Source organism: Paenibacillus sp. R-74696 (assembly GCF_055814915.1).
In genome coordinates this window covers 115,343-346,028 of the sequence record NZ_JBPULM010000046.1, presented here as the reverse complement: position 1 = coordinate 346,028, position 230,686 = coordinate 115,343, and the positions used below count along the sequence as shown (strand labels likewise).

Below are 230,686 nucleotides of genomic sequence, written 5' to 3'. Positions count from 1 at the left end.
TCATCCATGCTGGGTATTTAGTCGTTCATATTGAAAAAAGCTATTTTGAGCTCACAGCTGCCGTAAGGGAAAATGAGAATGAAACGCGGGAGCATATGGCTCTATTTGATGGGGCGGGCCAAGAAATTTTTTCTGATTTAGCTATGGATGCAGGTGAGGGGAATATTCTTAATCATGGCGGAGCAGCGATTACGGTGGGCAATGAATCGTATATAGCGATTGAGCAGCAATCGAAGGAAACGGGGTGGAAGCTGGCCATATTGACCCCTGTAAATTATGCAACGGCAGGTATTTCAGTTCTACGGACGGCTATTCTTGTATCTGGTGCGGTCGGGGGCTTGTTGTTTCTGGTCTTGAGCTTTATTTTGTCAACGATGATTACTCGGCCGATATTAAACTTGATTAAAGCGATGCGTGGTGCCAGATTGGGCACGTTGAAAGCGAACCCGAATACCGCCTCAACCATGGAGATTAATGAGCTCAACAATACATATAACCAAATGGTCGATTCCTTAAATGAACTAATTGAGGTGGTCTACCAGAAGGAAATTATACAGAGTAGAACTGAACTGAAAGCACTGCAAGCCCAAATTAATCCTCACTTTCTGTTTAACACATTGGAAGCGTTTTATTGGGAGCTTGATGATAAAGGGGAAGAGGACCTTGCGCAAATTGTAGTCGCCATGTCAGGCTTGTTCCGTTATGTGATCAACCGAACGGAGGATGATGAGTGGGTTACGATAGGTGATGAATTGGATCATGCAGAGCGTTATTTAAGAATCATGGAGATGCGGATGGTGGACAGGCTGTCGTGGCGAATAGAGGCTGCAGAGGCGTGCAGGACTGTACCCGTGCCCAAACTATTAATTCAACCGCTCGTAGAGAACGCTATCCTGCATGGAGTTGAGCAGCGACTCGGGCCGGGGACGGTTGTTCTTCGTGCCGAGCCTTCAAGCCGGGAAGGTTTTACGCGAGTGATTATAACGGACGATGGACCGGGCATGGATGCAGCCGCAGTAGAGTCTCTCCAAGCATTCATGAAAGAAGGTTATGCGAGCAGCTTCAAAGGTACAGGTGTTGGCGTGTCAAATGTGGAGCGTAGATTGAGGCTTTATTATCATGCAGCTGGAAGCGGGCTGGACATTGCGAGCGAGCCTGGTCGCGGAACTTCCGTTACGTTTGAAATACCTAATAAATTGGAAGGGAATGGAATAGATGAAGACCATCTTAATCGTAGATGATGAACCTAGAACAAGGCAGGGAATTCGCAAAACGCTGGAAGCTTGGTCCTGCGGCCGGCATCGAATCGAAATGGCATCCAGCGGAGTGGAGGCTTTAGCTTGGTTGCAGCAAAATGAAGCTCATCTGCTCGTGACCGATATTAGAATGCCGGAGGTGGGAGGCCTGGAGCTGGTGGAACGATTAAGCGCGATGACTCTTCCCCCTGTGGTTATTGTTATTTCCGGGCATCCTGAATTCGATTATGCTCAGAAAGCACTTCAGCTTGGGGTCGTCTCTTATTTGCTAAAGCCATTGGTTAAAGAAAAATTAGTGCAAGCAGTCGAGCTCGCTTTGAAAAGGGAAGAAGAAATAAGCCGGATGGTGAGAATGGAGAAGCTTTTTGACCCCAAATTACTGGGGACGGTGCAAGAGGAGAAGCGATACAGTATTCAGGTGCGTGAAGCGCTCCGCCATATCGATGATCATCTGAGCGAACAGGTTTCTATGCGTGCAGTTGCAGATTATTTGCATATGAATGCCAGCTACTTCAGCGTTCTGTTTAAAGAGCAGACAGGTCTCACCTTCAGCGACTATTTGAGTCGCAGACGAGTGCAGCGGGCCAAGGAGCTGCTGGTCAATACGAGAGACTCGATTGCGGAAATTTCAGAGCAGGTGGGCTACCAAACAGCAAAATATTTTGTCAAAGTGTTTCGTTCCATAGAGGGCACTAGTCCAAGGCAGTATCGTCAAAACGTCTCTCATTCTGAAAAAATGATCCAATAATTATGGTATTACTCCCAATGCTTATGTCCTTACGACTTGCTAAAAGTGTTGCTACAATCTAATTAAAGCGGTATTAATACGCTTACATTAGAATTAAAGGGGATGTAAACGTGTTCAAGAAAAAAGGATTGATGCTCTTATTGGCGTTTTGTCTGGTTCTGGTAGCAGCTGGTTGCGGCACAAGCAGTAATGAAAGCAGCAGTGGCAGTAAGGAGACAGCAGGCGAGAGCGGTGAGCAGGTTACGATTAACTTTATGCATTTATGGCCGGAGGGTGTGTCAGCAGGCCAAAACAAAATCGTAAATCAAATCATAAAAGCCTATCAGGATGAGCATACGAATGTGACGATCAAGCAAGAAGTGCTGGATAACGAGCAATATAAAAACAAGCTGAAGGTGCTTTCGGCATCCAATAAACTGCCGGATGTCGGTGTAACGTGGGCGGCCGGGTTCTTGCAGCCGTACGTGGAAGGAAAGCTCTTTACACCTGTAGACGACTTGCTTAGCGGCGAGCTGAACGGCAAGTTCGTATCCGGTACGACAGAGGCATATGCGATTGACGGTAAAACGTATGCGCTCCCACTTGAATTCAACATTGCTCCGGTTTACTATAATAAATCCTTATTCGAGAAATACAAGCTTGAAATCCCGCAAACCTACGAGGAATTAAAGGCTATTGCAAAAACACTGTCCGAAAATGGAATTGCGCCGGTTGCGCTTGGCAACAAGGACCGTTGGACGGGTTCTCTCTGGTATATGTACCTAGCTGATCGAATCGCTGGGCAGCAGACATTATCCGGAGCGATAAACGGCGAAGGAGCCTTTACAGACGAAGGATTGCTGCAAGCAGCGACTGAAGTACAGACACTGGTAGACAGCAATGCGTTCGTGAAGGGTTTCAACGGTTTGTCCAATGAGGAAGCAAAGTCGGAGTTTCTGAATGGCAAAGCTGCCATGTATATGATGGGCACATGGGAGCTGCCAAACTTTACGACAAATGAAGATATCCCGAAAGAATTCCGCGACAGTGTTGGTTTCTTTAAATTCCCGAAAGTTGAGGGCGGAAAAGGCGACATTAACAGCTGGGTAGGCGGTCCGGGTGTCGGTCTATTCGTATCCGAAAATTCTGCGGTAAAAGCGGAAGCGAAAGCATTCGTCGAATACTTTGTAACCCAGTGGGGAGAGCAAGCGGTAACTGGGGCGGGCGTTATTCCTGCGACTAAAGTGGATACATCCAGCATGGAGCTGCCGCAGCTTTACATTGATTTATTTAATGAAATGAATCAAGCAAGCAGCATTACCTTATTTGCAGATGTTCAAATGCAGGCGAGTGCAGCCGAAACTCATCTGAATATGATTCAAGCTCTGTTTGGAAAGGCAGTGACGCCTGAGAAATTCTCGGAAGAGCATGATAAAGCCATTTCCGAAGGGAAATAATCTCCCTTAAGATTGATCGGTGGAAGACATAGCTGCGGGCAAGTCCCGAATATGTCTTCCGCTCATTCATCATGAAGGAAAGGAGTCGGCCCAATTGGACAAAGTGCTTTCGAACAAAAAAATAATTGCTTTATACGTGCTGCCGTCTCTGTTATTAGTATTAGCTATTGTATACATTCCGATTGTTTTAACCGCTTATTACGGTTTGAATGAATGGAATGGCATTGGTGCGATGACCTTCGTTGGGTTGGATAATTACCTTGCTTTGTTCAAGGATACAACTTTCTGGAACAGCGCATGGCATTCTCTGCTGCTTGCCGTTTTCTCGGGAATGAGCCTTCTGCTCTACCTTATTGTAGCAATGGTTTTAGCCGCGCGAATCAAAGGAGCTCAATTATTTCGCAAAATCTATCTCATCCCTATGCTTCTATCATCGGTAGCGATTGCGCAGCTTTGGCTCAAAATCTATCATCCAACTAACGGCGTGCTGAACAGCATCCTGGAATCACTTGGGTTTGCCAACCCTCCCGCATGGCTAGCTGAGTCATCGCTCGTATTGTTTGCTTTATTTATTCCGATTTTGTGGCAGTATGCGGGTTTTTATATTTTGATTTATTATGCGGCTCTGAAAAATATCCCGACATCTCTTGAGGAAGCGGCCAGGATTGACGGAGCGAATGCCCTGCAAATTGCTTGGAAGATTAAGCTGCCGCTTGTGATGGAAGTGATTAAAGTAACGATTGTACTGGCTGTTGTGGGCTCTTTGAAATATTTTGATTTGATCTTTGTTATGACAGACGGCGGTCCCAATGGGGCGAGCGAAGTTATGGCCTCTTACATGTATCATGAAGCATTTCGAGCCTACGATTTTGGATATGGCAGCGCAATCGGCTTTTTTCTGTTGGTCATTTGTCTGGCTGTCACTTGGGTCATACGCAAATTAACGGCCTCAAAGGATACGATTCAATACTCGTAAGGAGGAAGACTTCATGGTTACTGGGAATATAAGAATTCGGAGTGAGCTGTCGGAAGCAAAACCGGGGATCGGCATCAGGCTGGGGTATAGCGTTTTATATGCCGTTTTAATTGTGGTTGCGGCGCTGCAGCTATTTCCTCTTGTCTGGCTGTTGTTTTTCTCTCTTAAAAACAATCAGGAAGTATTTAATCTCCCGCCTTTGTCACTGCCGATGAATCCTCGATGGGAAAACTACGAGAAGGTTTGGAGCGCCGGGAACATTGATGTTTATTTTTTTAACAGCGTCTGGATCACCGTTTCAGCTACGTTAATAACTGTGCTGCTGGGCAGTTTAGTCACTTATGCCGTCACAAGAATGAGATGGAAGGGCAGCTCGCTTGTACTGGGCTTATTCATGGTGGCCATGATGATTCCGGTTCATTCCACGCTAATCCCGCTGTTCAGCCTGTTTAATAAAGTGGGGCTAACGGATCATCCCCTGTCTCTGATTTTATCTTATGTTGCTTTCAACATGCCGATTACAATCATGATTCTGCTCGGGTTCTACTATGCGCTGCCGCGCGAGGTGGAGGAAGCCGCTATAATTGACGGCTGCTCGGTAAATCGGATGTTCGTCCAGATCGTACTCCCGATGACAAGCTCCGTGCTTGCTACAACGGCGATCATCAACATGATTTACAACTGGAATGAATTTATTTTTGTTAACACGTTTATTAGCTCTGATTCTTATAAAACATTGACTGTCGGCGTGCAAAATTTTATCGGTCAGTACACGACGGATTGGGGGGCAATCGGAGCCACGCTCATGATTAGCATTCTTCCGATTTTGATTACGTTTCTATTCCTCAGCAACCGTATTGTTGAAGGGATTGCGGCGGGTTCGGTTAAAGGGTAAACGATTAAATCATTTTAAGACCTAATTTTAATGTAGGTCTTTTTTTGTTTTTTTTATATTGTAAAAGGGGATGTAATATTTTTTTGTTCATCTCCATTTTGTCCATTGCTTTAAAAATAAGGCTGCGATAAACTGGAAAGGCTGATAATTATAATCATTATCAGTATTGGAATGTTTTCCAATAAGGCTTACCATTATGACAGAAGAGGAATGATGACATGCTTCGCCGTTTTTTTGACTATTACCGACCTTATAAAGGGTTGTTCATACTGGACTTCTCCTGCGCGGTGTTTGCAGCTTTGCTGGAGCTGGTGTTCCCGCTTGCCTTGAACCGGGTCGTGGATGATTTGCTGCCTTCGGGCAATTGGAAATGGATTTTATGGTCCTGTGTGGGCCTGATTGGCATTTATGTAGTAAGTGCGTTCCTCCACTATGTGGTGACGTATTGGGGGCATAAGCTCGGCATTCAAATAGAGTCGGATATGCGCAGCAAGCTGTTCAACCATATTCAGAAGCTATCGTTCCGTTTCTTCGACAACAATAAGACGGGGCATCTTGTATCGCGGATGACGAATGACCTGATGGATATTGGGGAAATTGCCCACCACGGGCCGGAGGACATGTTTATTGCCATTATGACGCTGCTGGGCGCATTCGGGCTCATGCTGACCATCAACTGGCAGCTGGCGGTGCTGACGTTTATTATTATTCCGCTGATGGTCTACTTGTCGCTGTATTTCAGCCGCAAGATGTCCAAGGCGTTCCATCGGATGTTTTCCGATATTGCCGACTATAATGCCCGCGTTGAAAATACAGTTAGCGGCATTCGCGTCGTTCAAGCGTTCTCCAACGAGAAGCATGAAGTGGATCAATTTGAAGTGAACAATGGCCGTTTTCTGCAAACGAAGCTGGTCGCTTACCGTGTTATGGCTTGGAACTCATCGATCAGCTACATACTGATGAAATTTGTTTCCTTGTTTGTACTCGCTTGCGGTACTTGGTTCGTGATTCAAGGCCAAATGACGTTCGGTGAATTTATGGCATTTGTCCTGCTTTCCAATGTATTTCTCGGTCCAATTGAAAAAATCAACTCGGTTATTGAGACGTATCCGAAGGGAATTGCCGGCTTTAAGCGTTATTTGGAGCTGCTCGAAACCGAGCCGGATATTGAGGATGCGCCGGATGCCAAGGTGATTAGCCGCTTGGAGGGAGAAATTACGTTCCGCGATGTATCCTTTGGTTATGAGGAAGGCAAAACGATTTTGAATCATATTGATTTAACCGTGAAAACAGGAGAGACGGTAGCTCTTGTTGGACCATCGGGAGCCGGCAAAACCACGATATGCAGCCTGCTGCCGCGCTTCTATGAGGTTACAGGCGGGGCGATTGAAATTGATGGCCTCGACATTCGGAAAATTAAGCTGGATTCACTGCGCGGCCAAATCGGTATCGTGCAGCAGGATGTGTTCTTGTTTGATGGCACCATTCGCGAAAATATTGCTTACGGCAAGCTGAATGCTACCGAGGAAGAAATTTGGGAGGCGGCTCGCAGAGCACAGCTGGAAGAGCTTATTCTTTCGCAGGGCCAAGGAATGGACACGCTTATCGGCGAACGCGGCGTTAAATTGTCAGGCGGACAGAAGCAGCGCCTTTCTATTGCCCGCATGTTCCTGAAAAATCCGCCGATCCTTATTCTTGATGAAGCGACCTCGGCGCTTGATACGGCCACGGAAGCAGCTATTCAGCAGGCGCTGGCTGAGCTGTCCAAAGGGCGCACGACGCTCGTCATTGCGCATCGTCTTGCGACGATCAAGAATGCAGACCGCATCGTTGTCGTTACGGAGGAAGGCATTAAAGAGCAGGGCAGCCATGATGAGCTGCTGGCCATTAAAGGCGTATATAACCGCCTGCATAAAGCGCAGTTCGGCGCTTAGCAGAGGCTGCTGGACACTAACTAGAGATTAACAACGTAATTAGATGGCAAAAAAATGGCTCAGCATGAGGGAATTAATCTCATGCTGAGCTATTTTGTATTTCATATTAAGCTTGGGGAGCCGAAGCATGCGATTGTTGCAGAGCCTAAGAGCGCTTGGGCTGCGCCCTCCTTTTTTTGAGGGACTGAGGTTCCGCTATTTTGGCTACTGTGAAGAGTTCAGGCCGTAAGCGGACAGGAAATCCGCTATGGATCTCGTTTTCTCCACAAAATGGAAATAGGCAGTGCATTAGCGGCTCCTGAGTCCGCAGCTTGTGCCACAACCCATGATTCTATTGAAATAGCTGCTGCTGTGTCCACCAAGTGTATCTATGTGACGCAGCATTGATTTTTTTTATGCCAAAATAGAAAAGCTCTATTGGCTTTTATTCGGCAAACGATGGTAAACTCGTTTCAATCATTATTAAATACGACAAAACCACTAGGAATAATAAAATTAAGAGTGAACAGCCAACAGGAGGGAACAATCATGACAACAACTAAAAAGAGACAATTGAAGCTAGGCGCTATTTTGCACGGAGTAGGCGGGAATATTGCTGGATGGAGACATCCGGATGCACAGCCTGACGCAAGTGTTAATATTGAATTTTACAAGCAGCAGGCGCAGAAGGCGGAAGCGGGCAAGCTTGATTTTGTATTCATTGCTGATGGCTTATATATTAATGAAAAATCCATTCCCCATTTTTTAAACCGCTTTGAGCCATTGACGATTTTATCTGCGCTTGGTGCGGTTACATCGAAGATTGGCCTGGTCGGTACGCTCTCTACTTCCTATAGCGAGCCTTTCACTGTAGCGAGACAATTTAGCTCGCTTGATCATATTAGCGGCGGCCGTGCAGGCTGGAACATCGTAACATCGCCGCTTGAAGGCTCGGCGAAAAACTTCGGCAAGACGGACCATCCCGACCATCCGACACGTTACCGGATTGCAAATGAATATTTGGAAGTGACGCGGGGGCTGTGGGATTCGTGGGAGGATGACGCTTTTGTCCGCGATAAAGAAAGCGGCCAGTTTTTTGACCCGGAAAAGCTGCACACCTTGAACCATAAAGGCGAGTTTTTCTCGGTGCAGGGACCGCTGAATATTTCCAGATCCAAGCAGGGGCATCCGGTTATTTTTCAAGCGGGCTCGTCGGAGGATGGCAAAAACTTCGCTTCTAAAGTAGCGGATGCGGTATTTGCCCATTTTGAATCCATCGAGCAGGGCAAGCAATTTTATGATGATGTGAAAGGCCGTGCTGCTGCGCATGGACGCTCTTCGGAGGATGTCGCGATTTTGCCAGGCATTGCGCCAATCATTGGGGCGACGGATGAAGAAGCAGAACGCAAATATCAGGAGCTGGCGCAGCTTGTAAATATTGAGAAGGCGCTCGATTATTTGGGACGTTATTTTGACCACCATGACTTTTCACAATATCCGCTTGATGAGCCGTTTCCGGAGCTGGGCGAAATTGGACTTAACAGCTTCCGCAGCACGACGGACCGTATTAAACGGCAGGCGAAGGAAGGCGGCTTGACGCTTCGCCAGGTGGCGCTTCAAGAAACGACGCCAAGGCCGACGTTCATCGGCACGCCAGAGAAAGTAGCGGATCAAATTCAGCAATGGTTTGAGCAGGGAGCGGTAGACGGCTTTATTGTCGGATCCTCTATCCCAACGGGACTGTCGGAGTTTGTTGATCAGGTTGTGCCGATTTTGCAGGAGCGCGGATTGTTCCGTGAGGAATATGAGCATGACACGCTGCGCGGACATCTCGGCGTACCTGTGCCGGAAAACCGTTATGCCAAAACCAAGGTGACGACCGTATAGGAAGGGTGAGGGACATGAGCAAAGCATACAGCAAACCAGCCATTTGGATGAAAATGACCAGCCTCGCCCTAGCGGTTACCCTTGTACTGGCAGGATGCAGCGGAGGTGGGGGCAAGAGCAGCGCGAATACGGGCGGGAACAGCTCTGGTGCCGCCCCTGCGTCTTCGGCAGAGCAGAGCAGCGCACCTGCTCAAGGCGGCGAACTAAGCTATGCGCTCGCCACCTCTCCCGATCAGCTTGATCCGCATCGCAGCGGCCTTGCCGTTGCAGTCAGGGTCATCCGTACGCTCTACGACACACTGGTCGTCCAGCTTCCGGGCGGAGAAATTAAGCCTTGGCTGGCAACGGAATGGTCGATTTCGGAGGATGGAAAATCGTATACGTTCAAGCTTCGCCAGGACGTTAAGTTTCAGGATGGCACACCCTTCAACGCTGAAGCGGTAAAATATAGCTTCGACCGAATCATTGACCCAGAGACCAAAGCTGCGAATGCTTTAGCGCTTGTTAGGCCTTATGAATCGTCGGAGGTCATTGATGAGTTTACGGTCAAATTGAACCTATCCGAGCCGTCGCAGGCGTTCTTGGGCAATGTAAGCCAAGCGCTGCTCAGCATTGTGTCGCCGACGGCGGCGAAGAAGGATGGGGATCAATTCACTAAGCATCCTGTCGGAACAGGGCCATTCAAGTTTGTAAAATGGGATGAAAATTCGGAAATCGTCGTGGAGAAAAACCCCGATTACAACTGGGCGCCGGAAACGGTCAGCCAGCAGGGCGCACCGAATTTGGATAAAATCATTTTCAAAATTGTGCCTGAGGAGGCTACGCGGATCGGCAGCGTCCAAAGCGGGCAGGTGCTTGCCGCTGAGACGGTGCCGCCACAAAATATTCTCTCCTTGAAAAACGATGCGAACAGCCAGCTATACCAAGCCAATACCGTTGGCCTGCCGTATACGCTGTTTATCAATCATAGCAAGGCACCATGGAATGAGCTGAAGGCTCGGCAGGCGCTGCAGCTTGGCATCAATGTCGAGGCAATCGTCAAAACGCTGTATCTCGGAACGTATGAGCAGGCGTGGTCGCCGCTTTCACCAGGCATTTTTGGCTATGACGCTTCGCTTGAAGGCGGCGTAAAGCCGGATATCGAGAAAGCAAAGCAGCTGCTTGACGAGCTGGGCTGGAAAGCAGGAGCAGATGGCATCAGGGAGAAGGACGGCAAGAAGCTGACGCTTCATTATGTCGATGGCTCGCCGAACCGCGAGAAGCGCAATGATATTGCGGCAATCGTGCAGCAGCAGCTTAAGCCGCTGGGCATTCAGGTAGATGTGGAAATTACGAAGGATGTCGCGACCGTCGTTTATGCGAACAATAACTATGATCTGTACGGCAATAGCCAGGTAAACTCTGATCCTAACGCGCTTTATTCTATCTATCACACAACAGCGCCGGGGGCACGCCAAAACCTGCCGAATTTAGCCGATCCGGAGCTGGATAAGCTGCTTGAGGATGGCGCAATAGAGCAGGACCAGACGAAGCGTGAAGCGATCTATAAGGAAGCACAGCAGCTCATCATTAAAAAGGCCGTCATTATTCCGATTTATGTATTCCCTTATACAGTAGCTGCCTCGAAAAAAGTGCAAGGATTAGCTTTTGACTCGCTGGGCTATCCGATCTTTAATGATGTGTATATAACCGAGTAAGCATATCGTAATTTAAGTATAAAAGCTGGGAAGGAGCGGAGATGCAGTATGTTAAAAGCGGTAAGCGTTCGGCTTTATACGTCCTTGCTGGTGCTGGTCGGCACGATGGTGCTCGTCTTTTGTATCGTCAATGTGCTGCCCGGCGACCCTGCGCTCCTTATTCTTGATCCGTCTTCCGCCACACCGGAGATGATTGCTAATTTGCGGGAGCAGCTTGGGCTGAACCAGCCGTTCTATGAGCGGTTCGGTGAATATTTTCTGCATGTGCTGCAGGGCGACTTTGGCAAATCGATCGTTAATTCGGAGCCGGTATTGCCGAAGATCGTTGAGCATTTTCCCGCCACGCTCGCTTTGACGGCGTTAAGCTCGCTCATTGCCGTCGTTATCGGCGTCACCCTAGGCGTACTGTCGGCGATTCACCGCAATCGCTGGATTGACATCGTCGCGCGAATGGTTGGTTTGTTCGGCATTTCGATGCCGACATTTTGGTCGGGCATTTTGCTGATTCTTATTTTCTCGGTACAGCTGGGCTGGTTTCCGGCAATGGGCTCGGATGGCATCAGCACGCTGGTGCTGCCCGCCATTACGCTCGGCTTCGTTGGCTCAGGCTTTATCGTGCGGATGGTTCGCAATAGCATGCTTGAGGTCATTAATGAGCCATTTATCGTTACACTTCGGGCAAAGGGTTTGCCGGGGCGGTTCATCATGTATAAGCATGCGCTGCGAAATGCACTGATTCCCGCATTGACGATGGTCGGCGTTATTATTGGCGATTTGATGGCGGGGACGGTGGTCATTGAGACGGTATTCTCGCGCCAAGGCATTGGACGAATTATTGCCGATGCGATTATGGCGAAGGATTTGCCGGTCGTGCAGGGCGTTATTTTTTTCTCGGCGATCGTGTACATTGTTGTGAATTTGCTTGTGGACATTTCCTATACGTTGATTGATCCGCGCGTAAGGCGTACCGGGTAGCGTAGGCAGAAAGGGGCAAAAGATTCAAATGAAGCAAGCCGTCATTGGCAAACAGATATGGCAAGGAAGCAGGGCAGAAGGGGCTGCGAAATCCCGCAAAAAAATAAAGCTGGCGCCTACGGATCTCCTGATTTATGCCGCAGCGGTTATCGTGTTGTTTATTATCAGCTGTGCTTTATTTCCGAGCTTGATTGCTCCCTATTCGCCTACGCTGATGGATACGGATCAAATTATGCAGCCGCCGAGTCTTCAGCATGTGTTCGGAACCGATTATTTTGGACGTGACGTATTTACCGTTGTCGTGCATGGCAGCCGGGATTCCTTGCTGATCGGTTTTATATCGGTGCTTGTCGGCTGTGTGACGGGCGGAGCGATTGGAGCGATAGCGGGATACATTGGCGGTGTGGTAGATGCTGTATTTATGCGGCTGATTGACGTGCTGATGACGATTCCGGGCGTGCTGCTCGCTCTTGCGATTGCAGCGGCGCTTGGGCCAAGCCTGATGAATGTCGTGCTTGCTGTAGCGGCGGCATCGATACCTGGGTACGCGCGGGTAATGCGCGGGCAAATCATGAGCATTAAAGGAAGGCCCTTTATTACTGCATCGCGCTCTATTGGCACATCCAGCCTATCGATCTTTGTACGGCATGTGCTGCCGAATTCTTTATCCCCAATGTTTGTCATGGCGGCAATCGGCATTGGCACGGCGATTTTGACCGGAGCAGGCCTTAACTTTCTAGGGCTTGGCACGATAAAAGAAATTCCGGACTGGGGAGCGCTGCTCTCTCAGGGCCGAGGCTATTTGACCGTAGCCTGGTGGATCTGCACCTTTCCGGGCCTTGCCATCACGCTGTTTGTTCTCTCCATCAACATATTGGGTGACAAGGTTCGCGATCAATTAGATCCGAAGCAAAGCAGAGCATAAGACAGCATAGAACGCCGTGCTTGATAGGCGGAAGGAGGAAGCGAAATGAGCCAATTGCTCACGATGGAGCATCTGACGGTTGATTTTAAGACGAAACGGGGCTTGCTAAGGGCAATTACAGACGTTTCGCTTCATATTGCGCCTGGGGAAACGGTATGTCTCGTTGGCGAATCCGGCAGCGGCAAAACGATTACGTCCAAAGCCATTATGCGCCTGATCGACTATGAGAATGGCGTTATTGCCGGAGGCAGCATGCGGCTTGGCGATGCGGATCTTGTAGCGATGCCGGAGAAGGAGCTGCGCGCGCTGCGCGGCAAGCGGATGGCGATGGTTTTTCAAGAGCCGATGGCGGCGTTTGATCCGATTTTTACAATCGGGAGCCAAATTACCGAGGTCATCGAGCGCCATAAGCGCGGCAAAAAGAGTGCAGCATGGGAGCGGGCTGTCCATTTGCTGCGCCGCGTAGGCATTCCTGAGCCGGAGGCGCGGATGAAGCAGTATCCTGGCGAGCTGTCAGGAGGCATGCTGCAGCGGGCTATGATCGCAATGGCGCTCGCTTGCGGTCCAGAGCTGCTTATAGCGGATGAGCCAACGACGGCTCTGGATGTGACGATCCAGGCGCAAATTCTCCATTTGCTGCAAGAGCTAAAAGAAGAATTTAATATGGGGATTTTGCTAGTGACCCATGATATGGGCATTGCCGCCGAGATGGCGGATCGCATTATCGTCATGTATGCCGGGCAGGTTGTTGAGCAAGCGACGGCGGCGGAGCTGTTCGAGCAGCCGTATCATCCGTATACGCGAGGACTGCTGCAATCGATTACGACGATGGACAGCGACCGCAGCGTCAAGCTTCATTCTATCGAGGGCTCGATCCCGAGCCTGTCAGAGCTGCCGTCCGGCTGCCGCTTTCACCCGCGCTGCTCTTATGCCACGGATAGCTGCCGCAGCGAAAGCCCGCCGCTGATTGCGCTTGGCAAGCGACTGACCGCATGCTGGCATGCCGAGCAGCTCGTTCAATCCGAGGAGTGGGCTGCTGGAACAAGCACAAGCACTAGCACCGACAAAAGCACTGACAAAAGCACTGACAAAAGCACTGACAAAAGCACTGACAAAAGCACTGACAAAAGCACTAGCACAGTAACGCTGACAGATGCCCTTAGAACAGAGTCTCCGATTGGGTCTCCCCAAGAAGCTGGTCAGCAAGGCGAAAATCTATTCGAGGTAAGCGGACTAAGCAAATTTTATCCGATTCAGAGAGGTTTGCTTCATCGTTCGGGCCCGCAGGTCAGAGCGGTGGACAATGTTACGTTTTCCATTAAAAAAGGGGAAACCTTTGGCCTCGTTGGGGAGTCTGGCAGCGGCAAATCGACGCTTGGTCGGGTGATTTTGCAATTGGAGCAGGCGACAGCTGGAAGCGTTAAGTTTCAGGGAAGGGAGCTGACCGGGCAAAGCAGCTCTGAGCTGCGACAGGCGCGGCGCGATATGCAAATTGTTTTTCAGGACCCGTATGGCTCTGTTAATCCGCGCTGGCGTATCGGTGACATTATCGGCGAGCCGCTGCGCGTCCATGACAAGTCTGGCAGCAAGGAAAGAAAAGCGCGCGTGGAGGAGCTGATGGAGCTAGTCGGGCTGAAGGCAGATTGGTACAGCCGCTATCCGCATGAATTTTCCGGCGGGCAGCGCCAGCGTATTGGCATTGCCCGCGCCATAGCGCTTAATCCAAGCTTTATTCTCGCGGATGAAGCGGTATCGGCGCTTGATGTGTCGGTTCAGGCGCAGATCGTCAATCTCATGCAGCATTTGCAGCAAAAAATGAATCTGACCTATTTGTTTATCGCCCATGGCCTGAATATCGTCAGACATATTTCCGACCGGATCGGCGTCATGTATTTGGGCAAGCTGGTCGAAATTGCGCCCAGCGAAGAGCTGTTTCTCCGCCCAGCGCATCCGTATACGCAAGGGTTAATTGCTTCCATTCCCCAGCCCGGCCCCGGGCGAACGCGAACATTTCGCGCGATTGAAGGAGAAATCCCTTCTCCGGCCAATCCGCCGTCCGGCTGCCGTTTTCATACGCGCTGCCCTATGGCAACGGAGCGCTGCAGGGAGGCGGAGCCCGAACTGCAGCTCATTGGCAGCGAGCATTATGCCGCTTGCCACTATGTATTAGGTTGATAGTAGGTTGGCATTTATAAAGGAGGGTATAACCATGTCCGCAGCAAAAAAGGTTATTGTATGGAGCAAAACAGGCTGCCAGTATTGTGGCACAGTTAAACAATTTTTGGAGCAAAACAACCAACCCTATGAAAATATTGATATTGAAGGCAAGGATTATTTGCGAGACGTTCTTGAAGCTAAATACGGCATCCGCCACGTGCCAGTAGTAGAAATCGGCAGCGACGGCGTCTACACCGCCGTTACGGATTGGGATTTGGAGAAAATCAAAGCCCTGATCTCACCTGCCCCAGTAGTAGGCTAAGGGCTTCTATATCGTATGAAGCCCACTGTTCGTCAACTCCGGAGTACCTTGCTGCACCGGAGTTGACGGTCTAGGGGCAGAGATGGGAAGAAGCGCTACAAGAGCTACAAGAGCTACAAACTCTAGGGTGTGTATGCAAACCGGAGCAAGCAAGTATTGCTAAGAGCATACAGTTCTTGGCGCTCCCTTTTTTGGAGGACTGAGTTTCCGCTATTCTGCATTTTGAATCGATTTTGGGCCGTAAGCGGACAGGAAAACCGCTATCGCTCTCCTCAACCCTTCAAAATGGCTAAGGACAGCGCAATAGCGGCTCCTGAGTCCGCAGCCTATGGCATAACCATTGATTCTGTTGTCATAGCGGCTGCAGTGTCCGCGAAGCCTAGCTTTTTGTGGGAGTAAACCGCTGAACCGAAAAACATGAGACTTCCTTTCGGTACATATGCTCACATTCATGCGGGGGATATTTCCAGGAGGAGAGGGAAAGCATTTGACGCTAAATTCGATCAGGATCTGGCTTGCTTATGTTTGCATATACGCCCTAAAAATCTAAATTAGTAGATTAGTAGATTAGTAGATAATTAGAGCATAAAGTAAAAAGTGGATAGAGTCTAACAGCGTAACCTTCTGAAGGTTTAAGAGGGAAAGACTGTCCGTCAGTAGGTTTATTTTACTGACGGATGGTTTTTTCCTTTTTCTTTATTGTAGTTGAACGGAGAGAGTGGGAAGGTGCAGGGGAGCGGCGGAGAGAAAGGTTGGAACTGGAGGAGCCTAGCTTTCCGAAGGAAAGCCGCTTCGTAAGCATATGCTCAGCGCACGCCTAAAGCTTTCCGGAGGAAAGCATCATTGGCATGGACTATTGTTTTCAGATTTCCTCCTCAGCGAGGAATAAATAGTGAAATCGGAAAACAACAGCGGCCGGAAGCGGGGCCTTTCTCGCAGTAGCGACAATCGCGCCTGACCCTATCGATGTGCAATCTACCATAATATCCCTCTGATTTTACCATGAGATTAAAACTAATTATAAGGGTATAAATACCGGCCCGAAATAGAGTAAAATAGTTTAGATAACGAAGCGAGCGCATGCAAATTTCGATCCTCACAAATGTTCGCGCTTACAGAAGTAGGAACCTTAAATTGAAAGGGTGGAATTTATATTGGTTATTCGAAAATTTGGCAGCCTGCTGACAGCAGCGGCATTAACAGCTTCGCTAGTTGGAAGCGCAGCGGCAGCGCAAGCGGAGGACACTAACAGCAGCAAACCAGCTACGAAGCTGCCCGCCTACGATTGGGGCAGAGCGAAGGTCGTAGGTGGCGGCTTTGTTCCCGGCATTGTGTATAATCCTTCAGAGAAGGATTTGATTTACGCGCGGACAGATATTGGCGGCGCTTATCGCTTTGATCCCGCGACGCAAAGCTGGATTCAGCTCTTGGATTTTGTGGGCTTCGAGGAATGGAGCATGCTGGGTGTGGAAAGCATCGCGACCGACCCTGTGGAGACGAACCGGGTTTATGCGGCGGTAGGCACCTACACGAACGATTGGACAGATACGCCGGGCATGATTTTGCGCTCGACTGACAAAGGAAACAGCTGGCAGCGCACGGTGCTGCCGTTCAAGCTTGGCGGCAATATGCCGGGGCGCTCGATGGGCGAGCGGCTGGTCATTGATCCGAACGACAATCGGATTTTGTATCTCGGAGCGCGCAGCGGCAATGGCTTGTGGCGCAGTACGGATTACGGTGAAACCTGGAGCAAGGTAGACAGCTTTACAGCGAGCGGCAACGTAAAGGATTATTTTGACGATATCGTTGGCGTGGCTTGGATTACGTTCGATCAAGCGACGGGCTCGAAGGGCAAGAAGTCCCAAACGATTTATGTGGGCGTGGCTGACAATGAGCAAAGCATATACCGCAGCACGGACGGCGGGGGTACATGGGAAGCAGTAGCGGGGCAGCCGAAGCAAGGCTTTGTGCCGCATCATGGGGTACTGGACGGTAAAGGCCATCTATATGTTACCTACAATGAATTTGTCGGTCCCTATGATGGAGGCAAAGGCGCGGTATGGAAGCTGGATACGGCAACAGGCGTCTGGACCGATATTAGCCCAACCGGAAATACGGACAATCCGTATGGCGGACTGGCCATAGATGCGCGGCAGCCGAATACGCTAATGGTAGCGACGATGAACAAGTGGTGGCCAGATGATGTTATTTACCGCAGCACGAATGGCGGCGCGACGTGGGAGCCGTTCTGGACGCTTGATTTTTCAAAAAATCCAAACCGGGAAAATCGTTTCACGATCGAATACGCGGATTCACCTTGGCTGGACTGGGGCGAGAAAAAAGAGCTTCCCGAAATCGCACCTAAGCTTGGCTGGATGATTGGCGATTTAGAGATTGATCCGTTTAATTCGGACAATATGATGTACGGCACAGGCGCTACGCTGTTCGGGGCGAACAACTTAACGGATTTTGACGAAGACAAAAAGGTTGCAATTACCGTCATGGCAGACGGTATCGAAGAAACATCTGTGCTTGGCCTCATCAGCCCGCCGTCAGGGGCGCCGCTGCTGAGCGCGATGGGCGATATTGGCGGCTTCCGCCATGAAAGCCTTGACCAAGCGCCGGAGATGATCACGAGCCCGTATATCGGAACGAGCACGGATATTGATTTTGCCGAGCTGAATCCAGATATCGTCGTGCGTGTCGGCCATGCGGAAGGGACAGCGGCGAGAATGGGCATTTCCACAGACAATGGCAAAACGTGGACGCCAGCAGCGAACGCATGGACAGCGGCAGAGGAGGACAAAACCAGCGGCGGCTTTGCTGCTGTAAGCGCAGATGGCGGTGCAATCGTATGGAGCCCGAGCAGCGCGGATGAGTTGGCGGCACGTCCGGTCAGCTTCTCCACCGATTTAGGAAAAACGTGGACGGCGTCCAAAGGTTTGCCGGAGAAGGCGCGCGTGTCGGCGGACCGGGTAAATCCGAAGCTTTTCTACGGCTTTGCCGCAGGTGTATTCTATGTCAGCAAAGATGGCGGAGCGACGTTCACCGCATCGAAGGCGACAGGCTTGCCGCAAGTGATAACGAGCAATTTCAAGGCGATGCCGGGCAAAGAAGGCGACATTTGGATCGCTGGGGCAAAAGACAACAAAAAGGTCGATAGCGCCTACGGCTTATGGCATTCGACCGATGCTGGCATGACGTTTACGAAGCTTGAAGGCGTAGAGGAAGCGGCAACGATTGGTTTTGGCAAGGCAGCACCGGGAAAAACGAATGTAACGCTTTATTCCTACGCGAAAATTGGCGGCACATTTGGTATTTTCCGCTCGAAGAATCTCGGAAAAAGCTGGGTTCGCATCAACGATGACCAGCATCAATTTGGTTCCGCTAATACGGCGATTACAGGCGATCCAAGAGTGTACGGTCGTGTCTATATGGCGACGAATGGGCTGGGTATTGTCGTTGGCGAATTAAAGGATGACATCAGCTACGAGTTCACGGATTTGGGCGGCGTGTATGCGGAAGCGCAGCAGGCGATTGCTTTTTTATATGGCAAGGGCGTTGTAACAGGGAAAAATGAAACGCAGTTCCAACCGGGGGCGCAGGTCACTAGAGCGGAATTCGTCAAGCTGCTTGTTGGCACGCTAGGACTGGCACCAGAGGGTGAGTCAAGCTTTGCTGATGTGCCTGCAAGCGCCTGGTATGCGCCATATATTGCCGCAGCCGAGAAAGCAGGCATAACAACGCTTCTGGCTCAAGGAAGCGGCGGGGATGGCAGCCTATTTGAGCCGAACCAGCCGATAACAAGGCAGGACATGGCAGTCCTGCTGGCGAGCGGGTGGAAGGCGACAGGCCAGCCGCTGCCGGAACTGCCTGCGGGCAGCGTGCCTGCATTCAGCGATAGCGACACCATTGCTGCTTATGCGAAGGATGCAGTAACGCTCGCAGCACAAGCGGGGTTAATGAAGGGCAAGCCTGACGGCAGCTTCGGCGCGACAAAGCCGACTAACCGTGCGGATGCAACGGTCGTCATCTATAGGCTCCATACACTATTCTCGCAAGCTGCAAAAACAGAGTAATAGACGAAGGGCTGGCTCGCAAGCAGATGTTTATGCTTGCGGACCAGCCCTATTTTTCATCAGACCTCTATTCCTCAGCTTCGTGCCAATGCTCCAGGCAGAAGGCCAGCACAAGCTGCTCTTCCTCGTCTTCCAGCTCAAAATCCAAAATGCGCTCCGTCTCGCGCTCGATAATTTCGTGCTTGGCAATTTTGGCTTGCTCGCCATCCTTGGCAAATACGGCACGTACATAAAGCCCTTTAGGCGAATAAATATCGTCGTCCTCGGCTGCTTCAATATCGATTATAAACTCGTAGCGTTTTCCGGTTAAAATGCCGAAAGGGTCTTTAATATATTGCACGCTATAGCTGGAAATTTCAATCATCGTATCATCCTTTGATGTGGTTTTCCTTCCATTATAGCAGAGTTGCTTAGCCAAGGCAGTCTTTCCTATGTATTAGCTGGATTTATTAGCTCGATTTATGTGCTTTGTCGGTATTGTCGCCTTTAGGCGGCAGGACGGAAATAGCGATTACAAGTTGTGCCAAATAACGGCGGAGCTTCATCACATGGACCCCCTCGCATAAATATACAAGCTTGTAGCTATTATTAATCGTTTTGTCGAAATTTGAAACAGCATTCCTCCTGTTTATTGGAATAATAAGTATCTAATTGGGTATTTGAGCTTGCGGCTTGGCGGGGTTGTTGCTTCTCCTGCCACAAATAGCCTAATATAAACGTAATCATACATGCTGACTTGAGCATGTGGGCAAGAGCGGAGAGACAGGGAGGGACAGCAATGAATGAGTCCATATTGATTGTAGAGGACGAGCAAAAGATCGCCCGGGTGCTGGAAATTGAACTGGAGGCGGAGGGCTATCGCGTTTCTAAGGCAAATGATGGCTTGCAGGCGCTTGAGCTGTACCGCACGGGTGAATGGGATCTAGTCTTGCTTGACGTCATGCTTCCGGGCATAAGCGGCATCGAAATATTACGGCGAATCCGGGCGGCTGACGCGGCTACGCCTGTTATTTTGCTGACAGCGAAAAGCTCCGTAGAGGACAAGGTTTCGGGGCTTGATCTGGGCGCTAACGATTATATGACGAAGCCGTTTCAAATTGAGGAGCTGCTGGCAAGAATTCGAGCAGCGCTTAGACAACGCCTTGTTCCAGCGGAGGCAGCAAGCGCAGGGCTAGTGGATGAGACATGGCTGCTGGCCGGCGATTTAAAGCTGAATGAAACGACGCGCGAGGTTATTCGCTCGGGCAAAAGCATCGAGCTGACGCCGCGCGAATTTGATCTGCTCAGCTATTTGCTGAAGCATCAGCGCCAAGTGCTGGGACGCGAGCAGATTGTTGAGGCAGTTTGGGGTTATGACTACTACGGCGACACGAACGTTGTCGATGTATATATTCGCTATGTGCGCAAAAAGGTGGATACAGGCTTTGCCAGCGAGCTGATTCATACGGTGCGCGGAGTCGGCTACGTGCTCAAGGAAGCGCAATGAAGCTGCGCAGCCGGATTCATCTTTATTCCTCTGCTTTATTCGCTGTTTTGCTCGTAGCTATGAATTTGTCCGTCTATGCACTCTTCAGCAAATTGACGATTACGAGTCAAATGGAGCGGGTAGAGGCGGAAGCTTTGAAAATTTCCGAAGGCATGCTGAAGTCGGCCGGGACAGTTCCGACAGAAGATTTGCTGCGTGCGTATGTGCCCTTGAACGGCATGCTGCGCATGGTGACAGCTGAAGGAGCGGACAAGCTGCTGGTTACTGCGCCAGGCGAGCAGCAGCTCAGCGAGCGAGATGCTGTCTATGCAGAGAAGAAGCGGATTGAAAGCATTGATTATAAGGGAAACAGCTATGCCCTTGTATCGATTCCGGTCATTTGGACGGATGGGGCAGTCGTCAATATTCAGGTGACGGAAAGCGTGCAGGACACGGCAGACCAGCTGAAGGTGCTGCAAATTGTATTGCTGGCGGTAACAGGCATCGCAATGATTCCTGTTATTGCTTCGGGGCGCCTGCTCGGAAGCATCATCGTGCGTCCCATCGCCCATATGACGCATACGATGCGGGCGATCCAGCGCAGCGGGACCTTCATAAAAATCAAGCCGGAAGGCAAGTCGCAGGATGAGCTTGCGGAAATGGGAGCGACCTTCAACGATATGATCGCCTTGCTGGAGACGAATTTTGAGAAGCAGGAGCAATTTGTTTCCAATGCCTCCCATGAGCTGAAAACGCCGCTTACGGTCATTGAAAGCTACGCCAGCTTATTGAAGCGCCGGGGGCTGGATCGCCCTGACCTGTTCGTCGAATCGATAGATGCGATTCACTCCGAAGCGGTGCGGATGAAGGAGATGACCGAACAATTGCTGCTGCTGGCCCGCAACAAGGAGCAGTGGAACCTGACGATGGAAAGCGTTGATCTGACGCGGCTCGCCAGTGAGTCGTCCAAAGCCTTTCAGAAGGCGTATGGACGGGATATTCAGGTGCGGCTTGCCAGCAGCGAGGGCAAGCCTGCCGGGGCGGACATGGAAGCAGCGACGAATGCATCGAATTTGGAGGCAGGCAGCGAAGGAGAGCAGCCGGGCATTTATGGGTATGCAGATGCGAATAAGCTGCGCCAATTGCTGTTTATTCTGCTGGATAATGCGCGCAAATACAGCAGCGCTGCGATTACGCTGGAAATTGGCGCGAGCGGCGATTACAGCGAGATCCGGGTCATTGACCGGGGCATCGGCATTCCGCAGGCCGCGCTGTCTAAAGTATTCGACCGCTTCTACCGGGTCGATGAGGCAAGAAGCCGCCATGATGTTGGCGGTGCCGGGCTTGGGCTCGCTTTGGCGAAGGAAATCGCTGCAGCTATTGGCGCTAGCCTAGCGCTTGCAAGCGAGGAAAACGTCGGAACGACGGCGACGATTAGACTGAAAAGAACGGAAGCAGGATAATAGCAGCTATACGATGATTGAAGCAGCCCGAAGTAGTCCAGAGGGCTGCTTTCTTTTTTTTATATAAAAATGGATAAAAAAAGATTGATATACGTATATGTATGCGATATATTACATACAAGAAAGGAAGATGCGTATGCCTATTCCGAGTCATTTTACAACACCGATTAAAATTTCAGCGAAAGAACGAGCGCTTTCTCAAATTCAGCGATGGATTATTGATGGTACATTGCTTCCCGGCGAGAAGATTGGCGATGCGGAGCTGGCGGAAGCTTTAGGAGTCAGCAGGACGCCTGTCCGCGAAGCGTTGCAAATACTTGAAGTGCAGAAGCTCGTGGAGGTGTATCCGGGCAACTACACGAAGGTCAAAAGCTTGGAGAAATCCGATATTTTGAAAATGTATTCGACGATGGCTTCCTTGCACACATTAGCAGCAGAGACGGCTGCCAGTGTCATTGTACCCGAACAAATTGAACAGCTACGGCAGCTGAATGCCGAGTTTGCATCGGCGATTGAACAGGGGCTGCCCTTTCAGGCCATGGAATTCGACGAGCAGTTTCACAATGTGATCGTGGAAGCCGCAGATAATGAATACCTGGCCTCTTACAGCGCCTCACTCCAGGTACATATTCGCCGCTTTAAATATGTGTTTCTAAAACAGCCTGTTCAGGCGACGCATGTATCAGTCGAGGAACATCAGGCAATTATTGAAGCTATGGAGGCTGGTGATCCTGAACGGGCGGCAGCCATGATGAAGCAAAATTTACTGCGCCCTATGCGTGAGCTTTATGCCATTATTTAACCAACGATGAAGGGATGAATGGACATGTCCGAAAAGGAAGATTTGCGTGGACGCAGCAAGGATATAAGCGAAGGGGTAAACCGGATGCCGAACCGAGCGATGCTGCGGGCGGTAGGGTTTCAGGATGAGGATTTCAAAAAGCCGATGGTTGGCGTCGCCAGCACATGGAGCGAGGTAACGCCGTGCAACATTCATATTGACCAGCTGGCGCGGGAGGCAAAGGCTGGGGTCAAGCAGCATGGCGGGGCTCCGCTTATTTTTAATACGATTACGGTGTCGGATGGCATTTCGATGGGACATGAGGGGATGCTGTTCTCGCTGCCGAGCCGGGAAACGATCGCCGATTCCATTGAACTGGTCGTTAATGCTGAGCGGTTTGACGGACTCGTGGCGATTGGCGGCTGTGACAAAAATACCCCGGCTTGCCTGATGGCCATTGGCCGAATGAATCTTCCGTCTGTTTATGTATATGGCGGCACGATTCAGCCAGGCAAGCTGCATGGCAAGGATGTTGATATCGTTACGGCCTTTGAAGCAGTCGGGAAATATCAGGAAGGGCAGCTGACGGATGAGGAGCTGCATGAGGTAGAATGCAGCGTTTGTCCAGGCGCTGGCGCATGCGGCGGAATGTACACGGCGAATACGATGGCTTCGGCGGCAGAAGCGATGGGTATGGCACTTCCCGGCTCCTCGTCTACGCCAGCCATTGCACCAAATAAATCGGTGGAATGTACGGAAGCGGGCAAAGCGGTTATTGAGCTGCTGAGAAAAAATATTCGCCCCCGCGACATTATGACGCTGAAAGCTTTCGAAAATGCGATCACCGTCGTCATGGCGCTTGGCGGTTCAACCAATGCGCTGCTTCATCTGCTGGCGATCGCGCATTCGGCAGGCGTGAAGCTGACGCTGGATGATTTTGAACGGGTGCGCAGCCGCGTTCCCCATCTGGCCGATTTGAAGCCAAGCGGCAAATATGTGATGCAGGATTTGAACAATATCGGCGGTGTGCCGGGCGTTATGAAGCTGCTGCTTGAGAAAGGGCTGCTGCATGGTGACTGTATGACCGTAACAGGCAAAACGCTTGCAGAGAATTTGGCGGATGCCGAGCCGCTTGAAGACGGACAGGATGTCATTCGTTCCTTCGAGCAGCCATTAAAGCCAACAGGACCTTTGGTTGTTTTGAAAGGCAATTTGGCACCTGATGGGGCAGTCGCTAAAATGTCGGGCCTTAAAAAGATGCGCTTTAGCGGCCCAGCCCGAGTATATGACAGCGAGCAGGAGGCTGCCGATGCGATAGCGCGCGATGAGATCAAGAAAGGCGATGTGCTCGTCATTCGATATGTCGGACCTAAGGGCGGACCCGGCATGCCGGAAATGCTGTCCATTACCGCGATGATAAGCGGGAAAGGACTTGGCGGCGAAGTGGCGCTTATGACCGATGGACGCTTCTCGGGCGGTTCGCATGGCTTTGTTGTCGGACACGTCACGCCTGAGGCTCAGGTTGGCGGTCCAATCGGCTTGCTGCAAGAGGGAGATATTATTACAATCGATAGCGAGACGCAGGAAATGAACATGGAAATTTCGTCTGAGGAATTTGAATTGAGGCTTGCCAAGTGGGTGCAGCCGCCGCTGAAAGTAAGAACAGGCGTGTTAGGCAAATATGCGAGGCTCGTATCCTCCGCTTCGCAAGGCGCGGTGACTGATCTGGATTTGTAATCAGCATAGACTAGGCTTTGGCAGGGTAGAGTAGAGAGCACCGACTTGAATCGACGGACAGTTTTCGTTCTCACCAAATTCTAATCCACAGGTTATATAATAGGTTGTAATACAGCATGCCTTTCAAGCAGCGAGCTTGAAAGGCATGTTTCTGATATAAATGGGGTGTGAAGATGCGACAAAAGCAAGCGAGACTGGTGCTTGGCATAACGATAGCTTGCGTGGTCATTATCTGTATTGGTGGAGGATTATGGTGGCAATCTGTTGCTGACGCCCGGCCTTCCATTACGGAGGAGCAAGCAAGCGAGCAGGTGCTTCAGCAATATGTTGGGAAAATCGTTAGCGCTAAGCTGAACGACAGCGTCTATGAAGTTAAGCTGCAGGCTGAGAAGGGCATGTACGATGTGGCTGTCGATGCGAAAGGCGGAGGCATTGTTTCTATAAAGCTTTTAGAAGGCGAGCTGCCTGCTGCTGGGGAATCGCCTCCTGCTTCCTCAGCAAACGAGCCTACAGCTGCGCCAACTGCGACGCCAGCGGCAGAGCCGACGCCCGATCAGAGCCCGGTGGCAACGCCGAGCCCAGAGCAAAGTTCAAGCCCAGCACCAAATTCAAGCACTAATCCAAATTCTAATCCAAGCTCGAAGCCAACCACTAAGCCAAGTGATGGCAATGGAGGGAAACTGCCAGCGGCGTCACCTGCCAAACAGGGCATATCTCCAGATGAAGCGGAAGCGATCGCGCTCAAGCAGGTAAAAGGCAAGGTGGAGGATACCGAGCTGAAAAGCTCCGACCGCAGCCGGTATTATTTAGTCGAAATCGATACGCCAGACGGCCGTGAGGCTACGGTGCAGATTCATGCTGTAACGGGAGCCATCATGTCAATTACATGGGACGAGGACGATGATCAAGAGGATGATTAAGTTTAAATGAGCGCAGACTCAGCTTTTTATCATCAAATTCTAATGTTGCTGTCATGGTCATCTCATTTGCCGCAGGTAAAGTAAGGGTGAGACAAGCGAGAGACATTTGAAAATGGGAGGAACAAGATGATGATGAATAAAAAAATCTGGATTGGCGTTGTATCGGTTACGTTGGCGCTCGGCGCAATGGGCGGTGCGGCAACGGCTGCTTCCAATACGAAAACCTTGATCGGCAAAGCCGAAGCGAAAAAAATCGCCTTGAAGCATGTAGAGGGCCGAATTGACGGTGTAGACCTGGAGCGGAATCAAACAGGCATCTTTTACGAGGTGGAAGTCGAGCGCGGAGCTTATAAGGATGAAGTCGATGTGCACATCGATGCTTACAGCGGCAAGCTGTTAGGCATTTATGACAGCGATGATGATGACGACGATCGCCGTGCAGCTCAGGCGACGACAGCACCAGCGGGAACAGCGTCAAATGCAGGAACAGTGAATCAGCCGGCTGCGAGTCCATCAACTAGCACGGGAACGACAGCCTTAAAGACGGCTGAACAGGCTGGAGCTATTGCGGTTGCAAAAGTTGGAGGTACAGTAGTCAAGGTTCAGCGTGATCGTGAAGATGGCAGAATCATTTACGAGGTTGATCTGCGCATTACTGGCGGTAAAGCCGAAGTGGAAGTTGACGCAGCAACGGGAAAAGTGCTGTCCGTGGATAAAGATTACGACAATGATGATGACTACGATGACGATGATCGTTATGATGAGGATTAAGCAATCGTAGCAAGCGAGCGTAATTATTTTGAAAATAAAGCGATTGAATTACAAAAAAGGGGGCATCTGCGGATGCTCCCTTTTATAGTTGGCACAAAGCTGCTTATGCAGCTTTAGCGCTGTTTTCTTGGTGCTTGCCCAGCCTGCGGGGCTGGAGCAGCATTTTTAAACGGATTAAGAAACAGCTTGGGAATGCCCGTATCAAAACGGAGCAGCTTGCCGGTCAGCGGATGCTCGAAAGAAAGCACGCGCGCATGCAGACCGAGTCTGCCGATAGGCTTAAGCCGCGCTCCATATTTTTTATCCCCGGTAATGGGATGGCCGATGTCCTCCATATGGACGCGGATCTGATTTTTGCGGCCAGTCTCCAAATGCACCTCCAATAAGGAGAAGCTGTCGTTAGCCTGAATTAGCTTGTAGTGGGTTACAGCATGCTGTCCATCATTCGGATGGGAGCTGGAATACATTTTCAGCGTGCTGCTTTCCTTGAGCCACGATTGGATGGTGCCTTCGGGTTTGCGTACTTTGCCTTCTACAAGCGCTACATAGGAGCGCTCCTTAACGGCTTCCTGCCAGTTGTTTTGGAGCGATTGCTGCACCTTCTCGGTTTTGGCAAACATCATGACACCCGAGGTGTCACGGTCCAGGCGATGTACGACGAAAATCCGATTTTTCGGATCGAAGGTTCGGACATGCGCCGTCAGCTGGCGGTAAGCGGTAACCTCCTGCTCGTCCTTGGTGGAAGCGATGGAAAGCAGTCCCGCATCCTTCTGCACGACGATAATGGCATCGTCCTCGTGTAAAATGGTGAGTCCCATAAGCGGCGGAGCTTCTACCGCCTTTTCCGTATTTATGGAAACCGTCTGCCCGACCTCGAGCGGAAAATTATATTTCGTTTGTACGCGCTTATCAACCGATACTTGCCCACGCGCCAAAACTGATTTTACAGAATTGCGTCCCATACTGGCCAAGTGGATCAATAAAAAAGCCAGCAGCTCCGACGGCTCATTGACCGTGAATTGCTTGGCCTTCGCGGCTTTACGCGGCTTGCCGCCTTCATTTTGTTTCCTAGACATGCTTAAATACCCCCTGCTTGTTCACTGCTGCTATCACTATACCACGGTTGGAAGGGATAATTCTATGCAGGGAGGTTGAAAAATGACGGATAGGCTGAGGCATCACTAACTTGTGTGTATGCAATAGGAAAAGCGCAAAGCCCCTATATGGGTAGAGAAACTGTGATTTTTTACTATTGTTAGGGTGCTTTTAGTGACGATCATAAGTGAAATGTAGAATCAAGTAAAATATTTTATAAATTCGACAAATTAATTGTATTTTCGACAAAATAAGCTAAGGTGAAAAAATAAAAACTAACATATAGTAATGTTTGTACATAATTCAAAGTCAAAGGGTGATAAGGGTTGGCAAGAGAGGGAAAGTTAAAAAGAGAACACATCATTAAGGATAATAACAGGGCATTTATCGTAAAAATCGGTATGCTTGCTGTTATTATTTTTTGTTTGGTCAGTTCCTCGATTTTTGCGGCAACGTATACGTATGACTCATTAAATCGCTTGACTAAAATTGAATATCCGAATGGGGATCATGTAGAGTTCACCTATGATGCTAATGGGAATAGGTTAACCGCTGCGGTCACCAAAACAACGGAAGAACCATCGACAGAACCTCCAGTTGTTGTGGGGCCTGATCTATATCAAGATTTTGAAAATGACGGTGTTTATGAGTGGATGGGTCAGGGGGACGGAGTTTTACTTACTAATTCGCAAGAAGCTGCCTATGGAGGCATACGAAGTATGAAGGTATCCAATCGAACTGATTAAAAATACGTATCATCCCGTTAATGGGCAGATCGTGCAGCAGTTGGATGCCAAGCAGCAAGCTACGACGTTTACCTACACAATGCTGGGGCAGCTTGCTTCGGTTACGAATGCGAAGAATGAAATGACAAGTTATGAATATGATCAGGCAGGTAATTTGACGAAAACAATCTTTCCTGATGCAAATGTGCAAACGAAGGCTTATGATGAACTTGGTCGTGTTATTCGCAGCACCGATGCACAGCAGAATAGTGGGAAATTCTACTATGATGCCAACGGTAATCGAAGCAAATTGATTGATAAAACAGGTCAGGTATTTCAATATTCTTATACTAACCGTAATTTATTGTTATCCAAGCAAGGACCGAGTGAAACGATTTCCTTTACGTATACCGATAACGGTTCACGGAAAACGATGACGGATAGCACGGGGACGACTCAATATACGTATAAACCATATACAGCGGAGTTGGCTTCCGTCATCTATTCAGACGGTAAGAAGCTTGAATATGGTTATGATGTACGTGGTCAAGTAGCAAGTGTAACAACACCTTTTGGGGATACTGCATCTTATAGCTATACTAATAACAATCAACTAAATAATGTCTCGTGGAATGGTTCCGTTCAGGAAAGCTATACCTATGATACAGGCGGTCAACTTGCCAAGAAGCAGCAGGCGAATGGGATGTTGACAGAATATAGTTATACTGATTTAAAGCTGACGAATTTGAAGCAGTTGAAGGTAGATGGAGGAATTGCATCCAATTATAGCTATCTATATGATGTGAGCCGCAATATTACAGGTATTAATGAGCAGGGTGCTGATCAGTCAGAGGTTGATAAACTTTTCACATACGATGTATTAAACCGAATTGAGACATCGACTCCGTTCAATGAATCGTACTCCTATGACAATCGGGGAAATAGAAAAACGCTATCCAGTGATAGTGAGGTAGGGCTTACAGATAATCTTTCCTATGAGTATGATGAGTGGGATCGATTAAAGAAAGTAGTTAAAACCGATGGGGAAAATGTGACATACCGTTATAACGGAGATAACTTGATGGTGGAGCGGCATGAAAATGGGGTAACGACTCGTTATTATTATAATGGTAATCAAATGATTGCTGAGGGCATCGTGCAATCAAATGGGACAGTCAAGGAAAAAGTGAGTTATTTGCTTGGAAACGGCCTTGTTATGCAGGAGAATTCGACAGGAACAAAAGGATACTACTCGCAAAATGGGCATGGTGATGTCGTATCAATACGAGATACAACGGGTGCAATTTTAAATGAATACGAATATGATATTTGGGGAAATTCGCTCAAAGCAACAGAGAGTGTGGCAAATTCTTTCCGTTATTCCGGCGAGTATTGGGATGATACGACTGACTTACAGTATCTTCGTGCTCGTTGGTATGATCCGGGGATGGGAAGGTTTATTAATGAGGATACGTATGAAGGGGAGTTATCCAACCCATTAAGTCAAAATCTTTATACTTATGTGCATAATAACCCTCTGATAAACATTGATCCTTCAGGACATGCAAGTCAAGGGCATGTAGTTGGTACTCTTATCGATATTGCTCGTCAAGACACGGATTCTTCAGCTAGTTTTTGGAGAATAAAATCTTTTTTGGGGAACCAAACGTTGAATTTCTTCCCTGATGCTAAAGAAGATGGGAACAATACTTTTAAGTACTTATTTAATATGGCAACAATGTCAGGTTATACTGCAGGTCAAGCATCTTGGGCAAAACAACAGTTGATGTATGCATTTGAAGCTAAATATCAATATGATCAAGCAGCATTTGATCAGTATATTTCTGGTCTTTCAGTCTCACTGCATTTAAGTATGCCTAAAGCACCGAGAGTTTCTTCTACAACAGCAAGTGTGACAAGAGCTGCTAGAAATTCTCATGTTGGAGTACTTGGTGAACTTAAACTTGCAGAACTTGTTGGAGGAAAGCCAAATCAATATTTTAAAACAAGTTTAGGAGCAAGATATATAGATCAGCTATCAAATGGCATTGCTTACGAATCAAAAATGGGTTATGTTAAGTACTCCACTAAAGCGATGACACAAATAAGAAAAGATGCTGAATTATTGGGCAATGGCTCAATAGATGGGGCTACATGGGTATTTTTTAGAAGTCCTAGTACAGGTAAAATTGGTGCTGATCAAAGAATATTAGATGCTCTTACGAGCCACGGTATAAAGTATGTATTTAAATAATGGAGGACTAGCAGTGTATCCTAAAATTTTAATCCCATTCGAGTTTATTCCCTATGAAACTATGAATAAAAGAGAAGCAGATAATTTTTTTCAATGGTTCTTGGGGAATCAACAAAGTAGAATAAGAACATTAGTTGAATATTGTAGTGGCAGTGAAGAGTTTATAACAGAAAAATTGGATTTTACTCCAGAGTCTTTAAATTACTTGTGGGATTGGTTCATACCAAGAATTGAACTGGTAAAAAAATCGAGGGAGGAGTTACGGGACGAACACGATGAAATACCGGCATGGCTTAAATCAGAAGTAATTGTAGATGAGTTTAAATTTGGTCAAGAAACAGAAACAATAATCATGGATATTGGAATTTACTTTGGTAATGTGTTTCTCCAACAGTTCAGTCAACTCAAATGGGGAGTTATTTATAAACCGCGAAACTTTGTTGATGTAAATAGGCCAGTAATCATAGGATTTAATAAAGATGTGGCCCTAAACCCCATAAGAATTGTTAATACTTGTGCTAATAAAGCTGTCAAAGGGACAGGGAATAGCAACCTTAAGGATTTATATCACGTTTGGGCGAAACATTTAGAGTAGAGCCATTAACCACATGCGAGTGTTGATCTGTAACCTCAATTATGGACAGTGTTAAAAAAACGGTATTGTAGCCTTAAGCAGCTAGAAGATGACTTCTGTATTCAATATGAGGTATATTAAGGCACCGACGAACACTCAATAGGAAATTCAAGGATATCTCGGACACGTTTTGATTTTTTTATCGTGTTTTAAGTCAACTATGCACTCAATATTGAAGCGATAATCGTACAAGCGAATGTTGTCTGTCACCACCAAGGTAAGATCCGTACTAACCAAAATGGAGCAGAGCCTTGATGAATCACCAGCACAAAGCACAATTTCTGATACCATCCCTGCCCCCAAAGCAGATTCAGGCAGAGAAATTGAACCTTCTCTTTTTTGCTGTAAAAGGGAACAGTGGCGGTTAGAAAGTCGGCAGCACGAGCCGATTTTGAATTGCAGCCAAGTGTTTTAAATGATTTAGCAAAATTAAAAATACGGTTTGAAGTTTCAATATTGTCTTGGGGAGGCTAGAGGATAAGTAATGGACGAATTTAATTTGAAACAATTCCTATTGCAAGAGGCACGATTTGAGAAAGCGGTTGAAGGTTTTTGGTCGTATGCAAATAATTGGAGAGTGGATGAGCCAGAAGAGTTTTTTGATGCATTTGGAACATTCGATCTATCATCAATCCAGTTAGAGAGAGAAAAAATAGCATATGTGATTCATTATCGTTTTAATGAACCGGTTGAATTTATCCAGACAACTTTGAATGTATATTTAAATGACAAGTATACTGCTTTATATTATTTCCTTCAGAAGTTAGATGGGCAAGGGATGGATGATTCCATAAGTTTCAAAATCTAATAATCATATCATTATCGAAAAAAGCGAAGTGTCCCTGCATTGGCAGGGCACTTCGCTTTTTTAGTCTTTAGTGAGTAAGCTAGCTTTGCCGAGCTTAAGACTGCTCCGCAGCAGGCTTAACGAGAGATCCAGCGAGGCTTGTGCTTGCAGCAGAAGGAGCAGGCTCGGCTTTTGCGGCTACAGCTGCATCTGGCGCGCCGCCTTGATGAAATTCATTTTCCATCTTGGCGACGACGACGGTTGCGACGCCGTTGCCGATCAGGTTCGTGATGGCGCGCGCCTCAGACATAAAGCGGTCAACGCCGAGCAGCAGAGCCATGCCAGCAACGGGAATGCTCGGGAAAGCAGCGAGCGTCGCTGCCAGCGTAATAAACCCGGAGCCCGTAACGCCTGCGGCTCCCTTGGACGTCAGCATCAGTACGCCAAGCAGCGTAAGCTGCTGCCAGAGCGACATCTCAACACCGGAGGCTTGGGCGACGAACATCGCGGCCATGGACAAATAAATAGCCGTACCGTCGAGATTGAACGAGTACCCAGTTGGAACGACGAGCCCAACGACCGGCTTGGAGCAGCCGTATTTTTCAAGCTTATCCATCATGCGCGGCAGCGCCGATTCGGAGGACGAAGTGCCGAGCACGAGGAAAATCTCATCCTTGATATAACGGATAAAGCTGAAAATGCTAAAGCCATAAAAGCGGGCAATCGAGCCGAGCACAATGATGATGAACAGCGCCATCGTAATATAGACGGAGCCCATCAGCTTGCCCAGCGAGGTCAGCGAGCCAATGCCGAACTTGCCGATTGTGTAGGACATCGCTCCGAAAGCAGCAAGTGGTGATAGCTTCATAATCATATTGATGATGCCGAAAAAGCCATGCGACAGCTTGTCAAACAGCTGGGTAACCGGTTTTGCCGATTCTCCCATCGCCGTAAGCGACAAGCCGAACAAAATCGCAAATAAGAGTATCGGCAGCAAATCGCCGCCAGCCATGGCCGAAATGACGTTATCCGGAATAATGCCGAGTATAAAATCCACCATGCTGTGGCTGGACTGGGCAGCTGCGTCGGTGTACTTGGTAATGTCGCCGCTTGCTTTGCTGGCATCAATGCCTGCGCCCGGCTTCACGAGATTGACGACGAGCAGACCGATTGCAAGCGCTAGCGTCGTCACAATTTCAAAATAGAGCAGCGCCTTGCCGCCGATACGGCCGACTTTTTTCATATCGCCCATATTGGCAATGCCGTTTACAACGGTGAAAAAGACGATGGGCGCAATAACCATTTTGATCAGCTTAATGAATCCATCGGCAAGCACTTTCATTTTCTCGCCAAGCTCCGGGAAGTAATGGCCGAATAAAATACCAATAATGATAGCACACACGACTTGGACGGTTAGGTTTTTCAGGTTGAATTTCAGCTTCATGAGGAGGGCCCCACTTTCTTTTATCAAAATGAAAACGCTTTAATTTCGTTTGCGTCCTCATTGTAAAAGAAGGAGAGGCCCCGTCACAAGCATACGGTCATATTGTTCGTTTTGGTTATTTCGGTCGCGCGATTTCCTTCATCAGCGGTTCCCCGATAATTTCATAGTATTGGTCATAAATCGGCAGGAAAGCTTGCACCCATTGCTCCCGCTCCTGCGGGGTCAGCATATGAATGTCAATATCCTTAGATTGCTTGAGCTGACGAAGCTGCTGCTCCTGCATCGCGGCTGTATTTTGCTTCATCCACTCGGTCGTGTCTGCAAGCGCGCTTTGCAGCTCGGCCTGAATGCCCGGGGGGAGCCCGTCCCAGAAGCTTTCATTAAACATTACGCCATAGCCAAGATAGCCATGATTGCTAATCGTCATATAATGCTGCGTCTGGAACAGCTGCTTCGTAAAAATGTTGGATATCGTATTTTCCTGTCCATTAACGATGCCTTTTTTCAAGCTTGCGAACACTTGGTTAAAGGGGATTTTCGCTGTAGTGGCGCCAAGCGCTTGAAACTGGCTGATGACGACATCGCTCGGCAGCATGCGGAATTTCAGCCCTGCAAAATCTTCGGGAACCCGCAGCGGACGAATGCTGTTCGTCATTTGCTTGAAGCCATTGCTCCAAAAGGCAACGCTTTTTATATGATGCTTCTCCATCGCTGCAGCTAAAAGCGTGCCAAGCTCGCCGGCAAGCGCCTTATCCACTGCTTGCTGATCGGTAAAAGCAAAGGGCAGATCCATGACGAGCCATGCAGGATCAACGGCGCTTAGATTGGAAAAGGAGGGGGAGATCATTTGGATATCTCCACGCTTGAGTGCCGCGACCTCAGTATCCTCGGTATACAGCATGCCGTTCGGAAATATTTGGATTTCGACGGCGTCATTGGTCTTTTCCTTGACGAGCTTGGCGAAATGGGTCGCCGCCAGCCCTTTTGGTGTATTTTCCGCGACCACATGGCTGAATTTAATGACGATCCGCTCCTTCAGTCCCGTCTGCTCTTCATCAAAGGGCAGGGTACGAGTCGCCTCGGGACGAAATCCGAACAAAATGGCAGCCAGCAAGCCTACAGCAATAAAGCTGATCATACCGATTGCGGTTTTCATTTTTAATCCACTCCCCTTCCTGCCAGATTAGCAGCGTTTGCCGCAGTTGCTATTTTACCCTTATTATTTCACAATAGAGAAAAAACGTAAACGAAGCAACAGGGAGGAGAAGCGATGCTCAGCCGTCTGCGAATTTATTGGAAAATGATATTGCTGTCATTCGGACTCGTTCTTCTCTCGCTGCTTATTGGCGGCATTGTCGTGATTGGGAGCGTCACCCGCATGAAGGAGGACGAGCTTAAACAGCGGCTGCTGATTACCGCCCGTACCGTTGCCGAGCTGCCTAGCATTAAAAATCAGATCAATGAACCAGATAGCGCAAGCTGGGTTGCGCCTGTAGCGGATAATATCCGCATTATTAATAATGTGGCCTATGTCGTCGTGCTGGACATGAACCGGACGAGGCTATCGCATCCATTGGCGTCGAGGATCGGCGGCAAATTTAATTCATCGGATGCGGATGCGGCGTTTGCGGAGCACACCTACATGTCCAAGGTGAAGGGGGAGGCTGGCGTTGCCCTGCGTGCATATGTCCCGATTATGAATGAGGCGCATGTGCAGGTAGGTGTCGTCGTGGCGGGCGGGCTGCTGCCGGGGCTGGCGAAGCTTATTGAAGAGCAGAAAAGCTCGATTGCGCTTACGCTGCTGATTGCTTTATTGTTTGGGATATTCGGTTCAGCGCTGCTTGCCCGACATATTAAACGGCAAATGTACAATTTGGAGCCGCATGAAATTGCGCGCATGTATGGGGAGCGTTCGGCGGCCTTCCAGGCGATGCATGAAGGAGTTATTGCGATTGATCGCCTTGAGCTGATTACGATTTTTAATGAGCGGGCGAAGCAGATTTTCAGCGTATCCCGCGACGTAGTCGGCTTGCCGATTCGGGAGGTACTGCCGGATACACGGCTGCCGGAAATTATGGAGCTGGAGCGCCCTGTGTTCAATCAGGAGCTGCGAGTGGGCAATACGCTGATTTGGAGCAACCGCATTCCGATTCGTGAGCAGGGAAAGATGATCGGAGCGATTGCGATTTTTCAAGATCGGACCGAGGTGGCGCGTATAGCAGAGGAATTGACGGGTGTGCGAGAGTTCGTCGATGCGCTGCGGGTGCAAAATCATGAGCATAGCAACAAGCTGCACACGATTGCCGGACTGCTTCAATTGGATAAAAAAGAGCAGGCTCTGCAATATGTATACGATATTTCCGGTCAGCAGGAGGAGCTGACGAAGTTTCTGCATCAGCATATTGAGGATGACAGTCTGGCGGGCCTGCTGCTTGGCAAAATCAGCCGGGGCAAGGAGCTGGGCATTCAGGTTAAGCTTGATCCTCATATGGAGGTAAAGCAATTCCCCATCATGCTGGATCAGCATGATATGGTGCTGCTTATCGGCAATTTGATTGAAAATGCTTTTGATGCGCTAGCGCAAGTAGTGCGCGATGAAAAGGAAATTTATGTTAGTATGGAGCAGGATGAAGAGCTGCTGTCCATTCTTGTTGAAGATAATGGCTGCGGCATGACGATTGAGGTGCAGTCGCGTGTGCTTGAACGGGGTTTTACGACGAAAGGCAGCGATAATCGCGGCATTGGACTGTATTTGGTTGGCAGCATCGTCGATAAGGGCGATGGGGAGCTGCGTATTCAGTCGGAGCTAGGAAGCGGTACGGCTATTGAGCTAACATTTCCGATGGGAGGGGCTGGCGGATGAACGTGAAAGCGGAGGACATGAGCAAAGGACAGGACGGAAGCTTTTTCAAAGTGGTGCTTATTGAAGATGATCCCATGGTACAGGAGGTTAATCGCCAGTTTGTTGAGCAAGTAGACGGTTTTCAGGTCGTGGGCATTGCGGGGAATGGGTTGGAGGGCTTGCGCCTCATCCGGGAGCTTGCGCCGGATTTGGTGTTTCTCGATGTGTTTATGCCAGCACTAGACGGGATGGCGGCGCTGCGAGAGCTGCGCTCAGCGGCAATGCCCGTTGATGTTATTGTCGTAACGGCAGCGAAAGATCCGGAGACGATTCGCGAAATGCTGCGCGGGGGCGCGATGGATTATATTATTAAGCCCTTCAAGCTGGAGCGGATTCGCCAGACCTTGGAGCGTTACCGCGACCGCCATGTAGGTTTGGCCGAAGAAAAGCCCGTCACCCAAGAGGAGCTGGATCGAATGCTGCTCAGTGGGGAAAACTGGGTGCAGGGGCAGAAGCGTAGTAATGGACAGCAGGAAACTGGACAAGCTGAGCAAGCAGGGCCAGCAGGGCCAGCAGGAATAGTTGGAAAGGCTGAGCAAACAGGACAAGCAAGGCAAATTGGTTTTGCTGGACTGGATGAGCAGCAAAGCAGCCTGCCGAAAGGGCTGAATGCTGTTACTCTGCGGCAAATCGTTGAGGTGATGCATCGCTTGGAGGGCGGGGTTTCGGCGGAGGAAGCAGCCGAGGGGATCGGTATAGCCAGAGTAACGGCGAGGCGCTACTTGGATTTTTTGGAGAAGAGCGGTTATGTGTTGCTGGAAATCAACTATGGCGGGGTTGGGCGTCCAATCAATCGCTACGTATTGCAGCAAAGACCAAAATGACCAAAACCAACAATATGGTCAAAAGCTTCCCACGTTTTCATGTAACCGTTATCATGAAGGCAAATAGCAAGCGCTAAAGCGTTTGCAAAGGGAGTGTGGTCAGGATGGCGGTGCCAGCAACGGGAAGCACGAATATCGTATTGCGTTTGGAGATGGACAAGGAAACGTCAACCTTTGGCCGAATTGCTACGGCAATTGGTGAAGCGGGCGGCGACATTGTAGCTGTAGACGTAAGCGGGACGAGCAAAACATCGACGATTCGTGATGTGACGGTCAATATTACGGATACGCAGCGCAAAGAACTAATAGTAAGCGTATTAAATAAGTCGCCAGGCGTGAAGGTGCTGCAGGTATCAGACCAGACCTTTCTCATGCATCTTGGCGGCAAAATCGAAGTAACACCGAAAATGACGATTAAAACACGCGATGATTTGTCGCGAGTGTACACGCCAGGCGTGGCAAATATTTGCATGGCGATACATGAAAGCCCGAAGCGGGCACACTCGCTCACGATAAAAAGAAATACGATTGCCGTCGTATCGGACGGAACCGCCGTATTGGGGCTCGGCAATATTGGCCCGCTCGCAGCGATGCCGGTCATGGAGGGCAAGGCGATGCTGTTCAAGCAGCTCGCAGGAGTCGATGCTTTCCCGATCTGCCTCGATACACAGGATACGGAAGAAATCATTGCGACCATTAAGCGTATTGCCCCCACATTCGGCGGCATTAATCTCGAAGATATTTCGTCGCCGCGCTGCTTCGAAATTGAGAGGCGTCTCATTGAGGAGCTGGACATTCCGGTATTTCACGATGACCAGCATGGTACGGCGGTCGTGCTGCTTGCAGGTCTTATTAATGCGGTCAAGCTTGCTGGCAAGCAGCTTGCAGATTGCAAGGTTGTACTGTGCGGCGTTGGAGCCGCAGGAATTGCCTGCACGAAGATTTTGCTCGCAGCAGGTGTGCGGAACATCATCGGGGTTGATCGTGACGGGGCACTCGTCGCTGGTAACAGCTACGCGCATGAAGCGTGGAGCTGGTATGCGGAGCATACGAATCCGAACCGGGAGCAGGGCAAGCTGAGTGAAGTCATTGCGGGCGCAGATATTTTTATCGGCGTATCGGGGCCGGGCGTGCTTAAGGCGGATGATGTTCGGAAAATGGCGAAGGATGCCATTGTGTTCGCAATGGCGAATCCAACGCCGGAAATAACGCCGGAGGAAGCGGAAGGCCTTGTGCGCGTCATTGCGACGGGACGGTCGGATTATCCGAACCAGATCAATAATGTATTATGCTTCCCCGGATTGTTCCGCGGCGTATTGGACTGCCGGGCGTCGCGGGTGACAGAGGAGATGAAGCTGGCTGCCGCCGAGGCCATTGCTGCGGTGGTTACCGAGGATGAGCTGAATGAATATTACATCATTCCGAGCATATTCAATCCGCATGTGGCGGATCGTGTCAAAGAGGCGGTCATTGAAGCGGCTTATGCTTCGGGCGTTGCCCGCAGACGGGAGCGCAAGCTGTAGTTTGCATATGGCGAGGGTGCTGGATAGGGGACAAAGAAATATTTAGATTCAAATATAGATTGAAAAGTGGGAATGCTTCGGGGCTAGCTATGGGCCTGAAGCATTCTTTTTTGATTTGTAGAGCAAGAGCATAGAAGTCTGCTTCAACAAGTTGCTTCAGAATAAAATCATGAAACAAAATTGATAATGATAAGAAACAAAATCGATATCTTCGTGAAATGATAGCGGATACAATTATATTGTAAAAAGAAATTACGAGGGGAGCAATTAAAAATGAGGTTTGAAAAAAAGATTATGACACTTGCCTGTCTCGTCATTTTACTGCCTGCCTTAATTATTGGTTGCAGTAAAAACAATGCAGGTCCAGAAGCGTCACCAGCCTCTTCTGCAGCAACAGAATCTTCTCAAGAGCCCTATGTTGTCAAGATTATTATGGTGGATGATGCCGACGACGAAGCGGTGAAAGAGGTTGCAGCAGCAGCAAGCAAAATTACTGAAGCAAAGTTTAACACAACCATTGAGCTTGTTCGTTTTGGCTTCAGTTCCTTTGGTCAACAAAGAAATCTGATGCTTTCTTCCGGAGAAGATTTTGATTTAATGCCGAGCTTCGGATTGACTGTTCCAAATGCGGCCAACAGCGGTCAGGTTGTGCCTCTGAATGATTTGCTTAAGGAATATGGGAAGGACATGCTGGAGCAAATACCTCAGTCCGATTGGGATTCAACTTCAGTAGACGGTCAAATTTATGCGGTCCGCAACAATAAAGAGCTTGCATCCGGGTATGGTTATGCCATTCCGACCGAGTATCTGGAGAAGTTGGGCACCGACACTTCTGCCATTAAAACCGAGGATGATGTTGAGAAGCTCCTTCGTGAGGCAAAGGTCCAGTTCCCGGATATGTATCCGCTGGTGTCCGATGCTGGAACGATGGGATATTATATTTCCTACAAGGATGATCTGGGAGGAGACCCAGGAGTTCTGGAGGACTCAACGACTGACCATACAACGGTAGTCAATTGGTATACGTCAGACACCTACAAAAATATTGTAACGAGACGTCATCAATGGCAGGAAGAAGGCTTGCTGCTGCCAAACGGCTCAACCAACTCGGAGAGTGCCGTCAGTCTAATTAAGGCAGGAAAGGCATTCGCGTCCATAACCAACACCAAGCCTGGAATGGAAGGCGAGATTGAAAGAAGCACGGGCAAGAAGATGACGATTATTGAGCTTACTGCTCCGTATTCGACAACCAATAATATTAATAATCTATGGTATGTTGCCCATAATAGTAAAAACCCGGGAAGAGCGGTGCAAATTCTGAATGAAATGTACACGAATCCGGAATTAGCTAATATTTTTATCTACGGCGTTGAGGGCAAAAACTATGTGGTAAAAGACGCAGCCAAAGGATTAATTGATTACCCTGAAGGAATGAACGCCCAAAACAAAACCTACAGCGCAGATCCATGGGCTTGGCCGAACGAATTAATCTCTCATGTATGGGCCTCCGATTCCCCTACCGTCTGGGAGGATACGCTCAAATTCAACGAAAATGCGACGAAATCCATTGCAAAAGGGTTTATTTGGAACAATACAAAAGTATTGCCGCAAATTGCTGCAGTAAACAATGTGCTCGCAAAATATGTGAACGCGCTGGATTGCGGCGACCTTGATGCGGTCGAGGTGCTGCCGCGGTTCGAAAAGGAATTGAAGAGTGCCGGCATAGACGCAATTATAGAAGAAAAGCAGGCTCAGCTCGATAATTGGCTCGCACAAAAATAAACAATAGCAAACAATGCTCCCCCGCTCCTGCGATGAGGCTGTTACGACAATCGGAAGGTAGGAGCGGGGTGAGGGGAGGTCCGCATGAATAGCCTGCAAAAAATGAGTCGGTGGAGAAAAATGCAGTTTTTGCCGCTGTATCTACTTCTTTTACCCGGTACGATTTATATGATTATCAATAACTATATTCCAATGAGCGGGATTATTGTTGCCTTCAAGCAGTACAATTACCAGAAGGGAATTTGGGGAAGCGATTTCATTGGCTTTCAAAACTTTGAATTCCTGTTCAAAACGCAGGATGCATGGCTGATAACACGCAATACAATCGGTTACAATTTATTGTTTATCGTGATTGGAACGATAATGTCCGTTTTTGTCGCCGTATTATTAAATGAGATCACATCAAAGAAAGCCAAAAAATTTTACCAAACGACTATTTTATTGCCTTACCTGATTTCTATCGTTATCGTGGGGTATCTGGTTTATGGATTTTTGAGCGCAGAAACGGGGTTCATCAACAATACGATTTTAAAACCGCTCGGAATCGATCCGGTTTCATGGTATACGAATCCTAAATATTGGCCCTTCATTTTGGTCATTGTGAATGTGTGGAAATGGTTTGGCTTTAATACGATTATTTTTTATGCCACATTGGTTGGGATCGACAACGGTTATTTTGAATCAGCGGCAATTGATGGCGCGAGCAAATGGAAGAGCATTCTCCATATTTCGCTGCCGAGCTTAAAACCGACCATCATTATTTTGACCTTGATGGCAATAGGGCGAATTTTTTACTCCGATTTTGGACTGTTTTACCAGGTGCCTATGAACAGCGGGCCATTAATGAACGTAACCAATACGATTGATACCTATGTCTATCGGGGGCTTATGCAAACACAAAACATTGGAATGTCCTCCGCTGCCGGCGCTTATCAGTCTCTTGTCGGATTTATTCTTATTTTGATTGCTAATTATACCGTCAAAAAAAGCGACCCCGACAGTGCGCTATTTTAGGACATTCATAGAAAGCGGGTATGGCAGATGGTTCAAACCAATAAGGGATTCCAGGCGTTTGCGAACCTGAGTCTGGTTGGAATATCATTATTTTGTATTATTCCTTTTTTACTGTTGATTATATCCTCCATAACAAATGAAACGGCCCTGATCCAAAACGGGTATTCGTTTTTCACCAAAAGCTTTGACTTTACCGCTTATAAATATATACTCACCAATTCAAGCGATGTAGGTCGAGCGTATTTCATTTCAACGATCGTCACCGTAATCGGAACCTTACTAAGCCTGATCATCACCACTATGTTCGCTTATCCATTATCGCGTAAAGATTTGCCAGGGAGAAATATATTTTCTTTTTTTATTTTTTTCACGATGTTGTTTTCAGGCGGATTAATTCCAAGCTATATTATGTGGACGCAGATTTTTGATGTGAAAAACACGATTTATGCGCTGATCTTTCCTAACTTGCTTATGAACGCATTTAATGTCATTATGATGCGCACTTATTTTACGACGAATATACCAGAGGCCGTAACGGAAGCAGCTAAAATAGATGGGGCTGGTGAAATACGAATTTTATGCAAAATTGTACTTCCGATGTCCATACCTATTCTTACAACACTGGTTATGTTTATTGGTCTAGGCTACTGGAATGATTGGCTGAATGGACTATATTTTATTAGTGATAAGCGCTTATTCAGCTTGCAGGTTCTGTTGAATAGAATGCTTTTGGACACGCTATTCATGATGAGCGGCCTTGGCAATAAACTGCAGGTTAGCATGGGGACAAGCTTTCCGACTACTGCGATTAAAATGGCCATTGCGGTCATCGGTTTAATTCCTGTATTGCTGGTTTATCCGTTTTTCCAAAAATATTTTATTAAAGGTATAGTTGTCGGAGCGGTTAAAGGGTAATATTCACACACACGATTAATGATAACGATGGAGGATTGACTAATGACGGAATATTCGCATTTTAATGTGGCATTATACTTTACAACGAGATGTATTTCCAATTTTGATTCCATAGATAACCTCAGATCAGGTTTTCGCTTTTTTGAAAAGCATTTGAAATGCTCCAAGGTTTATCTGGAAACACATAGAGACGATATGGATGTATCCAGAGAGAAGCTCGATGCTTTGAAGCAGTTTTTCCATGAAAAAGGAATAGCTGTATCAGGGGCCATCACAACAACACTTATGAAAACGACAAAAAATAAGCCCCTTATAAATGAAACAGGGGTTTATGGCAGCGGAGGGACGATTTTTGGGAGCCAGGCCGAGCCGATTGAAGACGGTTATAAGCGATCATGTACGACGCTTTGCTATACAAACGAGGAAGAGTTGAAAATGTTGGAGGAAGCAGTTAAATTTGCGGCCTCCGTGTTCGATGAGATTATTATTGATGATTTCTTCTTCACGAATTGTGCCTGTCCGACCTGCATCGAGGCAAAGGGAAGCAAAAGCTGGTCCGAGTTCCGATTGCAATTGATGACGGAAGTATCGGAGAATATAGTTATGAAAGCTGCCAAAGCGATAAATCCCAATATAAATATGATCATCAAGTTTCCGGATTGGAATGAATCGTTTCAAGAAACGGGTTATAACCCCGAAACACAGTCGCGGATTTTCGATGAGATTTACACGGGAACAGAAACGAGGGACTCCAACCATTCTTCTCAAAGCCTTCCGCGATACGGCAGTTATTCACTCATGCGTTGGCTGGAAAATGTAAAGCCCGGGCATAATGCAGGAGGATGGATTGATTCGCTTGGAAGCACGCCTCATATTTCTTATTTCCTTGAACAAGCGATGCTCACGCTTTTTGCCAAAGGCAAGGAGCTCACCTTGTTCTGCTACAGCTGGCTGCTCGACACCGTTCAAATTCCAGCGATTGGACATGAATTGGAACGATTGGACAAGGTGCTCGGCGATACGGGGAATCCAGTAGGTTTGTCGGTATATGAGCCTTTCCATGCACGAGGAGAGAATCATTTGTACGATTATCTGGGCATGGCGGGAGTCGCCTTGGAGCCTAGCCCTCAATTCCCGGACTCCTCCGGTTTGGTATTCATCTCTGCGAATAGCGCCCAAGATGCTGAAATTATCCAGAAGCTGAAAAATCACCTTTTGCAGGGCTCGGATGTTTGCCTAACCTCTGGCTTTCTGCGGGAGATGCAGGGGCGAGGCGTCGAGGAGCTGACATCAGCAAGATACACTGGCAGAAAAGCCTTTTCCAATGAATTTGTATCCGAAGGTACTAGCTTCAAGGGTAGCTACTGGAGCCGCAGCAACGTGCTCTTGCCCGTGATTGAGTATATGAGCAATGCTGGAGATTGTATAGTTGCGCTGAAAAAAGAAGACATGTGGTTTCCTGTATTAATGAAAAATAAATATGGGAAGGGAACCGTATATATTTTGACAGTACCCGATGACTACGTTGAATTGTATATTTATCCAACAGAAGTGCTGACGACAATACGCCAGTACCTGATGAGTGAATGGAAGATTTATTTAGAGTGTCCCGGTAAAGTATCCATCTTCCTGTATGATAACGATACGTTTATTTTGGAATCCTTTCTTGACCAGCAAGAGAAAATCAAAGTGCATGTTGACGGGAATGGGCGTAAACTAGTAGATGTAAGAAGCGGGGAGGAATGGTCTGCCCTGTATGAGACAACAAACGAAACGGTATTTGAAATCGAACTGCAGCCGCTGATTTATAGAGTATTCAAACGGGTATGAGCTGCACATGCAACTAAATAATCATGAATTTGCGGATAAGCTTTATTGGATGCCTGAAGCTCGGCATTTCAGTAAAGCCTTTCTGCACCTCTTTGAGGAGCCGGATGCATATGAAAGTAAAATCACGAATTTCATATAAAAAGCAAACCATTCTAATTTTACTTTTGTTGATCGTTCCTTTTATGATTTGCTTGCTTTTTTACAATATATATACGGCCAATACGGTAGTTAACTCGAACATCGTGCAAGAAAACAAAAGCAAGCTCCACGTTTATTCCTCATCTCTCGAGAAGAATTTATCCAATATTCATTCTTTTATGTCCACGACTGTAGCGAACGATACGAATTTTAAAGTGCTAAGCTACAAAGTTGGGAAATTGGATGCTTATTTGTCTGCCTATGAAATTTTGGAAAAAAGTAAAAATGTCATGTCTATGTATGATTTGGTGACCGGTTTTTTTCTCTATTCGGCTCCTAACGGTCTTATTTGGAACGAGTTTCAAAGTAAAACCGATTCCATTGATCGCCCAAAGCTGACCGTCGAACTGCAAGAAATGATACAAGAGGGCGATATTGTACCTGCAAAGTGGTTTGTGCGCGAGCTGAATGCCCAGAATTATCTTATAAGAGTATTAGAATACAAGCAGGCCTACTTTGTATGTATCATCCAGTTGAATCGAGCCGCCCAATTATTAAATGTCGACAGCTCGGAAAATCCGAATGTCTTGTTGTTTGCTTCGGAAGGCATGCAGTTATTGACGACCGATCAATATTTGAATAATAAAACGATTACATTAAATACGACAAAAAGTGGAAACCCTTATTATACAACGAAGATCGGTGACAGCAATTACCTCTTCATTCAAAGCGACTTCGGAGTTCCTGAACTGAGAATGGTATATCTTGTGGCTATTCGGAGCTTTTGGAATAATATGGACAGCAAGCAGCTTTCATTGCTGTTCTCTTCTATCCTTTGTATATTATTAGTGCCTGTAGGTTATTATTTGCTGAAGAGATCCTTTTTCTCTCCGTTTAAGGGCTTTGTAAATACAATGAATCATATAAAGGATGGAAATTTCGATGTGAGCATGGTCAATCATTCGCCCATATTGGAATTTGATCAAATGAGCGATACGTTTAATGAAATGCTCCATGAAATAAAATCGCTGAAAATTAAGACGTATGAACAAATGCTTGAAGCACAGCTTGCCACGATGCAATATCTAAGAATACAAATACGTCCGCATTTTTATTTAAATTGTTTGAACAACCTGTATGCGCTTGCCGAGAACAGGAATTATAAAGAGATACAAGAAATCATTTTGTTGCTTTCAGGCTACTTGCGTCATATGTTTCAGGAATCTCCGTACTTTGTTTCCTTGTCAGATGAAATTTATAACACGGAAACGTATGTGAAATTGCAACGGATGACGCAATTCATATCCATTCATTTTTCGGTAGAAGTGGATAATGAGTTAAATGATTTTCCGATACCCCCCATTACGATATTGACTTTTGTAGAAAATTCCATGAAATTCGGCATGTACCAGGATAAGCCCTTGATCATACATGTAAAGGCAAGACATCTGAGAAGTGATTCGATGAACTATGTCAACATCACTATTTTGGACAATGGCAAGGGATTCTCGGAAGAGGAGCTAGCTCGCTTGAATTCAGAACTCAGCGAAACAGACTCGCAGCATGTAGGAATCAGTAATGTAAAGCAGCGCTTGCTCTTTCAATACAAGGGAGAGGCCATTCTATTATTCTCTAATTCGAATGGCGCATGTGTAGATATATTCATTCCATACTCCGATTCCATATCCCAATCCAAGTATGATGAGGTGGTTTAGATGATTGTGCTTATCGTTGACGATCAGACACATATCGTGGATGGCATTTACTCCGGCATCGATTGGGATAGGATTGGCGTCAAACAGGTGCTGAAGGCTTACAATGCCTTTGAAGCAAAAAATATTTTAAAAAGTCAGATTGTCGACATTATGCTTAGCGATATTGAAATGCCAGGAGAAAGCGGTCTTGACTTATTAAGGTGGGTGCAGGAGAAACAATATGAAGTCGCATGTTTATTCTTGACCTCACACGCCAACTTTCAATATGCGAAAGAAGCTGTACAGCTAGGAGGGCAGGACTATATTCTCCAACCTGCTAAATATGAAGATATTGAGCTTTCCATTGTTCAGGCCATACAAAAAGTAAAGGGCAAACGGGAGAGCGAAAAATACTCCTCTTACGGGAAGCTGCTTTTCAATAACAGTGAACGTATATTGCAGGCGCTGCTTAAAGAATGGTTTTCCGAAAAGGCTACAAGCCTCGAAAGCTTTTTGGCAGATATGAAGAGCTTTAATGTACAAATCAACGAAAGCAGCCAGGTGTATTTATCTTTAATTGATATGCAAAGCAATGGGGGTTCCTACGGAGTATGGGATGCGTCGACGCTTTCTTATGCCTTGTCGAATATTATTACGGAGCACTTTGACGCATATGACCAGCAGGTACTGCTCATTTCATTGGAAGACCACTGTTTTTTAAGTATTATATATTCCAATGACAACGTATTAGTCAGTCCTTGGATTCTTAAAAAGCAATTGGATACCTTAAGGGAATTTATGCAAAAATATTTTAAATGCAAAATTGCTTGTTACTCCGGTTCTTCCCATTCTATTGCCATGCTGGGCAAGAGATTTCATGAGCTTAAAAAAATGAAGGAAGACAATGTGGCGGGTCTTGATGATGTATTTATGCTGAATCAAGATAAAATGATCCATCAAATCGAAAAAAATGCTGAAGATATACAAATGTGGAATCAGTTTCTCAGCAAAGGCTCGCCAGATCTGATTTTAAATGAAGTTTTGCTCTATCTTAAGCTAATGTCTAAGGAAAGCGATTTAAATGCGAAACGCTTAAAGCGATTTTACCAGAATTTTATGCAGCTGATTTCTCATATGGCGGGATATATGAATATTTCGGTCAATGATATTTTTGAAGGCAGCGAATGGCTTGAGAAGTCGCTTCATTCTTATTCCAGTGTCGCAGACATGGAAAATCTGATTAAATATGTGATGGAATATTTTCAGAGTATATCCGTCTCCAAGCAGGAAGCGCAGCGACAGGTAGATATCATTATCCAATTTATTCGTTGCAACATAGAAAATGATATCAGAAGGACGGATATTGCAGAAGCTGTTCATCTGACACCAAACTATGTTTCAAGGCTTTTTAAAAGTGTAATGAATATTTCCTTGAAGAGCTTCATTACAACGGAGAAAATGAATACGGCGAAAACGCTGCTGCGGAACACAACACTTCCAATCAGCATGGTTGCAGCCAAGGTGGGGTATTCCAATTTCTCGCATTTCACTCAAGCCTATAAAATGTTTTTTGGCGTTACTCCGATTGAGGACAGGCAAAATAAGCAATGAAATTTCCAAATATCATGATCATTTTTCGTGATTTTAGATTGAAAAGTGTGGGAATGCTTCGGGGCTATCTATGAGCCTGAGGCATTCTTTTTTGATATGTAAGAAAAGTCACTTTCAAAAACAAACAAAAGTAATACAATATAAACAAAGATGGTGAATGCAAAAAAAGGGGGACACGCAAATGGAATTTACGTTATTACATCCTTCCGATCAGCTGGTTATGATGATGGAGCGCATTTACGGTTATGGCATGACGACGACTTCAGGCGGCAATTTATCGATTTTGGACGATAATGGCGATCTTTGGATTACGCCTGCTGGGATCGACAAGGGGGAGCTGACGCGTCAGGACATCGTTTGTGTCAAGGCGGACGGTACGATTGCGGGCAATCATCGGCCATCGAGCGAATACCCGTTTCATCAGATGATTTATCGCAGAAGGCCGGATATTCGGGCGGTTGTTCATGCACATCCACCGGCGCTTGTGGCGTTCAGCATGGTGCGTAAAGTGCCAAATGTCCGTCTGCTGCCAAATGACTATTTGATCTGCGGCGAGGTGGGTATGGCGAAATACGGCTTGCCGGGAAGCGCGGAGCTGGGTGAAAATATAGCGGATGTATTCAGCGAAGGGCTGAACACAATTATGCTGGAAAATCACGGCGTCGTAGTAGGCGGCCGCGATTTATTTGAAGCCTTTCAAAGATTCGAGACGCTGGAATATTGCGCGCGGATGGAGATTCAGGCAAATCGGATTGGGACGCCAGTAACGCAGGCGGCCGAACAGCTGGCGGATACGAGGGAGGTGCTGCTGGAGGCGTTCGTACCGGACTTTTACAGCAGTGAGGAGAAGGAAGCACGTCGGGAGATGTGCAAGCTCATTAAGCGTTCTTACGATCAGCGGCTGTTTACGAGCACACAGGGGACCTTTTCCCATCGGGTCGGTGAAAATTCCTTCATTATTACGCCGTATGATCAGGACCGTAAATATGTGGTGCCAGCGGATCTCGTACGCATCGACGACGGGAAGAAAGAGGCGGGCAAGGTGCCTAGCCGCTCGGTGCAGTTTCACCAGCATATTTATGAGACGCAGCCGCATGTGAACTCGGTTATTATTGCCCATCCGCCCAATATTATGGCGTTTGCGGTGACGGAGGAGCTGCTGGATTCGCGGACGATTCCGGAAAGCTATATTTTGCTGCGGAATATTCCTAAGCTCCCATATGGAGATTTGTATACAAAGCCGCAGGAGGCGGCACAGCTTTTTCAGGAGAACACGCCCATCGTCATTGCCGAAAATGACTGCGTCATCGTCACCGGGCAAAGCCTGCTGAACGCCTTCGACCGTCTGGAGGTAGCCGAATACAGTGCGAAAGCAACCATTTCAGCGAAAAACATTGGCGCTATTGTGCATATGGAGCAGTCGAGGATTACGGAACTGGAGCAGGCATTTGGGTTGAAATAGGTCATTTTGCCTGAATCATTTTACCTAAATTAATATTGAAGTGAACTTAAATATGATGGTATATGTCCAGCCTGTGGATTTGCGGGTTGGGCATTTTTTTGTTGATAGTAAAACTTAGGATATAGATAACAGATGAAAAGGAAGATTATTGTGAGTTCAAATAGGATTAACTGGGGGGATTATTAATGAGGGATGATTTGATAAATAAAAATATTTATTTTCATGACTTATGTAGTATAAAATTTCAAATATCCAACCGATATACTAAGTACAAAGAACTATTAGTTCAAAGGTTGGTTTGAAAATCAACAAGCCCATTGAAATTGAAAAAGGCAAACCTGATCGAAAGACAGGGACGCAAAGCCACGGGTCTTCACGGAAAACCATCATTATGGTTGCCGTATGACAGCCGGGCCGCCAAAAGTAAATGGGTCTTTTTTATTTGCCGCCAGAGGGTGGCGACAGCCGTTTTTCTTAATAGAGGAGGATATTCAAATGTATTTTAGTCAGATTAAGCAAGGTGTAATAAGAGTATTGTGCTTGTCATTAATCATTCAATTGTTCTTGCCTTCGATCTGGAGCGATTCTACGAAGGCTGCCACGGCATTTCGAGGCGTTAATATTCAGTTTAAAGCAGCTGATGCTTTAGCAGCAGATGGCTATTTGGCCGACCATGGGAATGAGTATGGTCCACATAATGGATACTTCTATGGTTGGAATATGGATCATACGCAGTCTACGGTTACGGGAAGCACCTACGATGCTCCGCTTCAAAACTCTTCTATTCAAGTGCAAGAAGGCGGCGAATGGGAGATTGAGCTGCCGAATGGCAGGTATAACGTGAAGGTCAGTGTTGGAAACTCTGTATATGAAAGCAATAATACGCTTAATGTAGAGGGCAACACTTTTTGGGAGAATACGGAGCTGCCAGCTGGCGGACAAGTGACTTTCCAGAAGGGGGTTGTCATTGCTGACGGGAAACTGACGCTCCATGCAGGCAGCAGCGAAGATACAACCGCTATTCAGTATATCGAGATTAAATCTCTAGAGCCTATTATTCAAACGATTCCAAAGCCGCAAATTGGAAATCCAGCGGAGCAAAACAAGCTGCAGGGCAATAAAATTATTATTTCTGGCAATCAAAATAATGAGCATAATGCGCTGCCCTTTATTCGGGTAGGCGATTTGAATCCGGAAATTAGCCGGTATATGAATGCAGAAATGGCTTCGCTCGAAAGCAGTCTGGCGGCATCCAACCCGTCATTTATCTCCTGCAATAATTGCAGTGCATCAGGTCTGGAGGCAGCAATCAATAACAGCAGCAGTGATATGGTCGCTGTAACGGTGAGCCATTTAAATTTAGATTCCTCATTGACATTAGGCTCGCCTACGAAACCGGTTTATGTCATTGCAGAGGGGATTAATACGAACAATAAGCTGACCATTACGGTTTATGGAACGTTGGTCGTCAATGGAAGCATGAATGCGAACACCGAGCTGACTATAGATATTAAAAAACCGAATGATTCCACTCGGACAATGGGAGGGAATTTATGGGTCAAAGGTTCCTTGCACTTGAATAATAATTCTAACGTTTCGATTGCGGACCATTTCATAGCTGGAAGCCTTACTTATAATAGTGGCCTGCTTAATGTACAAGCGGGAAGAGTCATTGTGCCCGGAAGTCTTCATATCAATACAAATGTAACTATGAATATTGATGAGGAAATGGTTGTTGGCAGCCTGGTTTCCAATAATCAGCAAGCCAATATTTCTGTGAAACGCGGAGATTTATTTATTCAAGGCGATATGCATGTCAACAATCACTTGAATATTGAGACCGGAGGCATCGTTGCGATCGGAGGCGGCATTACAGCTAATCAGAAACCGATTATTAATATCGGAGTTGGTACTGAAGGGGCAACGAAGCTGAAGTATTTGGCAGCAGGGTTAAAGGCGGAATATTTTACAGAGGAAAATTTGGATGGTGAAAAAACGACGGTGCTAGAGCAACCTGCTTTGCAAGGCAAGGCTCCCGTTTCTTCAACAGGTCTAAATGATGGACGGTTTTCTGTCAGATGGACCGGACAAATCCAGCCTTATTATGCAGAGAACTATACGTTTGAGGCTGATGTTAATGGCGGAGTCAAATTATATGTGAATGGAACTCTAATTATCGATGAGTGGGCAGCCCAAGGGAATAAATTATTTACTGGCTCTATTGCACTAGAAGCTGGTCAAAAGATTGACATTCAAATGGAATATGTTAGCCGTAATGGTTCGCCAAAGGCTATTTTATCATGGCAAAGCGCTTCTGGAGCGAAAGAGGTTGTACCAGCTAGTCAGCTATCTCCGTTTGCAACTCCCGCCATTCAGACTATTCCATCTGAAAATGCGGTGAAGGTCGGTTGGACTACAGCATTCAATGCAGATGGGTATGAGGTTGAAACAGACGGCAGCATTTATCCAATGGGCATTCATAATGAATTTATTCATGAACCACTGCCATCCGGCACGGTGCATTATTACAGAGTCAGAGCGACGAGCGGCGATTTGAAGGGCGAATGGTCTTCTGTATCGGAGGTTTGGACTTTGCCGGACGTACCCGAGGATATTAAGCTGCAATCGACAAGCGATTCCGTAACCTTGACTTGGGAAAATGTGAGAGGCGCTACTGGCTATGAGGTGGAAACCTACAATACGGTCGTTAACATTGGCAACGTGAATCACTATTTTGAAGAAAATCTGAATTCAAACATTCAGCGAACCTACCGAATAAGAGCGGTGAATACAAGCGGTCCGGGGCAATGGAGCCCGATACTTGTGAAATCTACGCTTCCTGGAACCTCTGGTGTACTGAATACAACAGCAACGGATAAATCGATTCATATTACTTGGGATTCTATTTCTGGTGCGGATTTCTATGATCTTGAGGTGGATGGCGCAGTTAAAAGCAATATAACGGGAACGGAATATTTGCATGACCAGTTAGAGCCTAACACATCGCATACGTACCGAATTCGTTCGAAAAATAGCAATGGAGCAAGTAATTGGAGCGAGAAAGTTACGGCGGCTACATTGCCTTCCGTCCCGAAAAATCTGCATGCAGTAGCTGGCACCTCCAGTATATCAGTAGAGTGGGATGAGGTTTCTGGGGCAACTGGCTACGACATCGAGGTGGATGGAAATGTTTTAGATAATGGCCTCAGTACAAGTTATTTGCACTCAAATTTAGAACAGAGCGGCGAGCATACGTACCGGGTACGCGCCAAAAATAATGGCATCATTGGACAATGGAGCCATTCCATTACACGTACAACACTTTCGGGAGTACCTTCGAATATACGCACTACAGCTACGGGCACAGCTATTACTGTAACCTGGGATCAAGTAATTGGAGCAGTTGGCTATGATATCGAAGTGGACGGGCTGATTGTAAATAATGGCTTGAATTTAACGTATGTTCATAAGGATTTGCTGCCGTTTACGGAGCATACTTACCGGATTAGAGCTAGAAATGCAGGGGGGAATGGCCCTTGGAGCGAGATCATTACACAAGCAACATCACTTGGCAAGGTGCAAAATGTTAAGGCGGCATCAACAAATGATGCGATTACGATTTCCTGGGATAGTGTCAGTGGAGCTACTAGCTATGAAATCGCTGTTGATGGCGTGCTAGTAGAGGTTTCAAATGGGACTAGCTATACACATGCAGGGCTGGCACCTAATTCGCTCCATGTTTACCGCGTAAGAGCGAAAAATAATGATTTGACCGGTGATTGGAGCGATACGGTTAGAGCAAGCACGGGACTGGGTATTCCCGTTATTCATAAAGTTCTCTCGGCAAGCACGAGTATTTCCATAGAGTGGGAAAGTGTTGTCGGTGCAAATGGTTATGACGTTGAAGTAGATGGAAGAGTCGTAGATAACGGAAATTTGACCCGATATGTACACGCACAGCTTACTCCGGGATCAAAGCATGTGTACCGGGTGAGAGCAAAATCGAGCAGCGCTCTAGGAGAATGGAGTCAAGCGGTTACAGCTATAAGCTCAGCTGGGGTACCGGAAATTATTTCTACGGTAGCAAAGACAAATCAAATTACCGTCGAGTGGACTTCGGTAACAGGAGCGGCAAGCTATGATCTTGAAGTTGATGGGACACTTATTGAAGGTATTTCAGGGGTCAGCTATGTACATCAGGGGCTGAAAACCAATACACGGCATGTTTATCGGGTTAGATCCCATTCGGGGAGCAGCTCTAGCGAATGGTCTGAAAAAGTAGAGAAAAATACAATCCCTGAAATTATTGTTAACCCAGGCAAAGACAATAAGTTCAATGTAGTCGTTGCTGCTCCCAAGAAGCAGGGTGTAACACAAAGAACGATTACAGTAACTTATCAGCCTTCTGAAGTAGAGGTTCTAGATCTTAGTGGCATGACGCCAGAAATAGAGCTGGGAACTGGTTTAATTCAAGGTACCAATATGATGGTGCGGAAATTCATGCCTGGAGAAATCGTGTTTGAGGTTATTAATGCCGACAAAACGATAGTGAACAGCATTGAGTTTCTAGCGAAAACAAATGACTACTCAAAAATTACTTATATTGTGGAATAGCATATGTGGGGGACAGTTCAATGAGAAAAATTACAGTACTAACCTTATATTTTTTCCTGGTAACGCTCATAGGGCAAAATGCTGGTGTTTTTGCAGCAAGCATTACTCCGGATAATGGACTTAAAAACCCTAACTGGTCGTATGTGGCAAGTCATAATTTTGGAGAACAGAATTTTTATTCTTCCAACGTCCCTGGTTCCTACTTGGATGGAAAAGAGAACTTGATTTTTGATATTAATCATTCTCGGTACGGGGTTTATCATACGAGACTTGAATTTACAAGCAATAAAAACAATTTACCATTAGGATGCGGATATGAAATAAGCTTCGTCCCGGCAATATTTGGCGGTTCATATGCTATATTGAAAGGTTTTTATAACGAACCTTTTTTGGATATAGAAGGTGTTCCTGGAGGTGCTACTAGGGATATCAAGATAACAAAAGTAGGATGCTATGGACAAAATATGGGCTCCATACATGTGTATAAAACCTATAAACCAGCTAATGATCCTGTATTAATAAGTAGACCTCGATATAACGAGGTTTATAAGGGAACTATGCTTTTGACATGGAAGGTTCAACCTTTGTTAACGATAACCCCCAGTACAGTGAAAATAGAAATCTCACTAGATGGGGGATATTCGTGGGATGATGTCGAAACGGTGCCAGCCTGGCAGGTCAGTCATGAAGGGGAATATTTATTAAATTTAAATAGATACAGGCCCTCTAATCAAGCGATGGTTAGAATATCGGCGAATGATAACGGAATGTGGGGAGAATATGCGTATAGCCCTATTTTCACGATTCAAACGGTTATGAAACAAAGCATTTTGACACCTGGTTCCGGTCAAATGGTTAGTGATTTGCAAGCTTTGTTTCCAACTGTAAGCGTGACGGGTTCGGCAAGCGGTAATCTAAGTCTTTCTTATTTTATAGATGCAGAGACTACACCAAGAGATACAAAAGTTATCTCGAATACAGCAACAGCACAGCAAGTAAACTTTAATGCGCTCAATGTCCAATCATTGAGTGAGGGCCCGCATACGATGAAATTTACGGTGAACGATGGGGCACAAACGATTCAGGAAACGGTAGCTTTTCAAGTGGACAAGAATGCTCCAGCAGTTGGCGTATTTCAGGCAACAGCAACGGATACGACTATACAAGTAACAGGCACAGCAACAGACACAGTATCAGGCTTGCATGCTCTGCCACATCGTTTCACGATAGGGACAAGCGCAACGGATTGGCTGGCTGCAGGTACGCATACCGCTACGAGCCTCATTCCAAATACGAATTATACCGTGAAATTTGAAGCAAGAGATGCAGTGGGACATATTGGATCACAAACGAAAAGCGTTCAAACGAAGGCGCAAAGCCCAGTTCTCGTGCTAGGACAATCAACTGAAAGCAGTCTTGAGGTCACGTTTCAAGATGGAAATCCGACCGGAACACAGTACCAGTTAAAAGCTGGAACTCAGTTTGTAAATGGTTCGGGAGGATTAAGCAGCACGGCTGTATGGTTTACCCCGACAAACAAGAAAATACGAGTCAATGGATTAGCATCCAATACAACGCTCGTGTACCAGGCAAAAGCTAAAAATGCACTAGGAGAGGAAACAGCTTGGAGCAGCACAAGGAACGGAGAAACCTTGGCAAGCCCGCCAGCAACGCTAACGCCAGAAGCATCCCAGCGTTACTTGCGGATTTCATGGCCCGCAACAGGCGGCACCGTCACTTATGAGATTGAAGTCGATGGAGCGGTCATTAATAATGGCGCTTCAAATACGTATCTTCATAGCTCGCTCACGCCAAATACGAGACATACTTACCGGGTGCGAGTGAAAAATGGGAGTGGAGCGGGAAGCTGGAGTCCGCTGCTCGCTGCCTTTACACTGCCAGACCCACCAACGGTTCCGCTGCAAATAGAGGTTGCACCTTCCCAGAAGGAGCAAACGATTACTTGGGGAATCGTGGCAAGAGCAGATAGCTACGACATTGAAGTAGATGGTGTTGTAATAGATGCAGGAAGTGCGCTCCGCTATGTACATGCTGGACTTGAACCAGAAACACAGCATACGTACCGGATACGGGCAAAAAATACAGGCGGGATCAGCGAATGGAGCGCCTTGGTCACCTCACAAACGCTGCCCTATCCTCCACAAAAGCCAAGCGCTTTAACAGCAGAGCCGTCGATACATGAAATGGCGGTGAGCTGGGAGCCAGTTGCGGGAGCAACAGGTTATGAAATTGAGGTAGACGGCTTGATTTTGGATAATGCCAATCGCACGAGCTATCTTCATAAAGAACTTACGGCGCTAAGTCCGCATACGTACCGCATAAGAGCGACGAACGCGGGTGGCAAAAGCGCGTGGAGCGATCCGCTCGAAACGGTCACGCATCCTGAAAAGCCTGCCATACCAACGAATCTCATTGCCACAGCTGAAGCGGACGGCAACACGCTGACATGGTATAAAGTACCGCATGCGGAAAGCTACGAGATTGAGATCGATGGTTCTACGATTATAAACCTAACAACTAATCAATACACGCACACGGGGCTAGTTCCGAATAAAGCCTACGCTTACCGGGTTCGTGCGGTGAACATAAGCGGACATAGCGAATGGGGCAGCAAAGTCACCCTCACAGCTTTACCTAATCAACAAGCATCGGATCTGGCCCTAACGAACGTAGCGGCTGTCGTGACGAACCGGTCAATAACCGTATCATGGGAAACGGTAGCTATGGATGCGCACTATGAGGTGGAAGTGGACGGTGTTCTAACCGATAACGGGCTGGACACGATCTATCATCATGGAGGGCTCGGGGCGAATGAATTTCATACGTACAAGATCCGGTTGAAACAACAAGGGGCACCAGCGAACTGGATCGCCGTGCTGTCGTTGTCGACTCTCCCAGATTCCCTCCAAGCCAGTATTGAAGTGGAAGCGGTAGCGAATAACAACAGCATCGAGCTGCGTTGGGATCATGTAGAGGGAGCGAGCGGTTACGACATTGAAGTGGATGGTCAGACCGTAGCATCAACGGGAACATCAACCACCTATACGGATACAGGCCTGGAGTCTGGTACCTCGCATACGTACCGCGTACGTGCGAAGAACGAAGCAGGCGTGACGGTATGGAGCCCGGCGATTGTGAAAAGCACAACGAGCCCTTCGTATATCGTCAACGGTGTAAAAGGGAAGACATTTGATTTGTCGCTGCTGGGCAGCAATGTGCAGGATTTCAGTGAGCTAACGTATGTCGTTACGTATGACGCATCGGCGCTGGAGGTCGTAGATTTGTATGATTTCACGCCAGCACTAGATAAGCAGTCCGGCAAAATAGCAGGCTCCAATCTGGAAGTCACCTACACACCGGGGCGCATCACCTTTAAGAAAAGCCAAAACATTGTGCCAGGCACCTCTTGGTCCGGTGAAGTAACGACGATCATTTTCAAATCTAAAATAACAGGTCAAACGACGATTGACGTAAAGGTTTAACAGGAAACGGAAATGGAAATGGAGCTGAGCATGTGAGGCATTTTCTAAAAAAGCATTACAAATGGGTAGCGATTGTTGTTGTCATCGCTCTAATCACAGAAACCTTTGTATTGCTGCTAGATAACAATTTAATTAATCCAAATAAAGAAGAAGCTGCCGATGAAATGAAGAGCGACAGCATGATGGCCGCAGATATTTCCAATATGACAGGTGTCAAGACAGAGGAAATTATGAAGCTGAAAGACACGGGACTTTCTTGGAATGAAGTGCTTGAGCAGTTGAAGTCAACCAAGCTTGCAGCAAACGACGAGGACCGCAGCAAGCGCAGCGGGCTGCTCGCAGAGTCAGGAATGGATGAAGTGACGAGCAAGCTTCAGGCACAAGGCTTTCAGAATGAGGATATTTTAGAGGCGAAAATGCTTGCAGAAAGACTGCAATTTCAACTGAAGGAGCTGGGGGGCGGCAATCAGCCAGCCCCTGCTGTAGAGGTTCCCACGGCAAGCATAGACAAGAAAGAGGAGGACCAGCAGGAGCGCTATGAGAAGCTGCTTCAGCAATTCAACGTTGCCGACGCTGTGTATTTCATGCTTTTGCTGGAAGGCAAAGTAGGCAGCGCGGAAGCTGTATTGGATGAATATTTAATGGCTTTGCAATTGGATTTGGATTTGAACCTATATATTTCTGATCAAGAGGCTTATATAAAAGCAAGAGATGAGAAGCGGATGATCAGCCCTTCCCATGAAATGATTACAATGTCTGGTGTTGAGCTTGCGCTGCTGGAGCAGATTCAGAAAAACAACACGCGTATAAAAGATCATTTGACGACAACGACGCAGGGAACGACAGCATCGATAGATGTAAAAGACAGCAAGGGTGACAACATTTTACCGGATGTTCCTTTGCCGGTTATAGAGGATATTAGGCCTGGCAACCCAGCGGCTGATGTCATGAAGGAACTAGAGGCTATTAACCCAAATCGACCGTAAAGGCGGACTACCGATGAAATATAAATGGAACAAAATTACAAAATCCTTAGTTGTCATACTTGCACTCGGCACAGTGCTGCAACTGGGAAGCGTGCTTGCGAAAAATGCATGGACTGATCAGAAAACGACAGTCAACACAAATAAAACCTTCCAAAGTGCTGCGACCCTGTCGCTATCGCAAACGGCATTGGATCAAATCAAAGAAGCGGATGGGGCCGCTTATGCTCGCAACCTTGCTAACTATGAAAGCATGGTGAAGACGCTGCAAGTGGATGAGAAATTCCAAAAGGAGCTTGACCGTCTGGCAGCAGCGGGCAGCAGCTTGCCTGATTTGCTTATTGCTTACGAGTTTTTATACCAAAACTATGGAAAAATGCAAGATTTGGAGCAGCTAGCTTTAGAGCGCTCGAAGGGGAATGATTGGGAGACCATTATGAAACGGTATCACTCCAGCCATAAAGCTTTCGTTCCCAGAGCTTTCGGGGCAGATGAACTGGAGCAATGGATGAGCAATCCGAAGCTTAGCTCAGATGACATTATGATTGCAGATACGCTTTCTTTTGTATCCGGGTCAGCGATGGAAGATCTATTGAAGGAAAAGCTTGAAGCGAACAAAGGCTGGCAGGAAATTTCAGCAGCTCTTGATATTTTGAATGGCTCACTCAGCTTGCCGCGTCTGCAAATTACGAAGGAGCAGCTGAGTAAATATGTTCAAAAAGGAAAGTTTACAGAGCAGCAGGTAGCAGAAGCCTTTGTATTAGCTCAGAAGCTTGGGTTAACCCCGGAGTCTGTCATAACGAAGAAAAAAGCAGGAACCTCTGATGAAGCGATTATGGCGAAAGCGTACACAGACAAATACAATTAATCGTTTTCGCAATCATAACAATCTACAAATGCAGTTAAACTTCTTGGAGGTGCAAGGGTGAAACGTTGGCTTAAGACGTCCTTATTTATCTTATTTATATCTATGCTTCCTGCTCAATTAGCCTATGCGGAAACATTGGAAGAGCAGTTGAACAATTTAATAGGACCGCAGAAAAATTACAATACGATGCTGTCCCCTGTTTATTTGAACAACAACAAAAGCGCCGAATACATAAATCCACAAAGCGGAGAGCTGAGTCTGACGCAGACCGATTATGTGCTCCCTGGGCGCAATGGTTTGAATTTAGAAATTAAACGGATTTATCAAAGCGGCATTTCCAATGTGCAACAAATGAATGTCAAGTATGTCAATGGCGCATGGGTAGACTATGTGGAGCCAGTGGATGAATCGTCTTCTTTTTACGAGGATCGATATAATTTGGGGATTGGGATGCGTTTCTCGTTCCCTGGCATGGAAATTCGCAAAAATGAAGATGGCACGAGCCATAAGTTTCTACATACCGAGAGCGGCGATACTTACCGTTTGAAAAATGCTTCGCAGGATGGTCTTCCCGTCATGCTGCCGGAAGGTCAGACGGTAAAGGATGTCGTCATTCGTGAAACGACGGAGTTTAACAATGGGCAAACGGATGGCAGCTCCAAATATGTGATGACCGATAAGGAAGGCAAAAAAACCTATTTTGCAGAAGATGGGGCGATTCTCGGCATTGTCGATCGTTATGGCAATACGATTACGTTCCAGCACAAGCTACTAGACTATACCGTAGATGGCAAAACGACGCATAAAAAATTGATTTCCAAAATCGTCGATACCGTTGGGCGTATTACGACCATCGATTATAAAGAAAATGATCAATTTAAAGTAGGAGCAATCACGAACCAGACGCATGGGAAAAATGAAACCTACAAAGCCACTCAAAATCCGAATAATGTGGATTCCGGCGACCTGCAAGGGCAGTTTCAGGTTATCGTCAACCTGCCTGGAGACAATAAGCTCGTGTATGACAAATCGGCTGTGCTGGTCAATGATACCAAGCATGTGGTGCGGACAAGACTGCAGCGCGTATTTGATGTGGACGGCAGCCCGAAATATCATTTTTGGTATGAGCAGCCTGAGCTTGGCTTTACGTTTGTAAATGGCACCAATTATGGCGTCTACAATCGCTATGAAAATTTAATGCAGGTGGATTATGTTCCTACCAATCATATCACTCGCTACATCTATAATACGTTTACGAAGAGCCTCAGCGAGGGCAGCATGCAGTACCGTAAAATTTTTGAGAAGCGCGAGCTGATTAAGAAGGATTACGATGCCTCCAAAGCCAAGTTTGAGGATCGTTTCACCACCGAGGTGAAAAATAAAACCGTATACAGCTATACGAATGAGGCTGATGGCTACAAAACCGATAACTATAACCCAAATGACCATACGTATTTGAAGGATAAGTTTCGCTATTACACGGAAACGACCGATGCAATCGGCAATAAAATGAAATATACCTTTGATGGCTTGCATCAGCTGATTTTGACCGAAAATACCGGGAAGGATCACAAGGAGGTCGTATCGAGCGAGCGCGACGAGCTGAAGCTGGTGAAAAAGCAGGAAACGTTGATTTACCAGACAACGAATGGTCAATCGAATGAAACGCCTGTTAAGCGCGTTGAAAACTATCGATACGATGAATATGGCAACCTAACGAATTATACGGGGCCAGAAGCAGAGCGAGATAGTCAGGGCTATCCCGTAAACAATGATCATTTGGTTGTTTATGCGTATGCCTATGACAAGTTTCATGTATTGGCATCAAAGACATGGAAGAAGGATGAAAATTCGGTAAGCCAAATCCTGTATGCGATTGACTCGAAAGGAAACGTGACAAGGGAAACAAAGATGAATGCCCAGTCAGAGGATAGCTGGACCGTGACGGACTATCAATATGACTCGTACGGCAATATGACGCGCCAGGCATCAAGCGCTGGGGGACAAAGCTTCGTAACCCAGTTCGAATATGGTGTGGATGCGAGCGGCAAGGATATGTTGGGTGCCTATGTAACCAAACAATATGGCAGCGCAGATGGCGAGATTGCAGCCAAATCGTATGCGTATGACTTTAATACGGGCAACCGCAAGCTTGACGTTAATCCTAATAAGGAAAAAACAAGTTATACCTATGACAAGCTGGGACGGGTTACTCAAACGACCGAGCCGGATAAAGGCGTAAAAGGCTACAGCTATGTCGAAAATCCTTACGCTAATTTAAGCATTCAATATACCGATCCGAATAAAAATCGATTCCAATATGAATATGACATCATGGGGAATCTGCTTAAGGCGGCTGTGGAGGACAGCGGAGAGTGGCTTGTTATACAAGCTTATGAGTACGATGCTCTCGGATTAAAAACGAAGGAAGTCGATGCGAACGGCAATAGCTTCCGCCTTGAATATGACAGCAATTTCCGCCTTACTAAACGTTCCTCTTATGAACAGGATAAGGTCAATAAAGGGGAGCTGACGCTTCAATATAAGTACACGGGCAATAGCGCTGCCCCGCTTATCGTTGTTTTGACGAATGAAGAGGGTTATTCAACTACGTTCTATTATGACTTGTTGAATCGTCCGGTTAAGGTCGAGACGACGCCAGATCACAAGCAAGTGTATACCACTAGCTATGAATATGATTTTATGGGTAATTTGCTGCGTGAAACCGATGGCAAAAATGGTTTGACAGCTTACAGCTACGATAATATGGGGCGGTTAATAGAGAAGAAGGATGCGTTAGGCAATGAGACTGCATATGCCTACAATGCGCTTGATCAATTAAAGCTCCAGCAAGATCCGGGGAAAAAGGTTACGGAGGTTATTTATGATGCTCTTGGACGCGCAGCGGAGCAGCGTATTTATACGAAGGGTGAAACAGACTATACGTATACCCGCCATGATTATGATTTAGCAGGAAATCCGATTCGAACAAGAATGGGCAAATTAACGGGAACGGCGGGTGTCGTAGCTAGCGATGTAAGCTACACCTATGATGCGATGAACCGGGTGACGGATGAATACGCCAAGCTTGATGGATCGAGAACGGCGCATGTTCGGTATGCCTACGATCTTAACGGCAACAAGCTCACCGGGACGTATTATACGGATGCAGCTGAAACCAGCTTTAAGCAGCAGCTGTTCACCTATAATTTTGCTGGTCAGGTGACGAAGGAAGAGGGCGTTTTTAAAGAGAAAAATGGTAGTGAAACAGAAGAGCATGGAAGCTATCGCGTGCTGTATGAACGGGATCTTGCTGGCAATGTCATCAAGCAGCAGGTATGGAGTGGAGACGGCTACGATACGATATTATTCACGTATAATTACCGCAATCAGGTCATCGAGAAGGCGGAGCCTTACGGCGGCAAGGCCAATGGAAAACGTACCGTGTATCGCTATGACAAGCTTGGCCAGCTTTTAACAGAAACACTAAAGGTCCAAGGAACTGACCTTACGCAAACGATGACCTATGACGGGCTTGGCCGGATGACCACGAAGAGCGATGCTCTCGGCAATCGAAGCCGATATGCTTATGATGCAAATGGCAAGGTTGTCAAAGAAAGTGACGGCAGATACTCTGCCTTGCCTCTGGATGAAGCGCCAGGAATGCTTTATGAATATGATGCGCTGAACCGTATGACAACCGCCAGCTCCTTTGACGGAAAAGTCAAAGAGGTTGTGATGTTTAAGCAATATGATGAGCGCGGCAACGTCATTAAGGAAGGGAAGGGCGAAGGCTATCAGGCGGCAAAGCCAACGCAATCCAGTGGAAATGTCTATCAATATGATGCAAATGATAGAGTCATTGCTGTTATTTCTGCGCAGACTGGCGCGGACAATGAGAGCAAAGGCACATCGCATTACACCAATCAATATGTGTATGATGCATTGGGAAAAGTCATTTCAGAAACGGATGCCTTGGGGCGCAAAACGTCGTACAGCTATTATTTAAATGGGCTGTTGAAGGAGAAGGCTTATCCGGATGGCAGCAAGGAAAGCTATAATTATGATCTTACGGGCAAGACGCTAATTAGCAAGAAGGATCAGAACGGCAATGTGACGACCGTAAGGAACAATGTGTTTGAGAAGCCTTACCGGATGGAGCATCCAGATGGAACCGTGGAAAGCATGTCGTATTCTGATAAAGGTGAATTAATCGAGAAGGTGGATCAGGCAGGGCAAGCCTCTTATTATCGCTATGATTCCAGCAGCAATCTAGTGGCTGAGCAAGCTTACATCTCTTCTAATTCGACTTCGACTCAATATAAGCTGACGGAGCATCAGTATGATGAAGCGAATCGTCTGCTCAGCAGTGAAACCTTCAGCTATAAACAGCCGAAGTCTGGCGGAGAAGGAACCAAGACATCTGCTGGCGATAAAATCACGAATAGCTACGATAAAGCGGGGCGTGTGCTTAGCGTTAGCGGGCCAAATGGCCGGGAAACGCTGCAGCAGTATGACGAGGCTGGCAATATAACGCTGAAGCGGACGAAGGTAGCGAGCGGCGACTATGACATCACGCGTTATGCGTATGATGTTCGATTACGTAAGCTTTCGGAGTCGCTCTTGGTGAAAATGGATGAGCTTGTGCAGGCTGAGCTTGCGGATGCCGGGGTAGATGATACCTACTACGATCGTGTGCTGGCGACAACGTTGTATGCCTACGACAAGTCCGGCAATGTTGTGAGCCAGACAGACCCAAAAGGTTATGTAACCAAGCTGGCTTACGACTTGGATAACCGAATCGTGAAGCAAATCGATCCGCTTGGAGCAGCAACCACCTATACCTATGATGAGAAGGGAAATTTAGAGGAAGAAAAAAATCCGCTCGGTCTGGCTACTCGCTATGACTATGATGAGCTGGATCGGGTTATTCGCAAAAAGCTGCCGGCAGCGGATGGAACGGAAGCCGTTACCCGTTATCTCTATGATGTGAACGGCAATGTAATCAAGGAGATTTTGCCGAATCAGTATACGGCTTCTCTGGATCGTGATGGCACAGCCAAGTCCATGAAGGGCTTATCGTATACGTATGATGCGATGAATCGGCTTACCTCTACGACCTCGCCAGAAGGCAAGGGAATGGAATACATTGCCTACGATGTGAACGGTCGAATAAGCAAAACGGTAGATGGCTTGCAGTATACAGGAGACATAGCAGCATCTCTGGGCATGAGCTATGTTTATGATGGGTTAGGCCAATTGATCAAGCAGACGGATGCGCTGCAGCATGCGACTACGTTTGTTTATGATGTGCTTGGCAATGTAACGAAATCGACGGATGCGAGAGGGATGGTAACGGCCTATGCCTATTACCCAGACCGCTTAGTTCGCTCGATCACCTACGCCGATGGCGGAGAGACGTCCTATGAATATGACAAATTGGGACGTGTGACTGCTGAGACAAATCAGCTCGGCCATAAGATGACGACAGCGTATAATGCCTTTGGGCAAGTGAAGCTAGTGACGGATGCGCTGCTTCAGCGTACGGAGTCGAAATATGATCTTACAGGCAAACTGGTGTCGCTTAAAGATAAGCGAGGAAGCATTTCGCTGTATGCCTACGATGCGAACAAGAAGCTGATTGAAACGAAAAAGCCATTGGAGCAAGATAGCAGCGGCAATGTTGTGTACGCCGTAGAAAGCTACGCTTACGACGCGGCTGGCAACCTCATTAAAGAGAGCCTTAGCAGCTCGAAGAATGAAGCTTTTTTACGGGAGAAAACCTATGCCTATTACCTGAACAACTTATTGAAAAGTGAATCGGACAACAGCGGGGCATTGACGGTTCATGAATACGATAAGAACGGCAATGTGACCGAGACGGCAACGCTTCGTAATACATCGGTTTATGATGTAGAACGGTTCGTGTACGACAGTCAGGACAGAGTGACGCAAAGCGTGAAGCTGGTGGATGCGGAGCATATTTATTTAGATAGCTCGGCTCATTTAGAGCTTCTGCAAGATAAGGAAAATCCGGGTAAGCTGCAAATCATAACGGGATATGTGTATGATGTGCTCGGCAATGTGGTGAAAGAGCTAGATCCGAGAGCCTTTATGTTTGCTTCAACAGATACAGCGGGCAGAAGCCAATACACGACAACCCATACGTATGATGCGATGAATCGCCTGGTGCAGACGAGCCGCAAGGTGAACGGAAAGGATGCGGTCAAACGTTTTGCATATGATGAGAATGGGAATGTAGCGGAAGAAACAAATGAGCGCGGTTTTGTGACGAAGTATACCTATGACGAGCTTAACCGTGTAGCAGCCGTAACCGATGGAGAAGGGCATAAGGCGACCTTCAGCTATGACTTGGCAGGTAACAAAATAGCCGAAGCGAATGCGAGCGGCCATCGCATGACCTATGCGTACGATAAGCTTAACCGTCTGTTGACGGTTAAAGACCCGTACAACATCATTGTGACGCGTAATGTTTATGATGCAGCAGACAATCTCATTAAAGTCATCGATGCCAAAGGCTATGCATCGGCAGCGGCGGATGCGCAGCGGTACGGAACGGTGTACAGCTATGACTTGGCGAACCGCCTGATTGCTCAGGCAGAGCCAGAAGCCGCGTTGCAAAATAAAATGAATAAGTATCAATACAATGCGGCAGGAGATCGAATCTCTGACACGAATGCGCTTGGGGTTACCCATACGTATGCCTATGATCAAGCGGGACGCTTGCTGAGCGTAACTGATCCGCTTGGCGTCAGCGTCACCTATGGTTACGATTTACTCGGCAACCAGCTAGATATGACGGATGGCAGAGGGAAAGTCACTCGCTATCGCTATGGGGCATTTAGTCTGGTGACGCAGGTCATTAACCCGTCCAATCAAGCGATGTCCTACCGCTACGATCTGGCGCTGCAAACCGCAGAGCTAACGGATCGCAATGGCAACCACACGCGATATAACTATGACAATCGGGGACTGCTGGTTGAAAAAGCAGTGGCTGAAACCGAGGATCGGATTCAGTATACGTATGATGAAGTTGGTAACCGTGCTTCCATGAACGATGGTAGCGGTCAAAGCAGCTATGCTTATGATGGCAATAATCGTTTGCTGGAAGTTGTGAAGGACGGAAAGACCCAGCTCACGTATACGTATGATGCGGTAGGTAATGTGAAGAGCTTGAAGGATAAAACAGGCTTTATGACCAGCTACACGTATGACAAATCGAGCCGAATGAGTACCGTAACGGCACAAGGGAAGACGACATCCTATAGCTACGATGAGAACGGGAACCGTACGTCTATTGCTTACGCGGGCGGAGTGAAGGAAAGCTACACGTTCGACCGCAACAGCCAACTGTTGAAGCTGATCAATACGAAGGCGGACGGTGCCGTAATATCCGAATACAGCTATACGTATGACTTGTCGGGCAACCAGCTGACGAAAACGGACAGCTACGGTGCGACGAATTACGGGTATGACGAGGTCGGCCGCATCGTAAAAGCGGAAGCCCCGGGCAAAACGACGGTCTTCACGTATGACCGCAGCGGCAATCGGGAGTCGATGCTGGAGACGTATACGTCGGAGCAGCCGACGGGCTATACCGATCCGATTAACAAAGCGGAGCTGACGTATATCGTGAAGCGCAGCGAATATCTATATTCGAATGCGAACGAGCTACTGCAGTTGACGGAGCAAATGAAGGATGCGGCGGGCGAAGAGGTGCTGGAGAAGAAGGTCATCTCGCTGTTTGATAACAACGGGAATGAAGTGCGTCAACAGACCAGCTATTTGCGTCCACACAGCCGAGGGATGAACCAGGTAACCGGAGCGAATCCTTACGGGGATGAGCAGACCAAAGAAATAAGCAGCCTGCTGGAGAAGGTGAACAACACCTTTGACGGGTTCAACCGTCTGACGCAAGCGATCAATGTTCAGGGCGGAGAGCGCTCGACCGTTGAATACGCGTATGATGGGGACGATCTTCGGACGCAGAAAACGGTACGCAGCTCGGCCGACGGCTACGCAGAGCAAGTCACGAACTACTTGTATGATCGTCAATACGTGATTTTGGAGACGGATAAAGCAGACGCGGTCAGTGTGCGCTATGTGAAGGGCATTAACTATATCGCCCGAATCGACCAGGCGGACAAGCTGTCGTATTTCCTGTTCAACGGCCATGGGGACGTTGTGCAGACAGTGGATGAGCAGGGAACAATCGAGAACCAATATGACTACGATGTATTCGGTAGCCCGACGCTGACAATTGAGCTGTATGAAAGCACGATTCGCTACTCGGGAGAGTTTTACGATGCGGAAGTTGGCTTGTATTACCTGCGGGCGCGTTATTATGATCCGTATGTGGGACGGTTTATATCCGAGGATACGTATAAAGGGCGGGCGAATGAGCCGTTGTCGCTGAATCGGTATACGTATGTGCTCAATAATCCGTTGATTTATTGGGACCCGACGGGGCATTGGAAGCAAGAGGATAACGTACTTAATGTAGTAGCACAGGGACAAATTATAGCATTAACGAATCAGTATTATGCCACTACATCAAAAGAAGAAAAGAAAGCCATTGAGGCTGAAGCAAAGCGAATTAGAGAACTTCCCATTTCGAGCGATAAAACGGTGATAAGTCCCTTAGAATTTCAAAGTAGTGCTATTTCAACTGTTCTTTCAGCAGCAGCAGCTAGTGCTAAAGGTAAAACAGGACTAGGGGGAATGAGCGCTACGCAGTGGACCTCTGTCATTAATAGTGTGGGGATTACAGCAAGCGCACCAATCACCGTGCAGATTGGAAATACATCTTTTGATAGCCTGACAAAAACGAGTGTCACAACAACGATTGGTAGGACGGAAATTACGACCTCTTTAACGAAAAATAATCGTACTTCGTTTATATCAGCCTATGCTCCATCTAGTAATCAATTTTCTTACAAGCTCTCAGAACAAGAATCAATCGTCGTAAAAGATATAATTAAATACAGTGGAGAACCAAACAGCAAAAATTCAAAGGATAGGCAATACACGACAGCAGAAGCTATTTACATTTTGGATACTATGTATAAGAATCAAGCTGATGAAGAAAATGGGAATCTCTTGAGCATAGCGGATTTGAAGAAAATAGATAGTTCACATGCTGTAAGTGACTCTCTGGTTGCTGTTTTTCAAATATCCTTCAAAACTAGTAAAGTTAATATGTCATTTTCCGATGCGAATGACTATTATAATGCACAGCATGATCCGATAGTGGCAGCAACAAATCTGATTACAATTGGTGGAATCAAAATCGGAGTAACTAAAACCTCCCCAGTTTACATAAATAAGAAGGGAGAAATAGTACAGAAAGGCACCGGATGTAACTGCTTTACAGCGGGAACCAAGGTTTTGACAGACGAAGGGGAGAAGAATATCGAAGACATTGAAGTCGGAGATAGGGTCCTCGCCAAAGATGAAAATAACCCGGATGGGGCGCTTGCTTACAAAGAAGTTACGCAATTGTACCGCAACCAACGTGATGATATTATTAAGCTACATGTTGGGGAGCAGATCATTGAGACGACTGACAATCATCCTTTTTGGGTGGAGGGAAAAGGTTGGGTTTTCGCAGATGAACTTCAAGTGGGCGATAAACTCCAAAAGGCTGACGGAAGCAACCTAACGATTGATAAGGTTGAGTTTGTTAAACTGGATGAGCCTATTACGGTTTATAACTTTACGGTTATGGACTTCCATACGTATTATGTTACTGATTTGGGAATTTGGGTGCATAATACGCAGGGTTGTACTCCAGCTTATATTGCAGAGAATCGACATCCAAAAGATAATGAGACTTTCTTAGCAGGCTCAAATTACAAACGTACAGGGAAAATGTATGGGAATGCACAAATCTATACAGATGGAAAGTACTACTATTATAGGGATACATCAAATTCCCATAAAGGTGAAGCAGCCCATATTGAAGTTTTTGATAAAACAGGAAAGAAACATATTGGTACAGCTGACCCAGTAACGGGAAAAATAAATTATGATGAAGCAGATTCTGATAAAAGCATTGCAAAAATAATAAAATAAAACTAATGAGACATTAGAGTCAAGGGTGTGAGTCATGTTGATATAACCCCCTTGACTCAATAAATCATGAGAGGTGAGTACTTGAAACTCGAAAAATTATATGAATATTTTGTTGTTGACTATCAACTATATTTTGCAGATTATTTGGGTGAGTTTATTATAATAAATGATAGTTATAATGGAATAAGGTTTCTAAACCGAAATTTAGTGGATATAAAGAAAGTTGAAATATTTGATGGCTTTATTATCGATAAAACATTTTCTAATGAAAAACATACGAATGTGTTGTTTTATTGTGAAGATGGTAACTGTTTCGTATTGCTGAATGACCTATTCGAGATTAACACAATAAATATTGATAAGTATTATTCTGAATTAATATTTACTGATATATTTTATTGGGCTGACAAAGAAATTATATTAAGCACTTTTTCAGGTTCGTTATTTTCTATTTGCTTAGACAGCTTCAAGTTAAACCTATTATCAGAGGAATATGTTCAATTAAAATATTCGATTTTTTTTGGTATATGGAAATATTCTAGAAATATATCTGTTCAATATTATAATATGTCTATAGGAATTGTCTTTAAACAAGAAGGGGCGGTATTAAGGTATTATTCAGGAAATATAAAAAAAATGGACGTACCAGTCTCTTTGAATAGGGAAGTTATTTATTTTAATGAATTTGTTTTTTTGTGTAATTATGATGATTTTCTTGAGTTATATTCCGAAAAAAAAATAATAGGAAAGTTGGATGCGAAAAGACCTTATTTTTTTAGAAATGTTAGGTATCTTAGCGAATCGAAAATTTTAGTTTTATTAGCAAATAAGTCCGATCCGTTTGAGAATGTTATGGCGATATATGATATTAAATGAAGGGGAATTTGATGATATGTGAATTGTCCTATTTAAATATGTAGTATTACCCGTTGCACCAATTTATGAAGTTTTGCAAGTGGTTAAGAATTGAACCCTGGGGGAAGCCTCAAGTTTTTTAACTAGGGCGTATCTGAAAACTATATTTCACCTAAAGCGAATAGTCAATATTGATGGAATGTCGATTGATATCGGTACAAAGAACGTTACTTGGTTGAGTGCTTTTCAATAAAATCAAACACTTTCTCGGTGTTGCGACTCGTTACGACAAGTCGTTCCTCGCGTAATATGTACATAGCTTCCAATTTCAAATTGATCTAATGATGAGTTTTCAGACACGCCCTAGAAAAATTATAAAAAGGTTGGTGGGTAGAATAAAAAAAATGATTTTAACATCAGTCGTTATTTTAGTACTAATTGTACTTTTTGAAGGTATTAGAGGTTTAATAAATCCACTAGCATTTTCAGAAGAAGAAATAAGAAAAAGAAAATTGTCCCAATTTCCATTGGGTACACAAATGAATGAAGTTTTACAATTTGCAAGTAATAAGCAAGACTGGTCAGATCTGAAGATCGATGAAACGAATGGTTTTTATAAAAATGTAGTTTTAGGGGAGATTGTAGGTGAAAAGCATATATCGGTTCATATTGGAGAATATCGTATTTTAAAAAACTTCTATTTTATCACGGATGTTCAAGTGTTTTTTGGTTTTAATGCATTCTCTGAATTAATTGATATTCAGATTAGGAAAATGACAGATACCCTTTGATTCAGGACAACAAATAGAGTACAGTGCAATCTCCATTCCAATAGACAACCAACAACAGAAAATGGTACCATGAGAGTATCTGTTTGGCTAGGTTCCGCCTTTCTTTTGGTGTCTCTATCATTTGCGGACGGGACTCAATCTATCATTAAAAACGCCCCAGGTAATCGACAAAAATTTGGAGGAAATACATACGTGAAAACAAAACTAGCAAAAACGCTGCTAGCTCCGTTGCTCGTTACTGGCTTGCTGCTGTCGCCGCTGGCTGGTACGACTTCGACGGCTTATGCTGCAAGCGCTGTTACGACAGCAGCGTCTACGACGCAGGCTATTAAAGTCTATATTGACGGCAGCAAGCTTTCGCTTCCGGCTGCTCCTTATGTAAAAAGCGGCGTGACGTTCGTGCCGATGCGTCAGATTTTCACGGCGCTGGGCGCTTCCATCACTTGGGTGGAGAAGACGCAGACGATTATCGTACGCAAAAACACAACGACGGTATCGCTGACCGTAGGCAAGAAAGAAGCGGTTGTTGACGGCAACACCGTTAAGCTTGATGCAGCCCCTGCCGTGAAAAATGGCACCACCTTCGTACCGACCCGTTTCGTGGCCGAGGCGCTTGGCGCCAAGGTGAAATGGGATAACGCGGCGCAAGCCGTTCGCATTACTTCCATAGAACAGCAATGGGCAGAGGCTTACGAGGAGTACGAGGAGACGCCTGAGGATGACCGTGCAAAGCTGACGCCTAAGGAAATTGTTGAGCAAAACGACGAAAGCGTCGTGCTGATCACAACGAATAAAGCGCTTGGCAGCGGCGTCGTTATTGGCGATCGTTGGATTCTGACTAACAATCACGTCATTGAGGATGCGAGCTCGGCAACGATTACGTCGATCTATGGCGATGAATACAAGGTTCAAGGTGTCGTTGTGAACCGCCCTAGCTCAGACCTTGCGATTATTCAGACGGATGAGTCGCTGTATTTGGAGCCAGTGAGCGTAGGCTATACGGTTCCGGAGAAAGGCGATAAAGTCGTTGCCATCGGCAGTCCGCTCGGTATCCAGAACACGGTATCTGACGGTCTCGTAAGTAACATTTCATACGAAGATGGCCTCACTTATATCCAGACAAGTGCGCCAATCGACCACGGCAGCTCCGGCGGAGCGCTATTCGATGAATACGGCGATCTGGTCGGCATTACGACCGCGGGCTATACTTCGCAAGCGGATTTGAACTTTGCTGTATCGGTTGCCCACGCGAGCCTGCTGATGGGCTTGCTGCCGGAAAGCCCGCAGGAGGACGTGAAGTTCCTGCCAGCGATTTTGCCGGATACGCTGAAAGGAGCTTCGATGGAAACAATCACATCGCTAATGAAGAAAGAATTTGGCTCCGTATCGACAGGCGATGGCACAGCAGACTTCAGCAATTGGGAAGTGAAGCGGGATTCGCAGGGCTGGATCGTGCTTACAGCTGATATTGATCCGCGCTTTTACACGTATTATGGCGGTTCTTCCGCTAACGATATTCGCAGCTGGGCCATTAACCTAGGTCATGAGCTGAACCGCATGCTTCCGGGCGAGACGATTCAAGTTATCATTTCCTTCGACCGTACATTCGGCTTCCAGCCGCGTGGCTTTGCAGAAAATGAAGTGACGGCGCTTGCGGACAATAAGTGGAAGGTTCGCTTCCCGGTTCTCGACATGCAACTGAAAGACCAGCTTTATATTAGCATGAAAGACTAGCACTTATTACCTAAATCATTCTTCTTAATCTTTTGGTTAACTCATCAGGCTGTTGGCGGGAGCGTAAGCGACCACCAGCAGCCTTTTCTTTTGTGCGGGAGCCCTCATTTGTAGTACAATGATAGACAATAGTGACAAAACAATGAGCGAGGTAACGAGATGAAGGTTGTACTTTCCACATTAAACGCAAAATTTATTCACACATCGCTTGCGCTGCGCTGTCTTAAAGCCTACAGCGGCGAGCAATTCGATATCGATATTGCCGAATACACGATTAAAGATCCCGTGATGAACATTGTGTCGGATATTTACTCACGCCAGCCTGATGTAGTCGGCTTCTCCTGCTATATTTGGAACATTGAAGAGACGATTACGGTTATCAATATGCTGCGCAAGGTCAGTCCACAGGTGAAAATCATACTCGGCGGACCGGAAGTAAGCTACGACACCGATCATTGGATGGAGCGCATTCCCGAGGTTGATTTTATTGTCGTCGGCGAAGGCGAGGAGACGTTCCATCACCTGCTGACCGAGATCGAGGGCGCGGGCAAGTACCATATGGTGTTTGGGCTCGCCTATCGCAAGCAGCGCGAGGGCTATATTGAAGCGTTAGTTAATCCGGGCCGTCCGAAGCTGGATCTGGCAACGCTGCCGTCGCCGCACCGGTTTGCCGAGGATGTGCCGCATTTGGCCAGCCGCGTTGTTTATTTTGAGACGAGCCGGGGCTGTCCGTTCAGCTGCCAGTTCTGCCTCTCCAGCATCGAGGTAGGCGTGCGTTATTTTGACAAGGAGCGGACGAAGGCGGATATTTTGTATTTGATTGATGCCGGAGCGAAGCTGATTAAATTCGTCGATCGCACGTTTAATATTAAGCGGGATTACGCGCTGGAGATTTTTCAATTTTTGATCGAAAATCACAATGGCTGTGTCTTCCAATTTGAAATTACGGCAGACATTATGCGCCCCGAGGTGCTCGACTATTTGGCTGAGCATGCGCCTCCAGGCGTGTTCCGCTTCGAAATTGGCGTGCAGTCAACGAACGATCCGACGAATGAGGCGGTTCAGCGCAGACAGAACTGGTCCAAGCTCGTGCGGACGGTGACGAAGGTGAAGGAATCGGGCAAGATCGACCAGCATCTCGACTTAATCGCTGGATTGCCGCTGGAAAACTACGATACGTTCAAAGGCACCTTCAACGATGTATTTGCGCTCGGGCCTGAAGAAATGCAGCTCGGCTTTCTGAAAATGCTGCGCGGCACCGGGCTGCGCAATGACGCCGACAAATGGGGCTACATCTACATGGACCGTGCACCTTATGAAATGCTCGGCAATGACCTGATGCCGTTCGGCGACATTGTGCGCATGAAGCGGGTCGAGGACGTGCTGGAGAAATATTGGAATGCGCACCGGATGGATCGCACGCTTATGTATTTGGTAGAGCAGGTTTTTCCGTCGCCGTTCGATTTCTTCCAGGACTTTGGCGACTATTGGGAGGAGCGGGGCTGGCAGAAAATCGGTCATCAGCTGGAGGATTTATTTTCCCGGCTATGGTCGTTCCTGAACAGCTACAAGCATGAGCAGCAAGCGGCTGGCGAAGCTGGTCCGGATATGGATGTGATTATGGGGCTGATGAAATACGATTATTTCCTCAACCATAAATATAAGCCGCGCAAAACGTGGTGGGAGTTCACGATGGACAAAGCGGTATGGGGAAGCCATATGCGCAGTCTCGTCGAACGCCCGGAGAAGGTGTCGGAATCGTTTGCGGCGCTCGGCATGTCGGAGAAGGAGCTGCATAAGCATGCCGTTATCGAACGGCTGCCATTTGATCTGGAGGCGTATTTGGCGGATGGCTCGATTCAGAAAAATACGCATACGCTGCTCGTCGTTCTGTATGCCATGGAGGCTGGTAGCAGCAAGCCAACGCCTAAGCCGTATATGTTGAAGCTGCATCATGATGCGGTAACCGCGTAAAAACGCAGTTCATGTCACTTAAAGTGACGTGGACTGCTTTTTTTTATTGACAAACAAAATGTTGCCACCTATATTAATCGTAAAGTGATGATTGCATGTTAGGTTTTGACGAAAAAGCAATCAGACTGTTAAATGAGGGATACTATTGGTTCAATCTATTGATCGCGCGATGCAAATTATTCAGCTTCTCATGTCTGATCACAGCCGCACTGGCTGGGCGATATCTGATATTTCGGAACGGGTGGACTTGCCGCTAAGTACGACGCACAGACTAATTAGTACGCTGGTGAAGCATGAGCTGATTGTTCAGCTTCCCGAGACGAAGCGCTATCGGCTGGGGCCTAAGTGGATGGAGGTGGGCTTGCAGCAGCTGGAGCAGATGGATTTGCGCACGGCCGCACGGCCGATCATGGAACGTCTGGCGGATGAATTGAAAGAAGCGGTTTTCCTAAGCATCCCCTATGGCATGTTTTCAATAGTGGTCGATAAAGTAGACAGTAAGGTGAAGCTCCGGGTTGTAGAAAGCTTGGGAGAGCGGATTGCGATGCATATCGGTGCAAATAACAAAGTGATGTTGGCCAATATGAAGCTGGTTGAGGCGGAAGCGATCTTGATTCGGCTGATGGATGACCCAGAGAAGCGCAAGCAGCTGCTATCGTCTTTGCCCGGTATTAAGAAGGCGGGATATGCGGTCAGCTACGGCGAGCTTACGGAAGGCACGGCGGCGATTGCTGCCCCGATTATCGGCTTTGGGCGAAAAGTAGTTGGAGCACTTGGGGTTGGCGTCATGGCATCCCAGCTGACAGAGGAGCGTTTGGTTGATCTCAGCAAGCAGGTTATACAGGGTGCTCACGAAATTACGACAACGATTGGCGGTTAAGTCTACTAGTCGTTGTTGTTATTTTAGGGGAGGCGTTTGTCCGCCGGTTTCCTAGCCCTCTTTTTCCAATTGTCAAAAGTAAATGAAGGATTAAACTGAAAAATAAAGGGTAGACTCGGCACAGCAATGGGAAGCCGGTCTATACAGGGCGCAAAAAACGCCGGTGACCTTAAGCGGGTGACCGGCGTTTCTCGATTAGCGTTTCGGCATTTTGCTCTCATCCATGTACAGCAGGTTCCAGCGGTGACCGTCCAGGTCGGCAAAGGCTGCGCCGTACATCCAGCCGTCATTTTCACTCGGCTTGCTAAAGATGCTTCCTCCAGCAAGCTCCACTTTTTGAATAAAAGCATCCACTTCTTCTCTGCTTGCAGCACTAATAGAAAATATGACTTCTGCGCTATGGGAAGTATCTGCTTTTTTTGAACCTGTAAATTTCTCAAACACCGCATCCGGGAACAGCAAAATCGTTGTTTGGCCTATGGCAAGCTTGGCTCTCTCGGTACCAACGCTCACCGCATGGAATCCAATCTCATTGAAAAAGGCAGTTGACCTCTCAACATCTTTGACCGGCAGGTTAATCCAAATCTCCTGTGACATGAGTGTAGCCTCCAGTAATATATTTTTAACCACTCCTACTATACTCTACTTCTGGCAGCAGAAGCGAATCAAGGCTACCTCTCGTTGTCCCTCCTCATAAGCGATTGGGCTGGATGCCCATAAGTGGACGAAGCGACCCAATATTCATCAAGCTTTTGCTGTGAGGATGGATTTAGTGCCTGTCTGCATTCATATCTTATTTCATAAGCATAATGCGGCTATCCATGGTCGGAGTTTGCTGCCTTTGAAGAGGAAATGAAATAGCGGGGCAAAGCCTAGAAGGAGGGAATCGCATGGCGGTCATGCGTGATATGCTGCTCTATTTGTCCAAAAACCGTATAGCTAATCGGATGGCGTTGCGCTTTGGGCTTCGCCTTGGGGCGGAACGTTTTGTAGCGGGTGAGACGCTTGCAGCAGCAATGATCAAGGTAGCGGCGCTTAACGAAAGCGGACTTCTCGTTACGCTTGACCATTTGGGCGAATTTACCCGAAGCGAGCCGGAGGCGAAGGAAGCCGCCGAAGAGGTTGTGAAAGGGCTGCAAGCCATTGCCAGCGCGGGTGCTTCCGCCAACGTATCGGTAAAGCTGACGCAGCTGGGGCTGGATATTTCCTATCCGCTATGCCTCAGCCTTATGAGAACGATCGTGTCGGAGGCGAAGCGCTTGAACAGCTTTGTGCGCATCGATATGGAGGATTATGCTCGCAATGAGCCGTCGATCCAAATGTATGAGCAGCTGCGCGCTGAGTTCGGCCATCATATCGGCATTGTCCTGCAGGCCTATTTATTCAAAACTGAAGCGGACATGGAGCGGCTGCGCGTGCTGAAGCCAAACTACCGCTTGGTAAAAGGAGCCTACAAGGAGCCGCCGGAGGTCGCCTTCCCTGACAAAGCGGATGTGGATCGCCATTTTATCCATATCATTAAAAAGCAGCTGGACAACGGCCATTATGCCGCTGTTGCAACCCATGATGCTGCGATTATTGAATGGGTGAAGGGCTACGTCAAGGAGCAGGAGATCAAGGTGGAGCGATTTGAATTTCAAATGCTGTATGGCATTCGCACGGCGCTCCAGCAGCAGCTCGCGGAGGAGGGCTACAAGGTGCGTACCTATGTGCCGTACGGAACGGATTGGTACGGCTATTTTATGCGGCGGCTGGCCGAACGGCCGGAAAATGTCTCTTTTGTGCTCAAATCCATGTTCAAACGATAAGCTGGGCTGAAAAAGAAATAGCCTTCAGGCGGGAAAGAGGGATGGGGATGAAGGAGAAGGCCAATACGATTGAGCAGACTGAGCGGCTTGGCGCACATAATTATCACCCGCTGCCGATTGTAATCGCTAAGGCGGAGGGCGTATGGGTCGAGGACCCGGATGGAAAACGTTACATGGATATGCTTAGCGGGTATTCAGCGCTTAATCAAGGGCATCGGCATCCGCGCATTATTGAAGCCCTGAAGAAGCAAGCAGATCTGGTCACGCTGACGTCGCGAGCTTTTTATAATGAGCCGCTTGGGGAATTGCTTGCGCTGCTGACGGAATTGACGGGCAAAAATATGCTGCTTCCGATGAATACAGGAGTAGAAGCGGTAGAGACGGCGGTGAAGGCAGCCCGCAGATACGGCTACCGGGTAAAAGGCATTTCGGCGGGCCAAGCGGATATTATTGTGTGCGCCGGTAATTTTCACGGTCGGACTCTGACCGTTACGTCTTTCTCCTCCGAACCCTCGTATCGGGAAGATTTTGGCCCGTTTACGCCGGGCTTCACCCTAATTCCCTATGGGGATATTGCGGCGCTGGAAGCGGCGATATCTCCGAATACGGCCGCCTTTCTCGTCGAGCCGATTCAAGGGGAGGCGGGCATCGTCATCCCGCCAGACGGCTATTTGCGTAAGGCTGCCGCTTTGTGCAAGCAGCATCAGGTGCTGCTGATGGCCGATGAGATACAGACAGGCTTTGGCCGCACGGGCAAGCGCTTCGCCTGTGATTGGGAAGAGGTCACGCCAGATGTTTACATTTTGGGCAAAGCGCTTGGCGGCGGCGTGCTGCCTGTGTCAGCGGTGGCGGCGGACAGCAGCGTCCTGGGGGTGTTTGAGCCGGGCTCGCATGGCTCGACGTTTGGCGGCAATCCGCTGGCGAGCGCCGTAGCTGTCGCATCGCTCCGTGTAACCGAGGATGAGCGCCTAGCGGACAGATCGCTAACGCTGGGCGAGGAGCTGCTGAGCAAGCTGCGCTTGATCAAGCATCCAGATATCGTGGAGGTGCGCGGCAGGGGGCTGTTTATTGCAATCGAGCTGAGAGGAGCGGCGCGTCCGTACTGTGAGAAGCTGAAGGAAGCTGGCTTGCTATGCAAGGAGACGCATGAAAAAGTAATTCGGCTCGCGCCGCCGCTTATCATTTCTGAAGACGAGCTTGCATGGGCAGCCGAGCGTATTGCTGGTGTTTTTCAAACTCTATAAAATCATCCCGTTTCATTCCGTTATGTTTCATTCATTTGACTAATAGAAGGGTGGAGCTCTCCTATGATTAGTTATGTACCGGAGCCATTTACCGATTTTGCGATTGAGGCGAACAGCAAGGCGCTTGCAGCAGCAATTAGTCAAGTACAGCAGCAGCTGGATCATGTTTATCCGCTTATTATTGGCGGCAGCAGGGTCATTACAGAGGAAATGCAAGGCTCCATTAATCCTTCCAGCACGAGCGAGGTCGTAGGGCGGGTATCGAAGGCGAATGCAAAGCAAGCGGAGCAGGCGATAGCGAGCGCTTATGAAACGTTTAGGTCGTGGTCCAAGGTGCCTGTGGCGCATCGGGCGAGATTGCTGTTTAAGTCCGCGGCAATTTTGCGCCGCCGCAAGCATGAGTTTAACGCCTGGCTCATGATTGAGGCGGGCAAAACGCGGAGCGAAGCAGACGCCGATACGGCGGAAGCGATTGATTTTCTCGAATATTACGCCCGGCAAATGCTGGAGATGAGTGAAACGGCAGCGAGGAAGCTGGTCGTTCGGCGCGGCGAAAATAACGATCTGCAATATATTCCGCTTGGCGTCGGTGTCGTCATTCCGCCGTGGAACTTTCCGCTGGCGATTATGGCGGGCATGACGACCGCAGCTGTAGTAGCGGGTAACACTGTTGTGCTTAAACCTGCGAGCACGACGCCTGTCATCGCCTATAAGTTCGTCGAAGTGCTGGAGCAGGCGGGGATGCCGCCGGGTGTCGTCCAGTTTTTGCCGGGTAGCGGGGCGGAAATTGGCGATTTGCTCGTGACGCATCCGCTAACGCGCTTCATTTCCTTCACAGGTTCGCGGGAAGTCGGACTTAGAATATTCGAGCTGTCAGCGAAAACATCGCCAGGCCAAATTTGGCTTAAACGCTTTGTCGGCGAGCTGGGCGGCAAAGACGCCATTGTCGTCGATAGCGAAGCAGATTTGGAGGCGGCGGCACAAGCGATTGTCGCTTCGGCATTCAGCTTTTCCGGGCAAAAATGCTCGGCCTGCTCTCGGGCCATCGTCCACGAGGCTGTGTATGACGCGGTATTGGAACGCTGCACGGAGCTGACGGAGGCGCTGACAGTCGGCAATACAGTAGACTTTAGCAACTATACGGGGCCGGTCATTGATTTGAACGCTTATCGCAAAATTTTCGAATATATCGAAACGGGCAGCAAGGAAGGGCGGCTAGTGACCGGAGGGAAAAAGGCGGAAGGCGACGGCTATTTCATCCAGCCAACGATTATTGCTGATCTCAAACCCGATGCTGTTCTGATGCAGGAGGAGGTTTTTGGCCCTGTGCTCGGCTTCTGCAAAGCTTCTTCCTATGAGGAGGCGCTTGCCATTGCCAATCATACGGAATATGGGCTCACAGGTGCGGTATTTTCAACGAACCGCGTTAAGCTGGAGCTGGCGCGCGAGCAGTTCCATGTCGGCAATCTTTATTTTAATCGAAAATGTACAGGAGCCATCGTAGGTGTCCATCCTTTCGGCGGCTTCAATATGTCGGGAACGGATTCCAAAGCCGGTGGCCCGGATTATTTGCTGCAATTTACACAGCTTAAGCTGATTTCGGAGCAGCTGTAAAAAGCTGAAGCGTATGCGAAGCAAGTCCAGCAGGTAAAGGAGGATGGCTTATGCTGCCTGTTAGTCAAACGGATATTTCAATTATCGGCGTTCCGATTGATCTGGGTGCAGACCGCCGCGGCGTCGATATGGGCCCAAGTGCGATTCGCTGTGCGGGTATTGAACAGAAGCTGGAGCAGCTCGGCTATATCGTACATGATTTGGGCGATCTGGCTGTGCGCCGTCCAGCATCCCGTCCTGAGCCGGGCGAGAAGCTGAAATACGTAGATGAGCTCGTAAGGGTCAATAGCAAGCTGGCGGATAAAACAGCGGAGGAGCTGGGGAAAGGGCGGTTTCCGCTTGTTTTGGGCGGCGACCACAGCATTGCCATTGGCACGATAAAAGGGGTGCAGCGCCATGTCCCGCGCCTGGGCGTATTATGGTTCGACGCTCACTGTGATGCCAATACAGCGGACACAACGCCGTCGGGCAATATTCACGGGATGTCGCTGGCGGTTAGTCTAGGCTATGGCAGCCGTCGCCTGCTTGGAGTAGGAGGCGGCAGACGCGATCCGATCCGGCCGGAGGATGTCGTCATTATCGGAGCGCGCTCCATTGATCCGGGTGAGAAGGCTTTGCTGCGCGAGCTTGGCGTTCGCGTTTATACGATGCAGGATATTGATCGGCGAGGCATGGATCAGGTGATGGAGGAAGCGCTTGGCCGGCTTGCGGCGGCAGATGGCGTTCATTTGAGCTTTGATTTGGACGGCCTTGATCCAAACGATGCCCCTGGTGTCGGAACGCCTGTAATCGGCGGGGTGAGCTATCGGGAAAGCCATCTCGCGATGGAGATGCTGGCCGAATCCAAACGGCTAGTATCCGCTGAGTTTGTTGAGGTGAATCCGGTGCTTGATAATCGCAACAGAACGGCCCGTACAGCCGTTGAGCTGATCGGTTCTGTTTTCGGCGAGCAGATTATGTAGCGAGGCGGTTTGCCAATTTAACTGGAAATTATGTGCTGAACCGTCCATAATGAAAGGAATGGATTATATCTTTTATAGGATTAAAGTGATAGATATGGATGCTGATGCTCGGCTATGCCGCGTTGCTGGTCCGGGCATCGGCGTCTGATCAGTAAACAGGAGGGAAGCATAGTGGTGGCGGGTTTAATTAAGTCGATCAATATTGGGATGCCGCAGCAGGTACCCTATTTGAAGAAAGAGGTTCTAACTGGCATTCATAAGCAACCTGTGCAGGAGGCAATCAAGCTGACAGCTGTCTGCTTCGAAGGAGACGGTCAAGCGGACCTGGTCCATCATGGCGGGGAAGATAAGGCGGTGTGCGTGTATCCTTTTGAGCATTATGCTTATTGGGAGACGCAGGGGCTGAGGATGGGCTTTGGCGCCTTTGGCGAAAATCTCACGACCCAGGGTATCGTTGAGGAAAATATCCATATTGGCGATACGTTCCAGCTTGGGACGGCAATTGTGCAGGTAAGCCAGCCACGCCAGCCCTGCTTCAAGCTGTCGGTCAAATACGGCTTGCCAGAGCTTCCGCTGCAGGTGCAGCAGACCGGCTATACCGGGTTTTATTTTCGCGTGCTGCAGGAAGGTGTCGTTTCGCCTTCGGACTCGCTGATTTGTATGAGCAAGCATCCGGCAGCGTTGTCGATTTCTTACGCCAATCAAATTATGCATGTGGAGAAAACAAATCGGGAGGCCATGGAGCGGCTGCTTGCGGCGCAGGAGCTGTCCGGCAGTTGGAGAGCGACTTTCGTGAAACGTTTGGCCGGACTAGAGACGGATACAGCGGAGCGACTGACGGGCCGAGCAGCGAATAAGGAAGCTGATTAAGCTGTAATCGCAGCGTGATAGGAATACTCAGCTTATATAACAAAGGAATTCAAATACAAGGAGGCATACCCAAATGACAAATTTATTATGGCAGGAAGATAGAGTGACGAGCGCGGAAGAGCTGAAAAGCATGATGACAGAGCCTTCTGAAGCCGTCGTGAAAAAAACCATTTCCATTATTGATTCGCATGCGGCCAATTATTTGGCGATGTCGCCGCTCTTTTTTCTAGCGACCTCGAATGCATCTGGTGTAGGCGATGTTTCCCCACGCGGAGATGAGGCCGGTTTTGTTAAGGTGCTTAATGAGAAGCAAATTGCATTTCCGGATCGTCCGGGCAATAGAAGAATTGACTCGTTGCTGAATGTGATTGAAAACCCGCAAATCGGAATGATTTTTATTATACCAGGGATGGAGGAAGTGCTGCGTGTGAATGGGCGCGCGAGCCTTACCCGGAATGTTGCGTTTATCAGCAGCATGGAGTGGAAGGGCAAGACGAGCGGCCTTGCCGTTGTCGTTGAAGTCGAGGAATGCTTTATCCACTGCCCACGGGCGTTCAAGCAGGCCGGCTTATGGACGCATGAGCAGTGGCCTTCCAAGGAACAGCTGCCATCCGTTCAAGATTTGTTCAAGGCCCATCTGGAAATCAACGGCTTCCCGATTAATAAATAATCTCAGACTACAAAGGCAGGTACAGTTATGCAATTATCAGAAATGCAAAAGCATGTGAAGGAATTCAGCACTGCTCACGGGTTTGACGAGTCAACCGTTGAGCAAAGGGCGCTTTATCTAGTTACGGAGGTTGGGGAGACGGTGAAGGAGCTGCTGCATCTTTCCTACCACCCCGACCATGAGAAAAAGGAAGAAATCAAAGATCGTCTAGGCTTGGAAATGTACGATATCGTGTGGAATATTTGCGACCTTGCCAATAAGCTGGATATTGACTTGGAGCAGGCTTTTGCGAAAAAGATGGAAATCAACAAAACCCGTACTTGGTAAGGGGAGTCCTGTATGTTTAGGAATTTGGATAAGTGTCCTTAAGAAACTGGACAGACTGGTGAATTAGCGCCTTTAAGACTTCCGTATCAATGTCGGCGATCTTATTGATGTAGACGCATGCCTTGCCGGCTGTATGCTTTCCGAGCTGCTGCAGCAGCACCTCTCGCTGCGTGTCGCCTGTGGCAAAATACAGGCTGATCTTGGCTTTTCTTGGTGAAAAGCCAACTAGAGGTGCCTCGCCGGCATGTCCCGATTCATATTTGTAGTGATACGATCCGAAGCCGATAATGCTCGGCCCCCACATTTTTGCGGGAAGCCCCGTTGTTTCTGTAAAGAGGTCGAGCAGCTTATAGGCGTCTTCCCGTTTCTTCATATTTTCGACCTCTTCAATAAATGCGATGACGCTGTTTTCGGTTTCCTTCGTTTTCAGCTCATACATGTTGAAATGCCTCCAATCACTAATCTAGTGGTTATAAATACGTCTATAGGATTCTCTGAATGAGGTCCCATCCCCCTCGAGCACACTAATCAAGTAGTCGCCAAATTCCTCCCGATACTGAAAATGCAAATTAGCCCCCGTATTCAGAAAAGCAATGATCGTATCGTGGTCCTTGCAAATTTCGGTGATCTGCAGATCATTTTGCTGTGCATAAAGCTTAAAGCTTTCCCAAAAATGAATCTCGCAATTCTTTATGATTTCTTCTTTGCTGCTGTGGGAGCTGCGGTTTATGAATTTAAGATTTTCCCCGATAAGCTCCTGATTATCATTATAAAAAATTTCCAAAAGCCAGTTTTTAAATTCAAAGCCTAGGATGGTGCCGGTTATGGCGCTATGGCTTTCCTTGCTGCTGCATTTCAGCAACAAATCATTGAAATTACTGTTTTTATGGGCCGGCAAATTGAAGAAACCTTGCTGCCTCAAATAATGGAGGATCGTAAAATCTATACGCTCCATCTCCATGTAAGAGGGGGCTGAGAGTGTAGCATTGATGATTCGTTTGTTCCTGAATCGGCTTGTTATTTCGCTTATAAGGAAATCGTCATGGGTTTTGGAATAATGAAAAGTTAGCCGCAAGCCGTTGTCGAGTATGGCTTTCCTGCTGTTTTTGGTTTGTGTGCATGTGCGGATAGTCAAATGATGCTGGGCCGCATAATGCTCAAAATCATGCCAAAAATGGATGTCACCCTGTATTGCCATTTGATGAGAGTTCTTGATTTGGGCCAGTTTTTTGAAATCGATAAGCGAGCCATAATATTGGCCATGAACATAGATTAAGGATAAGTCGTAGTGGTGAAATTCAAATTCCAATATCGTACCTTGCTCGCTTTTAACACTAGCCTGGCAGGCCGTTAACAGCTCGTGAAAGGTGAAATGTGCGTTTTCCGGTATTTCGAGGAATCCGCCATGCTTAATAAATGCATGCAGCCCAGCGAACCTATCATTATTTTCTCCCACGTGAATAGGTGACACCTCTCTTATATTTAAAGTGAGTCTCCCTATAAATTATACATGATCATAGAATGTAAACGCATGCTCCGATATGCTCGTTACAAATAAAACAGGGATGCAAGAAGGTCGCATCCCTGTTTACCATTCATTTATGTTCCTGTCATTTATGTTACTGCCTCGAAAAAAGCTTTACGCAGGCACTACGCTGCGGATCACGGTCAGGCTGCCGTCCAGCTCATAGCCGCCAAGGCTTGCTGGAAGCAAATAGGCTTGGCCTGCTGCGAGAGCGAGCTCGCCGTCTGCCCATTTCAGCTTGCCGCTGCCTTCGGCAACGATCAAGATGACGAAGCTTGTCGCAGGCGTTTCATAGGCTGCTGCGGAGCGGATGATTCCTTTTTCGACAATAAAATAAGGAGATGAGGCAATCGTCAGCCACTGGCCATCAGCAACGCCGTCTGTTGTCATGCGGCTTGCGCCTGCGCCGTCATAAGCAATGACGTTCAGGGAGTCCTCGATATGCAGGTCGCGCAGCTCGCCATCAAGACCAAGACGGTCATAATCATAGAGGCGGTAGGTCGTATCGGAATTTTGCTGAATTTCGGCAACGACTACGCCAGCGCACAAAGCATGAACGGTTCCTGCCGGAATGTAGAAGGCATCGCCTGCTTGAACCGGAACCTCCTGCAGCGTATCCATGATGCGCCCTTCGGCAATTGCGGCTTCCATAGCTGCACGGTCAACGCCGTCCTTCAAGCCGTAAATAATCGTAGCGCCTGGCTTGGCATCAAGAATGTACCACATTTCGGTTTTGCCAAGCTCGCCTTCAGGCAAGCCTTCGTAGGTGTCGGTCGGGTGAACCTGAATCGACAGGTCGTCATTGCAATCCAGCAGCTTGATGAGCAGCGGGAAGCGGCCATTTTTCTCCGAAAAGCCTTTCGTGCCGAACCACTCGCGGCCATAAGCTTCGCGAATTTCGTCGAGGCCTTTGCCAGCAAGCTCGCCATTAATAACCTTCGTTGTGCCGTTCGGGTGGTCGCCGATCATCCAGCCTTCGCCAATCGAGCCTTCCGGCAGCGTAAGGCCAAACTGCTCAAGCGCACGGCCACCCCAAATACGTTCCTTCATCTCTGGTTGAAATTGCAGTGGGTATGGTTTAGTCATTACAGTATCTCTCCCTAAGTTAAGTAGTTTAAGCTTCTCGTTTGCCTTTTTTCTCTACGCCAAGCAAATACGGTGCGGCCTTCTTGTGCAGCTGCCGGTACAGCATGGTAGCAGCTGCCTCATCTGGCAGTGCTTCAACCCATTGCTGCACGGCTTGCGCTTCCTCGGCGCCGCCCGGATGACCGGGATAGACGACGCATGTAATGACGCCGCCCGGACGAAGCAGGGCAAGCGCAGCTTCCAGCGCAGCAATTGTAGTTGATGGCTGCGTAATAAGCGACTCGTCGCCTCCAGGCAAAAAGCCGAGATTAAACATGACACCGGCTATATGGCCATGCAGCGCGGCTGGAACGCAATCCGCCAGCTGCTCGTGGCTCTGGAGGAAAAGCTGCGTATCCGCGAGCTTCTCCTTGCCTCCGGCACGTATTGCGTCCAGCCGCTCCCGCGTCCGGTCAAGCGCCGCCTGCTGGATGTCGAAGGCGATTACGCTGCCCCGTTCACCGACGAGTCGGGCGAGGGCAAGCGTGTCAACGCCGCCGCCCGAGGTGGCATCGATGACGGTATCTCCGGGCTGTGCCCGTTCGGCCATCCAGCGATGCGCCATGCTGAGAACCGATAAAAATCCCATGCTAGCTGTTCACCCACAGCTTTCCTTGCCAAGTGCCGCGCTGACGCAGCTCGTCATCGATCGCATTGAGCACTTCCCATTTCTTGAGGCTCCACATCGGGCCAATGAGCAGGTCGCGAGGGGCATCGCCGGTCAGACGGTGGACGATCATCTCTGGCGGCAAAAACTCCAGCGTGTCGCCAATTAGCTTGACGTATTCGTCCTTCTCCAGAAAGCGCAGCAGTCCAGCCTCATATTGGCGGACCATTGGCGTCTTGCGCATCAGATGCAGCAGATGGATTTTGATGCCCTGCACATCCATGGCAGCAACGGCGCGCCCGGTATCGAGCATCATTTCATGCGTTTCCTGCGGCAGCCCGTAAATAATATGGGCACAGACGCGGATGCCGCGTGCTCGCAGTCGCTTTACAGCATCAACATAGCAGGCGGTATCATGCGCCCGGTTAATCAGCTCCGAGGTCGATTCATGCACCGTCTGGAGTCCCATTTCAACCCAGAGGTAGGTGCGCTCATTGAGCTCTGCCAAATAATCGACGACATCATCCGGCAGACAGTCGGGGCGAGTGGCAATCGACAGGCCGACAACACCGGGCTGCTGCAAAATCACTTCATAATATTCGCGAAGCTCTTCTACGGGCGCGTAAGTGTTCGTGTAGGCCTGGAAGTAGCCGATATACTGGGCATCCGGCCATTTTTGATGCTGGCGGTCACGGATATTGTTGAACTGGGTAACGAGATCATCCCGCCGGCTTCCGGCAAAGTCGCCTGATCCGCGCGCGCTGCAGAAGGTGCAGCCGCCCTTGGCAATGGAGCCATCACGGTTAGGGCAAGTAAAGCCGGCATCGAGCATGACCTTGAATACTTTGCCGCCGAATTGCTCGCGCATCTCGTAGTTCCATGTATGAAATCTTTTATCGCCCCATAGCAGGGGGTCATTGGTCGGTTCTAATGCTGTTGCTTTTAATGAATTCATTCCGTTCTCCTTCTCTTATAAAAAGGGTGGTGAAAAAATCGGGAAGCGGAGCTTTCAAAATATAAGAATGTATAAGTTTCCCCCTCATACATCGCTTATATTTCACCGCGAAACGTTAGCTTTACCGCCAGAGGACGGCTTTCTACCGTTTACGCTTGCGCAGCGCAGATTCTTACTCACCGCCATTTATTCACTCCCTCTATTTTAACGAAAAAGCGGGCGGAAAGCCACGCCCGATTATGGGCTGATTGTAAACGTTTCCACTATGCGGAAAACTGGAAATTATTTTTAAGAAAACGAAAAATAGGCTTGCTATACCTTACATGATCTGTTATATTAAAAGTGTGAAATGGCAACAAAAAAACCTAACATAGCTGATTCGTAGCGATTGTCATACAATGTCGTTTGTCTGGAAATAATGAGTTATATTAAACGATGAGGTGATGTCTAATGAGCGAGCAAACTAGAATTCCACATGGCGATGAGAAAGTAACGGTAGAGTTAACAGTTAAAGAGCTGATGGCGCTGAGCGGTATCAGATTCCACAATAATCATCATGTTGAAGTATCTGCGCGCAAGAAGCTGAATGAAGCGCTGGAAGAAACGTATGAAATTGATAAGTCCAATGCTCCGATTGATTATCGCTTGCTGATCTGAGCCGCTCTATTTAGTAGAAGAACCGCGGGGGCGGCCACCCTGCGGTTCTTTTTTTTGGCTATCAGCTTTACAATAAGGACGATCTTAGGCACAATAAGGACTAGCTTATATGCGGGAGTTGCCTGCGATTCAGGCAGGCCCGCTATTAAATGGAGGATTCAAATACAATGCGATTAAGAGGAAGAAAAGGAATTCGTGAAAGCCTGGAGGCACAGCCGGAGCTTGTTATTCTGGATGCCGCCCCGCTTAAAGGGAAATGGCGCGATTTTTTCGGCAATGATAACCCGATTTATGTGGAGCTTGGCATGGGCAAGGGCCGTTTTATCAGCCATATGAGCGCGCGCAACCCGCATATTAATTTTATTGGCGTAGATATGTATGACGAGCTGATTCGCCGCGCAGGCGAGAAAGCGCATGCGATTTGGGCTGAGCAGGGCGTTAGTCATCCGCCTAATTTGGCGCTGTTGCGTGCGAATATCGAGCAAATAGAGACGATGTTTGAGCCGGGCGAGCTTGAGCGCATTCATCTGAATTTCAGCGATCCTTGGCCGAAAGCTAAGCATGCTCGCCGTAGGCTGACACATCCGCGTTTTCTGGCGAAATATGGCCAGCTGCTGAATAAGCGGGGAGAGATTCATTTTAAGACCGATTCGATGTCGCTGTTTGAGTTCTCGCTTAACAGCTTTACAGAGATGGAGCTTCAGCTTCGGAACATTTCACTGCATTTGCACAAGGATGAGCCGCGTGAGGAGCTTGTATTTACCGAATATGAGATGAAATTTATGGACAAGGGCCAGCCGATCTACCGTCTGGAAGCTGTAATTGGCTCAGCGGCGCTGGCGAAATTTCGCGAAAACAAGCTGGCGAATGCCCAGCGTGAAGCGGAGCAAAGCGAAGAGGATACAGAAACGGAAGACTAGGGCATGTCTGAGAACTCTGAGGACAGCAAATTTTGCCGAATTTTCGTTCCATGCAAGGCGCGCTTGGGAAGGCGTACCGGGGGTACGTCAAGCAAACGGAACGAAGCAGGGGGCGAAAAGGCGGTGAAAGGTGCCACTGAACGGGTTTTCAGACACGCCCTAGCATCTCAAACGATTAATTAACAATCCCCGTAGTAAAAAACGGGCAAAAGCCAAATACAGCTAGGTTACATGGCAGTAACCCAGCTGTATTGTACGGCGAATGCCGTGACCGTGCCTATAAATGCGCCGACAATAACGTCGGAAGGATAATGCAGCCCCAGATACATCCTCGACCAGCCTACCGAAACGCCTATAATCGCAGCAATTGGAACCGTAATGACCAGCAGGACGCCGCTCGTAAGCACGATTGGGATGAGCCAGGCGAATATCGCTGTCGTATGCCCGGATGGAAATGACGAATCGACAAGCGGTTTGTGGCTCGTGGTCAAGCCTTCAAGCGCTTGATACGGGCGCAGCCTTTTGAACCAGCGTTTGACTACAAAAACGGGGAGATGGCTAATGACGACGGTTATGAAGCATTGCCAGCCGGTTGCGTTCCATGGTGATGGAGCGATCAAAGCAAATAGCAGAGAACTGGACAGGGTAAACGTCGCGCCTCCCATATGTGTAATGACGCTGAGCCATTTTCCAAGCCAGCGGTGCAGGCGCTTATGTCCGCGTCGGCTATTCGCCCAGACAATGAGCTGCTGCTCGCGCACTCTCAGCCATCCTAACAATTGTTTCATTCCAATCCTCCTGTATAAGTGTGGCGGTTTTCCACTCTAAAGATAGTACCATGTTTTGAGCCCCTGTACGCATACAATTTGTAAAAATCCAGATTAATGTTCTGTTCATACTGTGTTGATTACCCGATAACATACCTTCCTTACAATAATAGCCGATAGCATTCAAGAGTAAAGGCGAAGGAGGCGTATGAATGAGACTCGCGCTTTTTACCGATACCTATGAGCCGGAACGAAATGGCGTTGCCCGTTCGCTTGGCCGCTGGAAAGCCTTTTTGCAGCGCAGAGGGGTAGAGTGCTTGGTGCTGGCACCGGAGCGCTCGATCTTTGACTCCAAGGCGGCTATGCAGGCAAGCTCTGTAGAGCGCTTTGCCAGCCTGCCGTTTTTTCTCTACCCGGAGTGCCGCTTGGCGCTGCCGAATCCGCTGCATCTTCGCCATGCCCTGCATGAATTTAGCCCCACCCTCATCCATGTAGCTACCCCATTCAACCTTGGCTTATGTGGCATTCATTATGCCCGCAGACATCAAATTCCGCTGATCGCATCTTATCACACTAATTTTGATCAATATTTGCCGTTTTATAATTTGCAATGGATGGTAAAGATGTTAAGTAGGTATATGGAATGGTTTCATCACGACTGCAAAAAGATATTTGTGCCTTCCACATCTACGCTGCAGGATTTGACCAGGAAAGGATGGGATGCGGAGCGGCTTTCCGTGTGGAGCCGGGGTATAGACACGAGCTTGTTTCATCCCTGGGTTAACCGGGAGCAGCTGCTGGCGCAGCATGACATAAACAACGAATGTTTTGTCGTTTTTTATGCAGGAAGGCTTGCGCCGGAGAAAGATGTCGAAACAGCAATTGAGGCTTTCTCCTCATTCCAAAAGCAAACTAATGCACAAGTAAAGCTGGTGCTGGCGGGTGACGGTCCTTCGTCAGAGGTGCTGCAGCAGCAATGCGCAAGAAGCGGCGTAGCTGCAACCTTCCTTGGCTTTCAAACGTCAGAGGAGCTGCAGAGGTGGTACGCTGCTGCTGATCTTTTTCTATTTCCGTCGGCGACGGAAACGTTCGGCAATGTTGTGCTTGAGGCGATGGCATGCGGCACACCTGTCCTTTGTGCGAATAAGGGCGGCGTGCTCGATTCCGTCTCTCATGGACTGAACGGAATGCTGTGCGAGGCGGGAAGTCCGGCAAGCTTTGCTGCTGCACTTGCGCTTCTGCACGAGGATGAGGAGCGCAGAAGAAATTTGGGCATCAGTGCAAGATTATTCAGTCTCCGAAAGTCTTGGGATACGATTTTTGATGGTCTTCTTGCGGAATGCGAGTGGCAGTCCGCGCAGGGGAGTTCACCAGTCAGCCACATTATGAGATAAATTTAACGGAAACATTTTCGCGTTTTTTATCGTAAGTAAGGTCAGAAGTGCTAAAAATTCAGCAAATGGATGAAAATAAGGGTGACGCGCCGCAAAAGGAGGTAATGCAGTCATTGGTTAACCATGGTAGCGCTTTTCCGGCTGGAAAACGCTCAATTGAGCTTTTGACAAAAGGAAGCAATGTGTGGAGAATCAAGTAAGGTCAGGGACGCTTTCAGAAAAGCGCCCGTAAACAAGAGAGATATAAAATAACCGCCTGAACGATGAACGTATGCTTGGTCGGCTGCGCCACTCAATTTGGCAAATCAAAAAAAGGGGTCTCAAGGGGGCAGTACCTAAATGTTCAATTCAATTATGTTTGTTGTGCAAATTTTATTTGCAATGCTTGGCCTGTATCAATTGTTTCTGACGTTTTTCGGATGGCATCGCAGAAAAGAGGATTTGTCGCATAAGCCGCAAAAGTCTTTCGCTTTGTTGATCGCCGCTCATAACGAAGAGCAAGTAGTTGGAGCCTTAATCGAGAATTTGCAAAAAATGAAATACCCGCGCGAGCTGTACGATATTTTCGTCATCTGCGACAACTGCACAGACGGAACCGTCGACGTTGTAAAAAGCTATGACGGCGTATACGCCTGCGTTAGAGAAAATCCGACCCAACGCGGTAAAGGCTTCGCGGTGGAATGGATGCTTAAAGAACTGTGGCAAATGCCACGCAGCTATGATGGCGTTGCGATTTTCGATGCTGACAATCTCGTGGCAACGGACTTCCTGCAATATATGAACAATGATCTGTGCAACGGCTTCCAGGTTGTACAAGGTTATCTGGATACGAAAAACCCGAATGACTCTTGGGTCAGCTCGGCTAATGCCATCAACTACTGGTTCTGTAACCGTCTATGGCAGCTGCCGCGTACGAACCTAGGGCTTGCGAACTTTCTCGGCGGTACGGGCATGGTGTTTGATTCCAAGCTGCTGCAGGAAATGGGCTGGGGAGCTACGAGCCTTGTTGAGGATTTGGAATTTACCGTTCGCTGTATTAAGCGCGGCATTTACCCGAAATTCAACTTTGAAGCTAAAGTATTCGACGAGAAGCCGATTACGTTCCAAGCTTCTGCCCGTCAGCGCCTGCGCTGGATGCAAGGCCACTTTGATGTAACGCGCAAGCATATGCTGCCGCTGCTGTGGCAGGGCATCAAGGATCGCAGCTGGACGAAGATTGACGCTGCTTTGTATGTCTTTAATGCTTACAATTATCTCGCGGGCTTCTTTATAGCCGCTATCATTTGGGGCGACATCTTCCTTTCGGGAGGAGAGCGGGTAACATCCGTTTACAATATGCTGCCGATTTGGGTGTCCATCCCGTATATGCTTTACATTTTCATTCAAATTCCGCTGTCTATGTACTTGGCCAAAGTAAACTGGAAGCTGTACCTGCGCATTCCGACGTTCTTGCTTTTCACCCTGTCGTGGTGGCCAATTACGGTTCATGCCTTCTTTACGCAAAACAACAAGAAGTGGAGCCATACGCAGCATACCCGCGTCATCCGGCTTGAGGAAGTTCAGAGCAAGCAGCTTTAAAACCGGATTTGTGTAAGAGGGTCACAATATGACTTTAAAAGTGTTGACACTGCACTTTCAGCTGTGATATAGTAAGTCGGTAGTGTTTAGGAAACAAATGATGAAATACTGTAACGCACAAGCAGAAGCACCCGCTTCTCACCTTTCGGCTCGCGCTGACCGGTTTGCGATAATCGACTAAGCTTATCTTTTGTGTCTCCTTGTGAGATGAAGGGAACAGCAGCAAACAACGGTTATGGGATGCGGGTTCAATTGAGCCTGTATCCCTTTTATTATGCAAGTATACTCTTTTGGAGGTGGCACGTTATTAGCAGAGAACATCAAATCAATGATGAAATCCGGGCCAGAGAAGTACGTTTAGTTGGTGCGGAAGGCGAGCAAATCGGTATTAAACCCATTCGTGATGCCTTGCAAATGGCCATAGACTTAAGCCTGGATCTGGTGAACGTAGCACCGACGGCTAAACCGCCGGTATGCCGGATTATGGATTACGGAAAATTCCGCTATGAGCAGCAAAAGAAAGAAAAAGAAGCTCGGAAAAACCAAAAGATCGTTGATCTTAAGGAAGTTTGGTTCCGTGCAAACATTGATGAGCACGATTATCAAACAAAATATCGCAATGTTGTGAAATTTTTGGGTGAAGGCGATAAAGTTAAAGCTTCTGTCCGGTTCCGTGGTCGTGAAATTGCGCACGCGTCGCTTGGTCAAAAGATCTTGGATCGTCTCGCTCAAGAGGTTGCCGAAATATGCAGCGTAGAACGCGCTCCTAAGCTGGAAGGCCGGAGCATGATTATGATTTTGGCACCAAAAAGCAACACTTAATTTAAGGGAGGATAATTGACATGCCTAAAATGAAAACACACAGCAGTCTGAAAGACCGTTTCAAAATTACGGGTACTGGTAAAGTAAAGCGTTATAAAGCTTACAAAAACCACTTGCTTTCCCACAAATCCGGACGCCAGAAGCGCGTTCTTGCTGGTCAACCACTGATGGCTGCTGGCGACGTTAAACGCCTGCAACAAGGTCTTAACAATCTTAAATAAGCACGTTTTGCAATAAATACTAATTAGAAACTTTCAGGAGGTCAACACTCATGGCAAGAGTTAAAGGCGGATTTGTCCGCACTCGTCGTCGCAAAAGAATTTTGAAACTGGCAAAAGGTTATTTCGGTTCGAAGCATCGCCTGTTTAAAACAGCGAAGGAGCAAGTAGGCAAGTCCTTGATGTATGCTTACCGCGACCGTCGCAACAAAAAACGTGACATCCGCAGACTGTGGATCGTTCGTATCAATGCAGCAGCTCGTATTAACGGACTGTCATACAGCAAATTCATGTACGGTTTGAAGCTTGCTGGCGTTGAAGTAAACCGCAAAATCCTTGCTGACCTGGCTGTTAACGATCTCGCTTCGTTCAACTCCCTTGCTGGCGTGGCTAAACAAAAAATCAACGCTTAGTAACTGAAGCGTTATAGATGAGGCTGTCCCTTAGGGGGCAGCCTCATTATGATTTATAAAGCTTATTCGTTCCTTGCTTCGATTGGGGTGTGTACATTTAAGCGTCTAATTCCGGCGGCAGAGGACAAACAAACAGGCGGCTGCTTCTTTCCTGAATAAACTAAAGAACAACGGGAAAGGAGGGATTTTGCATGGGTAACATTACCAAAGAGCAGGCGCGTAAGCTCGCGGGCAAATCCATCTATGCAGTACGCAAGGACGGCTCTGTCGTTACGGGCAAGCTCGTTCGCATCCAGGGCAACAAGCTGACGCTTGCGCCAATTGGCAAAGACAAGGGCAAGTCGGTCAAAACAAAGGCGCTGCTGCCTCTAGTTCTGTTTGATTTGCTGGCAATCGGCACACTTCCATTCTTCGGAGCAGGCTTCGGTGGCGGCTTTGGCGGCGGCTACGGTGGAGGCTATGGCGGTGGTTACGGAGGTGGCTATGGTGGCGGTTACGGCGGCGGCCAATGCTGTCCGAACCAAGGCTACAACTATGGCGGCTACTACTAAGTATTAAGTGGAAGAGGGCTGCTGTTTTCAGTATTAAGTAAGCTCTTTGATCATTTCGTAGCAGCGAAGCTCGGGATAATATCGAATGGTCTGATATCCGAGCTTCGTATAAAAATGGCGGGCCTTATCGTTGATTTGATCAACGAACAGGCGGCCCATCGTACAGGAAGCTGCCATGCCATGAGCTTCGGCTGCTGCCATCAGCTTTGTGCCGCAATAGCGGTTGCGATGCTGGGGATGCACGGCAAGCATGGAAAACATCAGAATGTCGCCCACCGTTTCAAAATGAATAAAGCCATAGGGCACAGCTGTTTTTCCTGCTGCTGCAACATAGGTTACGCCGCGGCGAAGGCGCAGAGGCAGCTCGCGTATGACTGTGGCGTCATGTTGATGAGTCGTCCATGATAATGGCATAAGCTCTGATTTGATGAGTCTGATGATTTCTTCATCATCGGTTCGGGCGTTGCGCTCTCGTATCATTAAGATCATTCCTGACTGCATGAGTTTGCCGAAGGGTGGCTATTCTAATATATGAAGCGGGGCTGTGCCGTGCGCCCTATTTTTGCTAATATGCTGTTACGGTTTCTTCTTGACTAACGAATGATGTCAGCTTATAATAAAGAAAGTCTTATTCAAACATATGTCATCAGCAATGATGAGGACGAAGTGTTAAGGGCTCTTTTGCTCAGAGAGCGGATGGATCAGCTGCAACCATCGCCAAAACCCCTTTTCTACGAGCTCACCTCGGAGCTGTTTTCCTGAAAAGCACGTCAAGTGGTTATTAGGGAAAATCGCAGGGCACGCGTTACAGTGCTAAAGGTATGGACGGTCAGTGCGCACACGTTCTTACCTGTGGAGGTTATACATCGCAAGATGTGTAACGAATTTGGGTGGTACCACGGAAGTTAAACCTTTCGTCCCTCGATGCTTCTTCTAGAAGCAGGAGGAGCGAAAGGTTTTTTTGTTGTTTTCGAGAGGAGGATGACCGATGGTCACGCAAAATGCAACACTGAAGTCAAAAGAAGAATTAATGGAGAAGCTGAGGCAGCCAGAAGTAATTACGGGTTCTGAAATTTTACTTCGCAGCTTGGTGCTGGAAGGCGTCGATTGCGTATTCGGGTATCCGGGTGGCGCAGTGTTGTACATTTACGATGCGATGCACGGTTTCTCTGATTTCAACCACGTGCTTACCCGCCATGAACAAGGCGCAATTCACGCAGCCGATGGTTATGCTCGCGCAAGCGGCAAGGTAGGGGTTTGTATTGCTACCTCGGGCCCTGGCGCCACCAACCTGGTAACGGGTATTGCTACCGCTTATATGGATTCGGTTCCGTTGGTTGTCATTACTGGTAACGTCATATCGAGCCTGATTGGGACCGATGCGTTCCAGGAAGCTGATATTACAGGCATTACGATGCCGATTACGAAGCACAGCTATCTGGTACGGGATGTAGATGATCTGGCCCGTATTATTCATGAAGCTTTCCATATTGCTAATACAGGACGCAAAGGACCTGTTCTTATTGATATACCGAAAGACATTTCCGCTAACAAGACGCTGTTCAAGCCGGTAACGGATGTCAGCATTCGCGGTTATAGCCCAACTGTATCGCCGAACAAGCTGCAGGTGGACAAAATGATTAAAGCGATCACGGAAGCGGAGCGTCCGCTTATCCTTGCAGGCGGCGGCGTTATTTACTCCGGCGGGCATGAAGAGCTGCATGAGTTTGTGAAGAAAACCGATATTCCGATTACGACAACACTGCTTGGCCTAGGGGCGTTCCCAAGCGGAGATGACTTGTTCCTCGGCATGCCAGGTATGCACGGCACCTATACAGCGAACAAATCGATTCAGAAGGCCGATTTGCTGATTAATATCGGCGCTCGTTTTGATGACCGAGTAACGGGCAAGCTGTCTGGGTTTGCGCCGCATGCGAAGATCATTCATATCGATATCGACCCTGCCGAAATCGGCAAAAACGTGCCAACCGATATTCCGATTGTTGGCGACGTGAAGACAGTGCTGCAAATCGCGAATTTGCAGGCTAAGCGTGCTGACAAAGCGGATGCATGGCGTGCTGAGCTGCTGGCTTCGAAAGCACAATATCCGTTCAGATACAAGGATTCGGAAGATGAGCTGAAGCCGCAATGGGTCGTGGAAATGCTGCATGAGACGACGAACGGCGATGCTATTGTAACAACGGACGTTGGCCAGCATCAAATGTGGGCAGCACAGTTTTACAAGTTCAACAAGCCGCGTTCATGGGTAACCTCCGGCGGCCTTGGAACAATGGGCTTTGGTTTCCCTTCGGCAATCGGTGCTCAGATGGCGAACCCAGACCGCCTTGTTATTTCAATCAACGGCGATGGCGGCATGCAGATGTGTGCGCAGGAGCTGGCGATTTGTGCAATCAACAAGATCCCGGTAAAGGTTGTTATTTTGAACAATCAGGTGCTGGGAATGGTGCGCCAGTGGCAGGAGCTGATTTACGATAATCGCTACAGCCACATTGACCTTTCGGGCAGCCCGGACTTTGTGAAGCTGGCGGAAGCGTATGGTGTGAAAGGCTTCCGCGCGACAAACAAGGAAGAAGCAAAAGCAGTATGGGAAGAGGCACTGCGTCACCCTGGTCCTGCCGTTGTGGAGTTTGTCGTTCGCAAAGAAGAAAATGTATACCCGATGGTCGCACAAGGTAGCACGATCGACGAAATGATCATGGGGGATGCGGAATGATTAAACATACAATCGCAGTAATCGTTAACGACCAGCCTGGCGTTTTGCAGCGTGTGTCCGGTTTGTTCGGCCGCCGCGGCTTCAATATTGAGAGCATCACAGTGGGTACGAGCGAAGAGGTTGGCCTGTCCCGCATGGTCATCGTCACATCTGGCGATGAACAGACGCTTGAGCAAATTACGAAGCAGCTTTATAAGCTTATTGATGTTATCAAAGTCATTCATCTTAGCTCTAACCCTATTGTTGCCCGCGAGCTGGCGCTTATTAAGGTAAGCGCCGAGCCTGCGACGCGTCCGGAAATTTTCGGCGTAGTCGAAACATTCCGCGCAGCAGTTGTGGATATTGGCACTCATTCCGTTATGGTACAGGTTGTTGGCGATACCGAGAAGATTGATGCAATGGTTGAATTGCTGAAGCCTTACGGCATTCGCGAGCTGTCCCGCACCGGTGTAACGGCGCTGAACCGCGGCAACAGCCGCTAACGCTTGAACGCAAGCTTTACTGAAAAATAGGGATTCACCCCGCTTTGAGCGGGAGTTTAAGCGGAGAACCGCGGCTAGTCGCGTCATTCTCTACTTAAACACCCGTTCAAAAGGGTCAAAATAAAGGAGGCAATTATTCACATGGCAGTTACATTGTATTATGAAAAAGACGCTGATCAAAGCGTACTTCAAGGTAAAACGATCGCAGTAATCGGTTACGGTAGCCAAGGTCACGCACAAGCGCAAAACCTTCGCGACAGCGGACTTAAAGTTATCATCGGTCTGCGTCCGGGTAAATCCGCTGACACAGCAAAAAAAGACGGTTTCGAAGTATTGACCGTTGCTGAAGCAACTAAAGTAGCAGACCTTGTTCAAATCCTGCTGCCTGACGAAACACAAGCACAAGTATACAACGAGGAAATCGCACCGAACCTGAAAAAAGGCGCGGCTCTGATGTTCTCCCACGGCTTCAACATTCACTTCGGCCAAATCAAGCCGAGCAAAGATACAGACGTATTCCTGGTTGCTCCTAAATCGCCAGGCCACATGGTTCGCCGTACGTATGAAGAAGGCTTTGGCGTACCGGGCTTGATCGCAATCGAGCAAGATGCTTCCGGCAATGCAAAAGCAATCGGTCTTGCTTATGCTAAAGGTATCGGCTGTACACGTGCAGGCGTTATCGAAACAACTTTCAAAGAAGAAACAGAAACAGATCTTTTCGGTGAGCAAGCTGTTCTTTGCGGCGGCGCATCCGCACTTGTACAAGCTGGTTTTGAAACGCTTGTTGAAGCTGGCTACGCTCCAGAAATGGCTTACTTCGAGTGCTTGCACGAGCTGAAGCTTATCGTTGACATGATGTATGAAGGCGGCATCTCCTCGATGCGCGATTCCATCTCCAACACAGCTGAATACGGCGACTATGTAACGGGTCCTCGCATTGTAACAGCTGAAACGAAAAAAGAAATGAAGCGCGTATTGGAAGATATCCAATCCGGCCGTTTCGCTCGCGATTTCATCCTGGAAAACAAATCAGGACAAGCAATGATGAACGCTACTCGTCGCAACGAGGCAGCTCATCCAATCGAGCAAACAGGCAAACAGCTTCGTGAGCTTATGCACTGGATCAAGAAGTAATATCTTTTAACTTGGGCGTATCTTCAAATAGGTGTTTAACCTTGCGAAGATGCGCCCCCATAGCATGAAGCGATGAAGACATAATCCCGGTTCACCGGCGGAGGAGCTGCGCGCAGGCGCAGTCTCAGGGCTGTCCGTGCGTACCGGGATCATTCTGTTCCCGGAGGTGCAAGGAAAATGCGTAAAATTTATATTTTTGACACAACATTGCGTGATGGGGAGCAGTCTCCAGGCGTCAACCTGAACACGAAGGAAAAGGTGGAAATCGCGCTCCAACTGGAAAAGCTGGGCGTTGACCGGATTGAAGCTGGTTTTCCTGCGGCATCGCCCGGTGATTTGGCAGCGGTTAATGCGGTAGCGACAGCTATCAAAAATGCAACGATTATCGGCCTGTCGCGCTCGCGCGAGCAGGATATTGACGCGGTACGTGAAGCGCTTAAAGGCGCGCAGGACCCGTGCATCCATCTATTCCTGGCGACAAGCCCGATTCACCGCAAGCACAAGCTGCGGATGGAGAAGGAGCAAGTGCTGGAAACAGCAGAGCGCGCTATTCGTTATGCGAAGAAATATTTTGATAAAGTCGAATTCTCGCCTGAAGATGCTGGGCGCACAGAGCTTGATTTCCTTTGCGAAGTAACGGATATGGCGATTCGCGCGGGAGCGACAGTCGTTAATATTCCGGATACCGTCGGTTATTTGAATCCGCAGGAATTCGGCAACATCTTCAAAACGCTGAAGCAAAACGTTCCGAACATCGAGACGATCCAGCTCAGCGCGCATTGCCATGATGATCTGGGCATGGCAACAGCCAATGCACTGTCTGCTATACTTAATGGCGCCGATCAAGTAGAGGGTACGATTAATGGTATCGGCGAACGCGCCGGAAATACCGCAATCGAGGAAATTGCCCTTGCGCTTGCAACGCGTGCCGATTATTTTGGCGCGACGACGACGCTGAACCTGAAAGAAATTGCCAAGACGAGCCGCTTGGTGAGCAAGCTGACGGGCATGGTTGTACCAGGCAACAAAGCGATTGTAGGCGCCAATGCCTTCGCGCATGAGTCCGGCATTCATCAGGACGGCATGCTCAAGGAAAAAACAACGTATGAAATCATCTCGCCGGATACAATCGGCCTAAGAGAGTCCTCGCTCGTACTCGGCAAGCACTCCGGCCGTCACGCATTCCGCGAGAAGCTGATTGATATGGGCTATGAGCTGGATGAAGAAGCGGTGAACGTGGCCTTCGCCAAGTTCAAAGACTTGGCTGACCGCAAAAAGAATGTCACCGACGAAGATATTCGTGCATTTTTGGAAGAAAAGCTCATTGATACGCCGGAAGTATTTACGCTTGAGACGATTCAAGTGAGCTACGGCAACCAATCGACGCCTAGCGCTTCGGTTATTATCCGCCAAGCGGATGGCAGCGTTAGCGAAGGAACAGCGGAAGGCAATGGCTCGGTTGACGCGATTTACAATGCGATCGACAAAGTGACTGCGGAAGCTGTGGAGCTTGAGGATTATTCGATCAAATCGGTATCCCAAGGCAAGGATGCACTCGGCGAGGTGCATGTTGTACTGAACCAAAACGAAGTATCTGCGCAGGGCCGCGGCCTTAGCACCGATATTTTGGAAGCGAGTGCACGTGCCTACATCGACGCGCTCAACCGACTCATTGAGAAACGCAAATCGCCAAGCCGTCGCGATAAAATGAGCTTGATTTAGTTAGCTTAGGGGGAGCGGAAGCTCCTCCTTTATTTGATTTTGCTATGAGCGATATGCGTGTCCAATAGCCTTTATAAGCATTGCCTATAAAGACCATAGATTTTATATCTTTGTTTTCGGCTCTGAAATATGGTACAAATGATAACAGAATGAGAATAGCTCATCCGAGCTCAAAAATAAGGAGTGTTACACAACAATGTCAGAAGTTAAAAAAATTGCAGTAGTTGCCGGCGACGGTATTGGTCCAGAGGTTGTAGGCGAAGCGCTTAAAGTATTGAAAAAAGTAGAAGAGCTTTATGGCTATCAGTTCGAAACCGAGCACGGCCTGTTCGGCGGAATTGCCATTGATGAAAAAGGAACGCCATTGCCGCAGGAGACGCTTGATCTTTGTAGAAATGCTGACGCTGTATTGCTCGGCGCTGTTGGCGGCCCGAAATGGGACAACAACTCGAAGGAGCTTCGTCCTGAGACTGGCCTTCTCGGCATTCGCAAGGCGCTGGGCCTGTTCTCCAACATTCGTCCGGCAACTGTATTTGACTGCTTGAAAGAGGCTTCTACGCTTAAACCAGAAGTATTGGAAGGCACTGACCTGATCGTTGTGCGCGAGCTGACAGGCGGCATCTACTTCGGCGAGAAATTCCGTCGTGAAGGCGCAGGCGGCGAAGAAGCGGTTGATACTTGCGTATACAATGTACAAGAGATTGAGCGTATCGTTCGCCAAGCGTTTGACATTGCGATGACTCGCAGCAAGCGTCTGGCTTCCGTTGATAAAGCAAACGTGCTGGAAACTTCCCGTCTGTGGCGCGAAGTGGTTAACCGGATCGCTCCTGAATACCCAGAGGTTGAGCTGGAGCATGTGCTTGTAGACAACTGCGCAATGCAATTGCTGCGTCGTCCATCGAGCTTTGACGTTATCGTAACGGAAAACATGTTTGGCGATATTTTGAGCGATGAAGCAGCCATGCTGACAGGTTCCATCGGCATGCTTTCCTCCGCTTCGCTGGGCGAAGGCAGCTTCGGCCTTTACGAGCCGGTACACGGTTCCGCACCTGACATTGCTGGACAAGGCATCTCGAACCCAATCGCAACAATTCTTTCGGTTGCATTGATGTTCCGTCTGACTTTCGGCTACCACGATGCAGCGAAAGCGATTGAGGATGCTGTTAAAGAAGTGCTGGATGCAGGACACCGCACAGGCGATATCGCGGTTGACAAGAGCAAAGCGATTGGCACAACGGCAATGGGCGATTTGATCATTGCAGCGCTGAAAAAAGCTTAATTATAATAATTATAAAAAAATATTGAATACAATCTTGACTTCAATATAATCTAGTGATAATATTTATCAATAGATAGCGATATTCACCGATGCTAATGCATCGATACATGCTCATCATTAAAACTCAAGGAGGATTTCAAATTATGGCAGAACGTTTGGTAGGTTACCCAGCTCCAGATTTCACAGCAGAAACAGCAATCGGTGATGGTTCCGGTTTCGGCAAAGCATCCCTTGCAGACTACAAAGGCAAATGGTTGGTATTGTTCTTCTATCCACTTGACTTCACTTTTGTTTGCCCAACTGAAATTACAGCTTTGAGCCTTGCTGCTGCTGAGTTCAAGAAGCTTAACACTGAAATTCTTGGTGTGAGCGTAGACAGCCAGCACAGCCACAAAGCATGGATTAATACATCCGTTAACGATAATGGTCTTGGCAAGCTTGAGTTCCCTCTTGCTGCTGATATCACGAAGAAAATCGCTAAAGATTATGGCGTTCTGATTGAAGAAGAAGGCATTGCGCTTCGCGGCCTGTTCATCATCGATCCAGAAGGCGAAGTTAAATACCAAGTCGTTAACCATAACGATGTTGGCCGCAGCGTAGACGAAACGCTTCGCGTATTGCAAGCTTTGCAATCCGGCGGACTTTGCCCAATGAACTGGAAGCCAGGTCAGCAAACGCTGTCTGTTTAATCCAAATCGACTTCTCATTAGCAGAAGCCTGAGACGAAGAGCCCGTGCCAAATATTGGCATGGGCTTTTCTATTTCGCAAAAAGCAGGAATTGTACAGGTGTAAAGCGAATAAGTTTATGTCAAACGAAACGTGCTTGCTGCAAACTGGCAACAGCTAAGGAGGTCGTCGTCGATGAGTTTTTGTTGTGGAGCTAGTATGATTGGTACCAAAGGGACATTAAAGCATTTTCGGACACATATCCATAACGTGCCTATTTTGTTCTGCCCGGTATGCAACCGTGTGGAAATTCACCACTTGGTAGAAAATGAGTATGAAATATTGGCTGAATACGCACATGGAGACGGCGCCGCTGAGGTTGATTTTCAGGAGTATGTGGAGCAAGAAGGCAAGGCACTGCGGGAAAATTGCGTGAATCATGAAAGTGAAGATCCGATGGACGTCGTACTGAGTCAAATTGACATATCGCTTGATTTGCTCAGCTTTGCGAAACAAATTGACGACATCGCATGGCAAGGTGAATTAAAGAAGCGTCTGGCTATATTAAGCAGTCGGCGCAATAAGCTTAAAGAGCGGCGAACATCAGTCTAAAATGAATCATTTTATGAAATGTGGCCTCCGTTTGGGGGCTTTTTCATTTTTCTCATAAATTTCGGGGCCTACCCCCTCAAGCAACACAGATTGACCGAAAACTATGAATGAGAGGTGGAACGGTTGCTACTTGTATTATTCAAGCGTTTCTTGCGGAAAACCGTGCCCACCGACACCGTAGAAGCGAACACGAAGGAACCATTATTAAAAAATACGAAAACAAAGCCATCCCTGACGCCGGAGCAGACGGTTCTGCAAATTCAGCAAGGAGACGCGCTGCTGCGGGAGCGGTTTATTGCAAGCTATAAGCCATACATTGCAAAAGTGACAAGCCGCTTCTGCAAACGTTATGTTAATGCAAGCAGGGATGATGAATATAGCGTGGCCTTAATCGCCTTTAACGAGGCCATTAGCCAATTTTCGCCGGAGTCTGGCAGATCCTTTCTCGGTTTTGCCGAGACGGTCATCAGACGCCGTCTAATTGACTATGTGCGCCGTGAGCAGCGGCATCTATCCTCAGTTCCATACAGCACGTTCGAGCGTTTAGACGATGAGGAGCAGCTTTACAATCCTGTTGAGCTGAAGCAGGCGCTGGCCGCTTATGAGCTGAACAGTACGGCGGATGAGCGCCGGCTGGAGATGGGCGAATTTAATCAGGAGCTGCTGAAATACGGCGTATCGTTCGCCGAGCTGGTCGAAGCTTCACCCAAGCACGCGGATTCACGCAAAATGCTGATGCGTACAGCAGCAATATTAGCGGAGGATGCCGCAATGTTTGGCCAATTAAAGCTGACGGGCAAGCTGCCGGTCAAAGCATTGACGGAGGCGAGCGGCTTGTCCCGCAAGACGATTGAACGCAATCGCAAATATATGATTGCCATTGCATGTATTTTAAGGGGAACGTACCCGTTTTTGAGAGATTACCTGGATCTGGACGATTGGCAGCGAGAAGCGAGCAAGGAGGCAGAATGATGAACCGTGGCGTCGTAATGCAGATACAAAAGAATAGGGCAGTTGTGCTGACGGCGGATGGCAGATTCATCAATACCGAGCTTCCTCGCAACGTTCAGGTTGGCGATGAAATTGTGATCCAGCAGGAGGAGAGGGCAAGGCGCAGGAGACCCAAAGCGCTGCTGTGGAGATCCGGAGTGGCTGCGGCTATCGTGCTGCTTATTTTGCCTGTGCTGCTGTATGTTCAGAGCGGCAAACATCCCGTAGTGGCTTATTTCAGCATGGACATCAATCCAAGCATTGAAATCGGCATTGACAGCCGTGAGCAGGTGCAGGAGCTTCATGCGTTCAATGAGGCGGGCAAGCAGGTCATCGCCGGAGTGTCCTACAAAAATAAATCGCTTGCGCTGGTTACAACGGCTATTATGCAAAAAATTGCGGGCATGCACTATTTTGACGATAAGGTGCAGGATATTGTAGTTACGAGCGTAGTCGTTGGCGGTGATGATCCGCAGATGGATGTATTATTTTCGACTAAGCTTAATAAGGCTTTGACAGATATGGTCGCGGAAGGGCATATGCAGGCGGCTGTAGAAATTCTGACGCTGTCCGCCCCGGTAGAGCTGCGGGATGCGGCGGAGGCATACGGCTTGTCCTCCGGCAAGATGGCGGTTTATTTGATGGCCAAGAATGAAGGTTATGCTCTTGAGCTGGAAAACTTCCAGCAGCATTCCATCAGCATGATAGCCGAGCCGCTTGGCGGTGTAAAAACGATTGTGAAGCATGCTGATAAAACGACCAAAGAAAGCCTGAGAAGCTTGCTTGAGGCGGAGACAAAGCAAGAGGCGGTGCAATCCTCCTCCGTACCGGTTGTGGATAGCGCTTCTGCTGAACCAGCAGCTACTCCAACTCCCGCGCCTGTTCTTGTAAGCTCAGTGACGAACGCTGAGGCTTCTTCGAAGCCCGCAGAGACAGCTACACCGAAGCCTAAGCCGACTGCTGGGGCAGCTGTCAAGGAGACACCAGCCAAACAGAAGGATAACGAAAAAAACGGACAGCATGGCAAGGATAATGAGAAAGACAAAGTTAAGGATAAGGATAACAACAAAGACAAGGAAAAAGATAAGAATAAAGACAAAGATAAGAACAAAGATAAGGATAAAGACAAAAACAAACATAAAAACAAGGATAAGCACGTAAAAAACCAGGTAAACAAAGATGGAAGTAAAGATAAAAACAACGGTGAAAATAAAAACGATGACAGAAACAATAGCCATAAAGATATTAAAGACAGGGATACGGGCAAAAATAAAGACAAGGACAATTGCAAGAAGAACAGCGGGGAAAATAAAGGGAAGACCATTTGGGACGACCAAAAACGTTTTAGCTATCGAACAAACGTGGAAAATACATACAGCTGGCAGAGGTCTGCTTAGGATTCGTCCAAATCATTGCAAAAATACCATTTTTCGACAAATATTCTCATTGACATGAAGGACATCCAAAATCTATGATGAGTATAGCTTGAATTAGCGTTGTCCATTGATGCTGCCGGGGGGGAGTAGAGGATGCAGATGATGCGAAAGCGTTATTTCCCGGCACTTGCCGAATACATACGAAGTGATAAGGAAAGTTCTCTTTATCAAGCAGCAGAGCTAGGCAAAGAGTTAACGGGAATTCAACTTGATGATGTCATTGCGATCCATGAGGATTGCATGCAGACATTAGTATCGAATGTGGACTCGGAAGAAGCAGTCAAATTGTACAATCGTTCGTTCATTTTTTTAATCGAATTTATGGTTGCTTATCGTTCTCATTTGCTGGCGAATCAAACCAATGATCAGAAGTTTATGGAAATGAGGGAAATGCTGCTTCGTTCCAATCGTTCATTTGAAATGGTCAAAAATAAGTATGAAAATGTGCTGCAGCATATGGACAGCGGCATCGCATTATTTGACAGTGAAGGCATCTTGACATTCATTAATTTGCAAATGGCGAAGCATCTAGACATTCCCCGCAAAACGCTGGTGGGCTGCAATTTGCCTGAAATTTTGCGGCATCCGCAGCTAAGCCGGTATACCCGGAAAATGGTTTTACGACTGTACAAGGAAATGCTGCTTCGGCGCATGCGGAATTATGAGTTTCAGGATAGGGATGGCAATCATTTACTCGTAACGGTCACCTACGGCGATCAGCTTGAAGGTGATTTTCTATTCAGCGTCAAAGATGTGTCGGAGTATAAGCAGATTGAGCAAACGGCTTTGCAAAATGACAAGCTAGCCATGCTTGGTCGAATTGCGGCTGCCATCGCACATGAAATTCGCAATCCGCTGACGTCGATACGCGGTTTTATCCAGCTGCTGCGCCCGTATTTGCTGCAAATGGGCAAAGAGGAATATGCCCGAATTATTTTAGCCGAAATCGATCGTGCCAATGATATTATTTATGAGTTTCTGAACTCGTCCAAGCCATCAGCTCCATTAAAGAAAGCGTTTTCTATTAATTTACTACTTAAAGAAGTTGCGCTGCTTACGGAGAGCGAGGCGCTTATGCGCAATTGTCAGATCGAGCTGCAGCTCGAAGGGGATGAATATGCGCTCATCGCTTCGATCGACATGAAGCAGATTAAGCAGGTCATTCTCAACATTGTGAAAAATTCGCTCGATGCGGTAGCGGAACGGAAAAGCGATGATATCGGTATTATTGAGCTGTCAACGAGAGCCGATGGTTCTTATGTGGAGATTACGATGAAGGATAACGGGAAAGGCATGGATAAGGCAACGCTGACTCGATTGTTTGATCCTTTTTTTACGACCAAGGAAGAAGGGACAGGCCTTGGCTTATCCGTCAGTTACCGGATTATCCGCAATCATGGGGGCTCTATTCGCGTCGAAAGCGTCGTAGGCAGCGGCACATCATTCATTATTTATTTGCCATTAGCGGAATAAATGATTAAAATCGGGGGTATGCCCCCCGATTTTTTTTCATCTTTAGGGCGGGAGGCGCCAAAAGGAGAGGAATGATTGACCATGAGTACATTATTTACATACGGAACGCCAGGTGCTGAACCAATAGATGCAGTCGTTCGTTTCATTAGCGCGCGTGAGCTTAGCGATGCTTCAGCCGAATGGCTGCTGCCGCAAATTGATGAGGCTATTCGCAGCCAGTTTGCCAAAGGGCTGTTCAAGGGAGAGGCGGAGCAGGCTCATGTCATGCAGACGCTTAGCTTGTATCCTGCTGCCGAGCATGTAATAGCGGTCGGCTATGAGGAGCAATCTGGCGCAGACGGCTTGCGTGTTGCAGCGGCAACGGCGGCAAGAGCATTGAAGCGCATAAAAGCGCAGTCGGTGCATGTGGTGCTGCCGCTGTCAGCGGTGAAAGCGGAAGGACTTTCCCAGCAGCAAGCGGCTCAGGCGCTGACTGAAGGGCTGAAGCTGGCGGTGCATGACCGCCTGCCAGAGAAACGTGAAGCGAAGACGCGTTATGCAATCGGTAAAGTGTATTTCTCCATCGCTGGGACTGAAGCGCAAGGTGCTGCTTCTGATTTCAGCGAGCAATGGATCGCAGGAATTACACGCGGCGTTGCCTGTGCTGATGGCGTAATCAGCGCCCGTGATTTGACGAATATAGCGGGCAATAAGCTTGTGCCGGAAGGACTTGCTGCGTATGCCGAGGAGCTTGCCCGGCAGTATGATTTTGACATTGAGATTATCGACGAGTGGACGGCAGCCGAGCAGGGCATGGGCGGCTTGCTTGGCGTTGGCCAAGGCAGCATCAACCCGCCGCGCATGATTGTGCTGCATTATAAGGGTGCGCCAGGCGATAAGGCAACTTGGGGCCTAATTGGAAAAGGCATCACCTTTGATACTGGCGGCATTTCGCTCAAGCGGGCGCCTGGCATGGAGGAAATGATTGCCGACATGGGCGGCGCAGCGGCCGTGCTTGGCGCTATGCAGGCGATTGGCGAGCTCAAGCCGGCAGTAAACATTATTGCGGTCATTCCATCGGCGGAAAATATGCCTTCGGATCGCGCGCTTAAACCGGGCGATGTCATTACGATGATGAACGGCCTGACGGTGGAAGTGGTCAATACCGATGCCGAAGGCCGGCTGGTGCTTGGAGATGGGCTCACGACGGCCATTCGCCGCGGAGCAACGAAGCTGGTGGATGTCGCGACGCTGACAGGCGCGGTATCGGTGGCGCTCGGCTCACAAGCGACGGGAGCAGTGACGAACCATGATGGGCTCATGCAGCAGGTGCGCGAAGCATCTGAGCGGGCAGGCGAGCGCGTATGGCAGCTTCCGGCCTATCCGGAATATAAGAAGCAAATTCGGAGTGAAGCGGCCGATTTGAAAAACAGCGGCGGCCGTGAAGCGGGTACCATTACCGGCGGATTGTTCATTGGCGCTTTCGCTGAGGAGTTGCCTTGGGTTCATCTCGATATTGCGGGCGTGTCGTTCCGCGAGTCGGCGAAGGTGCTGGAGCCGAAAGGCGGCACAGGCGTTATGGTGCGTACGCTCGTCGAGCTGATGTACGCTAAGGTGTAAGTAAAGCGCAGGTGAAGCGGGTATCGATGGACAACAGTAAATGTGCTTAAACTAAAGCAACGACCGAAGCAGAGGGCGATCCTCGGCTCCGGTCGTTGCTTCTCTTTTTCCATCTTCCTACAATCGAAAAAAATAAATAGCATAACCAACTACGTAAATGTTACTATATATAAAAAATAAAGCAGTGGATGAGGAGTTTTGAAGCAGCATGAATAACGGAGAAGCAGGCCTGAAAAAAGAAGGTCTGGTCATTTTAATACTTAGCTTTGCTTTAACGCTGGTCGTAATGAATACAATGATGTTTAATCTGGCGCTGCCGGATGTGGAGAAGCAATTTTCCCTCACGGCGATTGCGACCTCATGGATCGTAACCGGTTATTCCATTATGTTCGCGATTGCTTCCATTACGTACAGCAGGCTTTCCGATTTTATACCGATGAAGCTATTGTTTCTCATTGCGCTTTCTTCCCTTAGCGTGGCTTCGATTATTGGATTTTTCAGCAATAGCTTTATATTGCTTATGGCGGCACGTCTTATTCAAGCAACCGGAGCAGGAGCGATTGCCGCGCTTGGCATCGTGCTCGTTACACGGTTTATTCCCGCTGACCGCCGCGGCCGGGCAATGGCGCTTATTATGTCGGCAACGTCACTTGGGCTTGGACTGGGGCCGGTTATCGGCGGTGTGATCGTCGAATATTTGGGCTGGCATTATTTATTTGCAGTTACGGCTATTATGATTGTGCTCATTCCCATGTTCTACAAAATGATTCCGGCCGAAAGCCGCAAAAGCGGCACGTTCGATGTAGCGGGAGCTTTGCTCATCGGCATCGGAACGACGGGACTCCTGCTTGCGTTGACTAGCAGAAGCCTGATCGCCTTAATCATTGGTATTGTCGCAGTGGCCTTATTCTGGTGGAGAATCCACAAGGCTAACGATCCATTCGTTCAGCCGGATCTGTTCCGCAATAAGCCTTACATGCTGCTCGGCATGCTGGGCGTTACCTCATACATGAACAACTTCGCCGCGTTATTTCTCGTTCCACAGGTGCTTGCTGGCGTGTATCATTTAACACCTGCCCAGTCCGGCTTGATCGTATTCCCAGGCTCGCTGGCGACGATGGTTGCCTCAAGATACATCGGCAGTACGATTGACCGCCTTGGCAATCGTTTCTTTATTCGTCTGGCGCCGATCGGCCTGCTCATCGCCTCGCTCGCCCTTGCTTTTAGCGCGGTGCATTCGTATTGGGCGATTCTCATTATCTATATGCTGCTTAGTGTAAGTTTCTCTGCCTTAACGAGCAGCGTATCCAATGAGATGTCGAGGCTGCTGCCGCAAAAGGAAATTGGAGCGGGAATGGGATTGTTCCAGCTTGCCCAGTTTTTCAGCGGCGCATTGACTGCCGCTTTGATAGGCAGCGCCATCGTATGGCAGGCACAGCTGGCGAAATCAGAGGCCTTCAATCATATTTTATGGGGCATGTCCGTTATTGTGCTGGGCACGGTCGTCAGTTCGCTGCTTTACACACGCAGTGCTGCTCGTAAGGCTGCCCGTCAAGCAGCATAATACGTGTCGTGAAACCTATCACGTCTTTCTAATTTTTTATAAAAGAGTAAACGTATTACAGGGAGGAATATATTTATTTTCCAATAAATCTAGATGTACTAGCAGGGAAGTTAACAACCAATGTTGAATTTACAAATTATGAGGACGGAATAGGGCTGAAAGTGGAGGGTTCGGATGAGCGACTATGTAAGTGCGGACTTGTATCATACCTATATGAACTCCATTTGGGAAGAGACAACAGATGGTATTGTTATTGTCGATTTGCAGCGCATCGTGCTGGATGTCAATCCAGCTTTTGAACAGATGTACGGCTGGACGAAGGAGGAGCTGGTAGGCAGGAAGCTTCCCGTCGGTCCAGCTCATCTGTATAAGGAGTTTGCCAGGCTATACGATCAGGTGATTGAGGGCAAGAAGGTAGCCGCAGCGGAATACCCCAAGCTATGCAAGAACGGCAAGCATCTGCATGTGAGCATTACCCTGTCGGCTGTTCGAGACAGCAGCGGCAAGATAACCGGAATCGTGGCCATTGAGCGGGATATTACGAAACGAAAGCATACCGAGAAGGCGCTTCGGGAGACGGAGCAGCTTTACAGCCATCTGACGCAAAATGTGCTAGCCGGCGTTTTTGTCAGGCAGGATCGCAAAATTGTATATATTAACTCGTATATGTCGGCCATGCTCGGCTACACGAGAGAGGAATTTGTTACGCTGAAAACCGCCGACTACATTGATGCGATTGAGCTGTTCACCATTAAGCGGCAGGTAGCGGAAATTTTGATCAAAAAGCGTGAGCCACGCTATACCGTTACCGTACGCGGCAAGAAGAAGGATGGCGGCTTCGTTTATTTGGAGGTCAATCTCTCGCTCATTATGTACAAAGGCAGAACGGCGATGCTGGGCTCAGCCAAGGATGTGACCTCATCGGTTGCGCTTGAGCGTTCCTTGCGGGAAAGCGCCGAGATGTACCAGCGTGTCATGAAGCTGCTGCCAGAGCCGATTGTGCTAAGCGATCACGGGATTATTATTTACGCCAACAATTCAGCAATCAAGCTCGTTGCGGCAGATGACAAAAACGAAGTGATCGGGCATTCGATATTTGAATATATTCATCCTGACTATCATGAGGAATCGCTGAGAAAGATGGACCTCTTTATGTTCGAGGAGGAGCCGAGCCAGTTTGAGGAGCGGCAAATTATATGCAGAGATGGGCAAACGATAGATGTTGAAATGTCGAGCATTCGCATTAATAACTATATGGGAAAACGGGTTATTTTAACGGTAATCCGGGATTTAACCGATCGCAAGCGATCTGAGGATATGCTGGTGCGCTCCGAGAAGCTGTCTGTTATCGGTCAGCTTGCTGCGGGCGTTGCCCATGAAATTCGCAATCCGCTAACGGCGCTCAAGGGCTTTACGCAATTGCTGAAAACCAAAAACGAAGGTTATGGCTCATATCTCGATATTATGTCCAATGAGCTGGATCGAATTAACTTAATCGTCAACGAGTTTATGACTTTAGCGAAGCCGCATTTTACCAGATTCAACGATGAGAATTTGGTACATATTTTGCGCGGCGTTATTTCGGTGCTGGAAACACAGGCGATTATGACGAATGTGGATATTGAGACGCAGGTGGAAGACAGCCTAATGATGATTCATGCGGATGCCAATCAGCTCAAGCAGGTATTCATTAATGTCATCAAAAATGCTATCGAAGCGATGCCTGATGGCGGCCGCGTTACGATTGCCATTCGCTCAAACGTTCCTGACAGCGTTTGCTTGACTATCCGCGATGAGGGGATTGGGATGACCGACTCTATTATTGGGAAAATTGGACAGCCCTTTATTACGACAAAAGAAAAAGGCACGGGCCTTGGGCTGATGATCAGCTCCAGAATTATTGAGGCCCATCATGGTACACTACATATCGTTAGTCGACATGGCGAAGGCACGGAGGTACAAATTACGCTGCCGCTGGCTAAGCCTGCAATCGCAGAAATAAATTAATTTTGCCCTGTTCCCTCATTCATACTAAGCGCAGCTTGCTTGGCTAATGCTGTTCTTTGTAACCTTCAGTCTCGCGCCTACCCGCGAAGTGCTGAAGGTTTTTGTCTATATGGGGGCTGCATAGGCAGATTAGACGGAACAGTCTTACGTGTTGTTTAATGTAATTAAGATAGCTTGAGCAGGTAAGCAGCTAAAGGAGTGCCATATTTAATGAAGACTGAGGTCTCGGACCGCATTAAAATCCCGCCAGGCTTTTGGGAGGGGGTGCATCAACTGGGGATCGCCGCCCAGGATATAGCCCGCATAGCGCGACTGCCGCTCACCATAATGACTGAGCCGTTCGTTACTACAGATCAATATTTCGCGATTTGGCAGGCTTATTCCAATCTCATTGGTGACACAGCCATTGGAATCATTAAGCTTGCGACTGCCTTTGAAACAGCGAAGTATCCACCGACTGTCCTAGCCCCTTACCATGCTCGCGACTATCGCGATGCTCTAAACCGAATGGCTCGGTACAAGCAGCTTTGTCCCCCTGAAAGCTTGCGTATGACCGAGGAGGGGGAGCGCTGTACAATCGAACTGGAATGGCGAAATGCGGAGCAAGCCGGCCCGCCGATGCTGGTTGGCGTCACGCTGGCCTTTCTTCTGGAGCTTGGGCGCCGGGGCACAGGCCAGCCCTTGACGGCGCAGCTTGTCGAATTTTCGAGCACAATGGGCGATGTACAGGCCCTAGAAGCTTATTTCGGCTGTCCAATCCGGATTGGTGCAGCAGGCAATCGATTGACGCTGCATCGAAAAGATTTGGACCGCCCCTTTATGTCGTACAACGAAGAGCTGTTGGAAATTCTGACCCCTGCACTAGATCGCACGCTCGATGAACACCAGCATAGCCAGTCCATGGCCGAGACGGTCAAATGGATCATAAAACGCAGCCTCACAGGAGGGCGTCCCGATATTCAGGCTGTTGCAAAGGAGCTCAGCATTAGCGAGCGTACATTACAGCGCCGGCTAACAGATGAGAACACGAGCTTCAAGCAGCTGTTGACACAAGCTAGACATGAGCAGGCACGGGAGTACTTGGCAGACCCATCGCTCGAAATTAAAGAAGTGGCTTTCTTGATTGGCTATGAAGACCAAAATTCGTTCTACCGTGCCTTCCGCCTCTGGGAAGGGGATACGCCTTCAAATTGGCGTACCGAGCATCTAGGATCAAATGCACTATCGTTTCATACTTAGTCCACTCTCCACCATTTTCTCCAGAAAGCTCGCATTTATTAGGCTTTTATCATTTGGCGTGTTAAGCAAGTAGGTTGGCGCAATAGGCTAGTTACTGAGCAATCCAGACAAGGTAATATAATGACTATCCGTAAGCAAGGGATTGTTGCAAGAATGACTGCTGATAAGCTCGCCAACATCATACGTAAATGAAATGGAGAAATGCAAGATGGATATGGGATTAAACAATAAAACAGCTTTCGTTACAGGATCAACGAAGGGCATAGGCAAGGCCATTGCCACCGAGCTTGCCAAAGAAGGGGTTCATGTCCTTATTAATGGGCGCAATGATGAGGAGGTAGAACGAACGGTAAATGAAATAAAGTCAGCTTTCCCGGCTACCTCTCCTCAAAATGCTACAGCCGATATTGTGGATAGTGGGCAGCGAGAGGCTTTGCTTGAAAAATACCCAAGCGTTGATATTCTGGTTAATAATATGGGTGTTTATGAAATCATGAAATATGAGGACACCCACGATGAGGTATGGGAAAAATACTTCCGTACGAATGTTCTTGCAGCAAATGGCTTAACCAAATTTTATTTGCCTAACATGTTGAAAAATAATGACGGCCGCATTATCTTTATTGCGAGTGAAGAAGCCGTCATGCCTTCAGGCCTGATGCCTCAGTATGCGATGACTAAATCCATGCTGTTATCATTGTCCAAAAGCTTGTCTAAACTAACGACAGGAACAGAAGTTACAGTCAATACGATAATGCCAGGACCGACACTCTCTGAACAAGTGCATCAAATTATTGAAGGCATGTACCCTGACGAAGGCTTGACCTTTTCAGAAAAAGAGAAAAAATTTATGGCTGGTCATTTGCCTCAATCGGAAATACAGCGATTTATCAGGCCTAATGAAATTGGCAGGCTAGCTGCATTTGTATGCAGTCCTTATGCATCTGCCTTTAAAGGTTCCCCGATCCGCATGGATGGGGGAATGGTACCGACTATTTTTTAAAAATGTCCTAGTTCGAGAACTGATTTTCATAATGAATAAAATCAAAGGAGCTGCATGCGCAGCTCCTTTTCCTATCTATCCCATTCCAATTATTTCATTGTAATCTTGCAAATTCCAGATATCAAGGGACGCAGACACTCGAGTCCACAAATCTAAGATCAAGCCCAAAATTTATCCAGCCAACTCCGGGTCCTACCCAGCGCCAGCCAGCGATTGAATTTGGCCCAACGAAAGTAAGAAACATCCAGTAGGAAGCGCCATTGCTTTGCCAAATATACGTGAATTTGTTTCGACAGCCAGCTATTGCACCTGAATCTATTAACGTGGTAGCTCCCGGTGGCAATTGTGGTGGTCTGGGTGGAATGGTAGAAGGCGGAGCGAAAGCAGGAGGACCTCCTTGATTAGGTGGTTGAACGGGAGGCTGCGGGCTTGGAAATGTTGGCATGCCTGGTTGAGGGAAAAAAGGAGGAACGATTGGCGGTGGCATTGAAGGCCCTGGAATTCCAAACGGTCCAAACGCACGAGAATAAAAATCAGGAACATAAACCCACATGATGAATAACTCCTTTTACATTTCATTGTTCAAAGCATTCATGGAAACTTATATGGCAATGTATGATGCACATTAGCCTAGTGATACTAGGTTAAGTGCCCAATTTTTGGGCCGCACATATAATCGCTTGACTTGGAGCTAACTCCAGAGGTTAAACTACATACGAAGGAAACAGTACTTTATTGAAAGTGAGGAACGATCAAATGGAATATGTGAAGCTTGGAAATACCGGCCTGGATGTATCTCAGCTTTGTCTTGGCTGTATGAGCTTTGGTGAAGCAGAGCGGTGGGTTCATCCATGGTTGCTTGATGAAGAGCACAGTCGTCCTATTATAAAAAAAGCGTTAGAGCTTGGTATTAATTTTTTTGATACAGCCAATGTGTATGCAGACGGAACGAGCGAGGAAATTGTTGGACGGGCTCTGAAGGATTATGCGAATCGTGATGAAATTGTGCTGGCTACTAAGGTACATTTCCGTATGCATCAAGGACCGAACGGTGCAGGTCTTTCTCGGAAGGCCATCATGAGTGAAATAGACAAAAGCCTTAAGCGATTGGGAACCGATTATGTAGACCTTTATCAAATTCATCGCTGGGATTATAATACGCCTATAGAAGAGACGATGGAAGCTTTGCACGATGTGGTGAAAGCCGGGAAGGCAAGATATATTGGAGCTTCCGCGATGTATGCATGGCAGTTCCAGAAGGCTCTATATACCGCTGAGAAAAATGGGTGGACGAAGTTTGTGTCGATGCAAAACCATCTAAACCTCATCTATCGTGAAGAGGAAAGGGAAATGCTGCCTCTTTGCAAGGAAGAAAAAATCGGTGTCATTCCTTATAGCCCGCTGGCATCGGGAAGATTAACACGTGATTGGTCGGAGAAGACCCATCGCTCCGAAACCGATCAAGTTCAAAAATCGAAATACGATGCGACAGCAGATACGGATCGATTGATTGTGGAGCGCGTTGCAGCCATCGCCGAAAATCGCGGTGTTCCCCGTGCTCAAATCGCGCTTGCTTGGGTGGCGCAGAAAGAACAAGTCACGGGTCCGATTGTTGGCGCTTCGAAAATATCTCATCTTGAGGATGCGGCAGCTTCTCTATCCATTAAATTGACACCTGAAGAAATTGCGTCGCTGGAAGAGCCATACGTTCCTCATCCGGTCATTGGTGCCGTTTAATATGAATATAGGACAAGAACGCTAGGCCATTTCCATAGGCGTTCTTTATTTTAAATGAGGAGGTGAAATCGCCATGTTTATACAAGAAGTAAGCGAAAAATTTGAGCTGTCACAGGATACGCTTCGCTATTACGAACGAATTGGGCTTATTCCACGAGTGAATCGCAATAAAAGCGGACTTAGAGACTATACCGAAGAAGATTGCCGGTGGGTTGAATTTGTCAAGTGTATGCGGGGCGCTGGTCTTCCAGTTGAGGTCCTTATTGAATATTTGGGGCTGTTTCAACAGGGGGATGAAACGCAAGAGACCAGAAAAGAGCTCCTGATCGATCAGCGCAAGCTGCTTAGAGCACGAATGGAAGAAATGAAGAGGGTGCTTGAACGCATGGATGACAAAATTGAAAGATATGAGCAGACGATCGTGAAGAAGGAAAAAACACTAAGCAGAGCTCAAAACTAAGAGTTAAATTGTAGTTCATTGTACTGACGAAGGTCGATCATTTGTTAAGCTAGTGGAAGTATAACCATACGTATCGTAAGCTTAGGTCAACTAGGGATTACTGGTTGGCCTTTTTTTTGCGCTCATATCGCTGCAGCTGCAATCTACTCCTGGCTGTGTGCTGACGCAATCTGAACTAATTGGCGTATATGATCATCCTTCAACGAATAAAACACAAGCTTTCCTTCCTTCCGATAGTTGGCTAATCCAAGTTGTTTTAACGTTCGCAGATGATGCGAGGTGGTTGCGAGCGAGGAGTTTGTAATATTTGCCACGTCACACACACATAGTTCGTCCTCTTCGCATAAAGCAATTGCGACCTTTAGCCTTGTCTCATCGGCAAGTGCTTTAAACAGCTTGGCCATGCTTTCAATGTTTTGCTGCTCTAGAGCATGCTGCACCTTGCGTACTTTCGGCTCGTCATAACAATATATTTCACAGCTATCTTTCATAATGCACCCGCATCCTTATTCACATTAATGATTGATTGTTATCAGCTTAGCATATTATAATTATACAATCAAATATATGTTTGATTGATGGTTTTAAGTGTGAAAGAGCGGAGCTCAAGCTAGTTGATGGAAGGATGATACATATGTATGATGTGTTGGTTATAGGGGCAGGACAAGCGGGGCTAGCTGCAGGATATTATCTGAAAAAGAGTGGCTTAAGCTTTATCATTTTGGAAGCAGCAGCATCAATAGGGGATTCTTGGCGGCGGCGCTATGACTCGCTGCATCTCTTTACACCACGCATGTATGATGGATTGCCTGGCATGCCATTAGAAGGAACTCAGAATGGTCTGCCGAGTAAAGATGAGATTGCAGACTATCTTGAAGCATATGCGAAAAATATGGCGTTTCCGATCAAGCTGAATTGTCTTGTTAAACGACTTTGGAAAGACGGCCATTTTAAAGCAGAAACAGCAGATGGAATTATTGAGGCTCGCAGCATTATCGTGGGAACAGGTCCATTCCAAGTGAAAAATGTTCCATCCTTTTCCAAAACATTATCAGAGAATGTAATCCAGCTGCACTCCTCAGAATACTTAAATCCAGAACAACTAAGCCCCGGAAACACGATCGTTGTGGGAGGCGGAAATTCAGGTGCCCAAATAGCAGTGGAGTTAGCTCAGGATCAGGATAAACCCAGATCGGTTTATATATCCGTAGCTCGTAATATTTCGTTCAAGCCTTTATATATTATAAGTCGCAGCATTTTCTGGTACTTTGAAAAACTCGGATTTCTTCGTGCAAGTACGCAAAGCTCGATTGGGAAATGGTTGCAAAACCAGCCAGAGCAAGTATATGGATTCGAACTGAAGCAGCTGATGAAAGAGGGGAAAGTAAAGGTCTTTTCTCGCGTAATGAATGCGATTGGCGACCGTGTTATCTGTGAGGATGGAAACGAAATAGAGGTTAAAAATGTCATTTGGGCTACTGGTTTCAAGCGCGATGACCATTGGATTGACATTCAGAATGCATTTGATTCATATGGTCAGATTAAGCATAATGAAGGTGTATCCCCGGTTTCGGGATTGTATTTCGTCGGTTTGCCATGGCAAAGCTCCAGAGGGTCGGCACTATTGGGTTGGGTAAAATATGACGCTCAAAAAATAGTAGATCATCTAGCTCTGACTAATAATTAAAGCTTGTTTAATAAAATAGCGGCGGCTGAGGACTAAATTTCCTGTCCTTGGCCGCCGCTATTTCTATTAATGCCGCCTGACCGCTTAACCGAGCTGCTTGACGGAGCTTCTTACAATGAGCTCCGCAGGCAGCACGACTTTCCTCCACGGCCCGGAGGCGCTGCCATTCTGGATACGGTCTATGAGCATTTGCATGCCGAGATAACCGAACTGGTAGGCTTGCTGGGCGACAACGGTCACAAACGGATTAATTTCCGCATAAGGGCCGAAATCGTCAAAGCATACGATAGAAATATCGTCTGGTATACGCAGGCCGCGCTGCTGGAGCAGGCGAATCAGCTCTATGGCAATGACGTTGTTTCCAGCAATGATTGCGGTCGGAAGAGGGTTTATGCTGTCGATCCAGGCATTCATGGCAGACAGATCATTTTGCGGGCCGAAGCTGGTCTCGAATAAATAATCAGGCTCATATGCCAGCCCATTGAGCTGAAGCGCCTCCCTGTAGCCTTGCAAGCGAAGGCGGGCGCTGGAGCTCGACTGCGAGCCGTTGACCATCATAATTCGCGTATGCCCCCGCTCCACAAGATGATCCACAAGCTGGCGGGCGCCTTCCTTGCTGTCCCCAAGAACGATATCGCATTCAACCCCTGGCACTTCGCGGTCAATAAGCACGAATGGGGTCTGATGCTGAAGCAGCGACTCCAGATTGGGCAGGGAAGGGTCGCCAGTTGGCGCCATCATCACGCCGTCGACCCGCGTCGTTAGAATCGTATGGATATAATCCGATTCCTTCTCTAAATTTTCATCGCTGTTGCCGAACAGCAGCTTGTAGCCATTTTTCGTAGCGGCATCCTCTGCTCCCCGTGACAGCGTCGTATAAAACGGATTCGTAATATCGGCAATAAGCAAAAACAGCAGGCGGGTATGCTGGAGCACCAGACTTCTCGCCATCTGGTTCGGCACATAGTGCATGTCCTCCATCACTTTCTTGACCTTTGCCCGCGTCTTGTCGCTTATTCGGCCTGTGTTATTGATCACTCGCGATACGGTCATCGCCGAAACCCCGGATCGCTGAGCGATATCGTAAATCGTAACCATGCGGCTTGCTCCTTATCTATTCATCCCAATCGTTTTGTATTCTACCATCTTACAAAAGAGAGCCATTGACAGCAACCCTCAAGCTTGATAAATTAGAGTTACCGATAACTCAACACTAACTCAAGCAGCTGGTTATGCACTTATATTTCATCGCGAAACGGAAGCTTTGCCGCCAGAGGACGGCAAAAGCCGTTTACGCTTGTATTGGAGGGATAATAGTGACACAAGAAAAGCATCGTTTTGAAAGCGGTTTCCCTAAAATAGGTATTCGTCCTACGATCGATGGACGCCGTAAGGGTGTTCGCGAATCGCTCGAAGAGCAGACGATGAATATGGCAAAATCGGTAGCGGCGCTCATCGGCGAGCATTTGCGTTATCCGAACGGCGAGCCGGTTGAATGCGTCATTGCGGACAGCTGCATCGGCGGTGTAGCGGAAGCGGCAGCTTGCGCGGACAAATTTGCCCGCGAGCGCGTAGGCGTATCTATCACCGTAACGCCATGCTGGTGTTATGGCACCGAGACGATGGATATGGACCCGTCCATTCCGAAAGCGGTATGGGGCTTTAACGGCACAGAGCGTCCAGGCGCCGTATATTTGGCCGCTGTACTATCCGGCTATGCGCAGAAGGGCCTTCCGGCCTTCGGCATTTATGGCGAGGAAGTACAGGATTCTGGCGACACGAGCATCCCTGAGGATGTGAAGGGCAAGCTGCTGGGCTTCGCGAAAGCGGGTCTTGTTGTAGCTTATATGCGCGGCAAAGCTTATTTGTCGATGGGCTCCGTATCCATGGGAATCGCGGGCTCGATCGTAAGCGATGCTTTTTTCCAGGAATATTTGGGCATGCGTACCGAGTATGTGGATATGTCGGAATTCGTCCGCCGCTTCGAAGAGGAAATTTATGATGGTGAAGAATTTGCTCGTGCGCTCGCATGGGTGAAGGAAAACTGTCCAGAGGGAGCAGACAACAATCCAGCGCAAATCCAGACCTCCAGAGAGCAGAAGGATAAGGATTGGGAAACCGTTGTGAAAATGACGATGATAGCCCGCGACCTGATGGTCGGCAATCCGCGTCTTGCGGAGCTTGGCTTCGGGGAAGAGGCGATGGGCCACAATGCGATTGTTTCCGGCTTCCAGGGGCAGCGCCAATGGACGGATCATTTTCCAAACGGCGATTTCATGGAAACACTGCTTAACTCCTCGTTCGACTGGAACGGCATCCGCGCACCTTACACGGTAGCAACGGAAAATGACAGCTTGAACGGCGTTGCGATGCTGTTCGGCAATTTGCTGACGAATACGGCGCAAATTTTCGCCGATGTGCGGACGTATTGGAGTCCTGATTCGGTAGAACGCGTAACGGGCCATAAGCTGGAAGGCCATGCAGCGGGCGGCATTTTGCACCTAATCAACTCCGGTTCGGCGACGCTTGACGGCACAGGCGAGCAGCAGCTGGATGGTAAGCCTGCGCTTAAGCCGCATTGGGAAATTTCTGAGCAGGAGGCGGCGGATTGCCTGAAAGCAACATCGTGGCGTCCGGCATCGGTCGAGTATTTCCGCGGCGGCGGCTATTCCTCCGACTATTTGACCCGCGGCGGCATGCCGATGACGATGTCCCGAATCAATTTGGTTAAGGGCATTGGTCCCGTTCTGCAAATTGCCGAAGGTTATTCGGTTGATCTGCCAGAAGGCGTTCATGATGTGCTCGACAAACGGACAGATCCGACTTGGCCGACGACATGGTTCGCTCCGATTTTGACAGGCAGCGGTGCATTCCGCAGCGTTTATGAAGTGATGGACCAATGGGGCGCAAATCATGGCTCTATCAGCTACGGGCATATTGGCGCAGATTTAATTACGCTTGCTTCGATGCTGCGTATTCCAGTCAATATGCACAATGTGTCAGAGGAGAAGCTGTTCCGTCCACGCGCTTGGGGCTTGTTCGGCACGAGTAATGCGGAAAGCGCAGATTACCGCGCTTGCGACAACTTCGGGCCATTGTATAAATAACAAGGTGAAACGGTTGCCCTCCGTCCTCTGGCGGCGCGGTGCGTTTCAGTCCGAGAAATATAAGCCTATTTATACGTGAAAAACTTATAAATTCTTATATTTTGAATAATTGAATGAGTCATCTATAAGCTGCCGTTCCGATCATTTGGGGCGGCAGCTTCATGGGTTCAATCAGATAGAGGAGGAAGAGAGAAATGGGCAGCATGGAAATGAGAGAGGAACTATGCAAATATGCAAAAAAGACGGTCGCGAACCGTCTGGTGGTTGGTCCAGGTGGCAACATTAGCGCGAAGCATGAGGGCAAAATGTATCTTTCTCCGAGCGGCTTTGCACTGGATGAAATTGAGCCGGAGCAGTGGGTAGAGGTCGATATTGAGACTGGAGCCGTAACGGATACGGGCTTCCGGCCATCGTCCGAGGTGCTGATGCATCTGTATGCTTACCGTGCGAACCCGAATATTGGAGCCATCGTGCATACGCACCCGCCTTATTGCATCGCCTTTACACTTGTGGAGCAGGAGCTGCCCATTATGTTCCCCGATCAGGCAGCGCTAGTAGGCAAGACGGTATATATTCCGTATGTTCTGCCTACTACAGATAAGCTCGCTGATGCGCTAGTGGAGAAAGTGAATGCTGCGAGCTCGATTTTGCTAGGCAATCATGGACTGGTAACGACAGGACGAAACCTGCGTGAAGCCTACTACCGCACGGAGGTTGTAGAGGAAAGCGCAAAAATTTTCCTGATCGCCAAAGCCATCAAAGAGCCAAAAGTGCTGACGACGGAAGAATTTGAAGAAATCGCATCGCTGGAGAGCGAGGCATACCGCATTCAGCTGCTGCAAAAAATGCAGTAGTTTGCGTTGAATCCGCTAGGAAGAGGAGGAGTGCAGGGGATGGCAAATGCAGCGAAAACGGCGGCGACCGTGCTTGCCTTTGATCTGGGCGCAAGCAGCGGCAGGGCGCTAATCGGCAAGCTTGCTGTGCATGCAGAGGGCAAGCGCAAGCTAGAGGTGACCGAGCTTCATCGTTTTCCCAACTATGCGGTACAAGTAGGACAGCATTTGCACTGGGATATTTTGCGACTGCTGCAGGAGATGAAGACTGCCATTCGCAAGGCATTCCGGCAGGGCTATCAGCCGGCCACCTTTGGCGTAGATACATGGGGAGTGGACTTTGGCCTGCTGGATTCACAAGGTGAGCTGCTGGGCAATCCGTATCATTACCGCGACCCGCAGACGGAAGGCTTGATCGAAGAGGTAGAGCAGCTGCTGAGCCGAGAGGAGCAGTATCAGCAGGGTGGACTCCAGTTCATGCCCTTTAATACAATTTATCAGCTGTATGCGATGAGCAAGGCAGGCTCGCCCAAGCTGGCGGCCGCCGAGACGCTGCTGCTGACACCGGATTTGCTCGTTTATTTTTTGACAGGCAAGAAGGTATGTGAATTTACGATGGCGACTACGACGCAGCTGTTTCATCCCGAGCGGCAGCAGTGGAATGAGCCGCTTATGCAGCAGCTCGGCATTCCAGCGAAGCTGTTTCTTGCGCCGATTCATCCGGGACAGCGCATTGGGCCGCTTACAGCGGAAGTATGCGAGGAGCTGGCTGTACCGCCGATTGAAGCGATTGCCGTAGGCACGCATGATACGGAATCAGCGGTTGCTGCTGTGCCAGCGGCAGGCGGGAAAGCTTTTGCCTATTTGGTATGCGGCACGTGGTCGCTGCTCGGCACCGAGCTTGCGAGTCCGATGCTGACGCCAGAGGCGCTGGCGCTCGATTTTTCCAATGAAGGCGGAGTCGGCGGGACCTATCAGCTGCTCAAAAATATTATGGGCTTGTGGATTTTGCAGGAATGCCACCGCGAATGGCAGTCGCAAGGAGAAGAGCTGTCATTCGCCCAGCTTGCGGCCGAAGCGGAGCAGGCGGAACCATTCCGCAGCCTGATCCATCCGGATGATCTGCGGTTTTACAGCCCTTCGGGCATGATTCGAAATGTGCAGCAGTATTGCGAGGAGACGGGGCAGCTTGTGCCGCAGTCGCGGGGAGAAATAGCGAGATGCATTCTTGAAAGTCTGGCGCTGAAATACCGTTACGCGCTGGAGCAAATGGAGCAGCTAACCGGAGAGGCCTATTCCGGTCTGCACATGGTTGGCGGCGGCATACAGAACAAGCTGCTCTGCCGCTTTACGGCGAATGCGATTGGCCGCTTGGTATGGGCAGGGCCGGTCGAAGCGAGCGCAATCGGCAATATGCTCGTCCAGCTCATTGCCCAAGGGGAATGTGCGAATTTGCAGGAGGCACGGCAGCTATCGGCGGCATCGTTTGAGATGGATGCCTATGAGCCGGCGCCAGCGGAGCAGCAAGTATGGGAGCAGGCTTACGAGGCTTATCTGCGGTTAGTCGCTTTGCAGGTGAAGTCTTAATTTCAATCATACTAAGGGAGTGTTTAAGGTGCTGCATGGGATATCCAAATTAATTTCACCAGAGCTTCTGAAAATATTAATGGAAATGGGCCACAGCGATGAAATCGTGCTGGCCGACGGCAATTTCCCAGTCATGAGCCACGCGCAGCGAGTTGTCCGGGCGGACGGGCACGGCATTCCGGAGCTGCTGGAAGCGATATTGCCGCTGTTTCCCTTGGACCAATATGTGGAGCGGCCAGCGGCGCTCATGCAGGTTGTTCCTGGCGATACGGTGCAGACGCCAATTTGGGAGCAGTATCAGCTCATTATAGAGCAGCATACGCCAGTACGCGAGAAGCCTGAGGAAGTGGAGCGCTTCGCTTTCTATGAGCGGGCGAAGAAGGCTTACGCCATTGTGGCAACTGGCGAGCAGGCGCTGTATGCGAATATTATTTTGAAAAAAGGCGTTATTAAATAGCCTATTCAGACGTCAAAACGGCACGGGAATGTTTCGTTACATTCTGTGCCGTTTTTTTGTTTACATATATTATGGTGAAGCGTACCATAAGTTGGGGCAAGTTTTTTAATTAACTTTCTTGAGTCAGCATGATTGAAGGGCAGGGGGCGAAATTTTGATCGGAGAGAAGAAGGTTAAGCGGATTGAAAGTGTTCGTGGTCTTGTTCAAGAAATGCTCTTACATACAGGGGAGATCGGCTATAAAAATAAAACCGAAGTACATCTTTATGGGGTATCAAATTTCGCTTCGATGCTTGCTATGAGAAGAGGACAAGATCCGGAAATTGCCGGGATCGCCGGGTTGCTTCACAGTTATTATTTCTATAGAACGGGTATTAAAGACTTTCCTGGTCCAAACAGTGCAGATGCGGTAAGATCTATACTGCGCAGTACGCAGCTCTTTTCTGACGAAGAGCAGCATGTCATTCTTCGAGCGATCTTTTATCAAGAAGCTATACATCGAACGCAGGACCCCTACGAGGAAATCATTAAAGATGCTATTTTATTGGAGATGTATTTTCAGAATACAGGTAACTATTCATCCAAGGCGGTTATACATAGACTGCAAAATGTGTTTATTGAATTTGGGATTAATGATGAGTATGCAGGGACGGAATTTAACGTCGACACGGAAACGATGGAGAGTTCTGCGGATGACAGACGTCTTAGGCTGGCAGATTTTTCAGAAATTTTTGCAGGGAAAAATATTATTGGCATCCCGGAAGATGAACGCTACCAGGAAATTTGCAAGTATTGGCCGGACACTGATATCTATAAAGTGCTGGAAGGGAATTGGTGCGCGGCATTCGTTTACTACTGCTGTATGGAGGTGGGCATAAGATTGCCCATTCGCTATCCGAATCGCATGTATCGATTAGCTGGGGTTGGCGCATGGCTGGATTGGGCCCAACTGCCTGAAACGGGGTTTTTCTATCGAGATAAACAAGATGGATTTACACCAAAGCGTGGGGATATCGTTATTTACGAGAAGCTTTTGACTGATCACTCTCACGATCATATCGGAATTGTTATAGCTTGTGAGGACAACAAAATTAAGGTTGCAGAAGGTAACCTAGACAATAAAAACTGCTCTGGTGTTTTATACAGGGATAGAGACCATTGTATTTTCGGATATATCCGTATAGACAACGGTTATTTTTTTAATTTCGATGGGGAATATAAGCCTATCCGTTAATTTAAAACGCAGGGTCATTTTGTTGCTCAACAGATAGTTAAATTCAATATTCCAAATAAAGAGCCATCCCGCAAAGGATGGCTCTAAAACTTGAAGTTACAGACAGCGTGGAGAACCGTATCACAGAGAAGTCAGGTCGCTGGTAAAGGACGTAATATTACATAATGGGGCGTACTTCGCTCATTTCCTGCAATAAATATCATTTCGAGTGGGCCAAACTTATCAGTGGCTGAGTAATGGTGCTAGTCACATTGTCGAAGGCTGCCAACCAATTGGCTGTGATGATGCTTCCGATGTAACCGTCTGGTCGGATTAGCATTAACGTATCGCCAGTAATGCCGTACATGCTGGTCAGCTTGCCGGCAATATCATTGAGGCAATTGGGATCGACTCCGTGCCCAGTATTGACGGCGTAACGGTGCAAATCGGCGCCGCCGTTCGGCCAGCTCAACTCGGGGAGTACTTTGGCGGCGTTCGCTCCGAAGGCCAGTATGGTGAAGTGCGGTCCCTGGAAGACGTCGAACAGACGCCGTATCCCGCCTGGTCCGTTGCAGGGCGCGTCCGGTGCCCGATCACCCACATGCAGGTTTTTGGTGGCTGGCGCGTCGGCAGGGGCGAGCGGCCCGCGATGGTACGAAAGTCCGAGCTGCCGCTCCTCGTCTCCGCGCTTAAGGGTCGAGAGACGTTGCTGGTCAAGACGGGAGTACAGCTCACTGGACTTGCCGAGGACGCGTGCAGCAACTGGCTGCCGTTCGGTCTCGTAGCTATCGAGGAGGCTGTCGGGAGCACCAGCGATGACCTGAGCGAGTTTCCAGCCAAGATTGTAGGCGTCCTGCACACCTGTGTTGAGGCCCTGCGCACCAGCTGGGGTGTGGACGTGGGCAGCATCGCCTGCGAGAAAGACGTTGCCCGCCCGGTAGTGCTCGGCGAGCCGGACGTTGGGCCGGAACACCGAGGTCCAGGTGATGCTGTGGAGCCGGAAACCGGTGAGCTTATGGAACTGGGCGGCTAGAGCAGCTTCGTCGAGGTCAGGCGTCTCGTCTGGTGTCAGCCGGATCATGACCTGAAACTGGTCAGAGTGGGGCAATGGGCATGCTCCGACAAACTTGCCGTGCGTTCGTGGCCACATATGCCACCGATTGCGTGACAGTCCGTCGATTGTACAGTCGATGATGAGCGTACGGTCGGAGTCGGCGGTATCTCCGATGAATCGAATACCAGAGGCCTTGCGGACCGAGCTCGAGCCGCCGTCGGCCCCGACCAGATACCTGCTGCGGACCTTCTCCCCCGTTGAGAGAGTCGTCGTCACCCCATCGGCATCCTGTTCGAAACCCACCACCGCTGTGTCAAACTCGATTCCTAGCCCGAGGCGATCGAGCAGACGGTGCAGGATGGCATCGGTGCGATGCTGCTGCAGCAGCAGGATGTTCGGATACGGCACGTTAGGCGTTGGCTTGTTCCGCTGCTGCATCCGCCAAGGCACAGTGATTGGTCCGAAATGGAGTCCCGCGAGCGGGTATGGGCCGCCCTCCACGAGAGCCTCGCCCAGAATACCGAGGTCTTCAAACACCTCGAGGGTTCGCGGCTGGACCCCCTTTGCACGAGAGCCCTTGAAGGCATGCGGTGCTTTATCTACCAGTCGGACACGAAGGCCGCGCCGCAGAAGGTCTGCTGCTAGCGTGGAGCCGGTTGGTCCGGCTCCGGCGATGAGTACGTCAACGTTCATTTATATTCCTCCACTATCATTTTGGTTTCCATGAAACAATAATAGATGCCACTCCTTCCTTTGTCAATATTGTTTCCAGGAAACTTTAATTTTGTGCTGCCCACTGTTATACTGGTATTAGGCTAATCATCGGAGGAGAAATGAATGATCAACCATAAGGAAGTACAAAATAAAGATCGCTTAATCAAGGGATTGTTAGAAGTTGTGAATGACATACAGCTTAGATACCAAGCGGAAGATGATGAAGAGAAACAATGGCTGATCCAAAATAGCCCTAATCCTGCTGTTGCAGAGTTGGTAAAAGAAATGACAGTCATGATGCTGCATGTGCTGGATGCGATTGGAAAGCTTGAGCCTGTAAATGGCATAACGATTTCAAAGAAGTTCGGCTATTCCAAAGGGAGTATCTCTAAAATTACGAGAAAACTGGCGGATAAACAAATCATCCTTTTTGAATACCTTCCGGATAACAAAAAAGAAATTCTGTTCCGTACCACATCACTGGGCAAAGAGATTTTTCGTCTGCATGAAGCCCTGCATCATCAAATTAATATCGGAGTCAATCGTTTCCTGCAACGGTATAACGAAGCTGAATTAAGCTTTCTCGTCAATGCCCTTAGCGAAACGTTGCATACATCATGGGTATATTCGGAGACAAAAGGGGAGTCAATTGCACCGAGTCAGAGAGCTGCGCGCACAAACGAAGAGACAGACAATGACAAGTCCGTTCGTACTTTATCAGATACCGAGGAAATGAACGAAATCATGGCGATACTCCATAAGTTGGATTCCCAAAACTTAAAGAAAGCTAAAGCGATTCTTAACGATACTTTTTTAACTCCCTCGAAATGATCCAGTTTTCCTTGTTCTTTTTGACGATATTTAATATTGGAATACTGCCAAAATGAGGATGCGAAATCGTTCTGTTTCTGTCAAAATGATAGAGAGTGGACAAGTTATAATTATGAAGAGGAGACGGTCATTTCATGGTCAAATTATCAATGATACATCAGATTTCTGTAAGGGAAAAGGCAGTGGCCTTCACATTTGATGATGGTCCGAATCCGGTATATACGAGCCAATTACTTGATATTTTCCGCAGTGTGGGAGGACGAGCAACCTTTTTTATGATTGGTCAGGAGATGGAAGCGCATCCAGAAATGGCGGCCGTTGTGCATCAGGAGGGCCACGAGCTCGGGAATCATACTTATTCCCATCCAGACCTTACTGAACTGACGTTGGAGGAAGCTAGTGGGGAGCTGCAGCGAACAGATGTCCTTATGCGGAAGGTTACAGGGCAACAGGTACGTAGCTTCAGACCGCCATTCTTTGGCGTGAATGACAGCATTCTGTCTCTGGCTGCAGAGTACGGATACCGGTCAATCGGCACGGTAAATGGAGCGGCCAAGGATTGGGAAACGCCAGGCGTCGATTATATTCTGGAGCATACACGGCAGGTGGTCGCGCCCGGCAGTATCTTGCTGTTCCATGACGGGTACGGGGACCGTTCCCAAACCATTGAAGCGGTTCGGGTGCTGGTGGAAGAACTGGCTGCAGAAGGATATCGTTTTGTCACCACCAGTGAACTGCTGGATATGGCCGATCCGGATGAGAGCGGTCTGGCGATGAGCCCAGAGGAGTTAGAAGGATAAACCTGAAGCACAGGGCCTTCCGTTTTTATCGGATCATGGTATACTCCAATGACGGACACCCGCGAGGTGTCCGTTTTTCTTGCATCCACAAAACCGCGCGCGATGAATGGTCCGGCTAGGGGGCTATTTTTTTTCTCCTTCGCCCATTGACACCTAGGTAGATGTGGATTACCATTATCACAACATAATTCCAAGTTAACAAGTTGGTTAAGTTGTATTTTGCGAGGAGGCTCTCCCGGTGAATATCGAAAATATAGAAGCATTCGTCTATGTCATTTACTACGGCAGCTTTAATAAGGCTGCGGAAAGCCTTTTTCTTTCCCAGCCGTCCGTAACGGCGAGAATTCAGTCGCTGGAGCGGGAGCTTGATTGCAAGCTGTTCGACCGCATGGGCAAGCAAATTCAATTGACCGAGGAAGGCAAGCGGTTCCTGCCGTACGCCCAGCAAATTTTGCAGACGCTGGAAAAGGGTCGCAAACAGCTGCATCAGAAGCAGGAGATGCCTGCCCAGCTGAGAATTGGCTGTACCGTGTCAACGGCAAATTATTTGGTGCCGAGGCTGCTGCCAGCACTGAAGGAGAAGCATCCTGGCATTCGTTTCAAGACAGTGACCGCCAAGACGGATGATATTGTGGAAAAGGTGCTGAACAAAGAGGTCGATATCGGCTTTGTCCGTCAAACGACCCATCCCGGCTTGCGCTCGGTTAAGCTGCTGGATGACGCCATTCGGCTGCATGTGTATGAGGGCCACCCTTTTCTGAAAGAAAAGCAGATTACGCTAAGGGCGATAGGCAACCAGCCGCTGGTGTTTTTTGAATGTGGAGCGCTGGACTGGGTAAGGCTGCAGCGGGTTTTTGAATCACTTAATGAACCGCCGGAAATGTCCTGCCACACAGATAATTTGGAAACCGCGAAGAGGCTCGTGCTGCAAAAGCTGGGGATCTGCTTCCTGCCAAGTCTGTCTGCCTATGACGAGGTTCAGGCTGGCCAGCTTTTCCCGATTGCGATTCCAGAAGTGGAGGGACTGTCGCTGGATACGAACCTGATTATGCTTAACGGGGAGAGCAGTCCTTTTTTCGAAAGCTTGGTGAAGCTTGTCAAAGCATTGCCTTTCGTCAGCGGGGCATAAAAAGTAAACGTAAAACGAGGGAATTCGACACACGAACAGAGCTGCCCTGAAGCCGACCTATCGAATGTTTAGATAAGAGAATAGAAAAACCCTATTATCCGAGGCATTGACGGTTTGATGAGCGGATGATAAATTAGTGACAGAACAATTCTTACTTAATAGGTAGGAATTATAGGTTTTATAAAACGAGATGACATGGGGGAACGATTTTTATGAAAAAAAGAACTTTTTTAGCTACGCTGCTGGTATTGTCCTTTACGCTGACGGCTTGCGGAGCTGCAAATAATGGCGCGAATGAAACAGCAAACAGCGGTGCAGGGGCAAGTGCTAGCCCGGCTCAGGAAGTGAAGAAAATTATTGTCGGCACGGGTACCCAGTTCCCGAATGTATGCTTTATCGATGAGGACGGCAAGCTGACAGGCTTCGACGTTGAGCTGGTTAGAGAAATCGATAAACGCCTTCCGGAATATGAGTTTGAATTCCAAACGCAAGAATTTTCAAGCTTGCTGCTAAGCCTTGAGACGAAAAAAATCGATTTTGTCGCTCACCAAATGGAGAAAAATCCAGAGCGTGAGGCCAAATTCCTTTTTAATAAAGAGCCGTACAGCATTTTCCTTTCCAAAATCGCAGTGTACAGAGACAATACGACAATTAATTCAATCGACGATTTGACAGGCAAAAAAGTGTTCACATCGCCAACGAGCAATCAGGCCTTTTTCCTGGAGCAATACAACAAGGATCACAACAATCCGTATGAAATTGTTTACTCCAGCGGCGCTGCCAACGACCGAATTGCCTTGCTCAAAAGCGGCCGCGTAGATGCAACGCTTGCTACTGACTTCTCGCTTCCGTTCTACCCTGACACAGATGGCAATCCTGCGATGAAAACGGTAGGCGAACCGCTCATTCAATCCGACGTGCTGTTCGTGCTTCGCAAAGACAGCCAGGAGCTGGCAGACAAACTGGATGCAGCAATTAAAGAGGTTAAAGCAGACGGAACGCTGTCGAAGCTGAGCGTAGAGTGGCTTGGCGAAGACTACACAAAACCGCTTGATGAAGTTGTAAAAAAATAAATGGTGCTACTAACTTGCTGGTCAAGGGTGTAAGACGGAGGGAAACCTATGGGCAGAAAATTTGATATTCATTACTTGCTAGATTTCATACCCAAATTGCTGTCTTACCTGCATATCACCTTGTTTATTGTAGCTGCATCCATTTTGCTGGGCATCGTGGTTGGTTTTATAATCGCGCTGCCCCGGCTTTACAAAACTCCCGTATTGCAGCGGGTTTCGCAGGTGTATGTATCCTTTTTCCGCGGAACGCCAATATTGATTCAGCTCTTTCTCATTTATTACGGTCTTCCGGAATTGCTTAAGCTGGTTCATATTGATGTATCACGGGCCAATGTGCTCGTTTTCGTTATTTTGGCTTATGCTCTCCATAGTGGCGCTTTTATTTCCGAGGCGATTCGGGCGGCGGTCAATGGGGTGGATCGTGGGCAGGTAGAGGCGGCCTATGCGATTGGAATGAGCGGCTATCAGGCGTTTACCCGAATTGTGCTGCCGCAGGCGCTGGCGATATCGATCCCGATTTTGGCGAATCTCGTCATTGGCAACCTGAAGGACACATCGCTGGCGTTCACGCTGGGCGCCATGGAAATGACGGGCAAGTCGCAGACGCTAGCCTCGGCAACCCAGCATTTTATCGAAACCTACATTGCTTTGTCCCTTATTTATTTTGTAATCAGCACGATTTTGGAGCGGACCTTCCATTATTTAGAGCGCAGGCTGCTGCGTCATGAGAAACAAGTGGCCGAACCGGTGGAGCGTTATGGAAAAAGAAGGCTGTGGAAGCGGACGCTCATCGCGCGCTTTGAGAAAGGAGGCTGAGCCTGATGTCACTAGACCCTGGATTTATATGGACGGCCTTTCTCAGCTTGTTCAAGGCGCTGCCTAATACACTTTATATTACCATCGTCTCGGTGTTCGTCGGTTTCATTATCGGTACAGCAATTGCCCTTATTCGTATTTATCGCATTCCGATTCTATACCCGCTGGCTAGCGCTTATGTGCTATTCATTCGTGGTACGCCGATGCTCATGCATTTGCTGCTTATCTATTTCGGCCTTCCGATCATAATCGATGGGCTGGCAAGCGCACTCGGACTTGGCTTTAATTCAACGGTTATTCCGTTAATCGGATTTGCTTATATTTCTTTCTCGATTACTGCAGGCGCCTATATGTCGGAGGTTGTACGCGCAGGCATTCTTGCGGTGAACCGCGGACAGATGGAGGCCGCTTATTCCATTGGAATGACGACGCCGCAGGCGCTGCGCCGTATTGTACTGCCGCAGGCGCTCGCCGTCTGCTTGCCGAATCTATCGAACAATTTGATTGGCATGCTGCACGGTTCAACGCTCGCTTTTACCGTATCTGTCGTTGAAATCAATGCCCAAGCGCAAATTGTCGCTGCCACAAATTGGAAATTTCTTGAAGCCTACATTGCAGCCGCGGTGCTGTTCTGGGGCATGACCATATTAATCGAGCAAGGTACTGCTTGGCTTGAGCGGAGAATTAATAAATACAATCGAGGTGGCGTAGCATGATTGAACTGAAGCAGATTTCCAAGTCGTTTGGGAAAAATCAGGTGCTTCAATCCATCGATTTGACGGTGGAAAAAGGCGAGGTCGTTGTCATATTGGGCCCAAGCGGCTCGGGTAAAACAACCTTGCTGCGCTGCATCAATTATTTGGAGAAGCCCGATAATGGGCAAATCCGCATTGGGGATTTCGAGCTGGACTTCAAGGCAGCAGGGAAAAAAGATATTCATAATCTGCGCCAGCGCTCGGCTATGGTGTTCCAGCATTACAATTTATTCAAGCATAAGACGGCGCTGGAAAACGTCATGGAAGGGCTGCTCATTGTGCAAAAGCTGCCCAAAGACGAAGCAAGGCGGCGCAGCACGCAAATGCTGGAGAAGGTAGGGCTTGCGGCGAAGCTTGACGCTTACCCAAGCGAGCTATCCGGCGGACAGCAGCAGCGGGTGGGCATCGCCCGGGCGCTTGCGCTGAACCCGGAAGTGATTTTGTTCGATGAGCCGACGTCGGCGCTTGATCCGGAGCTTGTGGGCGAAGTGCTTGATGTCATTCGCAAAATCGCTGGAGAAGGCATTACGATGATCGTCGTCACGCATGAAATGGGCTTTGCCCGCGATGTCGCAAGCCATGTCGTCTTTATGGACGGCGGTGTTATCGTCGAAGAAGGCAAGCCGAGCGAGCTGTTCGGCAGGCCGAAGGAAGAACGGACCAAGCAGTTTCTGAAGCGAATCGCGCCGGAACCTAGCTATAGCATATAAACGAGCGTTGCAAGGCAATCGACGATGGGAGAGAATGGAAATGGCGATTAAGCTTAGCATTTTAGACCAAAGCCCTGTTTTTCCAGGCAGCACGCCGGCAGAGGCTTTTCAAAATACACTCACACTGGTGAAAAAGGCGGAGCAGCTCGGCTACAACCGTTTCTGGGTATCTGAGCATCATGATTCGGCGCAAGTTGCCGGCTCCTCGCCTGAGGTGCTGATTTCGTTTTTGCTTGCTCAAACAGAAAGTATTCGCATTGGCTCAGGCGGTATTATGCTCCAGCATTATAGCCCTTATAAAGTAGCGGAAAACTTTAATTTGCTGGCGACACTTGCTCCAGGCCGTGTTGATCTAGGAATCGGCCGCGCGCCGGGCGGGCTGCCGCGTTCCACGCAGGCTTTGCAGAAAGGCATTTCACAGGAGCAGTCGCTGCAGGATAAGCTGGTGGAATTAGAGCATTTTGTGAAAAATACGCTGCCCGCGGAGCATGAGTTGGCCGGGCTGCAGGCTTCCCCTGTGCCAGAGCAGCCAGCCGAAATCTATGTGCTTGGCGCTAGTGTAGCCAGTGCGAAGCTGGCAGCTGAAGCCGGTTACCCGTATGTATTTGCCCAATTTATTAACAGTGATGCAGCTATCGCGGAAGAGGCGCTGACCGCTTATCATGCGGAGTTCCGCTCGGATAAAGGCAAGCAGCCGCAGGCGATTTTGGCGCTGTCGCTCATTGCCGCTAATACCGATGAGGAGGCAGCACTGCTGGCCTCTGATCATAAAAACGTTAAAATTCATTTGGAAAATGGCAAGACGCTGACGGTCGGAACCGTCGAGCAGGCGGAAGAATTCGGTAGACAATCGGGCCAGCCTTATAGGGTTGAAGTGAAGGAAGCCGAAATTACGAAAGGCTCGAAGGAGACCGTTCGGAGGCGGCTGCTGGAATGGCAGGAGAAGCATCACGTCAATGAGTTTATTATAACGACGGCGGTTAAGGATTTTGAAGCTAGAATTCATTCCTATGAGCTGTTATCGGAAGCTTTCGCTGAGCTTGCTGTAGAAAGCTAGAAGGTTTAAAGTGGATACTGTGAAAGGCAAGTAGTAGGGCAGGCAGCATGAATAGGCTGGAGCAAAAGCACGATGCGGGGGAGGATTTGGCATGGCGGATACACAGGCGGCGGAGAGGACGCAGCAGTTGGGGGCAAAGCTGATTGAAATACGGCGCCAGCTGCACCAGCATCCCGAATTATCAAATGAAGAGTTCGCCACGACGAAGGCGATTCAAGGCTGGCTTACGGAAGCGGGCATTCGCATCGTCGATTATGGGCTGAAAACGGGTGTAGTCGCCGAAGTTGGCGGCAAACGCAGCGGGCCTGTTCTGGCTTTGCGTGCCGATATTGATGCACTGCCGATCCAAGAGGAGACGGGGCTGCCCTATGCATCGCAAGTGGCGGGAAAAATGCATGCTTGCGGGCATGATTATCATACCGCTTCGCTCATCGGTGCAGCTTTACTGCTCAAGCAGCGCGAGGAGACGCTGGCGGGAACGGTGCGCCTTATTTTTCAGCCTTCTGAGGAGAAGGCGACAGGCGCACAGGTGGTCATTGCAAGCGGCGCGCTTGATGGTGTGGGGGCGATTTATGGCATTCATAATAAGCCGGATCTGCCCGTCGGGACGATTGGCATTAAGCCGGGACCGATAATGGCAGCAGCCGATGGTTTTGTTGTTGAGGTGACGGGCAAAGGCAGCCATGCGGCTGTGCCGGAAGCAAGCATTGATCCGATTGTGACGGCGGCGCATATTGTGACGGCGCTGCAATCGATCGTCAGCCGCAATGTCAGCCCGCTGCTGAGCGCGGTCGTTAGCGTGACGCGCATTCAAAGCGGAACCGCCTGGAATGTCATAGCGGAAAAGGCCGTCTTCGACGGGACGATTCGCACCTTTGACGAGCAGGTGAGGAAGCATGTGCTGGAACGTTTCCAGCAGGTGGCGGAAAATGTAGCAGCAGCGTTCGGCGCAACTGCGACGGTGCGCTGGATTAAAGGGCCGCCAGCGGTTCAAAATGACCCGGCTTTAGTAGAAGCAGCAGTCGCAGCAGCTCACGAAACGTTGCTGCAGGTCGTAGAGCCGCTTCCGTCTTCTGCTGGAGAGGATTTTGCTTTTTATCAGAAGCAGGTACCGGGTTTGTTTTTTTTCATGGGAACAGCGGGCCCGCAGGAATGGCATCATCCGGCTTTCGATATCGATGAGCAGGCGCTGCCGCTGACCGCTGCTTATTTTGCCAACCTAGCCAGTCGTTATTTGGAGCCGTTCGGAGAAACGAATAAGCAATAAACGAAGCGAATAAGGTGAAACGGCCGTCGCCGGCCTTAGTCGGCGTGGCGCGTTTCAGTCCGAGAAATATAGGCTGGTTATAAGAATGAAACTTATAAATTCCTATATTTTAACAAAAGGGCTCCTAGACGTCATCTTATAGATGAAGCGGTCAAGGCTCTTTTTATCCTATAATTCCGATAAAAATCATGCGAAAGGTGTGTATAGTGTGGCGAATATCAAAGTTGAAGTTCGGGATGCGGTAGCGGAAGACCGCGAGGCGATTTTGCGCATCGTCGTAGCTGCTTATTCGCAGTACGAGGCTGTTATGTCACCCGATCGCTGGGCCGATTATAAGGCTTCTATTATTGAATCGGTTGATAAGGAAGGACCCCAGGCGCGCATAGTTGCGGAGGTGAATGGGGAGATCGTCGGCAGTGTGCTGCTGTTCACTTCGTCGACTACCGCCTATGGACGTCCAGAGCTGAAAATCGATTCACCGATTATTCGCTTGCTTGGGGTAGCGCCAGAGGCCCGCGGGCTTGGCGTTGCGACAGAGCTGATCAAGGAAAGCATTCGCCGTTCGCTCGCGCTTGGGGCTTCCACGCTGCATCTGCACACCTCTGATTTAATGGCGTCTGCCATTAAGCTTTATGAGCGGCTGGGCTTTGAACGGGCGACGGATAAGGAAATGTACAATGGCGATGTTTTGGTGAAATGCTACAAGCTGCAGCTTCAGGAAACGGCATTATTGTCTTCATAAACATTCGGAGGAGGAATTGGTTATGGCTAAGCGGAAAAAAATCAAATTTGGTGCAATTGTTCATGGGGTTGGCGGTCATGTTGGGGCTTGGAGACATAAGGATGCCGTGACGGATGCCAGCGTTAATTTTGAATTTTACAAGCAGCAGGCGCAGAAGGCTGAGGCAGGCAAATTCGATCTTGTATTTATTGCCGATGGGCTCTACATTACCGAGCATTCGCTGCCTCATTTCTTGAATCGATTTGAGCCGCTGACTATCCTTTCCGCGCTGGCGGCGGTTACTTCGAAGATCGGCTTGGTTGGCACGCTGTCGACGTCCTACAGCGAGCCGTTCACCGTAGCCCGGCAGTTTGCTTCGCTTGATCATATTAGCGGCGGGCGCGGCGGCTGGAATGTCGTCACGTCACCACTTGAAGGCTCAGCGAAAAACTACAGCAAGGCGGATCATCCAACGCATCCGCAGCGCTACCGCATTGCAGAGGAATATTTGGAGGTAACGCGCGGGCTTTGGGATTCATGGGAAGATGATGCTTTTGTGCGGGATAAGGAATCGGGCGTGTTTTTTGACCCGGAGAAGCTGCATCGTTTGAATCATAAAGGCGAGTTTTTCTCCGTGCAGGGGCCGCTCAATATTGCCCGCTCGAAGCAGGGCCAGCCGGTTGTTTTCCAAGCGGGCTCCTCGGAGGATGGACGCAATTTGGCAGCGAAAAGCGCCGATGCGGTATTTACGGGGCATGAGTCCTTGGAGGAAGCGAAGGCTTTCTATCTCGATGTGAAAAATAGAGCGGCAGCGTATGGCCGGTCGGCAGATGAAATTGGCATTTTCCCTGGCATTTCTCCCATTATCGGACATACGCAGGAAGAAGCAGACCGCAAATACGAGGAGCTGGCTAGCCTCGTGTCTATTGATAAGGCGCTGCAATTTTTGGGCCGCTTCTTCGAGCATTTCGACTTCTCGCAGTTTCCGCTCGATGAGCCATTCCCGGACATTGGCGATCTCGGCAGCAACAGCTTCCGCAGTGGCACGGACAAAATCAAGAGCAAAGCTCGGGAGCACGGCTTAACGCTGCGCCAGGTCGCACTAAGCGTAGCAACGCCGCGCACAGACTTTATCGGTACGCCGGAGAAAATCGCTGACTTAATTCAGCAATGGCATGAGGAAGAGGGTGCCGACGGCTTCATTATTCATTCTTCTGTGCCGAAGGGGCTGGATGACTTCGTCGATCTAGTTGTGCCGATTTTGCAGGAGCGTGGCATCTACCGGACAGAGTATGAGCATGATACGCTCCGCGGCAATTTAGAGCTGCCGATTCCTGAGAATCGCTATGCCGCAAAAGCGCTAAGCAAAGCTTAAAACAGCATTTCTGAGCTGTTGATCGGACAAAAAAGAATAGTAATCGCGTTTGTATCATACACGGGTACTGGCACACTGGACATTTTTTGGAAATGTTCACTGCACGGGCCCGTGTATTTGCTGTTTACATACATATGCCATGCAAAGGGCGCCTTGCAAAAAACGGAAATAGTGATAAAATAGTAGCGTTTACAATAGGGGCGTTAAAGCCATATTGGGGAGGCAAAGCATGTCCAGATTATTTCAGACTAATACAATTCGAAAAGTAAGAGAACTTGGCGGTATGTGGGATTTTGTCACGGTTCCGGATGGAGAAATTCAGCTGGAATCGCTTCAATATCGATATAGGCTGGCGGTTCCGGGCTGCTGGGAGACGCATCCGGAGCTGCTGACATACAGTGGCAGAGGCGTTTACCGCACCAAAGTGACCTTGGAGAAACGGACGTCGCTTCGTCTTATTTTTAAAGGCGTGAGCCATACAGCCAATGTGTTTTTTGATGGAAAGCCGGTTGCCCGCCATTATAATGCGTATACGGCATTCGATGCCGTCATTCGCGATGTTGAAGCGGGTACACATGAGCTTGCCGTGCTCGTGGATAATTCTTTTAGCGAAGCATCGTCGCTTCACGTCCCTAACGACTATTATACATACGGCGGAATTATTCGTCCGGTCATGCTGGAGGAAATTCAGGAGCTGTTTGTTGAGCGCATATCTTTCATCCCTTTGAAAAATTTAACTTCAGAAACAGAAACCGAATCGGAAACCGAATCAGAAACAGAAATAGAAACAGAATTGGAAGCAGGACAGCAAAGTGCTGGCAGCTGGCAGGCAGAGATTCGCGCTTGTGTCCGCTATCCAGCGCTATCGAAGAAGCATACGCAGGTGCAGTTGGATACTAGGCTGACGGCGACGATTGCAGGGCAGACGCTGGAGCTTGGCAGCGTGAGCTTGCAACCGGGAGAGACGGCGAGTGTAGGCGGCATTTTCAGCATGGATCAGGTGCAGTCTTGGTCGCAGGAAAATCCGGCTTTGTATTTGCTGCAGGTTTTGGTGCAAATCGAAGGCCAAGCGGCTCCCGTCGATGATTTGGTGGAGCGCGTAGGCTTCCGAACGGTTACAACGGAGCGTGGACGCATTCAATTGAACGGCGAGGATATCGTGCTGCAAGGATTTAATCGGCATGAGGATCATCCGCTGACAGGTTCAGCTTTACCGCTGCCGCTTATGGCACAGGATTTACAGTTGATGCTGGATATGGGCGCAAGCGCGGTGAGAACTAGCCATTATCCGAATGATGAGCGTTTTCTCGATTTATGCGATGAGCACGGCGTGCTGGTATGGGAAGAAAATCATGCCCGCGGCTTGTCGATTGAGCAAATGCGCAATCCAAATTTTATTTGGCAGTGCGAGCAGGTTAATCGCGAGATGGTGGAGCAGCATTTTAATCATCCATCGATTGTCATTTGGGCGATTTTGAATGAATGCGCCAGCGATTTGGAGGAAGGGCGCGTTCACTACAAGCGGCAGCTTGAGCAAATTCGGGCAATGGACAGCAGCAGGCCGCTAACGTTTGCTTCCCATCACCGTGAGAAGGAAATTTGCTTTGACCTTGCCGACATCGTGTCCTGTAATTTGTACCCGGGCTGGTATGGCGATGAAGATCCAGGCGAGCTATGCGATGCGGCGCGAGGCTGGGCCGATGCCGCAGGCGGTGCGGGCAAGCCGATGATTATGAGCGAGTTTGGCGGCGACGGCCATTACGGCTTGCGCGACCCGAACCGGGTACGCGGCACAGAGGAGCGCCAGGCAGATATTATTGAAGCGAATTTGCAGGCGTACACGTCGCGAGAGTATATGTCCGGCATGTTCATTTGGCAGTTTTGCGATTGCCGGGTAACCGAAGGCACGGGCTGGCTGCTCGCCCGCGCCGGAACGCAGAACAGCAAAGGCATTGTGGACCGCTATCGCAGGCCGAAGCTGGCTTATGAAGTGGTGAAGAAGTATTTTCGAGGCAAAGCTCGGTTGTAGGGCAATTTGGACTTGTAAATGAAAGAGATTTAGCACAAGGGTGGAGTAGTCTGGCTAAATATATTAAGCATAGAAGCGATGGGATTAACGGCATGCTGCCGTTTGCTCCATCGTTTTTTATGTGATTAGGCGTGCATGCAAATGTAAGCGAGCCAGAAGCTGATCCATTTTAGCATCAAATATCTTCCCGCCGCAGTCTCACAACCGACTCCGGTTTACTCCCTGCACGATGATGGACTTGGCGGACACAGCAGCCGCTATTTCAATAGAATCACGGGTTATGGCACCGGCTGCGGACTGAGGAGCAGCTAATGCACCGCCTGATTCCTTTTTCAGGGAATAATGAGGGAGATAACGGATTTCCTGTCCGCTTACGGCCTGAAATCGGAGTAAAACCCAGAATAGCGGAACCTCAGTCCGCCAAAAAAAGGGAGCGTTCCCGAGCCGAGGGGTCTCATCCATAGTGGTTTCAGTAACAGTGATCTGAGCAACGCACCTATGTGGTTGCCCCCAGCCTTAACTCGTTAGATAAGATTTACCCTCGACTAAGATAAGAACAAATCGCTTTCTACTGGGACTGGGCATCATGACGCTGCTCCTCTTGTTCGTTAAAGTGCAGCAAATGATAGGTGGGAGGGGATTGGTCCATTTACGCCTATAGTAAAGTTGGCGCGGCGATGAATGTGAGTGTAAGGGCAGGGCAGCTCTAAGGCTGGAGCCTACAGCTGCTGCAAATCCTTCATCAACCACTCGTCAGATCCATCGCGCGATAAAAACCACACATGGGTAAAGCGGCCTTGCGGCTTATAGATGAGCTCTTTGGCACGCAAAATATCGGACATGCCGAAGGCGGGGGAAGCATTTCGAATGATTAACGCGATCGGATAAGCAGTCGCGTAATGGTTTATTTTCAATTCCTTCGTCTGAATGCGCTTATTCAGCTCGGCGATCAGCATTTCGACTACCTCTTGATTAAGATTGCGCGATTGGGAGCGGCCTAGCAGCCTTTTCGCCTCTTCGGAATCATAGAACAGATGAGTAATTTCAACGCCAATGATGTGATGATTCCGATGCTGAAGCACGGCATCCGGGCGTTCACGCTGATAGAGCAGCCGGAGCCTATTGGCATAATTTTGGTTGTAGAGACGGATGAAAATGCGGACAGCTGTGCGTTCTAGATCTCTTTTTTCCTGATAGCCCTGCAACGGAATTCCCCTATCTGCGTACCTTTCCGAGCTGCTAGCCTTCCTTCGGATCGGTTAAATTTGTGTGCATGATTAACGAATATCCCCTAAAGCCAATAAGCAATGATAGCTGTAAGCCCTGCTAGCGTGCATAATACGCCACCGAATCTTGTTGATACAAGGTAGAGGCTGGACGCTTCGGTGCCGTCATTAGATTTCCAGCTCTCAGTCAGTGACCATACGAAGGCGGGCCGCGTCACCAATAATAAACCACAGCAGATTAATAAAATCCCAATAAAAAGCATGAGCGGACACCTCCTTGAAAAATGAGTACAGCTTTATAATAACATGATCGATGACCATAACTGTAATCTTTTAGTGGAAAAAGCCTGCTCCTTCCGCGTGCGGATGGGAGCAGGCTTGTATAATTTAAGTTGTGCTTTATGAAGCAGCTAGCTGTTACAGATAAACGGCTTTGCCCGTGCGTGCGGACTCATAAATGGCCTCCAAAATTTGCGAAACGACATACGCTTGCTCTGGCGTTACAACCGGATCAGTGTCGTCCTCAATTGCTTTCAGCCACATTCTCATTTCCAGATCGGAGTCGCGGCCGGAATCTGCGCCGTCGAAGAAAGCCACGCCGCCGGATTTCAGCTCAATGTCCGTCGTGTAAAGACGGCTATGGTTTTCGCCATTGATCCGCAGGCCGCCTTTCATATCAGCTCCGCCTTCTGTACCGGACAGCGAGCATTTTGCTTCGTCAATATCCAGTGTGTTCAGCGCCCAGCTGGACTCAAGGGAAATCGTAGCGCCATTTTCCATAACGATCATGCCGAAAGCGGAATCTTCAACGGTAAACTTGGCAGGGTCCCAAGGGCCCCAAGCGTTGGCTGCATTTTCACGCTGCGACAGCTTGTGGTAGGCTGTTCCAAGTACAACCTTTGGCTTGTAGTTGTCCATCATCCACAATGTCAGATCCAGCGCGTGAGTACCGATATCGATTAGCGGGCCGCCGCCTTGTTTTTCTTCATCAAGAAATACGCCCCATGTTGGTACGGCGCGGCGACGAATCGCATGTGCTTTCGCGTAATACACTTCGCCCAGCTCGCCATTAGCACAAATTTTCTTCAGCTGCTGGCTGTCTGGACGGAAACGGTTGTTGTAGCCGATCGTCAGTTTTTTGCCAGTACGGCGTGCCGTTTCCATCATAAGCTTTGCATCTGCTGCTGTTTTTGCCATTGGCTTCTCGCACATGACATGCTTGCCAGCTTCCAGCGCAGCAATCGCGATGACCGCATGGGAATCATTCGGCGTACAGACGTGAACGACTTCAATAGATTCGTCCTTCAAAAGCTCAGTATAGTCGGTGTATACGCGAGCGCCTTCCGCACCATACTTCGCAGCAGCCTCCTGTGCGCGATGCTCCTCGATGTCGCAGAAAGCGACGATTTGTGCGCTTTTAATCGTGCTAAGGCTTGGCAAATGCTTGCCATTAGCGATACCGCCACAGCCGATAATCGCAATACGATGAATTGTAGACATTATAAAATCCTCCTTGAATTTGTTGTTAGTGCGCCTCGGCGCATGCTTTAAATAACTTGTTAATAAGTGAGCGGAGTGAAAGGTTTGGATTTGAGAAGCGATAGCGCTCGCATTTGCTAGTGGATTTCTACCGCTGAAGCGGTCTAATTCAAAGAAATCCACTAGCAACAGCGATCGAAAACCAAATCTTTCACGCAGCGAATTTCCATTTTAACAAAGTTTTACGCAAACGGGGAAGGCAAAAAGATATCGACTTCCTTTTTCGTCTGAGCAGAACGGATAATGCCGTCGATAACCGCTTGATTGCGAACGATTTGGCTGCCAGGAATAGGGGCCGGTCTGCCGTCGCGCACCGCTTCGGCAAAATCCCACACCTTGGCATGAAATAAATCCGTTTGGTGCTGAATAACCGGAATCGGGCTTTCCGTATGATGTCCTTGTACATCATGGAACATCGTGATGGAGCCTACACTGCCATCGAATACGCCGCTCCAAGGGCCTGAGCCGGAAGGTGTAACCTTGAGCCCGGCATTGGTACCGAGGAATAGGGCGGCGCCGAGCGAGTCCATATGCATCGCCCAAGAAATTTTGAAATTGAGCACAATATCGCCTTCGAAACGAATCATCGCCACGCCGAAATCCTCAACGTCAAACTTGTCTGCTTCCTTATGATACAGCGGGTTCGTACCAAAATGGTTAGACGTAAACGCTGATACCGTCAGCGGCTTCGGATAACCAAGCGCATTCATCGCCATGTCGAGCGAGTAGCAGCCAATGTCGGCCATGGCACCAGCTCCGGCAATGTCCTTGCGGATAAAGGTTCCGCCTGGCATGCCGCGGCGGCGTCCGCCTCCCGTTTCTACATAATACACCTTGCCTAGCTCGCCAGACGAGATGAGATCACGAATGATCGCCATATTCGGGTCATAGCGCGGCTGGAAGCCGATGTTGAGCATATAGCCCGTTTTGAGCGCTGTTTCCGCCATCGTCACCGCTTCTTCAAGCGTGACCGACATTGGTTTTTCCAGCATGACATGCTTGCCTGCATTTAGCGCATCAACCGTCGTTTGAAAATGGGCCACATTCGGCGTGCAAATGCTGACGCCATCAAGCTCCGTGTCGAGCAGCTGCCGATAGTCGTCATAGGCCGCCGCATGGGGCAGCTCCCAATGCTCAATAAATTGCCCGGCGCGGCCTGGAATAATATCGGCGACAGCAGCAACTTCTACGCCGAGCATCTGCTTATACGCTCTAGCATGGGCGCCTGCGATGCCGCCGCTGCCGATAATTCCGATTTTTAGCGTCTTGGACATTGCGATTATCATCCTTTACTACATAATAGACATCTGCTGCGCACGGTATTCAGAAGGGGTCATATCAAAACGTTTGCGAAATACCGCATGCAAATAGTTGGCATTGGCAAATCCCGTTTGCTGGGCGATTTTTTCAATCGACTGCGTGCTTTCGGCAAGCGCATGGCATACCGCCTTGAGGCGCATGTTTTCGAGTGTGGCGCTGAAGGACTGGCCGTCCCCGGCCTCCTTGAATACCCGCTGAATATGCCGCGAGCTTAAATTCAGCTTGTCGGCTACATCCTCGAGCGTGACCTCGCCGGAGTAGTTGGCCTGTATATATTCCATAGCGAGACGATAGCGGTAAGCCTTCATATCCCGTGTGGGCCAGTGGGCCTGTTCCGGCTCCTTCACCGTGTCATAAGCACGCACTGCCCGCAGCAAGATTTGAATGACATTTTGTCTGATCGTCGTATAGCTGCCTGTATAATGCCTTGAGCAAGCTTCATAAGCTTCCAAAAACAACGGCATAGCCTGATGCACATCTTCTGCTGGAAACAGGGGCAGCGTGCGCAGCTTGCTGATGCAATCATCTGCCTCGGCCACTTCCCAGTCATCCGCTTCTGTAGTAGGGGAGGAGCCGGGCAACAATCTGCGATCGATAATATCGACATGCAGGCACAGCTCATCCATAATGTCATCCGGACTTGCCTCTTGATAATGAAGCACATCAGGACCCGTCAAATAAAACATGCCTTCGTTCAGCGCATATGGCATATCGACCAGAATTACAGTCCCCTTGCCCTGCGGTATAAAATGAAACTCGAACTCGGCATGCTTGTGAAAGTTGACGATTTTGCCGGGAAGAAACTGGGTCAGGTGAAAACGCAGCACATGTATATCGTAATAGCCCCAGCGGATGCGAAGATCAAGTCTCTCGAGCGCATCCTGGCGCTCACGCATCACTTCATATGGAAAAGGCTGCAATTGCGCCAAACCTCCCTTCAAGCCGTTATTTCTGAAAAATAATCCAGTAGTCTATTATTGCGCCAACTCATCGATACGAATCGATTTGCCTTCGCGCACGGAACGGTTCGCCGCTTCAACCAGCTTTGTTAATTCAACGGCAAGCTGAACATTTTCCTCAGCCTTCGTATCGTTAACAATATGATCGGCGAATTGGTTGAAAGCGCCTGGTCGCGAGTTTGGAAGCACCTGCTCCTGCCATTCCTTCCCAGCGTCTTCACCGTTCAAGTTCGTCCGCAGCAGCAGGCGGTCATCAGGTGTGCCGTACATCAAAGTGCCTTGCGTGCCGTGAATTTCGATCGTGAAAGGCGAGAACGCGTTGACGAAGCCCGCTTCAACGATGCCGACTGCGCCTGATGCTGTTTTAAGCAATACGACGGCGTTATCTTCTACTTCTTTTCCTGTTACATAGCCATATTGCGCAGATGCTTCAACAGGCTGCTCACCGAGGAACAGGCGAGTCAAATACATCGGGTGGCAGCCCAGATCGATCAAGGCGCCGCCGCCACATTGCTCCAAATTGTAAAAATGCTCAGGCAGCCAGTTTTTCGTAGCGCCATCATGCGATAGTCTAACCCGAACAAGCGTTACTTGGCCAAGCAGGCCTTGTGCCAAAATGTCCTGAATCGCCAGCGTGTAGCCCGCGTTTAGCCTTGGAAGGGAAACGGTAAGCTTCACATTGTTCGCGGATACCGCTTCGATGACTTCATTTACTTCTTTAAGTGTAGGAGCGATAACTTTTTCCGTGAAAATATGCTTGCCCGCACGTGCAGCTGCAATGATAACGTCGCGGTGGATGTTGGACGGAGCGTCTACGATAACGGCATCAATGTCGCTAGCGAGCATCTCGTCCAAGTTGCTGTAGAAGGGAACGCCTAGCTTGTCAGCAGCCGCTTGGCCGCGCTCTGGAAGCTCATCCCATACCGCTGTAATTTCTGTACCCGGATGCGCCTGCGCTTCCTTCGTATAATCCCAAGCATGTACATGCCAGTAGCTAATTTTTCCAATTTTAATCATTTCATCACTTCTCCCAACCTAGTATACAAAATTGAGACATCACAGTAAATTTATCATAGAGATTTCAAATTTATTAGTCTAATTAAGTGACTTTGTATGTATAAGATTACGACGTGCTGAAAAGAGGAATAATATTTTTAAAGACTCCATTTGGATTTAGTTTTTTTGTGTTAAGAAAGTCAATAAGTTTAGTATTATTGTTATAATAAAATAAAATTTGTATGATTAGGGAATGATTTTGAGAGGGGAATTGAAAGAAGTGGACGAAAAAGTGAGTATCATTAAAGGGTATTGGAATCATATGAAAAATAAATTTTTGAGGCAGGGATTAGTTCTTTTATTTAGAACAGTAATCATGTATGCAGTTCTTTTATGTGCCCGGTATGCACTTAATCCTTTGTTAAATACAATCCCGGATAGTTTGGTAATTCAAATAGTTTCCATAATGTGCGCTGTTTTATGGATGGCTATTTTCTTTTGGCAATTCAAACATCCTATGAATTTTTTTATCTTTAAAAAAATTCGGCAGGAATTGCTTCCAGCTATTTTGATTGCTATCACTTTTGATTACATAGTTAATGACCAGAATCGTTTTTTTAATGGAGGCTTTTGGTCTGGTTTATATGATACAAATATTATTATGATTTTATCGTATGCTATTGTGTTATTCGTTCGAAAGCGGCTTGTCAACGAAAGCGATAAAAAATCTTCAGATGAGAATAGAGCAAACATATATTCTTTTAATTCCAGTCCATCTTTGGGAAAATATGGACTGGATAGTTTAGGAAGAGAGAAATTCGCAAAAGATCTTGCTACAGTGCTAAACGATCGTATGCAATCACCTTCGATACACGCGTTAACTATTGGTTTATATGGACCTTGGGGCTCAGGAAAATCATCCGTAATTGACCTAATTGAGAAAGATTATATTGATAAGGTACATGTCGAACACATTATTCGTTTTGAACCTTGGTATATGGGAAAAGATCAAAATAATATTATTCCCGAATTTTTAAAACAGTTAATAACGCATTTGGAAAAGCGGGAGTCTGATAACCAGCGAAAGCTTATTTCGGGGCTAAAGAGATATTTGAAATACTTAACTCCAGTTAGCATCAGACCACCTGGACTCATCATCAATTTTAAAGATTATATAAGCAATCCTGAGTTTTCCAAGGATTATGAGGATGCGCAAGGTATGAGAGAGCATATCGTTAAATTGTTGAAGGCAACCCATCTTCCTATTGTTGTTTTTATAGATGATATTGACAGATTAGATAACAAGGAAATCCAAATGGTTTTTAAATTAGTTCGGCTTATTGCTGACTTCCCTAATATGACATATGTTATTTCTATGGATGAGAAACACGTTGCGAAATCTTTATCACAGCTATACTCGAAAGACTACGACATAAATACGGGGCTTGAATATATTGAGAAGTTTATTCATGTTCCAATTTATTTGCCCAAGGCTGCTCCCGAATTACTAGCCGGTTATTTTATATCCTCGATTCAAAAAAAATTAGAAGCCCATGAAAAAGAAGTTAGTGTAGAATACTTGCATTATATTTATACGACATTTCAATTTACTCCGAGAAACGTAGACAGAGTAGTTAATATTGTTATGGTTTATCTAGCTATTTTAAAAGATGAGACGGACACAGAAGATCTTATCGCATTATTAGCAATTAAAATAGGAAATCCCGAATTATTTGAATTTATTTATAAAAACGAAAATATTTTACTGACAAGAGAATATCCAAATAACGAGTTGGAAAAATATAAAAGAGAAGCGATGAGAGAAAAATTTTCTGGTTATATTTCATTGTTGAAAAAAATGTTTCCTCAATCTTTTAGTCAGGAAGTTATTGGGAATGTAAATAGTAACAGACTTAAGAAAATTTGTTCTCCTACACATTTTCACACCTACTTTCAATATATGGTTCATTCTTCAATCGTTTCTTCAAAACAATTTCAAGATTTTTGTGTTGCAATATTGGAAAATAAAAAATCAGCTTTGAAGGTATACGATGATATTGTTAATCTTAATAATTATGAAGGGTTCTACATGCAACTTGGGTTACATTTAAAGGAGCAATCAGATGATTTTAAATTTGCATTGCTCGTATTTGTGCTTGGAATTCATCAAGATTTTACTCAAGTTTCTCAAAACGTTAAAAGATTAAAAATTAACTTGTTACTTGATTTGATAGAAAATGAAAACAATGTTGAAACAACTTTTAAGATTTTGTCAGAACATAAGGATAATCTGTTAATTGCTTTAGATGCTCATAGAAATTCAGTTAATGATTCGGTATCAAACAATCTTGAAATTTACTTAGCTGCTAAAACTGATTTTACATTAATAATGGAGTATGGTGATAAGCATGTAATAACATTTCTTCGAGCATTAAGTGAATTTTTAGAGATAAGCCAACAGCGCAACTTGATTTCAGAATGGGCTAATAAAAATCCAATTTGGAAACTCGCTAAGGTGATTTTTAAAAATTCAGTGAAAAATCAATATGAAACATTTCTTGAATATACAATGATATTACGTGTATTGCCGATTCATTATATTGAAAGAGAGGTGGCGCAGGTGATGGAGGTAGAAAATGAAAAAGAGGCCATAGATGCGTTACAAGACGGAAAGTATTCACCGGAGCAAATTGCATTATCTTATGCACATAGGATGAGCTATAAGTATATTGAATCAAACTTAGGGAATTTTAATTTAAGTTTATCTGAGCACCAATTTGCAGAAGCAATGGATACATTGTGCGAATATGGCAGCCAGGAAAAAGTGACTGCTATAAAGGAAGAATGGGAACGACTTAAAGAGAGTCAAACTTCATAGATAAACAAAGCATCGACGTTGCCCATACACAAAAAATTGCTAGGCAGCGTCGGTGCCTAGCAATTTTTATCTAGACGCTCCTTACAAATGCTTGCGATAATCCCGCGGCGAAAGCCGCGTTATTTTTTTGAACGTTTTGCCGAAGTGGGAGAAGTTGTCGAAGCCGGTGGCGGCGGCAATTTCCGTGATCGATTGATCGGTTTCGCGCAGCAGGCGCTGGGCTTCCTTGATGCGGGTAATCGTCAAGTAGGTGGAGAAGGAGAAGCCGGTAATTTCCTTAAAGATGCGGCTTAAATAATACGAGCTGATATAAAACTGCTCGGCAATGGAGCTCAGCCTAATTTCTTCGCTGAAGTGGTGGTTGATGTAACGTACGATTTCGGTAATTTTCGCATGCATCGGTGTAGCATGGGAAAGCGGGACGAATTCGTGCTTTTGCAAATAACGGGCCGCATGCAGCAGCAGCTCGGTAATTGCGATTGGCGGATACAGCTCATAGCCGGGAGGGCGTTGTTGAATTTCCTCCAGCAGTCTGCGAATGAGCTGCTCCATGACAAGCTGCTCCTGACGCGGCAACCGCAGCACATGAATATGCTGCTCAAACGGCGACAAGATCAGCTCGCGAAGCTCGGGCGCAAACGATTCAGGGAAATGGTGATCGAAATGGATAATGACCCGTTCATGCGAGGCTTCGCCAGCGTACAGCGTTTTATGAACGACTTGGCGGGAAATGAAGATCAGATCGCCCTGCTCCACCGGATAAGAGCGGTCATGGACGAAATAAATCCGCTTGCCGCTGAGCAAATAATAAATTTCATAATAGTCATGAAAATGATCATTGGGCATCGTGAACGGCTCGGAGCGCTTCACATATTCAATATACAAATCCGCTAAGCTTCCATAATGAAAGGAAGCGGGCGTTTTTTCAATCATAGCCTTCAAAGCTCCTTTCGTGTAAATCGCAAAATATGCGGCATATTTTGCGATTTAAGCACTATATGAGGAGAATTATAACACTTATATGCGATAAAATGAAGGCGTATCAAACGAACAAAAAAATCAGACAAAGGGTGAGCCGCAATGACACAAAAGAAAAAGTACGTATTGGTAGGAACGGGAGGAAGAGCTGAGTTTTTCTACGCTGCAATTGCAACCGATTTCAGAGATACGTCGGAGCTGCTTGCATTTTGTGATACGAACCAAACGAGACTTGACCACGCCAATAAGCGTTTAACCGATAAATATGATTATCATGCTGTAAACACATATAAGGCGGAGCAGTTCGACGAAATGATCGCGAAGGAAAAGCCGGATTCCGTCATCGTAACCAGCGTTGACCGTACGCATCATACGTACATCATTCGCGCTATGGAGCTGGGCTGCGACGTCATTACTGAGAAGCCGATGACCGTGGACGAGAAAAAGTGCCAGGAAATTCTTGATGCCGTAGAACGTACAGGGAAAAATGTTCGCGTAACGTTCAACTATCGCTATGCGCCGCATCATACGAAGGCGAGAGAGCTGATTGAGAAAGGCACGATTGGCAAAGTCAATTCGGTGCATTTTGAATGGCTGCTTAATACGCAGCATGGCGCGGATTACTTCCGTCGTTGGCACCGCAATAAAAATAACAGCGGCGGCCTGCTTGTCCATAAATCGACGCATCACTTCGATTTGGTCAACTTCTGGATCGGCTCGCAGCCGGATACCGTCTTTGCCTTCGGCGACCTGCTGTTCTATGGTAAGGAAAATGCCGAAGAGCGCGGCGAAACGAAGTTTTACGATCGTGCGACGGGCCATCCGAATGCGACGGAAGATCCATTTGCGCTGCATATGGACAGCAATGAGAACCTTAAGGCGATGTATTTGGATGCCGAGCATGAAGACGGCTATCGCCGTGACCAAAGCGTATTCAGCGACGGCATTAACATCGAAGATACGATGGGCGTAATGGTTCGCTACAAAAACAATGCGATCCTGACTTATTCGCTTAATGCTTATCTGCCATGGGAAGGCTACCGCATTGCGTTCAACGGCACGAAGGGCCGGATCGAGATGGAAATTGTCGAGCAATCCTATGTTAATTCCGGCGGTGAAAAATCGCAAGAGGGCGCGCTGAAAGGCAAGCGCATCATCGTGTACCCCATGTTTGGCGCTCCTTACAATGTGGAAGTAGAAGAAGGAATTGGCGGCCACGGCGGCGGTGATCCGGTACTGCTTAACGATATTTTTGGCACACCTGTAGAGGATAAGTTCAACCGCGCGGCGAATCATGTAGACGGTGCCCGTTCGATTTTGACAGGAATCGCTGCCAATAAATCGATTCAGACGGGAATGGCTGTAAAGGTGGATGAATTAGTTAAATTCAGGAGGGACTAACTTGGCTAAGTTTCTGGACGACAATTTTTTGCTGGCAAATGAAACGGCACGGGATTTGTACCATAATTATGCAAAGGACATGCCGATTATCGATTATCATTGCCATTTGAGCCCGCAGCAAATTTACGACAACATCAGCTTCTCGAATTTGACGGAGGCCTGGCTGTATGGGGATCATTACAAATGGCGGGCGATGCGTTCGAACGGCATTGAAGAAAAATATGTAACGGGTGGCGAAGGTGTCAGTGATTATGACCGCTTCCTGGCTTTTGCAAGGACGGTTCCGCAGGCGATTGGCAACCCACTTTACCATTGGTCGCATTTGGAGCTGCAGCGCTTCTTCGGCGTTGATGAGATTATTAATGAACGCAACGCTCCGGTTATTTGGGGAAAAGTAAATGCGAAGCTGGCGGGCGAGGGCTTCAAAGCGCGCGATCTTATCGTGAATTCCAAGGTTGAGGTCGTCTGCACGACGGATGATCCTGCGGATTCGCTGGAGTATCATTTGAAAATTAAAGAGCTGCCAGACTTTCCGGTTGCGGTGCTGCCTTCATTCCGTCCAGATAAGGCGCTGGAAATTAATCGGGCTGGATTCCTAGAATGGATCGCGAAGCTTGAGCAGGCCGCAGGCCAAAAGCTGGATAGCTATGAGGCGCTGTTAGCTGCGCTGGAAGCAAGAGTTTCCTTTTTCCACGAGGTCGGCTGCCGCGTTTCGGATCATGCCCTTGATTATGTGCCTTACGGAGAGACGACGAAGGATGAGGCAGCGGAGATTTTCGCTAGCGCACTTGCTGGAAACCGCGTAAGCCTTGAGGATGAGAAAAAATACAAAACGTATACGCTCGTCTTCCTCGGAAAGCTGTATGCGAAGCATGACTGGGCGATGCAATTGCATATTAATGCAGCGCGCAGCAACAATACGGCGATGTTTAATCGCCTTGGACCGGACACGGGCTATGATTCCATCGGTGACAGCCCGCTTGCGTATCCGCTCGTTAAGCTGCTTGATGAGCTGGCGAAGGATGAGGCGCTGCCGCGCACGATTTTATATTCGCTTAATGCAATGGACAATGAAGTGATTGGCTCGATTATCGGCAGCTTCCAAGGCGACGGCATCCCGGGCAAAATTCAGCTGGGCTCCGCTTGGTGGTTCAATGATACGCGGGATGGCATGGTCGTGCAAATGAAGGCGCTTGCGAACTTCGGTCTGCTGAGCCGTTTTGTCGGCATGCTGACGGATTCGCGCAGCTTCCTGTCTTATACGCGGCATGAGTATTTCCGCCGGATTTTGTGCAATTTGCTCGGCGAGTGGGTGGAGAACGGCGAGGTGCCGGATGACCGCGAGCTGCTGGGCGATATTGTCCGCAACATCAGCTACTACAATGCGAAAAGCTATTTTAAATTTTAATCATTATGTTTAGCCGCATCGGCGTGGTGGAATCTTCGAAAGATTCCGCCACGCCGATTTTTTATTGCAGCTAGGCGTTAGCCGTTTCTTTCTGCGCCATTTTTAATCCGAGCTTGCTCATTCCGCGCTCCAGCAGCTTGAACATGTCATCCGTCTCTGCTTCGGTTACCGTGAGTGCTGGTGTAATCCTAACCGTGGAGGCATTAAGCGCATTGATGATCAATCCATCCTCCATGCAGCATGCTGCAAGCTGTGGCGCTATGCCTTCTGCGACGGTGAAGGCGAGCAGCAGGCCTTTGCCGCGAATATCGGTGATTGCATACTCATGGGATAGCTCGACCAGCTTCTCCGTCATCAAATCACCCATCAGCTTTGCATTGGTGGACAAATCCAGACGAATAATCTCTTCTACGACCGCCTGGCCTGCTGCCATCGCAAGAGGTCCACCCGTATACGTTCCGCCTTGATCGCCAGGCTCGAAAATATCGTATTGCTTCATCGTTAGCGTCGCGGATAACGGAAATCCGCCGCCAATTCCTTTCGCCAGCGTCATGACGTCTGGTTTAATGCCATAGTGCTCGTGGGCAAAAAGTTTTCCTGTCCGGCCAATTCCGGTCTGAACCTCATCGAAAATAAGCAAAATGCCATAAACATCGCATGCCTTGCGCAGCGCCTGCAAGTAAGGGGCATCTACCGAATGGACGCCGCCTTCCCCTTGAACGAGCTCCAGCATAATGGCACAGGTACGGTCGCTAATCGCAGCGAAGCACGCATCAAAATCATTGATGGGTACATGCTTGAAGCCCGGAACCTTAGGAGCATAAAGGCTTTCCCAATGCGCTTTGCCCGTTGCGGACATCATGGCGAGCGTTCTCCCGTGGAAGCTGTTCGTCAATGTAATGATTTCATAAGCGCCATTTAAATTTAGGGAGCCATGCTTGCGGGCGAGTTTAATCGCGGTTTCGTTCGCTTCGGCGCCGCTGCTGGTGAAATAGGCTTTATCAAAGCCGGACACGCTTGTCAGCAGCTCCGCGAACTCAACCATTGGTTTGTTAAAGAAAGCAGGGCTTGCATGCACGAGCTGTCCCGCTTGCTTGGCAATCGCCTCCTGCAGAACTTTGGGCGAATGCCCCAAGCTGGTGACCGCCCAGCCGCTGCTGAAATCGAGGTATTTTTTACCCTCCGTATCCCATAAGTACATCCCATCCCCGCGCTCCATAACGACCTCGGGTCTGTTCGCCGTGAACAGCACTGATTTTTTGGCCGCTGCCAGCAAGGCAGCTGTATCCTTGTTTTTCGAATTAAGCATCGTCTAACCTCCGTATAAGTCTTGTTATGTATAAATATACACTTAAATTAATAAAAATACAATAAGCGGCTGCGTATTTGCTGAGCCCTCCGCCGCATGGCGGGGCCGTTCTTCAAATAGTAACCAAATCATTAATATTTATAGTAGCGCAGCCACGAGGAATAATCGCCTGAAGGTATTCGCTCTGGCAACTTCATGGTATTATCAGAAAACAGCAAAATATAAACAGAGCGCCAGCAGATTATTCAAACGTGGGGGAGTTCAGGCCATGAACAATGTAAAGGGCTTTATCGTGAAGCGGAAGCTGCTGTTGAAAATGATTTTTTCGTATGTGGCGGTCGGATTTATTCTCATTGGGTTATTTGCTTATTTTATAATCGATAAGGTTTCGGATAATTTGACGGAGGACGTCAACCAGTCGGTCATCCGGATGACCGAGCAGTCGTATAACACGGCAGATATTTTGCTTACCTCAACCTACAATTATTTTGCCAAAAACTATGACAATCAGGTCGTTTATAACGCAATGTATGGCGGTTCCTTCACTTATATAGAGATGAAGCAAATTAATACGCTGCTGTCCGAGATGAAGGAAGCGAACCCATTAATCGATTCCATTTATATTTACAACCTAAATAATGATAGCGTTTTTTCTTCGGAAAAGCCGATTACGCCAATTGGAGAGTTTTATGATAAAAGCTTGACGGCGATGCTGAAGGAGAAGAATTTTTATAAAAAAGGAGTTTTTATTCCGCGGAATGAAAAGTATACCGAATTAGCAAAGTCTTACGAGAAGAACTGGATTACGATTGTTTATTCGCAATTCGCCCGCAATTCCATTATTGATGGTGCGCTGATCGTAAATTTGAATCAACAAATGCTGCAGCAATTGGCGACGAAGGGAAGCGGCGGTGGCAGCTCGATTCAATCGGTCATTATTAATGATAAGGGAACGGTCATTTCCCACAGCAATCCAAGCATGGTGAATAAAAATTTATATGAGGAGCCTTATATTCGTACCATATTGGATTCTACAGAGGAAAGCGGCCAACTGAGCGATACGATTAATAATCAAAGCTCCTTCGTCTCTTATTTCAAGTCGGATCGTCTGGGCTGGAGCTTTATTGGCATTGCGGAAAATGAAAGCCTGCTGTTAAAGGTCAATCATTTAAAGCAGTTTATCGTCTGGATGACCGCTATATTCGTCCTAATCGCCGCGGCTACGGCACTGCTGTCGATTCGCATGATTTATATGCCGCTCAATACGATAATGAAGCGGGTAGGCACGTCGCTGCAGGTTGGGCTGAAGGATGGCTCGCAGCTCAATGAATATGAGCTGCTGTCGAAAACCTTTTCCTATTTGGAGGGGAAGGTAACGGATTTGCAGCTGGACGTATCAGGCTATTTGCCTGCCAAACGCAAGGAGGTGCTGCGCTCGGTTATTCAAGGCGGCTACACGGGCTTGGCAGGCGATAGCAAGCTGTCCGAACTTGGGCTGAATTTGCATGCAGCGGATTGCTTCCAGGTATGCGTCATTCGCCTTGATGAATATGACAAGCGGCTTCAGCAGTTTGATCTGGCAGATATTTCTCTATTTAAATATGCGATCTCCAATATAGCGGAGGAAATTATAACGTCGCCGATGCAGTGCGAGGCTATGGACGATAACGAGGATACGATCGTGCTGCTCCTAAGCTGGAAGGAGGGCGAGCTAAGCGATACTGCCGAGGTTGAACAGCGGATGGAGGATATTCAGTCCAAGGTTACACAATATTTGAAGCTGTCGGTTACGATTGCGATGGGACCAGTTGTGCAAGCCCTTAAGGCGATTCCGCTTTCTTGGAACCAGGCCTATCATTCGTCGCGCTATCGTTTGATTTGCGGCTATGGCACGATTATTTCCAGACAAAGCGAGAATTCTATCCATGCTGCTGCGGAGCATGATTATCCGTTAGCGCTGGAGAAGCATATTACCGATCAGATGAAGCAGGGGGACAAGGTGAAATTTCAGCAGGCGGTCGAGCAGTTTTTTGCGGAAATACGCACCTATCAATATGATGAAATTATGCTTTATGTGTATCAATTGACGGTTATGGCGGTGCGCACCAGCAAAGGGATGGTTAGCGAAGCCGAGCTGCTGCAAAGCGGAATGCTGTCGCTGCCGGAAACGATTCAAAAGCAGGAAACGCTGGAGCATATGATCACGGAGTTTGCGACTGCATGCAGGCGAGTGATGAGCCAGCGCGACCATAGCTCGTCGCAGTCGAATGTGAAGGCGGTATCACTCATTGAGGAGCAGGTGCGCTCAGGCTATGCCGATCCGAATTTGTCGGTAGAGGGCTTGGCGGAAGCGGTGGGATTATCAACAAACTATGCGAGGAAGGTATTTAAGGATTTTACAGGAAAAACAATTTCGCAGTATATTGCCGATTTTCGCTTCGACAAGGCGAAGGAGCTGCTGCTGTCTACCGATTTATCAGCCGGAAAGGTCGGAGAACGGGTCGGGATGACGAATACGAATTATTTTTATGCCTCATTCAAGAAGCATACGGGCAAATCACCTGTTCATTATCGCAAGGAATACATGCTGGACACGATGCTGAAGGATGTTAAGGAAGATGAAACCACACTGTGAAAGGCCATATCCTGCTATGACAAGCTGCCGCTCCGCTGTGAGAGGCGGTTTTTTTATGCGGAAAATGCTGCTTTTCAGTGAAAAAGTAACATTTTATAGTGTTAGCGAGCGAAGAATTTGCAGAGATCGGAACATCTTATTCTAGCTGGGCGCTCGCTGTTTCTGCCATGATGAGGGCACAAGAAAACGCAAGCAGCGTTAAGGAGGTCTACATGTGAGAGAAGCAGCATTACAAAAAACGGGCAGCAAAGCAGTCGGGCAGCAAAAGAAGGAATCCTTTTTTACTGAGCTTCATAAAAACGGCCTGCTCTACTTGCTTACTTTACCGGGACTACTGGTTGTATTCATCTTCTCGTATTTGCCCATAGGCGGAATCGTCATCGCCTTTCAGGATTTTAATCCAAGGCTGGGGCTATTCAAAAGCGAATTTGTCGGCTTGAAAAATTTCAGCTTCTTCTTTGAATCAAGCGACACGATCAAGGTGATGGTGAACACGCTGTTTCTGAACACGCTGTTTATTGGAATCGGCACGCTCGCTTCCGTCGCTATCGCCATCATGCTCTCCGAGCTGGGCGGAAAATGGTTCAAGCGCATTACCCAAACGATTGTAACGCTGCCTTATTTTTTATCCTGGACCGTTATTTCGATGTTTATCGTGGCGCTGCTGTCCAGTGAAAATGGCTTCATCAATAAAATATTAGGCGCATTCGGCATCGCAGAAATTTCCTTCTTTAACGAAGCGGCCTATTGGCCAGCTATTCTTGTGCTGATCAAGCTTTGGCAGGGTGCAGGCTTTGGCTCAATCGTATATATGGCGACGATTTCCGGCATTAATCCAGATATTTATGAATCCGCTTCAATTGACGGAGCAGGCCGGTGGAAAAAAATAAGATTTATTACGCTTCCCCTGCTCAAGCCGACGATTATATTAATGCTGCTGCTTGCCATGGGCGGAATTTTCTACGGCGACTTTGGCATGATCTTCGCGATTGTCGGACGCAATCCGATTTTGTACCCCACAACAGACGTCATTGATACGTACGTATACCGGGCGCTCATGGATTTGGGGGATATGAGCATGGCGGCATCCGTAGGTGTGTTCCAATCGATGGTTGGTTTTATTCTTGTGCTGACCGCGAATCAAATTGCTAGAAAGTTCAGCCCGGATTCCGCTTTATTTTAAAAATACACGTTGCCGCACAGGAGGTGCCTCACATGATGAAAGAAAGCGCAGCGGACCGTATAGTGAAGCTGGCCATTTATGTACTGATAACTTTATTCGCCCTCTATTGCATCGTGCCGTTTCTCATGGTCATCAGCAGCTCGATGACGACGGAAACGTCCCTGCTCCGCGATGGCTATGGCTTGTGGCCGAAGGAATTTTCACTTAAAGCGTATGAGCTGATTTTTAAAGATGCAACGATCTATAAAGCATACGGGGTGACGCTTTTCGTAACGATTGTCGGCACAGCGCTTGCGATGCTTGTTACGTGCGCCCTTGCTTATCCGCTGTCCATCAAGACGCTCAAATACCGCAACGGCATTAACTTCTATGTCTACTTTACGATGCTGTTTCACGGCGGGCTTGTCGCCAACTATTTGCTCATTACTAAATATTTGGGGATGGCCAACTCCATATGGGTGCTCATTATTCCAGCGCTCGTTAGTCCATGGAATATGTTCCTAATGCGCAACTTTTTCAAATCGATAGACGAGTCGCTTGCTGAATCAGCAAAAATCGATGGCGCGAACGATCTTTATATTTTATTCCGAATTATTCTGCCGATCTCGCTGCCTGCGATTGCAACGGTTGGCCTGTTTTATGCGCTGGCGTTCTGGAACAAATGGTTTGAGGCGATGCTCTATATTTCCAAGGAGGACCTATTCCCGCTGCAATATTTAATTATGCGGATTATGAGCAATGTGGAGTTTGCCAATGCCATATCCTCCAAGGTCAATATTCCCGGCTTCGCGACACCGACTTATACGACGCGGCTGGCGACGACAGTCGTCACGATTGGTCCGATTATTTTCCTCTATCCCTTCCTGCAAAAATATTTTGTCAAAGGCTTGATGGTTGGTGCTGTTAAAGGCTAGCTTGTACCCGGCTGAACTCGCTTTCAAAAGGCGATTTAGTATATACTTTACACACATATAAGGGAGGAAAAGAAATGAAAAAGGTATTTAATTCATTTTTCCTAATACTGACCATTGTCGCTTTGGCAGCAGCTTGCTCAAGCAACAGTGGTGGCACGAATTCACCGGCGGCATCTAGCTCAGCAGAGGATGGAGGGGCTTCGACAGGAGCTTCTTTGAAACCGATTACTTTAAAGGTTATGCTGTTCGGTGACAAGCCGACGGATTTAGGGAGCGTGCTGACAGAGTTCGAAAGCAGAACGAAGGACACTCTAAATACGAAGCTTGAATTCGAATTTAACACAGGTGACGACCATAAGCAGAAGATGAAGCTGAAAATGTCTACCGGCGAGCAGGTCGATCTGGCTTTCGACGCGCCGTGGCAGAACCTGAGCCAGCATGTCAGCCAAGGGCTTTATACCGAGCTGGATAAATATTTTAATAATGACGACTACCCTGGCCTGAAAGCTGCTTTCTCAGAGGAGTTTCTCGCCAGCAATAAAATAGATGGCCATATTTATGCCATTCCGCTCACGCAATATTACACCGATATTGAAGCGGTTATGGTTCGTAAAGACCTGCGTGAAAAATATGGCATGGACCCGATTGCAAGCTACGACGATTACAAGGTCTATTTGGACAATGTCAGAAAAAATGAAGGCAGCATGATTCCCCTTGCGCTTAAAGGAGCGCGCGGCTTCTTCAAAATGTTCGAGGTCGAAACGAATTCACAGACGTTCCGCGGCGCCAACTGGGCGGTCAACGGACTTGGCATTACGGGAACAGGCGCAGACTTTAACGTGGCGTTGTCCGAGGATGGCAAAACCGTTGTTGGCGTAACGACAATCGGTGATCCTGCGTCCGAATATGCGAGCTTCCCGGAGCCATTCAACAACCCAGATCATATTTATCAGGCCTATGACAAGTACGTTGCATTCAATACCTATGTCCAGAAGGATTCGCTTAGCGAGAAGGATGCAATCGCGCTGTTCAAGGCGGGAAAAGCCGCGTCGTTTGAAGGCACGATTAATGATATTCCAAGTGTCAGACAAGAGCTGCAGAAGGCGGTTCCTGGTGCAGACGTTGAGCCTTTCGTTTACTTGTCCTGTGCGGCAGACAAAAAGGCGGGCTGCATTCCTACGGATTATAAAGCATGGAACGATCTGGTCATTCCCATTACGGCACAGGACCCAGACCGCACGATGAAATTTATCGACTGGATTTTTGCCAGCCAAGAAAATCATGATTTGTTCGAGCTTGGCATCGAGGGAACCCACTGGAAAGCGGACGGCGAGAAGCAATACAGCCTGACAGAAGGATCAACGAATTACATCTTCCCTAAATATGAATTGACTTGGAATCCGATTTTGTCCCGCGTAGGCTCAGATAATGATGCGCTTACGCTCGACTACTTAAACTATCAAGGCAGCAATGACAGCTATTTCCGTATCCCGCTCTCGGGCTTTACCTTCAATTCCGATTCGGTCAAAACAGAAATTGCCAAGGTGCAGCCGAAGTTTGACCAAGCGGTGCAAATTTTCAGGCATGGGCTCGACCCTAACTGGAAGCAATCCGCCGAGAAATTGAACAAGGAGCTTCGCGCACTCGGACTGGACACCATCCGTGAAGAGCTCAAGAAGCAAATGCAGGCCTATCTCGACAATGGCGGCATGTAATTTAGAGCGGGAAAAAACGGGCGAAGGCTGACAGTCCCGCATAAAAAAATGAAAGGGGCTGCATCGCCGCGCTTAAGCGCAGATGCAGCCCCTTTTTAATGCCAGCCATAGCTACTATTTAGCTGTTGTTTTATTATAGGCAGCAATTTTCTCGGTAATTTGCGCGGCAGCATGATCGAGTGCGGCTATCATTTGCTATAATAGCAAGGTGAAACGGCTGTCGCCGTCCTCTGGCGGCGCAGCGCGTTTCAGTCCGAGAAATATAGAGAAAGGATGGAGAAATCATACTTTCCTATATTTCAAGGTGAAACGGCTGTCGCCGTTCTTTGGTGGCGCAGCGCGTTTCAGTCCGAGAAATATAGAGAAAGGATGGAGAAATCATACTTTCCTATATTTCAAGGTGAAACGGCTGTCGCCGTTCTTTGGCGGCAAAGCTACCGTTTCGCGGGTGAAAGATAAGCCGATGTTAAGTACGAAGCTTATAAATGCTTATATATGCACAAATACGTGGTAGAGAGGATAGTGGTAGGATGAATAAGCAGCAAGCAGGAGAAGCTGGAGAGAACAAAAAACAGGCGAAGCGCCCGCTTATTATCGGGCATCGGGGAGCAGCGGGCGAAGCTCCGGAAAATACGCTCGCTTCCTTCCAATTAGCTGCCGATCAAGGCTGTGATATGGTCGAGCTGGACATTCATCTTTCAGCCGATGATAAGCTGGTCGTTTGCCATGATGCGACGCTGGACCGGACGACGACGCAGACCGGCCTGATTCGGAGCATGAGTTATGAGGCGATTAGCAAGGCGGATGCGGGCAGCAAATTTGCCGAAGCGTTTCGCGGACAACGAGCACCGCTGCTGGAGGAGGTTTATGCGCTGCTTCCCAAGCCTATTGAAATTAATGTGGAAGCGAAGGACTCCTATAATGGCGCGTTGGATGAAGCGCTGGACGTTTTTTTGCAGCAGCCCGGACGTATGGAGCGCACGGTTGTTTCCTCCTTCGATCATAAGCTGCTGGCACGGCTGAAGGCACGGATGCCTGAGCTGCGGATCGGTCTGCTTTATGGGGCGGCATTAATTGCGCCAGCGGCTTATGCCGGGCTGATGGGCTGCGAAGTATTTTCGCTGCATCCACATTACAGCGGCATTGACGCCGAGGATACGGCAGAAGCGGCTAAGGCAAAAATCGCGGTTTATCCTTATACCGTGAATGAAGAGCAAGATTTTCTATCCTTGATAGATAGGCAGGTTGACGGCATTATTACGGATTTTCCCGGTCGATTAAAGCAGCTGCTTGATAAGCAAGGTGGAAATTAGAGATTCCTATTGTGGTAGAATAAGGATACCTATGAGAGGAAGAGGTGGCGCATGATGGAGGAGAACAAGGAAAGAGAGCTGGATGAAATTAAGCTGCGGCTGGAGAAGCTGGAGCAGGAGCACGGAAAACGGCAAGGCTTGCCTGGCGGACTGAAATTCGCCATCGGTTTTGTTGTTGTCTTGTTATTAATGCTGATGTCCATTGGCATCGTTCAATTTGTTTCGGCAGCATAATCATAGCAGTTTGAATACACAGCGGGAGGGCCGTGCAATTATGATTTTGGAAGTTGCTATTTTACAGGTTAAGGCGGGACTCGCAGATTCGTTCGAGGCCAGCTTCAAGGAAGCTTCACACATTATTTCCAGCATGAAAGGCTACGTGCATCATGAGCTGCAGCGCTGCCTGGAGGGGCAAAATAAATACCTGTTACTCGTGAAATGGGAGACGCTGGAGGATCATACCGAGGGCTTCCGCGGTTCCGCGGAATATGAGGAGTGGAAGCGGCTGCTGCATCATTATTATGATCCGTTTCCGGTCGTGGAGCATTACACGAGCATCGAGCTGTAGGATGAGCAAGCTATTATTTATTTGCAGCCGGAACAAATGGCGCAGCTTGACGGCTGAAACGGTGCTGAACGGTGTTGATGGACATGAGGTGCGTTCTGCCGGAACGGAGCCGCAGGCTAGAGTGCGAGTGACCGAAGGCCACATCGGCTGGGCTGATGTTATTTTTGTCATGGAGAAAAAGCATTTACGCCGTATGCAGGAGAAGTTTCCACATGCGTTAAGCGAGAAGCGGGTCATTTGCCTCCACATTCCCGATGAATACGAATATATGAATGCAGACCTTATACAACTGCTGCAAGCTGCCGTTATAGAATATATGCCTATGGAATAATGGCATAAAAGGAAAAATGACGAATAAATAGCGGAGGTATTCCAGTATGTTGTTCAAAAGCTTGCGCATGCTGCTGTTGGTTACGCTACTTGCGGCAATCGCAGTGCAGCCGCTTGCAGCAGCGGTGAAGACGGTGACGATTAAGGTCACCTTCGTCAGCGAGGATTTGGTGTCGAACGATTCTGTGGGGAATGAGTGGGAGACGCAGGTCTTGATCAATGGCAAGAGCGTAGCCGCTGGAGACAGCATTAAGCTGACGCTAAAGCCAAGCGAGCTTGTGAAGCTGGAGGCGACGGCAATCGAGCAGGACAAAATTCCTGATGTGGGTACGGCTACCAAGTCTTTCAAGGCTTCAACGGTGGCGGCGAGCAAGAAGCATACGCTAGATGTGGAGGTCGTGGAAAACAGAGGCCGATACTCCGGCAACGTCGCTAAATGGAAGTTCGTTTTTAAGGTGGAGAAGGCGTAAGCAAGGAAGAGGTAGACGTAGAGGTAGACGGCGGGGCTTTGGGGCTCCGCCGTTTTTCTTGGCTGTAAGAGTATACTAGAGTCGGCATGCTGCACCTTGCTTAACTCTTATTCGAGGCTAATGGCAACGAAACAATTCAAGGCTCAGGAAGCCGCCGTATGCGATTGTTGCTGGGACGATACAGCTAGAGCTAGCTACACCACTAGTGTTAACCCTCCTTGTTTGGCGGACTGAGGTTCCGCTATTGTGGCTTTTGGGCCAATTTAAGGCCGTATGCGGACAGGAAATCCGTTATGGCCCTCCCCATCCCGTCAAAATGGTGATCGGCAGCACATTAGCTGCGCCTGAGTCCGCATACTGCGTCAAAACCGGTGATTTTGTTGAAATAGCGTCTGCTGTGTCCATCAAGTCTGTATTAGTATATAGATAGAAAAAATATCGGAGTTCATTTTAAATATGAATCTATAGAGGTGGCACTAAATGATGGACAATAGACATCCCAAATATGTTACACGAAGCGCTGTGGAGGGGCTTGTAGAGAAAATCAAGCTGCCATCCCCAGGTGAATTCACACAAGACTGGGAATACGAGGTTGCTGATTCCACTAGAGTCGGTGAATTCCTGCATGCATATGAAAACATGGACTTAAACCTCGAAGAAAAATTTGCTTTAATGATTGTTATTATTGAATCATATAACGATGCCATTTCGGGAAACAAGGCTGAGGAAAATATGGCCGAGCTCATAAAATATTATCTAATAAGGGATATAAATATTCATATAAATACCATTTATAATTGGGCAAAACTTGATGAGGATGATATTGAAAATGTTTTTGCGATAACGCCATTTATAAGGGGAATTGTTGCTATAATTAAAGAAACGTAGCTAAAGCAGCTGCTTCGAAAAATGGACGTTGCATTCCGTTCTCATTTCGTAAGCGATTGCCGTGCTGGACCAATAATTTCTTGCGAATTTCGACATATTCGTTTAATATTTTCACCATACATAGTGCTTGAAGCATGTTAGATTTGGGTAGCGGACTAGTAAAAAAGGCTGGGTTTGATGCGGGAGGAAGAGGATCGAATGATCGGATTTTTCAGGAAACGTTTAGTGGCGCGCATTGTTGCGGTAGTTACGCTAGTCATTGTTATTATTTCTGCCGGCAGCGTATTGCTGCAGTTGGCAAACATGAAGTCAGCTGCACAGGAGGCCATTTCCAGCTATAACATCCAGATTGCTCAAAGCTACGTCAACCAGCTGGATACAGCTACTTATGCTGAGTTTGCCAAAGAGCCGAAGGAAAATGATTTATTTTTGACCATACGTGATGAGCTCGATGATTTTCGGGTGCGCATTGGCGCCATGTATGTGTATTTCGTGAAAATTGATGACAAGGGCACGCCGCTTATTATGGTAGACGGCATGAAGGATGTCGATAAGGCATCGCCGATTAATGAAGTGACGGATATGCCTAGTGAAGCAGTCCAGGCGCTGCTGCAAGGGAAAACGGCGAGCTCACAAATTATTGATAATGAGGAATACGGAAAATATATTTCCTCGTATGCTCCAATTGCCGACAGCAATGGTGCTTTAATTGGTGTCATCGGCATTGATACGGCTGTATCGGTTATAGGCGATATTGAATCGGATATTATTAAGTCGAGCATTCCCTTTTATGCGCTGCTGCTGTTCATTACGATTGCGGGCATAGCGATCGTATCGCGCTTCGTTGTGAAGGGACTCAGACCGCTCAAAGTATTGAAGGCCAGTGTCGATAAAATGGCGCATGGCGAGCTGGCGCAGGCCAATCAGATTTTGACGGCGTATCATCTCAGAAGCGAGGATGAAATCGGCAGCACGTTTAAAGCGATGATTCATATGTCCGGCAATTTGAATAAAATCATTAGCGATATGGTTGCAGGTGTGGCGGCAACGACGGATATATTAGTAGATTCGACGGAGCAATTCAGCCGCAATGCGGAGGAAATGCTCGTCATGAGCAAGACGGTTGATCATTCCGTACAGCATATTCGGCAGGGTGCGCATACGCAGAAGCAAGGCGCAGGAGACAGCGCGAATGCGATGGAGGAAATCGCTAAAGGAATTACCAGCGTATCCGAGTCTTCTACTGCAGTTTCAGATGCGGCAACAAGCGCTTTGGCTACAGCACAATCCGGCAAGCAAAGCATGACAGAGATGAAAAACCAGATGGAGAACATTTCCGTAGTAGCCGGAGATGTAGCTGCGATGGTGGAAGTGCTGAGCGGCTACTCACAGGAAATTGGCGGGGCGCTGCAAGCGGTTCGGGATTTTGCCACCCAGACGAAGCTGCTGGCGCTGAATGCCTCGATTGAAGCGGCCCATGCAGGCGAGCATGGCAAAGGCTTCGCTGTTGTGGCCGATGAAGTGCGCAAGCTGGCGGAAGCTTCAAGCCTATCGGTGCAGATGATATCGGATTTGCTGCTCGGCATCCAGCAGGAGTCCCAGCAAATCGGCACGAAGATGGGCGTTACCGCGCAAGAAATTGGCCAAGGCGTAGTCATTACGGCGGAAGCGGAGCAGGCTTTTACCCATGTGGTGGATGCCTTCCGCATCGTGACGCAGCGTATTCAAGAAGTATCGGCATCGGCTGAGGAGATGACAGCAGGTTCTGAGGAAGCTGCGGCGTCCGTCCATGCGATTGCGCATATTGCATCGGGCGTTTCGGAACGCTCCGATGAGATTTACCGTTTGACCAGCGAGCAGTCGGTCATGTTCCAGAAGGTGGCTCAAACGTCGAGTCTGCTTCGGCAGCAGACACATGAGATGAGCGAAGCCGTAAAGAAGGTTAACGTATAAGGCAATAGAATAAGAGCGGGGCGCATCCGGGCGTCCCGCTTATTTTTATTCGGAAATAGAAACAGGTATAATAGACAAGAGGAAAGAGCAGGAAATCATAGAGGAACAGCAAGAAGAGGAGGAGCTTATGCGCAAGCCGTTAAAAAGAGCAGGGATATTCCTAGCTGCAGCAGCTGCTATCGTCATTTTTCTTTATTTTCAAAATAATGCTTTGACGGTGTCGTCATTTCAGCTTTCATCGTCGAAGCTGCCGCAGGGGCTGAAAGATTTTACGATTGTGCAGCTGTCCGATGTGCATGGCAAAAGATTTGGCGATAATCAGACGCGGCTCGTTCGCAAGGTGGAAAAACAGCAGCCAAACCTTATCGTCGTTACAGGCGATTTAATTGATAGCAGGCGTGGAGGCGAGGCGGAAAGCCTTGAGCTAATGGCAGAAATCGTGAAGCTGGCCCCTGTTTATTATGTGACGGGCAATCATGAATATGCTTACGCGCGTTACCCGGAGCTGGAGAAAAAGCTGCTGGAGCTGGGCGTTCATGTCCTGCGGAATGAAGCGGCAAGCATTCCCGTGCTAAATAATAATGGAACTGATGATGGGACAGCGGCTGGAGCTGGGGAAATCCGATTGCTAGGCATCGACGATCCCAAATTTTCAGCGTATGGCGGAAGTGATGCGGAGGCGGCGGAGCAAAATATTCAAACAGCTATTGAAGACTTTGATAACATAGCCGGGAAAGAGAATGCGGGTGCCACTACAAAAGCGGAGACGGGAAAGCAATCCGATGATGGGCTTTACACGATACTGCTCTCCCATCGTCCCGAACTGTTTGACGTCTATGTTCGTGCTGGAATGGATCTGACCTTCTCGGGACATGCCCATGGCGGACAAGTCAGGCTGCCGTTCATTGGCGGACTCATCGCTCCGGGACAGGGGTTTCTGCCCGTGTACGATGCAGGCCAATATGTAAACGGGGTCGCGTTTATGCTGGTCAGCAGAGGACTTGGCAACAGTGTCGTTCCCCAACGCCTGTTCAATCGCCCTAATATTGTAGTTGTGAAGCTGTCAGCTGTAAGCTAGTGCCCGTCGGTGAGTGATTATAGCTCTTTTACTTCATGTAATTGAGAAATCCCACCGATGATTAATGGAACGATTTTGCTGGCTAAGGCGGATGGAGGTACCTGTCTGCCTTCCTGGTTCCATTGATAGGTTGTGCCATAAATCGACCAGCTTAACAAGGTGGCAGCATGCTCCAGCGTTTGTTGATCCTTATAGGGATTGCCATGTATCAGCAGTTGAAGAATAAAATCCTCCAATTGCTTTTTTATATTTTTCTCAATAATAGGTGCGACTGAATCATATTTCTTGAGGCATGAATTGCTGGATTCATGGTAATCGCATAATGAAAAAATAAGCTTCTGAACCGTTTCCTCCGTCAAACGCGCCTCGGCATCAACCCGCTTAAGGACATACTCCATAAAGGCATCCGCTAATAAAGCTTCAAGCAAGGCATATTTGTCTGTAAAATGGGCATAAAACGTCGCGCGATTAATCGTCGCTTTTTTTGTAATGTCCACAATGGTCATCGTGTGAAAGTCCATATGATTTAATTGCCACATGAAAGCATCTAAAATTAATTGGCGTGTTCGAATGACACGCGGATCATTTGGGTTTGGAGCAAAAACACCGGACATCCTCAAAACACTCCTCTTTCATCATTCAAAGGTATTCTCCTATTATAAACATGTGTTGTTTAACCAGCCAGAAAATTTTTGAAATATAAGAATTTATAAGTTTCGTACTTGTAAATGGGCTTATATTTCTCGGAATGAAACGAGCCGCGCCGCCAAAGGACTGCGAAAGCCGTTTCACCTTGAAGGGCGACAATTTTTTTCTCGCCTCGCTTAAGCAACAAATCGAGCAATCTGTCGGTTGAATGAGGCCACAAACCTTGTTAATATTTCACTCGTACCCCATATGATTGCGTGCAATGAAGGGCAATTATATGCACAAGTCGCGACCGCAAAGCAACAGATAACAATCAGCTAAAATAGAGGAGGCGTTACCCTTGAGCATTAAACAGCCGGAAACTCATTTAACTAAAGCCTTATTTCAACCTTATACGATTCATAATTTAACTATACCGACTCGTATTGTAATGGCGCCGATGTCACGTGGTTTTTCACCAAATGGTGTGCCAGGACCTGATGTCGCTGCCTATTACCGTCGCCGCGCAGAAAATGGTGTTGGACTTATCGTGACCGAAGGTACCGTTATTAACCATCCGGCTGCGACGAGTGAGCCAACTCTTCCGCATATTTATGGGGAAGCTGCTTTAAACGGTTGGACGGAAGTGGTTAGACAAGTCCATGAAGCTGGCGGAAAAATTTTTCCGCAAATTTGGCATATGGGCATCGCACGTCCTGCAGGCTCCCAGCCCAATCCGGATGTGTTGTCGATCAGTCCATCGGGACTTGATCTGGATGGCAATAAAGTGGGCGAGCCTATGACAGAAGAAGAAATCACTAACGTCATTCAGAACTATGTCGATGCAGCATTGAACGCGCAAAAAATTGGTTTTGACGGTATTGAGCTGCACGGCGCCCACGGTTATCTCATTGATCAATTTTTATGGGAGCAGACGAATGTGCGGACAGATCGTTACGGCGGCAATAGGTTGAAGCGCACGCAATTTGCCGTTGATATTATCCAGGCTATCCGGGCAGCAGTTGGCCCCGATTACCCGATTGCGATCCGCATATCGCAATGGAAAATGAACGATTATACGGCGAAGTTGGTTGATACGCCGGAGCATCTGGAGCAATTGCTGAACGCATTGGTACAAGCGGGAGTGGACATTTTTCATTGCTCGACGCGCCGCTTCTGGGAGCCTGAATTCGAAGGCTCTGAGCTTACATTTGCCGGATGGGTGAAGAAGCTGACGGGCAAAACGACGATTACCGTTGGTTCTGTTGGGCTAGATACGGATTATGTGTCGCTTTACACAGAAGGCAAAGGGGCAGGTCATACGGATATTGATGCTTTACTGGAGCAGCTGGACAACGATGAATTTGATCTTGTAGCCGTTGGACGAGCGCTCTTGGGCGATCCGGAATGGGCTGCGAAAATACGCGAAGGCCGACTGAATGAGCTGCAAGCTTTCAAACCAGAAGTGTTAGCTACTTTGGTTTAAGATAGGGATACTTACTAGGCGAATGTTATGCTAATCTACCTTACCGCTTTCATAGTAAACGTAAGGCGGATGATGAATCTAAAAGAGCAAAAGCAGCCTATCCTTGGTTGAGGATAGGCTGCTTTTTTATGGAAAAGCAAGCGGAACACTGTTAGCTTTACAGCGTATGTCAACCGCTTGACATGCGGAAATGCCAACCATATACTAGGGGTACATATGTATGCAATAAAAGGTGAGAAATGATCAGTTCGATGTATATTTGCTGGAAAACTCGGAAGTAAAGGCTATAGATTCGGCAGGATTGCTGGATAACGTTTGGAGGAAGCCCAATGTCGACGATTAAAGATATCGCGGAGAAAGTAGGGGTGAGCGTCACTTCTGTTTCTAGAGTGCTGAACAATAGGGGATATATCAGCGGAAAGCTTAAGAAAAGAGTGCAGGAAGCAATGGATGAGTTGAACTATCAACCCAATCAAGTTGCCCGATCCTTGATTCTGAAGAAATCCAATATTATCGGTCTTATTATTCCAGACGTCTCACACCCGTTCTTCGGGGAAGTGACCAATCATATCGAATATTATGCTGACAAGAACGGATACAAAATATTGCTCTGTAATTCGCAATTAAACATGGTCAAAGAAAAAGAGTACATTAATATGCTGAAGGCCAGCCAGGTAGATGGAATTATTATGGGCAGCCATACGATGGACATCAAAGAATACACTTCCATCAAGCTGCCAATGGTGACCTTGGATCGTCAAATCGCGAATACGATTCCCTATATTTCATCCGATAATTATAAGGGTGGAGAGCTGGCTACAAATTTGCTGATAAAAAAAGGCTGCAAAAAAATTGCACACATCAGCGGAAATCTCCATCTTAATCTTCTGGCAAAATTGAGACATGATGCGTTTAAGAAAGTGATTACAAACAAGGGCATTGAGCATATCGTTTTACAAACCGATTTGAATGGCTTTGATTATGATGAATATGATCAGCTGGTCACCAAAATGTTTTTAGAAAATCCAGATATAGACGGGGTATTCGCCAGCAGTGACATCATCGCTGCTCAGGTATTGAAAGAATGCCATCGACTAGGCAAGTCCGTTCCTCAGGATGTAAAAATTGTAGGGTACGATGGTATTCAATTAGGAAAACTTATAACTCCCGCTATTACAACGATTAAACAGCCAACGAAGGAAATTGGCAAAATGGCTGTGAGACTCATCATGGGCCAGATTCAAGGCGAAGCTGTATCACAGGAAAATATATTGCCAATTGAATTGATAGAGAGAGAAACAACCTAAAGGCTCATTTAATCAGGAGGATGAATATGAATTTCAAAAGCAGAATATTACCGGAGCTTCGAGCAACGTTAGAGCAGCTTCCACCATTGGACTTGCCAAATGATTTGCAGCTTTTTCGAAGCCTCCCCATACCAGAGATAGAGAAATCACCTCATGTGGCAACGAGAACTCAAATGATTTCTGGCCCATCCTCAAATTTGCTGCTAAAGATTTATGAACCTGTCAATAGAACGGGCACAGCCTTGCCTGCATTATTATGGATTCATGGCGGGGGGTATGTTCTTGGGCATCCAGACTCAGATGATGCTTTGTGCGAAAGATTTGTTTTGGACACCCGTTGTGTCGTCGTGTCCGTTGATTATCGTCTTGCACCTGAGCACCCTTATCCTGCGGCGATAGACGACTGCTATGCCGCACTAAAGTGGATGGCTTCTGCAAGTGAATTAAACATAGATTTAACAAGAATGGCCGTCGCTGGGGCTAGTGCGGGCGGTGGTTTAACGGCGGCCCTTTCTTTAATGGCTCGTGATCAAGGTGGACCTGCTATCTCTTTTCAAATGCCCTTGTATCCGATGATTGATGATCGTAATTCAACGGCCTCCAGTCATGAAATGACCACAAACCGTTCGGTTTGGAATCGTGATAATAATAGGGCAGCTTGGAGCTTGTATTTAGGTGAACATGTCTCCGGCACCATTTCCCCCTATGCAGCTCCTTCCCGTGCAGAAAGCTATGAAGGGCTGCCGCCTACGTATACATGTGTTGGACAATTAGATCCTTTCCGGGATGAAACCATTGAATATGTGGCACGGTTGGCTCAAGCTGGTGTAGAAGTAGAGTTTCAAATGTATCCCGGCTGCTTCCACGCTTTCGAATTAGCTGCACCGCAAGCGGAAGTCAGTAGGCGGGCGAGTAAAGGCTACGTAGAAGCTTTAAATAGAGCATTAAATCCGCAGAAAATGCGAGATTGATTGCTGGTTAATTATGTTAAACTTCAAAAAAACGGTTGCTTTCGCAGCCGTTTTTTATATTTACGAATGAGTATAATGCTGGAAAAAATGATTTCTTATAGGTATTCAAAAATGGATGCGGGAGGAGTATTCCTGTTATACTGTATAAACCATAAGGGAGGGAACCTGATGCCTAAAATAGATGATGTGGCTAAAAAAGCGGGTGTTTCAGTCACTACTGTGTCTCGCATTCTTAATAATCGAGGTTACATAAGCAGTACTACACGCGAAAGAGTCTACCAGGTTATGGAGGAGCTGAACTATCAACCGAATGAACTTGCGCGGTCATTGTTCAGGAAAAAGTCGAATTTGATTGGGCTTATTATTCCAGAGATTGCTCACCCATTTTTCAGTGAATTAACGCAATATATTGAATATTATGCATTTCAAAATGGTTATAAATTATTATTGTGCAACTCGCAAAATGACAGGACAAAAGAAAAACAATATATTGATATGTTGAAAAAAAATCAAGTGGATGGCATCATCATGGGGAGTATGCTGTTAGAGACGGATGATTATTTGCAATTGAAATTGCCTTTAGTATCATTTGACAGAAATATTGCTGAGCATGTTCCTTTGGTGACCTCTGACAATAAGACTGGCGGGGGACTGGTGGCAAAATTATTGCTTGATAAGGGATGCCGAAAGCTGGCATTTATATATGGAGGCATAAAAGGCTACAATCGTGACTTATTAAATAATAAAAGCATATTTTCAGGACTTAGATATGAAGGATTTTCAGCTGAGTGCAAGGAAAGAAACATCGAGATTTTGAACTTTTACTTGGAAATCAATGATTATACGGATATCGATAATGGTGTAGAACATCTTATTCGTTTTTTGCAAGAAAATAAGGATGTTGATGGCATATTTGCAACAAGCGATGTCATTGCCGCCTATGTCATTCAAGCGTGTTTAAAGCTGAATAAGAAAATTCCTGACGATATCAAGATTATTGGTTATGATGACGTGGTTCTAGCCTCCTTAATTATGCCTAGAGTAACAACTGTGAAGCAACCGATTGAGGAAATGGCCAAACAATCGGTAGAAATTATTATTCAGCAAATTAACGGTGAGACGGTGAAGAAAGATTATATGCTGGGGGTCTCTTTAGTAGAAAGAGGGACGACCTAGCAAGGTGGGGATGAGCGATGAGCAAGTCCCCTTTTTCATGCTCAGAAACTTCATCCGCATAGTCCGTATTTGTCTTCTGTCGAGAATATTTTCTGCCGCATAGAGAGATAATAACTGTACAATAATAATTTATATGTCAACCGCTTGACATACCGTATGTCAAACGGTTAACATATAAATTGAAAGTGAGTTGATTACGCTTTCAAAACACTAATTATGGGGGAGTAACAATGAAAAGATCCAAGGTAATAATTTTAGGTGTTTGTATGGCGTTAGTGTTTTCGTTATTAGCAGCATGTTCTAAAAATAACAGCACTAGTAATGATCCAGAAGCGTCCAGCGGGTCAAACTCATCCCAGTCGTCTAAGGAAGTGAAGCTCACTTTTTTTAACACCTCGGCTGAAATAAATACGGTTTTTGAAAATCTTTTTAAAGTCTACAAGCAGGAGCATCCAAATGTAACCATCGAACTGATCCCCACAGCAATTGGCGGAGAGCAGCTTCAAAAATTTCAATCCCTTTTAGCTTCTGGCAAGCCGGCAACGATCGCTAACCTCGATGCGGGAACGATTCATCAATATAAAGATAAATTCCTTGATCTAGAGTCGGAGAAAGCAAAGTATGAAAATCTTGCTCTGCCAGGTGCTATAGATGGCGCATTGCTTGACGGCAAATTCATCGGCGTACCTTATACGGCTCAAGGATATGGATTGCTATACAACAAACGCGTTATTGATGAAGTGATCGGCAGCTCTTTCGATCCGTCAACGATTGCAACAAGAAGTGATCTTGAGGCTTTATTCAAAAAAATTGAGGCTGCTGGTAAAGCTCCGGTCATCATCCACGGCGCAGATTGGTCCTTAGCTGCTCACTATCAAGGATTGGCCTATTCGCTGCAATCCAACAATGTGGAGGAAAACCGTAAATTTGTAGAAGAGCTTAAGCAAGGCACTGTCGATTTGTCGACGAATCAAGCATACAGCGGTTTGATGGATACATTCGACCTGTTGAAAAAATACAATGCAAGAAAAGCTGATCCATTAGTTGCCGACTACAATAAAGATAGTGCTGATTTTGCGAAGGGCGAAGCAGCCTTTTATTTCATGGGAGATTGGTCATGGGCTGTTATTGGACCTCTTGAAGGACGTGATAAGGATTTCGGCATACTTCCCGTTCCTATCAGCGATAATGCTGCTGATTTTGGAAATTCGCAAGTGGCTTACACGGAGCCTAAATTGTTTGCCATTGATAATTCGGGTTCAACACCAGAGCAGCAGGAAGCGGCTAAAGCTTTTATTGAATGGATGATTACAAGCGAAGCGAGCCAAAAAGCAATTATCGGTGAAGCCGGTCTTGCTATGCCGTATAAAGATCGCAAGGTGGAAAGCTCAAACCCGATGTCTAGTGCGATTTCGAAATATGTGGCTGAAGGTAAAACGGTTAATATCGGGGTTATCAATTATTTCCCTTCGGACTGGTGGTCGAAAACCGGAGCTTCTATGCAAAAGTATTTAGTGGATAAAATCGATCGGGCAGGACTTACAAAAGAAGTGCAGGATTATTGGAAATCAACCGCTGGGAAATAATGAATACGTATCAATCCTGACAGATCAAAGGGGTGAAGCGTTTATGCTGATCCCCTTCTCTGATCTGAAGTTGAATTTACCAATTAAATGATAAGAGGATGTAATGGCTATGACAAACAAGAAATTTCTTCATAATACAGGCACCTTTTTAATCTTTGGGGGTCCGTCTGTATTTGCCTTTTTTGCTGTTGTTCTGATCCCCTTTCTATTCGGGCTTTATCTCACGTTTACAAACTGGGATGTGCGGAGCGGGGATCATACATTTCTAGGTTTAGCAAATTACGTGGAGGTATTTCAAGATAAGACTTTCCTCACTCAATTATGGTTTACCTTGAAATATGTGCTTTTTACCGTTGTTATCGCCAATGTTGCTGCATTTTTTCTTGCATTTGCTTTAACTAGTGGATTTAAAGGACAGCAATTACTCCGGACAGGTTTTTTTACACCTAATCTTATTGGTGGTCTAGTGCTTGGCTACTTGTGGCAGCTTCTATTTTCTCAGGTTTTACCTTATTTAGGCCAAAAGTACGGCTGGGCTCTATTTGAAACCTCTTGGCTGACCGATACGAACAAAGCATTTTGGGCATTGGTTATCGTTTCGGCATGGCAATTAATCGGATACCTCATGATTATTTATATTTCTGGACTTATGAGTGTCCCGGTTGATGTTTTAGAAGCTGCTGGCATCGACGGAGCAAATGGATTTAATAAAATTCGTAAAATCATTTTGCCGCTTTCTGCGCCGGCGATTGTGATTTGTATTTTCATCTCCATTTCACGTTCTTTTTTGACTTACGATCTTAATTTGGCTTTAACCAAAGGCGGGCCCTTTAATTCAACAGAATTGTCTTCTTATCATGTTGTCCAAAAAGCTTTTCTTTCAAATGAATATGGGGTGGGCCAGTCTGAAGCCGTTGTATTATTCGTCGTTGTGGCTGTTATTGCTTTGACCCAAGCGTACTTTCTGAAGAAATTGGAGGTCGAAGCGTAATGCGGAGTCCTAAACCATTAGCATTTTTAAAAACAATCCTTCTATATCTCGTATTATTGTTGTTTTTATTGCCATTTTTACTGGTGATATTGAATACTTTTAAAACCACTCAACAATTTGTAGAAAATCCATTGTCGTGGCCCAAGCAATTTAATTTCGATAATTACATTAAAGCCATTGATGATATGGACTTTATGACCGGATTTTTAAATTCCAGTATCATTACGATTAGTAGTGTATTTATTATTATTTTCTTTTCGTCCATGACAGGCTATATGTTCGTCCGTTTTAAATGGAAGGCTAATTCTATATTATTCTTTGCCATGCTTGCCTCTATGACACTTCCCTTTCAGGCATTGATGATTCCTCTTGTTTTGATCTATGGGGAGCTTGGTCTTCTGAATTCACAAGGAAGTCTGCTCTTTATGTATTTGGGATTCGGTGTTCCGTTTGCGGTATTTACTTTCCATGGTTTTATGAAAGGCGTGCCGCTTGAGCTTGAGGAGTCAGCTTTCATCGACGGAAGCTCAAGATTAAGAACTTTTTTTCAAATTGTTGTTCCGTTGTTGAAACCGGTAATGGTCACTCTTATTGTTCTAGACACACTTTGGATTTGGAATGACTATTTGTTGCCTAGTTTAATTTTGCAATCGCCATCTATGAGGACATTGCCTCTTTCGAACTATGGATTTTTCTCAACCTATTCCGTCGATTTTTCCCCATTAATGGCAGGGTTAATCATGACGATTATTCCAGTACTGATTCTTTATCTTTTGCTCCAAAAACAAATCATTAGGGGAATTACTGAGGGAGCTCTGAAATAAAGCACAGACAAGAGGAGTAGATGATGTGTTTGGGTTTGAAGATAAAATATCGTTTGGAAATAATGGGAATGATCTATTAACGGTTGGGGAACTTCTTATCGATATGATAGCTGCACAATATGATGAAAATTTTGAAGGCAATACGTTTAATAAGTTTTTCGGTGGGTCGCCTTCGAATATCGCTATGAATGTTAAGAAGCTAGGCATCCATTCTCTTGTGGCCTCTGCTGTAGGGAAAGATGGTTTAGGGTCTTTTTTAATCGAGCAATTGCGAAAGATGGATATTGATACGAGTGGTATCCAGCGAGTCAATGATTCAACCAGTATGGTTGTTTTAACAAAGAGTACATCAACACCTGTCCCTATATTTTATAGAGGGGCTGATTATCATTTGGCCTTTGATACCGTCCTTCATGAATCCTTAATGAATTCAAAAATCGTTCACTTTTCTTGCTGGCCTCTTTCGATGGAGCCTGCGCGTCATACGATCGAAAAAGTTATTGAGATAGCGAGTGAAAATCATATATGGATAGGATTCGATCCTAACTATCATCCCATGATCTGGAAAAGCGGCGAAGATGGCATCGAATATGTGAAGTCCATCATTGGCAAGGTTGATGTTATAAAGCCTTCTGAGGATGATGCAGAAAGATTGTTTGGAAAAGACACCCCTGAAAACCAGCTGAAAAAGTTTCTGGATCTGGGTGCAAAGCTAGTCATCATGACCTTGGGTAAGGATGGTGCAATCGTTTCAAATGGACTGGAGACGCTTAAATACAGCTCCTTGGCGACCGAGGTTGTGGATACGACAGGAGCAGGAGATGCGTTCTGGTCAGGATTTTATACGGCGGCCATTAAAGGATACACCATTAAAGACGCGATAAGCCTAGGCTTTGCAGTCAGCGCTTACCAGTTGAAATATACGGGTGCAGTCGTGGATTTGCCAAAGCTTGAGGTCATAAAAGAAAGATATGGAATATAGGAGGCTCTCAATATGGCCGTGAAAAATCAGGTGCAGCTTATTACTTATCCCGATTCAATGGGAGGAGACTTGAAGGCTCTAAACCATGTCCTTCTTGAGCATTTTTCAGATGTGTTTAAAGGTGGCATTCATATTCTACCGCCTTTCCCATCCTCAGGAGACAGAGGATTCGCTCCATTGACTTATCTGGAAATCGAGCCCAGCTTTGGTACTTGGGAGGATATCAGAGCCATTGGAGATCATTTCGATGTATTGGTTGATTTAATGGTTAACCATATTTCAAGGCAATCGGAGTATTTTCAGGATTTTCTCCAAAAAGGGCGGAAATCCGAATTTGCTGATTTATTTCTAACCTTGGATAAGCTTTGGGAGGCAGGAGAGCCAGTTCAAGAGGATATTGCCAAGATGTTCTTGCGGCGGCCATTACCTTATTCCTCCTATTCCATTGCGGAAACAGGGGAAGAAGAGAAGGTTTGGACGACGTTTGGAAAAACAGATCCATCGGAGCAAATTGATTTAGATATAAACTCTCAGCTGTTCAAACAACTGATTACAGATTTCTTCATGAATTTTAAGCGGCAAAATGTAAAAATAGTCAGACTCGATGCGGTCGGATATGTGATTAAAAAGCTTGGAACGAGCTGTTTCTTCGTTGAGCCGGAAATATACGAATTTCTTGATTGGATGATGGAACTCGCAAATTCGTTAGAAATAGATTTGCTTCCTGAGGTACACGCTCATTATACTACCCAATACAAGCTGGCAGAGCGCGGCTACTGGATCTATGATTTTATACTGCCATATAGAGTGCTAGATGCCTTGATTAATAAATCCAGCCAGGAGCTGTGTCATTATCTTAAAACCCGGCCTGAGAAGCAGTTCACTATGCTCGACTGTCATGATGGAATTCCGGTTAAACCAGATATGGATGACCTCATAGATACGCAAGAGGCAAGGAAGCTAGTGGATGTTTGCTTAGAAAGAGGCTCCAATCTCAGCCTTATTTTATCGGACGAGCACAAGGCTGACGATGGTTTTGATGTTCATCAAATTAGATGCAGTTTTTACTCTGTTTTGAATGGGGACGATGACGCTTATTTAGCAGCCAGAGCTGTGCAATTTTTTGCACCAGGAGTGCCTCAGGTTTACTATGTTGGTTTACTTGCAGGGGAAAATGACCTTGAGGGTGTAAAGAAAAGCGGAGAAGGCCGTGAAATTAACCGCCATAATTTTAGCCTGGAGGAAATTGAGCAGTCGCTTAAAAAAGAAGTCGTGCAGAGACTTTTAAAGCTAATCAGGTTCAGAAATGAGTATGAAGCTTTTAATGGGAAATTTACTGTGTTGGATTCATCTAAGGATGAAGTTCGATTGGCATGGGAAAAAGATAATTGGGCCTGCAGTTTGTTTATAAATCTTCATACAAATCAGTCTGTCATTGAATATTCGGATATCGAGGGTAGGACCGTTCAATATGTTTTATAACAAGATAGCTTTGGCAAGCAGACCTCGGCTAAAATAACTTAAAGAAGCTTTCACTCCACGTGACTATGGGGAGTGAAAGCTTCTTTTTCAATAATCATCGTTATTTGTGAAAATTGCCTTTCTTACAGCACTTTACTCAGAAAAGCTTGCGTACGCTCATGCTGCGGCGCATCAAAAATCGCAGCGGGCGGACCTTGCTCAACAATATAACCGCCATCCATAAAAATAACACGGTCAGCGACTTCGCGGGCGAAGCCCATCTCATGAGTTACGACGACCATCGTAATGCCTTCATGAGCCAAATCCTTCATCACCTGAAGCACCTCGCCGACCATTTCCGGATCGAGTGCAGACGTTGGCTCGTCGAACAGCATGACTCGCGGATTCATCGCCAGCGCGCGAGCGATTGCGACACGCTGCTGCTGTCCGCCGGACAAGCGAGCGGGATATTCATCCTTTTTAGCAGCAAGACCGACTTTATCCAGCAGCGCTAATGCCTGCTTCTCGTTCGTCTCCTTGCTCGCCTTCTTAATATGCTTGGGCGCAAGCATAATGTTCTCCAGCACCGTCAAATGCGGGAACAGATTGAACTGCTGAAACACCATGCCGACATTTTGCCGCAGCTTGTCAATATTCGTCTTAGGAGCCGTGACGGTTACGTCGCCGATTTTCACAACGCCGGACGTCACTTCCTCCAGCAAATTAAGGCAGCGAAGGAAGGTGCTTTTGCCAGAGCCGGAAGGGCCGATAATGCAGACGACTTCCTTTTCGGAAATGGTGGTGGAAATATCGCGCAGCACCTCGTTGTCGCCAAACCTTTTCTTCAAACCCTCTACAATGATCATTTCAGGCTCAGCCTCCTTTCAAGCACACGGGACAGGCGTGAGATACCGTAAATAATGATGAAATACAGGACGCCGACCGTTCCCCAAATTTCGAAAGCGCGGTAGTTGGTGGAAATGATAATTTCACCGCTCTGGGTCAGCTCCCTAATGCCGATAACGGACAACAGCGAAGTATCCTTGATGCTGATCGTACACTGATTGACGAAAGCGGGAATCATGCGGCGGAACGCCTGTGGCAAAATAACGAGGCGCATGGTCTGCACCTGGCTTAAGCCCAGCGAGCGAGCGGCTTCCCGCTGTCCGTTATCAATCGACGAAATGCCGGCGCGGAAAATTTCCGCAATATAGGCGCCAGCATTGGCACTGATCGCAATGATCCCAGCTGTCTCCGCAGGTATGCGGATATCGAGAAAGGCTGGCAGGGCGAAATAGATGAAGAACATTTGAACGAGCAGCGGTGTACCGCGAATAATATCGATATAAAGCGTTGCTATAAACTTTAAAATTTTATTCGATGATGTATTCATCAATCCCGTAAATAATCCGATTACGAATGCAATCAGCAGCGAGATGACAACAATTTTGACCGTTATCCATAACCCTTGCAGCAGCAAGGGCATCGCATCTACAATAACTTGCCACGAGGACATCATGAAATTCACAGCTCCTTCATTTCACAGGATGTCTTCGTCTTTATTTTGCAGACGTTCCTATATATTTGTTAATGATTTCATCGTATTTGCCGCTTTCCTTCAGCTTCTTGATTCCGTCATTGATTTTTTGCAGCAGTTCCTCGTTGTCTTTGCTCACTGCGATGCCGTATTGGTCGCCTGTGAGCCTTTCGCCAACGATTTTCAAGTTTGCGTTTGGATCAACTGCCAGCTTGTAGGAGATGACAGGGAAATCTTCAATGGTAGCATCGGCATTTTTGTTGACTACCTCTTGGAACATAGCTGGGCTGCTGTCAAAATAATTAAGGGTTATGTCGTATTCCTTTGCTAATTCCTCGGCTTTTTTAGAGCCGGCTGTCCCTTTTTTAATCGCAATGACTTTGCCCTTCAAATCCTCTGGCTTCGTAATCGAAGCATTATCCGAATGTACGACCAGCGACAAGCCCGCTTCAAAATACGTATCGGACAGGTTTACAACCTGCTTGCGCTCATCGGTAATGCTGATGCCAGCAATAGCTGCGTCAAGCTGATTAGCTGTAATAGCGGGGATAATGCCCTTGAAGTTCATCGGCTTCAAATCAACCTTAAAGCCTTCGAGCTCACCAATAGCATGGATTAAATCGATGTCGATACCGACATATTTGCCGTCCTGCTCGTATTCAAAGGGTGGAAACGTAGCATCGGTTCCAATGGTGTACGTTACAACTTCATTCGATGATCCCGTGCCATCCGAGGCGGCTGGTGCATTTTCGCTGCTGCTGCCGCATGCGCTAAGGGTAAGAGCAAGCAGGCCGGTAATTAAAAGTGATCCGATATTCTTCATAAATGAAAACCCCATTTCCATTAATGTTAGACTTATTAACCTTCTGCCACCTATTTTAATGATCCGACTATATAAAATAATAAAATCCGACAGAAAATAATGTCGGAGAAAGTTGTAAGCGTTTTATATTTACAATGCTGTCATAAATCCTGTTAGATAAGGTTACGCAACTAAGAGCGGCTATTCATGAAAACAGAAAAAAGGCGCGTACTTCGCTCGAAGCTTAGTATAGCCAAGCGTCATTGACATATACGAAGAATATAATGTATATATACTATATATACATTAAACAGCTAAGCATGGTGATGGGAATGAACATTATTTTATCCAACGCTTCAAATGATCCGATCTATGTACAAATCACCCAGCAAATTCGCAGTCTGATTTTGAACGGCACACTTGGCTCAGGGCAGCCGCTGCCCTCGATTAGGCAGCTTGCCAAGGATTTGCAGATCAGCGTCATTACAACGAAGAGGGCTTATGAGGAACTGGAGAAGGAAGGGCTTATTGACTCGGTCGTTGGCAAAGGCTCGTTCGTAACGGGCATTAATGCCGATTTTGTTAGAGAGCAGCGCATGAAGCGGCTGGAGCAGCAAATGCTCGCGGTCATTAAAGAGGGGAAGGCGCTGCGCCTGAGCCTGAGTGAAATTCAGCAGCACATCCAGCTGCTATATGAGGAAGGAGATTTGGACATATGAGCGACATCATTAAGCTGAACGAAGTATCCAAGCAGTTTAAAATGTTCGGTATTGAACCGCTATCCTGTTCGTTCAAGCAGGGCTACATTACAGGGCTGATTGGCCCGAATGGAGCAGGCAAAACGACATTAATTAAAATGATTATGGGCATTACCCGTCCGGATACGGGGGGAATAGCGATTTTTGGACAGTCCCTAAGCTTACAGGAGGCCGAAATTAAGCAGCGAATCGGCTTTGTATCCGATGAGTGCCATTATTACGAGCATATATCGATCCATTCAATGAAAAATATTATAGCCCCGTTTTATAAAAAATGGGACGATCACGCTTTTTCCCGTTTGCTTGAGCGCTTTGAGCTGTCGCCAAAAATGAAAATACGCAGTCTTTCCAAGGGGATGAAAATGAAGCTGGCACTTGCCTTTGCGCTATCCCATCAGGCGGATATGCTCATAATGGATGAGCCGACAGCGGGGCTAGATCCCGTTTTCCGGCGCGAGCTGCTGGATTTACTGGCAGAAATCATGCTGGATGAGCGGAAATCGATTTTATTTTCGACCCATATTACGACCGATCTGGACCGAATTGCCGATTATATTGCCTTTCTGCACCGCGGCAGGCTGGTCTTTAACGAGTCGAAGGAGCAAATTCAGGAGCGGTATGTGCTAGTGAAAGGGCCGATAAGCTTGCTTGAGGCTCCAAGCGTTAAAGCAGCGTTTATCGGCATTCGGGAATCGCTCGTCGGGTTTGAGGGTCTAACAGATCGAGGGCATGAAATAGCTGCTATGGTGGGTGATGGTGCGCAGCTTAGTCGTCCTACGCTAGAGGATATTATGTATTTTACCGCTAAGGGGGAGAAGGGCTATGCTGCTGCTATTACGTAAGGATTTGTTTATTTTGCGCTATTATTTTTTGTTTGTATTGTTCTACTTGTATTTATTTGGTTTCGTACTAAATAACCACGTTTCCTTCATTTTGGTAGCTGCGCTTTCAGCCATAATGCTCATGACCTTTTCCTCTAGCTTGGATGCTAAAAATAAAAGCATGATCGTCATTGCCAGCCTGCCTGTCAGCAGCAAATCGATCGTTCAGGCGAAATATGCAGCCGTGCTTTTATTTGCAAGCATAGGAATTGTCGCTAGCGTCTCCGGATATGTCATCAATAATGTAATATTTGGAAGAGATACGGTGTATGCTTCTTCTTATATTCCAATCACTTTTTTCCTGATCTCTTTTTATTCTGCCCTTTATTATCCGGTTTATTATGGGTTTGGTTTTAGAATAAGTCGAGTAGTAGGGGTCATTGTACTGGCCATTCCTATGACTTTTCTCTTATCCATGGGGGTTGTGTCCAGCAGTGCTAATACGCTCAGCTTTCCACTGCCGGTAAGTGCAGCCCTTCTAGCGGTAAGCTGCTTGCTGCTTTTCGTTTCCTACCGTCTTTCCCTTTTCTTTCTGGAGAAAAAAGGGGCAGCTTAGCCGCCAGAAGACGGCGACAGCCGTTTACGCTTGAAATATAGGAAAGGATATGATGTTTTGATCCATTCTCTCTATTTCTACGCGAAACGTTAGCTTGCCGCCAGAGGAAAGCGGCAGCCGTTTACGCTTGTTTCATTTTTTCCATCGCTTCCATAAAGAACACTTGAAGAAACTTTTTGATATTGACCTTGCCTTTATCGGGCGTTGCTTCCTCATCCATCATTTTCATCTTAAGCCGAACATCCTTGAAATCAAAATATAGCGGAGCGTAATGCTCGAACTTTGGATTGCTGTAATCCGTCAGCCCAATGGAGGCGATATTGGTTAGCGCCGTCATGACGGCGCGGCGCATCCGCTGCTCAATCGCCTTGCTTTCCTTGTCAATGTCGCTCTGGCTTTGCTTGCTGGTACGAGCAACGGCTTCATACAATCCCTTTAATGGAGGGAAAGCAGCGGGCTGCGGCTGCGTGGCCAAATGCTCGACGGCAGCGATCATATCTCGGCTTCCCGCTTCACTTATAATGCCCATATCCATTAAAATAAGGCGGGCGGCTTCGCGAATGCTGCGCTCCTGCGCGGCTGGCGGGCGCTCTATAATATCGAGCTTGGCGAGCGACTGCTTCATTTCCGTCACATAACGCTCATATTTCCAGCTTTCATTCATCTTATGTAGAACAGCCTGCACTTCAACGCGATTGATAGGCTTATGGATGAAAAATTCAATGCCACTGCGATAGGCTTTTCCAACCATATCCTTGTTATCGATTTGCGAGATCATAATAAACTTGCCGCCGTAGCGGATGGCCCGGAGCTGGTCGATCGTCGTAATGCCGTCCTGATCGGGCATGAGCATGTCGATCAGCACAACATCGGGCTTCAGCTCATCGATCAGCATCACTGCCTCGACTCCTCCTCCAGCTGTACCCAATACTTCGCCCAAACCAGATTGTTCAATTATATTGTGCAGCATACGTCTGCTGACGGCATCATCATCTACGATTACGAAGCTAATGGACATGGAGCGCCTCCTTCAAGTTTGGCGTTGTACCTGGATGGTTTAGCGCAGCAATGGACAGCTCGACGATAAAAGCGGTACCCGGCCCATCATCCAGCTGCTCTGCGCGAATCGAGCCCTCAAATGAAGTAATAATATCGCGCACATGGGATAATCCGATCCCGGTTGCTGCAATTCCCGTTTGATCAAATTTGGTGGTGAAGCCCGGTTCAAACACGAGCGCGAGTTCCTCAGGCGGTATGCCGCTGCCTGAATCGGCAACGATCATAATCAGCTTGTCGCCATGCTGGCTGATTTCAATGTCAATGGAGCCGCTGCTTTCAATCGCTTCAACGGCATTTGCTGCCAAATTGTTCAATATAGAGAGCAGTGCAATATAATGAGGCGTAATCAAATCAAGCGTCACTCGCTGCTGAAAAGCAATCTTTTTCCCCAGCATTTCGCTATATTCCACATTGCCTTTCCTCACATAATGCACGACTTCCACGAGGCTCATCTGGGTAAGCGTCTCATTATCGAACAGCTTAAGCAGCCCGGCGAGAATACGCTGTGTATCTTTTTTAACCTCATGAATTTGCTGGGTGACGACGAGCGCCTGCTTGGCGAGCAGAGGCTGCTCCTGCCGCAGCTTGTCGTACAGCTCGAAGCTGCTGGCCGTAATGCCTTCAATATTATCCATCGATTTCCGCAGGTAGAACGCTTCCCCATACAAGCTGGAACCAACATTCAGCATTTGCTCTATGCGCTTCTCCTGCTCTCCATGAAGCATTTTGAACTGCTGGATGGCAATGCTGTTGTACAGCCCAATGACAAAATAGCTGCGAATAACAGCCGTTATAAGCAGCAGGGCCAGTTCATTAAAGTGATAGGGCGCTGTGCCGAGAAAAAAATTTCGAAACAGAAGCTCCAGTAAATTGGAGGAGAAGTCCACAAGTGTAACGAGTGCGCCCAGCGCCAGCGGCTGAATTTCCTTGGAGCCTCCCAGCAGCTTGCCGAGACACCAGGCGAAGAAGGTATAGTATAGGGCGGCGGGAGCATTATTTTGCAGGCCAGCTAATAGGGAAGTGGAATTCGTGTAGATCAGCCACTCCACCGATTGGAAGATGACAGCGGCAATACCGGCTAGAAACCCCGTTTTGACAAACGAAAGATGGCGAAATTGCAGCAAAAAAAATAAAAAGATGCTGACGCCGAGCCCAATGCGGTAAAAATCCCCGCTAAACGGAGTGATCCTGAATTCGGCCCCGATGGCTGTTGCGAGGGCGATGCCGACCATTTGTATTTTTTCATTGCGAAATAAAGAATACATTTAGCTCGCTCCGCTCCTAAATGGCGATCTTTGATGATATATACCCTAACATAAAAAAAGGCATTTTTGAATAGTGTCGTTGCGGCCCCATCAGTGGTTTTTTGTGAAGAATGCTGTAAGGGGGATTGTTTAAGTTTGAAAAAGTGTGTTATTATTAAAACGAACATTTTCAAACCTATTCAGGTGCGCCTGATCATTTCATTTTATTATCCTTGAGGAGGAACTATTAATATGGAAATTCGCCACACAACTAACCCAACGGATGTAAAGCAATATACGACGGAGCGTCTTCGTCAGGAATTTTTGATCGAAAGCCTGTTTGAGCAGGATCGCCTTACTTCTGTTTACACGCACTATGACCGCATGGTTGTTGGCGGCGCGTTCCCTGTGAACGAGAAGCTGGCGCTGGAAGCGGGAGATACGTTGAAAACCGAATATTTTCTGGAGCGCCGGGAAATTGGCTTCCTGAACATTGGCGGCGATGCTGTTATTACCGTTGATGGCGAGTCGTACGAGCTTAGCCGTCTTGATGTTTTATATGTAGGTAAAGGCAAGCGTGACGTTCAGCTGGCAAGCAAGGACAAAGCAAATCCAGCGAAGCTGTATTTCTGTTCGGCGCTGGCGCATGCGGAATATCCGACTCGCAAAATGACGATGGAAGAAGCGAACCCTACTCACCTTGGTTCCCTAGAAACGTCCAACGAGCGCGTATTGTACAAGTATATCCATGGCGATGGCATTCAAAGCTGTCAATTAATGCTGGGCGTAACGAGCCTCAAAACAGGCAGCGTTTGGAACACAATGCCTTCGCACGTACATGACCGTCGTATGGAAGCTTACCTCTACTTCGATGTGAACCAAGATGCACGCGTATTCCATATGATGGGCGAGCCTTCGGAGACGAGACATCTGGTCGTTTCCAATGAGCAGGCGATTATTTCGCCACCATGGTCAATCCACTCGGGCGTTGGCACGAGCAACTACACGTTCTGCTGGTCGATGGCAGGCGAGAACTACACGTTCACGGATATGGACGCTGTGAAAATGGAAGAGCTTAAGTAACATGCTTGCCGCTGAACGTCATCGACAAATTATTATTCAGCTGGAGGAGAAGGGCAGCGTCAAAGTATCCGAGCTGAGCGAGCGTTTCAAGGTGACGGAAAAGACGGTACGCGAGGATTTGGAGAAGCTGGAGGAGAAGGGGCTGTTGAAGCGCATGCATGGCGGAGCAGTGCTTCCTCCAGATGAGGAGAGCTTGTTCCCCTTGCAATATCCGAACAGCAAGCATCAGCAAGAGAAGGCGGCAATCGCCGAGCAGGCGTTAACCCATATTGCTGAAAATGATATTATTGCGCTGGATGCGGGCAGCACGACGCTTGAAATCGCGCGGCGGCTCAAAAACATGCCGCTGACCGTGCTCACGAATGATCTGCTCATTATTCGCGAGCTGACGGCAAAGGAGCAGATCCGCCTCGTCATTCCCGGCGGCTATCGTTTTCAAAATCTGCTCATTGGCACGGACTGGCAGGAGTGGGTCAAGCGGCTGAATGTTCATAAGCTGTTTTTATCGACGACAGGCATTCACCTGGAGTACGGGCTGACGATTTTCACCGAGGAGCTTGCCAAGCTCAAGCAGGTTTATATGGAATGCTCGCGCGAAATTTATTGCGTAGCCGACCACAGCAAGTTCGACAAGGGCGCGCTACTTACGTTCGCCGCGTTGAAGGATGTCCATACGATTATAACCGATTCGCACATTGATCCGGCTGTCGCTGCCAAATACGAGCAGCAGGGCGTGCGTATTGAAAAATCCTAATTTTTACAGGTAGAAAAGAAGGATGGTGCAGAGATGAGCTTTTTCGATTTGACAGGAAAAACAGCGATTGTGACAGGTGCCGGACGTGGTCTGGGCGCGGCAATTGCTGTAGGCTTGGCGAGAGCGGGAGCAGATATTGCGCTGGTTACGAACAGCACGCCTCCTGCAGATGTAGAGAAGGAAATTCAGGCGCTTGGCCGCAAAACGGTATCGATTCAAGCCGATGTATCTGATCGCAGCCTGCTGCCGGGTATTATCGAACAGACGCTGGCGGGACTTGGCCGCCTCGACATTTTGGTCAACAATGCGGGCATTATCCGCCGTACGCCTGCTGCTGATCACAGCTTTGAAGACTGGCAGGCGGTGCTTGATGTCAATCTGAATTCGGTCTATGTGCTCAGCCAGCTGGCTGGACGCCATATGATTGAGCAGGGCTCAGGCAAAATCATCAACATTGCGTCGATGCTTTCGTTCCAGGGCGGCATCAATGTGCCGGGCTACACCGCGAGCAAGCATGCGGTTGCTGGTCTGACAAAGGCGCTTGGCAACGAATGGGCTTCGAAAAATGTGCAGGTGAACGCGATTGCTCCAGGCTACATGAGCACAGACAACACCGAGGCGCTTCGCGAGGACCCGGTTCGCAGCAAGCAAATTCTCGACCGTATTCCAGCGTCCCGCTGGGGTGAATCCGAAGACATGATGGGGCCGGCGATTTTCCTCGCCTCCGCTGCATCGAACTATATGAATGGCCACGTCCTCTGCGTAGATGGCGGATGGATGAACCGCTAGTCTTTACAAGCTGAAAAATAAGTAACCGCCAGAGCGGCTCCTCTTAGGGGCCTGCTGTTGGCGGTTACTTATTTTTAATAGCTTTGCTTTGGGCTTTCTTTATGTAATGCACTATAAATTGTTTTTCTTATCCCGTTCCAGCGCTTCATTAATGCTTTTATGTATGGCTATTTTTTTCGAGAACTTATTCAACATCATAACAGAACGCAAAGAAACAGTCTATACTTTTGGTGAAATTTGTAATAAATTTGAGGTGCCGGCAAAAGAATAAGAATGGAGTGTTGTTCCGTGGATTTATTTTGCCATCTCAAGCTTGATGATTTACAGGAGTATGTGGGGAAGACTTTTGGCACCGATTATGTAGTTGCACATGTATCCAAAATGCATGGAGGTGCACAAAAGGTCGTTTACAAAATAGACTGCACCAATCACTTTTCCTGCGTTTTATATGTATGGGATCTTAGCATGAATTTTTTTCAAGAGGAAATAGCAAACTCTTCTGTAGCTGACCAATCCTATGGCAGTCATTTATTTGAAATGAATAATCGTTATTTAAGAGCACATGGCATTCAGACCCCTGCTCTTTATAATCTAAATACGGAAAGAAGCCGCTACCATTTTGATTACGCCCTCGTGGAGTACGTAAATGGACATAAGGCAGAACACTATTTTCAACACTCCGATACAAGAGCTCAAGACCAATTATTTGAGCGTATCGGAGATATGCTTACTGGCATGCACGCCAACGAAAGACAGGGCTATGGAAAGCCTAATCAAGTCGGAGAGCATCTGGGGAGCTGTCATTTATTGCAATTGGAAAATGCGAAAGAGCAGTTATCCTATGCGGTCAATCATATTGAAAGTATCAGAGTAAACCAAAGCAGGCTGCTCGAAAAATTGCATGAGCTTGAAGCCCTTATCGCGCCTAGAAATCGCTATGGATTTATACATGGGGAGCTTGGTCCCGATCATATCTTGGTTACGGACCAATTAGAGCCCTATCTCATCGATATCGAAGGTGCTGGATTTTATGATATTGAACATGAGCATAGCTTTTTAGAAATACGTTTTAGGGATTTTTACCGTTATTTGAAAAATGATACTCTTGATCATAACCGAATGTTATTTTATCAATTGCATCATCATATCGCTTTAACCTCAGGTGGCTTGAAGCTGCTTCATCGAGGATTTCCGGATCAATCATTCGCCAAAGGCCTCGCTGATTATCAAAGCAGACGGACATTGCAGTTTTTAGAAGGCTGAAATGGCAGGAGAGGGGCTGTAACGGTTGTATTTTGCAACGTTACAGCTATGTTCAAAATCAGTACTAACAGTGAGTGATTTTTGTGATATGATAATAGTAATGTTCAAACGTTTTGTAACATGTTACCTATTGTTGTGAATGCTATGTAAAGGCTTTATAATAGTAAATATCTTAATACTTTAATAATAGTGATCAACTGGAGAGCCTACATTTTTTCTTCAAATATTAGTGTGTAAGGACGGTAGAAATGAGCAACAGACAAACCAAAACAGACGTTATCTTAATTGGTGCCGGTATCATGAGTGCGACTTTGGGGTCACTGCTGAAAGAATTAGTACCGGACTGGGAAATTACAGTTATTGAGCGACTTGCAAGCGCAGGGGAAGAAAGCTCTAACGAATGGAACAATGCAGGAACGGGGCATTCTTCCTTGTGCGAGCTTAACTACACCGTGGAGAAACCTGACGGCTCCGTAGACATTAGCAAAGCTATAAAAGTCAATGAAGAGTATCAGGTTTCCAAGCAATTCTGGTCCTATCTTGTGGACAACCAACTAATCCGTAATCCGCGGGACTTCATTACGCCATTGCCTCATATGAGCTTAGTTCAAGGGGAAAAAGATGTAACGTTTTTGAAGAAACGTTTTGAAGCGTTGTCTAACAACCCCTTGTTTCAAGGAATGGAATATTCCGAAGACCCGGGAAAGCTGCTGGATTGGATTCCGCTTATAATGAAGGAACGGACTTTGAATGGGCCTATAGCGGCCACTAGAATCGAATCCGGTACGGATGTCAACTTTGGCGCTTTAACGCGGATGTTGTTTACACACTTGAAAAGTAAAAACGTCGATATCAAATTCAAGCATAATGTGGATGATATTAAACGTGTCGAGGGCGGCTCGTGGGAATTGAAAGTACGCAATGTAGATAATGGCTCCATCGAGCGCCGTACTGCGAAATTTGTCTTTATCGGTGGCGGAGGCGGAAGCCTACATTTGCTGCAAAAATCCGGTATTCCTGAAGGAAAGGGCATTGGAGGATTCCCGGTAAGCGGCATATTTATGGTGTGTAAGAAGCCGGAGATTGTGGCGCAGCATCATGCAAAAGTATATGGTCAAGCGCCAGTTGGCGCTCCGCCAATGTCTGTTCCACATCTGGACACCAGATTTATCGACAAGAAGGAATCGTTATTTTTTGGACCGTTTGCCGGCTTCTCGCCAAAGTTTTTGAAAAACGGCTCCATGATGGATTTGCTGGCTTCCGTAAAAACGGATAATTTGGTCACCATGATGGCGGCAGGCGTGAAAAATATGTCATTGACCCAATATTTGATCAAGGAAGTTATGCAATCAAAAGAACAGCGGATGGAAGCATTACGCCAATTTGTCCCGAATGCCAAAAGCGAGGATTGGGAGTTAGTAGTAGCAGGCCAGCGTGTACAAGTCATTAAAGATACAGCTGCCGGCAAAGGAACACTTCAATTTGGTACGGAAGTGATTAATGCCGCTGATGGCTCAATCGCTGCTTTGCTAGGCGCATCTCCAGGTGCTTCTACTGCTGTTTCCGTCATGCTTGAGCTGATGGGGAAATGCTTCCCGCAGCATATGAAGGCGTGGGAACCGAAAATAAAAGAAATGATTCCTTCTTATGGTGTGCAGCTATTGAAAAATCCAGAGCTTATAAACGAAATTCATACGTCGACTGCACGGACACTGGATCTACACAGTGAAAAGGGCCCAGTCAAGCAGGTGTTATAAAATACAGTGGTTCATAAATGAGAGGCGTCCGGAAATCCGGACGCTTTTTATTTTTGTGGCCGAAGCTCCAAGCACGGTGAAAGGAATTTTCTCCAGATGCGCATATTTAGTGCTACACTAAATATAGGAGGCGAATGAAAAATGAACATAACTATCGACCAACAAGGTAGCTCTAAAGTTGCAGTTATAGAAAGCCCGGATCTGCTTATTCGCGATGTTCAAGATGCGCTGGATTTAATGGCTTCTGTTAATTACCATCACGAATGTCATAAAATTTTGCTGCAAAAAGCAAATATAACGGAAGATTTCTTTGAGCTCAAAACCAGGCTTGCAGGCGATATTTTACAGAAATATGTAAATTATAAGGTGAAGCTGGCCATCGTTGGAGATTTTGATACCTATGAAAGCAAGAGCTTGAAAGATTTTATTTATGAATGCAATAATGGTAAGCAGGTATTGTTTTTACGGGACACACAGGCTGCTGTTCTAGCTTTGCACAATATGACTTAACAAGAGAAGGCTTGAAGACCAGTCATACTTATCATTTGACAGATAAAAAACGCGTATGATAAAATAAACCCAATTTATAGGAATGGAGGGTTACGTGTGTTAAACTAATTTTTCGATTTTTAGCTCTGCACAAGGAATGGAATAGACGTGTTACGGCTATGTTCTGTGCGTAGTAATCGGAGAATAGTTTACCTCATGGTAACCTTATTTAGTTATATGCGAGTAGTGGTTGACGATGCGTCAGCCGCTGCTCCTATTCTCGATTACTGGAAGCACAGCCAGCTGGCCTGTGTTTTTTTATTTTTAGTAATGGAGGAATTATAAAATGAGTGAACAACTACTAAACATTAACGGTGTTAAAATATGTACGGAAAGCTTTGGGGACCCCGCTCATCCAGCTCTTTTGCTCGTTATGGGAGCCCAAGCGTCAATGGTGTGGTGGGAAGATGAATTTTGTCAGCGCCTTGCAGCTGCAGGACGTTTTGTTATTCGTTTTGATAACCGCGATGTTGGGCGTTCTACCGTATACGAGCTTGGAAAGCCGGGGTATAAGTTTGAAGATATGGCTGATGATGCGGTTGGTATACTTGATGCTTACAGCATTAAGCAAGCGCATATCGTCGGTATGTCTATGGGAGGCATGCTAACGCAAATACTCGCTCTGCGTCATCGCGAAAGAGTGCTTACCGTCTCGCTTATTGCAACATCCAATTTTGCAGAGGGTCTTCCTCCAATGGAAGAGAAGGTGGCGCAATTTTTCGCTCATTCTGAAGAGATCGACTGGTCTAATGATGAAGCTGTCATTTCTTTTTCAGTTAGTAAGTGGAGAGTTCTAGTGGGCTCAAAGCATCCACTCGATGCGGATCGCATATATCAGTTGGCTAAACAGGAGGTAGAAAGAAGCAGCAATATGGGGAGTATTAACAATCATAGCGTGGTAACAGGCGATTTTTCCTATTTGGCTAGAACGGCTGAAATCGATGTCCCCGCGCTCATCATACACGGCACAGAGGACCCGATTATTCCTTATGAACATGGAATTTCACTTGCGAACACGATCCCAAGCAGCTTTCTGCTTACCCTTGAGGGCTCAGGACATGAAATTCATCACTGCGAATGGGATAAGATTATTGATGCTATCATTAACCATACGTTATGACGGAATTCATTATAAACGATGCTTAAGATGCGTTGGATTTAATGGCTGCGGTGGGGTACAATAACGGATGCTGTAAGAACATATGAGAGCAGTGGCGACGATTCGTCAGCCGCTGCTCTTATTTCTAGTTTAAGGAAGTAAAGAGAATGCTTCAGCATGATGCTTAATAATCATTGGCGCCACTCGTGAACGACTATTTCAGCTTTTGAAAAGTATTTCGATTCAAGATGGGCTGTGCTACAATAGAATCACAAAGTAAACCGCTTAACCTTGGGTTTTTGCGACAAATGGTAACGCTTACAATAATTTCACTCTTTGTAGGGGGTTGAATATGCTTAAGCTTAACAACTGGTACTTCCGGTTGCTTGTATCGTATTTTCCAATTTTGGTGCTTACCGTGTCAATGATCATTTTTTTATCGTTCATTGCGGTGAATGAAATATCGCGGTCTGAGACAGAAAAAGCAGACAGTGTCACCACTGGCTATGTGGTGGACGGTGTCGAACGAGCTATCCGCGGGGTGGAGTATGATGTGATGAATGAGGCGGTCAAAAATTCGAACTATGCGGGATATTTAAATGGATCGATCGAAACAAACGTCAGATACGCCGTCGTTCATAGCTTGCGCTCGCTTAGGGAGGGAAGCGATCTTATCGAGTCCATCTACCTGTACAGGGAATCTGACAATATGGTGCTGACGGAAAGCGGGCAAACGGAGCTCAATGAGTTTGGCGACCGTGATTTTGTGCAGCAAGCGAAAGCCAAACGTGATTATCAAGGGTGGTCGACAAGCCGTGAATACCGTGAATACGAACACCTGAAGCCAGTGAGGGTCATTACAATGTATAAGCGGGCTCCTTTTCCGTTTGGAAAAGAAGGCTTGCTTGTCATTAATGTGAATTTATACGCGATTGAGCAAATAATAGAAAACATGACGAGTCGTCAGGTATCCTTCATACGAATTACAGATACGGCTGATAAGCTTATCTATCCAGTGAACAATAGCGCAGATGTGTCCGACGGCGGCAGCGTACTGACCACAATTCAGTCAGTTTCTTTAGGCTGGACGTTCAAGAGCGGTATTCAAGCGGGCCAATTGCTCGGTTGGGTATCAGTCGTCTCGTATGCATGGGTCATTATGGCGGTTCTGACCTTTGTAGCGGCTATAATTTACATTATTTGGGTGACGCGCCGCAATTATAAGCCGATTCGTCTAATGATGAATCGAATACAGGCGCTGCAGCTGCGGAGCGGCGACGGAGGAGCGGTTCTGACAGATGATCTAACGATGATTGACCGCGCGCTTGAAAATTTAATCGTTCAGTCGTTGGATCACGAAAAGAAGCAGCGTGAAAGCATGATGCTTCAGCGCAGGCAGCTTTTTAACGAGCTGATTAGCGGGGAGCAAAATGGGCAAACGAACGAGCGGATGCAAAAGCTGGCATTGCTGCCGGACGCTGGACGGTATGCCGTTATGGTTGTGAAGCTGAACCGTTACGATGAATTTCAGTCTGAAAACACGCTTAATGAGCAAAATGTTCTAAAATTTGCGCTCGGAAATGTCATGCAAGAGTTGGCGCATAACGAAGGCTTGCAGGGATGGGGAGAATGGCTGGCGCCGGATCTTATCACCTTTGTGTTCGCGGTTTCGAATGACGATTCCCGCATGCAGGATCAGCTTCAGGCTTCTGCTGTCGTTGCGCGGCAATGGGTAGGGGAGCATTTGCGGTTTAAATTGTCGATTGGGATTGGTTCTATCGTAAATGAATGGAGCCGAATCGGACAATCCTACCGCGATGCCCTAACCGGTATGGAATATCAGCTCTGCATCGGAACTGATGCGATTACGTTCAGCGGTGATATTCCACAGGGAAGACAGCACGGTACGTTCAATTACATCCAAATGTGTACCGATTGTTTGCAGGAATTCAGACTGACCAATGAAAGCTGGCGCAATACATTAGAGCAATTGTTCAAACGACTCAGTACGGAAGCGATCAAAGATGAAGATATTCATTCGCTTATGCAGCTCTTCATGCAAATGCTGAGTCGTGAGCTGAAGGATTTATCAGAATCACTGAATGAATGTTTGGATGGAGAACGCACATCTGCGCTGCTTGCCAAACTAAAGACAGCCTCGACTTTGTTAGAAATGAAGGAGCTGCTGCTAGAGTATTTGGCTGATCTCTACGATGCTTATGTGGCCATGAGTGAGACGAAAAGCTACAAAACGATGATAACGGATATGAAGGCCTACATTCAGGAAAACTTCGCTGATCCCGATCTGTCCCTCAATCATTTGAGCGACCGCTTTCAAATATCGGGCAAATATGCAAGCTACCTGTTCAAGCTGGAGTACGATATGAAGTTTGTTGATTTTCTTGTTCAGCTTCGCATGCAGCAAGCAGAGCGCTTGCTGGTGAATACCGATGAGACGATTCAAGGTATTGCACTCCAGGTTGGCTATGCGAACTCCATTACCTTCGGCCGGGTATTCAAACGAATAACGGGTGTAACGCCAGGCGAATTCCGAAAGCTTAAAATGCGTCCTTCAGCTCTGAACTAATGTGTGCAGAGAAATAGTCGTTCAGCTCATCAATCACACGTAAATACGAATGGATGAGCTTTTTATAGAAGCAGCCGCTCGAACAGGAAAGCATGTTCGAGCGGCTGCTTCTTTTTGTTTAGCACGAATAGAGTTTATCATCGGAAATGGCTTTATGACGGGCTTTTTCGGCGTTTATGGAAAACGGTTTATATCGGGAAAATGATCTATTCTACTCGTCAAAAGCCTTACTGGGCAAGGGTTCGGCGTAACGGTTTGCCGCTCCGAAACTGGTTTATTGCAAGCGTACTATATACCGTGTCATACTGAGGCCACTTCCTAATCACGGTTAGCAAGCGACGATTGAAAGCGCGTTCAAATGTGCTTCATTTTTTCGGTTAATAATCGAGTGAAGGTAGCAAAATAAAGGAAAAGAAAGAGGGGTTGAATCAAATGATGAAAGTTGTGAAGGGGAAAAAGAAAGCCAGCGTTTTGTTAGCACTTACGCTTGCAGGTACGATGATTCTTGGTGCATGCGGCAGCAACAATGAAAAGGGTAATGAAGCAGCAGGGGGCGAAGCGACCTCCGGCAAGAAAGTTACACTTAAGGTGGAAGTATTCGATCGGGGCAATACTCCTTCTGGTTTGACTATTACAAATAACTTTTTAACGAATTACGTTCAGGACAACTTCGGCACGCCAAATAACATTGATGTTCAATTTGTTCCGATTCCACGTTCGGAGGAAATTCAGAAGCTTAACGTTCTAATGGCGAGCGGAAGTGATGTTCCGGATATCGTATTCACATATGATTCGGGTACTTTTTACCGTTACGCTCAGCAAGGCGGTTTGACTGACCTTAGCGAGCTGCTTGATCAGCATGGTCCAAACCTCAAAAAATTCCTTAGTGATGAAACATTGGCTTACGGAAACTATAAAGGCCAGCAATTTGCACTGCCAGCGAAACGTTCGCATTTGGGGAAATATGCATCTTTCGTTCGTCAAGACTGGCTCGACAAGCTAGGCCTGCCTGTACCACAAACGACAGATGAGCTTTACACGACTTTGAAAGCGTTTAAAGAAAAAGATCCGGGTCAAACTGGCGGTAAAGTTATTCCGCTCGGTATGGCACTAGCATCTGCTCAATATGAGCCGCTCCTATGGTCCTTCATTCAACCTGTTACTGACGAACAGCGCTACACGCAGATCCAGCAGCTCGGATCAAATGACTTTCCGATCCTGCTTCCTGGCTTCAAAGACGGTTTAAAATTCATGAACAAGCTTTATAACGAAGGACTAATGAGCAAAGACTTTAGCCTTGATGAAGACAAGAAGAAGTTGAACGAGGATGCGTCTAAGGGCTTGGTCGGTTTCTTCAGCGAAGATGATATGAACCCATTCTACCCAGATGGCTTGTACTCGACGCTGCAAACGAACATTCCAGACGCGAAGCTGTCCTCCGTTGATGTGTATACAAATTCTGAGGGCAAGCATCCGAAGCCGGAATATGCGCCAGTTGGCATGTATCTCATGATTCCGAAGAGCAGCAAAAACGCGGTTGAAGCAATCAAGTACTTGGATTGGATGGCTTCGGGAGATAATCTGCTTACCATTCAAAACGGCGTAGCAGGCGAAAATTACACACTGAAGGATGGTATCCCGGTATTGAATGAAGATGCTCCTACAGATGTGAAAAACCGCGTATACAACGGCGGTGACATGGCCATTATCTCCAACGGAAAGCAGTTGGGCGATTCAGAGCGCAACGTTGAAGCATATGTTCAAGGGATGCCTGAGAAATTCCAAGAAGAAACTCGCAAAGCACTGACGATTTCTAGATCGGATACCATTAAGCCTGTCTTGTTCGACCATCCGATTGAAGCCCAAGCCAAATATGGTGCGGCACTGCGTGACAAGTTCAATGAAATTGTCGTAAAAACAACGATGGTGAAACCGGATCAATTCGAAAGCACATTTGAATCGATTATGAAGGATTATATGGCAGCCGGCGGTCAAGCGATTTTGGATGAACGCACGAAAGCTTATGAGGCTATGAAATAAATAGAACGCCTGCAATAAGCAGCTCGGGGACGATGGATATAAATCCCGTCCCCGAGCTTAATCGTTAGCAGATAGGAGTGGATAATATTGAACATGAGCGTGTATTTACGCAGATACTGGCAATTATATATGCTGCTTATTTTACCGGTTGCTTATTTCTTAATTTTCAAATACGGGCCGATGTATGGCATCATTATCGCATTTAAGGATTTCAACTTTTTCCAAGGCATTAATGGTTCTAAGTGGATAGGGCTTGATGCTTTCAAGGAAGTATTCGCAATGGCGGACTTTTACAAGACGCTGCGCAATACGCTCATGCTTAATTTCTTGGACCTGCTTGTATCTTTCCCAGCTCCGTTGTTTATCGCAATTATGCTGTATGAGCTCAAAACGGCTTGGTTCAAAAAGATTTCACAAACGATTTTGTACATTCCGCATTTTATTTCGTGGGTTATTATCGGCGGGATCGTCTACCAAGTGTTTGGTACTCAATCCGGTATGGTAAACAATTTCATCACTTCGCTAGGCTTTGAAGCGATTCCTTTTCTTACTGACAAAAACGATTGGTTAATTACGTATTTGATCGTCGGCGTATGGCAAAGTGCTGGCTGGGGTACGATCATTTATTTGGCAGCTCTTACAGGTATCAATAGGGAGTTGTTCGAGGCGGCTGACGTTGACGGAGCGGGCAGACTGAGAAAAATTTGGAGCATTACGCTGCCATCCTTGAAGCCGACCATTGTTACCCTCCTTATTATTAACGTGGGCAATATGATCGCCATCGGATTTGAACGTCCTTATATTATTGGTAATACCGCTGTACGGGATTATTCGGATGTGCTCAGCACCTTCGTATACCGTATCGGCATTGAATCTGGACAATATACGCTTGCTACGGTCGTCGGCTTGTTCCAGGCAGTTGTCGGGCTTGTGTTTGTATTAGGCGCCAACTACTTATCGAAAAAACTGGCAGACCAAAGCATCATTTAAAATATAAGAATTTATAAACTTTAATTTTGATTCAGATTAGAAAGGAGCGATATGACATGAAAGATCAACAAGCCAGCCGATCCTTTGATATTGTCAATACGATCGCTATTTTATTATTCGTGCTGCTATGTTTGACTCCGTTTCTTCATATAATTGCCATTTCGTTAAGCTCAACACGTTCCATCATGTCTGGCGAGGTCAGCCTTTTTCCTGTCGAAATGAACTGGGATGCCTACAGCAAGGTATTTTCAGATCAATCGATGATTCGTTCACTCGGTTTTACCGTTATACTGACGGTATTATTTACAATCATGTGCATGGTCATGACGATTGCGGCGGCTTATCCGCTTGCCAAAACGAAATTAAAGGGACGCAAGCTTGTCATGTTCGTTATTATCATTACGATGTTTTTCAGCGGTGGACTTATTCCGGAGTATATGCTCGTTCGTAATTTAGGCTTGCTCGATTCGATGTGGGCGCTTATGCTGCCAGGTCTCATTAGTCCGTTTTATATGATTATTTTAATTACGTTTTTTCAAAATATTCCCGATTCGCTGGAGGAGTCAGCAGAGATTGACGGAAGCTCTTACCTGCGCACTTTGGTTAGCATTATCGTGCCTCTTTCGATGCCTGTTATTGCTACACTAAGCTTGTTTTATGCAGTAGGGCGCTGGAACGGTTTTACGGATACGCTTATGTATATTACGAGCCCGGAGATGTATCCGCTGCAATTAAAGCTTTATCAGCTGGTTCAAAACAACATGGTCAGCGAGCTGCTCGTAATGGAGGGAGCAACTGGACAGGCAAAGCTGCAGCCGGAAAGCTTGAAGGCGGCCAGCGTTATTTTCGCAACTGTGCCAATTATGATTGTCTATCCGTGGCTGCAGCGGTATTTCGTTAGCGGTGTCATGCTTGGGGCGGTCAAAGGTTAAACGAATTTATATTTCAGGAGGAGCTTATGGGAAAGGATAAAGGTCAATATTCGTTCTCGACATGCTGGAATATTAAACGTCATGATGTCGGCAGCAGCATGATCGATGAAATTCGGGAACTCGGCTTTCGCTACGTGGAGCTGAACTATAACGTTACACAGGAGCTGCTGAAGACGATCGAGCCCATGATTGAACGGGGAGAAATCGGAGTATCGAGTGTCCACAATACGTTTCCGCATGTTGCTGATCCCGACTATGGTACCGATTCTGTGCTGCTTGGCTTTGAAGAAGAGGAAAAGCGGCAGCGTGCAATCGAGCTGCTGATTCGTTCGGCAGAATATGCGAATCGCTATGGGGCGAAGGCGGTTGTCGTGCATCCGGGAGAGGTGCCGTTCGACTATAACATCGATAATGAGCTTAAAAAAATTTATCACGATCAAGGTCCGGAATCCTCCGCTTATTTAAAGCTGTGGAATGAGATGCTGGAGCGAAGGGAATCGTTGTCGGAACATTACCTGCAGCGCATTGGCGATAGTCTGGAAGAAATTTGCGACCAGATTGCAGCTAAGGGCTGGGACGTATCGATTGGCATCGAGACGCGTTCGCGGTGTTATCAGATGCCAACGCTGCGCGAGGCGAAATCGGTGTTTGATCGGCTGAAGGGCGCCCCGGTCGGCTTGTGGTACGATTTTGGCCACGGCATGATGATGGAGCGTATGGGATTGTACGATAATGCACGGGATATAGAAGCGATTAAGGACAATGTGGTCGGTATCCATATTCATGAGACGGTCGGGTTGTCGGATCACTGGTGTCCGTATGTCCACAGCGGCGATATGAACTATTTCGATCGCTTCCTCCCTATCATCGAGGCAGCCCCTGTGAAGGTATATGAGTTAAAAGCAGCATGTACACCGGAGGAAATCGAACAGAGCCACAAGCTGCTGCTCGCCAAGCTGTCTGAGCGCAAGGTGTAGGATAATGGACAGACCGCGACAGACCGCGACAGACCGCGACAGACCGCGACAGACCGCGCTGCCGGACTGGACGGTCTTACGCTGCCGGAGTTGTACAAAGCGCAAGGGCAGTATGATGAAGAGACGAATGTACTAGTTCGGGCCTATCAGCAGGCGTATCATCGGTTCACGCCATCGTTTGAGTTCGTTCCTTACGAGCTTGCGGAGCGTGAGCCGTTGTTCGTTCCGTGGGAAACGTTATACGAAGAAATACCTGGGCGCATTGAGGCATAGCTGGCTATTATAAGGCGTACGCGTAACGGATCAACGGAGATTGAGGAAGGAAGATGAACATGCATGAGAAGCTGGTTGCCGTCAATGATGGCTGGGTAAAGCAAGGAATCGACAATCAAATAATGGACAGCGGCAGCCGCTTCTACGGCGGTATAGCCGATCCGGACAATGGAGTTGCTTGGCCGACCCACATGGGAACGCCAACGTTTATGGCGCTATGGGCATGCTCACTGGTTGATGAAAGCTCCAACTATTATCATGACGAAAAGCTGCTGCGGCGTTTGGAGCTGGCGGCGGCCTTCATTGTCCGCGAGCAGCACGAGGACGGCACGATATCGCCGGGTTGGACCAATATGCATTCGCCGCCGGACACCGCCTTTGCCGTTGTTGGACTTGCTCAGCTGCTTGAACTGCTGGTGAAGCATGAATGGGCAGCGCTGGAACGGGCTAGAGCGGACATTAGAAAGTTTCTCGAGCGTTCTGCGCCGGCATTACTGACCGGCGGCTGCCATACGCCGAACCATCGATGGGTGCTGACAGCGGCGCTTGCCTTCTTGCACAGGCTGACTGGCAATGCCGAGCTTATAGCTCGCGCTGATCAATGGCTGGCTGAAGGTATGGATTGCACGGAGGATGGAGAATGGACGGAGCGCAGCAACGGCATCTACAACGGAGTAAGTGACGTCATGCTGTTCCATGCTGCTGAGCTGCTTGGCAGGCCTGAGCTTCTTGAGCCGGTTCGCCGCAATTTGCGGATGATGGCTTATCTCATCCACCCGGATGGAGAAGTTGTTACGGATTATTCTGGACGCCAGGACTTTGGTCAATTGTTTGATATGTCCAGCTATGCACTTGTATCCAGCCTTATGGCGTATCGCGATCAGAATCCTTTGTTCGCAGCCTTGGCCGAGCTCGGAATCAAGGCGCTTAACCATCCGGGACCGATCCCGAACAATGTTTTGCTCGGGTTTTTACTTCATCCGGAACTGAGAGAGCCGGGTGTGGAAATCGGCAGTCTACCGGATCATTACCGGGTTGTCATCAATGGGAAATTTAATCGGCAGCATTATTTAAATCAGATGGAGTCGGCCGGTCATGGCGGAAAAATCTATCACAGCCGTCTGCATCCCGAATTCGGTGCACCGGTTGCCCGGCAGCGGGAAGGACGAACGAGTGTTACGGTCATGGCGGAGACGAATTCGTTTTTTGCACTTCGGCATGGAGCGGCGCGGCTGCTTGGTGTGCAGGTCAGCAGCTCGTTCGAGCCGGGGTTTATCAAAATGAACGATATGGAGCAGCTTGAATCCGGCTTCGTTTTGAAGGGTACGGAATCAAAGGGCTATTACGGACCGATTCCAACGGATCGTCTGCCTGAAATAGCGAGCAATGCTGTCAGTCCGTGGTATTTGCTGCCGCATCAGCTGCGTGAAGTAACACATCTTCAGCAGCACGATGTACGAATTGAGCTCATTGAAATGCCGAATGGCTGGCGAGTCCGTGTTCAATGCGACAAGCCGGACGTGCTTTTGACTCAAATTTCCTTCGTATTCGGAAAGGAAGGGCAATTGGCTGGCGGCGAACGGGCCTCTGCCGAAGCGGGCACGCAATTTTGGAAAACAGGCACTGTAAAATTTACGGCTGGCGAAGATTGGATTGAAATGGACGGCGGTGCGCATGAACATTGGGCTAAATCTATTCGCGGCGCTGCATTCCCGGTTGATTGCCAGACGCTGGTTGTAAACGTGCTGACGCCTTATGACCGCACGTTTCATATCCGGTTGTCGCCTAGTGATGACAATGGGACGAGCGGGCAGTAATTTTATAGATGGCTTGGATGACTTGCGTATGGCAGTTAACGACTAGTATGGCATAGGTAAGATGCTGCATAGAGCCTGCCAACAGGTTTAGAAATCAGCAAACCTTAATGATGAAAAAGGCAGTCGCTAGTCATGAGCATGATGAATGACTAACGGCAGCCTTTTTGAAATATAAGAAATAAGAAATAAGAAATAATAAATAATAAGTATCACCCGTTTAATAGGCTTATCTTTCACCGGAAAATGGTAGCTTCGCCTCTAGAGGACGGCGACAGCCGTTTACGCTTGATCTAGGCGGACCCAGCAGCAGCTATTTGCCCATTTTAGGCGGTTTTGGAGGGTGAACGGACAGGAAATCCGTTAAGTCGGTTGTTCTCGCTATAAATGTTCATAAAGTGGGCGATTAGCGGCTTCTGAGTCCGCGAACCTGCTCAGTTCCCTCAATTTGCAACAAATAGCTGCTGCTGTGTCCGCCAAATCCCTATTTGATATTCTTTTGTTGCTACAGCCATCATCAGTGCGCGTCCATGCTATATTCGGTCCTTTTGAGTTCCATTATTGAAAGTCAAAAAATACTTCCTCATCTTTAATGATGATCCACGGGTTTTTATCCAAATCAGCGATATTTTGCAGCGTATATTTTAGATAGAAAATGTCGTCCTTCCAATATTCTTTGACATAGACGGCTCTTAAGGTCGCTTCGCCTTCAAGCTGCTCCGGCAAAGAGATGTCCACACCAAAATAGTCTTCCTCACTCTTATCGCGATAAGGGTTGTTTTGCAAATACTTTAACCGAACGGAGTCCGAGGTTTTGCCAAAGTAGGCACTTGATTGCAGCTTCTTGAATGCGTCAAATGACGCGCACGATTGTGTACAGGCTTTTGTGTGTTCCGCTGAGTGGATTTTAAAATCATAATAGCTTTGCAACGTTTTAATAATGGCATCTTCTTCATCGTTCAAAGCAGAAGGATCAGCGAGCTGTTTTTTTCCTGCGTATGAGGCGTGAAAATTTTCAATTTTATTAATATTATCTTTCGCTATAAAAATGGTTCGATTAGTACTTAGATGGAATCCGATATAATAATCAGCTGAAATATCCATTTTAATGAGTGTCAGCGTTTCGTTATCCAATGAGACTCTGGACATTTCAATTTTGCGTTCTTGAGCTTCGTATTTCGTAAAGTTAATAAATTGCGCATGAATGCCACTAAGGTATATCGAAAAAACCAAAGTGAGAGCTGCAATGAAAATAATGCTTATTTTAGCCGTTGATTCTTTGGTTTTAATTTGATACGAAATAAATAGGATAAAGAAAAAAACGTTATAGAAAAGTATATTTTGCAAACCTAACGGCAGATTTAAATCTTTATCCAACGTAAAAACTTGAAATGAAAGCATTGAAAAGATTAAGACCAAAAAGATGAGACCATGCATTGGAAAAAATAAGGGATGTCTGCGATTTCGGAATACGAAAAATAGAAAGCGCCTTATTTTCATATTTGAGCGGTTCTTCGCCTTACGCGGCTTTCTTCTATCCTTTTGCGACTCAAGTACTGCTATCGTCACAACAGGTAGTGCTAAAAAGAAGGAGAAATAGATACCGTTAATCCAATACAAGCTTTGAGAAACAGGATAAAATGTTAAAATATCATTGAATATAAACTGATCTCCAAAATAAGGATTAAATGATCCTTGCACATACAGAAACCCGGCGGTATAGACGACGAAAGGCACAAACCATAGCTCCTGCAGCAGCTTAAACATGTTCTTCAACTTATCAGGCATTTCAGCAATCTCCCTTGCAGCATCTTAGTAAAATAGTCCTATCCTTTTTATCGGATTTCGAATGCCAAAAATGTATAATACTAGTTTTTTTGGCGCAAAAAAATACCCTGAGGGCTGAAAGCATTCAGCTAGCTCAGAGCATATATAATGCGGTAGCCTGTATAATAAAACAGCTCACGGAAGAAAAAGGGAAGCTGGGTTCGTAGGCTGCTGTATGCGGAAGTCGTTGTTGGGGAGGAGTAGGCGGTCATTTCCAGCTCTCCTGCCATCATGAGCGCACGCTTCATATGCAGCGGATCACTGACGATTATAAAGGATTCTAGCGCATACGGCTCTGCAGCAGCTAACGCATATTTGAAATTTTCCTCTGTAATCTGCGATTGGTCTTCAATTAGAATATACTCAGGCTGCACGCCTTTTTCAATTGCATAGCTCCGTGATACTTCTGACTCTGCAAGCTCATCCACAGACCCGCATCCCCCGGTGAAAATAATATACTCGGCATAGCCCAACTCATACAGCTTTATAGCATGGTTCAGACGCTCCCGCAGCACGGGCGATGGCTGATCGCCCCAGACCGCCGTGCCGAGCACAAGGATGGCATCAACGGGCCTGGCCTCATCCTTCATGCTGAAAATCCATATTTCGCTCGAGAACCAGCAGAATATCCCAACTGTAGCTGCTGCAAAGCATAACACAAGCGTTCTGATTTTTTTCGAAGCGAGCCGTTTTCTCATCACTTGCCCTTTCCTTATAAAATAATTTTGCCTCGCTGGTTGTTAGCCGATCATAATTTTACCTTCCGGATAGCGATACAGCTCCTTCTTCTCCTGAGTTGGAACGAGTGTAAACGCCAGCGTCAGCGGCCCGAGCCGTCCAGCGAACATCATAATAATAATCAGAACTTTTCCAATAACGGTCAAATGCGGCGTCAAGCCAAGCGACAGTCCGGTCGTACCGAAAGCCGATGTCACTTCAAACAGCAGAACGAGGAAATCGACATCCTCGGTCGTAGATAAAATCATTGTAAATAAAATAATCGCCGCCAGCGAAGCAATCGTAATCGTCAGCGCCTTGTACACGCGGTCCTTCGCCAGTCTTCTGCGGAAAAAAACGACATCCTCGCGGCCACGAATCATCGCAAACACCGCTCCTATAAGAATCGCAAACGTCGTCACCTTAATGCCGCCGCCCGCAGAGCCTGGTGACGCACCGATGAACATGAGCAAAATAATGAGAAACTGCGTTGCATGGCGCAGCGACGGAATATCAAGCGTATTGGCGCCGCCCGAACGCGGTGATATACTTTGGAACAATGAGCTGTACAGCTTGCCGCTTATGCTAAGCGGCTCAAGTGTTTTGGTATTTGTAAACTCAAAAATAAAAATAACGGCAGCACCTGCAATAAACAAAATGCCTGTCGCATACAGCACAACCTTGGAGTGAAAGGATAGCTTGCGCGTTTTGGGGTAATCCCACATTTCCGCCAGAACGATAAAGCCGATACCGCCGAGAAAAATGAGCGCAATGACGATCACATTAATGATTGGATCGTTGACATGATTGACAAAGCTGCTGAACGGACCGTTCATCGGTCCCATAATATCAAATCCAGCGTTGGTGAACATCGACACGCTATGAAAAATGCCGAAGTACAGCGCCTTGCCGAAGGGCATTTCCGTTGACCAGCGCAGTGCGAGAACGAGAGCACCTACCCCTTCGATCGCAAAAGCATAAATGAGCACGCGCCGAATGAAGCGGACGATCCCTTCCAGCGAGGATTGATTCATTGATTCCTGCAGCAGCAGCCGCTCGCGCAGCGATATTCGTTTGCGCAGGGCAAGGGCGAACAGCGTAGACATCGTCATAAAGCCAAGCCCGCCAATTTGCATAAGCACGAGAATAACGAGCTCGCCAAAGGTCGAATAGTGGATGCCGGTATCGACGACGACAAGCCCCGTTACGCAAACAGCGGAGGTGGCTGTGAACAATGCGTCAATGAGCGGCGTTGCGTGATGGTTTGCCGAAGCATGAGGCAGGGAAAGCAATAGAGTACCGGCCGCAATAATCGCGAGAAAGCCGAGCGTAAGAATTTGCGGCGGAGTCATTTTTAGAAAAATGGTTCTTAGTCTGAGCACACAGGTAATCTCCTTTATATGTAACGAAACAATGGTGTAGTTGAAAAAAACGAGCAGTTGTCTTCATTAACCGACAACGCCGTTTGCGCTTGAAATATAAAATCAATAAGGTTTACTCTTATTAATAGTGTTTATATTTCTACGCGAAACGAGCTTGTGCTGCCGAAGACAGGCACAGCCGTTTGCGCTCGCCACCTCATTATCTGGTATAATAGGCCAATATGCAACAGGAGGCGCTGGGGTGCCGCGATTAGGGAGGACAACGATGAAATCAAGATATATAGCAGGGATTTCGCTTGCCGTTATGGGGGCAGGCTTTATTACGACGAGATGGTGGCTGCCAGACAATGCATGGACGCATTTGCTGGAAAGCGGCTTTGAAGCAGGTCTGGTCGGCGGGATTGCCGACTGGTTTGCGGTGACAGCCCTGTTCCGCCATCCGATGGGCATTCCCATTCCGCATACGTCCTTGCTGCTCAAAAACCGGAGGAAAATCGAGGGCTCGCTCATCAGCGCCATGGAAAATGAGCTGCTGAATAAAGACAGCATTACCCGCAAGCTGTCGGGCTTTCAACTGTTCGCAGGTGCTGCATCGGCAGCGACCAAGCTGATTGGCAAGCGAAGGTTCAGAATGTCGGCAGTCGATTTTGCCCAGTCGGCTGTAGAGCGATTGCCTTTGGAGCGCATTAGCAGCGTGCTGCATGGCTTTTTGGCGGATTATGTGAAAAAGCAGGATTTTACGCCAATCGTTCGCAAGCTGGCGGATCGTTTCGTCCATGAGCGCTGGGATGAACGGGCGCTGGATTATGGTCTTGAGCATGTGGGCCACTGGATTCGCAAGCGTGAAACCGAGGAAATGCTCGGCAAGCTTGCCTTTAAGAAGCTGGAGGAGCTTAAGGTCGGCGGCTTCATGGGTTTTGCGCTGCAAGCTTTCGTCGGCTTTATGAACGAGGAGAAGCTCGGTGGTTTGATTCAGAACATGCTGCTCTCTACGATGCAGGAGCTTTCTTATCCTGGAAGCCCGCATCGGCAGAAGCTGCTGCTTGAGGTAAGAGCCCAGGCGGAGAAGCTTGCTGATAACGAAGAGCTAATGCTCAAGCTGAAGCAGCTTATTGAACAGGGTGTGGACAGCGTTGAAACGGAGCGTTTCATCCATTTGCGTCTGGAGGAGCTGCGGCAGCTTGTGCTGGACAAGCTGGAGGAGCAGCATCGCAGCGGTGGGCGCGCGATTGTGCAGGGATACCGTTTTGCAACGGATTATTTGAACGGCAAACAAGAGATGCTAGCCAATTGGGAAAACGGCATTCGCGGATATCTCGTTCGACTTATTGAGAACAATCACTATCGCATCGGTGCGCTTGTTCGAGATAATCTTGAGCGGATGGATGACAAGGCGCTCGTCTCGATGATGGAGGAAAAGGTCGGCAACGATTTGCAGTGGATTCGCGTCAACGGCGCATTATGCGGTTTTGTCGTAGGCGTCATTTTGTCCTTTTTCTAACAGGAAGCTCGGCTATTTACATTTATAGGGGACAGCCTGAATCTTTTGTGATAAGATCAAACTACAAAATGACCAATGAATAATAAAGAGGATTGACATGGAACGAGGTGCCTTTGCGCACGTCAAAGGGTAACAGGGAATCGGGTGCAAATCCCGAGCGGTCCCGCCACTGTAATCAGGGAGTTTTCCTTCACCAGCAGGAGTCACTTGGCCTATGCTTTAGGGCAGCCGGGGAAGACGAAGGAAAATGATGATCTGCTAGCCAGGAGACCTACCTCGTTCCAGCACCACAGTGCCTTCGCGGAAAGGATAGGTGTACGAACGAAAGCGATTGCTACCAGTCTATTTGCTGGCGCAACCGTCTATTTCTGCGTACACATGACCGTTTTCCCAGCGAAGGGGAGGCGGTCTTTTTTATTTTTCAAAATATAGAGAAAGGATGGTTCCATCCTTTCTCTATATTTCTCGGAATGAAACGCGCCGCGCCGCCAGAGGACGGCTTTCGGCCGTTTCACCTTGCAGGCACTATAGAACAATCGGGAGGGTTTTGAAACGAATGGTCAAGTTAAAAAGAAAGACAGCAGCAAGCACCGCTTTGCTGGTTATCGGCTTCACGCTTTTTTTACTGGTGAATGAGCCGCAAGCCGCCTATGCGATGCACATTATGGAAGGATTTTTGCCTGTAGGCTGGGCGATTTTTTGGTGGGTGGCCTTTATTCCTTTTTTCATCTTAGGTGTACGTGCTATTCGGAAAATTACCAAGGAAGCGCCAGAGCTTAAGCTGCTGCTGGGCTTGGCTGCTGCCTTCACCTTCGTGCTGTCCGCGCTGAAAATTCCTTCCGTTACAGGAAGCAGCTCGCATCCAACGGGAACGGGGCTTGGAACGGTTATGTTCGGACCGCTGCCCATGAGCGTATTGGGTTCAATGGTACTGCTGTTTCAGGCGGTGCTGCTGGCGCATGGCGGGCTGACGACGCTTGGGGCGAATGCTTTTTCAATGGCGGTTGCCGGTCCCGCTGCGGGCTATGCGGTCTATCGGCTGCTGATGCGTTCAGGCAGCAAGCAAGGCCTGGCGATTTTTTCAGCTGCTGCTGTTGCTGATCTGGCTACTTATATCGTCACTTCCATTCAGCTCGCCGTTGCTTTTCCGGCTGTCGAAGGCGGCATTATCGCGTCGTTTATGAAGTTTGGCGGCATTTTTGCGATTACCCAAATTCCGCTCGCTGTTAGTGAAGGCTTGCTGACGGTATTGATCTGGAACTGGCTGCAATCTTTTAACACGGACGAGCTGTCTATTTTGAAGCGGAGAATGAAAGGGGAGCGCGTATAATGAGCCGCAGTGCCAAAAATATTTGGATTTTAGCCATTGTTGTTTTACTTGCCGTTGCGCCATTAATATTCATTAACGCCGAGTTCGGCGGCGCGGATGGGGCAGCGGAGGAAATGATCCAGACGATTGCGCCCCATTATGAGCCTTGGGCGTCTCCGCTGACAGAGGTGCCGGGAGAAACAGAAAGCATGCTGTTCGCGCTGCAAGCTGCGATAGGCGCTGGCATTATCGGCTATGTGATTGGCCTATTTAAAGGGAAGTCGGAGAAAACAAAGCAGCAATGATGAAATGGATCGATACGATTTCTTATTCCAATCGGCTGCGGGATTTATCCGCCTTTTGGAAATGCGGGCTTGCAGCCCTGCTGCTGCTGCTTGCCTATCTCGCTCATCCGCTCGTGCAGCTAGCCATTTTTGGATGGCTTATGCTGTGGACGGTTGGCTACGCGAAAGTACCTGCCAGGCTTTATATGGCGCTGCTTTTCTCCTCTTGCTTGCTGTTCATTCTCAGCCTGCCAGCGCTGCTTATTGAATTCACTAGCAGCAGTAACAGCGGCAGCGCAGCAGGAAGCCTGGCAGCTGAGAAAGCAGGCTGGGTGCTCGCTTCATGGGAGCCGATCAGCTTGTATGTGCCGGAGGCATCCTTAGGTCTGGCCGGACCTATTTTTACGCGTATTCTTGCTTGCCTGGCTTGCATGTTTTTCATCACCTTGACTACCCCGTTTCCCGAGCTGCTGCAGGTGCTGAAGCGGTTGAAAATGCCGCAAATTGTACTGGAGCTCATGATCATTATGTATCGCTTCATCTTTCTGCTGCTGGATACGGCGGGGGCTATGCTGATCGCGCAGCGCGCACGGGGCGGTCAACATGGTTTTAGAGGAAAGCTGCAGGGTACGGCAGCTATTGCCGTGCGGCTCTTCGTCAAGACGATGCATCGATACAAGGGGCTTTCGAATGGGCTAATGGCAAGAGGATTTACGAATGAGATCCGCCTTGCTCCTGCTGTAAAGCGGACGGTTCGCCTCCGATATTGGGCGGAAGCTGGGCTAGGCATAATCATTTTACTGGCAGCAGAGCTATGGCTTCGGTATGGAGGTGAATAAGCTGGCAGGCAACGATCAGACATCAACCATTATGGAAATGAACAGCGTAAGCTATGCATATCCCGGAACGGACAAGGCCGCTTTAAACGGGCTTGAGCTGCGCATTCCAGCAAGCAAGAAGGTAGCGCTGTGCGGGCATAATGGCTCGGGCAAGTCGACACTTTTTTTGCAGCTTATTGGCATTAATCGTCCGCAATCCGGTTATGTCAGCTGGCGCGGCGATCCGCTTTCTTATAAGCCCAGAGAGCTTGCCAGCTTGAGACGGCGCGTTGGTCTTGTTTTTCAGGACCCGGAGCATCAGCTCATCTTAAATACCGCTTATGAGGATATTTCTTATGGGCTGCGCAATGCGGGGCTTCATGAAGAGGAAATTAACAGGCGTACGGGGCGTATCATCCAGCAGCTGAACTTGCAGGAACTGGCGCATAAGCCGCTGCATCATCTCAGCCTGGGGCAAAAGAAGCGAGTCGCTCTTGCCGGCGTGCTGGCGCTGGAGCCGGAGCTGGTACTGCTTGATGAGCCGGCTGCTTATCTCGATCCGATATCGGAGCAGCGGCTGATGGCTGAGCTGGACCGCATTCATGCGAGCGGCATAACTCCGGTTATGGCCACGCATGACATGAATATGGCCTATGCTTGGGCGGACTGGATTTTTATTATGAATGAGGGCCGCTGTATATTGGAGGGTACGCCGGAGACGGTATTTCGCGAAGGCGAGCGTCTCAGAAGCCTTGGACTCACGCTGCCAATGGTGCTGGAAGCATGGGAGGCACTGCCGTCCAAGCTGAGGGGAACACAGCCGCCGCCGCGCACGCTCGAACAATTTAAAGCGGCTGTAAAATCTTTTGTTGTATAAAAACACGAAAGTGTGTATAGTTATACATGTTGCTTGAAATAGTAGGAAAGGATATGATTTTTCCATCCTTTCTCTATATTTCTCGGACTGAAACGAGCTGCGCCGCCAAAGAACGCGACAACCGTTTTACCTTGTATAAATAAAGATTGACCAACTAAATAGCGAGGAATAAGGTGCTCTTGCGTAACGTCTTGAGCTTAAAAGGGAAGTCCGGTGCAACACCGGCGCGGTCCCGCCACTGTAACAGCGGAGTTCTGCACAATAAAGCCACTGGCATGATGCCGGGAAGGCGAGCGCAGCGATGATGATGCTGGAGCCAGGAGACCTGCCTTATTCTATACACTGCATTACCTACGGGAGATAGGGAGGTGTTAAAGATGGCAGCCATCGTTTGTTGAAACGAGGGGCGTCTTTACCCACATTTCTGTACAGGGTAGGACGTCCCTTTTTGTATTTAATCGTTTCTGGCTGGCAGCAAATCGGATGTATAGGGAAAGGCCGCCGCGAAGAAATTCGCTCGCAACGCCATAAGCATATATCTGAGTTTGTTGATGAAATAACAAAGAATTATAACTTCCATCCACTAGGGTGAATAATGAAAAACAGGAGGCAATAAAAATGAGTCAAGTAAAAAGCAGCAGTTTGGGATATCCGCGTATCGGTGAAAACAGAGAATGGAAAAAAGCGCTGGAGGCGTTCTGGAGCGGCAAGCTTGCGGAAGCGGATTTCTTGAAACAGCTGGAGACGATTCGTCTAAACCATCTGCAATTGCAAAAACAGGCCGGAATTGATCTCATTCCGGTAAATGATTTTTCGTATTATGACCATATCCTTGATACAGCTGCTATGTTTGGCGTCGTGCCTGAGCGCTTTGGTTACACAGGCGGCCCTGTATCGGTAACGACCTATTACGCCATGGCGAGAGGCAATAAAACGGCGTCGGCATCCGAGATGACGAAATGGTTCAATACGAACTATCACTACATTGTTCCTGAGCTGAAGGGCATTACGCCGGCTCTGACCGAGAACCGTCCATTGATCGCTTACCGCGAGGCAAAGGAAAAGCTGGGCATCGAAGGCAAACCAGTCATTGTTGGACCTTATACATTCCTCAAGCTTTCTAAAGGTTATGCCGCTTCTGAGCTTGCTACGGTTGCTGCCCAGTATGTGCCGCTGTATGCACAGGTGCTGCGCGAGCTGGAGCAAGAAGGCGTACAGTGGGTACAAATTGACGAGCCTTCGCTCGTAACAGATGTTTCTGATGCAGATTTGGCGCTTGTTCAAAGCATTTATGCACAGCTTCATGAAGCTGCACCTAAGCTCAATTTGCTGCTGCAAACGTATTTCGAATCGGTTCAGCATTATGCTGCAATCGCGGCTTTGCCTGTACAGGGCTTAGGCCTGGACTTCACAGCTGGCGCTGAAAAGAACCTGCAGCAGCTTGAGTCGATCGGCTTCCCGCAGGATAAAGTGCTGGGTGCAGGCGTTATTGATGGCCGCAACATTTGGCGGGCGGATCTTCAGGAGCGCAAAGCGCTGCTTGCCCGCATTGCTAAAGTCGTGCCAAACGACCGCCTAATTGTAAGCTCCTCTTGCAGCCTGCTGCATGTACCTGTATCGGCGGCTCTTGAAACGGCACTGCCAGCAGAGCTTGCAGGCGCACTGGCCTATGCCAATGAGAAGCTGGAGGAAATTTCCGTTCTTGCAACTGCGCTGAATGAAGGAGAAGCAGCGGTAAAAGAGGCGTTTGATCGCAATGCAGCCGCTTTGGCTGCACTTGCCGCATCGCCGTCCCGTGGCCGTGCAAGCGTTCATGCCGCTGTAGCGAGCATCAATGCACAGCCGTCGGAGCGCAAAGCGGTATTTGCAGAGCGTCAAGTGAGCCAGAAGGAACGCTGGCAGCTGCCATTCCTGCCGACAACAACAATCGGCAGCTTCCCGCAAACGGCGGAAGTACGCCAAGCAAGGCAGCAATGGCGCCGTGGTGATTTGGGCGAGGAGCAGTACCGCGTATTCATTAAGGAGCAGATTCAGCATTGGATCAAGCTGCAGGAAGAGATCGGCCTTGATGTGCTCGTTCATGGGGAATTTGAGCGTACGGATATGGTTGAGTTTTTTGGAGAGAAGCTGGAAGGCTTTGCTTTCACGAAAAATGGCTGGGTGCAATCCTATGGCTCACGCTGCGTAAAACCACCAGTCATTTACGGCGATGTGCAGTTCAGCAAGCCGATGACTGTCGAAGAAACCGTTTATGCCCAGTCGCTGACTTCTAAGCCGGTGAAAGGCATGCTGACAGGCCCGATTACGATTTTGAACTGGTCGTTTGTCCGCAGTGATTTGACTCGTGAGCAGGTTGCTTACCAAATCGCACTTGCCCTGGCAGAAGAAGTGAAGGCGCTGGAGGAAGCAGGCATTGAAATGATTCAGGTGGATGAGCCAGCCCTTCGTGAAGGCTTGCCGCTTAAACGTGAAGATTGGGAGCAATATTTGAACTGGGCGGTGCTTTCCTTCCGCTTGTCCACTTCTGACGTTAAGGATACGACGCAAATTCACACGCATATGTGCTATTGTGAATTCCATGACATTATTGATTCCATTCGCGCGCTCGATGCCGATGTTATCTCCATTGAAACATCCCGCAGCCACGGCGAGCTGATTCACAGCTTCGAGGAGCACACGTATGAGCTGGGTATTGGCCTTGGCGTATACGACATTCACAGCCCGCGCGTGCCGGAAGTAGAGGAAATGACATCGATGATCAAACGCGCCCTGAACGTGCTTGAGCCAGAATTGTTCTGGATTAACCCGGACTGCGGACTTAAGACTCGTGGTGTAGATGAGACAGTAGCATCGCTGCGCAACATGATCCAAGCGACCGAGCAAGTACGGGAGCAGCTGGCTAAGTAATGAAGTAATTGTAATGATCAGGACGATTCGTATCGTTGTTCATAGGGTATGAATATTAAAAAAGCTCCGCTTGCGCTGATTGGCGCATGCGGAGCTTTTGCTTTATTTGAAGCGGGGATGGTCAAAGCCGGGGGAGCGGGGACATGGCAGGCAGGAAAACAGGCCAATATAGACAGGTAATGCAATTCTGCCTGCTGCAGCCGCCCGCCTAAATGGTCTCTGCCGCGGGATTCATCAGGCAATAGCCAATGCCCCATACCGTCTGAATCAAGGAGGCAGATTCGGGGTGGACGCGGTTCAGCTTTTCTCTGATCCGCTTTACATGGGTATCAATCGTCCGGTAATCGCCGAGCGATTGATAGCCCCAAATTCGCCGCATTAAATCCTCGCGGGAAATGGGCTGATTGATGTTGGCTGCCATAAACCTGAGCAGCTCATATTCGCGGAACGTCAGCTTTACCTTGCTGTTTCCGGCAATCACTTGCCTCGAATCATAATCGAACACGAGTCCTGGCAGCGTAAGATCAGGTGTCTGCTTGCGCTGCAAGGCGCGATAAGCAAACTCCGAGGTGCGGCGAATGATCGCCTTAATGCGGTACATCAGCTCGCGCGGGCTGAATGGCTTAACGACATAATCGTCGGAGCCCGCTTGGAAGCCGTCGAGCCGGTCATCCTCTTCGCCACAGGCGGAAAGCATAATGACGGGTGTCGATTTTTTCTTCTTGAGCTCGCGGCAAAATTCAAGCCCGTCCATCCCCGGCATATTACGGTCCAGCAAAATCATTGAATAATTGTATTGCATTGCCTTAAACAAGCCGTTGATGCCGTCGGAGGCTTCTTCGACGATCCAGCCTTCTTTTTTCAAAAATAACTTGAGCAGCTTGCGGATATGCTCCTCATCATCAACAATCAGAATGCTATATGGTTGCTGAAATGCCATGGCTCAACACCTCATCTTTATGTTTAAATTCATTACTGATAACAATTATCATTATCATTGCATGCGACCCCCATTGTTGTCAACTAAAAAACCTCCGTTTCTTGCCACATTAGCCGAAGGGTAGTCGCGAAAAAGACACAATTGCCTATGAGTGCGGATACAGTACGGCTGCTGCTCCCAATCGTCGTCAGGCTGTCCTCTTTCGAGCAGACGGGGAGCAGAGTATAATGGTGAAATGCAGGCTATGGATGAAGGAGAGAGCTAGGTGGCCCCCTTATTAACATTGAATAACGTATCAAAATATAGAAAACATCCCGAATGGATTTTTGAAGGGATTACAGCACAGGTGCAGGCTGGGGAGCGTATTGCGCTGCTGGGCACATCCGGTCAGGGCAAAAGCACGCTGCTGCGAATCGTGTCGCTGCTTGGTGAGCTGGATGCGGGAACGCTATTGCTGAAAGGACGGACAAGCAGCGAGTGGAAGCCCGAGGAGTGGCGGCGCATCGTGTGTTACGTTGCTCAGACGCCGGTCATGCTGCCGGGATCGGTCGAGCACAACTTGCGAGCGGTAAGCGAGCTGCAAGGGAAGCCGTTTGATGAAGCGCTGGCGAGGCGCTGTATGGAAGGCATTGGCCTTGGGCATATCGAATGGAGCAAAGAGGCGGAAAGCTTGTCTGGCGGGGAAAAACAAAGGACAGCCCTTGCGCGGGCATTAGTGCTCCGTTCCCCGCTGCTGCTGCTGGATGAGACGACTTCATCGCTTGATCCGAAGAGCAAGCGGCAGGTAGAGCAGTTTCTAAGCGAATGGTGCTCGAAGGAAGGCACGGCATTCATCTGGATTACTCATCATCTAGAGCAGGCACGGCAAATAAGCGGGCGTATCTGGTTTATGGCGGAAGGCAGGCTGCTGGAGCAAAGCGCAACGGAAGCTTTTTTCAGAAATCCCGGGTCGGAGCAGGCGCGCAGCTTTTTAGATAGTCAGCATGCGCCGGAGCAGGGGGAAGAGCCGCATGAATAATATTGCGCTCGCCTGCACGCTGGTATTTGTCGCCATTACGACATTTATTTCAATGAAGCAAAAGCTCGGCCTGGAGAAGGAGATTATTACAGGTACGCTTCGCTCCGCTGTGCAGCTGCTGTTTATCGGTTTTTTGCTGCATTTTATTTTTGAGACGAATCATCCGATTTTTATTGTGCTCATTATTATTTCAATGATTACGGTTGCGTCATGGAATGCCGGCTCCCGCGCCATACCGGTTAAGGGCATCCGGCTGCGCATAGCGCTTACATTGGCAGGCACGGAGGCGGTAACGCTCGCCTTGCTGCTCTCGCTTCGCATTATTGAGGCTGAGCCAAGGTATATCATTCCGGTCAGTGGGATGATTATCGGCAGCTCTATGATCGTATGCGGCCTCTATTTAAACCATATGAAACGGGAGCTTGAAGCGTCGCGGGGAGAGATTGAGACGCTGCTGGCGCTTGGAGCGACGGCGAAGCAGGCGATTCGCCAAGCGGTGCGCCGGGCGGTGCGCTCCAGTCTCATTCCCACGCTGGACGGCATGAAGACGGTCGGACTCGTGCAGCTGCCAGGCATGATGACTGGGATGATCGTCGCCGGGGCAGACCCGATTGAGGCGGTCCGCTATCAAATATTGATTGTATTTGCGATGTCGGCTTCGTCGTCGCTGACGTCAATTGTGCTCAGCATGCTGACGATGCGGCTGTGGTTCGCTAAAGATAACGGCAGGCTGCTGTAAGCAGCTTGGAAGGTGTTTACTTAGAGGAGGGACGATGAAGTGGAAAGAAGGGGTATTTTTCAGGGGCAATTAATGCAGGCCGAGCAGTATCCGCGAGTGGTAGCCTATTATTTTAAGGAATGGAATGGCTTCGAAATGGCTTACCATCAGCATAGCGCTGTTGAAATTATGTATGTCATATCAGGCGATTGCACGGTAGAGCTGCCGAATAAATCCATCCCAATGGAAAAAGGGCATTTCATCGTCATCGACTCGATGGTCGCTCACCGTCTTCATGTTGCGGAGGGCACTGCATGCCGGATGCTCAATGTTGAATTTATTTTTAGCCATACCGGTGTGGGACTTCCTTCCCTTAAACGGCTGGCGGAGACAGATCGTGCGCTTGCGGCGCTGTTCGCCGTGCAGCACGATTATTTGCTGCTTTACGATCCGAGCGATGTGTATCAAATGTTGAAGGCACTCGTGCTGGAACTGGACGGCAAGCGGCGTGCGGAGCAGCTTCTCACTGCACTTCAACTGACGCAGCTGCTTGTTCAAATTGGCAGGCTTGCACAGGAGGCCTCCAGCCAGTCGCATGATGCATCGGAGTTTTATGTGGGCGAGAGCATCGCTTTTATTCAGCAAAATTATGACCGCGACATTCAGGTCAAGGATATTGCGGCGGCGGTAAGGCTGCATCCGGGGTATTTCCACCGCATATTTAAAGCGGGAACGGGCTGCTCGGTTATGGACTACGTCATGCGCTTTCGGATGGAGAAGGGGCGAATGCTGCTGGAGCAGACCGATATTCCGGTCAGCGATATTTGCCATTATGTCGGCGTGAACAGCAGCCAATATTTCAGTACCCTTTTCAAAAAATATACGAACGAAACGCCGCTGGCCTATCGCCGCGCGGTGCGTAAGGAAGTGGAGCGCTAGTCAATCGTTCAACTTATAAAGTTAGAATTTTATACAAAGAAGCAAAATAGAAGTTACAATTGTGCAAACGCCTCCACGCTGCCGGTGCTACAATTAGCGTATTGTTCACTACTATATTGCGAGCCATTGGAGGCGTAAATCAATGTCATTTAAAGTTGCGTTTATTGGAGCAGGAAGTATTGGTTTTACTAGGGGATTGCTGCGTGATTTGCTGACCGTTCCAGAGTTTAATAACATCAAAGTCGCTTTTCAGGATATTAATCCGCAAAATCTCGATATGGTTACCCAGCTATGCCAACGGGATATTAATGAGAACGGCCTAGCAATTGAAATTGAGCCTACGACCGATCGCCGGGAAGCGCTGAAGGATGCACGTTACATTTTTGTAACGATTCGCGTCGGTGGTTTGGAAGCTTTTCAGACCGATGTAGACATCCCGCTCAAATACGGCATAGACCAATGTGTGGGCGATACTATTTGTGCAGGCGGCATTATGTATGGGCAGCGGGGCATCGCCGAAATGATGAATATTTGCAAGGATATCCGCGAGGTGGCGGAGCCGAACTGCCTGCTGATGAATTATGCGAACCCCATGGCGATGCTTACATGGGCATGCAATAAATATGGCGGTGTACGGACGATTGGCTTATGTCATGGTGTTCAGGGCGGACATGCGCAAATTTCCGAAGTATTTGGCCTTCCGCGTGAAGAGGTAGACATTATTTGTGCAGGAATCAATCACCAAACGTGGTATGTGCAAATTAAACATAATGGCGAGGATATGACGGGCAAGCTGCTGGAGGCATTTGAACAGCATCCGGAATACAGCAAAACCGAGAAGGTACGCATCGATATGATGCGCCGCTTCGGCTATTACAGCACGGAATCCAACGGTCATTTGAGCGAATATGTGCCTTGGTACCGTAAGCGTCCGGAGGAAATTCGCGACTGGATCGATCTTGGAACGTGGATTAACGGTGAAACGGGCGGCTACTTGCGCGTATGTACAGAAGGGCGCAACTGGTTCGAGACCGATTTCCCGAACTGGATGAAGGAAGAACCTAAGGCGTACACCAAGGAGCATCGCGGTCAGGAGCATGGCTCGTATATTATCGAGGGGCTGGAGACGGGACGGGTGTACCGCGGCCACTTCAACGTCGTCAACAATGGCGTGATCTCCAATTTGCCGGATGATGCCATTATTGAAGCGCCGGGCTACGCGGATCGCAACGGCATCAGCATGCCGCATGTTGGCGATTTGCCGCTGGGCTGCGCGGCTGTGTGCAATGTCAGCATTTCTGTTCAGCGTCTGGCTGTAGAAGCAGCGATTCAGGGCGATGACAAGCTGCTGCGCCAAGCGATGATGATGGACCCTCTGGTTGGAGCTGTGTGCAATCCAAATGAAATTTGGCAAATGGTCGATGAAATGCTTGTTGCCCAGGAGCAATGGCTTCCGCAATACGGAGAGGCCATTGCTGCCGCAAAAAAACGTTTGGAAAATGGCCTTGCCATTCCGGTGCGCAGCTATGAAGGAGCAGCGCGTCTGAAAACAAAATCAGTTGAAGAGATGCAGAGTAACCGCGAGGAAGCAAGCCGCAATGCGGGCGAGTCGGATAAGGCGATCGATCGCCCTGCCGCCGCAGCCACTGAATAGTAAAATATTCCTAAACATTACCTTGTGTACAGGGAGGAGTGGATTTGTTATGATAATCAATAAATTGTTTGGTTTACAAAATAGTAGTTGACTACAGTGGTTTAGACTTGGAGTGATTGGCCGTGAGGAAGCAAAAAAAGATTACGATGCAGGAAATAGCGGATCGGGTAGGCGTATCCAAATATGCGGTTTCTAAAGCTTTATCGGGAAAATCGGGCATTAGCGCCGTTACGCGCAGCAAAATATTTGAGATGGCCTCGCAGCTTGGCTACATGAATCAGAAAAGCGCCAAAAAAATGCCAAGCAGCAAGCAGAATGAGGAGGAAGAGCACCAAATCGTCGGCATTCTCATTCCGAATATTCGGAGCCAAAACAAGGAATCGGGCTATTGGGGCAAAGTGCTTGACGGCATTTCCAAAAGCTTGGAGGCAAAGGGGTTGGGCTCCGTCCTCATATCGGATGATTCGCCGCGAAATTTCAACCTCGTCATGAAGCCTGAAGGCTTAATGGGCATTATTGGTGTTGGCTTGATCGCTACACCGATGCTGGTTGAGCTGCGCAACAAGGCGATTCCGTTTATTTTAGTTGACCATGAAGACGAGCTGCTGGAATGCGACAGCATCTTTATGAACAACTATGATATCATTCGCAAGCTGGTCAAGTTTTTGATTGGCAAAGGCCATACCCAGATTCAATTTATTGGGGAGCTCGGCTATTCCCGCAGCTTTATTGACCGCTGGAGCGGCTTCCGCTCGGTTATGGATGAGAGCCGGCTTGATTATACGCCTAGTGAGGGTCTGCTTAAAGTAAAACCGACGCTGGACGAGTTTAATTTGAATTTGCTGCAGTCCAGTCTGAAAGAGCTTGAAGCGAGCCGTTTTCCAACTGCATTCGTATGTGCGAATGACCAAATTGCCTTGCTCGCAATGAACGCCTTACAGCGGCTGGGCAAGCAGGTTCCCGAGCAATGCTCCTTAACGGGCTTTGATAACAATCTTGAAATATTAGGCGAAACGCCAATGATTACGACGGTAAATGCAGAGAAAGAGGCGCTTGGCATTAAGGCCGTTGAACTGCTGCAATGGCGGCTGGAAAACGGGCATATGCCCTATGCGAAAATTTTGCTGCAAAGCGATTTAATTATTCGGGAGAGTGTAGGCGATCCTGTAAATTAGTAAAGGTTTATTTGTTAGGATTCAAGATGGAGTGCAGCAATTAGAAAATGGCGTGAACAAGACGGTTAGCGGGGAATGCTCCTCGTTAAACCGTTTTTTTTCGTGGAAAAAGCAGATTTTTGTCGATTGTTATTATTGTAAACGCTTTAAGTAAACTTTTATTATTTATTGTAAACATAACAATGATAAAAATTTAGGTTGACAATGTTTACGCTTTCATACTACTATTGGTTTACGATATACAGGGTTCAACAAAGTTCGACCATTTATCCCGCGCTGAAAAGAGGTCTTGCCATGCTTAATAAAAAACAAAGCCGCTGGAAAATTACGGGTCATGATATTGCCGGCTACGTATTTATCTCTCCTTGGCTAATCGGTTTTCTGCTGCTGACGCTGTGGCCGATTTTACAATCGTTCTACTTGTCTTTCACCGATTATTCGCTACTGGATTCACCAACGTGGACCGGGACGGATAATTACGAGAGCATCTTTACGAAAGATCGGCTGTTTATAAAATCGCTAACGGTCACCTTCACCTTCGTATTGCTTGCCGTTCCGATTAAACTGTTTTTCTCGCTAATGGTTGCGCTTTTACTTAACAAGAAGGTAAGAGGCCTCAACTGGTACCGGACGGCGATTTATTTTCCATCGCTAATCGGCGGCAGCATCGCGGTATCTGCATTGTGGAGAAATATGTTCGGCCTTGATGGCTACGTCAATCATGTGCTTAGCTGGTTCGGCATTGAAGGAATTGGCTGGATATCCAATCCGGATACGGCACTAGGCACATTGATCTTGCTGAACGCTTGGCAATTTGGATCAACGATGGTTATTTTTCTAGCCGGCCTTAAGCAAATTCCGAAAGATCTATATGAATCGGCTTCCGTCGATGGAGCAAGCAAGCTTCGCCAGTTTTTCAAAATTACGATTCCGATGCTCTCGCCCGTTATGTTCTTCAACCTTGTGCTGGGCATTATCAACGCCTTCCAAATGTTTACCTCGGCTTTCATCATTACACAGGGCGGACCAGCAAACGGAACTTATATGTACGTGCTGTTCTTATACGAGAAGGCATTCAAGCAGTATGAAATGGGTTATGCATCAGCACTTGCCTGGATATTGCTCGTCATTATCGCGGCCTTTACGGCCATTAATTTCCTAGTATCGAAATATTGGGTATTTTACGAATCGGATGGGGGGAAAGCCAAATGAGATCAGAAAAGCTAGCTGGACTTCGCACCCATTTGATTTTGCTCCCATTCTCGCTGCTGATGCTTTATCCGGTTATTTGGTGGGTTGGGGCATCGTTCAAAAGCACGGCTGAGCTTGGAGAGCCATCGCTATGGCCGACCGTCTTCATGTGGGAAAACTATTCGAATGGATGGAACTTCTCGCCACAGTTCACCTTTGCCACTTTCTTCGCCAACACCTTGATGATGGAATTTTGGAACGTCATAGGCGGCGTCGCCACAGCTGCACTTGTTGGCTACGGCTTCGGTCGTCTGAACTTCAAGCTTCGCAATTTCTGGTTTTCAATATTGCTGCTCACGATGATGCTGCCAGCTCAGGTAACCGTCGTGCCGCAATATATATTGTTCAACAAGCTAGGGTTCACTGACAGCTATGTTCCGCTTGTCCTCCCGCATTTCTTCGGCGGCGGCGCCTTCTTCGTCTTCCTGGTCGTCCAGTTCGTGCGGGGCATTCCGCGTGAGCTTGATGAAGCGGCGCAAATTGATGGGGCATCGGTATACGGCATCTTCTTCCGCATCATCGCACCGCTCATTAAGCCAGCGCTTGTCACTGTAGGGATTTTCACCTTCCTATGGAGCTGGGATGACTTCTTCTCGCAGCTGCTTTACCTCAGCTCAGTCGAGAAATTTACGGTTGGCCTGGCATTGCGGATGTTCATTGACCAATTCGAAGTCCAATGGGGACAATTGCTTGCGATGTCACTATTGTCTGTCGTTCCGTCGGCGATCTTGTTCTTCGTCGCCCAGAAGCATTTCGTAGAAGGCATTGCGACAACGGGGATCAAAGGGTAAGGCATCAAACGTTTTTCAACAACCGGCTTCACCAACATTTATATAAAAGAGGGAGTGTTCTACGTATGAAAACACAAAGAAAATGGTTGAAATGGTTGCCCGTTACTCTGATTTCGGTTCCCCTCGTTCTTTCCGGCTGTGGCTCTAATAGCGGCGGCAATTCGACTGCAGCAAGCACTGCGCCAGCGGCTTCGTCTGCTGGAAATGCCGATGCAGCGGCAAAGCTGAAGGTGATGTGGTGGGGCTCGCAGGCAAGACATGATGCCACGCTTAAGGATTTGGAGCTGTATACATCGAAGAACCCGAACGTGACGTTTGCGCCTGAGTATACAGCATGGGACGGTTATTGGGAAAAGCTGCCGACGCTCGCAGCATCGAACACGCTGCCAGATGTACTGCAGATGGATGCAGCTTACATTCAAGGCTATGCGAAACGGGGCCTGCTGGCGGATCTGTCCGATATTGATCTGTCGGGAGTCGTAGATGCACAGGTTTTGGAAAATATTAAAATTGGCGGCAAGGTGTACGGCGTTCCTCTCAGCTATAACGGACAAGGCATCGTCTACAATAAAGAGGCGCTGGCAGCGGCGGGAGTTAGCCTTCCAGCGAGCAACTGGTCGTGGGATGATTTCTTCGCTTATGCGAAAGAAGCACATGAGAAGCTGCCGAAGGGCCAATACGGCATTGACGATATGACGAACATTTGGGAATTTTATCAATATTACCAAACCTCCCAAGGCAAAGGGCCGATCTTTAAAGACGGTACAACGTTTAATCTCGATAAAGACACTTGGATGAAGTTCCAGCAAATTTATGCAGACTTCCGCAAAGATGGCATAGTGCCTGCAGCAGACCAGCAGCTATCCTTTAAGGAAAATGATCCGCAGCTCGATTCGATGGCTTCAGGCAAAGTTATGCTGAGAACCGCATCTGTCGGCTCGGCAAGTGTGATTGAATCCTTGCTCCCTGGCAAGCTTGGAGTAGGCAGCATTCCGATCGGCGAAGCTGGCGGCGGCTGGGCGCAATCGACGATTTTCCTGTCTGTGAGCGAAGGCTCGGCTAGCAAGGAGCAGGCGAAAGCGTTCATTAAATGGTTCGTGGCTGACAAAGAATCCGGCAAGACGCTTGGTCTGACACGCGGTATCCCAATCAATGAAGAGGTGTTCAAAGAGCTCGAGCCGACGCTTACGTCCGGCGACTTGTTTGCTAAAGAGCTGCTTGAAGCGGCAAAACCGAAAGCATTGCCTTTCTATCCAGCTCCAGCCGGTGCGGAGGATTTCGTGAAAACCTACAAATCCGAGATGGAAGCGGTTATGTTTGGCCAAGCCACATTGGAAGAGGCTTATCAAACGCTGCTCGATAAAGGGAAAGACGCAGAAGCGAAGCTGAACAAATAAGTATAGCGAATCGGAAATGTAAAAAAAGCACGGCGAAAAAGCCATAGCGCGAAGAAGGCCCAGCTGAAAAATCGCAAGCGATTGGAGGCGGGTCTTTTCGCGCTTTACGTATTTTTTTCAACACACATAGAGATAAATTGGAGGATGAGAGCCAAATGAAAATAACAGACTGGCGGTTGCAGCATTTTGAAGTAGGGGAGAAGCCTCCTCTTCAGGTGGCGGCACCTGGACTTGACGACCGTTTTTGGATGACGGCGAAGGTTCCTGGGGATGTGCATTCCACACTGATTGATCGGCGCATTATTGAGCATCCCTATTTTGGGCATAACGACATCAAATGCCGCTGGATCGAGCAGAAGGAGTGGTGGTATCGAGCGCAGTTCGACTATGAGGTTCATGAGGGTCAAGGGGAGCGGCATGAGCTGATTTTTGAAGGCTTGGATACATTTGCGACGATCTTCGTCAATGGACTCGAAGTGGGTACGGCGGAAAATATGCATCGCATTTATGTTTTTGATGTCACGAGGGTTGTACGTCCGGGCAAAAATGCCATTGCTGTCCGTTTTGACCCGCTGCATTTGCATCATCAGGATAAGGAGCAATTCCAGTGGTCCTCCTATACGAAGGAGCGTCCATGGCTGCGCAAGGCCGCAATGAACTTCGGCTGGGATTGGGGGCCACGAATGGTCACCGTCGGCATTTGGGGCAGCGTTCGTCTGGAACGCAGACGTGCCGCTAAGCTCGGCAGTGTATTCGTTCAAACGTTATCGGCTGGCAAGGAAGAAGCAGCTTTGAAAGTAGCAGTTGATACGGTTGCCTATCACAAGCTGGCGCAGCTGACTGCTGAAATCAAGCTGTTTACGAGAGAGGGAGAGGTTGTGGCATCCGCAGCGATTTCCTTGAAAGGCGGGCACGAAGCATCGGCGGAGCTGGCTGTAAAGCAACCGCGGCTATGGTGGTCGCATGATCTTGGCGAGCCGTATTTGTATGAGCTTGAGGTGCAGCTGTTTGCGGATGGTGAGCAGGTTGACAGCTATCGCAAGCGCTGCGGCATTCGGACAATTGAGCTGCAGCTGGAGGATGAGGCTGGAAAGCCCGCTTTTGCCTTCCTGCTGAACGGCGTCAAGCTGTTCGCCAAAGGCTCCAACTGGATTCCGGCAGACAGCTTTATTGGAGCGGTGAAGGACAAGCGCTATACCGATCTCATCGAGCTGGCTGTCGATTCCAATATGAATATGCTGCGCATTTGGGCTGGCGGCATTTATGAGAAGGATGTTTTTTACGAGGAATGCGATCGTCTTGGTGTGCTCGTCTGGCAGGATTTTGCCTTTGCGAATGCACTATTCCCAGATTTCAACCGTAATTTCATGGAAAATGTGAAGCAGGAAGCGATCGATAATGTGAAGCGTCTGCGCAATCATCCGTCGCTTGCTTTATGGTGCGGCAACAACGAAATTGACTGGCTGTATGACATGAAGTCGGCTGGCGGGGATATTACTTGTCCCTTCTATGGAGAGAGCATCTACCATGAGCTGCTGCCGGAAGTGCTGGAGCAGTATGATAGCAGCAGGCCGTATTGGCCGTCGTCGCCATATGGCGGCAATGATGCCAACGATCCTGATGTCGGTGACCGCCACAATTGGCAAGTATGGCATGGCTCGGTGTACCCGCGCAAATTCGGCGAGGCGCCGCTGCTTGATTACAGCATTGAAGGCGTTACGTTCAAAAATTATAAAAAAGATTTCACTCTGTTCAGCAGCGAGTTCGGCATGCACGCATCTGCGAACCGTTATACGCTGGAGCGCTATATCCCGGCAGGCGAATTTTATTGGGGCAGCGTAGAGATGGCGCATCGCAATAAGGATACGAACCATCAGAAGGGCATTTTGCTCATGGAAGGTTATACGGGCATTCCGCAAAATATCGAAGAATATATGAACTTCTCCATGCTCACGCAGGCGGAGGGTTTAAAATATGGCATTGAGCATTACAGGCGCAATAAGCACCGCACCAGCGGATCGCTCGTCTGGCAGCATAATGACAGCTGGCCAGGCACGAGCTGGTCGCTGATTGACTATGAGCTGCTGCCGAAGGCTTCTTTTTATTATGCGAAAAAGTTTTACCATCCGCTCCTGCTGTCGCTCGATTATGAGCCAGGGCAGCCGCTCTGTGTATGGGCAGTTAATGACCGGCTGGAAGCGTATGAGGGCGAAGTGCTGTTCAAGTGCTATACGCATGATGGCGCCTTGGTGTATGAGCAGAGCTTTGACGTCAATCTGCCGCCGAATACGGCAATTCAAATTAGCGAGCTTGCAGAGGCAGAAGTGCTAGGCGATGCTGCGCCAGAGCAGGTCATTGTGAAGCTGTCCGCTCCTCGGTGGGACGCGCCGGACAATTATTATTATTTACGTGATCATCGGGAGCTCAGCTTGCCGGACAGCACCCTTGCAGCGACGTTTAATGAGAAGGAGCAGACGATTACAATAGCTGCTTCGGGCGGTGCGGCGCGCCTGGTGAAAATCGCTGTGAAGCAGGGCAACATCCGCTTCAGCGATAACTATTTTGACCTGCTGCCCGGTGAATCGGTTACGGTCACCTTGCAGCAAGCAGACGGACAGCCGCTGCGATCTGAGACGCTGGAAGTGTCAGCTCTCAATGCTGACAAGGCTGAAATACATTTTAACTAAACTAATATAACGATTGTGGAGGACGCGATGAACGAAGCGAATAGAATTTTATCTGATTGGAGCTTTAGAGCATGCGGGGAAAAGGAATGGCTGCCAGCGACTGTTCCGGGAAATGTGCATTTGGATCTTCTGCGGCAGGAGAGAATAGGCCATCCCTTTTACGGGACGAATGAGCATGGACTGCAGTGGATTGACAAGCAGGATTGGGAGTATAGGGCGACGTTCGGCGTAACGCCGGAAATGCTTGCACAATCTCAGCTTGAGCTGGTTTTTACAGGACTAGATACGTATGCTGACGTGTACGTAAATGGCAAGCATATGCTGTCGGCGGACAATATGTTCCGCAGCTGGAAAATCAATGTTAAGCCGGTTTTACAGCCGGAGGGCAATGTGATAACCGTCAAATTTCGTTCGCCTATTAACGAGGATTTGCCAAAGCTTGAGAAGCTGGGCTACTCGCTTCCAGCGACGAATGACCAGTCAGAGCTGGGTGGACTTGGCGATAAGAAGCTTAGTGTTTTTGCCCGTAAGGCTCCTTATCATTATGGCTGGGACTGGGGCCCGCGCTTTGTGACGAGCGGCATTTGGAAAGAAGTTAAGCTCGTTGCCTGGTCGGATGTACGACTGACCGATCTATATATCGAGCAGCAGGAAATAACGTCTGTTCAAGCGAGTCTCAGGCTTGTCGCAGAGGTCGAATGCGAGCAGACTTGGCAAGGGGTAGTGCGGGTTGAGGCAGACGGTAGGCGCTGGGAGCAGCAGGTTCAGCTGGACGCGGGATTGCAGACGGTGGAACTGGCGGCGTCTATTACGGAGCCGCGGCTTTGGTGGTGCCGAGGCCTCGGCAAGCCGGAGCTCTATCATTTTGAAGCACTGCTTGTGCAAGCAAAGGATGGAGTCGAGCAGTCTGTTAGCAGCCGTAGTGTAACGACGGGTTTGCGGGCAGTGAAGCTGGTAACCGATCAAGACGAGCAGGGCCATGCTTTTTATATCGAGCTAAACGGCGTTCCGGTGTTCGCCAAAGGCGCTAATCATATTCCAAATGACAGCTTTCTGCCTGATGTGACGTATGAGCGCTACCGTCATGAAATTGCGAGTGCTGCGCAATCGAATATGAATATGCTCCGTATATGGGGTGGCGGCATTTATGAAGCGGATGTGTTTTATGAGCTTTGTGATGAGTACGGATTGCTCGTCTGGCAGGATTTCATGTTCGCTTGCAGCATGTATCCAGGAGATGAGGCTTTTCTGGAAAATGTGCGTCTGGAGGCGGAGGAAAACGTTCGGCGTCTGCGCAATCACCCATGTATCGCCTTATGGTGCGGCAACAACGAAATCGATACAGCCTGGTCGCATTATGATGAAAATATGGGCTGGGGCTGGAAGCGCGATTATACGCCGGAGCAGCGAGAGCAGCTGTGGGCCGATTATGAGGCGATTTTCCATCGGATTTTGCCACAGGCGGTCGCTGGGCTGGGCAATGGTATTGCGTATTGGCCTTCATCGCCGATGCGCGGGCTGACGGGAGACGGGGAGCAGCATGCTTTCAACCTGTCCAAGAGCGGCGATATTCACTACTGGGGCGTTTGGCATAACATAGAGCCCTTTGAAAAATACAACGTCCACGTAGGCCGCTTTATGAGCGAATACGGCTTTCAATCGTTCCCTGAGCTGCAGACGGTGCAGCAGTATGCGGAGGAAGCGGATATGGCAATTGAATCGGAGGTTATGCTGGCGCATCAGAAAAACGCGCGTGGCAACCAACTGATCAAGGAATATATGGATATGTATTTGCGCCAGCCGAGGGATTTTCCGGCATTTCTGTATTTGAGCCAAGTGCTGCAGGCGGAAGCGATGAAGACAGCGATTGAGGCTCATAGGCGGAAAAAGCCATTTTGCATGGGGTCGTTATATTGGCAAATGAACGATTGCTGGCCCGTTGCCTCATGGGCGGGAATGGACTATTACGGGCGCTGGAAGGCGCTGCAATATTATGCGGGACGCAGCTTCCGTGACATGATGTTATCCTTCGATGATACTAGTGGCGGCCGCATCGATTGTTATGTATTGTCAGATCAAAATGTGCCTTTCATCGGCGAGCTTCAGCTAGAACTGCGCTCATTCGCTGGCGAGGTGCTAAAGCAGTTTGCTGTTCCCGTGTCGCTTCAGCCGAATAAGGGCCACATAGCCTGCTCCTTTGAGCTGAAGGCGCTGCTTCCAGAAGGTATTGAGCCAGGCTCAGTTGTACTGGCAGCCAAGCTTAAGCAGGGTGGACTGCTTGTGGAGGAGAAGGAGCATTATTTCAGGCCGATGAAGGAGCTTGAACTCATAGCTCCTGCCATTAAGGTAAGCGAAGTTGAAGGCAGCGGCGGCACAGCCTTTGTTCTGGAGACGAATATGCTGGCGAAGCAGGTTCGACTTTCCGCGTCCATCGAGGGCATTTTCAGTGACAACTATTTCGATTTGCTGCCGAATGAACCGCGTACGATCACGTTTTACGCGCGAAACCCGCAAGGGGATCAGGCTTTCATTGCTGCATCGCCGGGCGAGCTTGCCGTCCATTCGATGACCGATTTTATTTAAGGTGAAAATAAAGTATTGGACGTACAGGGTTCTACATATTATGGATGACTAATATGTGAACCCTGTACGCCTATTTCTCGATCTCCGAGCCACCTGCTGCCCCTCATCTTTGCCTTCAGTTCACCGACTGGATGAAATTCTGCGCATTCATGAGTCTGAGTGAGGCGAAAATTTCACTATAGGTGGACTCCGCCTCTACCGGAAATGTTCAACACACTCATGCAGAAAGGCCTCTAGCGTTCGTGGCTCTCTGCCGAGCAAGCGCTGCACAGTATCATTTGGAATTTCTGGCACCACCGTAGACATAGTTTGAATTTCCACAACATGGTTCGCGAGCCAAGGAGGCATATTCCCATGCTCGATAAGATTGCGAAGCAGTACTTGAGGTTCCATGTTTATGTAGCTTATCGGCCGATTAAGCAGGGCGGATAGTTGACTCGCGATCTGAGGATAGTTGAAAATTTCCGAACCAGTAAGCGTATATATTTGGCCTGATATCTTGCGATTGGTAAGAACTTCTGCGGCAACATCTGCGATATCGCGACAGTCAATGAAGTTACACGGTGAATCGCCCATGGAGCCGAAGAAAACATTTTGGGTTGTGATCGTTGGTGCAAGGCGCAGCAAGTTTTGCATGAACGCATAAGGGCGCAGCACGGTGTGGGTGAGACTCGATTCCCTCAGCGTTTTCTCGATTTCTTGATGCCAGCCCGCCACTGCGACTGGCGAGCTGTGCTCAAAGGCAGGGCTGGATATTTTTACGATATGTTTGATTCCAGATTCTGCGGCAATCTGAATGATTGAAGTTTCCAATTCGATTTGTCTCGGACTGTTGGACATGGCAAGGAAGAGCTGGCTAGCACCTGTAAACGCGCGGCGCAGCGATTCGGGGTCGGAAGCATCCGCCGATGCAACCATGATAGTCGATCGGCCTTTTTCTCCGATCTGATCACGCAACTTCTCAGGCTCTCTGCTCAGCGCCTTGGCGGGTACGCCAAGATCAACCAAACGTTTCAAAAGCGCACTTCCTATCGTACCTGTTGCTCCCATAATAACTATCATTTTTATCTTCTCCTTTTGGATGGAAAATGAGTTGTGACGGCAAGACGCCACCGCCATGTCACTATCGTGCTTGCTATGAATCCAGATAACGGGAAATCGGTCCAGACACGACCGACCCAGGCCAAATGATTGCTCGGATTCATAAATTCTAGTAAAACAGATGTCAACCATGCGGCGTATAGGCCAAACAAGGACCCGGCCAATGCGAACATCCCTACCACAACCAAGTGAGGTGCAGTGATGACCCATCGTATACGGCCCACTCGGCTGCGCAACAAAAGGCCAATCATTAAGGCCATCAAGGCCGATGCACCGCCGATTGTGGTCAATGCCCCTATTTGAAGACCCCTATCGGCAGTAATCAATCCCCCGATACCTGCCATGATGGCAGGAGCAGCATAGGCCATGACAACTTCACGCCATAGTATAAAAATCTTTTTCTTGGAACCAGCAGGCTTGATGCCGTAAACAGCATCTGTCTGATTCGGGTATTTCATCTTGTTCATTTAGCTGCTCCCCCTCTTCTTTGAAATCGTTCAACGATTGCTTTCAGTGAAATATAATTAGCTTCCTAACTATATAAGGATAAAAATAGGCTAGCTTTACTAGCCCATTCTAATCATTACTGATGTTTCCCTTTGGTTTCGAGCCTACTTCGCCCGTAAGAGCTGAGATGCCTTGTGTAATTCGGCCTAGCAAGTCGAGAAATACGCTGCGCTCCTCGATATTGAGCAAGCCCACCATTGCTTCCAGCCGAGCGAAATGCTCAGGAGCCATTTCACGAAGCTTCTTCGCTCCTGCTTCCGTCAAAATGACCGATCTCTGACGGCCATCATCTGAGCTTGATCTCCGAGATACTAGCCCATCTCGTTCAAGGGTGTCGATAAGACCTGTCACTGTAGCACGTGTAACGCCTAGA

The 230,686-nt window shown here is 47.9% G+C and carries 187 protein-coding genes and 3 riboswitches (2 of these 190 cut by a window edge); of the genes, 151 read left to right on the top strand and 36 right to left on the bottom strand.

What is annotated here, in order from left to right:
* The 13 genes from ACSR9A_RS26010 to ACSR9A_RS25950 form a co-directional block, all read left to right on the top strand.
* Window positions 1–1,241 carry the 3' portion of a cache domain-containing sensor histidine kinase gene (locus ACSR9A_RS26010; RefSeq protein WP_473760764.1) on the top strand. It extends 541 nt beyond the left edge of the window, so 1,241 of the gene's 1,782 nt are visible here — the last part of the coding sequence; the start codon falls outside the window, past its left edge; the stop codon is at window positions 1,239–1,241.
* Complete coding sequence (locus ACSR9A_RS26005) at window positions 1,216–2,004, top strand: response regulator transcription factor (protein WP_473760763.1); 789 nt, start codon at window positions 1,216–1,218, stop codon at window positions 2,002–2,004. Before ACSR9A_RS26010 ends, ACSR9A_RS26005 begins: the two co-directional genes overlap by 26 nt.
* Window positions 2,005–2,114: 110 nt before the next feature.
* Window positions 2,115–3,440, top strand: coding sequence for an ABC transporter substrate-binding protein (locus ACSR9A_RS26000; RefSeq protein ID WP_473760761.1), 1,326 nt, complete (start codon window positions 2,115–2,117; stop codon window positions 3,438–3,440).
* A gap of 94 nt (window positions 3,441–3,534) precedes the next feature.
* Window positions 3,535–4,416, top strand: coding sequence for a carbohydrate ABC transporter permease (locus tag ACSR9A_RS25995; RefSeq protein ID WP_473760759.1), 882 nt, complete (start codon window positions 3,535–3,537; stop codon window positions 4,414–4,416).
* A 13-nt stretch (window positions 4,417–4,429) separates the two neighbouring features.
* On the top strand, window positions 4,430–5,311 hold the full coding sequence (locus ACSR9A_RS25990; protein WP_341279021.1) for a carbohydrate ABC transporter permease: 882 nt from the start codon (window positions 4,430–4,432) through the stop codon (window positions 5,309–5,311).
* 218 nt (window positions 5,312–5,529) lie between these two features.
* Window positions 5,530–7,245 carry an ABC transporter ATP-binding protein gene (locus tag ACSR9A_RS25985; protein ID WP_473760758.1) on the top strand — a complete coding sequence of 572 codons (1,716 nt, stop codon included), beginning with the start codon at window positions 5,530–5,532 and terminating at the stop codon, window positions 7,243–7,245.
* A 528-nt stretch (window positions 7,246–7,773) separates the two neighbouring features.
* Entirely contained in the window at window positions 7,774–9,111 is a 1,338-nt protein-coding gene (locus ACSR9A_RS25980) for an LLM class flavin-dependent oxidoreductase (RefSeq protein WP_473760755.1), read from the top strand.
* A 14-nt stretch (window positions 9,112–9,125) separates the two neighbouring features.
* Window positions 9,126–10,808 carry an ABC transporter substrate-binding protein gene (locus tag ACSR9A_RS25975; RefSeq protein ID WP_473760752.1) on the top strand — a complete coding sequence of 561 codons (1,683 nt, stop codon included), beginning with the start codon at window positions 9,126–9,128 and terminating at the stop codon, window positions 10,806–10,808.
* Window positions 10,809–10,856: 48 nt separating this feature from the next.
* Window positions 10,857–11,783 carry an ABC transporter permease gene (locus ACSR9A_RS25970; RefSeq protein ID WP_473760749.1) on the top strand — a complete coding sequence of 309 codons (927 nt, stop codon included), beginning with the start codon at window positions 10,857–10,859 and terminating at the stop codon, window positions 11,781–11,783.
* A 28-nt stretch (window positions 11,784–11,811) separates the two neighbouring features.
* Window positions 11,812–12,708, top strand: a complete 897-nt coding sequence (locus ACSR9A_RS25965; RefSeq protein WP_473760748.1) for an ABC transporter permease — start codon at window positions 11,812–11,814, stop codon at window positions 12,706–12,708.
* 45 nt (window positions 12,709–12,753) lie between these two features.
* Entirely contained in the window at window positions 12,754–14,883 is a 2,130-nt protein-coding gene (locus ACSR9A_RS25960) for an ABC transporter ATP-binding protein (RefSeq protein WP_473760746.1), read from the top strand.
* A gap of 34 nt (window positions 14,884–14,917) precedes the next feature.
* Complete coding sequence (locus tag ACSR9A_RS25955; protein WP_473760744.1) at window positions 14,918–15,187, top strand: glutaredoxin family protein; 270 nt, start codon at window positions 14,918–14,920, stop codon at window positions 15,185–15,187.
* 1,154 nt (window positions 15,188–16,341) lie between these two features.
* A complete protein-coding gene (locus tag ACSR9A_RS25950) occupies window positions 16,342–19,266 on the top strand; it encodes an S-layer homology domain-containing protein (protein WP_473760742.1) in 2,925 nt (974 codons plus the stop codon).
* Window positions 19,267–19,333: 67 nt separating this feature from the next.
* On the opposite strand, the gene ACSR9A_RS25945 is transcribed toward ACSR9A_RS25950, so the two are convergent.
* On the bottom strand, window positions 19,334–19,630 hold the full coding sequence (locus ACSR9A_RS25945; RefSeq protein WP_341279013.1) for a DUF6509 family protein: 297 nt from the start codon (window positions 19,628–19,630) through the stop codon (window positions 19,334–19,336).
* Between the two features lie 414 nt (window positions 19,631–20,044).
* Between ACSR9A_RS25945 and ACSR9A_RS25940 the strand changes: the two genes are divergently transcribed.
* The 6 genes from ACSR9A_RS25940 to ACSR9A_RS25915 all read left to right on the top strand — a co-directional run bounded on the left by ACSR9A_RS25940 (window position 20,045) and on the right by ACSR9A_RS25915 (window position 26,403).
* Window positions 20,045–20,752, top strand: a complete 708-nt coding sequence (locus ACSR9A_RS25940) for a response regulator transcription factor (protein WP_473760739.1) — start codon at window positions 20,045–20,047, stop codon at window positions 20,750–20,752.
* Window positions 20,749–22,194, top strand: a complete 1,446-nt coding sequence (locus ACSR9A_RS25935) for a sensor histidine kinase (RefSeq protein ID WP_473760737.1) — start codon at window positions 20,749–20,751, stop codon at window positions 22,192–22,194. The genes ACSR9A_RS25940 and ACSR9A_RS25935 overlap by 4 nt, the downstream gene beginning before the upstream one ends.
* Window positions 22,195–22,330: 136 nt before the next feature.
* Window positions 22,331–22,996, top strand: coding sequence for a GntR family transcriptional regulator (locus ACSR9A_RS25930; RefSeq protein ID WP_473760735.1), 666 nt, complete (start codon window positions 22,331–22,333; stop codon window positions 22,994–22,996).
* A 24-nt stretch (window positions 22,997–23,020) separates the two neighbouring features.
* On the top strand, window positions 23,021–24,712 hold the full coding sequence (ilvD, locus tag ACSR9A_RS25925; protein WP_473760734.1) for a dihydroxy-acid dehydratase: 1,692 nt from the start codon (window positions 23,021–23,023) through the stop codon (window positions 24,710–24,712).
* Window positions 24,713–24,885: 173 nt separating this feature from the next.
* Complete coding sequence (locus ACSR9A_RS25920) at window positions 24,886–25,632, top strand: PepSY domain-containing protein (RefSeq protein WP_473760732.1); 747 nt, start codon at window positions 24,886–24,888, stop codon at window positions 25,630–25,632.
* 126 nt (window positions 25,633–25,758) lie between these two features.
* Window positions 25,759–26,403, top strand: a complete 645-nt coding sequence (locus tag ACSR9A_RS25915; RefSeq protein ID WP_473760731.1) for a PepSY domain-containing protein — start codon at window positions 25,759–25,761, stop codon at window positions 26,401–26,403.
* A gap of 113 nt (window positions 26,404–26,516) precedes the next feature.
* Here ACSR9A_RS25915 and ACSR9A_RS25910 read toward each other — a convergent pair whose 3' ends face one another.
* Window positions 26,517–27,479 (bottom strand): RluA family pseudouridine synthase, encoded by a 963-nt coding sequence (locus tag ACSR9A_RS25910; RefSeq protein WP_473760729.1) that lies wholly within the window; start codon window positions 27,477–27,479, stop codon window positions 26,517–26,519.
* A gap of 345 nt (window positions 27,480–27,824) precedes the next feature.
* Between ACSR9A_RS25910 and ACSR9A_RS25905 the strand changes: the two genes are divergently transcribed.
* From ACSR9A_RS25905 to ACSR9A_RS25890, 4 genes are all read left to right on the top strand, one after another.
* A complete protein-coding gene (locus ACSR9A_RS25905) occupies window positions 27,825–28,244 on the top strand; it encodes a carbohydrate binding domain-containing protein (protein WP_473760727.1) in 420 nt (139 codons plus the stop codon).
* Window positions 28,245–28,275: 31 nt separating this feature from the next.
* Window positions 28,276–30,477: an RHS repeat domain-containing protein gene (locus ACSR9A_RS25900; RefSeq protein WP_473760726.1), complete on the top strand. Its 2,202-nt coding sequence runs from the start codon at window positions 28,276–28,278 to the stop codon at window positions 30,475–30,477.
* A gap of 13 nt (window positions 30,478–30,490) precedes the next feature.
* A complete protein-coding gene (locus ACSR9A_RS25895; protein WP_473760725.1) occupies window positions 30,491–31,072 on the top strand; it encodes a hypothetical protein in 582 nt (193 codons plus the stop codon).
* Between the two features lie 523 nt (window positions 31,073–31,595).
* Complete coding sequence (locus tag ACSR9A_RS25890) at window positions 31,596–31,919, top strand: hypothetical protein (protein WP_473760722.1); 324 nt, start codon at window positions 31,596–31,598, stop codon at window positions 31,917–31,919.
* A 94-nt stretch (window positions 31,920–32,013) separates the two neighbouring features.
* On the opposite strand, the gene ACSR9A_RS25885 is transcribed toward ACSR9A_RS25890, so the two are convergent.
* Both ACSR9A_RS25885 and ACSR9A_RS25880 read right to left on the bottom strand, forming a co-directional pair.
* Entirely contained in the window at window positions 32,014–33,342 is a 1,329-nt protein-coding gene (locus tag ACSR9A_RS25885; protein WP_473760720.1) for a dicarboxylate/amino acid:cation symporter, read from the bottom strand.
* 115 nt (window positions 33,343–33,457) lie between these two features.
* On the bottom strand, window positions 33,458–34,498 hold the full coding sequence (locus ACSR9A_RS25880; protein ID WP_473760717.1) for a DctP family TRAP transporter solute-binding subunit: 1,041 nt from the start codon (window positions 34,496–34,498) through the stop codon (window positions 33,458–33,460).
* Window positions 34,499–34,612: 114 nt separating this feature from the next.
* On the opposite strand from ACSR9A_RS25880, the gene ACSR9A_RS25875 reads away from it, so the two are divergent.
* From ACSR9A_RS25875 to ACSR9A_RS25780, 20 genes are all read left to right on the top strand, one after another.
* The gene (locus ACSR9A_RS25875; protein ID WP_473760714.1) at window positions 34,613–36,205 is read left to right on the top strand and encodes an ATP-binding protein; all 1,593 of its coding nucleotides are present in this window, start codon (window positions 34,613–34,615) and stop codon (window positions 36,203–36,205) included.
* A complete protein-coding gene (locus ACSR9A_RS25870) occupies window positions 36,202–37,068 on the top strand; it encodes a response regulator (RefSeq protein ID WP_473760711.1) in 867 nt (288 codons plus the stop codon). The genes ACSR9A_RS25875 and ACSR9A_RS25870 overlap by 4 nt, the downstream gene beginning before the upstream one ends.
* Before the next feature lie 104 nt (window positions 37,069–37,172).
* Window positions 37,173–38,591, top strand: a complete 1,419-nt coding sequence (locus tag ACSR9A_RS25865) for an NAD-dependent malic enzyme (RefSeq protein ID WP_473760708.1) — start codon at window positions 37,173–37,175, stop codon at window positions 38,589–38,591.
* 273 nt (window positions 38,592–38,864) lie between these two features.
* Window positions 38,865–40,373, top strand: a complete 1,509-nt coding sequence (locus tag ACSR9A_RS25860; protein WP_473760707.1) for an ABC transporter substrate-binding protein — start codon at window positions 38,865–38,867, stop codon at window positions 40,371–40,373.
* Window positions 40,374–40,457: 84 nt separating this feature from the next.
* Window positions 40,458–41,387, top strand: a complete 930-nt coding sequence (locus tag ACSR9A_RS25855) for an ABC transporter permease (RefSeq protein ID WP_473760706.1) — start codon at window positions 40,458–40,460, stop codon at window positions 41,385–41,387.
* Between the two features lie 27 nt (window positions 41,388–41,414).
* A complete protein-coding gene (locus ACSR9A_RS25850; protein ID WP_473760704.1) occupies window positions 41,415–42,302 on the top strand; it encodes a carbohydrate ABC transporter permease in 888 nt (295 codons plus the stop codon).
* Between the two features lie 42 nt (window positions 42,303–42,344).
* Window positions 42,345–44,132: a permease gene (locus tag ACSR9A_RS25845; protein WP_473760702.1), complete on the top strand. Its 1,788-nt coding sequence runs from the start codon at window positions 42,345–42,347 to the stop codon at window positions 44,130–44,132.
* A gap of 110 nt (window positions 44,133–44,242) precedes the next feature.
* The gene (locus ACSR9A_RS25840; RefSeq protein ID WP_473760701.1) at window positions 44,243–45,985 is read left to right on the top strand and encodes a sensor histidine kinase; all 1,743 of its coding nucleotides are present in this window, start codon (window positions 44,243–44,245) and stop codon (window positions 45,983–45,985) included.
* Complete coding sequence (locus tag ACSR9A_RS25835; RefSeq protein WP_473760699.1) at window positions 45,986–47,575, top strand: response regulator transcription factor; 1,590 nt, start codon at window positions 45,986–45,988, stop codon at window positions 47,573–47,575.
* 181 nt (window positions 47,576–47,756) lie between these two features.
* Window positions 47,757–49,037, top strand: a complete 1,281-nt coding sequence (locus tag ACSR9A_RS25830; RefSeq protein WP_473760696.1) for a class II aldolase/adducin family protein — start codon at window positions 47,757–47,759, stop codon at window positions 49,035–49,037.
* Between the two features lie 321 nt (window positions 49,038–49,358).
* Window positions 49,359–49,459, top strand: a riboswitch (cyclic di-GMP riboswitch).
* 73 nt (window positions 49,460–49,532) lie between these two features.
* On the top strand, window positions 49,533–53,651 hold the full coding sequence (locus tag ACSR9A_RS25825; protein WP_473760694.1) for a fibronectin type III domain-containing protein: 4,119 nt from the start codon (window positions 49,533–49,535) through the stop codon (window positions 53,649–53,651).
* Between the two features lie 584 nt (window positions 53,652–54,235).
* On the top strand, window positions 54,236–57,154 hold the full coding sequence (locus ACSR9A_RS25820) for a fibronectin type III domain-containing protein (RefSeq protein ID WP_473760693.1): 2,919 nt from the start codon (window positions 54,236–54,238) through the stop codon (window positions 57,152–57,154).
* Window positions 57,155–57,186: 32 nt separating this feature from the next.
* The gene (locus ACSR9A_RS25815; RefSeq protein ID WP_473760690.1) at window positions 57,187–58,140 is read left to right on the top strand and encodes a hypothetical protein; all 954 of its coding nucleotides are present in this window, start codon (window positions 57,187–57,189) and stop codon (window positions 58,138–58,140) included.
* A 13-nt stretch (window positions 58,141–58,153) separates the two neighbouring features.
* Window positions 58,154–59,005: a hypothetical protein gene (locus ACSR9A_RS25810; RefSeq protein WP_473760688.1), complete on the top strand. Its 852-nt coding sequence runs from the start codon at window positions 58,154–58,156 to the stop codon at window positions 59,003–59,005.
* Between the two features lie 57 nt (window positions 59,006–59,062).
* Complete coding sequence (locus ACSR9A_RS25805; protein WP_473760686.1) at window positions 59,063–69,100, top strand: polymorphic toxin-type HINT domain-containing protein; 10,038 nt, start codon at window positions 59,063–59,065, stop codon at window positions 69,098–69,100.
* An 81-nt stretch (window positions 69,101–69,181) separates the two neighbouring features.
* Window positions 69,182–69,976: a hypothetical protein gene (locus tag ACSR9A_RS25800; protein ID WP_473760684.1), complete on the top strand. Its 795-nt coding sequence runs from the start codon at window positions 69,182–69,184 to the stop codon at window positions 69,974–69,976.
* Between the two features lie 383 nt (window positions 69,977–70,359).
* Window positions 70,360–70,746, top strand: coding sequence for a hypothetical protein (locus ACSR9A_RS25795; RefSeq protein WP_473760683.1), 387 nt, complete (start codon window positions 70,360–70,362; stop codon window positions 70,744–70,746).
* 192 nt (window positions 70,747–70,938) lie between these two features.
* On the top strand, window positions 70,939–72,480 hold the full coding sequence (locus tag ACSR9A_RS25790; RefSeq protein WP_473760681.1) for a stalk domain-containing protein: 1,542 nt from the start codon (window positions 70,939–70,941) through the stop codon (window positions 72,478–72,480).
* Window positions 72,481–72,639: 159 nt separating this feature from the next.
* The gene (locus ACSR9A_RS25785) at window positions 72,640–74,454 is read left to right on the top strand and encodes a B12-binding domain-containing radical SAM protein (RefSeq protein ID WP_341278958.1); all 1,815 of its coding nucleotides are present in this window, start codon (window positions 72,640–72,642) and stop codon (window positions 74,452–74,454) included.
* A gap of 145 nt (window positions 74,455–74,599) precedes the next feature.
* Window positions 74,600–75,334 (top strand): IclR family transcriptional regulator, encoded by a 735-nt coding sequence (locus ACSR9A_RS25780; RefSeq protein WP_473760678.1) that lies wholly within the window; start codon window positions 74,600–74,602, stop codon window positions 75,332–75,334.
* Between the two features lie 195 nt (window positions 75,335–75,529).
* Here the strand turns inward: ACSR9A_RS25780 and ACSR9A_RS25775 are convergent, their stop codons facing one another.
* Complete coding sequence (locus tag ACSR9A_RS25775) at window positions 75,530–75,931, bottom strand: VOC family protein (protein WP_473760676.1); 402 nt, start codon at window positions 75,929–75,931, stop codon at window positions 75,530–75,532.
* A 293-nt stretch (window positions 75,932–76,224) separates the two neighbouring features.
* Here ACSR9A_RS25775 and ACSR9A_RS25770 point away from each other — a divergent pair, with 293 nt between their 5' ends.
* From ACSR9A_RS25770 to ACSR9A_RS25740, 7 genes are all read left to right on the top strand, one after another.
* The gene (locus ACSR9A_RS25770; protein ID WP_473760673.1) at window positions 76,225–77,142 is read left to right on the top strand and encodes a proline dehydrogenase family protein; all 918 of its coding nucleotides are present in this window, start codon (window positions 76,225–76,227) and stop codon (window positions 77,140–77,142) included.
* 47 nt (window positions 77,143–77,189) lie between these two features.
* Window positions 77,190–78,386 (top strand): ornithine--oxo-acid transaminase, encoded by a 1,197-nt coding sequence (locus ACSR9A_RS25765; protein ID WP_473760671.1) that lies wholly within the window; start codon window positions 77,190–77,192, stop codon window positions 78,384–78,386.
* 63 nt (window positions 78,387–78,449) lie between these two features.
* The gene (gene pruA / locus ACSR9A_RS25760; RefSeq protein WP_473760669.1) at window positions 78,450–80,000 is read left to right on the top strand and encodes an L-glutamate gamma-semialdehyde dehydrogenase; all 1,551 of its coding nucleotides are present in this window, start codon (window positions 78,450–78,452) and stop codon (window positions 79,998–80,000) included.
* A gap of 50 nt (window positions 80,001–80,050) precedes the next feature.
* Window positions 80,051–80,962 (top strand): arginase, encoded by a 912-nt coding sequence (gene rocF / locus ACSR9A_RS25755; RefSeq protein WP_473760667.1) that lies wholly within the window; start codon window positions 80,051–80,053, stop codon window positions 80,960–80,962.
* A gap of 207 nt (window positions 80,963–81,169) precedes the next feature.
* Entirely contained in the window at window positions 81,170–81,832 is a 663-nt protein-coding gene (locus tag ACSR9A_RS25750) for an MOSC domain-containing protein (RefSeq protein ID WP_473761260.1), read from the top strand.
* Window positions 81,833–81,905: 73 nt separating this feature from the next.
* Window positions 81,906–82,502 carry an MSMEG_1061 family FMN-dependent PPOX-type flavoprotein gene (locus ACSR9A_RS25745; protein WP_473760664.1) on the top strand — a complete coding sequence of 199 codons (597 nt, stop codon included), beginning with the start codon at window positions 81,906–81,908 and terminating at the stop codon, window positions 82,500–82,502.
* A gap of 27 nt (window positions 82,503–82,529) precedes the next feature.
* Window positions 82,530–82,829, top strand: coding sequence for a MazG nucleotide pyrophosphohydrolase domain-containing protein (locus ACSR9A_RS25740; RefSeq protein ID WP_473760663.1), 300 nt, complete (start codon window positions 82,530–82,532; stop codon window positions 82,827–82,829).
* Window positions 82,830–82,845: 16 nt separating this feature from the next.
* On the opposite strand, the gene ACSR9A_RS25735 is transcribed toward ACSR9A_RS25740, so the two are convergent.
* The 5 genes from ACSR9A_RS25735 to mnmL all read right to left on the bottom strand — a co-directional run bounded on the left by ACSR9A_RS25735 (window position 82,846) and on the right by mnmL (window position 87,041).
* Complete coding sequence (locus tag ACSR9A_RS25735) at window positions 82,846–83,268, bottom strand: DUF1801 domain-containing protein (protein WP_473760661.1); 423 nt, start codon at window positions 83,266–83,268, stop codon at window positions 82,846–82,848.
* A 24-nt stretch (window positions 83,269–83,292) separates the two neighbouring features.
* Complete coding sequence (locus ACSR9A_RS25730) at window positions 83,293–84,285, bottom strand: hypothetical protein (RefSeq protein ID WP_473760659.1); 993 nt, start codon at window positions 84,283–84,285, stop codon at window positions 83,293–83,295.
* A 183-nt stretch (window positions 84,286–84,468) separates the two neighbouring features.
* Entirely contained in the window at window positions 84,469–85,440 is a 972-nt protein-coding gene (locus tag ACSR9A_RS25725) for a type I phosphomannose isomerase catalytic subunit (protein ID WP_341278946.1), read from the bottom strand.
* 28 nt (window positions 85,441–85,468) lie between these two features.
* Window positions 85,469–86,068 (bottom strand): tRNA 5-(aminomethyl)-2-thiouridylate-methyltransferase MnmM, encoded by a 600-nt coding sequence (mnmM, locus tag ACSR9A_RS25720; RefSeq protein ID WP_473760657.1) that lies wholly within the window; start codon window positions 86,066–86,068, stop codon window positions 85,469–85,471.
* Window position 86,069: 1 nt separating this feature from the next.
* Window positions 86,070–87,041: a tRNA modification radical SAM protein MnmL/YtqA gene (gene mnmL, locus ACSR9A_RS25715; protein ID WP_473760654.1), complete on the bottom strand. Its 972-nt coding sequence runs from the start codon at window positions 87,039–87,041 to the stop codon at window positions 86,070–86,072.
* Window positions 87,042–87,491: 450 nt separating this feature from the next.
* Here mnmL and ACSR9A_RS25710 point away from each other — a divergent pair, with 450 nt between their 5' ends.
* Complete coding sequence (locus ACSR9A_RS25710) at window positions 87,492–87,698, top strand: hypothetical protein (RefSeq protein ID WP_473760652.1); 207 nt, start codon at window positions 87,492–87,494, stop codon at window positions 87,696–87,698.
* A 167-nt stretch (window positions 87,699–87,865) separates the two neighbouring features.
* Complete coding sequence (gene trmB, locus ACSR9A_RS25705) at window positions 87,866–88,618, top strand: tRNA (guanosine(46)-N7)-methyltransferase TrmB (RefSeq protein ID WP_473760650.1); 753 nt, start codon at window positions 87,866–87,868, stop codon at window positions 88,616–88,618.
* Window positions 88,619–88,845: 227 nt separating this feature from the next.
* On the opposite strand, the gene ACSR9A_RS25700 is transcribed toward trmB, so the two are convergent.
* The gene (locus tag ACSR9A_RS25700; protein WP_341278941.1) at window positions 88,846–89,406 is read right to left on the bottom strand and encodes a phosphatase PAP2 family protein; all 561 of its coding nucleotides are present in this window, start codon (window positions 89,404–89,406) and stop codon (window positions 88,846–88,848) included.
* A 191-nt stretch (window positions 89,407–89,597) separates the two neighbouring features.
* Here ACSR9A_RS25700 and ACSR9A_RS25695 point away from each other — a divergent pair, with 191 nt between their 5' ends.
* The 6 genes from ACSR9A_RS25695 to ACSR9A_RS25670 all read left to right on the top strand — a co-directional run bounded on the left by ACSR9A_RS25695 (window position 89,598) and on the right by ACSR9A_RS25670 (window position 94,361).
* Window positions 89,598–90,779: a glycosyltransferase family 4 protein gene (locus ACSR9A_RS25695; RefSeq protein WP_473760649.1), complete on the top strand. Its 1,182-nt coding sequence runs from the start codon at window positions 89,598–89,600 to the stop codon at window positions 90,777–90,779.
* 339 nt (window positions 90,780–91,118) lie between these two features.
* Window positions 91,119–92,357, top strand: a complete 1,239-nt coding sequence (locus tag ACSR9A_RS25690; protein WP_341278939.1) for a glycosyltransferase family 2 protein — start codon at window positions 91,119–91,121, stop codon at window positions 92,355–92,357.
* A gap of 240 nt (window positions 92,358–92,597) precedes the next feature.
* Window positions 92,598–93,179, top strand: a complete 582-nt coding sequence (gene infC, locus ACSR9A_RS25685; protein WP_341283046.1) for a translation initiation factor IF-3 — start codon at window positions 92,598–92,600, stop codon at window positions 93,177–93,179.
* A gap of 20 nt (window positions 93,180–93,199) precedes the next feature.
* A complete protein-coding gene (rpmI, locus tag ACSR9A_RS25680) occupies window positions 93,200–93,400 on the top strand; it encodes a 50S ribosomal protein L35 (RefSeq protein WP_046232963.1) in 201 nt (66 codons plus the stop codon).
* A gap of 50 nt (window positions 93,401–93,450) precedes the next feature.
* On the top strand, window positions 93,451–93,810 hold the full coding sequence (rplT, locus tag ACSR9A_RS25675) for a 50S ribosomal protein L20 (protein ID WP_338552495.1): 360 nt from the start codon (window positions 93,451–93,453) through the stop codon (window positions 93,808–93,810).
* Window positions 93,811–94,001: 191 nt separating this feature from the next.
* On the top strand, window positions 94,002–94,361 hold the full coding sequence (locus tag ACSR9A_RS25670; protein WP_473760647.1) for a hypothetical protein: 360 nt from the start codon (window positions 94,002–94,004) through the stop codon (window positions 94,359–94,361).
* A gap of 33 nt (window positions 94,362–94,394) precedes the next feature.
* Here the strand turns inward: ACSR9A_RS25670 and ACSR9A_RS25665 are convergent, their stop codons facing one another.
* Window positions 94,395–94,841, bottom strand: coding sequence for a GNAT family N-acetyltransferase (locus tag ACSR9A_RS25665; protein WP_473760645.1), 447 nt, complete (start codon window positions 94,839–94,841; stop codon window positions 94,395–94,397).
* A 508-nt stretch (window positions 94,842–95,349) separates the two neighbouring features.
* Here ACSR9A_RS25665 and ilvB point away from each other — a divergent pair.
* From ilvB to ACSR9A_RS25580, 17 genes are all read left to right on the top strand, one after another.
* On the top strand, window positions 95,350–97,095 hold the full coding sequence (gene ilvB, locus ACSR9A_RS25660) for a biosynthetic-type acetolactate synthase large subunit (RefSeq protein WP_473760644.1): 1,746 nt from the start codon (window positions 95,350–95,352) through the stop codon (window positions 97,093–97,095).
* Complete coding sequence (ilvN, locus tag ACSR9A_RS25655) at window positions 97,092–97,577, top strand: acetolactate synthase small subunit (protein WP_341278935.1); 486 nt, start codon at window positions 97,092–97,094, stop codon at window positions 97,575–97,577. Before ilvB ends, ilvN begins: the two co-directional genes overlap by 4 nt.
* A 141-nt stretch (window positions 97,578–97,718) precedes the next feature.
* Window positions 97,719–98,711, top strand: a complete 993-nt coding sequence (gene ilvC, locus ACSR9A_RS25650; protein WP_473760641.1) for a ketol-acid reductoisomerase — start codon at window positions 97,719–97,721, stop codon at window positions 98,709–98,711.
* Between the two features lie 177 nt (window positions 98,712–98,888).
* Window positions 98,889–100,433, top strand: coding sequence for a 2-isopropylmalate synthase (locus ACSR9A_RS25645; RefSeq protein ID WP_473760640.1), 1,545 nt, complete (start codon window positions 98,889–98,891; stop codon window positions 100,431–100,433).
* 196 nt (window positions 100,434–100,629) lie between these two features.
* The gene (gene leuB, locus ACSR9A_RS25640) at window positions 100,630–101,712 is read left to right on the top strand and encodes a 3-isopropylmalate dehydrogenase (RefSeq protein WP_341278932.1); all 1,083 of its coding nucleotides are present in this window, start codon (window positions 100,630–100,632) and stop codon (window positions 101,710–101,712) included.
* A 143-nt stretch (window positions 101,713–101,855) separates the two neighbouring features.
* Window positions 101,856–102,401, top strand: coding sequence for a peroxiredoxin (locus ACSR9A_RS25635; RefSeq protein ID WP_046232972.1), 546 nt, complete (start codon window positions 101,856–101,858; stop codon window positions 102,399–102,401).
* Window positions 102,402–102,574: 173 nt separating this feature from the next.
* On the top strand, window positions 102,575–102,991 hold the full coding sequence (locus tag ACSR9A_RS25630) for a hypothetical protein (protein WP_341278931.1): 417 nt from the start codon (window positions 102,575–102,577) through the stop codon (window positions 102,989–102,991).
* A gap of 123 nt (window positions 102,992–103,114) precedes the next feature.
* Window positions 103,115–103,963 (top strand): RNA polymerase sigma factor SigI, encoded by an 849-nt coding sequence (gene sigI, locus ACSR9A_RS25625; RefSeq protein ID WP_473760638.1) that lies wholly within the window; start codon window positions 103,115–103,117, stop codon window positions 103,961–103,963.
* On the top strand, window positions 103,960–105,378 hold the full coding sequence (locus ACSR9A_RS25620; protein WP_473760636.1) for an anti-sigma-I factor RsgI family protein: 1,419 nt from the start codon (window positions 103,960–103,962) through the stop codon (window positions 105,376–105,378). The genes sigI and ACSR9A_RS25620 overlap by 4 nt, the downstream gene beginning before the upstream one ends.
* A 132-nt stretch (window positions 105,379–105,510) precedes the next feature.
* Window positions 105,511–106,890, top strand: coding sequence for an ATP-binding protein (locus tag ACSR9A_RS25615; protein WP_473760634.1), 1,380 nt, complete (start codon window positions 105,511–105,513; stop codon window positions 106,888–106,890).
* 81 nt (window positions 106,891–106,971) lie between these two features.
* Window positions 106,972–108,489 (top strand): leucyl aminopeptidase, encoded by a 1,518-nt coding sequence (locus tag ACSR9A_RS25610; RefSeq protein WP_473760633.1) that lies wholly within the window; start codon window positions 106,972–106,974, stop codon window positions 108,487–108,489.
* Between the two features lie 208 nt (window positions 108,490–108,697).
* Window positions 108,698–110,053 (top strand): MFS transporter, encoded by a 1,356-nt coding sequence (locus ACSR9A_RS25605; protein ID WP_473760631.1) that lies wholly within the window; start codon window positions 108,698–108,700, stop codon window positions 110,051–110,053.
* A gap of 174 nt (window positions 110,054–110,227) precedes the next feature.
* Window positions 110,228–112,060, top strand: a complete 1,833-nt coding sequence (locus tag ACSR9A_RS25600; protein ID WP_473760630.1) for a PAS domain S-box protein — start codon at window positions 110,228–110,230, stop codon at window positions 112,058–112,060.
* Between the two features lie 210 nt (window positions 112,061–112,270).
* Window positions 112,271–113,299, top strand: a complete 1,029-nt coding sequence (locus ACSR9A_RS25595; protein ID WP_473760628.1) for an AraC family transcriptional regulator — start codon at window positions 112,271–112,273, stop codon at window positions 113,297–113,299.
* A gap of 208 nt (window positions 113,300–113,507) precedes the next feature.
* Complete coding sequence (locus tag ACSR9A_RS25590) at window positions 113,508–114,302, top strand: SDR family NAD(P)-dependent oxidoreductase (RefSeq protein ID WP_473760625.1); 795 nt, start codon at window positions 113,508–113,510, stop codon at window positions 114,300–114,302.
* 756 nt (window positions 114,303–115,058) lie between these two features.
* The gene (locus tag ACSR9A_RS25585) at window positions 115,059–116,039 is read left to right on the top strand and encodes an aldo/keto reductase (RefSeq protein WP_473760624.1); all 981 of its coding nucleotides are present in this window, start codon (window positions 115,059–115,061) and stop codon (window positions 116,037–116,039) included.
* Between the two features lie 73 nt (window positions 116,040–116,112).
* A complete protein-coding gene (locus tag ACSR9A_RS25580; RefSeq protein ID WP_473760623.1) occupies window positions 116,113–116,499 on the top strand; it encodes a MerR family transcriptional regulator in 387 nt (128 codons plus the stop codon).
* Between the two features lie 143 nt (window positions 116,500–116,642).
* Here the strand turns inward: ACSR9A_RS25580 and ACSR9A_RS25575 are convergent, their stop codons facing one another.
* Entirely contained in the window at window positions 116,643–116,990 is a 348-nt protein-coding gene (locus ACSR9A_RS25575) for an ArsR/SmtB family transcription factor (RefSeq protein WP_473760621.1), read from the bottom strand.
* A gap of 134 nt (window positions 116,991–117,124) precedes the next feature.
* On the opposite strand from ACSR9A_RS25575, the gene ACSR9A_RS25570 reads away from it, so the two are divergent.
* Entirely contained in the window at window positions 117,125–118,186 is a 1,062-nt protein-coding gene (locus ACSR9A_RS25570) for a flavin-containing monooxygenase (RefSeq protein ID WP_473760619.1), read from the top strand.
* Window positions 118,187–118,270: 84 nt separating this feature from the next.
* Here the strand turns inward: ACSR9A_RS25570 and ACSR9A_RS25565 are convergent, their stop codons facing one another.
* The gene (locus ACSR9A_RS25565) at window positions 118,271–119,284 is read right to left on the bottom strand and encodes a LacI family DNA-binding transcriptional regulator (RefSeq protein WP_473760617.1); all 1,014 of its coding nucleotides are present in this window, start codon (window positions 119,282–119,284) and stop codon (window positions 118,271–118,273) included.
* A 218-nt stretch (window positions 119,285–119,502) separates the two neighbouring features.
* On the opposite strand from ACSR9A_RS25565, the gene ACSR9A_RS25560 reads away from it, so the two are divergent.
* From ACSR9A_RS25560 to ACSR9A_RS25540, 5 genes are all read left to right on the top strand, one after another.
* Entirely contained in the window at window positions 119,503–121,293 is a 1,791-nt protein-coding gene (locus ACSR9A_RS25560; protein WP_473760615.1) for an L-fucose isomerase, read from the top strand.
* Window positions 121,294–121,487: 194 nt separating this feature from the next.
* Complete coding sequence (locus ACSR9A_RS25555; protein ID WP_473760614.1) at window positions 121,488–122,147, top strand: class II aldolase/adducin family protein; 660 nt, start codon at window positions 121,488–121,490, stop codon at window positions 122,145–122,147.
* Window positions 122,148–122,186: 39 nt separating this feature from the next.
* Window positions 122,187–123,713, top strand: coding sequence for a rhamnulokinase (locus tag ACSR9A_RS25550; protein ID WP_473760612.1), 1,527 nt, complete (start codon window positions 122,187–122,189; stop codon window positions 123,711–123,713).
* Between the two features lie 28 nt (window positions 123,714–123,741).
* Window positions 123,742–124,170: an L-fucose mutarotase gene (gene fucU, locus ACSR9A_RS25545; RefSeq protein ID WP_056043218.1), complete on the top strand. Its 429-nt coding sequence runs from the start codon at window positions 123,742–123,744 to the stop codon at window positions 124,168–124,170.
* 154 nt (window positions 124,171–124,324) lie between these two features.
* Window positions 124,325–125,404, top strand: a complete 1,080-nt coding sequence (locus ACSR9A_RS25540) for a CHAP domain-containing protein (protein WP_473760610.1) — start codon at window positions 124,325–124,327, stop codon at window positions 125,402–125,404.
* 199 nt (window positions 125,405–125,603) lie between these two features.
* Here ACSR9A_RS25540 and ACSR9A_RS25535 read toward each other — a convergent pair whose 3' ends face one another.
* A complete protein-coding gene (locus ACSR9A_RS25535) occupies window positions 125,604–127,130 on the bottom strand; it encodes an FAD-dependent monooxygenase (protein WP_473760608.1) in 1,527 nt (508 codons plus the stop codon).
* Between the two features lie 144 nt (window positions 127,131–127,274).
* Here ACSR9A_RS25535 and ACSR9A_RS25530 point away from each other — a divergent pair, with 144 nt between their 5' ends.
* The 12 genes from ACSR9A_RS25530 (at window position 127,275) to ACSR9A_RS25475 (ending at window position 139,714) form a co-directional block, all read left to right on the top strand.
* Entirely contained in the window at window positions 127,275–127,982 is a 708-nt protein-coding gene (locus ACSR9A_RS25530; protein ID WP_473760606.1) for a MarR family transcriptional regulator, read from the top strand.
* 134 nt (window positions 127,983–128,116) lie between these two features.
* The gene (locus tag ACSR9A_RS25525) at window positions 128,117–128,782 is read left to right on the top strand and encodes a polysaccharide deacetylase family protein (protein WP_473760604.1); all 666 of its coding nucleotides are present in this window, start codon (window positions 128,117–128,119) and stop codon (window positions 128,780–128,782) included.
* A 238-nt stretch (window positions 128,783–129,020) separates the two neighbouring features.
* Entirely contained in the window at window positions 129,021–129,911 is an 891-nt protein-coding gene (locus tag ACSR9A_RS25520; protein ID WP_473760601.1) for a LysR substrate-binding domain-containing protein, read from the top strand.
* Between the two features lie 212 nt (window positions 129,912–130,123).
* Window positions 130,124–130,984, top strand: a complete 861-nt coding sequence (locus tag ACSR9A_RS25515) for a transporter substrate-binding domain-containing protein (protein ID WP_473760599.1) — start codon at window positions 130,124–130,126, stop codon at window positions 130,982–130,984.
* Window positions 130,985–131,032: 48 nt separating this feature from the next.
* Entirely contained in the window at window positions 131,033–131,800 is a 768-nt protein-coding gene (locus ACSR9A_RS25510; RefSeq protein ID WP_473760597.1) for an amino acid ABC transporter permease, read from the top strand.
* Window positions 131,801–131,805: 5 nt separating this feature from the next.
* A complete protein-coding gene (locus ACSR9A_RS25505) occupies window positions 131,806–132,516 on the top strand; it encodes an amino acid ABC transporter permease (RefSeq protein WP_473760595.1) in 711 nt (236 codons plus the stop codon).
* The gene (locus tag ACSR9A_RS25500) at window positions 132,513–133,265 is read left to right on the top strand and encodes an amino acid ABC transporter ATP-binding protein (RefSeq protein WP_473760594.1); all 753 of its coding nucleotides are present in this window, start codon (window positions 132,513–132,515) and stop codon (window positions 133,263–133,265) included. The genes ACSR9A_RS25505 and ACSR9A_RS25500 overlap by 4 nt, the downstream gene beginning before the upstream one ends.
* A 40-nt stretch (window positions 133,266–133,305) precedes the next feature.
* Complete coding sequence (locus ACSR9A_RS25495; RefSeq protein ID WP_473760592.1) at window positions 133,306–134,322, top strand: LLM class flavin-dependent oxidoreductase; 1,017 nt, start codon at window positions 133,306–133,308, stop codon at window positions 134,320–134,322.
* 91 nt (window positions 134,323–134,413) lie between these two features.
* The gene (locus ACSR9A_RS25490) at window positions 134,414–135,589 is read left to right on the top strand and encodes an amidohydrolase (RefSeq protein WP_473760589.1); all 1,176 of its coding nucleotides are present in this window, start codon (window positions 134,414–134,416) and stop codon (window positions 135,587–135,589) included.
* Window positions 135,590–135,797: 208 nt separating this feature from the next.
* Complete coding sequence (locus ACSR9A_RS25485; protein WP_473760588.1) at window positions 135,798–136,331, top strand: GNAT family N-acetyltransferase; 534 nt, start codon at window positions 135,798–135,800, stop codon at window positions 136,329–136,331.
* 22 nt (window positions 136,332–136,353) lie between these two features.
* Window positions 136,354–137,685, top strand: a complete 1,332-nt coding sequence (locus ACSR9A_RS25480; protein ID WP_341278904.1) for an LLM class flavin-dependent oxidoreductase — start codon at window positions 136,354–136,356, stop codon at window positions 137,683–137,685.
* Between the two features lie 229 nt (window positions 137,686–137,914).
* On the top strand, window positions 137,915–139,714 hold the full coding sequence (locus ACSR9A_RS25475; protein ID WP_473760586.1) for a glycoside hydrolase family 2 protein: 1,800 nt from the start codon (window positions 137,915–137,917) through the stop codon (window positions 139,712–139,714).
* Window positions 139,715–140,433: 719 nt separating this feature from the next.
* Here ACSR9A_RS25475 and ACSR9A_RS25470 read toward each other — a convergent pair.
* The 6 genes from ACSR9A_RS25470 to ACSR9A_RS25445 form a co-directional block, all read right to left on the bottom strand.
* On the bottom strand, window positions 140,434–140,919 hold the full coding sequence (locus tag ACSR9A_RS25470) for a hypothetical protein (protein ID WP_473760585.1): 486 nt from the start codon (window positions 140,917–140,919) through the stop codon (window positions 140,434–140,436).
* A gap of 86 nt (window positions 140,920–141,005) precedes the next feature.
* Window positions 141,006–141,203 carry a DUF6199 family natural product biosynthesis protein gene (locus tag ACSR9A_RS25465; protein ID WP_473760583.1) on the bottom strand — a complete coding sequence of 66 codons (198 nt, stop codon included), beginning with the start codon at window positions 141,201–141,203 and terminating at the stop codon, window positions 141,006–141,008.
* Between the two features lie 154 nt (window positions 141,204–141,357).
* Window positions 141,358–142,440, bottom strand: coding sequence for a Gfo/Idh/MocA family protein (locus ACSR9A_RS25460; RefSeq protein WP_473760581.1), 1,083 nt, complete (start codon window positions 142,438–142,440; stop codon window positions 141,358–141,360).
* Window positions 142,441–142,661: 221 nt separating this feature from the next.
* Entirely contained in the window at window positions 142,662–143,753 is a 1,092-nt protein-coding gene (locus ACSR9A_RS25455) for a Gfo/Idh/MocA family protein (protein WP_473760580.1), read from the bottom strand.
* Between the two features lie 18 nt (window positions 143,754–143,771).
* On the bottom strand, window positions 143,772–144,719 hold the full coding sequence (locus ACSR9A_RS25450; RefSeq protein WP_473760578.1) for a helix-turn-helix domain-containing protein: 948 nt from the start codon (window positions 144,717–144,719) through the stop codon (window positions 143,772–143,774).
* 54 nt (window positions 144,720–144,773) lie between these two features.
* Window positions 144,774–145,775 (bottom strand): Gfo/Idh/MocA family protein, encoded by a 1,002-nt coding sequence (locus ACSR9A_RS25445; RefSeq protein ID WP_473760575.1) that lies wholly within the window; start codon window positions 145,773–145,775, stop codon window positions 144,774–144,776.
* Between the two features lie 259 nt (window positions 145,776–146,034).
* Here ACSR9A_RS25445 and ACSR9A_RS25440 point away from each other — a divergent pair, with 259 nt between their 5' ends.
* The gene (locus ACSR9A_RS25440) at window positions 146,035–148,632 is read left to right on the top strand and encodes a KAP family P-loop NTPase fold protein (protein WP_473760572.1); all 2,598 of its coding nucleotides are present in this window, start codon (window positions 146,035–146,037) and stop codon (window positions 148,630–148,632) included.
* Between the two features lie 81 nt (window positions 148,633–148,713).
* On the opposite strand, the gene ACSR9A_RS25435 is transcribed toward ACSR9A_RS25440, so the two are convergent.
* The gene (locus tag ACSR9A_RS25435; RefSeq protein ID WP_473760569.1) at window positions 148,714–149,565 is read right to left on the bottom strand and encodes a helix-turn-helix domain-containing protein; all 852 of its coding nucleotides are present in this window, start codon (window positions 149,563–149,565) and stop codon (window positions 148,714–148,716) included.
* A 147-nt stretch (window positions 149,566–149,712) separates the two neighbouring features.
* On the opposite strand from ACSR9A_RS25435, the gene ACSR9A_RS25430 reads away from it, so the two are divergent.
* Together ACSR9A_RS25430 and uxaC are read left to right on the top strand one after the other, a co-directional pair.
* Window positions 149,713–151,011 carry a Gfo/Idh/MocA family protein gene (locus ACSR9A_RS25430; RefSeq protein WP_473760567.1) on the top strand — a complete coding sequence of 433 codons (1,299 nt, stop codon included), beginning with the start codon at window positions 149,713–149,715 and terminating at the stop codon, window positions 151,009–151,011.
* A 1-nt stretch (window position 151,012) separates the two neighbouring features.
* Window positions 151,013–152,419 (top strand): glucuronate isomerase, encoded by a 1,407-nt coding sequence (gene uxaC, locus ACSR9A_RS25425; RefSeq protein ID WP_473760563.1) that lies wholly within the window; start codon window positions 151,013–151,015, stop codon window positions 152,417–152,419.
* Window positions 152,420–152,489: 70 nt separating this feature from the next.
* On the opposite strand, the gene ACSR9A_RS25420 is transcribed toward uxaC, so the two are convergent.
* Complete coding sequence (locus tag ACSR9A_RS25420; protein ID WP_473760561.1) at window positions 152,490–153,728, bottom strand: aspartate aminotransferase family protein; 1,239 nt, start codon at window positions 153,726–153,728, stop codon at window positions 152,490–152,492.
* Between the two features lie 268 nt (window positions 153,729–153,996).
* Here ACSR9A_RS25420 and ACSR9A_RS25415 point away from each other — a divergent pair, with 268 nt between their 5' ends.
* The 12 genes from ACSR9A_RS25415 (at window position 153,997) to ACSR9A_RS25360 (ending at window position 166,775) form a co-directional block, all read left to right on the top strand.
* Window positions 153,997–156,363 (top strand): helix-turn-helix domain-containing protein, encoded by a 2,367-nt coding sequence (locus ACSR9A_RS25415; RefSeq protein WP_473760559.1) that lies wholly within the window; start codon window positions 153,997–153,999, stop codon window positions 156,361–156,363.
* 214 nt (window positions 156,364–156,577) lie between these two features.
* The gene (locus ACSR9A_RS25410; RefSeq protein WP_473760556.1) at window positions 156,578–157,546 is read left to right on the top strand and encodes an ABC transporter permease; all 969 of its coding nucleotides are present in this window, start codon (window positions 156,578–156,580) and stop codon (window positions 157,544–157,546) included.
* 32 nt (window positions 157,547–157,578) lie between these two features.
* The gene (locus tag ACSR9A_RS25405; protein ID WP_473760554.1) at window positions 157,579–158,460 is read left to right on the top strand and encodes a carbohydrate ABC transporter permease; all 882 of its coding nucleotides are present in this window, start codon (window positions 157,579–157,581) and stop codon (window positions 158,458–158,460) included.
* Between the two features lie 74 nt (window positions 158,461–158,534).
* The gene (locus tag ACSR9A_RS25400; RefSeq protein WP_473760552.1) at window positions 158,535–160,175 is read left to right on the top strand and encodes an ABC transporter substrate-binding protein; all 1,641 of its coding nucleotides are present in this window, start codon (window positions 158,535–158,537) and stop codon (window positions 160,173–160,175) included.
* Between the two features lie 530 nt (window positions 160,176–160,705).
* Complete coding sequence (locus tag ACSR9A_RS25395) at window positions 160,706–161,488, top strand: glycerophosphodiester phosphodiesterase (RefSeq protein ID WP_473760550.1); 783 nt, start codon at window positions 160,706–160,708, stop codon at window positions 161,486–161,488.
* A gap of 51 nt (window positions 161,489–161,539) precedes the next feature.
* The gene (locus tag ACSR9A_RS25390; protein ID WP_341278889.1) at window positions 161,540–161,722 is read left to right on the top strand and encodes a hypothetical protein; all 183 of its coding nucleotides are present in this window, start codon (window positions 161,540–161,542) and stop codon (window positions 161,720–161,722) included.
* Window positions 161,723–161,762: 40 nt separating this feature from the next.
* Window positions 161,763–162,056 (top strand): antibiotic biosynthesis monooxygenase family protein, encoded by a 294-nt coding sequence (locus ACSR9A_RS25385; protein WP_341278888.1) that lies wholly within the window; start codon window positions 161,763–161,765, stop codon window positions 162,054–162,056.
* 1 nt (window position 162,057) lies between these two features.
* On the top strand, window positions 162,058–162,387 hold the full coding sequence (locus ACSR9A_RS25380) for a low molecular weight protein tyrosine phosphatase family protein (RefSeq protein ID WP_473760548.1): 330 nt from the start codon (window positions 162,058–162,060) through the stop codon (window positions 162,385–162,387).
* A gap of 46 nt (window positions 162,388–162,433) precedes the next feature.
* On the top strand, window positions 162,434–162,856 hold the full coding sequence (locus ACSR9A_RS25375) for a hypothetical protein (RefSeq protein ID WP_473760546.1): 423 nt from the start codon (window positions 162,434–162,436) through the stop codon (window positions 162,854–162,856).
* 480 nt (window positions 162,857–163,336) lie between these two features.
* On the top strand, window positions 163,337–163,744 hold the full coding sequence (locus ACSR9A_RS25370) for a hypothetical protein (RefSeq protein ID WP_473760544.1): 408 nt from the start codon (window positions 163,337–163,339) through the stop codon (window positions 163,742–163,744).
* A 198-nt stretch (window positions 163,745–163,942) separates the two neighbouring features.
* Window positions 163,943–165,697 (top strand): methyl-accepting chemotaxis protein, encoded by a 1,755-nt coding sequence (locus ACSR9A_RS25365; protein WP_473760542.1) that lies wholly within the window; start codon window positions 163,943–163,945, stop codon window positions 165,695–165,697.
* Window positions 165,698–165,824: 127 nt separating this feature from the next.
* The gene (locus ACSR9A_RS25360; protein WP_473760540.1) at window positions 165,825–166,775 is read left to right on the top strand and encodes a metallophosphoesterase; all 951 of its coding nucleotides are present in this window, start codon (window positions 165,825–165,827) and stop codon (window positions 166,773–166,775) included.
* 17 nt (window positions 166,776–166,792) lie between these two features.
* Here ACSR9A_RS25360 and ACSR9A_RS25355 read toward each other — a convergent pair whose 3' ends face one another.
* Window positions 166,793–167,389 (bottom strand): TetR/AcrR family transcriptional regulator, encoded by a 597-nt coding sequence (locus ACSR9A_RS25355; protein WP_473760538.1) that lies wholly within the window; start codon window positions 167,387–167,389, stop codon window positions 166,793–166,795.
* Window positions 167,390–167,763: 374 nt separating this feature from the next.
* Here ACSR9A_RS25355 and ACSR9A_RS25350 point away from each other — a divergent pair, with 374 nt between their 5' ends.
* The 9 genes from ACSR9A_RS25350 to gtfA all read left to right on the top strand — a co-directional run bounded on the left by ACSR9A_RS25350 (window position 167,764) and on the right by gtfA (window position 178,207).
* Entirely contained in the window at window positions 167,764–168,888 is a 1,125-nt protein-coding gene (locus ACSR9A_RS25350; protein ID WP_473760535.1) for an NADH:flavin oxidoreductase, read from the top strand.
* A 329-nt stretch (window positions 168,889–169,217) separates the two neighbouring features.
* Window positions 169,218–170,195 (top strand): LacI family DNA-binding transcriptional regulator, encoded by a 978-nt coding sequence (locus ACSR9A_RS25345; protein WP_473760533.1) that lies wholly within the window; start codon window positions 169,218–169,220, stop codon window positions 170,193–170,195.
* A 26-nt stretch (window positions 170,196–170,221) separates the two neighbouring features.
* Entirely contained in the window at window positions 170,222–171,166 is a 945-nt protein-coding gene (locus ACSR9A_RS25340; RefSeq protein ID WP_473760530.1) for an alpha/beta hydrolase, read from the top strand.
* A gap of 168 nt (window positions 171,167–171,334) precedes the next feature.
* Window positions 171,335–172,342, top strand: a complete 1,008-nt coding sequence (locus ACSR9A_RS25335; protein ID WP_473760527.1) for a LacI family DNA-binding transcriptional regulator — start codon at window positions 171,335–171,337, stop codon at window positions 172,340–172,342.
* Window positions 172,343–172,572: 230 nt separating this feature from the next.
* Window positions 172,573–173,928, top strand: a complete 1,356-nt coding sequence (locus ACSR9A_RS25330) for an ABC transporter substrate-binding protein (protein ID WP_473760525.1) — start codon at window positions 172,573–172,575, stop codon at window positions 173,926–173,928.
* Window positions 173,929–174,037: 109 nt separating this feature from the next.
* Window positions 174,038–174,919: a carbohydrate ABC transporter permease gene (locus ACSR9A_RS25325; RefSeq protein ID WP_473760523.1), complete on the top strand. Its 882-nt coding sequence runs from the start codon at window positions 174,038–174,040 to the stop codon at window positions 174,917–174,919.
* A complete protein-coding gene (locus ACSR9A_RS25320; protein WP_341278877.1) occupies window positions 174,919–175,743 on the top strand; it encodes a carbohydrate ABC transporter permease in 825 nt (274 codons plus the stop codon). The genes ACSR9A_RS25325 and ACSR9A_RS25320 overlap by 1 nt, the downstream gene beginning before the upstream one ends.
* Window positions 175,744–175,768: 25 nt before the next feature.
* Entirely contained in the window at window positions 175,769–176,725 is a 957-nt protein-coding gene (locus ACSR9A_RS25315) for a carbohydrate kinase family protein (RefSeq protein ID WP_473760520.1), read from the top strand.
* Between the two features lie 12 nt (window positions 176,726–176,737).
* Window positions 176,738–178,207: a sucrose phosphorylase gene (gene gtfA, locus ACSR9A_RS25310; RefSeq protein ID WP_473760517.1), complete on the top strand. Its 1,470-nt coding sequence runs from the start codon at window positions 176,738–176,740 to the stop codon at window positions 178,205–178,207.
* A gap of 122 nt (window positions 178,208–178,329) precedes the next feature.
* Here gtfA and ACSR9A_RS25305 read toward each other — a convergent pair whose 3' ends face one another.
* The 3 genes from ACSR9A_RS25305 to ACSR9A_RS25295 are packed head-to-tail and all read right to left on the bottom strand — an operon-like array spanning window position 178,330 to window position 180,546.
* On the bottom strand, window positions 178,330–179,052 hold the full coding sequence (locus ACSR9A_RS25305; protein ID WP_473760515.1) for an amino acid ABC transporter ATP-binding protein: 723 nt from the start codon (window positions 179,050–179,052) through the stop codon (window positions 178,330–178,332).
* Window positions 179,049–179,705, bottom strand: a complete 657-nt coding sequence (locus tag ACSR9A_RS25300) for an amino acid ABC transporter permease (protein ID WP_473760513.1) — start codon at window positions 179,703–179,705, stop codon at window positions 179,049–179,051. The genes ACSR9A_RS25305 and ACSR9A_RS25300 overlap by 4 nt, the downstream gene beginning before the upstream one ends.
* Before the next feature lie 40 nt (window positions 179,706–179,745).
* Entirely contained in the window at window positions 179,746–180,546 is an 801-nt protein-coding gene (locus ACSR9A_RS25295) for a transporter substrate-binding domain-containing protein (protein ID WP_473760510.1), read from the bottom strand.
* Window positions 180,547–180,857: 311 nt separating this feature from the next.
* On the opposite strand from ACSR9A_RS25295, the gene ACSR9A_RS25290 reads away from it, so the two are divergent.
* The 3 genes from ACSR9A_RS25290 to ACSR9A_RS25280 are packed head-to-tail and all read left to right on the top strand — an operon-like array spanning window position 180,858 to window position 182,720.
* Window positions 180,858–181,244 (top strand): GntR family transcriptional regulator, encoded by a 387-nt coding sequence (locus ACSR9A_RS25290; RefSeq protein WP_473760508.1) that lies wholly within the window; start codon window positions 180,858–180,860, stop codon window positions 181,242–181,244.
* Entirely contained in the window at window positions 181,241–182,125 is an 885-nt protein-coding gene (locus ACSR9A_RS25285; RefSeq protein ID WP_473760505.1) for an ABC transporter ATP-binding protein, read from the top strand. Before ACSR9A_RS25290 ends, ACSR9A_RS25285 begins: the two co-directional genes overlap by 4 nt.
* A complete protein-coding gene (locus ACSR9A_RS25280) occupies window positions 182,106–182,720 on the top strand; it encodes an ABC-2 transporter permease (RefSeq protein ID WP_473760503.1) in 615 nt (204 codons plus the stop codon). Before ACSR9A_RS25285 ends, ACSR9A_RS25280 begins: the two co-directional genes overlap by 20 nt.
* Before the next feature lie 121 nt (window positions 182,721–182,841).
* Here the strand turns inward: ACSR9A_RS25280 and ACSR9A_RS25275 are convergent, their stop codons facing one another.
* Both ACSR9A_RS25275 and ACSR9A_RS25270 read right to left on the bottom strand, forming a co-directional pair.
* Window positions 182,842–183,738, bottom strand: a complete 897-nt coding sequence (locus tag ACSR9A_RS25275; protein ID WP_473760500.1) for a response regulator — start codon at window positions 183,736–183,738, stop codon at window positions 182,842–182,844.
* Entirely contained in the window at window positions 183,728–185,044 is a 1,317-nt protein-coding gene (locus ACSR9A_RS25270; protein WP_473760498.1) for a sensor histidine kinase, read from the bottom strand. The genes ACSR9A_RS25275 and ACSR9A_RS25270 overlap by 11 nt, the downstream gene beginning before the upstream one ends.
* Before the next feature lie 231 nt (window positions 185,045–185,275).
* Here ACSR9A_RS25270 and kduI point away from each other — a divergent pair, with 231 nt between their 5' ends.
* The 14 genes from kduI to ACSR9A_RS25200 all read left to right on the top strand — a co-directional run bounded on the left by kduI (window position 185,276) and on the right by ACSR9A_RS25200 (window position 201,933).
* Window positions 185,276–186,106: a 5-dehydro-4-deoxy-D-glucuronate isomerase gene (gene kduI / locus ACSR9A_RS25265; protein WP_341278866.1), complete on the top strand. Its 831-nt coding sequence runs from the start codon at window positions 185,276–185,278 to the stop codon at window positions 186,104–186,106.
* Between the two features lies 1 nt (window position 186,107).
* The gene (locus ACSR9A_RS25260; protein WP_473760496.1) at window positions 186,108–186,860 is read left to right on the top strand and encodes a DeoR/GlpR family DNA-binding transcription regulator; all 753 of its coding nucleotides are present in this window, start codon (window positions 186,108–186,110) and stop codon (window positions 186,858–186,860) included.
* A gap of 33 nt (window positions 186,861–186,893) precedes the next feature.
* A complete protein-coding gene (kduD, locus tag ACSR9A_RS25255; protein ID WP_473760494.1) occupies window positions 186,894–187,649 on the top strand; it encodes a 2-dehydro-3-deoxy-D-gluconate 5-dehydrogenase KduD in 756 nt (251 codons plus the stop codon).
* A gap of 333 nt (window positions 187,650–187,982) precedes the next feature.
* Entirely contained in the window at window positions 187,983–188,912 is a 930-nt protein-coding gene (locus ACSR9A_RS25250) for an aminoglycoside phosphotransferase family protein (RefSeq protein ID WP_473761259.1), read from the top strand.
* Between the two features lie 248 nt (window positions 188,913–189,160).
* Entirely contained in the window at window positions 189,161–190,669 is a 1,509-nt protein-coding gene (locus tag ACSR9A_RS25245) for a malate:quinone oxidoreductase (RefSeq protein ID WP_473760493.1), read from the top strand.
* Between the two features lie 141 nt (window positions 190,670–190,810).
* Window positions 190,811–191,179 carry a DUF4180 domain-containing protein gene (locus tag ACSR9A_RS25240; protein WP_473760491.1) on the top strand — a complete coding sequence of 123 codons (369 nt, stop codon included), beginning with the start codon at window positions 190,811–190,813 and terminating at the stop codon, window positions 191,177–191,179.
* 325 nt (window positions 191,180–191,504) lie between these two features.
* Entirely contained in the window at window positions 191,505–192,338 is an 834-nt protein-coding gene (gene mle / locus ACSR9A_RS25235; protein ID WP_473760488.1) for an alpha/beta fold macrolide esterase, read from the top strand.
* Between the two features lie 331 nt (window positions 192,339–192,669).
* On the top strand, window positions 192,670–194,904 hold the full coding sequence (locus ACSR9A_RS25230) for a helix-turn-helix domain-containing protein (RefSeq protein WP_473760487.1): 2,235 nt from the start codon (window positions 192,670–192,672) through the stop codon (window positions 194,902–194,904).
* 435 nt (window positions 194,905–195,339) lie between these two features.
* Complete coding sequence (locus ACSR9A_RS25225; protein ID WP_473761257.1) at window positions 195,340–196,944, top strand: extracellular solute-binding protein; 1,605 nt, start codon at window positions 195,340–195,342, stop codon at window positions 196,942–196,944.
* A gap of 93 nt (window positions 196,945–197,037) precedes the next feature.
* Entirely contained in the window at window positions 197,038–197,934 is an 897-nt protein-coding gene (locus ACSR9A_RS25220) for an ABC transporter permease (protein ID WP_445933873.1), read from the top strand.
* A 56-nt stretch (window positions 197,935–197,990) separates the two neighbouring features.
* A complete protein-coding gene (locus ACSR9A_RS25215) occupies window positions 197,991–198,866 on the top strand; it encodes a carbohydrate ABC transporter permease (RefSeq protein ID WP_341278856.1) in 876 nt (291 codons plus the stop codon).
* Window positions 198,867–198,892: 26 nt separating this feature from the next.
* Entirely contained in the window at window positions 198,893–199,843 is a 951-nt protein-coding gene (locus tag ACSR9A_RS25210) for a sugar phosphate isomerase/epimerase family protein (protein ID WP_473760484.1), read from the top strand.
* Window positions 199,844–199,933: 90 nt separating this feature from the next.
* A complete protein-coding gene (locus ACSR9A_RS25205; RefSeq protein WP_473760483.1) occupies window positions 199,934–200,116 on the top strand; it encodes a hypothetical protein in 183 nt (60 codons plus the stop codon).
* Between the two features lie 53 nt (window positions 200,117–200,169).
* The gene (locus ACSR9A_RS25200) at window positions 200,170–201,933 is read left to right on the top strand and encodes a hypothetical protein (protein WP_473760481.1); all 1,764 of its coding nucleotides are present in this window, start codon (window positions 200,170–200,172) and stop codon (window positions 201,931–201,933) included.
* Window positions 201,934–202,488: 555 nt separating this feature from the next.
* On the opposite strand, the gene ACSR9A_RS25195 is transcribed toward ACSR9A_RS25200, so the two are convergent.
* The 3 genes from ACSR9A_RS25195 to ACSR9A_RS25185 form a co-directional block, all read right to left on the bottom strand.
* Window positions 202,489–203,718, bottom strand: a complete 1,230-nt coding sequence (locus ACSR9A_RS25195) for a hypothetical protein (protein WP_473760479.1) — start codon at window positions 203,716–203,718, stop codon at window positions 202,489–202,491.
* A gap of 128 nt (window positions 203,719–203,846) precedes the next feature.
* On the bottom strand, window positions 203,847–204,455 hold the full coding sequence (locus ACSR9A_RS25190) for a YdcF family protein (protein ID WP_473761256.1): 609 nt from the start codon (window positions 204,453–204,455) through the stop codon (window positions 203,847–203,849).
* Window positions 204,456–204,497: 42 nt separating this feature from the next.
* A complete protein-coding gene (locus ACSR9A_RS25185) occupies window positions 204,498–205,826 on the bottom strand; it encodes a TrkH family potassium uptake protein (RefSeq protein WP_473761255.1) in 1,329 nt (442 codons plus the stop codon).
* Between the two features lie 295 nt (window positions 205,827–206,121).
* On the opposite strand from ACSR9A_RS25185, the gene ACSR9A_RS25180 reads away from it, so the two are divergent.
* From ACSR9A_RS25180 to ACSR9A_RS25150, 7 genes are all read left to right on the top strand, one after another.
* Window positions 206,122–207,357: a DUF445 domain-containing protein gene (locus tag ACSR9A_RS25180; RefSeq protein ID WP_473760477.1), complete on the top strand. Its 1,236-nt coding sequence runs from the start codon at window positions 206,122–206,124 to the stop codon at window positions 207,355–207,357.
* 88 nt (window positions 207,358–207,445) lie between these two features.
* Window positions 207,446–207,650: riboswitch (cobalamin riboswitch) on the top strand.
* Between the two features lie 263 nt (window positions 207,651–207,913).
* Window positions 207,914–208,687 carry an energy-coupling factor ABC transporter permease gene (locus ACSR9A_RS25175; protein WP_473760475.1) on the top strand — a complete coding sequence of 258 codons (774 nt, stop codon included), beginning with the start codon at window positions 207,914–207,916 and terminating at the stop codon, window positions 208,685–208,687.
* Entirely contained in the window at window positions 208,687–208,971 is a 285-nt protein-coding gene (locus ACSR9A_RS25170; protein WP_473760474.1) for an energy-coupling factor ABC transporter substrate-binding protein, read from the top strand. Before ACSR9A_RS25175 ends, ACSR9A_RS25170 begins: the two co-directional genes overlap by 1 nt.
* The gene (gene cbiQ / locus ACSR9A_RS25165; RefSeq protein WP_473760472.1) at window positions 208,968–209,789 is read left to right on the top strand and encodes a cobalt ECF transporter T component CbiQ; all 822 of its coding nucleotides are present in this window, start codon (window positions 208,968–208,970) and stop codon (window positions 209,787–209,789) included. Before ACSR9A_RS25170 ends, cbiQ begins: the two co-directional genes overlap by 4 nt.
* Window positions 209,776–210,645, top strand: coding sequence for an energy-coupling factor ABC transporter ATP-binding protein (locus ACSR9A_RS25160; RefSeq protein WP_473760470.1), 870 nt, complete (start codon window positions 209,776–209,778; stop codon window positions 210,643–210,645). Before cbiQ ends, ACSR9A_RS25160 begins: the two co-directional genes overlap by 14 nt.
* A 154-nt stretch (window positions 210,646–210,799) precedes the next feature.
* Window positions 210,800–210,992, top strand: a riboswitch (cobalamin riboswitch).
* A 271-nt stretch (window positions 210,993–211,263) separates the two neighbouring features.
* Window positions 211,264–213,552: a 5-methyltetrahydropteroyltriglutamate--homocysteine S-methyltransferase gene (metE, locus tag ACSR9A_RS25155; RefSeq protein WP_473760468.1), complete on the top strand. Its 2,289-nt coding sequence runs from the start codon at window positions 211,264–211,266 to the stop codon at window positions 213,550–213,552.
* A gap of 48 nt (window positions 213,553–213,600) precedes the next feature.
* Window positions 213,601–213,732: a hypothetical protein gene (locus ACSR9A_RS25150; protein WP_473760465.1), complete on the top strand. Its 132-nt coding sequence runs from the start codon at window positions 213,601–213,603 to the stop codon at window positions 213,730–213,732.
* Window positions 213,733–213,760: 28 nt separating this feature from the next.
* Here ACSR9A_RS25150 and ACSR9A_RS25145 read toward each other — a convergent pair whose 3' ends face one another.
* Window positions 213,761–214,492, bottom strand: a complete 732-nt coding sequence (locus ACSR9A_RS25145; RefSeq protein WP_473760462.1) for a response regulator transcription factor — start codon at window positions 214,490–214,492, stop codon at window positions 213,761–213,763.
* Between the two features lie 283 nt (window positions 214,493–214,775).
* Between ACSR9A_RS25145 and ACSR9A_RS25140 the strand changes: the two genes are divergently transcribed.
* From ACSR9A_RS25140 to ACSR9A_RS25095, 10 genes are all read left to right on the top strand, one after another.
* The gene (locus ACSR9A_RS25140; RefSeq protein ID WP_473760460.1) at window positions 214,776–215,510 is read left to right on the top strand and encodes an ABC transporter ATP-binding protein; all 735 of its coding nucleotides are present in this window, start codon (window positions 214,776–214,778) and stop codon (window positions 215,508–215,510) included.
* Window positions 215,503–216,249 carry an ABC transporter permease gene (locus ACSR9A_RS25135; protein ID WP_473760458.1) on the top strand — a complete coding sequence of 249 codons (747 nt, stop codon included), beginning with the start codon at window positions 215,503–215,505 and terminating at the stop codon, window positions 216,247–216,249. Before ACSR9A_RS25140 ends, ACSR9A_RS25135 begins: the two co-directional genes overlap by 8 nt.
* Window positions 216,250–216,288: 39 nt before the next feature.
* Window positions 216,289–217,167, top strand: coding sequence for an AraC family transcriptional regulator (locus ACSR9A_RS25130; RefSeq protein ID WP_473760456.1), 879 nt, complete (start codon window positions 216,289–216,291; stop codon window positions 217,165–217,167).
* A 142-nt stretch (window positions 217,168–217,309) separates the two neighbouring features.
* Entirely contained in the window at window positions 217,310–218,821 is a 1,512-nt protein-coding gene (gene melA, locus ACSR9A_RS25125; RefSeq protein ID WP_473760453.1) for an alpha-glucosidase/alpha-galactosidase, read from the top strand.
* 122 nt (window positions 218,822–218,943) lie between these two features.
* A complete protein-coding gene (locus ACSR9A_RS25120) occupies window positions 218,944–219,996 on the top strand; it encodes a substrate-binding domain-containing protein (protein WP_473760451.1) in 1,053 nt (350 codons plus the stop codon).
* A gap of 294 nt (window positions 219,997–220,290) precedes the next feature.
* Entirely contained in the window at window positions 220,291–221,208 is a 918-nt protein-coding gene (locus tag ACSR9A_RS25115; protein ID WP_473760450.1) for a carbohydrate ABC transporter permease, read from the top strand.
* Window positions 221,205–222,038, top strand: coding sequence for a carbohydrate ABC transporter permease (locus ACSR9A_RS25110; RefSeq protein WP_473760448.1), 834 nt, complete (start codon window positions 221,205–221,207; stop codon window positions 222,036–222,038). Before ACSR9A_RS25115 ends, ACSR9A_RS25110 begins: the two co-directional genes overlap by 4 nt.
* A 65-nt stretch (window positions 222,039–222,103) precedes the next feature.
* Window positions 222,104–223,435 carry an ABC transporter substrate-binding protein gene (locus ACSR9A_RS25105; protein WP_473760446.1) on the top strand — a complete coding sequence of 444 codons (1,332 nt, stop codon included), beginning with the start codon at window positions 222,104–222,106 and terminating at the stop codon, window positions 223,433–223,435.
* A 155-nt stretch (window positions 223,436–223,590) separates the two neighbouring features.
* Window positions 223,591–226,122, top strand: coding sequence for a beta-mannosidase (locus tag ACSR9A_RS25100; protein WP_473760444.1), 2,532 nt, complete (start codon window positions 223,591–223,593; stop codon window positions 226,120–226,122).
* Window positions 226,123–226,149: 27 nt separating this feature from the next.
* On the top strand, window positions 226,150–228,705 hold the full coding sequence (locus tag ACSR9A_RS25095) for a beta-mannosidase (protein WP_473760442.1): 2,556 nt from the start codon (window positions 226,150–226,152) through the stop codon (window positions 228,703–228,705).
* Between the two features lie 195 nt (window positions 228,706–228,900).
* On the opposite strand, the gene ACSR9A_RS25090 is transcribed toward ACSR9A_RS25095, so the two are convergent.
* From ACSR9A_RS25090 to ACSR9A_RS25080, 3 genes are all read right to left on the bottom strand, one after another.
* Window positions 228,901–229,767, bottom strand: coding sequence for an SDR family oxidoreductase (locus tag ACSR9A_RS25090; protein WP_473760441.1), 867 nt, complete (start codon window positions 229,765–229,767; stop codon window positions 228,901–228,903).
* Window positions 229,768–229,769: 2 nt separating this feature from the next.
* Window positions 229,770–230,273 carry a hypothetical protein gene (locus ACSR9A_RS25085; protein WP_473760440.1) on the bottom strand — a complete coding sequence of 168 codons (504 nt, stop codon included), beginning with the start codon at window positions 230,271–230,273 and terminating at the stop codon, window positions 229,770–229,772.
* Between the two features lie 109 nt (window positions 230,274–230,382).
* A protein-coding gene (locus ACSR9A_RS25080; RefSeq protein WP_473760438.1) for a MarR family winged helix-turn-helix transcriptional regulator crosses the window boundary here: on the bottom strand, window positions 230,383–230,686 show its 3' portion. It continues 263 nt past the right edge of the window; only the last 304 of its 567 coding nucleotides appear in the window; its start codon lies beyond the right edge, outside the window; the stop codon is at window positions 230,383–230,385.

Coding starts and splice junctions, on each gene's coding strand:
- ACSR9A_RS26005 (WP_473760763.1), top strand. CDS start 1,216: ATGAAGACCATCTTAATCGTAGATGATGAACCTAGAACAAGGCAGGGA.
- ACSR9A_RS25990 (WP_341279021.1), top strand. CDS start 4,430: ATGGTTACTGGGAATATAAGAATTCGGAGTGAGCTGTCGGAAGCAAAA.
- ACSR9A_RS25985 (WP_473760758.1), top strand. CDS start 5,530: ATGCTTCGCCGTTTTTTTGACTATTACCGACCTTATAAAGGGTTGTTC.
- ACSR9A_RS25980 (WP_473760755.1), top strand. CDS start 7,774: ATGACAACAACTAAAAAGAGACAATTGAAGCTAGGCGCTATTTTGCAC.
- ACSR9A_RS25975 (WP_473760752.1), top strand. CDS start 9,126: ATGAGCAAAGCATACAGCAAACCAGCCATTTGGATGAAAATGACCAGC.
- ACSR9A_RS25970 (WP_473760749.1), top strand. CDS start 10,857: ATGTTAAAAGCGGTAAGCGTTCGGCTTTATACGTCCTTGCTGGTGCTG.
- ACSR9A_RS25965 (WP_473760748.1), top strand. CDS start 11,812: ATGAAGCAAGCCGTCATTGGCAAACAGATATGGCAAGGAAGCAGGGCA.
- ACSR9A_RS25960 (WP_473760746.1), top strand. CDS start 12,754: ATGAGCCAATTGCTCACGATGGAGCATCTGACGGTTGATTTTAAGACG.
- ACSR9A_RS25955 (WP_473760744.1), top strand. CDS start 14,918: ATGTCCGCAGCAAAAAAGGTTATTGTATGGAGCAAAACAGGCTGCCAG.
- ACSR9A_RS25945 (WP_341279013.1), bottom strand. CDS start 19,630: ATGATTGAAATTTCCAGCTATAGCGTGCAATATATTAAAGACCCTTTC.
- ACSR9A_RS25940 (WP_473760739.1), top strand. CDS start 20,045: ATGAATGAGTCCATATTGATTGTAGAGGACGAGCAAAAGATCGCCCGG.
- ACSR9A_RS25935 (WP_473760737.1), top strand. CDS start 20,749: ATGAAGCTGCGCAGCCGGATTCATCTTTATTCCTCTGCTTTATTCGCT.
- ACSR9A_RS25930 (WP_473760735.1), top strand. CDS start 22,331: ATGCCTATTCCGAGTCATTTTACAACACCGATTAAAATTTCAGCGAAA.
- ilvD (WP_473760734.1), top strand. CDS start 23,021: ATGTCCGAAAAGGAAGATTTGCGTGGACGCAGCAAGGATATAAGCGAA.
- ACSR9A_RS25920 (WP_473760732.1), top strand. CDS start 24,886: ATGCGACAAAAGCAAGCGAGACTGGTGCTTGGCATAACGATAGCTTGC.
- ACSR9A_RS25915 (WP_473760731.1), top strand. CDS start 25,759: ATGATGATGAATAAAAAAATCTGGATTGGCGTTGTATCGGTTACGTTG.
- ACSR9A_RS25910 (WP_473760729.1), bottom strand. CDS start 27,479: ATGTCTAGGAAACAAAATGAAGGCGGCAAGCCGCGTAAAGCCGCGAAG.
- ACSR9A_RS25890 (WP_473760722.1), top strand. CDS start 31,596: ATGGACGAATTTAATTTGAAACAATTCCTATTGCAAGAGGCACGATTT.
- ACSR9A_RS25885 (WP_473760720.1), bottom strand. CDS start 33,342: ATGAAGCTGAAATTCAACCTGAAAAACCTAACCGTCCAAGTCGTGTGT.
- ACSR9A_RS25880 (WP_473760717.1), bottom strand. CDS start 34,498: ATGAAAACCGCAATCGGTATGATCAGCTTTATTGCTGTAGGCTTGCTG.
- ACSR9A_RS25875 (WP_473760714.1), top strand. CDS start 34,613: ATGCTCAGCCGTCTGCGAATTTATTGGAAAATGATATTGCTGTCATTC.
- ACSR9A_RS25870 (WP_473760711.1), top strand. CDS start 36,202: ATGAACGTGAAAGCGGAGGACATGAGCAAAGGACAGGACGGAAGCTTT.
- ACSR9A_RS25865 (WP_473760708.1), top strand. CDS start 37,173: ATGGCGGTGCCAGCAACGGGAAGCACGAATATCGTATTGCGTTTGGAG.
- ACSR9A_RS25860 (WP_473760707.1), top strand. CDS start 38,865: ATGAGGTTTGAAAAAAAGATTATGACACTTGCCTGTCTCGTCATTTTA.
- ACSR9A_RS25855 (WP_473760706.1), top strand. CDS start 40,458: ATGAATAGCCTGCAAAAAATGAGTCGGTGGAGAAAAATGCAGTTTTTG.
- ACSR9A_RS25850 (WP_473760704.1), top strand. CDS start 41,415: ATGGTTCAAACCAATAAGGGATTCCAGGCGTTTGCGAACCTGAGTCTG.
- ACSR9A_RS25845 (WP_473760702.1), top strand. CDS start 42,345: ATGACGGAATATTCGCATTTTAATGTGGCATTATACTTTACAACGAGA.
- ACSR9A_RS25840 (WP_473760701.1), top strand. CDS start 44,243: ATGAAAGTAAAATCACGAATTTCATATAAAAAGCAAACCATTCTAATT.
- ACSR9A_RS25835 (WP_473760699.1), top strand. CDS start 45,986: ATGATTGTGCTTATCGTTGACGATCAGACACATATCGTGGATGGCATT.
- ACSR9A_RS25830 (WP_473760696.1), top strand. CDS start 47,757: ATGGAATTTACGTTATTACATCCTTCCGATCAGCTGGTTATGATGATG.
- ACSR9A_RS25825 (WP_473760694.1), top strand. CDS start 49,533: ATGTATTTTAGTCAGATTAAGCAAGGTGTAATAAGAGTATTGTGCTTG.
- ACSR9A_RS25810 (WP_473760688.1), top strand. CDS start 58,154: ATGAAATATAAATGGAACAAAATTACAAAATCCTTAGTTGTCATACTT.
- ACSR9A_RS25795 (WP_473760683.1), top strand. CDS start 70,360: ATGATTTTAACATCAGTCGTTATTTTAGTACTAATTGTACTTTTTGAA.
- ACSR9A_RS25785 (WP_341278958.1), top strand. CDS start 72,640: ATGAAGGTTGTACTTTCCACATTAAACGCAAAATTTATTCACACATCG.
- ACSR9A_RS25775 (WP_473760676.1), bottom strand. CDS start 75,931: ATGTCACAGGAGATTTGGATTAACCTGCCGGTCAAAGATGTTGAGAGG.
- ACSR9A_RS25770 (WP_473760673.1), top strand. CDS start 76,225: ATGGCGGTCATGCGTGATATGCTGCTCTATTTGTCCAAAAACCGTATA.
- ACSR9A_RS25765 (WP_473760671.1), top strand. CDS start 77,190: ATGAAGGAGAAGGCCAATACGATTGAGCAGACTGAGCGGCTTGGCGCA.
- pruA (WP_473760669.1), top strand. CDS start 78,450: ATGATTAGTTATGTACCGGAGCCATTTACCGATTTTGCGATTGAGGCG.
- rocF (WP_473760667.1), top strand. CDS start 80,051: ATGCTGCCTGTTAGTCAAACGGATATTTCAATTATCGGCGTTCCGATT.
- ACSR9A_RS25750 (WP_473761260.1), top strand. CDS start 81,170: ATGCCGCAGCAGGTACCCTATTTGAAGAAAGAGGTTCTAACTGGCATT.
- ACSR9A_RS25745 (WP_473760664.1), top strand. CDS start 81,906: ATGACAAATTTATTATGGCAGGAAGATAGAGTGACGAGCGCGGAAGAG.
- ACSR9A_RS25740 (WP_473760663.1), top strand. CDS start 82,530: ATGCAATTATCAGAAATGCAAAAGCATGTGAAGGAATTCAGCACTGCT.
- ACSR9A_RS25735 (WP_473760661.1), bottom strand. CDS start 83,268: ATGTATGAGCTGAAAACGAAGGAAACCGAAAACAGCGTCATCGCATTT.
- ACSR9A_RS25725 (WP_341278946.1), bottom strand. CDS start 85,440: ATGACTAAACCATACCCACTGCAATTTCAACCAGAGATGAAGGAACGT.
- mnmM (WP_473760657.1), bottom strand. CDS start 86,068: ATGGGATTTTTATCGGTTCTCAGCATGGCGCATCGCTGGATGGCCGAA.
- mnmL (WP_473760654.1), bottom strand. CDS start 87,041: ATGAATTCATTAAAAGCAACAGCATTAGAACCGACCAATGACCCCCTG.
- ACSR9A_RS25710 (WP_473760652.1), top strand. CDS start 87,492: ATGAGCGAGCAAACTAGAATTCCACATGGCGATGAGAAAGTAACGGTA.
- trmB (WP_473760650.1), top strand. CDS start 87,866: ATGCGATTAAGAGGAAGAAAAGGAATTCGTGAAAGCCTGGAGGCACAG.
- ACSR9A_RS25700 (WP_341278941.1), bottom strand. CDS start 89,406: ATGAAACAATTGTTAGGATGGCTGAGAGTGCGCGAGCAGCAGCTCATT.
- ACSR9A_RS25695 (WP_473760649.1), top strand. CDS start 89,598: ATGAGACTCGCGCTTTTTACCGATACCTATGAGCCGGAACGAAATGGC.
- ACSR9A_RS25690 (WP_341278939.1), top strand. CDS start 91,119: ATGTTCAATTCAATTATGTTTGTTGTGCAAATTTTATTTGCAATGCTT.
- infC (WP_341283046.1), top strand. CDS start 92,598: ATGCGGGTTCAATTGAGCCTGTATCCCTTTTATTATGCAAGTATACTC.
- rpmI (WP_046232963.1), top strand. CDS start 93,200: ATGCCTAAAATGAAAACACACAGCAGTCTGAAAGACCGTTTCAAAATT.
- rplT (WP_338552495.1), top strand. CDS start 93,451: ATGGCAAGAGTTAAAGGCGGATTTGTCCGCACTCGTCGTCGCAAAAGA.
- ACSR9A_RS25670 (WP_473760647.1), top strand. CDS start 94,002: ATGGGTAACATTACCAAAGAGCAGGCGCGTAAGCTCGCGGGCAAATCC.
- ACSR9A_RS25665 (WP_473760645.1), bottom strand. CDS start 94,841: ATGATACGAGAGCGCAACGCCCGAACCGATGATGAAGAAATCATCAGA.
- ilvB (WP_473760644.1), top strand. CDS start 95,350: ATGGTCACGCAAAATGCAACACTGAAGTCAAAAGAAGAATTAATGGAG.
- ilvN (WP_341278935.1), top strand. CDS start 97,092: ATGATTAAACATACAATCGCAGTAATCGTTAACGACCAGCCTGGCGTT.
- ilvC (WP_473760641.1), top strand. CDS start 97,719: ATGGCAGTTACATTGTATTATGAAAAAGACGCTGATCAAAGCGTACTT.
- ACSR9A_RS25645 (WP_473760640.1), top strand. CDS start 98,889: ATGCGTAAAATTTATATTTTTGACACAACATTGCGTGATGGGGAGCAG.
- leuB (WP_341278932.1), top strand. CDS start 100,630: ATGTCAGAAGTTAAAAAAATTGCAGTAGTTGCCGGCGACGGTATTGGT.
- ACSR9A_RS25635 (WP_046232972.1), top strand. CDS start 101,856: ATGGCAGAACGTTTGGTAGGTTACCCAGCTCCAGATTTCACAGCAGAA.
- ACSR9A_RS25630 (WP_341278931.1), top strand. CDS start 102,575: ATGAGTTTTTGTTGTGGAGCTAGTATGATTGGTACCAAAGGGACATTA.
- ACSR9A_RS25620 (WP_473760636.1), top strand. CDS start 103,960: ATGATGAACCGTGGCGTCGTAATGCAGATACAAAAGAATAGGGCAGTT.
- ACSR9A_RS25615 (WP_473760634.1), top strand. CDS start 105,511: ATGCAGATGATGCGAAAGCGTTATTTCCCGGCACTTGCCGAATACATA.
- ACSR9A_RS25610 (WP_473760633.1), top strand. CDS start 106,972: ATGAGTACATTATTTACATACGGAACGCCAGGTGCTGAACCAATAGAT.
- ACSR9A_RS25605 (WP_473760631.1), top strand. CDS start 108,698: ATGAATAACGGAGAAGCAGGCCTGAAAAAAGAAGGTCTGGTCATTTTA.
- ACSR9A_RS25600 (WP_473760630.1), top strand. CDS start 110,228: ATGAGCGACTATGTAAGTGCGGACTTGTATCATACCTATATGAACTCC.
- ACSR9A_RS25595 (WP_473760628.1), top strand. CDS start 112,271: ATGAAGACTGAGGTCTCGGACCGCATTAAAATCCCGCCAGGCTTTTGG.
- ACSR9A_RS25590 (WP_473760625.1), top strand. CDS start 113,508: ATGGATATGGGATTAAACAATAAAACAGCTTTCGTTACAGGATCAACG.
- ACSR9A_RS25585 (WP_473760624.1), top strand. CDS start 115,059: ATGGAATATGTGAAGCTTGGAAATACCGGCCTGGATGTATCTCAGCTT.
- ACSR9A_RS25580 (WP_473760623.1), top strand. CDS start 116,113: ATGTTTATACAAGAAGTAAGCGAAAAATTTGAGCTGTCACAGGATACG.
- ACSR9A_RS25575 (WP_473760621.1), bottom strand. CDS start 116,990: ATGAAAGATAGCTGTGAAATATATTGTTATGACGAGCCGAAAGTACGC.
- ACSR9A_RS25570 (WP_473760619.1), top strand. CDS start 117,125: ATGATACATATGTATGATGTGTTGGTTATAGGGGCAGGACAAGCGGGG.
- ACSR9A_RS25565 (WP_473760617.1), bottom strand. CDS start 119,284: ATGGTTACGATTTACGATATCGCTCAGCGATCCGGGGTTTCGGCGATG.
- ACSR9A_RS25555 (WP_473760614.1), top strand. CDS start 121,488: ATGGGCAGCATGGAAATGAGAGAGGAACTATGCAAATATGCAAAAAAG.
- ACSR9A_RS25550 (WP_473760612.1), top strand. CDS start 122,187: ATGGCAAATGCAGCGAAAACGGCGGCGACCGTGCTTGCCTTTGATCTG.
- ACSR9A_RS25535 (WP_473760608.1), bottom strand. CDS start 127,130: ATGAACGTTGACGTACTCATCGCCGGAGCCGGACCAACCGGCTCCACG.
- ACSR9A_RS25530 (WP_473760606.1), top strand. CDS start 127,275: ATGATCAACCATAAGGAAGTACAAAATAAAGATCGCTTAATCAAGGGA.
- ACSR9A_RS25525 (WP_473760604.1), top strand. CDS start 128,117: ATGGTCAAATTATCAATGATACATCAGATTTCTGTAAGGGAAAAGGCA.
- ACSR9A_RS25515 (WP_473760599.1), top strand. CDS start 130,124: ATGAAAAAAAGAACTTTTTTAGCTACGCTGCTGGTATTGTCCTTTACG.
- ACSR9A_RS25510 (WP_473760597.1), top strand. CDS start 131,033: ATGGGCAGAAAATTTGATATTCATTACTTGCTAGATTTCATACCCAAA.
- ACSR9A_RS25505 (WP_473760595.1), top strand. CDS start 131,806: ATGTCACTAGACCCTGGATTTATATGGACGGCCTTTCTCAGCTTGTTC.
- ACSR9A_RS25500 (WP_473760594.1), top strand. CDS start 132,513: ATGATTGAACTGAAGCAGATTTCCAAGTCGTTTGGGAAAAATCAGGTG.
- ACSR9A_RS25495 (WP_473760592.1), top strand. CDS start 133,306: ATGGCGATTAAGCTTAGCATTTTAGACCAAAGCCCTGTTTTTCCAGGC.
- ACSR9A_RS25490 (WP_473760589.1), top strand. CDS start 134,414: ATGGCGGATACACAGGCGGCGGAGAGGACGCAGCAGTTGGGGGCAAAG.
- ACSR9A_RS25480 (WP_341278904.1), top strand. CDS start 136,354: ATGGCTAAGCGGAAAAAAATCAAATTTGGTGCAATTGTTCATGGGGTT.
- ACSR9A_RS25475 (WP_473760586.1), top strand. CDS start 137,915: ATGTCCAGATTATTTCAGACTAATACAATTCGAAAAGTAAGAGAACTT.
- ACSR9A_RS25465 (WP_473760583.1), bottom strand. CDS start 141,203: ATGCTTTTTATTGGGATTTTATTAATCTGCTGTGGTTTATTATTGGTG.
- ACSR9A_RS25460 (WP_473760581.1), bottom strand. CDS start 142,440: ATGTCTACAATTCATCGTATTGCGATTATCGGCTGTGGCGGTATCGCT.
- ACSR9A_RS25455 (WP_473760580.1), bottom strand. CDS start 143,753: ATGTCCAAGACGCTAAAAATCGGAATTATCGGCAGCGGCGGCATCGCA.
- ACSR9A_RS25445 (WP_473760575.1), bottom strand. CDS start 145,775: ATGATTAAAATTGGAAAAATTAGCTACTGGCATGTACATGCTTGGGAT.
- ACSR9A_RS25435 (WP_473760569.1), bottom strand. CDS start 149,565: ATGATTGAAAAAACGCCCGCTTCCTTTCATTATGGAAGCTTAGCGGAT.
- ACSR9A_RS25430 (WP_473760567.1), top strand. CDS start 149,713: ATGACACAAAAGAAAAAGTACGTATTGGTAGGAACGGGAGGAAGAGCT.
- ACSR9A_RS25420 (WP_473760561.1), bottom strand. CDS start 153,728: ATGCTTAATTCGAAAAACAAGGATACAGCTGCCTTGCTGGCAGCGGCC.
- ACSR9A_RS25415 (WP_473760559.1), top strand. CDS start 153,997: ATGAACAATGTAAAGGGCTTTATCGTGAAGCGGAAGCTGCTGTTGAAA.
- ACSR9A_RS25405 (WP_473760554.1), top strand. CDS start 157,579: ATGATGAAAGAAAGCGCAGCGGACCGTATAGTGAAGCTGGCCATTTAT.
- ACSR9A_RS25400 (WP_473760552.1), top strand. CDS start 158,535: ATGAAAAAGGTATTTAATTCATTTTTCCTAATACTGACCATTGTCGCT.
- ACSR9A_RS25395 (WP_473760550.1), top strand. CDS start 160,706: ATGAATAAGCAGCAAGCAGGAGAAGCTGGAGAGAACAAAAAACAGGCG.
- ACSR9A_RS25390 (WP_341278889.1), top strand. CDS start 161,540: ATGATGGAGGAGAACAAGGAAAGAGAGCTGGATGAAATTAAGCTGCGG.
- ACSR9A_RS25385 (WP_341278888.1), top strand. CDS start 161,763: ATGATTTTGGAAGTTGCTATTTTACAGGTTAAGGCGGGACTCGCAGAT.
- ACSR9A_RS25380 (WP_473760548.1), top strand. CDS start 162,058: ATGAGCAAGCTATTATTTATTTGCAGCCGGAACAAATGGCGCAGCTTG.
- ACSR9A_RS25375 (WP_473760546.1), top strand. CDS start 162,434: ATGTTGTTCAAAAGCTTGCGCATGCTGCTGTTGGTTACGCTACTTGCG.
- ACSR9A_RS25370 (WP_473760544.1), top strand. CDS start 163,337: ATGATGGACAATAGACATCCCAAATATGTTACACGAAGCGCTGTGGAG.
- ACSR9A_RS25365 (WP_473760542.1), top strand. CDS start 163,943: ATGATCGGATTTTTCAGGAAACGTTTAGTGGCGCGCATTGTTGCGGTA.
- ACSR9A_RS25360 (WP_473760540.1), top strand. CDS start 165,825: ATGCGCAAGCCGTTAAAAAGAGCAGGGATATTCCTAGCTGCAGCAGCT.
- ACSR9A_RS25355 (WP_473760538.1), bottom strand. CDS start 167,389: ATGTCCGGTGTTTTTGCTCCAAACCCAAATGATCCGCGTGTCATTCGA.
- ACSR9A_RS25345 (WP_473760533.1), top strand. CDS start 169,218: ATGTCGACGATTAAAGATATCGCGGAGAAAGTAGGGGTGAGCGTCACT.
- ACSR9A_RS25340 (WP_473760530.1), top strand. CDS start 170,222: ATGAATTTCAAAAGCAGAATATTACCGGAGCTTCGAGCAACGTTAGAG.
- ACSR9A_RS25335 (WP_473760527.1), top strand. CDS start 171,335: ATGCCTAAAATAGATGATGTGGCTAAAAAAGCGGGTGTTTCAGTCACT.
- ACSR9A_RS25330 (WP_473760525.1), top strand. CDS start 172,573: ATGAAAAGATCCAAGGTAATAATTTTAGGTGTTTGTATGGCGTTAGTG.
- ACSR9A_RS25325 (WP_473760523.1), top strand. CDS start 174,038: ATGACAAACAAGAAATTTCTTCATAATACAGGCACCTTTTTAATCTTT.
- ACSR9A_RS25320 (WP_341278877.1), top strand. CDS start 174,919: ATGCGGAGTCCTAAACCATTAGCATTTTTAAAAACAATCCTTCTATAT.
- gtfA (WP_473760517.1), top strand. CDS start 176,738: ATGGCCGTGAAAAATCAGGTGCAGCTTATTACTTATCCCGATTCAATG.
- ACSR9A_RS25305 (WP_473760515.1), bottom strand. CDS start 179,052: ATGATCATTGTAGAGGGTTTGAAGAAAAGGTTTGGCGACAACGAGGTG.
- ACSR9A_RS25300 (WP_473760513.1), bottom strand. CDS start 179,705: ATGATGTCCTCGTGGCAAGTTATTGTAGATGCGATGCCCTTGCTGCTG.
- ACSR9A_RS25295 (WP_473760510.1), bottom strand. CDS start 180,546: ATGAAGAATATCGGATCACTTTTAATTACCGGCCTGCTTGCTCTTACC.
- ACSR9A_RS25290 (WP_473760508.1), top strand. CDS start 180,858: ATGAACATTATTTTATCCAACGCTTCAAATGATCCGATCTATGTACAA.
- ACSR9A_RS25285 (WP_473760505.1), top strand. CDS start 181,241: ATGAGCGACATCATTAAGCTGAACGAAGTATCCAAGCAGTTTAAAATG.
- ACSR9A_RS25280 (WP_473760503.1), top strand. CDS start 182,106: ATGCTGCTGCTATTACGTAAGGATTTGTTTATTTTGCGCTATTATTTT.
- ACSR9A_RS25275 (WP_473760500.1), bottom strand. CDS start 183,738: ATGTCCATTAGCTTCGTAATCGTAGATGATGATGCCGTCAGCAGACGT.
- ACSR9A_RS25270 (WP_473760498.1), bottom strand. CDS start 185,044: ATGTATTCTTTATTTCGCAATGAAAAAATACAAATGGTCGGCATCGCC.
- kduI (WP_341278866.1), top strand. CDS start 185,276: ATGGAAATTCGCCACACAACTAACCCAACGGATGTAAAGCAATATACG.
- ACSR9A_RS25260 (WP_473760496.1), top strand. CDS start 186,108: ATGCTTGCCGCTGAACGTCATCGACAAATTATTATTCAGCTGGAGGAG.
- kduD (WP_473760494.1), top strand. CDS start 186,894: ATGAGCTTTTTCGATTTGACAGGAAAAACAGCGATTGTGACAGGTGCC.
- ACSR9A_RS25245 (WP_473760493.1), top strand. CDS start 189,161: ATGAGCAACAGACAAACCAAAACAGACGTTATCTTAATTGGTGCCGGT.
- ACSR9A_RS25240 (WP_473760491.1), top strand. CDS start 190,811: ATGAACATAACTATCGACCAACAAGGTAGCTCTAAAGTTGCAGTTATA.
- mle (WP_473760488.1), top strand. CDS start 191,505: ATGAGTGAACAACTACTAAACATTAACGGTGTTAAAATATGTACGGAA.
- ACSR9A_RS25230 (WP_473760487.1), top strand. CDS start 192,670: ATGCTTAAGCTTAACAACTGGTACTTCCGGTTGCTTGTATCGTATTTT.
- ACSR9A_RS25225 (WP_473761257.1), top strand. CDS start 195,340: ATGAAAGTTGTGAAGGGGAAAAAGAAAGCCAGCGTTTTGTTAGCACTT.
- ACSR9A_RS25220 (WP_445933873.1), top strand. CDS start 197,038: ATGAGCGTGTATTTACGCAGATACTGGCAATTATATATGCTGCTTATT.
- ACSR9A_RS25215 (WP_341278856.1), top strand. CDS start 197,991: ATGAAAGATCAACAAGCCAGCCGATCCTTTGATATTGTCAATACGATC.
- ACSR9A_RS25210 (WP_473760484.1), top strand. CDS start 198,893: ATGGGAAAGGATAAAGGTCAATATTCGTTCTCGACATGCTGGAATATT.
- ACSR9A_RS25200 (WP_473760481.1), top strand. CDS start 200,170: ATGAACATGCATGAGAAGCTGGTTGCCGTCAATGATGGCTGGGTAAAG.
- ACSR9A_RS25195 (WP_473760479.1), bottom strand. CDS start 203,718: ATGCCTGATAAGTTGAAGAACATGTTTAAGCTGCTGCAGGAGCTATGG.
- ACSR9A_RS25190 (WP_473761256.1), bottom strand. CDS start 204,455: ATGAGAAAACGGCTCGCTTCGAAAAAAATCAGAACGCTTGTGTTATGC.
- ACSR9A_RS25185 (WP_473761255.1), bottom strand. CDS start 205,826: ATGACTCCGCCGCAAATTCTTACGCTCGGCTTTCTCGCGATTATTGCG.
- ACSR9A_RS25180 (WP_473760477.1), top strand. CDS start 206,122: ATGAAATCAAGATATATAGCAGGGATTTCGCTTGCCGTTATGGGGGCA.
- ACSR9A_RS25175 (WP_473760475.1), top strand. CDS start 207,914: ATGGTCAAGTTAAAAAGAAAGACAGCAGCAAGCACCGCTTTGCTGGTT.
- ACSR9A_RS25170 (WP_473760474.1), top strand. CDS start 208,687: ATGAGCCGCAGTGCCAAAAATATTTGGATTTTAGCCATTGTTGTTTTA.
- cbiQ (WP_473760472.1), top strand. CDS start 208,968: ATGATGAAATGGATCGATACGATTTCTTATTCCAATCGGCTGCGGGAT.
- ACSR9A_RS25160 (WP_473760470.1), top strand. CDS start 209,776: ATGGAGGTGAATAAGCTGGCAGGCAACGATCAGACATCAACCATTATG.
- metE (WP_473760468.1), top strand. CDS start 211,264: ATGAGTCAAGTAAAAAGCAGCAGTTTGGGATATCCGCGTATCGGTGAA.
- ACSR9A_RS25150 (WP_473760465.1), top strand. CDS start 213,601: ATGAATATTAAAAAAGCTCCGCTTGCGCTGATTGGCGCATGCGGAGCT.
- ACSR9A_RS25145 (WP_473760462.1), bottom strand. CDS start 214,492: ATGGCATTTCAGCAACCATATAGCATTCTGATTGTTGATGATGAGGAG.
- ACSR9A_RS25135 (WP_473760458.1), top strand. CDS start 215,503: ATGAATAATATTGCGCTCGCCTGCACGCTGGTATTTGTCGCCATTACG.
- melA (WP_473760453.1), top strand. CDS start 217,310: ATGTCATTTAAAGTTGCGTTTATTGGAGCAGGAAGTATTGGTTTTACT.
- ACSR9A_RS25115 (WP_473760450.1), top strand. CDS start 220,291: ATGCTTAATAAAAAACAAAGCCGCTGGAAAATTACGGGTCATGATATT.
- ACSR9A_RS25110 (WP_473760448.1), top strand. CDS start 221,205: ATGAGATCAGAAAAGCTAGCTGGACTTCGCACCCATTTGATTTTGCTC.
- ACSR9A_RS25105 (WP_473760446.1), top strand. CDS start 222,104: ATGAAAACACAAAGAAAATGGTTGAAATGGTTGCCCGTTACTCTGATT.
- ACSR9A_RS25100 (WP_473760444.1), top strand. CDS start 223,591: ATGAAAATAACAGACTGGCGGTTGCAGCATTTTGAAGTAGGGGAGAAG.
- ACSR9A_RS25095 (WP_473760442.1), top strand. CDS start 226,150: ATGAACGAAGCGAATAGAATTTTATCTGATTGGAGCTTTAGAGCATGC.
- ACSR9A_RS25090 (WP_473760441.1), bottom strand. CDS start 229,767: ATGATAGTTATTATGGGAGCAACAGGTACGATAGGAAGTGCGCTTTTG.
- ACSR9A_RS25085 (WP_473760440.1), bottom strand. CDS start 230,273: ATGAACAAGATGAAATACCCGAATCAGACAGATGCTGTTTACGGCATC.